Raw genomic sequence first — 224,617 nt, forward strand, 5'->3', positions numbered from 1 at the left:
CTGAGCCAGGATCAAACTCTCCAACAAAATCTGTGGAAAATCATCCCAGCAACAATCAAAAACTTGCTGCCAGAAGAACCCCCAACCCCACAAAAGGGCCGAGGCATTACTCATGGCACTGGCTTATCTAGCACCCTGTTGAGTTCTCAAAGAACAACCACACACCGAACCACGTTCCTACCGGAACCCGTTTCGGGGCAACCGCTCAAACTTACCCGGTCGGCTTCGCCAGCGCAAGACCTGAGTCTTGGAAGATCCGAAGACCTTCGTGGCACCGCCCGAATGGTTCCCGCGCTGACGCTCACCCCAGAAGGTGTGAGTGTCGTCGGGTGGCCTTGCAGACCGGCCGATGATCGCTTAGCGATCCATCCGCCCGGCTCCTGCCGGCTGTTGTACTTTACCCGGTCGGTCTCGCTGGCGCAACTCCGGTTTCCCGGTCTGGCCTGCATCGCCCGGTGCTGTCGGTAAGCATAGCGCCTTCCTTCAGCTGCCCCCAAGTTACCGCCGGATCGGTCACTTTCGTGCCGTTCCGTCCGGGTTCCCCTCGGGCAGAGAGAAAGTTACGCGACGCCCCACCCGAAACGCAAATCGACGGGAGTGCCCATCCCGCCATCAGATGCGACACCGTGCCAGAGTGGCAGTCATGGCCCATCCCCCGGTGCTCGCCGCCGACGCGTTGTTCAATCTGTTGGCGCCGCTGACACAGGTGATCATCGGCGTTCTGGTGCTGGCCGCGGTGGTCGTCTCGGTGCACCGGCTGGTCCAGCGTGGACCGACCCGGATGGGCGGAGCGATGCTGCTCATCGGCGGTGCGCTGGTCTGCGTCGCGGTCCTGAGCTACCTGGTCCAAGCCTTCTGACCGTCCTGGACGAAGGCCTCGATGAGCTCGCGTCGCGCGGACGAGGGCCGGCATGCCCGAGCCGGAGCGGCCGTCGTCCACAGCTGGTGAGAATCGGCGAAGCTGAGCCGGAACAACGCGAGCTTGGCATGGTGAGGTTCGCGCTGAACCCCAGCCGCGGTTCCGGCCGCCGATCTGGTCTGCGGCTCGACCGGTCACCCGCCAGGAGTGCCGGGGCGACGCTAATGCGGGTCTCGCCAGGCCGAGGGTGTCGGTGCTCAGGCCCTTGCAGGCGGCGGTCTCAAACCCCAGGAAGTCACGGTCCACCTGCCGCCCCGCCGGACCGACGGGGTCGAACAGCCGCCCACAAGAAGGCGCAGTCCCAGCATGCCGCCTCTCTCTAGGAGCTGGGGTCCAACGGCGACCCCATCAGGGACGACCGGTCCTGCAATCACCTGGTAGGAGCACCGGGGCAGCACTCGCCCACTCACGTCCGAGGGTCCACAGATCGGCCGCCACAACTTGCGGGTCCAGCAAATTGCTCGCGTGAGTGCTTGAGCAGGACCGGTCCGCCTGGACTGACGTTCTGAGAAACGCCCGACGGGCGCCGGCGCAGCACTCGCCTACCGACATCCGAGGGCCCAGCGAAGGCCCGGAGGGAGTTGGAGCAGCAGGTACCCCCCGGCATCTACAGGTTCGGCAATCGCCGGCCGGGGCTCGCGGTCCCGGCACACCCGACGGGAACGCTGGGACACCCCTGCCTCCCGGCATCCGAGGATCCATCAATGCGCGTCGGTCCAGCAATCTTCCGGCAAAGTGGCGCGTCCCGCGACCACCCGCCGGTACGCCTGGTCAGCAATCTTCCGTAGGCACGGGCGGGTCCAGCGGTCGCTCATAAGCAGCGGCTCCCTGACCCCGGTCGGGTGAGTTCAAGGGGCAGCGCCGCCGTATTCGAGGGGTAGGACAGCCATCGTCAAAACCACTACTTGGGATTGCGGCGGTGACCTGCCGGCTGCCGCGAACCGGCATACGAATGCGGAGTAAAGGATCCGATCCAGACACCGATGAATCCTCGGCAGCCGATTGAGCAGGCACGATGCTCATCGACCGGCAGAGCTCGGCCGCATGACTGTCAATCCCGCGAACCCGGCGACGTACCACCGATCCCGAGCTTCGAGACCCATGATCGCCGAGGAGGCCGGGCGCTCAGAGCCGGCGGTTGGCCAGGCTTGGCAGCTCGGTCCGGATCTCATTGAGGCGTTCCAGGTCGAGGTCTGCCGTCACGATGCCCACCGTGTCCGGCGCCTGGGCCACCACCGTCCCCCACGGGTCGATGATCATGCTGCGGCCGAAGCACGTACGGCCGGGGTCGTGGTCGCCGATCTGGCCGGCCGCCACCACATAGCACTGGTTCTCGATCGCCCGGGCGCGCAGCAGCACCTCCCAGTGGTCGCGTCCGGTGTGCATCATGAACGCCGCCGGCACGATGATCACCTTGGCTTCGCCCTGCACTGCCAGACGCCGGTACAGCTCCGGGAAACGCAGGTCGTAGCAGATCGACAGGCCCGTCCGGACCCCTTCGATGTCGGTCACCACGGTTTCCCCGCCGGGCGCCACCGAGCGGGATTCCTGGTAGGACACCCGGCCGGGGATCTCCACGTCGTACAGGTGGATCTTGCGGTAGGTCGCCGCGAGCTCGCCCGTCCGGTTGAAGATCAGCGAGGTGTTGTAGGTGCGGTCCGGGTCCGGGCCGGCCTCGTGGAACGAGCCCGCGTGCACCCAGATGCCCAGCTCGCGGGCCGCGCCGGCGAAGAACGCGGCGAACTCGCCGTCGATCGGCTCGGGCTTGGGCAGGCCGGCGGACCGGCCGAGGTAGTCGACGTATTCGGGCAGGACCGCCAGGTCCGCGCCGGCCGCGGCCGCGCGGCCCAGCAAATCGCGGGCGACGGCCAGATTGGCCGCCCGATCGTCGCGAGCATTGAGCTGGCAAACGGCGACACGCATGACTGCAAGGGTACGGCGCAGAGCCCCATCCCGCGGGCCACGGATATCAGTGGCCGGACGGCATCAGCAGCACCTCGGCCCCCACGGGTGCACACCCGGCGGCGAGGAAAGCCCGCAACCTCGACGCTCAGTGGCCGTGTGGCATCAGCAGCACCTCGGCGCCCACGGGTGCGTAACCGGCGGCGAGGAAGGCCCTCAGGCTCGACGCGTTGCCGGGTGCGACCTGGGCCCAGACCGGGCGGCCCTCGGGCACGACGTGGCGCGCCGCCGCGGCCAGGGCTCGGCCTACTCCCCCGTTGCGGGCGCCGGGCTCGACCTCGACCGCGGCCTCCCACCGCCCGCCCAGCCCCCGGCCGAGGACCAGCATCCCCGGCCCGCACGTCCAGACCCGCACCTCGGTGCGGTAGCGGCGGGCGCGCACCACCCGGGGGTGGTTGCTGTCCTCGATCAGGGAGAGCTCGACTGAGGGCGGTCCGGCCGCGGGCGGGGCCAGCAGCACCGCGTCGATGTTGCCGGCCGAGAGGCGCAGCCGTTCTTCGAGCGCGCCGAGGAACGTCGCGGACAGCGGCATGGACAGGTCGTCGCCGGTGCCGAGGTATGAGTCGAGCCAGAACCGGTCGATGGCGGCGGCCACGACGACGTGACCCGGAAACGACACCACCGCCGCCCGCTGGGGCGACGGTGGTGGTACCAGCTCGAGCCAGGGATCGGCCGGGAGTCGTTCGTGGTGCTCGATCCCGGCCAGGATCTCCGGCAGTCCGTGCTGAGCGGTCAGGCCGACTTCTCCTCGCGCTCGCGGCGGGCGCGCCGGCCCACGAACTCGCGCGGGACGATCGTCGGGATGACGTTCTCCACCACGACCTCGCGGGTGATGAGCACCCGGGCCGCGTCGGGGTTGCTCGGGACCTCGTACATGACCGTCTGGAGGACTTCCTCCATGATCGCGCGGAGGCCGCGGGCGCCGGTGCCACGCAGCATCGCCTGGTCGGCGATCGCCTCGAGGGCGCCCGTGTCGAACTCCAGCTCCACGCCGTCCAGCTCGAAGAGACGCTGGTACTGCTTCACGTACGCGTTGCGGGGCTCGGTGAGGATCTTGATCAGCGCTTCACGGTCGAGGTTGCGGACCGTGGTGATCACCGGGAGGCGGCCGATGAACTCGGGGATCAGCCCGAACTTCAGCATGTCCTCCGGCATCACCTTGCTGAAGATGTCGTCGGTGTTGCGCTCGGAGACCGACCGCAGGTGCGCACCGAAGCCGACACCGCCCTGACCGACCCGCGACTCGATGATCCGGTCCAGGCCGGCGAACGCGCCACCCACGATGAACAGCACGTTGGTGGTGTCGATCTGGATGAACTCCTGGTGCGGGTGCTTACGGCCGCCCTGCGGCGGGACGTTCGCGACCGTGCCCTCGAGGATCTTCAGCAGGGCCTGCTGCACACCCTCGCCGGAGACGTCCCGGGTGATCGACGGGTTCTCGCTCTTGCGGGCGATCTTGTCGACCTCGTCGATGTAGATGATGCCCTGCTCGGCCCGCTTGACGTCGTAGTCGGCGGCCTGAATGAGCTTGAGCAGGATGTTCTCCACATCCTCGCCCACGTAGCCCGCCTCGGTCAGAGCCGTGGCGTCCGCGATGGCGAACGGCACGTTGAGCATCCGGGCCAGCGTCTGCGCCAGGTGGGTCTTACCGCAGCCGGTGGGGCCGATGAGCATGATGTTGGACTTGGCCACCTCGACGTCGCTGCCACCCCCGGGCGCGCCGGCCGACTCGGCCTGAATCCGCTTGTAGTGGTTGTAGACAGCTACCGAGAGGGCCTTCTTGGCCTGCTCCTGCCCCACCACGTAGGTGTCGAGGAACTGGCAGATCTCCATCGGCTTGGGAAGCTCTTCCCACTTCACCTCGCCGGTTTCGGCCAGCTCTTCCTCAATGATCTCGTTGCAGAGGTCGATGCACTCGTCGCAGATGTAGACACCAGGGCCCGCGATGAGCTTCTTGACCTGCTTCTGGGACTTCCCACAGAAGGAGCACTTCAGTAGGTCGCCACCGTCGCCGATCCGTGCCACCTACGTTCTCCCTGCGCTCATCGGCCGGCTGCTGCCGGCCCCTGGCCTGAGGATGAATTTCCTCGTTGCCGAACCACGTCCTACAGAGTTCATCGTCTGCCGGCCCGCGTTACTGAGGTTGCTGGCTTGACGTTACCCGCTGTGGGGCCGTTCTCCGACCCCCCAAAACGGGCGTGTCAGGGGTCAGTCAGTCTAGCGTGAGCCGACCGACCCCCGACACCGCGTGTCAGCTGCCCGCGCCGACGCCCTGCAGGCTCTTCTTACGGGTGGCCAGAACCGTGTCGACCAAGCCGTACTCCTTGGCCTCGGCCGCGGTCATGATCTTGTCGCGGTCGACGTCCTTGCGGACCTGGTCGGTGGTGCGGCCGGAGTGGCGGGAGATCATCTCCTCCATCTGGCTGCGCATCCGCAGGATCTCGCGGGCCTGGATCTCGATGTCCGAGCCCTGGCCGTAGCCGCCCTCGGTGGCCGGCTGGTGGATGATGATCCGCGAGTGCGGGAGCGCCATCCGCTTGCCGGGGGTGCCACCGGCCAGCAGCACCGCGGCTGCGCTGGCCGCCTGGCCCAGGCAGACCGTGCTGATGTCCGGGCGGACGTACTGCATGGTGTCGTAGATCGCCGTCATGGCGGTGAACGAGCCACCGGGCGAGTTGATGTACATCAGGATGTCGCGGTCCGGGTCGGCGCTCTCCAGCGTCAGCAACTGGGCCATCACGTCGTTGGCCGACGCGTCGTCCACCTGCACGCCGAGGAAGATGATCCGGTCCTCGAACATCTTGTTGTACGGGTTCGACTCCTTCACGCCGTACGACGTGCGCTCGACGAACGAGGGCAGGACGTAGCGGTTGTGCACCGGAGCGAACCCGGAGGGCATGGTCAGGTCAGTCATGGTGCAGCTCCTCAGTTCAGCGTTCCGGCGCCCTCGGGAACCTGAGTGGCCCCGGTGATCACCTTGTCGATGAAGCCGTAGTTCTTCGCCTCCTCGGCCGTGAACCAGCGGTCCCGGTCGGAGTCGGCCTCGATCTGCGCCTGGTCCTGGCCGGTGTGGAAAGACACCCGCTCCTGGAACATGCGCTTGGTGTAGAGCATCTGCTCGGCCTGGATGGCGATGTCGGCGGCGGTGCCGCCCATGCCGCCCGACGGCTGGTGCATCATGATCCGCGCGTGCGGGAGCGCGTAGCGCTTGCCCTTGGTGCCGGCGCAGAGCAGCAACTGACCCATCGACGCGGCCATGCCCATGGCCACGGTGGAGACGTCGTTGTCGATGAACTGCATCGTGTCGTAGATCGCCATGCCGGAGTACACCGAACCACCCGGCGAGTTGATCCAGAGATTGATGTCGCGGTCCGGGTCCTCCGCGGAGAGCAGGAGCAACTGCGCGCAGATGCGATTGGCAACCTGGTCGGTCACTTCGCTGCCGAGGAAGATGATCCGCTCCCGCAGCAGGCGGTTGTAGACCGAGTCGTCGAGGTTGCCACTGATGGAGTCACCACCACGCAGGGTGGGGCTCGCAGGGATGTGCAGATCGGTCATGGCAGCCCTTCACAGCTGACTGTGTCGGCCGAGCTATCCGGCCGGCAGGTTGTCCGTCGTACGACCAACCTAACCGGTCGCATGCGCATCAGCTTCCCGCTCGGGCAGGTGTTCGCTGACAGCGCATCAGCTCCCGCCGTACCCGGAAAAAGAGCGGCCGCCGCGCGCCGGAAGCGACGCGCGGCGGCCGGTCCATGGCACCAGCTCAGTGGTTGTGACCGGCGTGCTCGTCCTCGGAGGCCTCGCGGAGGTCGTCGAGGGTGAGCGTGTTGCCGGCGGAGTCGTTCATCGTGACCCGCTCCATCACGCTGGCCAGAGCCTTGCCGCGGCGCACGTCGCCGAAGACGGCCGCGGCCGCCCCCGACTGGACGAGCTGGTCGTAGTACTGCTGCGGCTGCATCTGGGCGCGCTGGGCGCGGTGCACGATCTCGTGCCCGAACTCGTCGTCGGAGACCTGGATGTCCTCGGCGTCCGCGATGGTGTCGAGCAGCAGCTGGATCCGGACGCCCTCGGTGGCCGCCTCGGTCAGCTCGGTGTCGATCTGCTCCTCGGTCTTCTCCTCGGAGGTCAGGTAGTCCTCCAGGGTGGCGCCGATGCGCTCGAGCTGGTCGGTCATGGCCTGCTTGCGGCCCTCGACCTCATCCTTGACGATGCCCTCGGGAGCGGGGATCTCGGCGGCCTCGACGAGCTGCTTGAGCGCCTCGTCGCGGGCGGCGTAGATCTGCTCGACCTTCTTGACCTTGCCGAGCCGCTCACGCAGGTCGTTCTTCAGCTCGTCCAGGGTGTCGAACTCGCTGGCCAGCTGGGCGAACTCGTCGTCGATCTCGGGCAGCTGCTTGTCCTTGACCGAGTTGACCTTGACCGACACCTCGGCGTCGCGGCCGGCGAAGTCGCCGCCGACGAGCTGGGTGGTGAAGGTGGCGTCGGCGCCGGCGACCAGGCCGACCAGGACCTCGTCGAGGCCCGGGAGCAGCTGCTTGCTGCCGACCTCGTGCGAGATGTTCGTCGCGGAGCCGCCGGGCACCTCCTCGCCGTCGACCGTCGCGCGCAGGTCGAGCTGGACGTAGTCGCCCTCCTCGGCCGGGCGGTCCACGGTCTTGAGGGTGGCGAAACGCTCCCGCAGGCCGTTGATCTGCTCGTCGATCTCGTTGTCACCGATCTCCACGGCCGGCACCGTGACGGAGATGCCGGACAGGTCGGGAATCGAGATCTCCGGCCGGACGTCGACCTCGGCGGTGAACTTCAGCGGCTCGTTGTCGGCGAACTCGGTGATCTCCACCTCGGGCCGGCCCAGCGTCTTGACGTCGTGCTCGCGCACCGCGGCGAGGATCTGCTGCGGGATGGCCTCCTGGACGGCCTCGTTGAGGACCGTGCCCCGGCCGACGCGCTGGTCGATGACCGCGGCGGGGATCTTGCCCCGGCGGAAGCCGGGGATCTGGACCTGAGAACCGATTTCGCGGTACGCCTTCAGCAGGCTGGGCTTCAGCTCGTCGAACGGCACCTCGATGGCGAGCCGCACCCGAGTCGGACTCAGAGTCTCGACGGTGCTCTTCACAGGCGTACTCCTTGATGGATCTCTTCGATGTTGGTGAAGTCGGGGTGGCGGGATTTGAACCCACGGCCCCTCGCTCCCAAAGCGAGTGCGCTACCAAGCTGCGCCACACCCCGTGGCGACGGCAAGTGTATGCGGTCCGCCGCGTGTCGTGTGCCGCGGCGTCACCCGGGTGCGCCACGCGGGGGATATCGGGTTCGCATGCCGCGACGGCATTCAGTAGTGTGGGGCACGCGCGGCACCGTGGTGCGGCGCATGCGGGCGTAGCTCAATGGTAGAGCCTCAGTCTTCCAAACTGATTACGCGAGTTCGATTCTCGTCGCCCGCTCAGAGCACAAAGGCCCAGGTCAGAGGCGGTTTCCTCGACCTGGGCCTCTGCCGTTCCGCGCCCCTGGGTGATCTTGCGAGGCGCTGGCGGCCAGGAGTTCAGAGTTCGGGTCGCTCCTCCTCCGGCCGCCGGCCTTCTTGCCCTTGGCCGCCTTCTTGCCGGGCTGCTTGGCGATCCGGCGGTCCATCGCCGAGGCGATCTCACGGTCTCGCTCGCTCGTCGCGTGTTGATTGATGAGCGCGGCGCGCATGGTCGAGTGGCCCATCCGGGGCAGCAACTCCCGGGTGCGCGCGTCCGACAACACGGGAGCGCGTGTTCCCGGTGCACCGGAGGGCGGATGCCCAACCTTCATTCAGCAAGCGAGTCGAGTAGACGCTGAACCTCTTCCGCGATCAGCAAGCGAGTCGAGTAGACGCTGAACCTCTTCCGCGAATGGAAGCGCAACCGGTGCCTGCGCCGGTCCGTGGGCGTCCGGGTCGAGGAAGACAGGTACGACGAAATGCTCTGAGCGACTGGCGAGTGCTCGAACCAGCGGCAACTACAAGGTTGTCGAGCTTGTAGATGGCATCTGAAGGCGCTGGATGAAGTACCGCTGCATACCAGGGGTCACCCTCAGCATCGAACCCGTGTGGGGTCGTTGAGCAGAGTCGCCGGGGCTGCGATCATCCGGCGATGGGGATCTGGTCCTTCGGCGGCGAGCAGTACGAGATCATCTCGATGTACAGCCTCCCCGACGATGCCTGGCACTACGAGCTGACCGGGCTGACCGGACCTCCCGCCGCAAGGCCGTACCTGGCCGTCGACATCCCCGACGCGACGCCGGGCGGCGCCTTCACGCCCCAGCCGGCTCAACACGTCGTGGTCCATGCCGGTGGCGGCGTCCTGCCCCGGCTCGTCCTGACGAGGTTGATCGACCAGCTGGACTCCAGCGGTGACCTGGTCGACGAGGAGCGCGACCGGTCAGCCGAGGCAACAGCCCTCCCGTTGACACTCAACACCTGGTCACACGAGAGCACGCAGTTCGTGGTCAACCAGTTCCACTACGGCGTCCGGATCCCCGACGCCTCGCCGGAGGGCGGACCCTTCGTCCCGTTGCCGGCCGACCACGTGACGATGACCATGCACGGCCGCTGGACACTTCCCTGGCCGGTTTTCCGGCGCTTCCTCGATGCCGTCCAGGCCGCCGGAGACATCGTGGTACCGGACCGGCCCTGACGATCGGCGCTGGGTGGTCGCCCATACTTGGCGGCTATGGGGGTCGAGGCGTACGTGTACTGCCGTTGCTGGCAGGACGGGCTGGCCGTACCGCCGCCGGTCGGACCGGTCGGCTTCGACGAGGATGGCCGGCTCGGTCTGGTGGAGCCGTGGGACCTCAGCAACGCCAATGAGCACGGCGCCGTCGAGGAGTGGCTGCGGCACGGCTGCCCGCACAAGGACATGGAATTCGCGAGCGAAGCGCTCGGTGCGTGGTTCGGCGTGCGGATCTTCCAGCAGGCCCTGCTGGAGGCGGACGGTTCCGCGTTCCCCACACTGCTCAGATACCTGCCGGAGACCAACGACGGTGGCATCCCCGCCGCGGAGGTGCCCAGCGTCCTGGCCGAGCTGGACCACTTCGAGCACCACGCCCGGCTGCCGGATCAGATCGTCCTGGTCGACGAGGCGACCGGCGACGCGCTGTACAGCTACATCGAGAACTATGGCGGGCTGTTCGCCTGGGGGCACTACAACCTGGGGATCGGCCCGGACGGATTCTTCGTTGTCGACCGCCGGGTGGATCCGCCGGTCACGGTGTTCCGGGCGGGCCGCTTCGAACAGCGGGCGCTGCCCGGTGGTGAGCTGGAGCTCTCCGGCGACGGGCAGACGGTGCGATTGGCGACGACGCCGATCGCGAATTACCTGCCGGTGCCGCCGCAGCGGCTCGCCGTACAGGTCCGGGCGCGCTCGGCGGCGGACTTCGCCCGCATGGTGGGGACGCTGCGACGGTTGTGCGCCGCGTCGCTGGCCACCGGAAATCCGGTGAACTGGGTCTGACGGGCCTTTGGACCCGGCGGGACCCGACGGGTGGCCCTCCCGCCGGTGTCGTCGCCCGCGGTGTGCTGGGCTCATGTTCACCACCGTCGAGATGCTGGCCGACCAGCCGTTCCTGGCCGGGCTCACCGAGCATCAGCTCGGGCTGCTCGCCCCGTTGACCAGCCGGTCGATGTTCCACGCCGGAAACCGGATCTTCGGCCAGGGCACGCCCGCCGAGCAGTTCTGGCTGATCACCGGCGGCCGGGTGTACCTGGACGCCGAGGTGCCCGGTTACGACAACTTCGTGTTGGAGACGCTCAAGCCCGGGGCCGTGCTCGGGTGGTCGTGGCTGTTCCCGCCGTACCGGTGGCATTTCGGGGCTGTCGCGACCAGCACCGCGCACACGCTGACCTTCAACGGGCCCCTGGTCCGGGCCCTGTGCCAGCGGGACCCGGCGCTGGGTTTCGAGCTCACCAGCCGCTTCCTGCTGGTCATGGGTGAGCGTCTCCAGTCGGCCCGGAGCCGGCTGCAGGACTGCCGGCGGGCGGCCGGTCACCGGAACGACGTGTGACGGCGAGCAAATTCAAGATCAACGCGTACGCGGCCGCGCTGACCAGCAGGGCGATGGTGGCGGACCGGCCCCAGTCCCCCACCGGTACGGGCGGGCCCTCCCAGACGTCGGCGGACAGCCCGGCCAGGGCGATCGCTGTGCCCGCCGCCACGAAGGGGACCGCCCACAGCAGCCACGGCCAGGCGTCGAACTCGTCGTCCTGGACCAGCCCGGTCAGGGTGGTCGCGCACCAGAAGAGCAGGAACAGAACCAGGAGCGGCCATCGGCCTTTCCGGAGGCGCCGGCTGCTGTCGATCAGGATGCCGACGCCGACTCCGGCCGCGGCGTACAGGGGGAAGGCCGCCAGCTCGCGGAGCAGTACCCGCATCAGGATCGGGTCGTCGACCGCCGGGAAGGCGGTGGGCCGGACGCTCTCCAGCGCCGCCGCCAGCGGGAAGGCGGTGGCGACCGTCACACCGGCCAGGACGACGCCGAGCCCCACGGCCATCGCCAGAGCAACCGCGTGCCGGTGCCGGCGGCTCAGCGCGATCCCGCCGAGCAGGGCCAGCAGCTGGCCGCAGAGCACGCCGGAGGTGTACCGGAAGATGCGCCGGGTCTGCACCCACTCCAGCTGCTGACCGTCTCCCTGCGGGTCGAAATTGACCCAGTACTCGTAATAGCCGGTGTTGAACGGCATCGCCGCCCAGGCCAGAACGGCCGCGACCGGCACGCACCAGACCGCCGGGTGGCTCACCACGCGGCGCAGCGTGGTGGCATCGATCACTGTCGGCATTCCTGGAGACTGTCAACCGCAGTCAACCCGAGGAGTGGGCGTTGGGATACACGCTGGAAGCGTTCATCGGCGATCCCGGCGTTCTGCGGCCGGTGGTGGACCGATGGCCGGTCGCCGCTCTGGTGCCGTTGAGCGCCGGACTTTCGCTGATCCCCATGACCGACGAGCTGTTCGACGCGGCCGGCGGCGGTCCGACGAGCGAGGCGCTCGGTTTCTGGAAGCTGCCGGCAAACTTCGAGCCGGAGCGGGTCGGCGGGGCTGTCGCTTATGTCGAAGCCGAGTTCTTCGGCGGCGTAGGGACCCAGCGTGCGGCCCTGTGGACAGGTGGCCGGCTGGCGCTGGGGCCATTGTTCGTCGGCGAGGACGAGCACTTCGCTCTCGCGGGAAGCCCCATCTCGCAGGTGCTGGCCCGGCTGGGGGCCGGCCGAGACGGTCACCACGACGAGTTCGACGCGATCGGGCTGGGGCGGCACAGGCATACCGAGGACTGGCTCAGCTGACGATGCCGGCCCAGCGCGCGGGCCGGCATCGCCTGGTCACTAGCGGCCGCTCAGCGCCGTACCTGTCTCCAGGACCGACTTGAGGTCGCTGAGCACCCAGGCCCAGCCGCCGCCACCCGCCTCGTCGAGCGGGGAACCCGCGACCATCGTCGCGGTGGCCGGGGCACCGGCCATCTCGTGGGTGACCGTCAGGCGGCAGACGCCGGGCTGGGACTTCAGCTCTTCGATCAGGTACGTCAGCGTCGTGTACGGCTCCGCGGCCGTCGCCGGGTCCATCAGCATCCGCCAGGTCTGCACCAGCAGCCGGGGCGGGTCGCTCTCCACGACCTCGCCGTCGACGATGCGGTCCGGGATCGGGAAGCCGTTCTGCTTGCCGAACTCGCGCATCTCGTCGGTGGCGTCCGAGTGGTATTCACCGCCCGGCTCGAGGTCGAAGTGGGCCGGGGCGGCGTAGCCGTATTTCACGGTCCACTCCGGGTCGGTGATCGCGGTCCAGATCTTCTCCGGCGTGGCCTTGATCCACACGCGGTAGACCTGGGTCGGCGGGGCGTTCGTCCCGATGGTCATGTCTCGTCCTCCAGCGCGTTCTTGAGATCGACGAGCGCCGTCACGTGACGCTCGGTGTACTTGTCGATCCAGCGGTCGTGGATCAGCCGGATCGGCACCGGATTGAGGAAGTGCAACTTCTCCCGGCCTGCGCGGCGGACCACGACCAGCCCCGCCTCCTCGAGCACCTTGAGGTGCTTGGCCACGCCGAAGCGGGTCATCTCCACCTCGGACTCGAGCTCGGTGAGCGTGCGGCCCTCGCGGGTGAAGAGCAGGTCGAGCAGGAAGCGACGGGTCGGGTCGGCCAGCGCCTTGAACACCCTGTCGTCGTCCGTCATGACGCCAAGTTATGTGACCATTGAGTCACATGTCAAGGCGCGAAAAACTCCGCCCGGCATTCGGCCGGACGGAGTCAGGTGGTGCTCAGCGGCGCCGGACCAGCCGGCGCAACTGGATGATCCGGACCGAGGCCACCGCCATGGCGACGAACGCGCCGCACACCCCGGCGATCAGCATCGCCAGCGCCAGCGGGATCTGGCCGTCGAACCAGAGAAAGCTCAGCCGTACGTTGCCGGTGTTCTGCGCCACGAAGATGATCAGCAGGATCAGGCCGACGGCACCGGCCCACACCCCGAACCAGACCGCACTGGTACGGGTCCGCGGCACCCGCGGCGACTCCCGGCGGGGCGGCGCCTCACCAGCGCCTTCGAGACCCGCCAGCGTCCCGGCCAGCTCCGGCGGGAGCGGCGGCGGCGCGTCCTCGGCGGGGGTCAGCGGACGGTTCTCGGATGGGAAGACCATAACTCTCAGTCTTGCCCATCGGTGCGCTCCGTCAACCCTGTTCACCGGTCTTGCCAGATTTAAGCCGAAGCTAATAGACCTATGTCGAAAAGGGACGTTACCGTCTGCGCCGGACCGCCCTCCCCACCCCACCCCCCACAACGATTCGGATCACCATGCGCAGACCCGTCCTCATCGTCGGCGGCATGGCCGTCGTCACCGTCGTCGCCGGAATCGCCGTCGCGGCCAGTGCCAGCGCCGGCACCACGACGTACGAGGCCGAAGCCTCCGTCAACACCTTCGCCGGCGGCGCCCACACCGTCGACTGCCGGCGCTGCTCCGGCGGCAGCCGGGTCACCGGCATCGGCGGCCAGGGCGTCCTCACGATCACCGCGGTGGTGGCCGAGAAGGACGGACCGGCCCGCCTGGCCGTCACGTACACCGCGGAGCGCAGCCGGACCGCGCAGATCAGCGTGAACGGTGCCGTCCCCACCGCCATCGTCTTCCCCGGCACCCGCGGCACCTCCCGGCCGGCCACCCTGCGGCTCACCGCGACGCTGCGCGCCGGCGACAACAACCTGGCCTTCGCCAACTCGGTCGGCGCCGCGCCGGACATCGACAAGGTGGTCATCACCACCGACGGCACCCCGCCGACCTCGGCCCCGACGGCCACGGCATCCGCCGTGCCCGGGGCCACGGCCACGGTCACGCCCGGCGAGACCGCGCCGCCCACTCTGCCGACGTCGCCGCCGGCCTCCGGGACACCGGCTCCGAGCAGCCCGGCCCCCACCGGTACGGCACCCGGCGGCACCACCCCGGCCACTCCTTCCACGCCGCGGCCGACGGCGACGCCCACCACACCGACCACCCCGTCGGCACCCGTGACGACCACCGCGGCGCCCAAGCCGACCACCGAGCCGACCGGTAACGCGGCGCTGGAGGCCGAGGTCGTCCGGATCGTCAACACCGAACGGGCGAAGGCCGGCTGCGCGGCACTGACCGCCGACGACCGGCTCACCGCGGCCGCCCGCGGGCACTCGGCGGACATGGCGGCCCGCGGCTACTTCAGCCACACCACCCCGGACGGCGTCGAGTTCTCCACCCGCATCACCAGCGCCGGTTACCGCTGGTCCGGAGCCGGCGAGAACATCGCCAAGGGCCAGCGCACCCCGGCTGACGTGATGACCAGCTGGATGAACAGCGCCGGGCACAAGGCCAACATCCTGAACTGCGGTTTCAAGAACATCGGCGTCGGCGTGGCGGCCGACGCCCAGGGCTCGCTGGTGTGGACCCAGGACTTCGCCAGCCCGCTGTAGTCAGCCGGCCCGGCGCCGTTCGGTCAGCCCACGTACCGGCGGGCGGACGAACGGCGCTGGGCCGCATCGAGCGGCGCGAGCCGGGCCTCGACGGCGGCCGGACGCGGACGCCGGTGCGTGACCAGCCACGGCAGGCCACGCGCGGCGTCCCAGGCGGCCAGGGCCGAGGTACGGTCCCGGGGCACCGTCCGGGCCAGGAACATCGTCCGGCGCAGCGCCGCCGGCAACGGGCGCCGCAGCCAGGTGAACCACAGCGTGTTGCGGATCCCGACCCGGCGGCGCAGCCGGGCGTCCCGCAGCTTCGACGCCCGGTGGTGCACGACCAGATCCTCGCGGTAACAGAGCTCCCAGCCGCCGCTGAGCAGGTCGGTGGCGAGCAGCTCCTCCTCACCGCCGAGCCACAACCGGCTGCTGAAACCGCCGTGGGCCAGGAACGCGTCCCGGCGGACCACGGACGCACCGGCGAGGAAGCTGCCGATCGCGGGGCCGGGCAGCCAGTCCGGACCCGGCACCGGGGACTCCCGCAGTTCGGTGACGATCGGATCGTCGACGCCCGCGGGCTCCACCAGGATCCGGGCACAGACCACAGCGATCTTCGGGTACGCGTCGAGCAGATCCGCGGCCCGGGACAACGAGCCCGGCTCCCACCACGTGTCGTCGTCACAGAACGCCACGTACGGCGTGTCGAGTTCACGTACGCCGATGTTGCGACCCACCGCGCCGAGGTTCTCACTCAGGGCGATCACCCGTACCGAAGGGAAGCGCGAGCGGACCGCCTCGGCCGTCCCGTCGGTCGAGCCGTTGTCGACCAGCACGACCGGCGGGCGTTCCGGCAGCGCCACCAGGCGACTCAGGGCCGCCAGGGCCTCGTCGCGCCGCTGCCACGTGATGACCACGACGCCCGTTCGTTCATCGACCATGGCGGCGCGCTTACCCGCACAGAGGTCATCAAGACGTCATCCTCGCCACACCGCGGCCCGATCAGCGGAAGAGGTCGACCGTCCAGTTGAACGCCGTCATGACCCACTCCGTCTGGCGCAGGTGGGCGACGCCCACGCCGACCAGGAAGAGCCCGGCGACCATGTGCGAGCCGCGGGCGGTGCGGCGGACCCGGCCGAACTGCCGTTCCAGCACCAGCCGGCCGACCAGCCGGGACAGGGCGAACAGACCCGCGGCGACCAGCAGCGACACGATGAAGACCACGACCGGTGTGGTGAGGTCACCGTCGGACGAGATCGCCCAGATGCCCCAGCAGACGAACGCGAACAGCATGCCCGCGAAACTCCACTCGCCGCCGCGGCGCAGCTGACCCAGGTGCCAGCCGAGCGGGCGGCGCTCCTGCGGCGCCTCGGCGCCCGGCCAGCCCGTGCCGGTCGGCTCGTGCCCGGCCGCGAACTGCTGGGTGCGCGGGTGCGGATTCACCGAGGCGCGACCGCTGGAGAACGGCGAGGGCGGCGGCGCGGGCGGTCCCGGCTGGGTGGGCTGGCTCGGCGGCCCGGAGGCCGGACGCGACGGCACCGGGGCCGTCGGCGGGTTGGCCCAGGGATCCTGCGGTGGCATGTCGAGCGTCCGCTCGGACCACTGCGGTTGCTCAGGCATCGTTCCCCTCCCCGGTACGGCCGGTTGCCGCCCTGCTTCGAGAGTAACGAGCCAACAAATAGGTCGCCGTCGCGCGCGCCGTCCGTTACACAATCAGCATGGACGACTCCGGGATCACCATCAGGACGGGCGACGCCGACGACTGGCCGGCCGTCTCCGAACTGCTGAGTTTCGCCTTCCACGAGCAGGCCACCCCGGAGGCCCGTGACGTCGAAGGATCGGTCGTCGAGCCCGAGCGGACGCTGGTCGCCGAGGACGGCGGCACCATCGTCGGGCACGCGGGCGCGTACACCCGGGAGTTGACCGTGCCCGGCACGATCCTGCCGGCCGCCCACGTCACGCTGGTCGGCGTCGCGCCGACCCACAAACGCCGCGGGCTGCTCACCCGGATGATGCACCGCCAGCTGCGGGAGATCGCGGCCGCGGGCCGCGAGCCGATCGCGGTCCTCTGGGCCAGCGAGACCAGGATCTATCCACGCTTCGGGTACGGACCGGCGGCGCAGCGCCTGCAGATGCAGATCATGATGCGGGAGCTACGGCCGCCGGCCGGGCTCGCACCGGGCTCGGCCGACCGGCTGCGCCTGGTCGACCCGAAGGACGTTGTCGCCGAGCTGGCCAAGGTCTACGAACGGGTACGCCCGGAGCGCACCGGCTGGTCCAGCCGCGACGACCGCTGGTGGCGTTACGTGCTGAGCGACATCGAGTCCCAGCGCGAGGGCGCGACCAGTTTGCGCGGTGTGGTGCACGAGACCCCGCACGGCCCGACGGGATACGCGCTGTGGCGCACCAAAGGCCGCTGGGAACGGCACGGACCGAACAGTGACGTGCAGGTGAGCGAGGTGGTGGCCGACGATCCGGCCGCGTACGCCGCCCTGTGGAACTTCCTGCTCACCATCGACCTCGCCCGTTCGGTGACGGTCAGCTTCGCGGCCGTGGACGAACCGCTGCAGTACCTGGTCGACGAGCCCCGCCGGCTCGGCACCACGCTGGCCGACGGCCTCTGGATCCGCATCACCGACCTGCCGAAAGCCCTGGCCGCGCGGACGTACGCGGCCCCGGTCGACCTCGTGCTGGACGTCACGGACCCGCTGCTGGAGCAGAACACCGGGCGCTGGCGACTCACGGCGGGCCAAGACGGTCGCGCAACCTGTACGGCGACGAATGAACCGGCCGACCTGGCGTGCACGGTGCTGGAGCTGGGCTCGGCCTATCTGGGAGCTACGTCACTCGCTGCCCTGGGTGCCGCGGGGACGGTCCGGGAGCTGACGCCGGGGAGCCTACGGCGGGCCTCCATCGCGTTCGGCTGGCATCGGATGCCCAATCCCGTCGAGGTGTTCTGAATGGGGCGGGCGACGGTAGGTTCGGCGGCATGGGCGAAGAACCCGAACGTCGACGCCGTCGCTTGCGTCCCTCCTCGTCGGCCGCGACCCCGCCCGCCACGCCGGCCGAGCCGTCCTCCGGTGCGGCGCGGCCGGCCGTGACCGGTGGGCCGTCTGCTACCGCCGAGCGGGCCGCTGCCCAGTCGGGTGGCGCCCAGCCTGGCGCCGCCCGGCCTGCTTCAACGCCCGCGGCCGGGGCCGCCCGCTCGGGGGGCGCTCAGTCTTCCGGCGCCCAGTCTTCTGGTGCCCAGTCTTCCGGCGCCCAGGCTTCCGCCGTCCGGGCTGTCGCTGCGCAGGTTGGGGCCGCCGGGTCTGTCGCCGGTCGGCCGGTGACTGGCCGGTCCGTGAGCGGGCAGCCGGTGGCTGAGACTTCCGCGGTGGCCGACCCTGAAGCGGCGCCGGTGGATGTCGCCGAGGTGGGTCCTCGGCCGGGGGCTCGACCGGGCCGGACCGGGCTGCCACCCGGGCGTCCCGCGCGGCCCGTCGCCCGGCCGACGTCCGGTGCGGGCGCCGGCGGGGACGACCAGTCCGAGCGGGGGCTCCGTGGCCTGGTCGGCTCCGGGTCGTCGCAGGTCAGCGTGGGCGCGGCGCTGCGGGCCCGGGATGCCGCCCGACCTACGGCCGAGCAGCTCGCCGAGGCCGAGGCGGAGCTGGTCATCGTGCGGCGCAACTGGATGCCGCGCGAGGACCTGCCCCGCAACCGCTAGCCCGCCGCGGCCGAACGACCACCGCGCGGCGCAACGGGATGCCGCGCGAGGACCTACCGCTAGCCCGCCGCCAGCTCGCCGCGGCCGAACGACCATCGTGCGGCGCCGTCGGTGCGCGCGGGGACGGCCGTTGTGCGGAGCGGCGGGAGCCGTCCGAGGACCGGCCCCGCGGCCGTCAGCTTGCCGGCAGGGGCGGGAGTTCGCGGGTGCGCTCGTATTCGGCGAGCTGGGCGATGCGGCGGGCGTGCCGCTCGTTGCCCGAGAACGGGGTCGTCAGGAACGCCTCGGCCATGGCCGTGGCCTCGTCGAGGGTGTGCTCGCGGCCGCCGATGCTCAGCACGTTGGAGTCGTTGTGCTGGCGGGCGAGCTGGGCGATCTCGACCTTCCAGGCCAGCGCCGAGCGGACGCCGGCGATCTTGTTCGCCGCGATCTGCTCGCCGTTGCCGGAGCCGCCGATGACGATGCCCAGGCTGCCCTCGTCGGCCACCACCTTGGCCCCGGTGGCCAGGCAGAAGGCCGGGTAGTCGTCCTCGGGGTCATAGACGTGCGGTCCGACGTCGACGACGTCGTAGCCCTGCTTGCCGAGGTGATTGACCAGGTGCATCTTCAGCTCGTAGCCGGCGTGATCGGAACCCAGGTAGACGCGCATGACCGCAGTCTGTCAAACCGCGATCAGAACGTCAGCGCGGCCCGCAGGCTCACGGCGATCTGGTCCGCCGCGGCCCGCGCCGCGTCGAAGAGGGCCAGCTTGCGGACGAAGCCGTGGTTGACGCCCGCGTACCGGACGTGGACCACCGGCACCCCCGCGCTGAGCAGCGCATCCGCGTAATCGGCGCCCTCGTCGCGCAGGACGTCGTACTCCGCCGTGAGCAGCAGGGTCGGCGGCATGCCGGCCAGGTCGGCCACCGCCAGCGGCGCCACGTCCGGGCTGAATCGCTGCGCCGGCTCCGGCACGAACGCCTCCCAGGCCAGCCGCATCGACGCCCGGTCGAGGCCGTGCCCACCGACCTCGTCGTACGACTCCGAGGCGGTCATCGGGTCGATCGCGGGGTAGATCAGCACCTGGTAGTCGAGCGGCGTGGCGGCGTCGCGCTGACGCCGGGCGGCGACCGTGGCGAGCTGACCGCCCGAGCTGTCCCCGCCGATGGCCAGCCGGGACGGGTCGACACCGAGACCCGTGCCCTCCTTGCGGACCCAGCCCAGCACCGTCTCGACGTCCTCCAGAGCGGCCGGGAAGACGTGCTCCGGGGCCAGGCGGTAGTCCACCGACAGGACCGCGCAGCCCGAGCGGTCCGCGATGCGCCGGCAGAGCCGGTCCACCGTCTCGACGCTGCCGTAGCACCAGCCGCCGCCGTGCACGTAGACGAAGACGGGCGCGTTGGTGCGGGCCGCGTACAGCCGGCCGGGCACGCCGTCGGCGTCCACGTCGACCACGACGGGCAGCGGGATGGCCGGGCCGCACTCGGCCTCGTTGGACTCCTCCATCGCCCGGCGGGCGAACAGCAGCTGCTCGTACGGGTCGGCGGCGAGCACCTCGGCGCTGGGGCGCCTGCGAATCGCGAGCGACGCCTCCACTTGGGGGTGCAGCATCAGTCGAGCTGGGCCAGGACCAGGCCGCCGCGGGCCTTGGGGGTGAACCAGGTGCTCTTGCGGGGCAGCTTCTGCCGGGCCAGGTTGACCGCCACGAAGTCCTCGACGGTGACCGGGGCGACCAGCACGGCCAGCTCGGCCCGGCCGGCGTCGACCTCACCGCGCAGCCACTCGGCCGGGTAGTCACCACCGATGTACGAGACCCGCTTGTCGCCCGGGTCGAGCCCCAGCACGTCACCGAGCAGGATCCGCTCCACCAGGGCGTGGTCCAGGTTCTCCACCGGGGAGGAGTCCGGCGCCGGGGGCAGGACGACCGAGTACGAGCGGCCGGCCGCGTACAGCTCGATCGTGCCCTTGGTGGGCACCGTCGCGGGGCGCGGCAGCTCCTCGACCCGGGCACCGGCCGCGGTCAGGCGGGCCACGAAGTCGGTGTCCGGGAGCTCGGCGATCAGCCGGTTGTAGGGCTGGATCGCGACCGAGGCCGGGGTGGTGACGACCGCCAGGAAGCGGGGCAGCCCGCCGGTCTGCGCGGCCAGGCTGCGGTGGTTGCCGTCCGCGACGACCAGCTCGCCGCCGCCGGCCAGTGCGGTCAGCTCGTCCTGCAGCGGACCGGCGGGAATCACCCAGATGGCGTGCGTGCGGCCGCTCTGGTCGGTGTCGGTCGCGGCCGGCGCACCGGCCGCGTCGCTCGCCGCGGCCAGCGCGGCGTGCAGCTCCTCGCCCTTGCCGGTCTGCAGCAGCAGCACCGGGGAGAGCAGGGTCTGCAGGGCGTCGGCCAGGGCGACGCGCTCGCGCACCTTGGCGATGAACACGTCCTCGTTGCGGATGACCAGGCCGGGCTCGTCGGCGCTGGTGGAGATCTGGTCGGTGTCGACCAGCGCCCAGAGGCCGTACGCCGTGGGCTCGCCGACGGCGGTGATCCGGTAGAGGACCACCACCTGCTCGGCGGGCGTGTAACTGCCCTCGGCCTTGTCCCGCGCGAGCCGCTGGGCGGCGTCGCCGAGGCAGTCGAGGAACGACTTGCCCAGGGACTCAGGTGCCCGGTGGGGCATCTCGATGGCGAGCGCGCTGTGCGGGTTCGCGGCGATGATCCCGGTGATCTCGGCATCGTCGGCGAACTCGTCGTAGTTCTGCGCGCCGGTGCCGCCAGTGGTGATCCAGGCCCGGCTGATCGGGTGCACGACCGTCATGCCGCGAACCTACCGACCGGCTGTGACAGTCGTGCGCACACCCCGGTGTGTTCCCACGCTCACTTCGAGCGGCGGGCCCGGTCGTACGCGGGCACCGACGGCATGTTGCCGCGCATCTTGGCCTGCTTCGCCTTGCGGACCGCCGCGACGGGCGGGCCCGCCTCGGCCACCGGGAAGGCGGTGACAGTGACGGGCGGCGCCACCATCGCGGCGACATCCGCCGGCAGATTGGGGCAGAAGCTGTCCCACACGCCACGATGCACAGCGATCGTGGAAGTGGCAACGCTGTCGGACTCGGCCATCAGAGCCTCCGGTCAGATGTGGTTCTCACTACATCCAACGACCTGCCGGAGGCTCAGGTGGCGAACTGGCCCCAAGAACTATTCGAAGATGGGGTCCTGGTCGCGGCTGCGCTTGAGCTCGTAGAAGCCCGGCGTGCCCGCGACGAGCAGGACGCCGTCCCAGAGCTTGCCCGCTGCTTCGCCCTTCGGCGCCGGCGTGACCACCGGACCGAAGAAGGCGACCTTCTCCCCCTCGACCGGGCCCGGCGCGTGGATGACCGGCGTGCCGACGTCCGTGCCGACCGGCTTCATACCGGCGTTGTGGCTGGCCGTCAGCGCGTCGTCCCAGGCGTCGCTGCCGGCCGCGTCGGCCAGCGCCGGGTCGAGGCCCACCTCGGTCAGCGCCTCGGTGTAGAGCTTCTCGTCCAGCTCGTACTTCTGCAGGTGGATACGGGTGCCGAGGGCCGTGTACAGGTCGCGCAGGACCTGCGGGCCGGCGGCCTCGGCGGCGGCGATGCAGACCCGGACCGGGCCCCATCCCTTGGTCATGAGGTCCTGGTACTGCTCGGGCAGGTCGCGGCCCGCGTTGAGCACCGAGAGACTCATGACGTTGAACGTGATGTCGACCGGCCGGACCTTCTCCACCTCGAGCAGCCAGCGCGAGGTCATCCAGGCCCACGGACAGATCGGGTCGAACCACATGTCGACCGCGGAGCGTTCAGTCATACCTCTGATCCTGCCCCTTTCCGCCCGCACCCGGCGGTGACATGCGCCACCGGTCAAGCGCATAGGGTGACGTGGAAAGCTCTAGGTCGAGGCGACGAAGCCTGGACCAGCATGGAGGAGAGTGAACGTGGCCGGAGTTCGTAACCTGACCCAGGTCGAGGCCGCCGAGCGGGCCCGCCTGCTCGAGGTGACCGGGTACGACATCGCCTTGGATCTGACCGACGGCCAGGGCGGGCCCGGGACCGGTACGTTCCGGTCGACCACCGAGGTCACGTTCCGCTGCGCCGAGCCCGGCGCCGAGACGTTCATCGAGGTGGCGGCGGCGAGTGTCCGGTCCGCGGTGCTCAACGGCACCCCGGTGGACCTGTCCGGCTGGTCGGCCGAGCGGGGCCTGGCCCTGACCGGCCTGGCGGCGGACAACACCCTGGTCGTCGACGCCGACTTCGCGTACTCGGCGAGCGGGCAGGGCCTGCAGCGCAGCGAGGACCCGGTCGACCAGGAGATCTACCTGTACAGCCAGTTCGAGACGGCGGACGCCCAGCGGGTCTACGCCGCCTTCGACCAGCCCGACCTGAAGAGCAGCTTCACCTGGCACGCCACGGTTCCGGGGCACTGGAAAGTCGTGTCCAACATGCCCGTGGACTCCACGGCCGAGGCCGCCGGTGGCGCCAAGACTGTGCATTTCAGCGCGTCGCCGCGGATGAGCACGTACATCACCGCGCTCTGCGCCGGGCCGTACCACGAGGTGCGCGACAGTCACGACGGCATCGAGCTGGGCATCTTCTGCCGGGCCTCGATGGCGCAGTATCTCGACCCGGACGACCTGTTCCTGATCACCAAGCAGGGCTTCGACTTCTTCCACGAGCAGTTCGGCGTGCGGTATCCGCTGCCCAAGTACGACCAGCTCTGGGTGCCCGATTTCAACGCCGGCGCGATGGAGAACTTCGGCTGCGTCACCCACGCCGAGGCGCACTACATCTTCCGCTCGCAGGTCACCGACTACGAGTACGAGCAGCGCGCCAACACGATCCTGCACGAGCTGGCCCACATGTGGTTCGGCGACCTGGTCACCATGCGCTGGTGGAACGACCTGTGGCTGAACGAGTCGTTCGCCGAGTGGGCCAGCCACTGGTGCAACACCTCGGCGACCCGCTTCACCGACGCGTGGTCGACGTTCCTGTCCGTCCGCAAGGCCTGGGGCTACCGGCAGGACCAGCTCTCCTCGACCCACCCGGTCTACTGCGAGATGCCGGACCTGGAGGCCGTCGAGGTCAACTTCGACGGCATCACGTACGCCAAGGGCGCGAGCGTCATCAAGCAGCTCGTCGCGTACGTCGGGCTGGACTCGTTCCTGGCCGGGCTGCGGGCGTACTTCCAGCGGCACGCCTGGGGCAACGCCACCTTCGACGACCTGCTCACCGAGCTGGAGACGGCGTCCGGCCGGGAGCTGCGCAAGTTCGCCGCCCAGTGGCTGGAGACCGCCCAGGTCAACACGCTGCGCCCGGTGCTGACCATCGGCGGCGATGGCGCGTACTCCAAGGTCGTGGTCAAGCAGGAGGCGCCCGCCGCCTATCCCACGCTGCGCACCCACCGCATCGGCGTCGGCCTCTATGACGTGCAGGGCGACCGGCTGGTGCGCCGCGACCTGCTCGAGATCGACGTGAGCGGCGAGGAGACCGAGATCCCCGCGCTGGCCGGCGTGCCGGCCGCGGACGTGCTGCTGCTCAACGACGACGACCTGACGTACGCGAAGCTGCGCCTGGACGAGCGCTCGATGGCCGCGGTCGTGCAGCACATCGACGGTTTCGAGTCGTCCCTGCCGCGGGCGCTGTGCTGGGCCGCGGCCTGGGACATGCTGCGCGACGCCGAGCTGGCCGCCCGCGACTACCTGGCCCTGGTCGGCACCGGCCTGCCCAAGGAACGCGACATCAACCTGACCACCGCGACTCTGCGGCAGGCGGCCACGACGCTGACCATGTACGCGGACCCGGCGTGGGCGCCGACCGGCTGGGCGCTGCTCGCCGACACCGCCCGGGCGGCGCTGGCGGCGGCCGAGCCGGGCAGCGGCTTCCAGCTCGCCTGGGCGCGGGCCTTCATCAACGCCGGCCGCGGCGAGGACGACCTCGTGGTGCTCCGCGGCTGGCTGTCCGGTGCCGGCGTGCCCGAGGGGCTGACCATCGACACCGAGCTGCGCTGGTCGCTGCTGGAGGCGCTGGCGGCCCGGGGCGCGGCGACCGAGGAGGAGATCGCCGAGGAACTGGCCGCGGACCGGACGGCCAGCGGTGAGCGGGAGGCGGCGCTGGCCCGGGCGCTGCTGCCGACGCCGGAGAACAAGGCGCGGGTGTGGGCGCAGCTGACCGGCGACGACAAGCTGCCGAACTGGCTCAGCCGGTCACTGCTGCAGGGTTTCCAGACGTCCTGGCAGGTGGAGCTGACCGCGCCGTACGCGCCGAAGTTCTTCGAGGTGGTCGACGACGTGTGGGCGCGATCCGACAGTGAGCCCGCGCAGGAGTTCGCGATGCTGGCCTACCCGGCGTACCAGGTCAGCGAGGAGACGGTCGCGCTGACCGACGCCTGGCTGGCCGGTGACGGGCATTCCCCCTCGCTGCGCCGGCTGGTGGCCGAGGGCCGTGACGGTGTGCTGCGGGCGCTGAAGGCCCGGGCGAAGGACGCCGCCGCCGGTTGATGAGTTTGCGCGGGTCGTGCGGGACTGAATCCGCACGACCCGCGAAACTTACGGCGCCCGAAACCCGGCGGAAACAACTCAGCGTGAGTACGCTGGCACTCCACGGCGTTGGAGGTGGTCCGGTGGCGATCGGTACGAACTCACTGCCGAGATGGACCGCCCCGGACGGCCGCTGGACGGAACCGGACCTGCACCTGTTCCCGCAGGACGGCCACCGCTACGAGATCGTCGACGGCAGCCTGCACGTCACCCCACCGCTGGACGGCCCGCACGAGGCCGTCGTCCGGGCCGTGCTGACCACGTTGCGCGGCGCCGCCCCGAGTGGCTGGTGGATCTGCGCCCGGCTCGGCATCGAGGCCGGTGCCAGCAACCTGATCCCGGACGTGACCGTGCTGAAGCCGCAGTCGTCCGGGGCGATCTGGGCCGACCCGGCCGACGTCGCCTGCGTGATCGAGGTCGAGACCGACACCAGCCGCCGCTACGACCGGCTGCTCAAGCCCACCCTCTACGCCGACGCGGGCATCGCCGCCTACTGGCGGATCGAGCCGGACCCGGCGCCGGTGCTGCACACCTACGCCCTGGGACCCGACGGTTACCTGCCCCGGCAGACGATTCGGGGCGACGACCTGGTGCAGGTCGACGCCCCGTTCCCGGTCCGGGTCGCCCCGTCCGCTTGGCTCTAGTGCCGGCCGGCGTGTGACGCCAGCTGGTCCAGCCCGGCGAGCACGCCCCCGGCGAGGTCACCGCCGGCGAACGACGCCGCCATCGACAGCGCCGCCAGCTTGGCGTCGCGGTCGGAGATGCGCTTGCGGGCGTCGCTGCCAGTGACGATTTCCAGGACCCGCTGGTTCGGCGAGATGGCGACCAGGACGGCCCGGGCCGCGCCGTCGAGCTGACGGTGCAGCTGCTCGGCATACTCCCGGGTCGGCTCCTCGAGGTCGCCGATGTAGACGCTGAAGGTCAGGCCGGTCTGCTGGTCGGCGACCCGCAGCGCCTCGTCCAGGCGCAGCAGCTGCCGGGTCGTGAACGGCCCGTCCAGCGCGTCGACGCCCGCGTCGGACGTCGACAGCTCGGGCTCCTCGCTCAGGGTGGGGCCACCGGGCTTGTCCAGCGCGGTCAGCGGCTGGTCGGCGGGCCCGCTGACGATGGCCTGCTGCTCACCAACGGTCACTTGCGCCTCCTGTGGTGCCGGGCCGGACCTGCATGCCCTTGGCGTCCTCGAGGACACCGGCGGGCAGCTCCGGAGCGGACGAGGTCTTGCCGCCGAACGCCGGGCTCACCTGCGCCGGCGACGCGAGGAACCAGATCGGCTTGAAGTCGTACGGCCGGCCGGGACGGTAGCGGCGCGCGGGCCGGCTCCGGCTGGAACCGGCGGCGACGAGCGCCGCGACAACCACGATGACACCCAACGGGATGATCGCGTAGATGAGAAGCGTGCTGAATATCGACAACCTCAACGCCCCCAGGCGTCATAAGGAACCGGGCCAATTCACTGTGTTCCCAGTGATCCGAACGTCAATCACGGTAGCGGAGTGCGGGTCGTCGCGGAGCGTCGGGTGTCAACACTCATAAGCGGGATCTCCGCAGCCACGCGAAAACGGCCCGGAGGTGCGAAAATCACCCCCATGAGCCGTCCGTGAAGTTCGTGCCCCGGACGGCAGGAGGGGGAGGTCATGCGCACAAGCGTCCCGGCCGCGCTGGCGGCGCTGGCTCTGGCCCTGCCGATGGTGCTGATCGACGACATCCCCGCGCAAGCGGCCGGTGTCTTCGTGGAGACCAACCCGAGCACGGTCCGGGCCGGTGACGAGGTCGGCATCCGGGCGAGCTGTGACGACAACCTCAAAGCGGCCACGGTCACCACGGATCCGACCGGCGCGGTCATCGTCTCCCCCCGGTACGGCTTCCTGACGGCGACCGCCCGGGTGCCGGCCACGACCGACGCCGGCGACTACGCCGTCACCCTGGAGTGCCCCGACGGCAAGACCGCCAAGAGCACGATGCACGTGGTGCTCCGGGTCGAGCCGGCCCGCGGACCGGCGACGGGCGGTGGCGGCACCGCGGGTGGCGGGTCGGCGCCGTTCCTGATCGGTGGCGGACTGGCGGCGCTGGCCGCGGGTGTCGCGCTGAGCGTGGTGGCGGCGCGCCGCCGCCGGTTCGGCTGAGGGGCGGCGAATGACCCGCCGGGCGATCTCCGGGTCGGCGCCTCCTCCTGGGCCCCGGATGCCCGAGTCGGTGCTGCGCCGCCGCCCGGCCGAGATAGTGGCCCGAGCCCAGCACCAGCCCAGCCCCGCCCCGGCCGAGGCACCGGCCGGCCAGCCTTCTCTCCAGCCCGCGCCGGCAGGGGCAGTGACCCGCAGGCCTTCGCCCCGTCCCGCGGCCGGCGCGCGGCCCTTACCTCAGCCCGGGCCTGCCGCCCGACCGATATTTCCCGCCCGGCCGCGGACGGCCCCGGTCACCGCCCCGCCGCTGCCGGTCACCGCCCGGTCCACAGCCCGGCCTGTGGCCGCCACGCGGCCGATACCGCCCGCCCGGCCGACCCCGCTCAGCCGCAGACCGGCCGGCCTGACCGCACGCCGGCCGATGCCGCTCGGCTTGATGGCCGCGATCCTGGTCTTCGTCGGCCTCTTCACCGTCGGCGCCGGCCTCGGCGCGGCGACTGGCTTCGACCTCAGCGAGCTGTTCCGCGGCCCGGACAAGCCACCACCCCGGGCGTTCCCGGTCCTGGACCCGAGCCCGCCCAGGCGCCTCACCATCCCCTCGATCAAGGTCGAGGCGCCGATCCTCAACGTCGGCCGGGCCAAGGACGGATCGGTGGACGTGCCGCCACTACAACGGCACAACGAGGCGGGCTGGTTCGATCAGGGGCCGACCCCGGGGCAGTTCGGCCCCGCGTTGATCGTCGGCCACGCGGACACCCGGTCGGGGCCCTCGGTCTTCTTCAACCTGGGCAAGCTCAAGGCCGGGCAGAAGATCGAGGTGCTGCGCGAGGACGACTCGGTGGCGATCTTCCAGATCAACTCGGTCGAGCACTTCGGCAAGGAGAAACTGCCGGTCAAACGGGTCTACGGCGACTACAGCCGGCCGTCGCTGCGGCTGCTGACCTGCGGCGGCAAGTGGCTGGGCGGCAAGCAGGGCTACAGCGACAACGTGGTGGTCTTCGCCAGCCTGGTGAATGCCGAGGACCCGTAGCCCGCTACGCGGCTTCGGCCTCGAGCGGCTTGGGCAGGTCGAGCCAGTCCGCCCAGCGGGGATCGGGGGTGCGGTGGCCCAGCACGCGCCAGGCGACCCCGCGCGGGGCGGCCGGGGGCGAGTGCAGACGCCAGCCCAGCTCCGCCGGGGTCTTGTCGCCCTTGCTGTGGTTGCACTTGGCGCAGGCGGCGACCACGTTCTCCCAGGCGTGCAGCCCGCCACGGCTGCGCGGGAACACGTGGTCGATGGTCTCGGCCGAGCCGCGGCAGTAGGCGCAGCGGCCGCCGTCCCGGGCGAAGATCGCCCGCCGGGACAGTCCGACGTGGGTGCGGTACGGAACCTTCACGTACCTGGTCAGCCGGACCACCGACGGCACCGGGAGAGTGTGGTGTGCACTGTGCAGAATGCCGTCGCCGTCGGAGACGCACTCAGCCTTCGACGTCAACACCAGGATGGTCGCCCGACGCACCGATACGACGCACAGCGGCTCGTAGGTAGCGTTCAACACCAACGCGGAGGAGCCCACTGTGGGTCGTATGTCAGGCATCGCGATCACCCTTCGGTGTAGGTGCTAGCAACCGCTCCCGTGTGCTGATCGTCATGACGCGAGCGCCGGATCTACCGGTGCTCGTGGCCCAATAGTCCCTGATGAATGACGAATTGGCGAGCACAATCTGTGGCCGGGCCGTAAACGTCTGAGGTCTCCGCGGAAGATGTCCGATTCCCCGGCGAGGTGTCCGGCCCGGTAGGTTAAGGCCCCGTGATTCCGCTGGCCCCCATCCCCGCCCCCTCCGGCTCCGCCGAACCGATCTTCAACGGGACGCCGGACGTCTCGGAGAGCTGCAAGGCCGACGCGCTCTGCACCTGGGTGCTGGACAAGACCGACATCCAGTGGCTGGCCAACAGCAGTTACGTGTTCATCCTCAAGCCGCTGCGGATCCTCGCGATCATCCTCGTCGCGATGCTCATCCGGTGGCTTCTGCACCGCGGCATCCGCCGGCTGACCGCCACCACCTCGCGGGCCGCCATGCCGGCGTTGCTCAAGCCGCTGCGGGAGCGGGCCGACAAGCAGCAGGAAGCCGCGGAGAACACGTTCATCCCCGAACGCCGCCGGCAGCGGGCCGAGGCGATCGGCTCGGTGCTGCGCAGCTTCGTCACCGCCGTGGTCTTCACCATGGCCGTACTGCTGGTCATGGGCGAGCTCGGCTTCAACCTGGGCCCGCTGCTGGCCAGCGCCGGCATCGTCGGTGTGGCCCTGGGCTTCGGCGCGCAGAGCCTGGTCAAGGATCTGATCGCGGGCTTGTTCATGCTCCTGGAGGACCAGTACGGCGTCGGCGACTCGGTGGACCTGGGCGACGCGGTCGGGGTGGTGGAGACCGTCGGGCTGCGGGTGACCACCGTGCGGGACATGCGTGGGGTGCTCTGGTACATCCGCAACGGCGAGATCATCCGGGTCGGCAACAAGAGCCAGGGCTGGGCGATGGTGGTCATCGACATCCCCATCGGCTTCGTCCACTCCGAGGAGGCCATCACCGTGCTGCGCCGGGCCGCGCTGGGCCTGGCCGAGGAGCCGGAGCACGCGACCGAGTTCCTGGAGCCGCCGGACGTGATCGGGGTCGAGCAGCTGACCGTCGACGGTGCGGTGATCCGCACGATCGCCAAGACCACGGCGGACGGTCAGCCGATCGTGCAGCGCGAGTTGCGGCGCCGGCTGACCGAGGCGCTGGAGACCTCCGGCATCTCCGAACGGATCGCCGTGTCGCGGATGCTGCCCCGCTCGGCGGTTCCCCCGACGTTTTCCAGCGGGCCGGGTGACACTTCCGGTACCCCGGGTGGTGCGACCTGACCTGCGCATACGGCATGATGGGGGAGGTCCGGCCTCGGCCGAACGGCCGATGTTCGCCCCGGATGCCCTAGCCAGGACTCGGACGATCGGGCAGAATCGTGCAAAGAGCATCTGCACTTGCAGCGGCACGTTCGCGCGGGATCTGAGCACCCCGATTTTCCCCCGGACGTGTCCGACCGGTGGTGATCCCGCCGGTCGTCGCGATCGATGGAGGGTCCAGGTGTCGGACGACCGACGCGCTGCGCAGCCGGCCCACCGGGCCGGGGACGCTGCGGAGCCGGATGGTCCCGTCACCTTCCGAGACCTCTTCGCGGTCCGCGAATACCGAGCGGTCTATTTCTCGCTCGTCGTCAACTGGCTCGGTGACTATCTGGCCCGGGCCGCCATCACCGTGCTGGTCTACCAGCAGTCCGATTCGGTACTGCTGTCCGCGGCGTCCTTCGCGATCAGCTATCTGCCGTGGATCGTGGGCGGGCCGGTGCTGGCGGCGCTCGCGGAGCGCTATCCGTACCGCCGGGTCATGATCGTCGCCGACCTGACCCGGGCCGTGCCGATCGCGCTCATCGCCCTGCCCGGCATGCCGGTCTATGCGATCCTCATCCTGCTCTTCGTGGCCATGCTGGGGGCACCGCCGACGCAGGCGGCCCGCTCGGCGCTGCTGCCGCTGATCCTGGACCGCCGCCGGCTCGTCAGCGGGCTCGCCGTCAACGCCTCCACCTCGCAGGCCGCGCAGGTGTTCGGCTATCTGGTCGGCGCCTTCATCGCGACCAGCATCAACGCCCGGCTCGGCATCGCGCTGGACGCGGTGTCCTTCATCATCTCGGCCACGATCATCGCGCTCTGGGTGCATCCGCGGCCGGCCGCCGCCGGCCCGGACCACCGCCGGCACCTGATGCGGGAGACCGGCGAGGGCTTCCGGCTGGTCTTCGGTACGCCGTTGCTGCGCTCGATCGCCCTCATGGTGTTCGGGCTGACCACCCTCACGATCCTGCCCGAGGGTCTGGCCGCCGGCTGGGCCGCGGTGTTCGACAAGGATCCGGCTGCCCGGGGCTTCGACCAGGGCCTGATCATGGCGGCCGGACCGGTCGGTTTTGTGATCGGCGGGCTGGTGGTCGGCCGGCTGGTCAGTCAGCCCGACCGCATCCGCCTGGTCAAACCCCTTGCCGTGCTGACTCCGCTGGCCCTGGCGCTGACCGCGTTCGCACCCAACGCCACCACGGTGGCCGTGCTGGCGGCGATCTCCGGCGTCGCCCAGGGCGGTCTCATGCCCACCCTGAACGGCGAGTTCGTCCTGGCCCTCCCGCACGGCTACCGCGCCCGGGCGTACGCGGTCATGCAGGGCGGGGTGCAGTTCACCCAGTTCTTCGCGGTGGTGGCGACCGGTGCGCTGGCCCAGTTCTCCTCGATCCCGCTGGTCGTCGGCCTGTGGAGTCTCGGTGGCCTGGCCCTGATGGTGGTGCTCGTGGTCCGGCGGCCGACCTACGGGGTCGTCGACGTCCCGGTCCCGGCCGGACCGTCCGACGCAACGCGCGTCACACCCGGCCCGGCCAGGCACCGCGCGGCTGGCAAACTGGATCGGTGAACGCATCCACCGAGGAACCGGAAGTCAGCTTCTTCGAGGCCGTCGGCGGCGAGCCGACCTTCCGCCGGCTCGTCGACGCCTTCTACGAGGGGGTCGCGCAGGATCCCCTGCTGCGCCCGATGTATCCCGAGGAGGATCTGGGTCCGGCGGCGGAACGGCTGACGCTGTTCCTGATGCAGTACTGGGGCGGCCCGAACACGTACTCGGCGCAGCGTGGACACCCGCGGCTGCGGATGCGGCACGCGCCGTTCACGGTCGGTCCGGCCGAGCGGGACGCCTGGCTGCTGCACATGCGCGCCGCGGTCGACTCGCTGGGCCTGCCGGAGCCGCACCACAGCGCTCTCTGGGACTATCTGGAGCGCGCCGCGTACTTCATGGTCAACAAGATGGACGCGCATCCCGGAGGTCAACCCGCTCGTTGATCGGGTGAACGACGCGATCGTCACTTCACCGACGTCGCGGTCCCGATCCCTGGAGCTGACCGATGCGCCGCCGTTTGTTCGCTGCCACCGCGCTGACCTGCGCCGCTCTGCTGGGCGCGACGCCCGCTGCGGCTGACATGGCCCAACCGGCGGTGGTCTCGGCCAATCCGGTCGACTTCACGCCGCACGTCCTGGACGGCACGGTGTGGGCGCTGGCGGTGGTCGGCGACACGGTCGTCGTCGGCGGCAGCTTCACCAAGGTCCAGGACAGCGCGCGGAAAACCACCTACGCCCGGAAGAACATCTTCGCGTACGGGCTGAAGGACGGTGCGGTGCGCTCGTTCGCCCCCGCCGTCGACGCCGCGGTCTACTCCCTGGCCGCGGGGGCGAGCAACACCGTCTACCTGGGCGGCGGCTTCAAGACCGTCAACGGTGCCGCCCAGCGGGGGGTCGCCCGGGTCGCGGTCAGCACCGGCGCCCGGATCACCGCCTTCGGCGCGAAGATCAACTGGGGTGACGTCCGCGCCCTGAGCGCCCGGGGCAGCAAGCTCTACGCCGGCGGCACCTTCTCGGCGATCAACGGCGTCACCCGGGTCGGGCTGGCCCGGATGGACGCGGGCACCGGCGCGGTCGACCCCGGCTTCGACGCCAAACTGTCCGCCCCCGGCCTGAGCCGGACCCGGGTCGAGCACTTCGACATCTCCCCCGACGGCACCCGGCTGATCGCGGTCGGCGCGCTGCTCAAGTCCGGCACGGCCGCCCGCAACCAGATCGCCATGTTCGACGTCTCCGGCTCCGCAGCCGTGCTGACCAGCTGGTACACCGACGCGTACGCGCCGCCGTGCCTGCAGGGCTTCGACACGTACCTGCGGCAGGTGAAGTTCTCCCCCGACGGCAGGTACCTCGTCGTCGCGGCGACCGGCCGGGCCTCCTCGCCGACCAAGCTGTGCGACTCGGCGGCCCGCTTCGAGGCCACCGGCGGCGGCCGGCACAACCCGACCTGGGTCCAGCGCACCGGCGGCGACTCGCTCTACGCGGTCGCGGTGACCGGCAGCGCCGTGTACGTCGGCGGCCACCAGCGATACCTGGACAACCCGTACGGCAGCGACGCCAAGGGCCCCGGCCCGGGCGCCGTCCCGCGGGTCGGCATCGGCGCGCTCAACCCGTCCACCGGTAAGGCGCTGGGCTGGAACCCGAGCCGGGACCGCGGGGTCGGCGTGCGGGCGTTCCAGGTCGTGCCCGAGGGTCTGATCGTCGGCTCGGACACCGACAAGCTGGGCCGCGAGTTCCACGGCCGGATCGGTATGTTCCCGCCCGGCTGAGCCCGGACACGGAAAAGGGCCCCGTGATCCGGGGCCCTTTTTGTTTCCTCCGTCAGAGCAGTGCCCCCGTCAGAGCAGTGCGCCCTCGTCGTGCAGCCAGTCGACGAACGAGGTCGCGACGGCCGCGCCGCAGTCGAGCATCTCCACCAGCAACGGGTCGTGGGCACCCGAGGCGAGCGGCACCTGCAGCTCGGCGTAGATCGGCAGCTGTCCGCGTTCGGTGGGATCGCCGACGTAGGCCTTGCAGAAGCGGCGGGTGTGGTTCCACTCGTTGACCACGCGGTACGCGCGGTCGGCCCAGTCCGGCGGGACGGTCGCGTGCGGACGGGCTCGCATGACCAGGATCTCGTCGTCGGGGCCCTCGAGCGTGAACAGCACGGCGTGCCGTTCCCACATGGCCAGCAGGCTGCCACCGCCGTCGGCCAGGAACCGGATATCGAGCAGATCGAGGGCCTTGCCGATCCGGGCCAGATCGACCGGAGCGACCTGCTCCGGCTCGTCGATCGAGGAAAGATCAGCGGAGGACATCGAAGAGTGTCCCGGCTCACGCTGCGTCGGCACTCCGACGCGGACGCTGCTCTGCAACGCCACCTCGCCGCCGGTCTCGGGCTCATCGCCTCCGGCCGACCCGGGACGCCATGACCACCACGGCATCGTTGTGCACCTCACTCCCCAGCAGGCCCGCCGCCGGACGTAGCGGTGGACCTCGGGGCGACGGTACCCGTACAGGTCGCGGAGGTCATCCCCTCAAAGGGAGGGCGCGACCGGACGACCGATGCAGCATCACCCTTTCGGGTGACCCCCTATAGGCATGACGGTCAATACTTGGACCGGCTGTAGCCACGCGACTCCATATGGTGCAGAAAGTCCCACCCAGCGTCCCGCCACGCATACTCGCGCGGCCGAGGTCTGCTTGTCGGTGGGACCGAGAAAGCCCATCCGCGTCACCGCCTGGACGAGTCGCTGGGAGACCTCCACCGGCTCCCCGTCGGGGCGCGTGACGACGAGCGCGACATGATCGAGCAAGGCATCGCGCACGGCGCGCTGCCCGACCGCGCGACCCGCCAGACCACCCGCGGTCACCGCACGCAACGTGCCGGCCGCCGCCTCGGCCAGCCGGCTCAGCTCGGCCGCCGCCACCGCTTCGACCGCTGTCGATCGGGCCGGCGGCAACGGCCAGCGCCAGTCGGCGTCCCGCCGCGTCGGCAGCTCAGGGCTCTGCGTGGCCAGCGCCGCGAGCAGCCCGGCCGCCGGCACCGTGGCATCACCCGGGCCCGGCCCGGCCACGAGGCGGGTGACCAGCACACCCCAGGGCAGCACCGCCCACAGTGCGGTGTGCTCCCCCGCCGACCGCACCCGGACCAGCACGTTACGGTCCAGCCGGGTCAGCCGGGCCAGGAAAGCCCCCGCGTCCGCGACGCCGGCGATGCCGTGGGCGGCCATCCTCAATTCTCCAGGTACGGCGTGAGGAAATCCCGCTCGGCGTCGGTCAGCCGGCGCGGGAACTGCTCGGCCAGGTTGAACGGCACACAGACCGACTTCGCCCGGCTGGCCAGCACGTCCTCGTCGAACAACTCGTAGCTCACGGTGAAGCTGGCCGCCCGCAGCTCGGAGACCCACAGCTCGATCCGGACCGCCTCGCCGTAGTCGACCGGGCGCAGATAGTCGACCTCGTGCCGGGAGATGACGATCCCGTCCTCGAACGACGTCAGGCCCTTGGCCCGGGCGCCGACGAAGAACATGGCAACGCGCGCCTCCTCGTACAGGGTGAGGAAGCGCGCGTTGTTGACGTGGCCGTACGCGTCCATGTCGGACCAGCGCACGGCCGCGTCGTAGACAAAACGATCAGTCACGGGTGAGCTTGCGGTACGTCACCCGGTGCGGGCGGGCGGCGTCGGCGCCGAGACGGTCGATCTTGTTCTTCTCGTACGCGTCGTAGTTGCCCTCGAACCAGAACCACTTGTCCGGGTCCTCGTCGGTGCCCTCCCACGCCAGCATGTGGGTGGTGATCCGGTCCAGGAACATCCGGTCGTGGGAGATGACCACGGCGCAGCCCGGGAACTCCAGCAGCGCGTTCTCCAGGCTGGACAGCGTCTCCACGTCCAGGTCGTTGGTCGGCTCGTCGAGCAGCAGCACGTTGCCGCCGATCTTCAGGGTCATCGCCAGGTTGAGCCGGTTGCGCTCACCACCGGACAGGACCTTGACCGGCTTCTGCTGGTCCGGCCCCTTGAAACCGAACGCGGCGACGTAGGCCCGGGACGGCATCTCGACCTTGCCGACCATCATGTGGTCCAGCCCGTCGGACACGACCTCCCACACCGTCTTGGACCCGTCGAGGCCGGAACGGCTCTGGTCCACGTACGACAGCTTGACGGTCTCGCCGACCCGGACCGTGCCCTCGTCCGGCTGCTCGAGCCCGACGATGGTCTTGAACAGCGTGGTCTTGCCGACGCCGTTCGGGCCGATGATGCCGACGATGCCGTTGCGCGGCAGCGAGAACGACAGGTGATCGATGAGCACCCGGTCGTCGAAGCCCTTGACCAGGTCCTTCGTCTCGATCACCGTGTTGCCCAGGCGCGGGCCCGGCGGGATCTGGATCTCCTCGAAGTCGAGCTTGCGGGTCTTCTCGGCCTCGTTGGCCATCTCCTCGTAGCGGTCGAGGCGGGCCTTGGACTTGGTCTGGCGGGCCTTGGCGTTGGAGCGCACCCACTCGAGCTCGTTCTCGAGGCGCTTCTGCAGCTTCTGGTCCTTGCGGCCCTGCAGCTTGAGGCGGGCGGCCTTCTTGTCGAGGTACGTCGAGTAGTTGCCCTCGTACGGGAACGCGCGACCGCGGTCCAGCTCGAGGATCCAGGTCGCGACGTTGTCCAGGAAGTACCGGTCGTGCGTGATGGCGATGACGGTGCCGGCGTACTTGGCGAGGTGCTGCTCCAGCCAGTGCACGCTCTCGGCGTCCAGGTGGTTGGTGGGCTCGTCGAGCAGCAGCAGGTCGGGCGCCTCGAGCAGCAGCTTGCACAGCGCGACGCGGCGGCGCTCACCACCGGAGAGCTGGGTGACGTCGGCGTCCGGCGGTGGGCACCGCAGGGCGTCCATGGCCAGCTCGAGCTGGGAGTCGACGTCCCACGCGTTGGAGTGGTCGAGCTCCTCCTGGAGCTTGCCCATCTCCTCCATCAGCTCGTCGGTGTAGTCGGTGGCCATCTGCTCGGCGATCTTGTTGAACCGCTCGAGCTTGGCCTTGGTCTCCGCGACCGCCTCCTCGATGTTGCCGAGGACGGTCTTGGCCTCGTTGAGCGGGGGCTCCTGGGCGAGCATGCCGACGGAGTAGCCCGGCATGAGCCGCGCCTCGCCGTTGCTCACGGTGTCGACCCCGGCCATGATCTTCAACAGGCTGGACTTACCGGCGCCGTTGGGGCCGACCACACCGATCTTGACGCCGGGCAGGAAGTTGAGCGTCACATCGTCGAGCACGACTTTGTCGCCGTGCGCCTTGCGCGCCTTTTCCAGGACGTAGATGAACTGGGCCACGGTGCGGCCTACCTCCGAGATCGTGATTTCCGGTTGCCGGAACGAAAGACCAATCTTTCCAGGTCGCCACCGGCCACCTACAACAACCCCGACCACGCCGCCCGGATTCCCCGCTCAGCTCAGTCCGTCGTGACCTTGTACGTCTTCTTCTCCCCCTTGCGGACGACCTCCAGCCGCTCCGAGTTCACGTCGAAGGTGTTGCCGTCCGCCGCCCTGGCGAAATAGCCGTCGCCCCGGGGCTCCACGTTCTCCAGGAACAGAGCGGTCTCCCCCTCGATCCACTTACCCTCGGCCCCGCCGCGGTTGGCCTGGTAGAACAGCCGGTCCGTGTCGTCCCGGCAGATCCACACCGTGGTGCCGGTGTCCAGCGTGCGGACCTGCAGGACCTTGGTCAGCCGCACGTCCTCACCGAGGACCCGGCGGGCGGTGGCGTGCATCTCGGGCGGGCAGTTGCCAGGTGAAAGAGCCGGCTCAGTGGGTACATAGGGCGCCTGACCATCCGTCTGCTCGCCCGTCTGCCGCGGCGTCTCGTGGCGGGATCCGAGAACCAGGCCCGCCGACATCCCGATGATGCTCAGCAGCACGGTGGCAATGACCACAGGAAAGAACAGCGGCCGGCGCGGCGGGGGAAGATCAACGGACTGGCTCACCGGCCCAGAATGGCACCTTCCCGCCAGAGGCGGTGCCGCGCGGCCGGACCATAGCGGGGCCAGCCCCGAGCAGCTACGCACAGTAGGCTCAGGGCTGGGAACCCAGCACGACCCGGAGGTGCACTCAGCGTGGCCGAACGAAGTTCCTTTGTTGTCGTCGCCAACCGCCTGCCCGTCGACGAAGTCATGGTCGACGGCGAGCGGCAATGGCGCCCGAGCCCCGGCGGACTCGTCACCGCCCTGCATCCGGTGCTCACCCAGCAACAGGGCACCTGGATCGGCTGGGCCGGCGGGGACGGGGAGGCGCCCGAGCCGTTCGAGCTCGAAGGCATCAAGATCCATCCGGTGCCGCTGAGCGCCGAGGAGCTCGAGCGCTACTACGAGGGCCAGTCGAACGCGACCATCTGGCCGCTCTACCACGACGCCGTCGAGACACCGGTCTACAAACGGCGCTGGCGCGAGGCGTACAGGCTCGTCAACCAGCGGTTCGCGCAGGCCGCGGCGGACGTCGCCGAGCAGGGCGCGACCGTCTGGGTGCAGGACTACCAGCTCCAGCTGGTCCCCGCGATGCTCCGCGAGATGCGTCCCGACCTGCGGATCGGCTTCTTCCTGCACATCCCGTTCCCGCCCATCGAGCTGTTCATGCAGATGCCGTTCCGGGCCGAGATCCTGCGCGGGCTGCTCGGCGCCGACCTGGTCGGCTTCCAGCAGCGGCTCGCGGCGCAGAACTTCGTCCGGCTGGCCCGGCACCTGCTGGGCCTGCGCTACGAGGGGCAGTCGATCCAGGTCGACGGGCGCAAGGTCAAGGCCGGCGCGTTCCCGATCAGCATCGACACAGCGGACATGGAACAGATGGCGGCGGACCCGGCCGTGCAGGCCCGGGCCAAGCAGATCCGCGCCGAGCTCGGTGACCCCGAGACGGTGATCCTCGGCGTCGACCGGCTCGACTACACCAAGGGCATCGAGCTGCGCCTCAAGGCGTTCCGCGAGCTGCTGGCCGACGGCAAGCTCAAGGTGCCGGAGGCGGTCATGGTGCAGGTCGCCACGCCGAGCCGGGAGCGCGTCGAGCACTACCAGACGCTGCGGGTCAAGGTGGAGCGCGAGGTCGGCCGGATCAACGGCGAGTTCGGCCGGGTCGGCATGCCGGCGGTGCACTACCTGCACCAGTCGTACAGCAAGCAGGAGCTGGCGGCGCTCTATGTCGCGGCCGACGTCATGATGGTGACGCCGCTGCGCGACGGCATGAACCTGGTCGCCAAGGAGTACGTCGCCTGCCGGGCCAACGGCGGCGGCGCGCTGGTGCTCAGCGAGTTCGCCGGGGCCGCGACCGAGCTGCGCCAGGCGTTCCTGTGCAACCCGCACGACCCCGACGGGGTCAAGGACGCGCTCCTGCGCGCGGTCGGCGCGGAGCCGGCCGAGCTCAAACGCCGGATGCGGGTCATGCAGCGGCACCTGCGGACCCACGATGTCGCCGAGTGGGCCCGCACGTTCCTCAACGAGCTCGGCGTGCCGGACACCGACGCCAAGCCGGACCAGTCAGCGGACCGGACCAGCTAGAGGAACAGGCAGAAGGGATGGCCGTCCGGGTCGAGGTAGACCCGGACGTCGTCCTGCGGCTGGAAGTCCGCCCTGGTCGCCCCGGCCTTCTCGGCGTGGGCGGAGGCGGCTTCCAGGTCCTCCACCTCGATGTCGAGGTGCACGCTCATCTGCTGATCGCCGGGGCCGGCCGGCCAGACCGGGCGCACGTACGCCGACTCGGTCTGGAAGGACAGCCCCGGCCCGCCGTTGGGCGCGCCCAGCTTGACCCAGCCGGGCTCGTCCTGGACGACGCTCCAGCCGAGCAGCCGCTGATAGAACGCGGCGAGTTCCTGTGCGTCCGGGGCATCGAGCACGATCCCGGACAATGTCATGTGCGGTCGCTCACTCATGTCTGACCGTTACCCATCGCTCACGCAGCTATCCCCGTTCCAGGACCGCGACCACGTCGCCGACCACCACAACGGCGGGCGGCTTGATTCCCGCCTCGGCAGCGGCCGCGGCCACCTCGCCGAGGGTGCTGCGCAGCACGCGCTGAGCGTCCGTCGAGCCTTCCTGCACCACGGCGGCCGGCGTCTGCGGGGCCCGGCCCTCGGCGACGAGCCGGGCGGCGATCTTCGGCAGGTTCTTCAGGCCCATCAGCACCACCAGCGTGCCGCGGAGCCGGGCCAGGGCGGCCCAGTCCACCAGCGACTCGGGGCTGTCCGGCGGCACGTGCCCGGAGACCACGGTGAACTCGTGGGCCACACCGCGGTGCGTGACCGGGATGCCGGCCAGCGCCGGAGCGGCGATCGAGCTGGTCACCCCGGGGACGACCAGCACCGGTACGCCGGCCTCGGCGCACGCCACGACCTCCTCGCCACCGCGGCCGAAGACGAACGGGTCACCGCCCTTGAGCCGGACCACGAAAGCACCGGCCCGGGCCCGCTCGACGATGACCCGGTTGATCTCCTCCTGGGCCACCGAGGCCCCGTACGGGATCTTGGCCGCGTCGACCAGCTCCACGTCGGGCCGCAGCTCGTCCAGCAGCATGCCGGGCACGAGCCGGTCGGCCACCACCACGTCGGCGCGGGCCAGCAGGCGGCGCCCCTTGACGGTGATCAGCTCCGGGTCGCCGGGTCCGCTGCCGACGAGTGCCACCTGACCGCGCAACGGCTCCTGCCGCCGCTGCGGGGTCTCCTCCAGGGCGGCGGCGATCAGGTCCCGGACGGCCCGGGCGCGCTTCCGGTCGCCGCTGTCGGTGACCGCCACGGTGACCTCGTCGTGCCGGGTCACTGCCGGGGTCCAGGCGGTCGCGGCGTCACGGTCGTCCGCCCGTACGCAGAACACACCGCGTTCCTCGGCGGCCACGCTCACCTCGGCGGCGGCCGCCGGGTCGTCGATGGCCACCTGCACCAGCCAGGCGCCGTCCACGTCCGAGGCGACGAACCGCCGCTCCTGCCAGGTCAGCCGGCCCGCCGCCACGTACGCGTGCAGCGCCGGGGTCAGTGCGGGTGACACCAGGTCGACCCGGGCACCGGCGGCGAGCAGAGCCGGCATCCGCCGGGTCGCCACCGCGCCGCCCCCGACGACCAGCACCCGCCGGCCGTCGAGCTTGAGCGCCATGGGATAGAGGTTCACTTCTCCGACACTCCCGCCGAGTCGAAGGTGGCCACGTCGTGCAGGACCCGGACCGCGCCGGCGACGACGGGCAGAGCCAGTGCGGCGCCGGTGCCCTCGCCCAGCCGCATCCCCAGGTCGAGCAGCGGGGTGAGCCCCAGCCGGTCCAGCGCGACGGTGGCGCCGGGCTCGACCGAGCGGTGTCCCGCCACCATCGCGGCGACGGCGTCCGGGGCGAACGCGGCGGCGACCACGGCGGCCGAGCAGGCGATGACCCCGTCGATGATCACTGGCACCCGGCGCTCGGCCGCACCGAGGATGAAGCCGGCCAGCGCGGCGTGCTCCAGGCCGCCGAGGGCAGCCAGGGTCGTCAGCGGCTGCGCCGGGTCAGGGGCGTGCAGGGCCAGCGCACGGGTGATCACCGCGACCTTGCGGGCGTGGGTCTCGTCGTCGATGCCCGTGCCCCGGCCGGTCACCGCGGCCGCGCCGGCCCCGGTGAAAGCGGCCACCAGGGCCGCCGCTGGGGTCGTGTTGGCGATCCCCATGTCGCCGGTGAGCAGGCACTTCGCGCCGCCGTCGACCAGCGCGCCGGCCACCGAGATGCCGACCTCCAGCGCTGCCCGGGCCTCGTCGACGGTCATCGCCGGCTCCACGGCGAGGTCGCGGGTGCCCCGGCGGATGTTCGCGTCGAGCAGGGTGTCCCCGCCGTGCAGCGGGATCTTCACGCCGACGTCCACGACCATCAGCGAGGCGCCGACCTGGCGGGCGAACGCGTTGATCACCGCACCGCCGGCCACGAAGTTCGCCACCATCTGGGCGGTGACCTCCTGCGGCCACGGTGAGACGCCCTGGGCGTGCACGCCGTGGTCCCCGGCGAAGACGGCGATCGCGGCGGGCTCGGGCAGCGGCGGCGGGCAGGTGCCGGCCAGTCCGGCCAGGCGGACGGACAACTCCTCGAGGGCGCCCAGCGAGCCGGCCGGCTTGGTCAGCCGGGACTGCAGGTCACGGGCGGCGGCCATGGCCGGCTCAGCGGCGGGGCCGATCGCGGCGAGGGTCGTCTCCAGGGTCACTGTCGCTCCTTCAGCACATCTGTCAGGGTCGCAACAAACGCGTCCGTGGTGGCAGTGTCGCGCACCGCGATCCGGAGCCAATCGGCGCCCAGCCCCGGGAAGGTGTCGCCGCGGCGTACCGCGTACCCCCGTTTGCGCAGCTCAAGACGCACCTTGTCGGCGCCCGGGAGGCGGACCGCGACAAAGGCGCTGGCCGGCCGCCCGGCGACAGTGACGTCCGGCACGCCGGTCAGGCGTTCCACCAGGTGGGCACGCTCGGCGGCCAGCTCGGCGGCGATCCGCCGCTCCGCGGCCACCGCGACCGGGCTCGCGCAGGCGCTGGCCGCGGCCAGCGCCGGGGTGGAGACCGCCCAGAGCGGCTGCGCGGTGGCCAGCCGGGCCAGCAGCTCGGCCGGGCCGAGCGCGTAGCCGATCCGCAGGCCGGCCAGTCCCCAGGTCTTGGTCAGGCTGCGCAGCACCAGCAGGCCCGGCAGGTCCCGGCGGCCGGCCAGCGACTCGGGCTCACCCCCCACCCCGGACCGGTACGTGGTGTCCGCGAAAGCCTCGTCCACGACCAGCACCCGCCCGGGCCGGGCCAGCGCGGCCACGTCGGCGGCCGGGTGCAGCACCGAGGTCGGGTTGGTGGGGTTACCGACGAAGACCAGGTCCGCGTCGGCCGGCACCAGCGCCGGGTCGAGCCGGAAGCCGTCCGCCTCGCGCAGCAGCACCCGCTCGACCCGGTGCCCGGCCTGGCGCAGCGCGGCCTCCGGCTCGGTGAACTGCGGGTGCACCACGACCGGCCGGCACGCGTCGCGCAGCGCCTGGGCGATCAGCACGAAGGCCTGCGCCGCACCGGCGGTGAGCAGCACCTCGGCCGGGTCGCGGCCGTGCCGGGCGGCGACGGCCGCGGTCGCCGCGGTGTCGTCGGGGTACGCGGCCAGGTCGGTCAGCGCCGCCTGGATCGGCCCGGCGAGCCACTCCGGCATCGGCTGGCGCCGCACGTTGACCGCGAGGTCCACCAGCCCGGGAGCCACCTCGGCGTCACCGTGGTGGTGCAGATCCGCCGCTGCTGCCCCGGCGTGCGCGGGAAGGTCCACGGAAGAGGTCACGCGCCTCAGCATGCCGGACGTGATCCGGCCGATTACTTCAGCCGTTCCGTGAGGACATGAGCGGTTTTGTCATACCTTCGAAGGGTGACGAAGACCGGACTCGCCAAAGCTGGACGGATCGCGCCGCTCATCCGCGCGGGACTCATCGCCGGGATCGTGGTCGCGGGTCTGATCTTCCCGCTGGTGGCGCTGGCCGGCGTCGGCGCCAAGAACGGCGCCGACGCGCTGGAGAGCATGCCCGACGGACTCACCGAGGTGCCCTCGGCGCAAACGACCTACGTGTACGCCAACGACGGCAAGACGCTGCTGACGACCTTCTACGAGGAGCACCGCAAACCCACGAAGATCGCGGACATGTCGCCGTTCATCATCCAGGCGATCGTGGCGTCCGAGGACACCCGCTTCTACGAGCACAACGGGGTCGACGCCAAGGGCGTGGCCCGTGCCTTCGTGGCGAACCAGCAGGCCGGTGGCGTCTCCCAGGGCGCGTCCACGCTGACCATGCAGTACGTGCGGATGGCGCTGCGCGACGGCGCGAAGACCCCGAAGCAGGCCCTCGAGGCGACCGAGCAGACGACCGCCCGCAAGCTGCGCGAGATGCGGCTGGCCATCGAGCTGGAGAAGCGGCTGTCGAAGCAGGACATCCTCGAGCGGTACCTGAACTCGGCGTACTTCGGGCACCGGGCGTACGGGATCTTCGCGGCGGCCGAGGTCTTCTTCTCCAAGAAGCCCGAGGACCTGTCGCTGACCGAGGCGGCCCTGCTCGCCGGACTGGTCAAGGCGCCCTCGGCGTACGACCCGGCGACCAACGACCAGCGGGCGGCGACCAACCGGCGCAACTACGTGATCGACCAGATGCTCAAGATGAACGCGATCACCGCGGCCGAGGCGACGGCGGCGAAGAAGTCCAAGATCAAGCTGAAGCTGACCACGCCGCCGAACGACTGCGTCTCCGTGCCGAGGAAGCACAACGACTGGGGCTTCTTCTGCGACTACCTGCGCAACTGGTGGATGGAACAGCCGGCCTTCGGCAGGACGTCGCAGGAACGCATGGCCAACTTGCGCCGCGGCGGCTACAAGGTGGTCACCACCATCGACCCGAAGATCCAGAAGTCGGCGATGAAGCATGTGCTCGACAAGGAGAAGAAGAAGAGCGTCTACGCGCACGGCGAGGTCGTCATCGAGCCCGGCAGCGGCCGGATCAAGGCGATGGCGGTGAACCGCAAGTACTCGCTCGACCAGGAGAACAACGGCGAGCACAGCGACCGCCGCAAGCGCGACGACTTCAAGGGCAACTACCCGAACACGGTGAACCCGCTGCTCGGCGGCGGTGACATGGCGGGGTACCAGGCCGGCTCGACCTTCAAGATCTTCACGATGCTGGCCGCCCTGGACGACGGGATGCCGCTGGACACGGCGTTCAACTCGCCGCAGCGGTTCGTCACGAAATACATCACCGCGCCCGGGCCGGCGACCTGCGGTGTGCACTGGTGCCCGAAGAACTCCAGCGCCTCGATGACCGGCCGGCAGACCATGTGGAGCGGCTTCGGCAAGTCGGTCAACACGTACTTCGTCCAGCTGGAACAGAAGGTCGGGGCGGAGAAGGCGGTCCGGATGGCCGAGCGGCTGGGCCTGCGGTGGCGCACGGAGATCGACCGCACGCTGGCCGGACCGGACCACGCCGACGGGTGGGGCGCGTTCACGCTGGGCGTCAGCGACGCGACCCCGATCGAGATGGCCAACGTCTTCGCCACCCTGGGCGCCGAGGGCAAGTACTGCGAACCCATCCCGGTCCGCATGATCAACACCCGGGACGGGGCGTCGCTGACGTACAAGGGCAAGAAGGTCGCCGGCCCGCGCTGCCGCCAGGCCCTGCGACCGGAGGTCGCGCAGGCGGCAACCGACGCGGCCCGCTGCGTCACCGGCTACGGAGCGGCGAAGGGCAGCTGCGGCGGCTGGGAGACCTCACCCATGGTGTACGCGACCCTGAAACGGCCGGTGGCGGGCAAGAGCGGCACGACGGACAGCAACCGCAGCGCCTGGTTCTGCGGCTTCACCCCGCAGCTGGCGGCGGCGGCCTTCGTGGCGGACCCGGACAACCCGGAGAACACGGTGGGCTCGAGCCGCGGGACGATCTCGAAGTTCACGGTGGCGGAGACGCTGAAGGACGCGCTGAAGGGCCAGCCGAAGGCGAAGTTCACGCCGCCGCCGGACGAGCTGATCCACGGCTCCTCGGACCGTTCCGGCTCCTCGGACCGTTCCGACTCCTCGGAGCGCTCCGGCTGGTGACTGGCCGCGCGGCCCCTTCCGGGCGCGGCTCCGCGGGGGTCAGTGGGCGGACGTGGTCGGGCGCCAGCGGGGGTTGCGGCCGGCGAGTGAGACGGCCTGGTCGAGCAGCTCGGCCTCGCTCTCGATCTCCACGACCGGGCCGAACATTCCCGGGGTGCCCTCCGGCGGGCCCTGGGAGAGGAACTCGATCAGCGGCTCGAGCAGCCGCGGATCGGCCGCATATTCCTGACCGGTCGCGCGGGCGAGATCCCAGCCGTGCATGGTCAGCTCATTGACCGCGACCAGGCCCATCTCGGTGGCGGGCATGGTCACACCGCCGGCCCGGGCGGTGCCCTCCCACGCCGAGGGCGAACGCCAGGCGATGGCCAGATCCTCCAGGACGACCGGCAGACGGCTGCGCCACTGGGCCGACAGGTGGGCGGCGGAGGGCTCGGGCGGAGGACTGTCCGGCGCGTCGAACCTCTTCTGCGCTGCCTGGGTGAACGCCCGGGACAGGCCGGCGAGGTGATCGAGCAGGTCGCCGACCGTCCAGTCGGGGCAGGGAGTGGGCGCCCGCAGGTGGTCGTCGGTGATGCCCAGCAGCAGGGACCGCACCTGGCGGACCGGCGGGGCGAAATCCAGCGGGACACGATCGGCCACGGCGGTGCTCCCTTCTCGTGGAACCCCCTCACCGTAAGGCCGGGGTGCGACATCGACCGAAATCAGGACCGCCGGCGTCGGCGCCAGTCCCCGTCGGAGTGCAAACGCCCACGATCCGGGGCCGGCCAGTTCCCGGCCAGCTCGGGCGCGCCCGGCCCTGGGTGGGCGGCCAAGCAGGCGGCGGTCAGTTCTGGGGTGGGGTCAGACCGGACAGGGAGAGGGTCTGCTCGCCCGGGTCCACGTCCGGCGGTGGCGCCACCACCGGCGCCGGCTGCGCCGGGGTCAGCATCGCTGCGACCACCCGCCGCGCGATCTCCGGCGCCCCGGCCCAGTGCAGACCCAGCTGCGACGCGTGGACCTGACGCCAGACGAAGCCCTCCGGATTGCCACCCGCCCAGGTCCAGGCGGGCACCTGGCCCGCCCGGGGCGTGACGATCGCCCGGTGCTGCTTGTAGCCGGTGATCCGGGCCCCGGCCGGGGCCAGCGGTGACGTCGCCGGGGCGGTCGCCTCGCGGTAGCCCGCGATCGTCTGGCCGGCGGTCAGCGCCGACGCGTCCAGGATCCCGCACATCGGGCGGCCGTCGAAGTCGCGCGTCAGCCAGGGCAGGCCGACCCCTTCGGCGATGATCGGGCGGTTGTCGTGCGCGAGCTGAGACACGGCCGCGCACAGGCGGCGGTTCGCGGACAGCTCTTCCGCGTACCCCTCCGGCAGGGCCGCCCCGATCATGAGCCCGCGCGTGCCCGCCGGGAGGGTTTCGTCGCGCAGCGGGTCGATGATCGCGACCTCGGCGCCGGCCGCGGTGAGCAGCTCGACCGTTTCCACGTACGTGTAAGGGGCGCCCGGTCCGCCGGCCAGCGCGATCACCGGGCGGTTCTCCGGCGGCACCGGCGGTTCACCGGTCGCCTCGGCCAGCGCGTCCACCGGTGACCAGGCCTGCTCGGGCAGCGGCGGCGCCGCGTCGGCCAACGCCATCACCCGATCGAGGTCGATCGCACCGGCGACGGCCTCGCCGAGGCGGCGGACGGCCCGGACCGCTTCGACCGTGCGGTGCGCCACCGGGACCGGGCCCTGGGCGCGGGCCGGCAGCACGGCCGGGAGGTCGCCGCGGCGCAGGGCGCCCAGCACCGGCATGCCGATGTCGTCCAGCGCGGTGCGGAGCATCTCCTCGTGGCGGGGCGAGGCCACCCGGTTCAGGATGACGCCGCCGAGGTGCACCATCTCGTCGAACATCCGGAAGCCGTGGACCAGCGCGGCCAGCGAGTGACCCATGGCGGCCACGTCGACGACGAGCACCACCGGCGCGCGCAGCGCGGCGGCGACTGCGGCCGTACCGTCGATCTCGGGTTGTCCGGTCAGGCTGTCGAACAGGCCCATCGCGCCTTCGATGACCGCGATCTGCGAGCCGGTCGCGCCGTGCGCGAACAGCGGCGCGATGCGCTGCGCGCCGACCAGGCGCGGGTCCAGGTTGCGGCCGGGGCGCCCCGCGGCCAGGCCGAGGTAGGCGGCGTCGGTGTGGTCGGGGCCGACCTTGAAACCGGTGGCCGGCACGCCCCGCGCGGTGCACGCGGCGAGCAACCCGACCGCGATCGCGGTCTTCCCGTGCCCGGACGAGGGTGCGCTCACCACCAGGCGCGAGTGGGCGGACATCACGGCTCCCTCGGGGATACGGAAAACGGCGGCGACATGATATTGACCGCCGGACATCGCACCCTACCTGCCAGCCGAAAGCGGCCGTCGCGAGCCGGGTAGCCTCAGAACGTGTACCGGTTCCTGCTGACGCCCCGCTGGCTGGCCGCCGCGGCGCTCACCGTGGCCGCCTCGGTGATCATGGTGTTCCTCGGCAACTGGCAGCTGCACCGCTACCAGGAACGCAGCGCGATCAACGCGCGGATCGACGCCGCTGACTCCAGCCCCGCGGTGCCGCTGACGTCCGTGCTGGCCAAGCCGGTCGCGCCCGGCAAGCCGGGTGCGTCCCCCGGCGAGGACGCGGCCTGGACGAAGGTCACGGTCACCGGACGGTACGACGCGGCGCACGAGATCCAGGCCCGCGGACGCACGGTCGACGGCGCCGTGGGCTTCGAGATCGTGACCCCGCTGCTGCTGGCCGACGGCACGGCGGTGCTGATCGACCGCGGCTGGGTCCCGTCGAAGGACGGCGACGCCATCTCGGCGCCGGTGGCCACCCCGGCCCCGGCGGGCGAGGTCACGGTGGTGGGCCAGGTGCACCTGTCGGAGAGCCGGCCGGCCCCGCTGGCGCGGCGCGACGGCCGGATCGACACCCGGCGGATCGCGGTGCCCAAGCTGGCGGCCGAGCTGCCGTTCCCCGTGTACGGGGCATACGTGCTGGTCAGCGACCCCGAGCCGGGCTTCGCGCGGATCCCGATCGAGCACGAGGACTCGTGGCAGAACGGCGGCTACGCGGTCCAGTGGTGGCTGTTCGCGGTCATGGCGCTGCTCGCGTACGGGTGGCAGGCCCGTAAGGAAGCCAACGGCGACGCCCCGAAGAAGCGGGAGGACCGGGTGGCGGCGGCAGACCAGCGCATGGCGGCCGTTCCCAGCGCCCGGCAGGCCGACTAACCTCGGCGGAGTGACCTTTCCGGACTCCACGCCGAGTGACCCCTGGAGCGTGCCCGCCCCCGCACAGCCGGTCCCACCGCCGGACCCGCTGGTGCCGGGCCCGGTGATCGCCCAGATCGGCGACATGGCGGTCACGTCGACGGTGGTCCACACCCCGGCCGGGGACATCCCGTTGGCCGGCTCGACGTGGACGGTGAACGACTACTGGCACAGCGAGCAGAAGATCCCGCCGTGGGCCATCGCGGCGGCGATCGTGGGGTTCTGCGTGCTGACGATCTTCAGCTTGTTGTTCCTGCTGGTGAAGGTGACTGTCCCGCGGGGAACGGTGCAGGTGACGGTGACCAACGCGACACGGCAGTATGTCGCTCGGATCCCGGTGACCGATCAGTCGCAGGTGACCTACGTCCATCAGCAGGTCAACTACGTGCGGTCGCTCGCGGCTCTCTGATCCGGGTCTCCCCGTTCCGACGAGAGGATGACGGCATGGCGGACGACGACCGTGTCGCGCTGGCGATCGAGCGTGACGACCTGGACGGGTTGCGACGTCTCGCGGCCGGCGGCAGTGCTGAAGCGGTGTCGGCGCTGGTCGAGATCGCCGGCGAGCGCGGGGACGTGGCAGAGCTACGGCGGCTGGCCGACGGCGGCAGCGACCACGCCGCCGAAATCCTCAACGATCTGACCGACTGACTCGCCGCCTGGGGGTCCCGGCTCAGCTTTCCGGGGTGGCGGGGAAGCCGAGGGCCTTGACCATGTCGATGGTGTCGGCTTCTTCGGCGCGCTTGTCGTCGCGGTAGCGCAGGACGCGGGCGAACCGCAGCGCCACCCCGCCCGGATAGCGGGGTGAGGTCTGCACGCCGTCGAAGGCGATCTCCACGACCTGCTCGGGCCGCACGGTGACCACCCAGCCGGAGTCGTCGATCGCCAGCTCCTTGAACCGTTCGGTCTGCCAGCGCAGCAGTTCGTCGGTGAGTCCCTTGAACGTCTTGCCCAGCATGACGAATCCGCCGGTCCGCGGATCCCGGGCACCCAGGTGCAGGTTGGACAGCCACCCCTGCCGCCGCCCGTGCCCCCACTCCACCGCGAGAACAACCAGGTCAAGCGTGTGCCGCGGCTTGACCTTGACCCAGGCGGCGCCCCGGCGGCCCACGTCGTACGGGGCCTCCTGGGCCTTGACCACGACGCCTTCCTGCCCGGCGGCAAGGGCGGCCGCGAATGCCTCGGCGGCCTGCTCCTCGCTCTCGACGGTCCGCCGCCCCACGATGAGCTCGGCGGGCAACGCGTCGGCCAGCGCGGCCCAGCGCACCCGGCCCGGCTCGTCGAGCAGGTCGATGCCGTCGAGGTGAAGAAGATCGAAGAAGTACGGAACCAGCCCGGGCCCGTCGACCGGCCCCTCTTTCCCGCCGCGCCGGGCACCCCGGGTGGCGGCCCGGCTCGACGTCTCCTGGAACGGTCGCGGCCGCCCCTGGCCGTCAAGGGCCATGGCCTCACCGTCGAGCACGAACTCCCGGGCCGGAACGGCCCGCGCGGCGGCGACGACCTCGGGCAACCGCGCGGTGATGTCGTCGAGGCTGCGGGTGAAGACGGCAACCTCGTCCCCGGAACGGTGCACCTGGATGCGGATGCCGTCGAGCTTCACGTCGACGGTGGCCGGTGACCCGGTGGCCAGCAGCGCCGCGGCGACATCGGGGGCGCTGCCGGCGAGCATCGGGGTCAGCGGAGTGCCGACCCGCAGGCTGATCTCGCTGAGCGCGGGCGCCCCGCCGGTGAGCGCGGCGACAGCCACCTGCTTGAGGTCACCGGAGAGCAGCAGCGCCCGCCGGACAGCCGTGACCGGCACCTCGGCGGCGCGGGCGATGGCGTCGGCGAGCAGGCCGGCCTGGGCGCCCTGGCGCAGCTCGCCGCTGAAGAGTCCGACGAGCAGCCGCTGCTCATCGGCGGTGGCCCGGCCGAAGAGCCCGGCCAGCAACTCACGCCGGCGCGCCTGCGACCCGGTGCCGGCGACAACGGAGATGGCGGCGATCCGCTCGTCCACCTCGGCCACGGTGAGCACCGGCTCGGCGGCGGGCTCGGGGAGGTCACGCAAGCCGGCGTAACCGACGCCGGTCTGGCGTTGCCGCAGCTCACCGGCCAGGTAGGCGGAGCCGGCGGCCAGCTCGCCGGGGTCGAGACGCCGGAGGGCGTCGGCAAGCAGGTCGATCTTGGCCTTACGGCCGGAGGTGGCGGAAACGGCGGCCGACGTGGCTGCCAGGTCGAGGAACTGCACGAACCCCATCCTGGCAGCCAGGTACGACATTCGCGGGCCGGTCGCGATCCGCTCCCCCGTGAAGCGTTCGCAACCGGCCCGGTCCGGGGGCCCGCCCGCTGCTCCACGCTCTGCTGCCGCGTCCGGGAAACCGGCGGCCGGTGCTGCGGTTCGCGCAGCTGGGCCGGTCTTGGCCGGCGCCAGGCCCGGAAGGACTGAGCAACCGCCCGCGGCGCCGCCGAGCCGGGGAGGACTGGACGGCGGAAGGCTGGGTGGAGAGAGGGCTGAGCGGAGAGGGGGCTGGGCGGCAGAAGGACTAGGCCGCGGAAGGACCGGACAGCGGGAGGGGCCTGTCGCCCGGCGCACCGCGTGGCGACGGGGTGCGCCGGGCGACGGGCCCGGGGACATGGAGCAAAGTCAGGCGGCCACCGGCTCCGTGATGCGGTAGCCGCGGGCGCGGATGGCCTCGGCGACGCGGCTGAGCTGCGCGTCGAGCTGGCACAGGGCGTCGGACAGCTCAGCGAGCTGAGCGGTGAGGGCGGTGTCGTCCCACCCGGAGACGTCGACGTCTCCCAGAGCACTGCCGGCGGCGCGGAGCGCCACGATCGCCTCGTTCGAACTCATGTTCGAATCCTAACAGGAATGATCTCGCCCGCGCAGCAGACTCACCCGATCAAGCGAAGCCGATTGCCGCGGGTATGAATTTGCTGCTAAACGAGCCCCAGGCGGGTCAGGGCATGCGCGAAACCGTCCTCTTCGACCGTCTCGGTCACCGTTGTCGCCGCGGCCAGCACTTCCTCCGGGGCGTCCGCCATCGCCACCGATCTGCCCACCGCGGTGAACATGGGGATGTCGATCGGCATGTCACCGAAGGCCACCGCCCGGTCCGCCGGCACGTCGACCTCGCGCAGGGCCCGTACCACTCCGCTGGCCTTGGTGATGCCGGCCGGCGCGATCTCGACGATCTCCGGACCCGCGAGGCTCAGACTCAGCGGGATGCCGCGCCGGGTCAGCAGGGCGACAAGGTCGGCCGGGCCGAGCGTCGGGTGGCACAGCGTCATCGCGCATGCCGCCACTCCCGCGAACGCGTCGACGGAGACCACAGCCGACGGGCCATTGTGCTGGGAGGTGCGGATCGCGACGTAGGCCTCGTTCATCCGCCACGATTCGCCGTCATAGATGGCGACTCCCGCCTCCGGCAGCTCGGCGCGTACGAGCGACAGCAGCGCCTGCACAGCATCGGACTGCAGGGTGTCGCGCCACAGGACCGATGCGGGCTCGAACGCGTACCCGAGGGAGCCGCCGCAGCAGACCGCCAGCGTGAGGTGCGGAGTCAGCTCAGTGAGGGCGCGGACTCCGGCTGGGGAGCGGGCGGTGGCGGCGATGACCGGGATGCCCTGGGCCCGTAGCGCGTGGCAGGCCGCGATGGTCGCCTCGCTGATGGTCCCGTCGGCGCGGACGATCGTGCCGTCCAGGTCGGTGACGACTGCCGTGCTGGTCACCGGGGCATGGCCTGGGTGAACACCGCGGCGGCCTGCGAGGGTGGCGCCGCCGCGGCCACGAAGCCGTCCGGCCGTACGAGATAGAGCTGCCCCGGAAGCAACGGCGTCTGCGGCGCGGCGTCGAACAGGTGCACCGGCAGTCCCAGGTCAGGCACGTCGGATTGCTCGATGCCGCCGTACCCGTGGATCTGCCATCGCAGTGACCGCAGCACCTCGTAGTTGCTGCCGGCCCAAGCCAGCCGGCGGCCGACCACCGGGTCGCGACCCTCGTCCGGGGACATGCGGTAGCGGATCCGGAGCTGCGCGACGTAGCCGAAGAAGCGCGAGCCGCCACCCGTCCGCGGCAGCAGCCGAACGCCGACCGGCGCGAGCAGGGGCACGATCAACCGGCGCAGCGCCCGCAGCTGGACCCGTTGTGAGGTGATGTAGCCGAACATCCGGTCGGTCGTCGCCACCAGGGTCCGGGCGACCGGGCGCCGCTCGGCCTCGTAGCGGTCCAGCCACGCGTCGCCGGCGCGGCCGTGCACCACATCCGCGAGCTTGAAGGCCAGGTTGTGCGCGTCCTGCAGACCGGTGTTCATACCCTGGCCGCCGACCGGCGAGTGCACGTGCGCTGCGTCGCCGGCCAGGAAGAAGCGCCCGTCGCGGAACGTCGCCGCCACCCGATGATGCACCTTGTAGGTCGCGAACCAGCGGGACTGCGCGTAGGTCACCGCGAACGAGCGGCGGATCCGCGCCTGCGCGTCCTGCTCGGTGATCTCGCCGTCGCCGTCGTCGTCGCGGGCCAGACCGATCAGCCGCCAGTTGCCGCGGCCGCGCATCGGGAAGCCGAGCAGGAACTCGTCACCGGCGGGCCGGACGTTGATCGCGTCGGCCACCAGCCCACCGACCGCCGTCGCGTCGATCACGTAGAACAGGTGTGGGCTGGTGACGCCGTCGAAGGCGATGCCCCGCGACTTGCGGACCACCGAATTCGCCCCGTCCGCGCCGACGCAGAACCGGGCCGTGATGGTCTCGTCGCCGACCACGGCCTCGACGTGCTCGGTGGTGGCGGTCAGCGAGGAGACCTGCCGGCCCCAGCGGACGTCGCCGCCGAGGGCCCGCAGGTTCTCGTACAGGATTTCCTCGTTGCGGCTCTGCTCCAGGATCTCGATCCACGGGTACGGCGTCACGTCGCCACCGAGCGGCCCGATCGGGATCCGGCCGAAGACGCGATCACCGAAGCCCGGAGCCAACGCGACCGCCCGGTGTGCCGCCGCGAGCACCTTGTCCGCGATGCCGAGCTGGTCGTACACCTCGAGGCTGCGGGCCTGCACCACCAGCGCGCGTGACTCCCGGGTGGGGCCGTCCTTGCCGTCGACCACGACGACCCGGACGCCGAGCTTCACCAGCCAGTTCGCCAGCATCAGCCCGGTGGGGCCGGCGCCGGCGACCAGCACGTCGCAGCTCAGCTCGGCGGCCATGTCATCGACCCAGCGCGGCCACGTTGCGCAGCAGCAGGGCTTCGGCGAGGCAGACCCGGGCGAACTCGCCGAGGTGCAGGCTCTCGTTCGGCCCGTGGGCGCCGGCGTACGGGTCCTCGACGCCGGTCACGAGGATCGCCGCCTCCGGGAAGAGCTCCTGGAAGGTGGCGATGAACGGGATCGAGCCACCCACGCCCATGTCGACCGGCGCGACCCCGTCCCAGGCCTGCTGGAACGCGGCCCGGGCGGCGTCGTACGCGGGGCCGGTCGCGTCGATGACGCAAGGCTCGCCGCCGCTCTCCAAGGTGACCTCGACGTGGGCGCCCCACGGCACGAACTTCTCGACGTGGGCGCGGATCGCCGCGTACGCCGAATTCCAGTCGTCGCCGGGTGCGAGCCGCACGCTCAGCTTGGCCTTGGCCCGCGGCACCAGGGCGTTCGGCGCCTCGCCGGCCTTCGGCGCATCGATGCCGAGCACTGAGACGGACGGCTTGGTCCAGATCCGGTCGGTGAGCCGGCCCTCGCCGATCAGCTTGACGCCGTCGAGCACGCCGGCCTCGTGGCGGAAGCGGTCCTCGGGGTAGTCGACGGTCGCGGCCTCACGACGGGTCAGGCCGTCGATGAGAACCTCGCCGTTCTCGTCGTGCAAGGTGGCGATGAGCCGGGCCAGCACGGTGAGCGCGTCCGGCACCGCGCCACCGAACATGCCGCTGTGCACGGCGTTGTTGAGGGTGCTGACCTCGACGAAGCAGTTGACCAGGCCGCGCAGCGACGTGGTCAGGGCCGGTACGCCGATGTCCCAGTTGCCGGAGTCGGCGATGACGATGACGTCGGAGCGCAGCGTCTCCTTGTGGGTCTCGAGCAGCTCGTCGAGCGAGTCGGAGCCGAACTCCTCCTCGCCCTCCACGAACAGCACGACGCCGACCGGCAGCTCGTCGCCGAACGCCCGCAGCGCGGCGACGTGCGCCATCACGCCGGCCTTGTCGTCGGCGGCACCGCGACCGTAGAGCCGGCCGTCGCGCTCGACCGGCTCGAACGGGTCGCTGGTCCACAGCGCGGGGTCACCGGCCGGCTGCACGTCGTGGTGGGCGTAGAGCAGGACGGTCGGCGCGCCCTCGGGCGCGGCCTTGCGGCCGATGACGGCGGGCTGCCCCGCGCCGCGGACGATCTGCACCTCGAGACCGCAGCCGCGCAGCAGCTCGGCGACGGCCTCGGCGGACCGCTCGACGTGCGAGTGGTCGAAACCGTCGAACGCGATCCCGGGGATGCGGACCAGCCGCTCGAGGTCGGCGCGGACACCGGGCAGCTCACGCGCGATCGCGGCGCGCAGGTCGTCTTCGGTCAGGCTCATGCCATCGCCTCCGCCGGCGCTCCGGCGAGACGATCCGCCGGACGCGGAGTTGATGATTGGGTAGCAAGCTGGCTCATGAACCGATCCTAAGCCGGGCGGCTCGGGTCGTGCGGGCCTGCTTCACGGGCCTGTGGACAACTCAGCCGGCCGGCGGCGCCGGCGGCTCGTCGTCGGGGCGGCGACCCTTGCCGGCCCAGCCCCGGGCGCCCCGCGCGGCGGATCCGGCCAGGTCGGCGGCGCCGTCGCCGAGCTTGCGGAGCAGACCGACGAGCGGGTCCTGCGAGGTGTTGAAGGACTCACGGTACGAGTCGGCGGCGGCCTTGACGTCGTCGGTGACCGAGGCGTTGCCGTCGGAGTCGCGGCGCGGGTAGTCCCCGCCCAGGATCCGGCCGTAATCGCCGGAGTCGACCCACTTGCGCAGCTCGGCGGCGCGCGCGACGGGCACCGGGTGGGTGCTCCAGGCGGTCATGCCCAGCTTGTGGATGCTGTCGCGCAGGTCGCCGCCGCCCTCGTACTCGGCGGCCTGCTCGAGGAACGCGGCCGTGTCGATCTGGGAGAGGTCGCCGCCGCCGGCGAGCTTCATGAGCAGCCGCAGCGACGCGGCCGGGTCCTGACCGGCGAGCAGGCCCGCGCGGTCGGCGGAGAGCTCGGCCTTGCGCCACCACTCGTACATGGCGGCGATGATGGCGCGCAGGGCGATCGCGCCGACCGGCAGCCAGCTCAGACTCGCGGCCCACCGGGTGAGGATCATCATGATGGTCTTGTAGACGGCGTGGCCGCTGCGCACGTGCCCGATCTCGTGGCCCAGCAGCGCGCGCAGCTCCTCGTCGTCGAGCTTCTCGACCGCGGCGGTGGTGATGACGATGAACGGCTTGTCCATGCCGATCGCCTGGCCGTTGATCACCGGCGACTGGCTGACGTAGAGCTCAGGCAGCTCGGCCACGTCGAGCGTGGCGGCAGCCTCGGCGAAACGCTGGTAGACGCGCGGATACTGACGGTGGTCGACCCGGATCGAGCCGGCGAGGAACGACAGCCGGAAGCCGCGCTCGTTCCACATGCCGAAGAACGCCTTCACCACGTCGTCGAAGCCCCGCAGCTCGCGCAGCGCGGTGAGCGCGCCCCGGTCGGCGGGGTGCTCCCAGGCACGCGAGCTGATGCCGGTCAGCGTGATCCGGCGCCGCGCCGGCCGGTTCTCTTCCTCGGTCGTCATCGTCCGTCCACCGTTCCCGCCGCCAACGCGGCTGATCGTGGTTCAGTCCGGCGGCGCCGGCCAGAGCCGTTCGTACCGATCGTCGAAACCCTCCGCGGCCCCGTCGACCAGGAGATCCACGTGCGCCGCGGTGGCATCCGCGGTGAAGTGCCGGTCCTCGTTCACGCGCCAGCGCTCAAGGTACGCCCGGAAGGCAACATCGTCGGCACCGTCGCGTGCCAAAGCCCGCCGCCACCGCAGATCAGCCGGCGCGGTGACGAAGACGGAGAAGGAAAGCTCCGGACGGATCACCCGCCGGGCGGCGGTCACACCCTCCAGCAGTACGGCCTCAGCAGGCTCAACGATGACCGGATTCCCACCGAACGCCCTGCGGTGCCAGAGGTACCGCCGGTAACTGGCGGGACGGCCGTGGCGCAACGGGTCGAGCACCTGTTCCTCAAGCCGCGCCCAGAAGCTGAACTGGTCCTCCCAGCCGTCGAGCAGGTCGTCGGTGTGCACGACCGGGATGTCAGCGGCCTTGGCCAGCCGAGCCGCGAACCAGCTCTTGCCCGCCCCGCTGGGCCCGTCGACGGCTATCAGCCGTACCGGTCCCAGCCGGGGCGGTTGTTGAAAGATCCGCTCCGCGAGCGCGGCGAACGTCTCAGCCGCCATCGGGCGCACCCGGCGGGATGAAGGGAAGGCCACGCGGAGGCCCGGACTCGATGAGCCGCCACAGGGCATCGGTGTCGAGATGCTCCTCGACGAGATCGCCGAGGACGTCGAGCGCGCGTTCGCGGACCTCCGCGAAGCGGGTGTCCGGCGCGACCACGAAGCCGCGCCGGCCCGCCTGCCGTGCCGCCCCGGTCAGGAACCGGCGGCGGAACTCGTCCGACTCGAAGGCACCGTGCCAGTGCGTCCCGCAGACCGCACCGACCACTGCACCTTCGGGCGTGCCGTCCTCGTACGTCAGCAGTGGCGCCGGATCGCCGGCGGACACGTACCCGTGGTGGATCTCGTAGCCGCTCACCGGGACCTGCCCCCAGGCCGCACCGCGCGACCGGGCCAGGGTCTTGCGCTCACCGAAGGTGATGTCCACGGGCAGCAGGCCGAGGCCCGGCACGGTGCCCCGGCGGCTCTCGACGTCGTCGTGGATCGTGCCGGCGAGCATCTGGAAGCCGCCGCAGATCCCGACCAGCGGCTTGCCGGCCGCGGCATGCGCGTGAATCGCGTCGGCCAGGCCGGTCTCGCGCAGCCACGCCAGGTCGCTGACCGTGGCCTTGGAACCGGGCAGCACAACCAGGTCGGCGTCGGCGATCTCGGCCGGCTCGATGGTGAGGCGCACCTGCACGCCGGGCTCGGTGGCGAGGGCCTCGGCGTCGGTGGCGTTGGAGATCCGCGGCAGCCGGACCACGGCAACCCGCAACCACTCGGTGCCGCGCGGCGCGGCGGGCCGGCCGAGCATCCGCCCGTACGCCAGGGAGTCCTCGGCGTCGAGCCACACGTCAAGGTTGAACGGCAGCACGCCGTGCACCGGCCGCCCGGTGACAGCCGTGATCATGTCGAGCCCGGGCCGCAGCAAACCGAGATCGCCACGGAACTTGTTGATGACGAAGCCGCTGACCAGCGCCTGATCCTCGGGACTGAGCAGCGCGACCGTGCCGAACAACGCCGCGAAGACCCCACCGCGGTCGATGTCGCCCACCACGATCGCCGGCAGCCCGGCGTGCCGCGCCAGACCCATGTTGACGAAGTCCCCGTCCCGCAGGTTGATCTCCGCCGGACTGCCGGCACCCTCACAGATCACCGCGTCGTACTCGGCGCGCAACTCGGCCAGGGTCGCGTGTGCGGTCTCCGCGAGCCGGGGACGCAGCGACCGGTAGTTGCCCGCGGTCACGGTGTCGACGGCCTGGCCGAGCAGCACGACCTGGCTGGAGAAGTCGCTCCCGGGCTTGAGCAGCACCGGATTGAAGCGGATGTCCGGGGCGATACCGCACGCCGCGGCCTGCATGGCCTGGGCCCGGCCGATCTCGCCGCCGCGCCCGTCGGCACCGACCACGACAACCGAGTTGTTGGACATGTTCTGCGCCTTGAAAGGCGCGACCTTGACGCCCCGGCGATGCAGCCACCGGCAGATGCCGGCGGTGAGCACACTCTTGCCGGCGTCGGACGTGGTGCCGGCGACCAGCAGCCCCCCGCTCATCGCATACCCGCCCGGCGAACCACAGCGGCCCGGAGCAGCGCAACGCCGGCGGCGAGCACGACGGCGCCCGAGCCGACCGCCCCCGAAAGCCGTGCGGCGCGACGCAGATGGCGAGCGGACGGGCGCGGTCCGTCACCCAGCAGCGGCCTGGTCTCGGTACGCCCGAAGTAGACGTTCCGCCCGCCCAACCGCACCCCCAGAGCCCCGGCCATGGCCGACTCACACTGGCCGGCATTAGGACTGGGGTGATCGTTGCGGTCCCGGCGCCACACCCGCAGCGCCTCGGCCGGACGCCCCTTGACCAGCGGCGCCGCGGCGACCGTCAACAGCCCGGTGAGCCGCGAGGGCAGCAGGTTGAGGGCGTCGTCGAGCCGCGCGGACGGCGTACCGAAGCGGGCGTACCGCGGCGACCGGTGCCCGACCATGGCGTCGAGGGTGTTGGCGGCCCGGTAGCCGAGCAGGCCGGGCAGCCCGAACAACCCGCCCCAGAACAGCGGCGCGACGACGGCGTCGGAGGTGTTCTCGGCGACCGACTCGACGGTGGCGCGGGCCAGCTCGGGCTCGTCGAGGGTCGACGGGTCGCGGCCGCAAAGGTGGTTGAGGCGGCCGCGAGCTGCTGGCAGGTCGGCGTTCTCCAGGTGGGAGGCCATGACGGCTGACTCGCGGCGCAGTGTGCGACCGCCGAGCACGGTCCAGGTCGCGGCGGCGACCAGCGCGGCCCGGGCGAGGGGCTGGCGCCGGGTGAGGAGGGAGGCGGCGAGACCTGCGGCCACGGGTACGCCGACCGCCGCCGTGGTGAACGCGGCGCCGGCCCAGCGGTTGGGTGCGTAGAGACGACGCTCCAACAGGCCGGCCGCTTGTCCGAATCCTGCTACGGGGTGGAAGCGCCTCGGGTCGCCTACCACGGCGTCCAGTGCGAAACCGGCCAGCAGGCCGAGCGCATCGGCCGTGGTGGCGCCCGGTCGCGCGGTCAGTGTCCGGCCTGCTCTTTCCACTCCGACCACCCTAGTGAGCGTTCTTTGCTGGTCCCGGCGCGCCCACCCGTCGGGCGGCCGCCAGGCTGATTGGATGCCGCCCGCCCTGCTCGGGCGCAGGTCCGCTTTGCCGAGCGGTTGCGCCTTTCTCTCAGGGAGGGAGCGCCCCGGAGCAGGACGGGCGGCGGGGGTAGCGGGTGGGTGTCGACCACCGAACACCCACCCGCCCCGCCGGTCGTTCGCGACGCCTCACCCCAGGGCGCCGGAGTCGACCGGCTTCGGACGGCGGACAGGGGAATGGTCCGCCGCCGCGTTCAGGGCCCGGCCGTCGTCCGCCTGCGAGGACGGCGACCGGACCGCCGGCAGTCGCTGGGACCGCGCGGCAGGGGGTTCGGCGGATGGGTGTCGACCACCGGACACCCATCCGCCGGGCCGATGGGACCCGCTTGCACCCCCGGCGGGACCCCATCGGCCGGCCGGCCCTCGACCACCCGCACCGAAGCCCGGTGCGCACCGCCCGAACTGCCCTTGCGGTGGCGGCCGCGGAGGTCGGCGCCGGAACACAAGGCTGTCGGCCGGGTGGGCGGAAGGGAGGGGCCGGTCCGGTGCCGCCGTTGCGAAACCAACGGGGGAAGTCGCTCGCAACGACGGCAGTTCAGAAGGCGATCACGCCCGGCGATCACGCCCGGCGATCACGCCCAGCGATCACGCCAGGTGGAGCGCCCGGCGGTCACGCCCGGCGATCACGCCCAGCGATCACGCCAGGTGGAGCGCCCCGGCGGTCACGCCGAAGCGGTCACGCCGAGGGGAAGCGCTCGGCGATCATGCGGGGACAGGCTGGCGCCTGGCGGTCCGGCCCCGGCCCGTGCGACGGGCCGAGCTCTCGCCTTCGGCGTCCGGCTGGTCAGCACCCGCACCAGCCGATCCACGGTCCGCGGAACGGCTCGACCGGGGCCCGGAGCTGGACCGGGAGCCCGGCCCCGGACCCGGAACAGGTGCCGGCTCGGGATCCGGGGCGCTCTCCGTACCCGGCTCGGGAGCGGGCTCCGAGTCGTCGGGATCCGGCGCCGGGATGGCGGCCGGCACGACCATCTCCGTGTCGAACGGCTCGATGCTGCCGCCGCGCAGGGTCGCGAGCGGGTCGAAGCCGCCCGGCGTGGTGGCCGGGACGTCCTCGAACGTCGGCTCGTCGCCGTCCAGCACGCCGTCGCCGTACACGGTGGGTGCCTCGTCCTCGCCGACCGGGACCGCCGTCTCGCCGCGGACCTGGCTGTCGCTCTCCGCCGTCTCGGTCGCGCTCGTCGCCGACGTGGGCTTGTTGCGGAAGAACCGGCCCCGGCCCCGGGACAGGTCGTGACCGACCGACACGGCCTCCATCTCGTACGTCGTGCGCAGGTTGCCTTCCGAGTCGGTCCAGTCGCGGGTGTAGAGGCGTCCCGCCACCACGACCGGGTCGCCGACCGTGACGGAGGCCGCCACTCCCTCGGCGAGCCGGCGCCAGCAGTTGACGCGTACCCGGAACTGGTTGCCGTCGACCCAGCGGCCGGTCTCCCGGTCCATCCGGCGGGCGGTCGACGCCACCCGGAAGTTGGCGACCAGGGTGTTCGTGCTGGCGGTGCGGCGCCATTCCGGCGCGGTCAGGACGTTCCCGACCACCACGATGTTGGTGTCGAACACTGCGTCTCCTTATCGAGGGGGAAGTGCGGCGGGCGATCTGGGAAGCAGCGTGCGCCGAACGCCCCGGTGTCCGCTTCAGGAGCCGCGCGAGCCTGTGGACGACGGGGGAATGTGGAAAACCGCGGAAAATCCCGGTGATCTGGTATGGCGCGAAGGTCCCTACGCGTGGGTAACCTGGCGGCGTGGAGACCGACGTCCTGGGCGTGCCGTACGAGCGACTCACCATCGACCTGGGCAGCGACGACGAGGGCGCCGTCGTCGCGACCCTGGTCCGCCGGCGCGGGGAGACCCCGTCACGGCGCGCGGTGCTGTACGTGCACGGCTTCGTCGACTACTTCTTCCAGACCCATCTCGCGGACTTCTTCGTCGAACGCGGCTGGGACTTCTACGCGCTGGACCTGCGCAAGTACGGCCGCAGCCTGCTGCCGCACCAGACGCCGAACTTCGCGCGCAGCCTCACCGAGTACTACCCGGAGCTGGACGAGGCGGCCCGGATCATCCGCGAGGACGACGGCCACGACCAGCTGCTCGTCGCCGGCCACTCGACCGGCGGCCTGATCACGTCGCTGTGGTCGCACTCCCGCCACGACCAGGGCATCGTCGACGGCCTGTTCCTCAACAGCCCGTTCTTCGACTTCAACGTGCCGTGGCTGCTGCGCAGGCCACTGATGAACGTCGTCGGCCGCACAAGCAGCCGGAATCCGTACCGCGTGCTGCCCATGAGCACGCTCGGCCTGTACGGACAGAGCCTGCACAGCGATCACCGTGGCGAGTGGACGTACGACCTCGCCTGGAAACCGGTGAACGGCTTCCCCGTCCGTACCGGATGGCTCGAAGCGATCCGCCGCGGCCAGGCCCGCCTGCGCGCCGGGCTGGCCATCGACGCCCCGATCCTGGTCGCGTGCTCGACGCGGACCTTCCGCGGCAGGAGCTGGAGCGAAGACGTACGGCTGAGCGACTCGGTCCTGGACGTGGAGCACATCGTGCGCTGGGCGCCGCGGCTCGGGCCGCGGGTGACGATCGCGCGGTTCGACGGCGGCATGCACGACCTGACGCTGTCCGGCAAGGACGTACGCACAGAGCTCTTCCAGGAACTGGGCAGATGGGTCGACGCGTTCGTCCCGCCGAAGGGAACGCCGGAGATCTCCGTACCCCCGGCCCCGGAGGACAAAGCGGAGGCCACGACGGCTTGACATCCGGCTCGACCGGGCGGCGGCGAAACTCTAGTATGTGCTGGCCAGCACACTCCGTGGGCCGGCCAGGCGCTCGTAGCTCAGCGGATAGAGCAACGGACTTCTAATCCGTCGGTCGCAGGTTCGAATCCTGCCGGGCGCGCCATTTAAGCTTGCAGGTCACGCAGGATCTCCGACGCTCTGGTAGAGCAAACTTTCCCTGTGGGTGCGAACCGCAGTCCGCCTTCAGTCCGCACCAGGAAGTCGCATCCGCCTCACTGTTCCCCCTTGGCCGGATCCGTCAAGACCTGCTGCAGCCGGTCCAGGTCCTGCACGAAGCCTGATCTCTTCAACACCCGGTCGCCCCGTCTCGGCGGGGTCCAGGCCTGGCTCCGCCATCAGCCTGCGTCGCAAAACCCGACGCAGGACCTCGGCCTCGCCGGAGCCTTTGGGCAATGGCCGAAATCGCGGCCGCACCCTTGTTGTTGATCATTACTTAGGTGATGGGCTCGGTTCGCTGATTGGATCGTCACCCGCTCCGCACACCTGCTTCAGAAGTTCAACCGCGGCGCCGGACCAGGTGAGTCTCGCGGCAAGCCGGCCGCGAAGGGCCGCTACCCGGCGGAACTCTGCGTCTCGGTCTCTGAGCGCACTGTCTATCACGTTGCTCCACGCCGTTACGTCACGATCGTCGTCGCCGGTCACCGCTACCACGATCCGTCCGGCCTCTTCCGGCTCCAGACCCTCGAGCAGCTCTCCGATGCCGCTCTCGCTACTCATCAGCACCGGCGTGCCCGCCGCGATGGCCTCGGCGGCAACCAGTCCGAAGCCCTCAGCACGCGAGGACATCAGTACTAGGCTGGCGCCGCGCAGGTCAGCAGTCAGGCGGTCGGCCTTGGTCGTGTACGGCTGCGCCCGGACCGGAAGTGACGGATCCCTGGCCCACTCGCGCATCTGGTTCTCCAGGACCGTCGATTTCTCCGGTGGCGCACCACGGACGAGGAGCTCGACGGGCGGGCTTCCGGGGCGGCGCCGAAGACGTGCCTCGTTGAATGCACGCGCGGCCAGGTCAAGCCCCTTGAGGCGGTAGTCCTCCATCCGACCGGTGACGAGCACGGTTATTCGGCGTTGCGGTGGCTGCCGCAGTGTGGCGTCGTCCGAGTCGAAACCGGGGTCGAACCGAATCAGTTTCGCTACGTCGAGTCCGCGCCGTTCGAGATCCCAGTGGAACCAGTTGTAAATCCGTGGTCCCACCGCAACCGCATAGTTGGCTTCGGCGCTCAGGGCTAAGTCAATTTCCTGGCGTTCCTCAGCCAGCGCTGCCGCGTCGACGCCCTCTTTGGGCTTATATCGCTCGATGTCCTCCGGGACGACATGTAGGACGTGCAGGCGCTTAGCGTTCGGGTAGTCCGCAGTGAGACGGCGTGCGGCCGGGCCGGTCCATCGGCCATGGCCGATGATGATGTCCGGGGAGACGCCGTCTGGCAACTGCGGACGATAGGACAGCCGGTCCGTGTCCGAGGCGCCGGGCGACCGTGGCGCCTCGATGAGCGCGACGTTGGCGTCGGCGGCCTGCCGTCGTTCCTCGTCGGTGGCTTCGAGCACGACACAGGTAACCTGGGCGGTAGCGGCCAGGGATATGCATAGTTGCCGATTGAAGCTGTTAACCCCGCCACTCGTTGGGGACCATGCGGTAATCAGTGCCAGGACGTTTGGTCGGTCTGCCGCTGAGGCGGGGGAGACGGCTTGATGCTGAGGCAGCGTCGGCCCACCGTGCTGAGAACGGAGCGTGGCCACAGACAAACCGCTGAGCGCCGGGGGCAGCACCGGAAACATGAGTGACGGCGTGCCGATGCCCAGCTGACCGACAGTCATGTCCCACTCGTACAGTAACCGCATGCGGAGCCCGTCGGCCGTCGAGTGCGGCTCTTCGTCCCCCAAGTAGACACGCAGCAGTTCGGCGGAACGCGCCGTTCGGCCGAGTTCCAGTGCTACGAAGGCTGCGCACCATGCGGTGGCGGACAATTTTTGGAGTCGGTAGGTTGCTCCGCTGAGTGTCTCCTGGGCCGCCGCAGCGTTGCCTAAGGCCAAGTAGCAGAGCGCCTCGTGGAGCGCGAGGTCGACGTACGGGGTGCCCTGCCGCCGCGCATCGACCAACAGCGGCAGCGCGTCGGCCCACCGATTCCGGCGCTCGAGCAGCAAAGCCCGCGCCAATGCATGCTGGGGCTTCAGCTGCGGCGACGACGACAGCCAGTCACAGACTTCCTCGAGCAGGTCCTCGGTGGGCTGAGCTGCCGCAAAAAACGCGGCAAGCGAGGCAAGCCGGTGCTCATTTCCTCGGGAGCGACCAATCCCTTCCCGCAAAGCGGTGACGGCCTCCACAGTACGACCCATCAGGTCGAGGAAGGCGCCCAGCAGCAGGTAAACGGCATAAAGAGCTGCCGTGGGTGCCACCCGCGCCACGCCCTCACGCGCGGCTGCGACGCCAGCCTCTAGTCCGTCAACAGCCCGAACCAGCTGGATCCACACCCTCCACGGATCCGCGTGGGTTTGGTCTTCGGTCGCCTGGCGGGCGTACTGCTTCGCCTGCTCAAAATCGCCGGGACCGCCCCGCTCCCACAACAGCCTGGCAAGGTGATAATTGGTTCCGGCCGTGCCCCACAAGCCGTTGTACAACTCGAGCAACGCGATCCGTGCGTCGCGTTCCCCGCTGGTCCTGGCCGGTTTCGCGGACCACCCATATTGTTGATTGAGAAACCGCTGAACCGGCTCGATCACCGCCCGCAGTTCAGCCTCAGCGCCTGCGGCCGCGAGGTGGTACGAGGAACCATCCAGTCCGACTTGGAGAGTGTGCCCGTGCACAGCAGCCCGACCGGCAGCTCCGAGCTTGCGCGCGTACCACTCACCGGCTCGGCGGTTGGCTGCCCGCCAGGCCGCGCCGTCCCGTCGCATTTGAACCGTGCCAACCTCCCGCAAGAGCGGATGGACCTTGTACCGGCCTCCTGGACCGACCGACCCGGGATCCGTAGAGGCTCGGACCTGCAGGAGGAAGCGCTGACGCCCCTCCCGAACCAGGTTCCGCACATCGGCTTCCTGATCGGCCATCGCCTCGATCAAACTCCAGTCGGCCCATTCCCGCAGGACGGACATGTCCCGAAGGAAAGCGCGCGTCGCCTCCGGCAGACCCTCCGCCGCCTTCGCAAGAAGCTTGAGTTCGATACCGTCCACGAGTTGCGGATCGACCGGTTCAGTGAGGTCCGTCTGCACCGGCGGTAGCAACTCGCCGAGGACGTGGGAGCTTCGTAACAGGAGGCCGAGCAGCCGCAGCACCCGCGGGTTGCGTCCAACGCGGTGTACCACCTCCAGTCGCCGATGGTCGGGAAATTGGGCGGCCTCCTCCTCCGGGTTCAGCTGCTGTAGGACGATCTGCACAGCATCGGCATCAGCATTGGGTGGCGGTAGCTCGGCCACGTGGAACGATTCCGTCCACGACCAATCGACGTGTCGGTTGGACACGAGGAGCAGGCAACCGGTGTCGGCCGGACGCCGGGCAAGATCTTCCAACATGCGAGCCAGCGACGCCAGGGGACCACCGTTGGGCTCCAACGCGCGCTGGAACTCGTCGAGGATAACGAGCGCTCCGGCCCGCAATAGTGTTCGGAGCACACTGGCGAGTGAGTCGGCGTGGGCGACCAACGGGGCGTGGCCGCCGTTGCCCAGCTCCTGCACTATCGCGTTCAGAAGCAACGAATCGAAACTGACGGTGTCGGCTGGAACATCCACCCATACGGTGGGGATCTTCTGGCCATCGGCCCAATCCCGTAATGGGTGGACGATCCCTTCAGATTTGCCGACTCCGGAGATGCCGAACAGCAGAACAGACCCGTAGCCCTCGGCCCGCCACTTGTTCCAGAGCTCGACCGCCACCGAGCGCCGCTGCGCCCCGTCGAGCCGGAAGGCCGGGACTGATTCGTCGGCTACCACATGTTCTTACTACCCTATTGCCGACCGTTCCTGGTACAGCCCGAAGCCTACAGCCGCTTGCCAACGTCGCTGGACAGAGTCACTGCCCGATCCGGCTCGACAGTCTTGACAGCACCGCCCGACACCACGCTCCGTCATGGTCAACTCCACCAGCACTCCGCGGAATGTCACCCGGGTCCTGACCGAGGTGCGCATCGGGGCCTTCATGCTGCGGCGCTACCTCAGGTCAGTCGAGCGCCCCCGCGCACAGACCTCTTGGGGCCACCAATAGCGCAAGCCGCAGAGCTGGGCTGCCCCATTGATCTCTTCTGATTCAAGGCGCCGCGCAAGCGCGACACGGCCGGCCGGGATCGGACGACGCCTGGGAGTAGTTAACCTGCACGAGCCGCTGGACGCGGCGTCCGGCCGGCGTGCCATCCACACTGGGACCATGAAGTACTCCGGCCGGGTCCCCGCCCCACCGCTCGACAGCTTCATCGACGACATCTACTGCCTGGCCGGCACCCCACGTCACCCCGGCATGAACGTCCCGCCCATGCCCTCAGCCCACCTCTTCCTCAACCTCGGCGACCCCATCCGCCTTTCGGACTCCGACCCGTCCGTGCCACCGGCACTGCTGACCGACGGCTGGTTCATGGGTGTCTGGACCAGGCGCTTCGTCATCCACTACCCCGCCCGAGTACGCCTCGTCGGCGTCCATTTCAAACCCTGGGGCATCTCCCCGTTCGTCGACCTACCAGCATCCGAACTACGCAACCATTGGATCCCCGTCGACGCCCGCTGGCAGCGATCCCTGGACCGCCTCCGTAACGAGTCGTCGGCCTCCGCGGCACTGCACGTGCTGGAGAAGGAGCTGCGCGAGCGCCTCGCCGAAGCGCCGTCGCGTGGCCTCGCCCTGGTCCAGCACACCGGCGGCCGCCTGGAGCTCTCCCACGGCGTGGTGCCGGTCAGCGCCCTTGCGGATGCCGCCGGGGTAAGCGGCACCCATCTCGCCACGCAGTTCCGCTCCCATGTCGGAGTCACCCCGAAGCGGATGGCCCGGATCTACCGCTTCGCTCGGCTGATCGTGTCCGTGGACGCCCGAAACCCGGTCAACTGGACGAACTTCGCCCACACCGCCGGCTACTTCGACCAGGCCCACTTCAGCAAGGAATTCAAGGACTTCACCGGCCACACCCCCACCGAATACCTGGCCTTGCGGCGCCGGTTCCCCGCCGAGCCGGGCTTCCCGCCGGACAGCGGTCCGATGCCCGACATTGGGTTTTTACAAGCCCAGCCGCCCCAAGAGCGACACCATCAGGAGGCAAACAGCGAGGAGGATCCATGGGCACAGTGACCATGCACAACGTGGTGTCGGTCGACGGCTTCATCGCCGACCTGAACGACGATGTCGGACCGCTGCACGACTGGTACTTCAACGGGGACACGGCGATCACCCCGACCGACGACCAGGAGTTCGATCACTCCGGCACCGGCAACGGCTTCCGGGTCTCGCGGGCCTCAGCCGAATATGTCCGGTCAACCTGGGCCGGCATCGGCACGATCATCATGGGCCGCCACCTGTTCGACCTGGTGAACGGCTGGGAGGGCCGCCCACCCGCCGGCGATCACGTCGTCGTGGTGTCGCACCGCCCCAAGCCTGACGGCTGGCACCCCGAAGCGTCCTACCACTTCGTCGACGACGTGACGGCCGCCGTCGGCAAGGCCAAGGAACTCGCCGGGGACCGGAACGTCGCGGTGAGCGCCGGAGACGCCGCCGGGCACATCCTCGCGGCCGGGCTCGTCGACGAGGTGGCCATGGATGTGGTGCCGGTGGTGTTCGGTTCCGGCAAACGCTTCTTCGGCGGCATCAACGCCCAGCACCTGCTGGAGGACCCCCACGTGGTCATCCGGGGCGAGCGGGTCCTGCACCTGAGGTTCAAGGTCAGAGCGGGGTCGCGGGCCGAACCCGATCTCGCCTAAGGTCCCTCGCCATGAAGTCGAAGTTCCCGATCATGGTCCTCGCCGGTGTGACGGCCGCCCTGCTCAGTCCCGCGCCCGCGCAAGCGCAGGCTCCCGCGGACCTGCGGGTCGAGGTCTCCGACACCGTTGTGGCGCCCGGCGGCGCGACCAGGATCTGGCTTCGGACCCACTCCGCACCGGCGCAGAGCGTGCAGGCGTACAACGTCAGCTACCGCATCTCGCAGAGCCTGGTCGATGCCGGCGTCACCGTGGACATCGACTATGACACCCCGAACTGCACCGGCGGGGTCGCCACCTTGAGCTGCAGCTTCGAGGATGAGTTCTTCGACTTCACCCCGGCCGGCGAGCGCAGCCACTGGGCCGTGCTCAAGGCCACCACGACGGTGCCGGTCGGGACCGAGGGCACGATCACCGCCACCTTCCGGGGTTACCACGACGAGGTGGTCACGGGCGTCGCCGACGTCACCGTGGCCGAGGGCGTCAGCCTGGTCGCCGTGCCGAGTCCGACGCTGTCGGCGCAGCCGGGTGGGGCGTTCGAGGTGCCGGTGAGCGTGCGTAATGCCGGCGCGAACGTCGCCGACGGCATCGGGATGAGCGTCGACCGCTCCGCGTGGGCCATGCAGGCCGGGACGCGCTACCGCAACTGCCGGTACGACGCCGACCGGCTGGTGTCGTGCCGCTTCGACCAGCAGCTGCAGCCGGGGACCGCCTATCGGCTCGCCCTGCCGTACCGGCTGCGCAGCAACACGGTCGCGCCGGGAAAGCTGGCCGCTGACTTCACCTGGCGTACGGCCGCGCAGCATGACGGCTACCTGGCTGAGGAGAAGGCGTTGGGCCAGCCGGCCGGCACCGCCGGTAACGGGCCGGTGCTGCGGCTCGAGCCGGTCGTCTCCGCGGCGGCGAAGCGGCAGGCCGATGTGGATTACCGGGACAGCACCTCACGGGTACGGATCGCGGTGACCGGTCGCAACGGCGTCGACCTGGTGGCGCTGGGCGCCGAGGTCGACGGGGACGCCGGTGACGTGGTCACGGCGACGGTCGGGGTACGCAACGACGGACCGGCCGTCCTCGACCTGGACCAGTCGACCACCGTGGCGCGGATGCTCGTGTCGGTGCCCGAGGGCACCGAGGTCGTCACCGTGCCGGCCCGCTGCCGCCAGGTCGTCGACGGCGTTCCCGCCTGGAACGCGCCGGCCAAGCCCGGTGCCGCCGAGTACGGATGCCGCACGAGCAACCACCTGGAGGTCGGCGCGAGCGAGAAGTTCCGCTTCGGTCTGCGCATCAACCAGGTGATCGCGGGCGCGAGCGGACCGGTGCAGGTCACCGCCGCCTGCGGGACGTGCGAGCTGGACAAGGCGAACGACAAGGCACTCATCGTCGTCAACGGTGCCGACGGGGGCGGCGGAGGAGGTCTGCCGGTGACCGGCACGCCGGTCGCCGCGATCGTGGGCGCGGCTCTGCTGCTGCTCGCGGCGGGCACCGGCGGCGTACTGCTCACCCGCCGCCGAACCCGGTTCCAGGCCTGAGCGAGCCCGCTACTCGCCCAGCTTCAGATCGACGATGACGCCCTGATCAGCGCAGGCCGACTGGAGCCCGGTCACGTGTTCGGTGAGCGGGCCCATGAAGGCCAGCGCCCCCAGGCCCGGTTCGTCGCCCAGCTTCGACAGCTGCCAGACCAGGTCGATCAGCTTCGTACCGTGATCGCGGATGTCCTCGTAGCGCGAGTCCTCGAAGACTCCGCGCAGTTCGCGGTACTCGGCCTCGGTCATCGTCTTGTCGCCGTCGTCCCCGTCGACCGCCTTGTCGCCGTCCCGCAGGGCCTCGCAGGCCGCCACCCCGGAATCCGTCCGGATGACCCGGTCGTAGAGGAACCAGCCGCCCGTGCCGGCCACGACCAGCAGAGCGACGGCCAGCGCCAGCCACGGCAGCAGGCTGCGCCGAGGCGGCTGCGGCGGCGGCCCGTACCCGGTGAAAGCGGCCGGCGGGCCCGCCGGCACAACGGGGACCTGCGGGTCGTACGGCGGCTGAGGCGGGTACGCCATGAGAACTCCTGAGCGACGGGCTGGTGAGCGGAAAGCAACCGCCCGAACACTGTGGATGCCCGCGCTCGCTGGGAACAGCGTCCGCGCCCGGATCTCGGATGATCGGCCACCAGGTCGATCCGACCGGCTGCAATCTCACCTCGAACACGAAAGAGTCAGCCGATGAAGGTCGTCGAGCTCCGCCGGTACCCGATCAAGTCCCTCCTGGGTGAACGGCCCGCGGCCGTCGACGTCGAACAGCGTGGGCTGGCCGGTGACCGGCTCTGGGCGGTCCGCGACACCGAGGGCAAGCTGGGCAGCGGCAAGAACACCCGGCGTTTCCGGCGGATGCCCGGCCTGTTCCGGTTGCGCGGGCACTTCGCTGATCCCGTACCGGTGGTGGAGTTGCCCGACGGGCGCCGGTTCGCCGCTGACGACCCGGCCGGGCACCGGGCGGTCAGCGAGGTCCTGGGCCGGCCGGTCACGATCACCCGTGAGGCGGAGGTCGTCCACCACGACGAGGGGCCGGTCAGCGTGATCAGCACCGCTGCCCTGCGCCGGCTGCGGCAGCTGACCGGGGAAGTGGTCGACCCGCTGCGGTTCCGGGCGAACCTGCTGGTCGACGTGCCCGGCACCGGCTTCCCGGAGGAGGAGTGGCTGGGGCGGGCAGTGCGGGTCGGCGACCAGGTCGTGCTGCGACCGCGGCGGCGCCTGACCCGCTGCGTGATGATCGACCTGGCGCAGGCGGACGTGCCGGAGCACGGCCGGCTGCTGCGGACCGTCGCGGAGCACCACGACCTGACCTTCGGCGTCTGGGCGACCGTCGAGCGCACCGGCCGGGTCGAGCTGGGTGACACGGTCACCGACCCTATGTAGAGTGCCTACATGCCTCCGCGGATGACCATGCCGGTGCTCAAGGTGGTGGCGGCGCTGCTCGCCGATCCCGTCGCCGAGCGTTACGGCCTGCAGCTCATGCAGGCCACCGGGCTGCCCAGCGGCACCCTCTACCCGGTCCTGGTCCGCCTCGAGCGGGCCGGTTGGGTCGAGTCGCGCTGGGAGCAGAGTGATCCGGCCGCCGAGGGCCGGCCCGCCCGGCGCTACTACCGGCTCACCGCGGACGGCGCCGTCGAGGCCCGGCGTGAAGTCGCCGTCATGCAGCAGCAGATGGCCCAGGTGGCCGTCCCGGGCACCAAGGCGCAGCCGGCATGAGCGTGGCCGACCGCCTGGCGCGACGCCTGGTCGACTCCGCAGCCCGGCGCTGGCCCGCGGACCTGCGCGATGACCTGACCCGGGACTGGCACGCCGAGCTGGACGCGTCGCGGTCTTCCTGGCACGCCTTGACCTTCGCCGGCAGCCTGGCCGTCTCCCCCGCCGTCGAGGAGGCCGACGAGGAACCGGTGACCTGGGCGCAGCGCGGGGCCGGCTGGGCCCGCACGCTGTCGGTGCCGGCCGCACTGACCCTGCTGGCGGGGGCGCTGGTCAACGCCGCTCATCTGGCGCAGGGGCGGTTCGGCGTGCTCGCCGGGGCTGTAGCGCTGACGGCCGCCGCGGCTGTGATGGTGGCGGTCGGTGGCCGCACGACCGTGGGCCGGGTGGTGCTGCTGGGTGCGGCCGGTTACGCCTTCCTCCTGGCCGGCAACCAGGTGGCGGTCATGCCGTTCATGGGCTGGATCGACATCGGCCCGGCGGTGCTGGCGTGGACCGTCCTGACCGCTGCGACCGTACGGGTGAGCACCAGCTTGCGAGTCACCGGCCGCACCACCCTCGCCGGAGTGGCGGCAGTCGCCGGCGCCGTGCTCGCTCTCGACGTCGCCGCAGCCGCCGGTTCCCTGCATGCCGCCGCGGTCCTCGGGGTGAACGCCGCCTCGGCCCCGTCCTGGTTCCCGCTCGCCCTGCTGCCCGGCGGGATCGCCGACTTCGGGGCCTACTTCGCGGACGGCACGGCCACGTTCGGCCACCTCCAGCAGACCGGACCGGCGTTCCATGCTTCCGCCGTCCTGCTCGGCAACGCCTCGGCGATGATCGGCCCGCTCACCATGTGCTCGGTCGCGGTCGTCGCGGGCCTGGTGCGCCGCGGTTCGCCCAGGATTCCCGACGCGATGCGGTCCCCGGACGCTGCCGGCAAGGTGGCCCTCGGCGTGGTGGCCGGGCTGGGCGGGCTGGCGATCGGCGAGGTGCTGCGCCGATCGGGCGGCGCGACTGAGCTGACGCTGCACCAGCTCGTCGACAACTCGGCGGTGTTCGGCTTCGGCTTCCTCGCCCACCCGGCGGGCCGGCTGGCCGTCGCGCTGCTGATCGGTCTGCTGGTGGCGCACCTCGGCGCTCCGGTGCGCCGGGCGACATGAGCGCGCGGGCCGCGGTCCTCGCCCGCCTGGCGGCCGAGCCCGGCCGGGCCCGGCACGGTCTCGACCTGGTGCGCGAGGCGGGCGTGGCGAGTGGATCGCTCTACCCCTTACTCGTACGCCTCCAGCGCGCCGGCCTGATCGAGGCGCACTGGTCGGCCGGCCGCCACGCGTACCGTCTCACCGGCCCGCTCCCACCGGCCCCCACCGAACGACGCAGCGCGCGCCCCGCCCTGCTCTGGCTGCCCGCCGCCCTGGCGGCGCTGGTCACCGCCTGGGCCGTGCTCGCCCGCCCGGCCGACGTCCGCCTCTCGGACCTGGGCGTCTACACCGGCGCGGTGCATGGCCTGTCCCACGGCGCGAGCCTGTACGACTTCATCAGCGCCGGCAACGCCCCCTTCACCTATCCCCCGTTCGCCGGCCTGGTCTTCCTGCCCCTGGCCGGCGTCCCCACCCTGCCGTTGCAGCTGGCCTGGACCCTGGCCACGATCGTCACCGTCGCCGGCCTGGCACTGCTGCTGAGCCGGCGGGCCCCCGCCTACGCCCTGGTCCTGGTGTTGTCGGCGCCGGTCTCCTCCGATCTGAAGTACGGCCAGGTCAGCCTCTTCCTCGCCGCCCTGATCGCGGTCGACCTGCTGGCCCTGCGGCACAGCCGGTGGCAGGGCCTGCTCATCGGGCTGGCCGCCGCGATCAAGCTCACCCCGCTGATCTTCATCCCGCTGCTCTGGTTCGCCGGTCGCCGCCGCGCGGCCGTGCTGGCATCGGCGACCTTCGCGGCGTGCGGGGCGCTGGCCGCGGTCGCGCTGCCCGGCGACTCGTGGCGGTTCTGGACGACCGAGATCTCGCACGTCAGCCGCCTGGGCTACATCACCTCGGTCGGCAACCAGTCGCTGAACGGGGCACTGCTGCGCGTCGAGCTGTCGGCTCCGGTGCGCTCGGCCGTCGTGCTGGTGGCCGGTGGCGTGATCGCCGCACTGGCGTTGCACCGGGCCACCCGGCAGGCCCGTGACGGTGACTGGTTCTCCGCGCTGGTGCTGACCGGCGCGGCGAGCGTGGTGCTCTCCCCGGTTTCCTGGACCCATCACCAGATCTGGCTGGTCCTGGCCGCGCTGCTGCCCGTACGCGGCCCGGCCTGGGCCCGGCGCGCCTGGCCGGCCCTGGTGCTCGTGGTGATGCTTCTGCCGGTGCCGGCCCTGGGCCCGCCACTGTGGAGCAACTCGCGACTGTTGCTGGCGATCACGATCGCGGCGCTGCTGCCACTGTCCCGGCCGGCGTGGCCCAGTCGACGGTGTACCTGTGCAGCCAGCCGAACATCTTCTCCTGGTCGTAGAACGAGCGCATGGCCAGCGGGAAGAGCAGGTCCCGCACGATCCGGCCGACCGGACCGGGCGCCTTGTCGTTGTTCACCCGGGCCGTCCGGGCGGCCACCCGCTCCACCCGGGCCCGACGCGACCCTTCGTAGCTGGTGAAGGCCTGCTCGACGGGCAGGTCCCGCAGGGCCCGGGCCAGCTCCACGGCACTCTCGATGGACAGCGACGCGCCCTGCCCCGAGCTGGGGGTCATCGCATGCGCCGCGTCGCCGACCAGGGCCACCCGGCCGCGGTGCCACACCGGCACGGGCGGCATGTCCTGCAGCCCGCCGACGATGACCAGCTCGCCGGGGTCGACCCGGTCGAGCAGACCCAGCGCCGGCAGGGTGTCGGCGGCGAACAGCTCGTGCAGCCGCCGCAGCCACTCGGCCGCCGGGATCTCGGTGGCCTGCGCGGCGGTGAGCATCCGGGCCGAGGGCACGTTGGCGAACCAGCCGGCCTCGCCGTCGTCGCCGATCCGGTAGCCGAAGAACGCCTTGCGCCCGAAGGCCAGGTGCATCGCTCCTCCCGTGCTCGGCAGGCCGTGGCCGCGGCTCCAGCCGCCGAGCCCGACCAGGCCGGAGTAGCGCGGTTGCGGCGCTGCCGGGTCGAGCAGGCCCCGCACCGTCGAGCGGATACCGTCCGCGCCGAGCAGCACGTCGGCCTCGGCGATGCTGCCGTCGGTGAAGGTCGCGGTCACCCGGTCGCCGTGGTCCACATAGGCGGTGAGCCGCTTGCCGTACTCGACGGGGACACCGGCGGCGGCGGTCGCGTCCGTCAACGCCCGGTAGAGCCGGGCCCGGGTGAACGTGTGGCTGATGGGCAGGCCGGGCAGGTCCTCGAACTGGCCGAGGCGCTTGCCGCGACCGGTTTCCATGACCATGCGCGGGGTCGGCACCCCGGCCGCCGCCACCTCGTCGGCGATGCCCACGGCGGCCAGGGCCGCCATGCCGTTGGGCGCGAGCATCAGCTCACCGCCGATGCCGTCGGCCTGCCGGTCGTACGCCTCGTACACGGTCGCGGTGATGCCGGCCCGCCGCAGCGCGATCCCCGTGATCGGCCCCGCGATGCCGCCGCCGATCACCAGTGCGGTCTGCGCCTTCGCCATGTCCGTCCTCCCCCGTGAGAAAATCCCTCGTACCGCCGATTATCTCGTTCATCCGAGATACTAGCGAATGCGAGATACTTGTGTCCACGAGTGAATCCGGCCCGGCCCCGTCCCGGACGGCGCGGGAGGAGAGCATCGTCGAGTCGACCCGCCGGATGATCGCCGCGGCGGTGCTCTACAGCCACCAGGTGTCGGAGCAGCTCAAACTCGGACCGAGTGACGCCCAGTTCATGACGCTGCTGGAGGTGCACGGCCCGCTGACCCCGGGCCGGCTGGCCGAGCTGACCGGGCTGCGGACCGGCACGGTCACCGGAGTGCTGGACCGGCTGGAGGGCGCGGGCTTCGTCCGTCGCGACCGCGACCCGCACGACCGGCGCAAGGTGATCGTGTCGCTGGACCAGGAGCAGATCGCCGCCCGCGTGCATCCGCACTACACCGGGCAGGCCGAGCACATGGTCACGCTGCTGGGCCGCTACGACGACCGGGAACTGGCGGTGATCGCCGACTTCATGACCGCCGTGGCCGGCGAACCCAGGCCCTGACCGGCCGGCCGGTCACTGCGTGCAGTGCGGATCCGGCTCGAAGGCGTCCGTCCGGCCGCGGGCCAGGCGAGCGGCCTGCCGGTCGACCAGCCCGTGCGCGCGCCGCCGGGCGGCCGACCGGCGAGCTGCTGCCTGCTCGGCCCGCTGGCGCAGAGCCAGCTCCGATCGCTCGCGCAGCCGGGCCCGCCACCGCAGGGCTTCGTCCTCGGTCATCCGCGCCGCGCTGACAGCGGCGGCGGTCGCTGCGTTCATGTCCTGTCCCCTCGCCGGGCCTGACGGACATCGTTCCGGGACGGTGTGACATTTCCGCCGGGGCGCGGGGGCAGTTGTGCGATCGAGTACGCCGGTGCCCGTTCCCGGGCTGCGACCATCCGCCGGAAGGAGGTCGATCAGATGATCCAGAGGTACGGGGTGCGGATCGGCTGGGCGGATCTGCCCGAGCGGATCAGGGAGAAGGTCGAGGCCGTCATCGGCGGGCCGGTGGTGCACGCGGCCTCGCAGTCCGGCGGGTTCTCACCCGGGACGGCGGACCGGGTGCTCACCGCGGACGGCCGGCGGGCGTTCGTCAAGGCCGTCAGCACCGCGCTGAGCACCCGCTCGATCGAGCTGGCCCGCGCCGAGGCACACGTCACCGCCCGGATGCCCATGGAGGCGCCGGTGCCCCGGCTGCTCGCGGCTCTCGACGACGGCGAGTGGGTGGTGCTGGTCCACGAGGACGTCGAGGGCCGGCATCCGCGTACCCCGTGGGTCGAGGACGAGATCCACGCGGCCGTGCGGGCGCTGCGGGAGCTGGCCGACGCTCTCACGCCGTCGCCGGTGACCGGCGTGCCGACCGCGGCGGAGCACCTGGCCGATTGCTTCGGGGGCTGGGCCCGGATCGCCGCCGATCCGCTGCCCGATCTGGACCCCTGGGTGGCCGCGCACCTCGACGGCCTGCGGGCCGCCGCGGACCGCGGCCTGGCCGCGGTCGCGACCGGTGCCACCCTCGCGCACTGCGACGTGCGGGCCGACAATCTTCTGGTACGCCCGGACGGCTCGATCCTCGTCGTGGACTGGCCGTACGGGTGCGTCGGACCGGCCTGGCTGGACACCGTCCTGCTGGCGATGAACGTTCTCGTGCACGGCGGCCCGGGCGACCGGCTGCTGACCGGCATCGACCCGCGGACGGCGGCCGACGTCATCGCGGGCTTCACCGGCGACTTCCTGGACCGCTCCCGGCACCCCTCACCCGGCATCCCGCACGTCCGGGAGTTCCAGCGCGCCCACGCCGACGCCATGCTGCCCTGGCTGCGACAGCGCGTCTCCGGCTGACCCGCACGGTGTGCCCGCGCGGGTGACCGCCAGATGGGAGCTGCGGCACACCATCGCGGGGCGGGCAATCCGGGGCATTAGGCTGGTACGCCTGACCTGGGCTTCGGCGTGGCGGCCCGGATGGTCCCCCTTCCACGTGCACCAGAATCCGACATGGAACGGAAAGTGATGATCGACCAACCCAAGGTGCGAGTCCTGCTGCTCGAGAGCATCCACCCGGACGCGGTGTCCCGGCTCGAGGCAGAGGGTTACCAGGTCGAGTCCGTCGCCGGCGCCCTCGACGAGGTCGAGCTGGTCGAGCGCATCCAGGGTGTGCAGCTGCTCGGTATCCGGTCCAAGACGCGGGTGACCGCGAAGGTCCTGGAGGCCGCGGACAGCCTCGTCGCGATCGGCGCGTTCTGCATCGGCACCGACCAGATCGACCTGGCCGGCGCCTCCCAGGCCGGCATCGCCGTCTTCAACGCGCCGTTCTCCAACACCCGCTCGGTGGTCGAGCTGGCCCTCGCCGAGATCATCGCGATGACCCGCCGGCTCACCGAGAAGAACAACCTCATGCACCAGGGCATCTGGGACAAGGCGGCCAACGGCAGCCACGAGGTCCGGGGCCGCCGCCTCGGCATCATCGGGTACGGCAACATCGGCACCCAGCTCTCCGTGCTCGCGGAGAACCTGGGCATGCACGTGTCCTTCTACGACACCGCCGACAAGCTGGCCCTGGGCAACGCTCAGCGCTGCGCCAGCCTCGACGAGCTGCTGGAGAGCTCGGACGTGGTGACGCTGCACGTCGACGGGCGGCCGGGCAACGCGGGCTTCTTCGGCGCCGAGCAGTTCGGCCGGATGCGCCCCGGGGCGATCTTCCTCAACCTGTCGCGCGGCATCGTGGTCGACCATGTGGCCCTGCGCGACGCGCTGACCAGCGGGCACCTCGCCGGCGCGGCCGTGGACGTCTTCCCGAAGGAGCCGAAGGGCCGCGGTGACGAGTTCGTCTCGGAGCTGCGCGGCCTGCCGAACGTCATCCTCACCCCGCACATCGGCGGGTCCACCGAGGAGGCCCAGTCGGACATCGGCGACTTCGTGGCCAACAAGCTCGTGCACTTCGTGCAGGAGGGCAACACCACGCTGAGCGTGAACCTGCCCAGCGTCGCCCTGCCGGCCAGCACCGACATGAGCCGCATCATCCACGTGCACCTGAACATGCCGGGCGTGCTGGCCCAGGTCAACAGCATCCTGGCCGAGCACCACGTGAACGTCGAGGGCCAGCTGCTGAGCACCCGCGGCGAGTACGGCTACCTGATCACCGACATCAGCGGCAGCTACAGCGCCGACGTCCTGGACCGGCTGCGCGGTATGAGCCAGACGGTGCGGCTGCGGGTTCTCTGATTCGCCCAGCCCGGGCGCGCTACTTCGCCGTCTCGACGGAGAGCAGCGTGACCCGGGCTTCCGCGGTCACGTCGTAGCGGTCGTTGGTGGTCCAGCCCTTGGGCGTCAGCGTCGATCCCGGCTTGACGTCGCGCAGCGTGCGCTTGCCCGCCGCCACCGTCTTCGCCCCGCCCTGCATCTGCACCCGCACCGGGAAGCCGGCCGGGCTGTTCAGCGACAGCTCGTCGACAGCGCCGGTGACCTTCAGCGCGACCGTGCCGGCCGGCTTGGGCAGGGCGATCTCGGTGACCCGGGAGCCGGCGACCAGGTCGATGCCGTCGACCTGCCCACCGGCGAAGTCGATGCGCTGCTCGTCGGTGGCGCCGGCGAAGCGCAGGTTCCACACCACCTTCGTGGTGAGCACGACCTCGACGGCCCCGGTGGTGCCGTCGCCGTCGGGGACCATGCTGAGCTGCACGCGGTCCTGGGCCACCACCGGCTTCGGGACGAGGCCGGCGTCCTCGGCGGTGGCGATCCGGAAGAGGTCGTCGCCGAGGTCCTGGCTGCGTACGGTGATCTTGGTGACGGCGGTGGACAGCTCGAAGGACGCGGCCGTGCGGCCGTCGATCGGCGCGGTCGCGGTCCGGTCGCCGGACTTGCCGGCGCCCAGCTCCAGCACCGAGGTGAGGCTCTTGTCGGAGCCGGAGAAGTAGCTGACGCCGGCGACGGTGCCGCCGAGCAGCACCGCGAGGCCCAGCACGAAGCCGGCGACCAGCACACCACGGCCGCGGGGGGCCGGCTCGGCCAGCAGCTGCGGCTCGGCGGCCTGGTGCGGGTGGCGGGCGGCGCGGTGCGGGCGGATCTCACGGCCGGGACCGCCGATGAAGTCGCCGATGCCCTCGTCGTGCTCGACCGGCGGGGCCGAGCGCGCCGACCGGGTCTGGACCGGCGCGTGCTCCCCGGTCATGGAACGGACCGGGTACGGCGGGGGGCCCGCCGGCGGCGGCAGGAACGGCGCGCCGGAGACGGGTGCGGGACGGCCCTGGTGATTGCCGATGGTGGCGTGCCCGCCGGTGTGGTTGCCGATGGTGGCGTGGCTGCCGGTGTGGTTGCCGCTGATCGGGCCGGCGGTGAAGCCGAAGGAGGCGCGGCCGGGACCGGTCGGCGGGGCCGGGCCGTACTCGGGCTCCGGCGGGTCCGCGGCGGGTACGCCCGCGGCCGAGGAAGCGGTACGGGGTGACCCGAAGGCACTCCAGCTCGGGGAGTCGGCCATGTCTTCCTCATCAGCATCGTTACGGAACGAGTTCACAGCGGGTGGTCGCCGGTAGGGCGCCGGTTCGGATTCGGTCCGGCGGTAGAGCGATTCGTTGTCACGGTTGGCCCAGTCGGCACCCGACGTCGACGCGAGTTCCGCCAGCGCGACGGACACATCGGACGAATCGGCGATCGAACGTTCCACGCGATGTCCTCCAACTCGCGCCGGCGCCGACAATCTTCGACAGGCGCTCCGGCGAGAAGTACGGATCCCGCGGCTTAACGGATGAGTAGGAGCGAGAATTACTCTCCGTTAGAACGGTCGGGGCTGAGCAGCCCACGCCGGGTGGCCACCGCGACGGCCTCGAGCTGGCTGTGCGCGCCGAGCTTGCCCAGCACAGCTTTCACATAGCCCCGGCACGTGTGCACGCTGATGCCGAGCCGCCGGGCGATGGCCCGCGGGTCGAGCCCGGAGCCCATCAGCACCAGCACCTCGTGCTCGCGGGCGGTCAGCCCACCGGCGCGCGGACCGACCACCGGGGTGGTGCTGCGCAGCAGCCGGGCCAGGATGTCGGTCGACACCGTCATGCCGCCGCCGTGCGCGGTGTGGACGGCGTTGAGCACGTCGCCGAGGGGCCCGTTCTTCGACAGGAAACCCGAGGCACCGGCCGCCGTGGCCCGGCCCACCAGGGCGGACTCGTTGTTCGCGGTCAGCACGACAAAACGGGTGTCGGGCTGGCGATGCCGCAGCAGCTCGGCGATCGCGATGCCGTCGGCGTCCGGAAGGTCCGGATCCATCAACACCACGTTCGGCCGCAACTCCTGCACGAGCCGGATTGCCTGCTCGCCGGTCCGCGCATGCCCCACGTAGCGCAGGTCCGGTTGCCCGGCCAACGCCACACCGAGCAACTCGGCGAACGTCTGATGCCCGTCCACCACGAGCACCGTGATCGCCTCGCCCATTCATGCCTCCTGATCCGCCAGCGCTGGAAGTCTATGTGTCCCGCGCCGGAAGCCAAGGCGTACCAACAGTCGGACAGCACCTGCGAGCCACGTCGATCGCTCGGTACGCGCGCCGACGGGATGAGTCCGAGCGGCCGCCATAACTCGTATCTTCGGTGGAGCCCACCCCTCGCTTTCGGGGTGTCGAACGAGGCGGCGGACGCTTGTCGCGTGACCGTCGCCCGTACAGGGTCTTACGCCATGTACGACATCCAGCTCTTCGGCCGGCTCGAGGTCCGCACCCGGGGCGTACGCCTGACCGGTCGTGACTTCGGCGGCGTCAAGCCCCGCCACATCCTCGCACTGCTCGCCCTGCGTGGCGACCTGCACAAGGCGGAGCTGGCCGAACTGCTCTGGGGCGGCCGGCCTCCGGCCAACCATCAGGCCACGGTGGAGAGTTATGTGTCCCTTTTGCGCCATCGACTCGACCCGGACGGGCAGACGCGTGACTCCGTGATCACCACGCGCAACGGCGGCTACGCCCTGGTCGCCGATCAGGTCCGGGTCGACGTGGCGCGCTTCGACGAGTTGGTCGCCGCCGCCTCGGGCCGTACGGCCGGCCGGGCCCTGCGCCCGCTGACCGCCGCCGCCCACGTGGCCGCCCGCCCGCTGCTGGAGGACGTCGAGCAGCACGACTGGGCCGACCAGGCCCGCGAGCGGTACCGGGCCCGGCTGGTGACGACCCTGCTGGACGCCGGTGGTCACGCCCTCACAGCCGGTGACCCGCGGGAGGCGTTGGCCCTGGCCGACCGGGCGGTGGGACTGGATCCGGTCGCCGAGCGGGGCTGGGCGATCGCGATGGCCGCCCATCGGCTGGCCGGGGACCGGGTGGCGGCGCTGCGGGCGTACGACCGGTGCCGGCGTGAGCTGGCCGACGGGCTGGGCGTGGAGCCGTCGAACCAGACGCGGGCTCTGTTCCTGGAGCTGCTGCGCGAGGACGGCACGGGAACCCCGCTGGAGCTGGCCGTCACCGCGGTTCTGACCGCGGCCGGCGAGCAGCACGGGCCCGAGTCGGTGAGCGGGCTGCTGCGCCGGGCCGCCGAACTGGCCGCGTAGCCGGCGCGCTGTGACGCAACTCAAATAACGCGCGGACCGGGCGGCAACGGCGAAGAATCGCGGGCGTGGAAACGACGCTGCTGCCCGTACCGCTGGCTCCGGAGATCTCGCTGCACCTGGCCGACGGCCGGGTGGGGTTGTTCGACGGCACCGGCGGCGCGTTCAGCAGCGACGTGCCGCCACCGTTCTGGCTGTTCGTCTGGGCCGGTGGCCAGGCACTGGCCCGGCACGTCCTGGACCATCCCGAGATCGTGCGGGGCCGCTCGGTGCTCGACGTCGCGTCCGGCTCCGGCGTGGCGGCGATCGCCGCGGCGAGAGCCGGGGCGTCCCGGGTGACGGCCCTGGACGTCGATCCGCTCGCGGTGGCCGCCGCCGCCCGGAACGCCTCGGCGAACGACGTCGCCGTCGAGACCCGAGCGCTCGACATAGCCGATTCGGACGTGCCCGCGGACGTGATCCTGGCCGGCGACGTCTTCTACACCCGCACGGTCGCCGACCGGATGGCCACCCGGTTGCGCCGCGCCGGCCGCGAAGGCACCCGGGTCCTGGTTGGCGACCCCGGCCGGGGGTACTTCCCGGAACGGCTCTTCACCCGGGTGGCCGAGTACGTCGTGCCCGTCCCGGCCGCCCTGGAGGAGACGGAGTCACTGCTCACGGGCGTGTGGGAGATGCGCACCACAATCGCCGCCTGACGGGTGAACGGAAATGCTTTCACCAACCAACAAGTTGTACGCTGCACGCATCTTGATGGGAGGTGCAGTGGTGACCGAAGGTGAAGCCGAGGAGGCCGCCGGCCGGCTGGCCGAGCAACTTGTGCGATTCGCCCGGCTCGGTGCGCGCGCCAAGGGCATGCTCCACGTGGGGGACTTCGGTGCCGAGTTCTCCGCGCTCATGCTGCTGTTCCCGCTGCGGCACCTCGGCCCGATGCGCGTCACCGACCTCGCCGAGGTCAAGGGCGCGGATCCGTCCACGATCAGCCGGCAGGCGGCCCAGCTGGTCAAGGCCGGCCTCGCCCGCCGGGAGGCCGATCCGGCCGACGGCCGCGCCTCCCGCCTCGCCATCACGCAGGAGGGCCTGGCGGCCTGCCTGCAGCTGCACCAGGCACGCAACGACATGATCAGCAAGGCCCTCAGTGGCTGGCCGGTCGAGCGGGTGCGTGCGTTCGCCGAACTGTTCGAAGAATTCAACAGCTCCGTCGAGGCGCTCGTGCGCAGCGACCCAGCCGTACCAGCACGGGAGAACGCGTGAGTAACTCCAGCACCACCGCACCCGCGGGGACGGGACCCGTGGCGGGCGCTCCGGGCGCCGGGCGACCGTCGGCGGAATTCACCCACCGGCAGATCCTGACCATCCTCGCCGGCCTGATGATGGGCATGTTCCTGGCCGCCCTGGACCAGACGATCATGGCCACCGCGACCCGCACCATCGCCGACGACCTGCGCGGCTTCGATCTGCAGGCGTGGGCCACCACAGCCTTCCTGATCACCTCGACGATCTCGACGCCGCTGTACGGCAAGCTCTCCGACATCTACGGCCGCCGCGGCTTCTTCCTGTTCGCGATCGCCGTCTTCGTGATCGGCTCGGTGCTCTGCGGCATGGCGCAGAGCATGTACGAGCTGGCCGCGTTCCGGGCGATCCAGGGCATCGGCGCCGGTGGCCTGATGTCGATGGCCCTGGCGATCATCGGCGACATCGTGCCGCCCCGCGAGCGCGCCAAGTACCAGGGCTTCTTCCTCGCCGTGTTCGGCACCGCGAGTGTCATCGGCCCGCTGCTCGGCGGCTTCTTCGCCGGTCAGGACACCATCCTGGGGATCACCGGCTGGCGCTGGATCTTCTACCTCAACGTGCCGATCGGCATCGCCGCGATGGTCGTCGTGGCGCGCGTGCTGCACCTGCCGCACACGCGTACCGACCACCGGATCGACTGGCCGGGCGCGGTCGCGCTCATCGTCGGCCTGGTGCCGCTGCTGACCGTGGCCGAACAGGGCCGCAGCTGGGGCTGGGACTCGCCGCGGGCGCTGGGCTGCTACGCGGTCGGGCTCATCGGCATCGCCGGCTTCATCCTGGCCGAGCGCGCCTACAAGGACGAGGCGCTGCTGCCGTTGCGGCTGTTCCGCAACAAGACCGTGGCGGTCGGCTCCATCTCCAGCACGATCATCGGTATGGCCATGTTCGGCGGCCTGCTGACCGTGCCGCTGTACCTGCAGATCGTCAAGGGCTCCTCGGCGACCGAGGCCGGGCTGCAGATGATCCCGTTCGTGATCGGCATCATGGCCGGCTCGATCACCGCCGGCCAGCTGATCGCCCGCACCGGCCGCTACCGGATCTTCCCGATCATCGGCAGCACGCTGATGCTCGTCGCGCTCGGGCTGTTCTCCCTCATCGGCGCCGACACCCCGCTCTGGAAGACCATGCTGATCATGGTGGTCATGGGCCTCGGCCTGGGCGGCAACATGCAGCCGATGATCACCGCCGTGCAGAACGCGGTCTCCCCGCGGGAGATCGGCGTGGCCACCAGCTCGGTGACCTTCTTCCGGTCGATGGGCGGCACGCTGGGCACGGCGATCTTCCTGTCGGTGCTGTTCAACGTCGTCGGCGGCAAGATCAGTTCGGCGTACCAGTCGGCTCAGGGCACGCCGGAGTTCCAGCAGGCGGTTGCGGCCGACCCGAGCCAGCTGCAGACGCTGCAGCAGGCCCAGAGCGGCGACGCGCTGAACGACACCTCGTTCCTCGGCCGGCTCTCCGACGTGGTGTCGCACCCGTTCAAGGTCGGCTTCTCCGACGGCATCCACGTGGTGTTCCTGCTGGCGGCGGCCGTGATGATCCTCGGCCTGATCGTGGTCCTGTTCCTGCCGGAGATCCCGCTGTCCCAGCGCTCGGCGCAGCAGCAGCGCGCCGACGACGCGCTGGCCGCGCAGCACAGCAACGGCGTGCCCGGCGAGGTCGGGGCGGGACCCGAGGTGGAGACCAAGAGCTCCCGCTGACCGCGGACGACACCGGAGGGTACGGGCGCAGCCGGCGCTCGTACCCTTCTTCGTATGGCAGTTGTGAAGATCAACGCGATCGAGGTCCCCGAGGGCGCCGGCCCCGAGCTGGAGCAGCGCTTCGCCGCCCGGCAGGGCGCGGTGGAGAACGCCCCGGGCTTCCTGGGGTTCGAGTTGCTGCGCCCGGTCGGCGGGGAGACCCGCTACTTCGTCTACACCCGCTGGGAGACCGAGGAGGACTTCCAGGCGTGGTCGGCCGGTTCGGGCCGGGCGGCCCACGCCGGTGAGCGCAGCCGCCCGGTGGCCTCGGGCGCGAGCCTGCTGGAATTCGAGGTCGTCCAGCGCGTCGAGAAGTAGGCCGGCTCAGGCCTCGGCGTTGCGGGCGGCCGCCGCGATCAGCCGTTCCGCCACGGCCCGGCGGTCCAGGCCGAGACGCTGGGCGGTCTCCCGCAGCACCGTGTAGGCCTCCTGCACGCCGCAGCCCCGCTGGGCGATGATTACCCCGGCGGCCCGGTCGACCGTCGCGCCCTCGCGCAGCCCCTCGCGCCGGCCCAGCTCACCGAGCAGCAGTTCGGCCTGGTTCACGATGGCCATCGCGGTCAGCAGCAGCTCGGGGTCGAGGCCGCCCGGGGTGGCGACGAACAGGCTCAGTGCCCCCACCGAGGAGCGCTGCACGTCCAGCGGGATCGCCACGACGCTGTGCACACCTTCCGCGCGGGCGCATTCGGCCAGCCGCGGCCAGCGGGGGTCGGACTGCAGGTCGGGGGCAGTCACCAGAGCGCGGGTCCGGGCCGCTTCCAGGCCCGGGCCGTCACCGCCGGCGTACTCGAGGTCGTCCAGCGCCTTGGCCGCCGTCCCGAAGGCGGCGACAACCGGCGGGCCGCCCTCCCCGATCAGGGCCACCGAGCAGCGCACGGTGCCGGTGATGGCCCCCGCGGCGAAGGCAGCGAGGCGGTCGAGCGCCTGCGGCACGTCGTCGGCACCGAGCAGTCGGGCGGTGAGCTCGTGCAACAGCCCGGCCAGCTCCACCGGGTGCGGCCCGGACGGCAGCTCGGCGTACTCCACCGGGCGCGGCCCGGACGGCCGCCCGGTAACACCGGACGCCGGCCGGCCGGCCGGCGGGAGCAGGTCAAGCCGGACTTCCGGGACGGTAATGGCGGTCACCGGGGACTGCTCTCCCCCGGCACCCGCCATGAGGGGGCCCGCAGCAGCGGAGGTGAGCGCGGCGGGGGTGGCGTCCGGTGCCGCCAGGATGGTCTGCACGGTCGGCGGCGGCCGGCGGCGACCGGCGCCGCGGACCTGATCGGGGCTCGCGGCCATGCCGGAGCCGGGCACTCGACGCGAGACGTTGCGCCCGGAGCTTCGTTGCGGGGCTGCCATCCGGCCGATGGTGCCATGCGGATCGGTGAACACGAAAGTCATGTCCACTACCGGGTGCCGTCCCCCGGCGTGATCGTCTGTTCCGACGATCGGTGCTCCAGGAACGAGCTCGGCGCCGCCTCCAGGTCGGCCTCGCGCTCGTCCGACTCGGCGAGAATGGCCTCGGCCTGCGCCCGGGGGTCGGTGCTGCCACCCGCGCTGCGTTCCTCCGGCAGCAGGTCGGCGGCTCGCTGCTCTGTCCGGTCGTCTGTCATGGCGGCGGGATACCCCCACCGCGGGGAACCGAACCTGCATGATGATCGATGTCCGCCGGTGCCGTGGCGACGGGCGAAGGTCCCACCTCGCAAAAGCGCCGCTCCCGGCGGACCGGGAGCGGCGCGATCGCAGATGTCGGTGTGCAGGTCGCCTCTCGGCGAAAGGCTCAACGCGGCTCCAGCCGAACGGTAATCCGCGAAGGCAAAGGGTGAGGCCCGGGGACACTGATCACACCGACATCTGATCCAACCGTCGGCCGGGCCCGCCGATTCCGGTAGCTGTTGTGACTCAGGCCACACCGTTTGACGACCTGCCCCCCGGGTAGACGAAGCAGCGTGAGTGACTTGAAGGTGCTGGACGACTACCTCGACGAGGCTTTCACCGGGCAGGAACGGCTCAGCAGCGCCGACCTGCAGCGCGGGGCCATCGCCGCCGACCTGCCCGCCACCGCGTTGACCCGCATCGACGCCCTGCCCGAGGGCGAGTACGCCCAGGACGAGGCGGCCGAGGCGCTGCGGGCGCTGGACACCTGATCCCCGTCGAAGTCCCGACGACCTCGATGCCCGACCAAGGAGCGAGATGACCCAGCAGAACGAACGCCTGCCGGCCTTCGGTGACGAGGAGGCCGTACCGGACGGCGACAGCGACTTCGCCGGCGAACACTCCGACACCGCGGTGGACCGGGAGGTCATCAAGGGCGAGAAGGGCGAGGAGGAAAGCTCGCGCGGCTGGTCCGGCCTGGAGCGTGAGGGCCCGCCCTGACCGCGTCACCCCAGCACAGCGGTAAGCCCCCCGGCCGAGCGGCCGGGGGCTTTTCCGTACCGGGGTCAGGCCGCCTGGGCCAGCGCCGGCCGGTCGTCCTCGTCGCTCTGCTGGTCACCCTCCGCAGCCTCCTTGGCCAGGGAGTACGCCATCTGCAGGAAGTCGGAGGCGGCCGTGGCGGTGAAGACCGTGGCCGCCAGCCGGGTCAGCCGGGGCGCGAAGACCAGGCCACTGGTCAGCCCGGTGGCCACCCACACGGCCAGGCAGAACGGGCAGCTGACCAGCTCACCGACGGAGTGGCGCAGGGAGCTGCCCTGGTCGCGTACCTCTTCGTTGATCTCGCCGCTGCCGCCCGGCTCCGCATAGCGGGTGAACGGCGCGCGCAGCGGGCTGGTGATCGCGTCCTTGGCGATCAACCGGCTCAGCTTGTGCGTCGCGATGGAGATCAGCACGATGTCGGCGGTGGCCGGCCGGTCCGGTACGGGCTTCGCGGTCAGCTTGGCGGCGGCGGCCAGACTGCCGGCGAGCAGTCCGAACGCCCCCATCGTGGCGACGTAGCCGTCCAGCGGCCGGTGCTCGTGGGGTGCGTAGTCCCGTCGCAGCCGGTTCAGCCGGCCGCGTACCGAGGAGATCATGAAGTCCGGGGTCCTCTCAGAAGTCCTGGGTGAGCCGGTCCGGATCGACCTCACGGCCGGGGTACCGGGACAGGTACGCGTTCTCCAGCTCCTCGGTCCGCCGCAGGTGGTTGGCCAGGGCCGCGTCGGGCCCGTGCCGCAACGTCTGCAGCCGGGTGCGGTGCAGGCTGGCCAGCTCACGGAACAGATCGTCGTCGGCCAGCCCCGCGGGGTCGATGCCGTTCTCGGAGACGACGGTCTCGTCGCCGGCGGAGTCGAGCCGGGCGTCGGTCATGACGGCGCTCCCTTCCTCGGTCGCAGAAGTACTTGCTGCAACGGTTGCCCGTGCGCCCTGCCGCCAAACCCGCCGGTACGCTGAGGGACATGAAAGGGCTGTGGACCCCCGCGTGGATCGCGCGCCACATCCTGGCGCTCGTGCTCGTGGCCGGCTTCCTGGCCCTGGGCTGGTGGCAGTTCAGCCGGGCCACCGGCGGCAATTCGCTCAGCTGGGGCTACACCTTCGAGTGGCCGGTGTTCGCCCTCTTCGTGGTGTTCATCTGGTTCCGCGAGGTCCAGCAGGAGCGCCGCGCCGCCCGCGCCGCCGAGCAGGACGGCCCCGCGGAGGCTGAGCCACAACCGGAGCAGCCGCCCGTGCCACGCCAGGATGCCCCGGTGACCGTGCGCCGCCCGGTCCGCGTGCCGGTGGCGCAGGTGGCGCCGGCCGACGACGATCCCGAGCTGGCCGCTTACAACGACTACCTCAGCTGGCTGGCCGCCCACCCCGGAGCCCGGCCGAGCGACTACCCCGGCCGTCGCGCCAGCGCCGGCTGAAAGGACGTGCACTGTGCAGGGAGCCCTCACCCGCTACCGGATCATCGCCTGGATCGTCGGCGTGGTCCTGATCGCGCTCGTGCTGGTCGGCATGCCGCTGAAGTACCTGGGTGACAACGACACCGTGGTGGCCGCGATCGGCCCGATCCACGGCTTCCTGTACATGGTCTACCTGGTCGCCGCCTTCGACCTGAGCCGCCGGGCGCACTGGCCGCTGGGCCGGATGCTGCTGGTGATGCTGGCCGGCACCATCCCGTTCTTCTCCTTCTGGGCCGAACGGGTCGTCTCCCACAAGTGGGTCCCGGCCGCACGCACTTCCCCGCCGGCCATGGCAGAGTAGGAAAAGTAACGCTGCGGAACGGATTTGTTGCCCGCCGTTATCGGGATCATTCTCTTATTTGTGATCATTGGCGCAAGTCACTCTACGGGCTCTTGTGTTAATGCCGCGCGCCGATAAGTTAATGCGGTTGGTCCGGTCCGCAGCCACACCCTCGGTGGCGCCGGCCAACGCCGCCGAATCCTCGCCGGCGGAAACGGGCGACCAGATCCCCCACGGTCACCGCCTCCGCCACGACGAACCGGGGAACCAACCGAAGCAGCACCGGGGTGAATCCGCGCGAGCGGTAGGGGCCTTCTTCCCGCCCCGAACCCGTCAGCTAACCCGGTAGGCGGCCCGAGCGGAAGAAAGGCCACAAACCGTTGCCACACGCCCGCACGAGGCTCCGTGCGCTGGTGGTTGCCGCCCTGGCGATCGCGATCACCGGCACCACCGCGACCGCCGCACACGCGGAACCGTCGACGAGTGAGCTGACGAAGAAGATCGACAAGGCGTCCGATCAGCTCGAGGACGTCATCGAGTCGTACAACAAGATGAACATCAGCCTCAAGAAGACCAAGGACGAGGAAAAGAAGCTGGCCGCGTCGCTGGGCCCGGCCAAGGCCGCGCTGGAGGCCGCCGGCTCGCAGATGGACGCCATCGCGGCGTCGGCGTACAAGACCGGCAACATCGGCACCATGAACGTCGTGCTCGAGGGCGCGGACAACCTCATGGACCGGATGAGCATCCTCGAGCAGATCTCCCGCAGCCGTGGCCGCGACATCGCGGAGTACCGCGCGACGACGGAGAACTTCGCCGAGCGCCAGGCCGCCCTCAAGGCGACCCAGAAGAAGCAGGAAGCTGAGGCCAAGGCCCTCAACGCGCGCAAGAAGAAGATCGAGGGCGACCTCAAGAAGCTGTACGCGATGCGCACCGCCGCCTACGGCTCGCCCACCGAGAAGTCCAGCAAGTACACCGGCAACATCCCGTCCATCGCGGGCTCCGCCGGTAAGGCTGTCACCTTCGCCTACAACGCGATCGGCGTCATGTACGACTACGGCGCTGACGGGCCGGACGGTTACGACTGCTCGGGCCTGACCTCCGCCGCCTGGCGGGCCGCCGGCAAGTCGCTGCCGCACAACGCCGCCGCTCAGTACAGCGCCACGACACGGATCTCGCGGTCCCAGCTCAAGCCGGGCGACCTGGTCTTCTACCGCAGCAACGGACACGTCGGCATCTATGTCGGCGGTGGCCAGATCATCGACGCCTCCCGCGCGGGCCAGCCCGTCAAGAAGCGCACGATCGACATCATGACCCCGAACGGCTACGGCCGGGTCACCTGAGCCGGGTCACCCGAGTAGCAGGCACGAGAAAAGGCCGGTGTCCCCGCAGGGGTCACCGGCCTTTCGCCGTACTGGTGGTCTGCCTTACGCGGCCTGCAGGCCCTCGGCCCGGGCCAGCTCACGCAGCCGGCCGAGCGCCTGGATCTCCAGCTGGCGGATGCGCTCCCGGGAGAGCGAAAACCGCGACGCCACCTCGGTCAGCGAGTGCTCGCGACCGTCCTCGAGGCCGTACCGGGCGCGCATGATGCCCGCCGACCGGTCGTCGAGGTGGTTCAGCAGTCCCTCGATGCGCTGACGCTCCAGCGCGGTCAGGACGATCTCCTCAGGCGACGGCGCGTCGCTGTCGGCGACCAGATCGCCGAGGTTGGTGTCGCCGTCGTCGCCCACCGGGGTGTCCAGGGACACGGTGTCCTGGGCCCAGCGGGTCAGCTCGGTGACGCGCTCCACCGTCACGCCCAGCGCCGCGGCGACCTGCGCGGGCTCCGGGTCGGCGCCGAGCTCGCGGACGAGCTGGCGGGTGACGTTGCGCATCCGGTTGACGTCCTCGACCAGGTGCACGGGCAGGCGCACGGTGCGCTCCTGCTGGGCGATGGCCCGGCTGATGGCCTGGCGGACCCACCACGTCGCGTAGGTCGAGAACTTGTAGCCACGCTCGTAGTCGAACTTCTCGACGGCGCGCACGAGGCCGGTGTTGCCCTCCTGGATGAGGTCGAGCATCGGCATGCCCGAGCGCACGTAACGGCGGGCGATCGACACGACCAGTCGCAGGTTGGCGCGAATGAAGAGATCCTTCGCCCGCTTGCCCTCGGTGACCAGCCGCTCCAGCTCCTCCCGGCTCACGCCGCGACGGACCTCGCCGGTGTCGAGCAGGTGCTCGGCGTAGAGGCCGGCCTCGATTGCCTTGGAGAGGTCGACCTCCCTGGCAGCATCCAGCAGCGGCGTCCGGGAGATTTCGTGCAGGTAGACTCCGACGAGGTCGCGCTCCTCGGCGACCTGGTCGGTCCGCATCACGGTGTTCTTCTCCACGTTGCCCACGGTCCCCTCATTGCCTTCACTAACCCTGTTACGGGCAATACCTGCGTCCATCAGCCCTCCCCGTAACGTCCGCAGTTCATGCATTGCGGTGCTGACACATACCTGAACAGTTGGCGCCCTGCGCTGATTCCGGCTGGTGAGTCGAAAGTGTCACGAGTGTCTGAGCATCAGCTGAGAGCCGCGTGCATACTTACTGAAGAGGGCTCTCGCAGAGGTATTCGGAGCAGCACCCGCCGGTGGATGCGTGATGAGACGCATACCCTGTGCCCGCTTCATGACACCATCGGCCCCTCTTCGTCACAGCGACGGGCATCACGGATTCCGCTGCGATGCTCATCACTACCCAGTACGGGCTGGTAGCCGATTGGGTTCACGTCCAGCATCGACAGGTTGCCGTCCGGCTTGACCCAAACGCCACGGCAAAAGCTCCCGTTGCCGACCGCGAACGGGACCACCTGCCACGATGCGGCACGACAAGCCGCAGTTCACTCGCCCGTACGGGTGACCCTCCCGGGAATGACGGCCGTTCGGCGGGCCGCCCCGGCCGTTCCACCGAGTCCCGGCAGCAGTGACGCGAAACACACCGTTACGGTTCTCGGTATGGAGCGCAGTGTGCTGGTTACGGGTGGAGCGGGCGGGCTCGGCGGGGCCGTCCTCGAGGTGCTGCGCGATCAGGGCTGGCGCGTCGTCGCCCCGGTCCGGGTGGGCACCGAGCGGCTGCCCGAGGGTGTGTTCTCGGTCACGGCTGAGCTGACCGACCCCGGCGCCGTCGCCGACGCGGTGGCCGTCGCGGCGGCCGAGCCCGGTGCGCCCCTGCGCGCGGTGGTGAACCTGGCCGGTGGATATGCCGGCGGCGGACCGGTGCACGAGACGCCGATCGAGGACTTCGAGGCGATCCTGCGGTCCAACCTGCGCCCTACGTACCTGGTGACTGCGGCCGCGCTGCCCCACCTTGTGGCGGCCGGCGGCGGTTCGGTGGTGTGCGTCTCGTCGCGCGCGGCGGTCGCCCCGTTCGCCGGAGCGGCCGGGTACGCGACCGCCAAGGCCGCGGTGCTCGCCTTCGCGAACGCAGTCGCCGTCGAATACAAGAAGAGCGGCGTGCGCTGCAACACCGTGCTGCCCAGCGTCATCGACACGCCGGCCAACCGGGCCGCCCAGCCGGCCGCCGACTTCTCCCGCTGGGTCACCCCGGCCGAGATCGCACAGGTGATCGGCTTTCTGGCCGGGGACGGCTCGGCACCGACCAGCGGCGCCGCCATCCCCGTCTACGGCCGGGCCTAGGGCTTGTCCTGACGGTCTCATGGCGGCGCAGGCCCTCATCACCGGCAGGACAGGCCCTTAAAAACCCTCCGCCAGCTGGTAGGTCAGGACCGAGGCGGCCGCGGCCAGGGTCGCCACGGTCACCAGCAGCGCCCGGGCATGAGTCACCAGCATCGTCGCCGGTCCCCGCGAGCCGGCCGGCACGCGTGGCATCGGGACCACTGCCGGCACCGGCGCGGGCATCCACGCCCGCAGGTGCTCCAGCAGGGCCTCCTGCACCTGCTCCGGCGGGCCGTTCGCGTCGATCACCACGAAGGTGGGGTGCTCGGGCAGGGACTCGTACGCGGCCGTGGCCGCCCGCAGGTAGTCCATCTCCTCGTGGTCGTAGCCACGCCGCTCGATCCGCTCGTACGCGACGGCGGGGTCCACGGCCAGCAGGAACGTCACGTCCGGGGCGGGGAACACCCGGTAGGCCAGGCGGGCGCGGCGCTCGGCCCGGTTCAGCCGCTCGGGGCGGGGAGTCTTGGCGTGCGCGCGGATGCTCGCGTACTGGCAGACCGCGTACCTGTCCATGATCGCGACTTCGCCGGTGACCGTGCGGCGCAGCAGCGTGCGCAGGATCGCGAGCCAGCGCAGCACCGACTCGATGAACAGCATCGCCTTGCGGCCGAGCAGGTGCTCGCCGTCGCGCCGGCCCAACGCCGTGGCCAGCCGGCCGAACCAGCGACGCCCGCCGGCGTTGCGCCGGTACGTCGCCGGCAGGCCCCGGGCGGCCAGGGCGGTCGCCAGCTGGTGGGCCTGGGTGGTCTTGCCGGAACCGTCGATGCCGACCAGCGCCACCGTGCGCAGCGGGCGGACGGCGGTGACCGAGTGGTGCTGGACCGGGTGCTGATCGTCGAAAGCGGGGCGGGCGGAACCGAGGTCAGGGACCATACCCACCAACGGTACCCGGGCCAGTCACGCTCGGTTCCGGCCCGAGCCGGGCTGCTGGTGTGAAGGCAACCGGCTCCGGGTAGACCGGAAGTGCCAAACGCACATCAATCGACGCAGGGAGACCGCCATGCCGCACCGGGTGGACGAGGGCCTGGTCAACACGCTCAAACGGGTTGCCTCCGTGCTCAAACAGGCGGAAGTCCCGTTCGCGCTCGGCGGCAGCTTCGCGGTCTACGCCCACGGCGGGCATTCCAGCGATCACGACGTCGACTTCCTGATCCGCGAGCAGGACAAGACCCGGGCGCTCGAGGAGCTGTCCGCGGTCGGCTTCGAGGTGGAGCAACCGCCCGAGGACTGGCTGGTCAAGGTCTTCGACGAGGGCCGGATGGTGGACCTCATCTACCGCCCGGTCGAGTCGCCGGTGACCGACGCCACGCTGCGGGACACCGTGATGCGCCCGGTCGAGGCGATCAACATGCCCGTGCTGTCGGCGACCCAGCTGATGGTGCACAAGCTGCTGAGCTACACCCAGCACTACTGCGACTTCGCCACCGGCCTGCCGGTCGCCCGGTCCCTGCGCGAGCAGATCGACTGGGACAGGGTCCGCGAGGAGACCGCGAAATCGCCGTACGCGGAGGCGTTCCTGGTCCTGCTCGACCGCCTGGACGTGGTCGCGCAGCCGGGGGAAGCACGTCTGACAGTGGGGGGTTGAGATGACACCACAGCTCGACGAATACGTGGAGGCGGAGATCCAGCGCCTGCTCACCGAGAACGGCGCGATCGCCGAGCAGGGCATCACCCTGCAACGCCGCGAGCACCTGCTGGTGCTCGGCGGTGAGGTGGAGAGCGCCCAGCGGCGCGACGAGATCTGCCGGCAGATCACGGCGAACTTCCCGGACGTGGAGATCGCCTGCGACATCGGCATCGTGCGCGCCGCGGCGCCCAGTGAGGTGGAGGAGATCTCATGATCCGGATCGCCGCCGTGGGCGACGTCCACGTCGACAAGGACGTCCTGGGCCGCTACCGGCCCGCGCTCGAACAGCTGCCCGGGGTCGCCGACGCGCTGCTGATCGCCGGGGACCTGACCCGGCACGGCACCGTCGAGGAGGCCAAGTGCATGGCGACCGAGTTCGGCGAGCTGGGCGTACCGGTCGTCGTCGTGCTCGGCAACCACGACCACCAGAGTGACCAGCAGGAAGCCGTCGGCGACGTGCTCCGCGACGCGGGCATGACGGTGCTGGAGGGCGACGCGACCGTCCTGGAGATCAACGGTCATCGGCTCGGCATCGCCGGCGCCAAGGGCTTCGGCGGCGGGTTCGCCGGGGCGTGCGCCAGCTCGTTCGGCGAGCGCGAGATGAAGAACTTCGTCGGTACGACGGAGGCGATCGCCGAGCGTCTCGGTGCGGCGCTGCGGGGGCTCGACTGCGATGCCCTGGTGGCGCTGACCCACTACGCCCCGGTGCCCGAGACACTGGTCGGTGAGCCGCTCGAGATCTACCCGTTCCTGGGGTCGTACCTGCTGGGTCAGGCGATCGACTCGGCCCCGACGGCGCTGGCCCTGCACGGGCACGCGCATCACGGCAGCGAGCGCGGCCGTACGCCCGGCGGCGTGCCCGTCCGCAACGTGGCGCACCCGGTGATCAAGCAGGCGTACAACGTCTACCAGCTGCTGTCGGAGGACGTCGACGCCGGTCTCGCGACCGTCTGACGACCGCCCGGCCGTCCGGCCCCGTCCCGCCCGCGAGGGTGGTGGCGGGGCCGCTGTCGTTCGTGGAGTTTTTTCGCCCCGGTGCCCCGGGTCACAGGTTTTGGATTTTTGGCCGTCGGGTACCAGATCGACATGTCACTCTTGCTTTGGATCCTCGCAGTCATCCTCGTGGTCGCCGGCATCCTCGCGCTGTTCCGGCGGCAGATCCTCTGGGGCGTCGTCCTCATCATCGTGGGTCTCCTCGTGGGCCCCGGTGGCGTCAGCATCTTCAGTTAGACCCCCCTCCCTCCCCCGGCAGTTTCCTGACCGGTCACGACGACCGCACCGGGGCTGCCGTATGGCTACCTCTCGCAGGCAGCCATACGGTGGCCCCGGTTCTCTTTGTGTAGTGGGCCGCACACGACGTGCGATGTCCCACATCGGACGTATGGCGTAATCCTCAGCGAACTGTTCCCGATGTTCGTGAGGGCGTGACGACAAAGTGGCCGAGGTCCATCACTTCACCTACGGAGCCTTCAACCCGATCGCGGCGTACCTGGTCGCGTTCCTCGGTTCCTTCCTCGGCCTGCTCGCCACCGGCCGGGCGCGCAGTGCCCGCTCCCGCAGCCGCCGCAACCGCTGGCTGGTCATCGCCGCCTTCTCGATCGGCGGCGCCGGCATCTGGCTCATGCACTTCACCGCGATGCTCGGCTTCGACGTGCCGCAGAGCCCGGTGCGGTACAACCCCTGGTTGACCATGGTGAGTCTGGGCCTGGCCGTGGTCACCGTGGGCCTCGGCCTGATGGTGGTCGGACACGGCCGGCGCAGCCTGCCGAAGATCGCGGTGGCAGGCTTCTTCACCGGCATCGGCGTGCTGGCCATGCACTACACCGGGATGGCCGGGCTGCACGTGTCCGGCAAGATCCATTTCAATCCGGCCCTGGTCGCCGCGTCCGCGATCATCGCGGTGGTGGCCTGCGCCGCCGCCCTCTGGTTCGCCGTCTCGGTCAAGGGCATGAGCGCGATGACCGGCGCCGCCGCGCTGATGGGCATGGCCGTCGCCGGCATGCACTACACCGGGATGGCCAGCATGTCCGTCGAACTCAGCCCGACCGTCTCCACCGACGTCCACGGCATCAAGCCGCTGCTGATGATCGTGCCGATCACGCTGGTCAGCGCCGCCCTCATCCTCGGCGTCGCGCTGAGCGCCCTGCAGGCGATGACCGACGAGGAGTTCACCTTCGGCGAGGACGTGCCGCGCCGCGGGATGCACGCCGAGAACCCCTGGTCGCTCAAGCAGGCGTCGATGTCGGCCATGCGGCGCGCCCCCGGCAGCCGCCCGTCGCCCGGCACCCGGCCCTCGCCGCGCCCGGTCCCGCTGCGCCCCAAGCCCCTGATCGACGAACCGCTGATCGACGTCCCTTCCTGATCGCGCACCCACACGACCGCCGCGTCGGGTATACCTGATCGGCATGGCGCCAAGGATGCTGCTGTCGATGCCGTTGCACGCGATCACCGAGGTGTACGGCGAGGCGGGTCTGCGCGAGCGGTTCTCCCTCGAACTGCTCGAGTTCCCGCCCGACGACCGGCGGCAGCTGGAGGAGGCGCTGGACCTGGCGGCCCGGCTGCACGCCGACGACCGCCGGGTCCGCGAGCCCTACCTGAACCACCTGCTGCGGGTCGCGATCCGGATCATCCGCTACTACGGCATCCGGGACGTGGACGTGCTCACGGCGGCCCTGCTGCACGACGCCGTCGAGGACCACCCCGCCGAGCTGGCCGGTCTCGACCCGACGCTCGGGCACCAGACGCTGACCGACGCCGCGGTGGCCGAGCTGGCCCGGCGGTTCAACCCGCGGATGGCCGAGCTGGTCCGGTCGGTCACCAACCCGGAGTACGACCCGGAACGCGACAAGCACGAGCAGTACCGGGCCCACGTGGCCGACAATCTCGACCGCGACCCGTGGGCCCGGATCATCAAGATCTCCGACTTCACCGACAACGGCGTCGGAGTCATCCACACCACATATGACAAGGCTCGCAGCTCGGCGATCAAGTACCGGCCGCTGGTGCCCAAGCTGCGCGAGCTGGTCGGGCGCCCGGACACCCCGCTGTCCGTCGCCGCCAAGGACCACATCCTGGACCAACTCGATTTAGCAGAGGAACGCTTCGCCGCGATTCTGGACGGCTGACGGGGGTCCGCCGGGTCTTCGCCGTTAGCCTGGAAGACATGCCATCCCCCGAGACCGATTGGTGGCGCAGCGCCGTCATCTACCAGATCTATCCGCGTTCCTTCGCCGACAGCAACGGCGACGGGATGGGCGACCTGCCCGGCATCACGGACCGCCTGAGCGACCTGCGCGAGCTCGGCGTGGACGCGGTGTGGCTGTCGCCGTTCTATCCGTCGCCGCAGCACGACGCCGGCTACGACGTGGCCGACTACCGCGCGGTCGATCCGCGCTTCGGCGACCTCGGTGACGCCGACAAGATGATCAGCGAGGCGCGGGCCCTGGGGCTGAAGGTCATCGTCGACCTGGTGCCGAACCACACCTCCAGTGAGCACGCCTGGTTCCGGGCCGCCCTGGCCGCCGCGCCCGGCAGCCCGGAACGCGAGCGCTACATCTTCCGCGACGGCCGCGGCCTGGACGGCAGCGAGCCGCCGAACGGCTGGAAGAGCGTCTTCGGCGGGCCCGCCTGGGAACGCGTCAGCGACGGCCAGTGGTACCTGCACCTGTTCGACGTCTCGCAGCCGGACCTCAACTGGGGAAACCCGGACGTCCGGGCGGAGTTCGTCTCCGTGCTGCGGTTCTGGCTCGACCGCGGCGTCGACGGCTTCCGGGTCGACGTGGCGCACGGCCTGATCAAGGACGCCGAGCTCGCCGACTGGCAGTACGCCGGTGAGATCCTCGGCGGCCTCGCGCCCGAGGGGGCCCCGCCGCCGCCGATGTGGGACCAGGACGGCGTGCACGAGATCTACCAGCAGTGGCGCGCGGTCCTCGACGAGTACGAGGGCGGCCGCATCCTGGTCGCCGAGGCGTGGGTGCAGCCCGCCGACCGGCTGGCCCGCTACGTGCGCCCGGACGAGATGCACCAGGCGTTCAACTTCGAATACCTCGACACCCCGTGGTCGGCCGACCCGCTGCGCAAGGTCATCGACAGCACCACGGCCGCCAACGCCGCGGTCGGCGCCCCCACCACATGGGTGCTCTCCAACCACGACGTGGTGCGGCACGCGACCCGGCTGGGCTACCCGGTCGGCGAGCCCCGCAAGCACGGCATCGGCATCGGCGACCCGCAACCGGACGTGGCGCTCGGCCTGCGCCGGGCCCGCGCGGCGACGCTGCAGATGCTGGCGCTGCCCGGCTCGGCGTACCTCTACCAGGGCGAGGAGCTGGGGCTGCCGGAGGCCACCGAGATCCCCGACGAATACCGCCAGGACCCGGCCTGGGAACGCTCCGGACACGCCGAGCGCGGTCGCGACGGCTGCCGGGTGCCGATCCCGTGGGAGGCCGACGCCCCGTCGTACGGCTTCGGGCCGGCCGACGCGAGCTGGCTGCCCCAGCCCGGCGTGTGGGCTGAGTACGCACTGGACCGCCAGCGCGGCGTGACGGGCTCGACGTACGAGCTCTACCGGACGGCGTTGCGCCTGCGCGCCGAGCACGGCCTGGGCACCGGCACGCTGCGCTGGGTGGACACCCCGGCGGACGTGCTGGCGTTCCGCAACGGCGGCCTGCTGGTGCTCACCAACTTCGGCGACGCGCCGGCCGAGCTGCCCCTCAACGCCCGGGTGCAGCTGGCCAGCGGTCCCCTGACCGACGACGGCCGGGTGCCGCAGGACGTCACTGTGTGGGCGCGGGTCTGACCTCTTCCCGCTTGCCGTAGGTGGCCAGGGCCGCATGGGTGTCCGCCATGTCCCTGGCCACCGTCCGGCTGGCCAGCCAGTACATGACGCCGGTCGGGATGAAGAACAACTGGAACGCGGCCAGGCCGACCGCGTAGTTCAGCGGGGGCGGGAAGGCCCCGGCCAGCTGCCGGAACACCAGCGCGACCAGGGCGTTGCCGCCGGCCCGGCCCACCCCGTTGACCAGGTTGCCCAGGCTGTACACGGTGCCGCGGTGCTCCGGCGGGTTGACGTCGGCGATCAGCGCGAACCAGTTCGGCGAGTTGGCCGAGGTCAGGGCCAGCGCGAAGACGGCGGTGGCCAGGCTCAGCCCGACCGTCGGCTCGGTGCAGACCTGACCCAGGATGGCCAGCACGACGGCGCCGGCGCTGCCGCCGTCCGGCACGTCGATGCGGAACGGCACGAAGAACAGCACCACGTAGAAGGGCACGGCGGCGATGACGCCCACGGCCGCGACCAGGGCCCGGCCCCGGGGGGTACGGCGTTGCAGCCGGTCGCCGATCAGCCCGCCCAGGATCGACAGGGCCCCGCCGAGCTGGAACAACGTGGCGAAGACGCTGCCCACGATCACCGCGGTGGCCGTCGTGTAGCCCTGATCCTCGGCCCGCGAGCGGAACAGCACGGGCAACCACACCAGCGACCCGAAGGCGATCTGCGCGGTCAGACCCTGCAGGATCAGCCAGATGTTGGTCCGCCGGCGCAGGATCCGGGGCAGGTGGTCGTGGTGGATCCGCTCGTCGTACTCGACGCCGGCCAGCTCCGGCTGACTGTCCCCGCGCGGCACGTCGAAGGTGAAGACGTACGCCACCGTGGCGAGCACGCCGGCCACGGCCACCACCAGGAACGGCCGTCGCCAGTCGGCCGAGCCGAGCACGCCGGCCACCAGGGTGCCGACCAGGGTGCCGACGCCCTGCGACAGGCCCCAGAAGCTCATCACCAGGCCCCGGCGCCGCGGTGAGATCAGGTCGCTGACCACCGAGAAGCTGACGCTGGCGACCCCGCCCAGCCCGATCGCGGCCAGCACCTGGGACAGCAGGAACGACGGATAACTGCCGGCCAGGCCGGACCAGGCGGTGCCGGCCACCCAGATCAGAGTGCCGGCGATCAGCACCGGCTTGCGGTCGAGGCGGTCGCCCGCGTACGCCCAGGCGATCGCGGCCACCGCGCTGATCAGGAACATCACCGTGGTGGCGAGGGCGATGTGGCCCTCGCCCACGGCGTAGTCGTCGGCGATGCTGCCGTACAGCGGCGGGACCAGGTTGATCGCGACGTTGTCGAGGGAGGCGAGGATGACGAAGACGATCACGCTGTACGCGCGATGCGCCGGTCCTCCCCGCCATCTCACGCGACGAGGTTAGCGGGACACCCTGTCGACAACCGCGTCGCGGGCGGCGGCGTACTGCTCCCGGATGATCGGGGCGCTGCTGTCCTCGTACACCTCGGGGGTCTCGGCGGACCACGTCGGTGGCGCGTCACCACCCACCGTGACCCACGCGGCCTGGCGGGCGGCCCCGTCCGCGACGTATTCGCCGGGCGGCGGGACCAGCACCGGCAGGCCGAAGAGGGCCGGCGCGATGCGGCGGACCGCCTCGCTGCGGGCGCCGCCGCCGACCAGCACGATGCGGTTGGCCGTCGCCCCCTGGGCGACCAGCGCGTCCAGGCCGTCGGCGAGCGCGCACAGCATGCCCTCGACCGCCGCCCGGGCCAGGTGCGCCGGGTCCGACGTGCGCAGGGTCAGGCCGTGCACGGCACCGGTCGCGTTCGGCCGGTTCGGGGTGCGCTCGCCTTCCAGGTACGGGATCAGCACCAGCCCGTCCGCCCCCGCGGGCGCGGACAGCGCGAGCCGGGACAGCTCCTCGTGGTCGACGCCGAGCAGCCGGGTCGCCGCGTCGAGGACCCGGGCGGCGTTCAGCGTCACGACGATGGGCAGGAACCGGCCGGTGGTGTCGGCGAAGCCGGCGACCGTGCCGCTCGGGTCGTCGGGGGCGACGTCGGAGGAGACGAACACCGTGCCGGACGTGCCGATGGAGATCATCACGTCACCGGGCAGCGCTCCCGCGCCGAGGCCGGCCGCGGCGTTGTCGCCCGCGCCCGGGCCGAGCGGCGCGCCGTTGGGCAGGTGACCGGCGACGCCGGTCGGGCCGAGCACCTCGGGCACCAGCAGCCGCCGGCCGAAGCCCAGTTCGAGCAGGTCGTGCCGGTATTCGTTGGCCTTGGCCGACCAGTACAGCGTGCCGCTGGCGTCGCTGCGGTCGGTGCGCAGGGTGTCCAGGCCCTGCGCACCGGAGAGCTTCCAGGTCAGCCAGTCGTGCGGCAGGCAGACCGCCGCCACCCGCTCGGCCGCCGCCGGCTCGTTCCGGGCCAGCCAGCGCAGCTTGGTGAGCGTGAAGCTGGCCACGGGCACGATGCCGACCGCGTCGACCCAGGCCCGGCGGCCGGCGTCGCCGCCGCCGAGGTCCTCGATCAGGTCGGCCGCGGCCCCGGCGCTGCGGGTGTCGTTCCACAGCAGCGCCGGGCGGACGACCTCGCCGTTGGAGTCCAGAACCACCATGCCGTGCTGCTGGCCGGCGACGGACGCGGCCGCCACGTCGTCCAGGCCGCCGGCCTCGTCGATGGCCTGTTGCAGCGCGGACCACCAGGCGTCGGGATGCACCTCCGTCCCGTCGGGATGGGTCGCCCGCCCCTGCCGGACCAGCTTGCCGGTCTCGGCATCACGGATGACCACCTTGCAGGACTGTGTCGAGGAATCGATCCCGGCTACCAGCGTCATGGGGTTCATCTTCCGCTAGAGATCAGCGTGCGCGCAGCACGTGGTCGATGGCGAGCTGGTGGAGCTTGACGAAGTGGTAGCCCTGGGCACCGGCCGCGTCGACGTCGTAGTTCTCGAAGGCGCTCTTGTCGTTGAGCAGATCCTGGTAGCTCTCGCCGTCGTTCAGCGTCGGCTTCGACAGCTCCAGCACCTTGGCCTCCTCCAGCGCCGCCTGCACCTCCGGGTCGGCCCGGAAGGCCGCCGCGCGCTCCTTGAGCAGCAGGTACATGCGCATGTTGGCCTTGGCCGACTCCCACACGCCCGAGTAGTCCTCGGTGCGCGACGGCTTGTAGTCGAAGTGCCGGGGGCCGTCGTAGCCGGGGCCGCCGCCGGGGCTGCCGTTCTCCAGCAGGTCCACCGTGGCGAACGCGCTGAGCAGGTCGCCGTGGCCGAAGACGAGGTCCTGGTCGAACTTGGGACCGTGCTGGCCGTTCAGGTCGATGTGGTAGAGCTTGCCGTGCCACAGGGCCTGGGCGATGCCCTGGGTGTAGTTGAGGTTCGACATCTGCTCGTGGCCGACCTCGGGGTTGATGCCGAACAGCTCGGGACGCTCGAGGTCGTTGATGAACGCGATGGCGTGCCCGGCCGTGGGGAGCAGGATGTCGCCGCGGGGCTCGTTGGGCTTGGGCTCGATGGCGAAGCGCAGGCCGTAGCCCTTGTCCTCGGAGTACTGGGCGAGCAGGTTGAGGCCCTCGCGGTAGCGGTCGAGCGCGGCCTGGACGTCCTTGGCCACGTCGTACTCGGCGCCCTCCCGGCCGCCCCAGAACACCAGCGTCTTGGCGCCCAGCTCGGCGGCGAGGTCCATGTTGCGCAGGACCTTGCGCAGCGCGTACCGGCGGACGCTGCGGTCGTTGCTGGTGAAGCCGCCGTCCTTGAAAACGGGGTGGGTGAACAGGTTGGTCGTCACCATCGGCACGATCAGGCCGGTCTCTTCGAGGGCCTTCTTGAAGTTGGCGATGATCCCGTCGCGGGTGGACGCGTCGGAGCCGAACGGCACCAGGTCGTCGTCGTGGAAGGTGATGCCGTACGCCCCGAGCTCGGCCAGCTTGTGCACCGCCTCGATCGGGTCGAGGTCGGTGCGGGTGGCGTCGCCGAAGGGGTCACGGGCAGTCCAGCCGACGGTCCAGAGACCGAAGGAGAACTTGTCTTCGCGGGTGGGCTGGACCGACACGGTTACCTCCACGTAACAGTTTCGATTTGTTTATTGGTTGAATTATTTGACCGCGGTGTGGCATTGTCAAGGGTGTGACGGGCCGGATGATGAGTGCTACGGGATCCCCGGTCCGGCAATCGAGCGTGCGGGCCCATAATCTCGCGCTGGTGCTGCGTACCGTGGCGAACAGCCCAGATCCGATATCTCGGGCATCGGTGTCCGCGGCCACGGGGCTCACCCGGGCCACCGTCTCCGCACTCGTCGACGACCTCGTCACCGGCGCCCTGCTCACCGAACGCGAGCCGGCACCCCGCACCGGAGCCGGCCGGCCCGCCGTCGGCCTGGTGGTGGCGCCGGACGGCCCGGCCGGCCTGGGCCTGGAGATCAACGTCGACTACCGGGGCGCCTGTGTCGTCGACCTCACCGGCGCGATCCGGCACCGCCTCGTGGAGCCCGGCGATCAGCGCCTCCAGGATCCGCAGGCCGCGCTCGCCGGACTGGGCCGGCTCGCCGCCCGGGCCCGGGCGCTCGCGGAGGCGGACGGGCTGACCGTGGCCGGCGCGGTGCTCGCCGTGCCGGGCCTGGTCGCCGCCGACGGCATGGTGCGGATCGCCCCCAACCTCGGCTGGCAGGACGTCACCGTCGGAGACCTGCCCGACGGGCTGGCGATGACCGTCGACAACGAGGCCAACCTGGCCGCGCTGGGCGAGCTCGACGTCGGCGAACTCCCCCAGGACTTCGTCTACGTCAGCGGCGAGATCGGCATCGGCGCCGGCATCGTGCTGGACGGCGCGCTGTACCGGGGCTCCCGGGGCTGGAGCGGGGAGATCGGGCACATCCCGATCAACTCCGACGGGCCGAGCTGCCGGTGCGGCGCCCGGGGGTGCCTTGAGCAGTACGCCGGCCAGGAGGCTGTGCTCCGCGCCGCTGGCGTGGGCACGGTCAGCGCACTGGCCGCGGCGGCGACGGCCGGGAAGCCTGACGCGCTGACCGCGCTGACGGCTGCCGGCGCTGCGCTGGGTATGGCCATCGCTACCGTGGTCAATCTGCTCGATGTCCGGACGATCGTGCTCGGCGGCAGCTACGCGTCGCTGCTGCCCTGGTTGCGGGACGGCATCGCGGCTGAGGCGGGTCGGCGGGTGCTCACCGCCGCCTGGTCGCCGGTGGAGCTGCGGGCTGCGGCGCTGGGGCCGGACGCGGCGATGCTGGGGGCGGCCGGGTCGGTGCTGCGTGGCGTCCTTGACGATCCCGCGGCCTGGCTGGCCGGCCGCCGGCCGTGATTCCGGGTCGCTGCGGCCGTCGCGCGGCGCGGCTCACCAGGCGATGATCTGGAGATCAGGGCCGCTGCTCCGCTGGCAGCCACGGCCAGGAACTCGCCGGCTGCGTTGTCTCCGGACCCGCGACCGACGGGTAGCAGCAGCTGAGGGGTGAGCGGGCCCTCGGCGGCCCGGTGGTGGGTGGGCTCACGCGGTGAGCACGCCGCGCCGGACCGGTCTCGGCCGTAAACTCAGGCCGAGCGGGCGGCCGAGCCCGGCGCCTCGTCGGCCGCGGCGGCGAATTCGGTCAGGCCGCGCAGCAGTGCGGCCCGGCCGGTGGGCGTCATCCGCTCCAGCACGTCGGTCAGCAGCTCACGGCGGGTGGTGCGCAGGTGTTCAAGCAGCTGGCGGGACGACGGTGTCAGGAACAACGCGATCTCGCGGCGGTCCGCCCGGCCCGGCGCGCGTTCCACCATGCCCGAGGCCACCAAGCGGTCGCAGAGCCGGCTGGCCGAGGAGAGGATCATCCGCAGCTGCGTCGCCAGGCCGCGCAGGTTGATGCCCTCCTCGCGTTCGACCACGAGCAGGGCGCTCAGCTGTGGGCCGGAGAGCAGCGGGGTGGCCCGCTGGCGGGCGGCATCCCACATCGCCAGCAGCGCGGGCGCAGCGTCGTCGACTGCCGCGGCGCGCATCGGGTCCGGCCCATCCGGCCCATGGTGTTCGGCCATGGTGCGACAGAGACTACCCGTACGCCGCAGGCTGTCGAGGGGTGGAAACCGTGTCCGACCGATTGACCGCGGTCCGGCGCGCGCTGCGCGACGCGCCGGCCGATCGCCTGGTCGAGTGCCTCGCGGAGGCCGTCGCCAAGGAGTACGCGGTGACCGACCTCGATCTGCTGCTGGTCGATTACCGCCTGGCCACCCTGCTGCCGCTGCTCGACGGCCCACCGGTCACCCGGGCCGGCGATCCGGCGTGGCGCGCGTTCGACCACCAGGGTGAGGTCGTCGCCGGGCACACCGGTTTCGCGCCGGTGACCGCCCGCGGCGAACGGATCGGGGTGCTGCGCTTCACACCGGTGCCCGACTCGGACGGCACGCGAGCCGAGTTGGCCGAGGTGGCCTCGATGCTCGCGCACGAGTTGCAGGCGGCGGCCGCCGGCACAGACCGGTACGCCGTCGCCGCCCGCACCAGGCGCCTCACGCTAGCGGCGGAGATGCAGTGGGAGTTGCTGCCCGGGCGCAGCCGCACCGGCCCGTCGTTCAGCCTGGCCGGGCAGCTCGAGCCGTCGTACGCGGTGCACGGCGACAGCTTCGACTGGGCCGAGCAGGACGGGCGGCTCTACCTGAACGTTCTCAACGGCCACGGCGACGGGATGAACGCCGCCCTGTTGACGTCGCTGGCCACGTACGCGTTGCGCAATGCCCGCCGCGCCGGGCTGGCGCTGGCCGACCAGGCCGCCCTCGCCGATCAGGCGGTCTTCGCCCAGCACCGCGGCGACCAGCACGTGGAGACGCTGCTGCTGGAGCTCGACCTGCGGACCGGGGTGGTGCAGGCGGTGGACGCCGGCTCGCCGCGGATGATGGTGCTGCGCGACGGCGAGGTGCAGGACGAGCCGCTGGAGGCGCAGTTCCCGCTCGGCATGTTCGAGACCTCGGAGTACCGGCCGCAGACCTTCACCCTGCGCCCGGGCGACCGGCTCCTGATCGTCAGCGACGGCGTCTTCGATGCCGCCACGGACAACAACCGCTACGGCGAGTCCGCGTTGCACCGGTTCGTCCGGCGGACCGGTTCGCTGGCCCCGTTGCAGGCGATCCGCTCGCTGCTGGGTGATCTGCGGGCCTTCGTCGGCGGTGACCTGGACGACGACGCGGTGGCCGTCTGTCTCGACTGGACCGGCGGCACGACGAACTGAGACGGCCGCCGGCTCCCTCGCGGGAACCGGCGGCCGTGGTGCCTGTCAACGGGTCAGCTCTTGGCACCCGAACGGGACGAGATCGCCTCGAGGAAGATGTCGGCGATCTTCGCGGGGTCGGGCGCGACGAACACGCCGCCGTCGCGGGTCGCCTTGGCGATCGCTTCCAGCTCGCCGCGGTCGACCTCGTTGCCGATACCGATGATCACCAGGCGCACCGGGCGGGTCGGGTCGGCCAGCTTCTTGAGCTCGGCGACCAGGGTGGCCCGGCTGATGCCGTCGGGGTTCTTGTTGGCCCCGTCGGTGAAGAGCAGCACCGAGTTGACCCTGCCGCCCTGCCAGCTGTCCTGCACGTTCCGGTAGGCCGCCAGCGCCGTGTCGTAGAGACCGGTCTGGCCGCCCTCCTTGGGCTGGATCTTCTGGATCGAGGCGGCCAGCGCGGCCCGCCGCGAGGAGAGCGGACTGATCGGCTCGATCTGCTTCCACGGCCGCTTCCCCACCAGCTCGGTGGAGAAGATCCAGGTGCCGACCGCCCACTTGTCGTCGAACAGGGCGAGGCCCTGGGCGGCGGCCCGTCTGGTCACCTCGGCGCGGGTCAGGCCACCGGCCGTCGGCACCTTGGTGAGCATCGAGCCGGAGACGTCGAAGACGGCGAGCGCGCGGCCCGGCAGGGTGATCGCGGCCCAGCTGCCCAGCGCCCGGTTGAGCGCGCCGGCGTCCAGGCCCGCCGCGGCGGCGCCCTCGGAACCACCGGCGGGCTTGGCCACGGCGGGTGAGGCCGGCGGCGCGCCGACCGGGGCCGCGAAGCCGTTGCCGACCGTGCCGTCGGCGGCCCGCAGGCCCGAAGCGGCCAGCTCGTTCTTGAAGCTGGGCTGCTCCAGCGCCTGGCGCAGACCGGTCGCGGCCGCGGCCTTGGTCAGATCGACCTCGGGCATGACCGCGTACGGGTAGTCCAGCGCCGGCGGGGTCGGCTCGAGGTAGAGCGCGGCGAGCTTCACCTCCGGGCGTTCCGCGTTGTACGCGACCACGTCCTCCTCGGACAGCGGTGCGGCGCTGATGCTGCTGGCCAGGTCGGCCGCGTCGAGCGAACGGGGGAACTTCTGCAGCAGGTCGTCGCGCAGCGAGGAACTGCCGGCGGCGAGCGCGCGCAGGGCACCGACCTGGGTGGCCTTGGCCGCCGGGTCGGTGCCGGTGGCGCTGCCCAGAGCCAGCAGACCGGCCAGCCCGGCCGCGTCACGGGTCGGGTCCACGATGCCGGTGCGCAGCGAGTTGCCGGTGGTGATCTTGGCCAGCAGGTCGGACCAGGCGAGCTTCTTGTCGGGCCAGCCGACCTGCTGGGCGACCGGCTCCGGCATGGCGACCACGACCGGGCTGCGGGCGATCGACTTGCCGTCGGTGGGCACGAAGCCGGAGGCCTCGGAGCGCAGCCGCAGCAGCCAGGTCGACGAGTCCGGCAGCCACACGTCCGGGACCAGCGACGACTTACCCGCCGGGGGAAGACCGGTGAGCGTGACACCGTGCTTGAGCGCCAGGGCCGAGGCCGTGGTCGCGGGGTTGACACCGGTCACGTTCACGGCGACACAGGTTCCGTTGACACTGGCACCACCGGAAGCCCACTGCTGAGCAGCGCGGTCCACGGCGGGGGCGATCTCGGGAGCGGCAGCGACGGTCAGCTTGATCTGACCGGAGCACTTGTCCGCGGCGAGACTCTGATAGCCGAGCCAGGAACCAGCGAGGACGACAACGATCGCCATCGCTGATGCGACGACGCCGGCTCCTCTGAGATTGAAGTTTCTGCGATGGCGGCCTGACACGCGCTCCATACTGCGCAGTAGGAGACGCGAATGCCATATACGTTCGGCCGAAAGTTACTCGGATTGGGGTTTTCCCGTACTTAATTCACGTTACGTGATGAAGCCAATCCGGGCCGTGCAGGCTACCGGGTGACCGGATTCCAGCGCAGTACGCACGTCGGACTTCCCTCGACCACCGGATCGCCCTGGGCCTGCGGGATGCCGGTGTCCGGGTCGATCCGGAAGATCGTGACGTTATGTGAACGCTCGTTGGCTACGTACAGGTGATCCCCGAGCAGGGCGAGGTGCCGCGGCCACTGCCCGCCGGTCGCCACCTCGGCAACCACAGTGCCGCCGTCGGGTTCCCAGGCGAACACCGCGACCGTGTCGGGCCCGCGGTTGGCCACGTACACGAAGCGGCCGTCGCGGCCGGTCGCCAGCTCCGAAGGATAGTTCGACTTGTCGGAGCTGCTCGCCGCCCCGCCGGCCAGTTGCAGCCGGCCGTCCGAAGTGTCCGGTCGGTACCAGGTCAGGTCGCCGGTGAGCTCGCCCACCAGCAGCAACGCGCCGTCGAGCGCATACCGCAGGTGGCGCGGACCGGTGCCGGGCGTCGCCACGATCGCGGCGCCGACCAGCGTCAACCGGCCGGACACCGGGTCGAGCCGGGCCCGCCACACCCGGTCCGAGCCCAGATCGGAGATCAGCACGTCCGGGCCGAACGCAACCGGCGCGACCATGTGCGCGTGCGGCCCCTCCTGGCGGTCCCCCACCGGACCCTGCCCCTCGAACCGGAGCAGGTCACAACGCTCGCCCGGCACACCATCGACGTCCAGCGGGTGCACGGACACATCGCCGCTGAGGTAGTTGGCCACCAGCAGGTGGCGGGCGTCGGCCGAGACCGCGAGGTGACACGGGGCCGAGCCGCCGGTGGACTGCACAGCCAGCGGGGTCAATGACGCGTCCTCCGCGATCGCGAACGCGCTCACCGTGCCCGCGTCCAGCTCGTTCACCGCGTACAGCACCGGCAGCCGGGGGTGCTGGGCCAGGAAGGACGGCGACGGGGTACGGGCGACGACGCCCAGCCGGGTCAGCTCGCCGGTGGCCCGGTCACGCCGCAACAGCGCGATGCCCTCCCCCTCGCCACCACTCTCACCGGTGTAGCAGCCGAGGAAGACGTACTCGTGATTCGCGCCCATGCCCCAGATCCAATCACGGGTGGGCGGCGGGCGCGCGGACCCCCGTCAGACCCGCGCGACCGCCGCTGTCCCCCGTACCTCAGGCGTTGATCAGCTCGTAGGCGGCCCTGGTCGCCGGCTGCTGCTCGTCCGCCGCCGGCGGGACCGGCGTGGGGGTCTTGCCGTAATCGGCATAGGTGATCTCGTAGCTGCTGGCCTTGGTCTTGCCCGCGGCCGGGATCCGCACGACCGTCGAGGTCAGCCGTCCCTCGCCGTCCACCGTCGCCTCGAACGGCACCGCCTTGGCCTTGTCCCCCAGCGCTTTCAGCCGGGCCGGCTCGACCACCGACGAGTCGCCCAGCTGGGTCAGGTCGGTCGTGCCGGCGAAGTGCCCGGCGGTGGTCTGCTGGACGTCGACGATGGCCCGCAGCACCACACCGGCCTCGCCCGGATCTGTCTCGTTGTCGTAGGCCACCGGCACGTCGTCGGTCTTGACCTTGGCCGGGTCGAGCAGCATCCACTTCTTGGGCAGTTTGGGCAGACCGCTCAGCCCCTCCGTACCGGTGAAGCGGATCTTGATCCAGGACTGCTTCTTCACCACCAGGTAGTCCGAGTGCAGCGTGAAGCCCGCGTCCGGTTCCTTGTACCGGAAGCCGACCCGGTAGCTCTGCTTGCTCGCGTCGAACTCCCCGACGGTCGGGGTCTCGCCGTCTTCCACCTCGAACCGGAAGCTGCCGGTCGAAGCGTCCGGCAGGGACTTCAGCAGGGCGTCCCGCGGTGCGAGCGGCTTGGCCGAGGCGGGCCCGGCCGCGTCCTCGACGGCGTCCGCGACACCACAGCCACCGGCCGCGACGCTCACCGCGAGCAGGACACCCAGACCGGCCAACCGAGCCTCAGAAACATTCATCACGTCATCGCTTTCTCTCCCGCGGCGGCCGGCCCGGCCGGTCCGCCTTGTCGAGTTGACGCAGTGAAGCCTGGGTGACAGTGCTGCCGCCGGGCTGCCGCTATGCTGCTGCCGGCTGCCGTTCCGCTGCCGTTTCCCGTACGGGCTGCTCAAGGGGGGTATCGCGGTGACCGCAACACCGTCGGACCCCGCACTGCGGTTCGAGATCCTCGGTGACGTACGCGCTCTGCGCGGCACCGAGGAGGTCGATCTCGGGCCGGCGAAGCAGCGTGCGGTGCTCGCCGTGCTGCTGCTGAACGCCGGCCGGCCGGTGCCGAGCCACCAGATCGTCGACGCCGTCTGGGGTGACGAGCCCCCGGAGAACGGCTCCAACGTGGTCCAGAAATACGTGGCCGGGTTGCGCCGGGTGCTGGAGCCGGACCGCTCGCCGCGGACCCCGGGTGAGCTGATCGCGCTGGCCAACGGCGGGTACGTCCTGCGCGTCGACGCGGGCGCCCTGGACGCCGACCGGTTCCAGGCCGGCCTGGCCCAGGCCACCACCGAACGCAAGGCCGGGCAGCTCGCCGAGGCGGCCGACACCTTGCGCCGGGCGTTGCAGCTGTGGCGGGGTGAAGCGCTGGCCGGGCTGACCGGGCCCGCCTTCGACTCCGCCCGCACCCGGCTCACCGAGGCGCGGGCCACCGCGTGGGAGAAGTGGGCCGACATCGAGCTGGCCCGGGGCAACCACACCGGGCTGATGCCGGACCTCGTACGGCTGGTCGAGCAGTTCCCGCTCCGCGAGGGGCTGCGCGCGCAGCTGATGATCGCGCTGCACCAGGGCGGCCGGCAGGCCGAGGCGCTGGCCGCGTTCCGCGACGCCCGGGCCTATTTCCTGGAGGAGTTCGGCGTCGAGCCGGGCGAACGGATGCAGGAGACGCACCGGAAGATCCTGCGCGGCGAGCCGTTCTACTCCGAGCCGGTCGATCCGTGGGCCGACAGCGACGACATCCCGGCGCCGCGCGCCTCCCCGGAGAACGCCCGGCCCGCGGCCTCGGCCGTGGTCGCCCCGCCGGGTGGTTACGTGCAGCAGTACGTGCCTCCGGACGTCACCGAGGTGGTGCCGGACCGGCGGCCCGCGCCCGGCCCGGCGCGATACCCCATCGGTGCGGCGGCCTGGGGACTGGCGCCGCCGGCGCCGCCGGCGTACGCGCCGCCCCGCAAACGGTTCCCGGTCGGCGAGGTGATCATGGCCGCCGTGCTGCCGATCATCATCTGCTCGTTCGGCAGCTGGATCTACTTCGTGTACGCGGGCATCCGCCGCCAGGAGCGACGCCAGTTCCTCTTCGCCCTGGGCTACGCGGCGCTGTTCGTGGTGGCCTTCGTGATCGCCGCGTCGAATCCGAGCCCGGTCGACAGCCCCGACCTGAACCCGACCGAGTGGATCGCCTTCACGATGTTCGCTGTGATCGCCATCGCCTCGGCGGTGCACGGCGCGGTGCTGGCGTCCCACCCGGGTGACAGCCCGCGCAGCCGAACCCTGCGCGACCAGGCCCGCCAGTTCGCCACCTTCGACCCGGAACGGGCCCGCGCCCTCGGCATCGGCCGGCCGGACCTGATGCGCGCCTTCGACGACGGCGGCCTGGTCGACGTGAACCACGTGCCCGGCAACGAACTGGCCCGGCTGCCCGGGATCAGCTCCGAGCAGGCCCACGGGATCGTGATCGACCGGCTCAACCGCGGCCCGTACGCCCAGCCCGAGGACCTCGTCATCCGCGGCGTGCTGCCGATGCGCGCGGTGAACCGGCTCTCCTCGAAGCTGATCTGCCTGCCGGTCGCGCAGCACGGCACCCCGCCCGGCGGCTGGCCGGCGCCGTACCCGTCAGCGCAGCACTACGGCTGACGCCGCGCCGGCGACCTCAGCGGGCGCCGGCCGCCAGCAGCTGCCGGCGGGCCACGTACTCGACCAGCTCGATCAGCACGTTGCGGGCGGCCAGCGGCTCCCGGGCGTCGAACTCCACCACCGGCACATCGGGATCCAGATCCAGCGCCTTGGCCACGGCCTTCGCGCCGAAGCGCCGGTCGGAGTCGAAGCAGTTCACCGCCACGACGAACGGCGTGCCGCGCTGCTCGAAATAGTCGATCGACGGGAAGCAGTCCGCCAGCCGCCGGGTGTCGGCCAGTACGACGGCACCGAGCGCACCCTGCGACAACTCGTCCCAGAGGAACCAGAAACGGTCCTGCCCCGGCGTGCCGAACAGATAGAGCTGCAGATCCTCGGTGATCGTGATGCGACCGAAGTCCATGGTGACGGTCGTCGTCCGCTTGCCCTCGACGCCCGAGGTGTCGTCGGCGCCCTCGACACCGGTCAGCACCTCCTCGGTCTGCAACGGCCGGATCTCGCTGACCGAGCCGACCATGGTGGTCTTGCCCGCACCGAACCCGCCGGCGATGAGGATCTTGAGCGCGACCGGGATACGCGAGCGCGTGCCGTCTCGGTCAGAGCGCACGGAGTCCATTGACAACCGCCTTGAGTACGTCGACGTCGTGCGGCTGAGAGGCCGCGGGGGGTTCGTAGAGCGAAATCAATCCCGCCGAGCGTAGATCACCCAGCAAGACCCGGACGACCCCGATGGAGAGGTCCAGTTTGGAGGCTAGTTCCACGACGGACGTGGGCTCCCACGCCGCGCCGACCAGAGCATGATGCTCCGGTTGCAGCGACGGTGCCGGCGGCGCGTCGGGCACGGTCGCCACCACGAAGGCGACCAGGTCGAACTCGCCGCCGGAAGGGGCGACCCGGCCCTGGGTGACCGCATACGGCCGGACCACCGGACCCGCATCCTGGTCCATCCAGTCGTGCGGGGCCCGCAGCGGGTCGGCCCGGTGCCCGCCTTCCCAGGTGTGCGGCGCCCGCGGTTCCGCCGGCGCCGGACCCCACTCGTGCGAGGGCCGTCGGTCAGCGGGCATCGGACCCGGCAGGCCGTTCCGGCGCATCCATCGTCTGCCCGACCCGGGTGACGAGCATGGCCATCTCGTACGCGATCAGGCCCAGGTCCGCGTCGCTGGCCGCCAGCACCGCCAGGCAGGCGCCCAGCCCGGCGGCCGTGACGAAGAGGAACGCGTCCTCCATCTCGACCACGGTCTGGCGCACCGGGCCGGCCCGGAAGTGCCGGCTCGCGCCCTTGGCCAGGCTCTGGAAGCCCGCCGCCATCGCCGACAGGTGCTCGGCGTCCTCCCGGCTCAGCGCCGCCGAGGCGCCCATCATGAGCCCGTCCGCCGACAGCACCACCGCCTGCTGCGCGGAGGGCACTCGCTCGATCAGGTCGTCGAGCAGCCAGGTGAGGTTGGCACTCTGGTTTGTCGTGTATCCCACTTATGCGTCCTTATCCGGCCGGTTCTCGTGATTTTCGGGCGCGTTGTCTGTGCTGTTGTCGGATCCGGCCGCCACCGGGTCCTGCACTGCCGGGAAAATGACGGTAGCCGCCTCGGACCACATCGGCTCCCCAACCGTCTGCTGTTTGTCAGTTTCCGGACCATTGCTTGCCCGGTCGTCCGGTGCACTGCCGGCCGCCGCGGCGGCCAGTCCGGCTGCCTCGCGCCGGCCTCGGGTGGTGCCCTGCTGCAGCGCGCTCATCAGGGACCGGACCTGCTCCGGCGAACGTGACGGGGCCGCGGTCTGCTCGGCCACCGGTCCCCGCAGCTGCGGGGCGAGGCTGGCCTGACGGACGCGGCGCGGCAGCAGTGGCTCGTCGGCCTCGTCAGCTGACTGATCGTCGGCCGGCGCGTCCTTGGGCATCGCCGGGGCGACCGGGGGCATCCCCTTCCGGGCTCCAGGCACGGCCTTCGGGGCTCCGGGCACCGCTCCGGGCATCGCGTTCGGGGCTCCGGGCACCGCTTCCGGGGCGACCCGGGGCGACGGGATTCGCGGCGGCACCTGTGGCGGAGTGCCCAGCATCGCCGGACCTTCGCCGTGCCGGAGCGGGGCATCGAAACTCAGCCCATCCGAGCCGGGCCCGGTCGAACCGGAGCCGTCCAGGCCGGCACCGTCCAGGGCCGGGCCGTCCAGGCCAGGACCATCCGAGGCCGGACCGCCCACGCCCGGCACGTTGAGGCCGGCGCCGGTCAGTCCGTTGCCGTTGGTCGTCGTCCGGCCGTTCCCCGCAGATGGGAAGTCCGAGCTCAGCGACGCCGGCGGCGGCGGGTTGGCCGGCGCGGAAGAACCAGGCGCGGGGAATCCAGCGGCAGCAGACCCCGGGACAGAAGAACCAGGGACGGCGGAACCGGGCGCGCTCGCGAGACCGTCCGGCGAGGTGAGATTGGGTGGCAGCAGGGCCGGCGGGGCCGCCCGCTGACCGCTCCCCCGCCGCGGCTTCGTGCGGCGCCGCTGCACCAGCCCGTCCTCGGTCAGTCCGTCCACGACCGCGCTGGGCGCCGGGCCACCGAGCGTCGCGGCCAGCTCGGCCGGCGCGGCCACCGGGGTGTCGGGCAGGCCGAGGGTGTGCCTGCTCAGCGGCCGGGTCGGGTCGCCCACGTCGGCCCCCGTCGCGGTGGCCGGCTCGGGCCGGTCCGAACCGGGCCGCACGGTGTCGTCGGTCAGCTCGGGACCCGCGGTCGCCGTACCGTTGATGGTCACCGGGCGGCCGGTCATCGCGATCGAGCGGACCTGCTCGGTGCCCTGCCATTGCAGTGCCCCGAGGGAGCTGCGGGCCGGGTCCTCGGTGCCCGTGCCGACCAGCGGCCGGTCCCAGGACGTGTCCGGCGGGGTCGGGCCGGCCGGCAGCGCGGCCTGGCCCTGGCCGGTCGTGACCAGCTCACCGGGGATCAGCACGACCGCTGTCACGCCGCCGTAGCCGCTGGGTCGCAGCGAGACGCGGATGCCGTGCCGGTCGGCGAGCTGGGCCACCACGAACAGGCCCAACCGGGCACTGTCGGCGGGATCGAAGTCCGGCGGTTCGAGCAGCTTGCGGTTGGCCTCGGCGAGCGCCTCGGGGGACATGCCCAGGCCGCGGTCCTCGATCTCCAGCGCGTACCCGTTGGGCAGGACCTGGCCGACCACCTGGACCCGGGTCTGCGGCGGTGAGAACGACGCCGCGTTCTCCAGCAGCTCGGCCAGCAGATGGATGACGTCACCGACGGCCCGGCCCAGCACCGCCGACGACTCGGTCGAGACGATGTCGACCCGCTTGTAGTCCTCGACCTCGCTGATCGCGCCGCGGACGACGTCGATCACCGGCACCGGGTTGCGCCAGCCGCGGCCCGGGGCGGCGCCGGCCAGGATCACCAGGTCCTCGGCGTGCCGGCGCATGCGGGTGGCGAGGTGGTCGACGCGGTACAGGTCCTCGAGCTCGTCCGGCTCGGTCTCGCGCCGCTCCATCTTGTCCAGCAGGGCCAGCTGGCGGTGCAGCAGGGTCTGGCTGCGCCGGGCGATGTTGAGGAAGACCTCGTTGATGCCGCGGCGGACGTTCGCCTCCTCGACCGCTGACTGCACGGCCGTGCGCTGGACCTCGTTGAACGCGCGGCCCAGCTGACCGATCTCGTCCCGGCCGTACTCCAGGGGTGGCGTCTCGACCTCGACGTCGACGGCCTCGCCGCGTTGCAGGCGCTTGACCACCGTCGGCAGTCGCTCGCCGGCCATCTCCAGGGCCTCGCCGCGCAGCCGGGTCAGCCGGCCGACCATGGACCGGCCGACCCGCACCGACACGATGATCGAGATGATGAAGGCGATCAGACCGAGCAGGCCGGCCAGGCCGAGGCGGACCAGCACGTCCACGGCGACCGGCCGGGCGTCGCCGGGCAGCGCCGCGACGGCGTTGACCTCGAACGCGGTCAGCTGCTGGGTCGCCGTGTCGAACGTGGGCCGCCACTCCGCCGCGGTGATCGGCAGCGCGGTGCCGGGCCGGCTGTCGCTGAGCAGCTCGTCCTGCAGCTCGCTGAGCCGGCTGAACGACGCGCCGGTGCTGAGCTTCTGGTATGCCGTGCGGTCCTGCGCGGGCAGGTCGGTGACGCCCTCGGCGAGCAGGAAGCGGGACATGCTGATCGCCTGCACCAGGTCGTTGCGGGCGGGCGCGCTGAGCTCGCCGGCCGCCAGCGCGCCGCCGACCAGGGAGTTGGTCCGGCTGAGGTAGTCCTGGCCGCGGGCGATGGTGACCACCGCGCGGATCTTGCGGTCGATCCGCTCGTCGCCGAAGGCCGCGGTGGCGACGAACATCCGGAAACCGGACTCCACCATGCTGTTGTAGAGGTTCTGCGCGCCGAGCGCGTCGACCTCGCGGCGGTCGATGTGCTGCCTGTTCTCGTTCAGGCCGTCGAGGTCGGAGACCAGCTGCCGGATGCGGGTGCGCAGCACGTCGTCGGCGGCGTCCTGGGCATCGGCGCTGCCCGCCGAGCGGCGGAAATCCGCGGCCGCGCGGTCGGTCGAGGCGCGCTGGGCGACCAGCGCGGGCGGGACGGCCTGGTCGTCCGACAGGTACGCGACAGAGAGCCGCCGTTCCAGCTGGAGCTGACCGACCAGCCGCTCACCGGGCGAGCCGACCTTGTCGACCAGGGTCTGCGCCGAGAGCAGCTTCAACGCCGGGCCGGCGGTCACGCCCGTGGCGAAGACCCACAGCGCCAGCAGGGCGGTCAGCGGGACCGCGGCGAGCGCGATGATCTTCGAACGGATCGACCAGTTGCGGGTTCGCATCAGACTCCGCCCGAGGGGATTACAGGACCGTCGGCACGCTGAACCGGGTGACCACGGACGAGGGATTGACGGCCGTTGACATCGGTGCTGCGTGCGCCTCCGGCAGAATACGGAATGGATGCGCTCCCAGCCACCTCGCCGGTGTGCCATGGATCTCCACAAAGCACCCGCCAAGTGGTCGAAGCGGCCCGGGCCCGCGCTCAGACGCGCGCGAGGAGGATTTCACCCCGGCACCTGGAATCGGATTGATGACCCTGGTTGAGTGGGCATACCTCCGGGTGAAGAAGGAGGAACGCCATGTCCGCTTGGCTCACCATCGTCCTGATCATCGTCGTGCTGGTGATCGTCGCCGCGATTCTGCTCGCGGTGCGGGCCGGCCGCCGCAAGAAGCTGCAGCAGACCTTCGGGCCCGAGTACGACCGTGTCGTCGCCGACGCCGACAGCCGTACCGATGCCGAGCGTGAACTGCGCGAGCGCGAGAAGCGGCATGCCGAGCTCGAGCTCAAGCCGCTGTCCGCCGAGTCCAAGGCGAAGTACTCGGTGGCCTGGGAAGAGGTGCAGATCCAGTTCGTGGACGCGCCCGAGACCGCCGTGTCGACCGCCGACGAGCTGACCACCCGGCTCATCGCCGAGCGCGGCTACCCGACCGGCGACTACGACGACCAGCTCGCCACCCTCTCCGTCGAGCACGCCCGCACGCTCGAGCACTACCGCGACGCCCACGCCATCAGCGAGCGCAGCAAGAACGGCCAGGCGGACACCGAGGACCTGCGGCAGGCGCTGGTCCACTACCGTGCCCTCTTCGCCGACCTGCTCGGCGAGAACCCGGTCCGCAGCGAGGGCGCGAGCACCCCGGCGGACGAGCCCAAGGTCCCCAACCAGCAGATCAACAACCACGACAGCGACGTCGCGGGCTCCCGTCCCGACGCCACGAGCCGCTGAGGAGCCGACCATGCGTTTCTTCTCCAACGACGCGCGCGAGTCCAGCGATGACCAGGCCCAGGACGACGGGCCCGAGCGGGTACGGTCCGAGCCGGTGGCCGTACCGAACCAGCGGCCGCCGTCGCCCTGGTCGAACACCCCGCCCGCAGCCGACGACCGCACCCCAGCCGACAGCACGGCAGCCGACCCGGACCGGGACGGCGTCGTGGACCAGGAGGTCGATGACGTGACCCGCCGCGAGGACACCGACCCGCCGCCGTTCCACGAGCCGAGCCCGCAGCCGACCGCGTTCGGCGCGTCGACCGTCGGCGGCGCGGTGGCGGCGTCGGCCATGGCCAACCCGACCAACGACCGGTGGGACGCGACCGACCGCGACTCGGCCGCCGACACCGGCGTCGGCGACGACGCCAACGTCGCCCCGGGCGACGGCGTGGTCAACTCGGCCGCGGACCCCCACCCCGGCCACGGCACGGTCACCGCCCCCGACACCGTCCCGGCCACCTGGACCGCCGAGGACACCCGCGACGGACGCGACCGCACCGATCCGGACGACGTGGTGGACGTTCCGCTCGACGACACGAGCGACACCGGCCCCGGTGCGGTCTCCGCGCGGTCCGGCGACCTCCCCGACCTCGACGGCGACGGCAACCGGGACGACTCGGTCACCACCTTCGACGACCAGGCCCCGGCGACGTCCGCCGCGCTCAAGGACGAGGGCGGCTTCGACGACCCCAAGGCCGTCGACCCCGCCACCGAGACTTCCCTCGAGAGCGCCGCCTCGGACGGCAACACCGCCGACGCCACTCCACTCAAGGACGACGCCCCGCTCAAGGACGACGGTGGCTTCGACGACCCCAAGGCCGTCGACCCGGCCACGGGTACGCCGATCGACAGCACGCCGCCCGCCGAAGCGGCCGTCCCGGTTGTCGCTGCCGCGACCGCCGGCAGCTCGACTCCGGTCGCCGGCAGCTCGGCTCCGGTCGCAGGCAGCTCGGCTCCGGTCGCCGGCAGCTCGGCTTCGGTCGCAGGCAGCTCGGCGGAGAAGTCCGGCGGCCTGTTCGACCAGGACGACGCCCGGACGTTCCAGGAGCGGTGGCGTGACGTGCAGCTGCGTTTCGTCGACAGCCCCAAGGACGCCGCCGGCGACGCCGCGAAGCTGGTCGACGAGGCCGTCGAGAAGCTCTCCGCCAGCCTGCGCTCGCAGCGTGAAGGCCTGAACAACGACACCGAGGACACCGAGCAGCTGCGCGTGCAGCTGCGCGGCTACCGGGACATGCTGAACCGCATCCTCAGCCTCTGACCCCGTCCGCATCCCGGCCGCGTGCTCACCGCACGCGGCCGGTGCCATGCTGGGCGGATGCGCGCGTCCCGGCTGCTCTCCCTGCTGCTGTTGCTGCAGAACCGCGGGCGGATGACCGCCCAGGAACTCGCCACCGAGCTCGAGGTCTCGGTCCGGACGGTCTACCGCGACGTCGAGTCGCTCGGCGCGTCCGGTGTGCCGGTCTACGCCGACCGCGGCCCGGCCGGCGGCTACCAGCTGCTCGACGGCTACCGCACCCGGCTGACCGGCCTCACCGGCGACGAGGCCGGCACGCTGTTCCTGGCCGGGATGCCAGGCCCGGCTGCGGAACTGGGCCTCGGGTCGGTGCTGGCGGCCGCGCAGCTCAAGCTGCGGGCGTCGCTGCCGGGTGAGCTGGCCGACCGGGCAGACCGGGTACGCGAACGCTTCCACCTGGACGCGCCGGGCTGGTTCCGCGCCGACGAGCCGACTCCGCACCTGGCCACGGTGGCGGACGCGGTGTGGCGGGCCCGCATGATCGAGGTCCGCTACCGGCGCTGGAAGGCGCCTCGCGAGGTGAACCGGACGCTGTCTCCGCTGGGCGTCGTGCTGAAGGCGGGACGCTGGTATCTGGTGGCCGGATCCAAGGAGCGGGTCGCGGCGTACCGGGTGGTGAACATCCTCGACGCCGAACTGCTCGACGAGCCGGCCCACCGACCGGCTGACTTTGATCTGGCCCGGTTCTGGCAGGAGTGGACCGAGCAGTACGAACGCGGCGTCTACCGGGCGCAGGCGACCGTACGGATGACGACCGAGGCCCTCGACCGGATGGCGTACGTCTTCCCGCCGGAGATGGCGCGGGCGGCCCGGGCCTGCGCGGGGCCGGCCGGGGACGACGGGTGGCTGACCACGACAGTGCCGATCGAATCGGTGCGGCACGGGCATATCGAGTTGTTGAAACTGGGGGCGGAGGCGGAGGTGCTCGATCCGCCGGAGCTGCGGGAATGCTTCGCGGAGACGGCCCGCGGTCTGAGCCGCACGTATCTCTCCGCGGCTCCGCCTTCCGTTGCTTCTTCGGACGGGTTTTCCGTTGCTTCTTCTTCGGACAGCGCGAAGCCCGGGCCGCTCGGGCCCGGGCTCCGGGTGGGTCAGTCGTCAGACGATTGAGGCGTCGCTCGCGGTCTGCTCAATCTTCGGGTCGGTCGGCGGCTGTGGCGGCACGTCCGGGTCCTCGTCGGTCGGCGGCGGATCGTCCGGCGGGGTCGTCGACTCCGTCGGCGGGGTCGTCTCGTTGTCGCCGGGATCCGGCGTCTCCGAGGAGGCCGGGTCGGTCGGTGACGTCGGCGGCTTTTCCGAATCGGACGGCGACGGCGACGGCGACTTCGTCGTGGCCGGGCGGGCGTTCTTGGTCCGGGTGAGCGGTTGGGTGTTCGACTTCGGCTCGGTACGGATCGCCTCGGCCTCGGTCGGTGCGTCGCCCGCACCGGAACCGCCGCGGGGCGCGTCCACGTTGTTCTGCACGGATGTCACGGCGGGCGGACGCTCAGGCGACAACGTCACCTGACCGAACTGCACGCCGAGCCACATTGCCGGTCCGAGGCCGATCGCGACGATGGCCCCGAAGAGCGCCATTGGTCCCCGTTCCATAGCGCCCCTCCCCCCTGTCAGTGACGATCATCGCCGCTTCGAGTGGCCTTCATCTACCCAATTCGGCGAAGGGTAAGCGAACGAACATGGCACCCATGATGACCCCTGGTGACAAGTTCGTGACTCATCCCGTCGGAATGACGTCTCTATCTTCACCACGGACGCCGGCGATCAACGGTTCAGCCGGCCCGGCAACTATCTGGTACGGGACAGGAACGCTACGGCGTCGTCGAGCGCGGCCCAGCCACCCGGCAGCTCGTCGGAGTCCAGCGCCGTCCGCACGCTGAGCGTCCCGCCGTCCCGCAGGCTCAGATCCCAGCTCCGACGCCGCGTCCGAGTGGCGCCGGCCACCTCGGCGAACGGCACGAACCGGCTGCCCGGCGCGGTCTCGTCGCGCTGCGGCACATCAGCGGCCGCGAACCGGGCGAGCCGTCGCTTGGCCGAGCCGTTCTGCGAACGGGGCAGACCTGGCACGAGGAACAGTCCGGTGTCGACAATGAGCAGGTCGGTCCGGGCGCCGTCGACGATCAGATTGACCACGCCGCCGACGACCTCGGGCCGGGTCTGTGCGGTGTCCGCACCGGCCACGGCGGCGGGATCGATGCGCAGCTCAGCGAGCCGTTCCCGGGCGGTGGCGACCGTCGCGGGGTCACTGGCCAGTGCGGCGAGGCCACCGAGATCGAGGTGGGCACCGTCGGCGGCGATGAGCTCGGCGTTGCCGGTCCAGCTGTGCCGCCAGCGGGCGGCCCCGCTGCGCAACGCGGCCAGGGCGAGAAGCAGGGTGACGAGCTCGGCCACGCGGGCGGCGGTCTCGTCGGCGGGGAGGCCGGCGAAGACTGATTCGGCGGCCTTGTGCAGCCGGCCGTCGGCGGCGAGGTCAAGAACATCGGCGGCCGTCCCGACGGGCACGGCGGCGGCGCGGGAGATGGTGGCCAGGGCGGCGTCGGCCTCCCGTTGCATCTCGACCGTGCGGGCGGCACCGAAGAAGGAGTCCCAATCGACGGTGGTGCGGCCCTGCGCCGGGAAGGCGACCCCTTGCAGCGCCCGTCCGAGTCCGGGCAGGTCGGGAACCAGGTCTCCGGCCGGGGCGCCGAGATCGAACCCGGCCGGTTGCGGATCGTCCACACCGGCCGGCGCGGCCTTTACCTTGTCGGGCTCAGATGCGGCTTCCCCATCGGGCTTGGTCACGGCGGTCGAGGCTCCCGCCGAGGAATCCGGCTGACCTGCGGTGACGGGCAACGCGCTGAATGCCGGATCCGGCGATGCATCATCGTCGCCCACCGCCTTGACGGGCGACTCCATCGGCTTCCCGGCTTCGTCGGTTTCCGCACCGCCGGTGCTCGGCCGACCGTCGGTGCCCGGCTCCCCGCCGGCGCCCGGCCCGCCTGCGGTAACCGGCCCGCCCGTGCTCAGCCCGGCCGTGGTCATCGAGGCGCTGGAGGTCGAGGCCGCCGCGCCGACCAACTCCGGCTCTCGCTCGTCCGCGCCAGGCGTTCGTGGCGTGACGACCTGGGCCGCGCTCAGTGCCGCGAGCCGATCGGAGACCGGCGGATGGGTGTCCCAAGTGGACGGAACGCCCGGGTCGCGGGCACGCAGCACCGCCACGTCGTCCGCCCGGGCCGCCAGCACCCGGAGGAAGCCGCCGAACAGGTCGTCCGGCACGTGGCCCGCCTGCCAGCCCGGACCCAGATACTCGGCGTGGAAGATCCGTTGCAGAGCATCCAGCGCGGGTAGGTCGCGCAGCACCGCGGTGGCGGCAGGACGGCCGGCGTACTCGGCGGCGATCTGGTCGGCGGTCAGCTCCTGGGCCCGGCTGAACGGTGCGTCGATCCGGCGGTACCACTTCGCGTACGTCCGCAGCAGTGGACCGGCGGGATTGCGCGGCGGGATGCGCGGCACCGTTCGGCCCACCGCCACCCGGCCGCGGTAGGCGAGGGGCGCGAGGCGGCCCAGGCGCGGCGAGAAGTGGCCGAGCTCGTGGGCCGCGACCGCGCGCAGATGTGCCTCGTCCCACGCCTGGAGCAGGGGCAGGCCGAGGTACAGGTCGCGTCGGCCGCCGAGCAGGCCGAGCAGGCGGGTGCGCTCGATGATCTTCGCGGCCGCGTCGGCGACGATCGTCACCCGATCGGGCGTGCGCGTGCCGGCGGCCGCCGCGGCGCCGTCGAGCAGCTCCCACAGGCGCGGGGCGTCCGCGCGGGTCACCGGGATGCCGACCGGCTCCGGGCGGCGCGTGTGCAGGGCGCGCCAGGTCGCATACGCCATCACGCCGACCGTCGCGATGCAGACCGGGACGCCGAGGCGCAGAGCGGCCGCGCCGGGCAGCATCGAGAGCAGCAGCAGGACCGGCACCACGACCAGCGCGAGCTGCAGTGCCGCGACGAGCAGGAACCCGGCCAGCGCGGTCGCCGATGCCAGCACCCTCTTCTGCACGCGGCTAGCCTAGGGCGCGCCTACGACGACGCCATGGCCGCCGCTCCGCCGGACGGTCACGATTGAGCCCCGAACAAGGGCGGTGACGTGCGCGGATCCGGCGTGTCGGCCCGCCGTACCGGTAAGAAGATTTAAGGAAGATTTCGGGACGTTCACGCCGGCGACACAACGCCGCCGTTTCGGCGGCGGCCTCGTGGGGATCCACGACCGCATGACTGACCTTGATCAGACTCTCGTGGCCGGCATCAAGGGCTACGCCTGGCTGCCCGATCTCCGCCGCCGGCATCACGGCCGGCCCGTGCCGCTGCGGGTGCTGGGCCGGCGGGCGGTGGCGGTCTGCGGACCGGAGGCCGTGCGGTTCTTCTACGACGAGAGCCACCTCGAGCGGCACTCTGCTCTGCCGCCTCCGGTCGTGGCCACGCTGTTCGGCAAGGGCGCGGTGCACACGCTCGACGGGGAGGCGCACCGGCACCGCAAGGCGCTGTTCGTCGCGCTGCTGATGAACGACGGCGTCGACGTGTTGGCCAAACTGGTCGGCGAGTCGTTCGACGAGGCGGCGGAGAGCTGGCGCGGCCGGTCGCCGGTGACTCTCTTCGACGAGTCGGCCCTGGTCATCGCCCGCGCGGTGACCCGGTGGACCGGCATCCCCGTCACTGACGACGAGCTGCCGAAACTGGCCGCCGACCTGGTCGCGATGGTGGACGGCTTCGCGACCCCGGGCCCACGGCATTGGCGCGCCCTGGCGGCCCGCCGCCGGCGCGAGCGCTGGCTGGCCACAAAGATCGAGGGGGTACGCAGCGGCGACGTCATCGCACCGGCCGACGCGGCGATCACCACGATCGCGCACTTCCGCGAGGACGGCGAGCCGCTCGAGCCCCGTACGGCGGCCGTGGAACTGATCAACATCATCCGTCCGGCGACGGCGGTCGCGTGGTTCGTCGCGTTCAGCGCGCACGCCCTGGACAGCTGGCCGCAGCACCGCCGCCCGTTGCGGGACGGCGACGACGAGTTCACCGCGGCCTTCGTGCACGAGGTGCGCCGCTTCTACCCGTTCGCCCCGTTCCTCGGCGGCCGGGCGATCGCCGACCTGACCTTCGCCGGCGAGCACATCCCGAAGGGCGCCCTGGTGCTGCTCGATGTCTACGGCCAGAACCATGATCACCTGCTCTTCCCTCAGCCGTACGAATTCCGTCCGGAGCGTTTCGTGGACCGGCCGATCGGCGACTTCGACCTGATCCCGCAGGGTGGCGGCGATCCCCGCACGGGTCACCGCTGCCCGGGCGAACGGATCACGGTCGCCCTGCTGGGCACCCTGGTGCAACGGCTGGCCCGGCTCGACTACTACCTGCCCCCGCAGGACCTGAGCATCAACCTGAGCCGGATCCCGGCCCGGCCGGCCAGCGACGTGCAAATCGTAGTTCCGTGAACCAGGAGGGACCTCTTACGAGGTCCTTACGGTCAGGCCGCACACCTCGCGCCGACCATCGACAGCTGTGACGCTGATGGGCATCCCACCTATCGAGGGAGATGTCCATGGGGGCGATGAGGCGTGCGCCGTTGGTGGCGGTGGTCGGAGCGATCACCGTCAGCCTGGCCGGTGCGGTGCCGGCCGAGGCGGCGGTGACCTGGCGGACAGCGGCGGAACCGCCACTGAAACCGGCGAGCCGGCTGGTCGACGTGAGCGCGACCGGGCCGGCTGACGCCTGGGCGGTGGGATATCAGGACAACGCGTACGGGCGCATTCCGGTCCAGCCGGCTGCCCTGGTGCGGTGGAACGGCAGGACGTGGTCGGAGAGCCTCCTGCCCGCGCCGTTCGACTCACCGGAGGCGGTGAGCGCGGTGGATCCCTCGAACGTGTGGGCGGTCGGGCAGGACGACAGGCAGTCGCCGTACGCGGCTCGCTGGGACGGCACGGCCTGGCAGGGCATTGCGGCGGCCGATCAGGGCCGGTTCAGCGACGTGGCGGCCCGCAACGGCAAGCCGCTGATCGTCGGCGCCCGGCGTGCGGGTGGAGCTCTCGTCATGGAGTGGGACGGTCAGCGTTTGCGCGAGGTGGTCGTGCCGGGCAGTGACAGGTGGAGCGGGGGTCTGCAGGCGGTGGCGACCGCACCGGCCGGTGCCGCGTTCGCGGTCGGCTCCTGGCACGTCGACGACGCCGGTTACCCGGAACCACTGATCGTGCAGCGCACCGGCGGCACCTGGCGGGTGGCGACGCTGCCGAAGGTGCAGAGTGCCCGGCTGACCGGCGTGCACGCGCGTTCGGCCACCGACGCGTGGGCGGTCGGAACCATCGAGTACGACTCGTCTCGGCCGAAGCCGCTGATCATGCACTGGGATGGTGTCTCGTGGCAGCGCGTGGCCGCACCGACGGAGTCGGCCAATCTGTGGGCCGTCGGCGGGGACCCGGCCGGAAATCTGTGGGTGACCGGAAGCAACCCGACCGAGCCGTACGGGGTGTCGTATCCGGGGTCGCTGTTCCTGCGCTACCAGGGCAAGAAGTGGAGCGTGGTCTACGGGCCGAAGGTTCGGGCCGACAATCCGTTCTGGGCGGCGGACCCGTTCCTCTCGGCGGTGGAGAACATTCCGGGGACGTCGGCGTTCTGGGGAGTCGGGACGGTTTCGGATCCGGCGAAGGACCACGTCGCCCTGGTGGAGCGGATCGGCTGACGCCTTGGCCGGGGTTCTCCCCGGCTGGGCAAGAGCCAGCGGGCCGATCCCCCAGCTGGGGATGGGTCAGCGGGCCCGATCACAGCTGGGTGGTGATTGCTGAGCGGTGAGCCTGGCGGGTCTTCCCGCGGGAGTGGGCCGGGTCCTGTGCTGGTCAAGCCCGGACGCAGGATGGGTCGCACCGCGGAGGGCTCCCGCGAAGCGGGGGCTCCCGCGAAGCGGTGCCTCACCGCTGAGCCGGGCCTACCGCTGAGCCGGACCCACCGCTGAGCCGGACCCACCGCTGGGCCGGGCCTACCGCTGGGCCGGGCCTACCGCTGGGGCGGGCCTACCGCTGAGCCCGACCCACCGCTGAGTGGGTTTTCGTTCACCGACGACCACCGTGCGCTTCTGGCCGCCGACCTAGCGGGTCAACCGCGAAGCGGGTCAACCGCGAAGCGGGTCAACCGCGAAGCATGGCCCCCGGCGCCGAGCTGGCCCCGCCCCGAACTGGCCCCGCCCCGAGCTGGCCCCGCCCCGAACTGGTCCCGCCCCGAACTGGTCCCGCTCCTGAACTGATCCTGCCCCGAACTGGCCCCGGCCCCGAACTGGCCCCGGCCCCGAACTGGCCCCGGCCCCGAACTGGCCCCACCCTGCATTGCCCCGCCCTCGAACTGGGCTAGCCGCCAGGCAGTCCACGGCCGGGCGACGCCCAGCATCAAGCGGGACCAATCACTCACTCAAGCTCGCCCACCGCAGCCGCTCGCGGACCATGACCTCCGCATTCGCCCCGGACGTCATGGCCTGCGACGGGGGCCGCCCTAGGTCCAGGGAATCTCCGGGGACGCGTGGAAGGCGATGCCCTGGTTACGCCAGCGGGGACCGAAAGCCGCCAGCCGCTGCCGGAACGACTCCCAGTCGTGCGTAGCGCGCGGGGACCAGCCGATCTCCGCGACAGCCGGCAGGCGCGGGAACGTCATCGTCTGCACGTCCGTAAGGCTGCGCAGCGTTTCCGACCACAGCGGCGCCTCGACGCCGAGGAGGTGTTGTTCTGATACGCCCGGGAGGCGGTCTGCCGGGTCCCAGTCGTATGAGCGTTCGACGTTGATCACGCCGGCCCAGTCCAGGCCGGGCTTGCTGTCGGGGGTGTACTTCATGTCCAGGTAGCTGCGGTCCGCCGGTGACATGATCACCTTGCTGCCGTTGGCGGCGGCCCGGGCGGTGCCCTCGTCGGTTGCTTCGATTCGCCAGTACTGGGCGATCGCTGTCTCCGGGAGCTCCACGCCCGCCATCTCGTGCCAGCCGACGACGCGCTTGCCGTACTTGGCGACCAGCGGCAGCACCCGCTGGATGAACGTGCGGTAGTCCTCCGCCGTCGTGGCCTGGGCCTCGTCGCCGCCGATGTGCAGGTACGGGCCCGGGGTCAGCGCCGCGACCTCGCGGACGACGTCCTCGACGAACGCGTACGTCTCTTCCTTGTCCGCGACCAGCGAGCTGTAGCCGACCTCCATGTCGGTACGCGGTGCCACCGCGACGCCGTCGGCGGTCAGCTCGGGGTACGCGACCTGCGCCGCGTTCACGTGTCCCGGCATGTCGATCTCCGGCACGATCGTCACGAACCGGTCGGCCGCGTAGCCGACCAGCTCGGTGTAGTCCGCGCGGGTCAGGAAGCCCGGCCCGGTGCCGTCCACGCCCGTGCCCTCACCGCCGCTGACCTCGGTGAGCTTCGGCCAGCCGTCGATCTCCAGCCGCCAGCCCTGGTCGTCGGTCAGGTGCAGGTGCAGGTGATTGATCTTGAACTGGACCAGCGAGTCGATGTACGCCTTGATCTCGGCGACGGTGAAGAAGTGCCGGGCGATGTCGAGCATCGCGCCGCGGTACGGGAAGCGGGGGCGGTCGACGATCTCGCCACCGGGCAGCACCCATGCGCCCTGCTGCGGGCCGGGCGCGTCGATCGCGGCGGGCAACAACTGCCGCAGAGTCTGCACAGCGGCGAACAGGCCGGCCGCGGCAGCAGCCCGCACCGTGACACCGGACCCGCTGACCTCGAGCCGGTAACTTTCGTCCGGGGCGCCGTCGAAGTCGCCGTCCGCGTCGAGGTCGGGGGCGGGGTCGAGCAGCAGGGCGATCTCACCGGAGTCCTCGCCGACCGGCAGCGCGTACCCGGTGGCCGGGCGCAGCAGCGCGGCAAGGTACTCACCGATCCGGCGGGCCTCGGTCGAACCGGGCGCCGTGCGGATCGCCGTACCCTCGCCGATGGTGAAGTCGGCGGCCGGGTCGGGCCGCACCTCGGCCGGCACCGGGATCACGTCGTCGAGGCCTCTGCGCTGGAATGCCGGTTCGCTCACCGCTTCATCCTCCCGTTCCGGACCGTCGATCGGTCGGTCGGCACGACTCTAAACCCTCTTTCCAGTTTCGGGACGCCCCGATGGCCCGCGTCACGCCGCCGTTATCGTGACGCCATGGCGATCACCATCCGGCGCGCGGTCCCGGCGGACGCGGCTGAGCTGCACCGGCTTGCGGCCGACACCTTCGGTCTGGCTACCCCGCCGGGCACGCTTCAGACCGACATCGACGCTTTCATCGCCGAACATCTCGCTCTGGCGAGCTTCGAGAAGTACCTGGCCGACCCGGCGCGGATCGTGCTGCTGGCCGAGGACGCCGGCGTGGCGGTCGGGTACGCGATGCTGATCGGCGGCCCGATCCAGGACCCGGAACTGGCGGCCGTGGTTCGTTCCGCATCGCCGCCGCCGCGGCCAGGGACGCCCGACGACTCGACCGCGGCGCCGGCGATCGAGCTCAGCAAGTTCTATGTCGCCGCGCGCAACCACGGCTCCGGCATCGCCGCCACGCTGATGACGGCGACGCTCGAGGCCGCCGCGGCGACCGGGGCGCGGCTCTGCTGGCTGGGCGTCAACCAGCGCAACGAGCGGGCGGCCAAGTTCTACGCCAAGCACGGCTTCGAGATCATCGGCACGAAGAAGTTCCTGGTCGGCGACGTCTGGCACGACGACCACGTGCGCGCCCGCCGGCTCTGAGAGCCGCGGGTCAGGGCTGATGGACGGCCGGGGCGCTGAACCAGGCGTCCGCGCCGGGCGTCAGCGCGTATTCGATGCGCCGGCGGTTCAGGTCGTTGATCGGGGGCAGATCGCCCAGCTCGAACCAGCCCACCGCCAGCGACTCGTCGTCGTTCACCCGGGCCTCGCCCCCAACCGCCCGGCAGCGGAAGGTGATGTCGACGAATTCCGTCTCGTCGCCGTTCGGGTACGTGTTCGGCGGCTGGGTCAGCACGCTGGTGATCCGTTCCGGGACCACGTGGACGGCCGTCTCCTCGTACACCTCTCGGACGACCGTCTCCGCCGGCTGCTCGCCCGGGTCCATCGTGCCCGCGATGAGTGCCCAGCTGCCGTTGTCCGCGCGCCGGCCCAGCAGCAGCCGGCCCGCGTCGTCGAAGACCACCGCGGTGACGCCCGGCAGCAGCAGCATCCGGTGGCCGATGACTTCGCGCAGGCTACGAAGGTATGGCGAAATGGGCATGTCGGACACGATAGTGCAGGTCAGCCGACCAGGGGGCGTACCTCCGTCGCCACGGCCCGGACGAACGCTTCCGGGTCCGGGTCGTCCACCGTCGGCTGGAGGACCACAGTGGTCGCACCGGCCTCGGCGAAGCGCTCGACCGTCGCCGCTACCGCCCGGGCGTCGCCCGCCACTCCTGGGAAGTCCATGCCGTAGCGCTCCTGTTGGCGGGCCATGCGGTCAGCCGCCGTCGGGCCCATCGCCGCCGGTAGGAAGACGACGAGCTGGTGGCCGTCCGCCCGGCCGATGTGCTCCCGGGCCGCTCGGACACCCTCCGGGGAGGTGCCGCCGGTCAGGATCGTGCCGTCGGCCAGCTCCCCCGAGAGTTGCAAGGTCTTGGGACCGGTCGCACCGATGAACAGCGCCGGCGGCTGCTCCGGCGGCCAGTCCAGCTTGACCTCGGCCAGCCGCACGTAGCGGCCTTCGGCGGTCACGGTCTCGCCGCGCAGCAGCTCCCGCAGGGCGGTGGCCTGCTCCCGCAGCATGGTCATCGGCGACGCCGCCTTGACGCCGACCTGAGCCATCCACTCCTGCACGCCGTGCCCGACGCCGACGATCGCGCGGTCGCCGAACATCCGGTGCAGCGTGGCGACCTCCATCGCGGTCAGGGCCACGTTGCGCAGGGGCGCCGGCAGGATGCCGATGCCGACCCGCAGCCTCGTCGTCCAGGCCAGTGCGGCCGCGGCAGCCGCGACACCGCTGTTCAGAAAGCAGTCCTCCCACAACCAGAGCTGTTCGAGGCCGGCCTCGTCAGCGGCGCGGGCGATGCTCCGCAGCCGCTCGGGCGGATTCTGGGGCAGGAAGATGGCACCTAGTCCGGTCACCCGACCATCCTCCCTGGCCGAGCCGGCCGATTGCACCCGTACGGGTGAGCTTCGTTGACCGGCGGCGGACAGCGGCCGAGACTGCCTGATACCCCGACCGACGTGCCGACTGAGGAGCCGCGTCCATGGAGGAGAACCCTCCGTACCTGTTCCTGCCCGCGCTCGACGGGGCCCGCGCCCAGGTCTCGGTCACCGCGGACGTGGACGGGGCGGTCATCGACATCGCGGTACGCGGCGACTGGCATCCGCAGCTCGGCGCCACGGTGGCCCTGGAGATCGGTCGCTGCCTGGCCGAAAGTCCCGCCGCCATCCTCATCGACGTGGCCGGCGTGACGGACCCGGCGGCCGACAGCGTGCCGGTGTGGTTGTCCGCGACCCAGGCCGCCGCGGCCGCCGATCCGCCCGCCCGGCTCGCCCTCTGCCTGCCCGCCGGGTCGCCGCTCGCGCACCGGCTGGGCCAGATCGGCGCCCGGCGCTACCTGCCGGTCTTCGCCTCGCTCGCGGAGGCCCGGGAGTCGCTCACCGGCAGTCGTCCGCTGACCGACGTGGTCCGGATGCGCCTGCCACCCTCGCCTGTCTCCCCCGGCGTCGCGCGCAATCTCGTCGGCGGCGCCTGCCACGCCTGGAACCTCGCGCCGTTGCTGCATCCCGGCCGGGCCGTGCTCTCCGAGCTGGTCGCCAACGCGGTCGAGCACGCCCGTACGGAGATGGAAGTGTCGATCTCGCGTCGCGGCACCGCGTTGCACCTGGCGGTCCGGGACCGCGACCCCACACTGCCGCGGATCATCGACCCGTGCCCGGTGGCGCCGGGGCTGCCGCTCAACGAGCGCGGGCACGGCCTGCGCGTGGTGCACGCCGACTCGGTGGCCTGGGGTGCCATCCCGACCACGGGCGGCAAGATGGTCTGGGCCACCGTCCGGGACCGCGCGGGTCACCGCCGCCGATGGTGACCGGCCGGCCGGGTTAATCTGCCCCGCATGAACGCGAGCGTCCGAGCCGCCACCGCCGGCGACGTGGCGGCCATCTGCCGGATCTGCACCGACGCCTACCGCGACACCTACGCCGGCCTGCTGCCCGGCGACTACGTCGAACGGGTCATCGCCGAGTTCTACAACCCGGAGCGGGTGGCCGGGGAGATCGCCGCGAGGCCGCCCGGCTGGCTGGGCTACCAGGTCGTCGAGGAGGACGGCCGGGTGCTCGGCGCGGCCGGTGGTGGCACGACCGCGCCGGGTGTCGGTGAGCTCTTCGTCATCTATCTGGACCCGGCCGAACGCGGGCGCGGGCTCGGCACCCTGCTGCTGAACAGGATCACCGAGCAGGTGACCGAGCTCGGCGCCGAGGAACTGTGGGTCTCCGTGGTCGTGGACAACGACAAGGGCATCCCGTTCTACCGGGCGCGCGGCTTCGAACAGATGAGCAAGCGCAGGGCCTACGGAGCCGGACCCGACGACGACGTGTGGGCCTGGCGGATGCGCCGGCTCATCCCCTGAGCTGCTCACGGGCGGCCATCAGGGCGAAGCCGAGCAGATTGAGCCCCTGCCACCGGGCCGGGTCGGCCGTCCGCTCGTCGGTGGCGGCCAGCCCGATGCCCCAGATCCGGTCCGTGGGACTGGCCTCGACGAGGATCCGCTCCCCCGTGCCGACCAGGAAGTCACGCAGCTCGGGACGCTGGCCGAACTTCGCCACACTGGCCTGCGTGACGATGGACCAGCGATGCCGGACCCAGGTCTGCTCGTCGAAACCGCGGACCCGGCGGCCCAGCATCTTGGCCTGGCGGGGGTGGCCGGCCGCGACGATGAGCCGGGCGGTCTCCTCGTCGCCGAAGAGCAGCGCCTTGCGCCACATCATGTAGTGCTCCGCCGAGCTGAAGCGCACATCGTCCACAGTGAACGCCGACGGCCACCACTGGCTCAGGCAGCCGGTGCCGATGCTGCCGTCGCGCTGCGGCCGGTGGCCCCAGAAGAAGACATATTTCGGCGGCCGGCCGGAGCGGACCAGCTCGATGACGTCGTCGACGGTTTCCGGTACCTCGTTCACGACCGGAAGTATGCCGGTCACCACCGACATTCTCAGCCGGGTTTCCCCGGATCCGCCCGGGAGTGCCGCGCGGCGGCGACGCGAAAAAATGTCGTACCCGGTCGATAGGTTTCTCGTGCGGATCGGCGCCACGGGGGCGCCGATCCGTCCAGCTACCGGTCGGCTCCGCGCAGCAGGGTTTCGCCTGCTGCGCGGGCCTGATCGCGCAATTCCGGAGGTGACTCCACTGTGAAGTCGGCGCCCAGCATGCCCAGCACCATGACCGGCCAGCCGAGGTCGTCCACGTTCATCCGCAGCCGGCAGCTCGCCGCCGACTCCGGCTCCACCGTGCCCCACTGGCCCACGAAGCTCTGCACCTCCGGCGCGGGCCGGCCGATGACGACCGACACGTCGTAGCGGTTCGGCACCGCCGCCAGCCGGGAACGCATCCAGGCCACCGGATCGCCGCCGGGGATCTCGCGGGGACGGAAGCGGGCGCCGGTCAGTTGGGGCGCGGTCAGCCGATCGATCCGGAAGCTGCGCCAGTCACCGCGGTCCAGATCCCAGGCGACCAGATACCAGCGGCGGCCGAGCGAGACCAGGCGGTGCGGTTCGACGTAGCGGGAGGATTCTGCGCCTTCGCGGGGCGTGTAGGCGAAGCGCAGCCGCTCCTCGCCGCGACAGGCGAGGGCGATCGTGGTCAGGCTGGCGGCGTTCAGGGCCGGGCCGCCGCCGAAGACCCCGGGCGCGGTCGCCGCCTGCAACGCGTCGATCCGCTTACGCAGCCGGGGTGGGAGCAGCTGGATGACCTTCGCCAGGGCCCGCACCGAGGTCTCCTCGAAGCCGGCGACCGCCCCGGCCGCCGCGGTACGCAGCCCGACCGCGATGGCGACCGCCTCCTCGTCGTCGAGCAGCAGCGGGGGCACCGCCGCACCCGCCTGCAGCTGGTAGCCGCCGGCGACGCCGCGGGCCGCGTCGACGGGATAGCCGAGCTCGCGCAGCCGGTCGACGTCGCGGCGCAGGGTCCGCGGGCTGACCTCCAGCCGGTCCGCCAGCTCGGTGCCGGGCCAGTAGCGGTGGGTCTGCAGCAGGGAGAGCAGCCGCAGCATCCGGGCACTCGTGTTCGCCATGTCGTCAGTCTGCCGTCGATTGCGGTCAAAAAGTGGCCGCATCTGCTCCTAGCGTGGATCCCATGATTGAGACACACGACCTGACCAGGCATTTCAAGGACGTGCAGGCGGTACGCGGGATCAACCTCACCGTCGCCCCGGGTGAGCTGGTCGCGCTGCTCGGCCCGAACGGCGCCGGGAAGTCGACCACCCTGCGCATGCTCACCACGCTGATCCCGCCGACCTCCGGCACCGCCCGGGTCGCCGGCCACGACGTGGTCCGCGCGCAACGCGAGGTACGCCACCGGATCGGCTACATCGGTCAGGGCAACGGCGCCGCGCACAGCCAGCGTGGCCGCGACGAGCTGATCAGCCAGGGTCGCGCGTACGGGATGAAGGTGGCCGACGCCCGGCGGCGCGCCGCCGAGCTGATCGAGTCGCTCGACCTCGGTGAGGTCGCCGACCGGACCGTGTCGACGCTCTCCGGTGGCCAGCGCCGCCGCCTGGACATCGCGATGGGTTTGATCCACGCCCCCGAGCTGCTCTTCCTCGACGAGCCGTCGACCGGGCTGGACCCGCAGAACCGCGCCAATCTGCAGGAGCACATCGTCGAGCTGCGCGAGCGGTACGGCACCACGATCGTGCTGACCACCCACTACCTCGACGAGGCGGACGCGATGGCGGAACGGGTCATCGTGATCGACCACGGCCGGATCATCGCCGACGACACCCCGGCCCGGCTCAAGGACGAGCACGTCGGCGACCGGATCGTCCTCGGCTTCGAGCACGAGACCGACGCGGCGGCGGTCGCGGCCCGCGTCCCGCACAAGTCCCACCAGCACGGCACCGAGGTGACCATCTCCGTCCCCGGGGCTCCCCGGCTGGTCACCGGGCTGCTCGACGACCTGCGGGCCTGGGGGCTGCCCCCGGCCGAGGTCGAGGTCAGGCGGGCCACGCTCGACGACGTCTTCCTCCAGCTGACCGGCCGCAGCCTGCGCGAGGGCGGCGCCGCCCGGTCGGCCGGGGACACCGGGGAAACCGCACCCGCTCTCGTGGAGGCCTGAGTCATGACCAATCTCGTCACCGACACCGGCGTGGTCTTCAGCCGCGAACTGCGGCCGGTCCTGCGCAACCCGTTCACCGTCGTCTTTGCGATGGTCCAGCCGTTGGTCTTCCTGGGCCTGTTCGCGCCGCTGCTGCCCGACGATCTGAGCCTGCAGTGGTTCGTGCCCGGCATCGTGGTGATGTCGTGCCTGTTCGGCACCTCGATGACCGGTTCCAACCTGCTCTTCGAGATCCAGACCGGATCGCACGAGCGGATGCTGGTCACCCCGCTGCGCCGGCCCGCGCTGCTGATCGGCCGGGCGCTCAAGGAGATCGTGCCGGTGGTCGTGCAGGCCGCGGTCATCGTGGCGATCTGCCTGCCGTTCGGCTTCGACCTGCACCTCGGCGGCGCGCTGCTGGGCCTGGTCATCCTCTCGGTCTTCTGCCTGGGGCTCGGCTCGCTGTCGTACACGCTGGCGCTGGCGGCCAAAAATCAGGAGTGGTTGTTCTGGACGGTGCAGCAGACCCTGCTCTTCCCGCTGTTGCTGCTCGCGGGCATGCTGCTGCCGGTCGAGGCCGGGCCGGGCTGGCTGCAGGCGCTGTCGAAGTGGAATCCGCTGACCTACGTGGTCGACGCGGAACGGGCCCTGTTCAACGGCGACGTCTGGGCGTCGACGACCGTGACCGGCGCGATCGCGGCCGCCGCGGTGGGCGCGTTCGGCCTGCTGGTCGGCACCCGGGCGATGCGTCGCTCGGCCTGATCCGGGCGGCCGGGCCGGGCTGGGCGAGCCGGCCCGGCCCGGCGCCGGTGAAGGATCCGAACCCGGTACGGGCACACGGTGCGGCGCAAGCGGGCGGTCAACCGTTACGGTCATCCCGGACGGCCGGCGATCGATGGGGGAACCGCGGATGTTCGGGTTGCGGCGGCGCGAGACGCGCTCCCTTCCGCGTACGCTCGGCCGGCTCATCGAGGGCCTGGCCCGCCCGGTGCCCGCCGCACCGGAACAGAGGCGCAGCAACCCCGACGCCGTCGTCGACTGTGCCGTGTATCACGCCGGTGCGCGCCGGCCCGGGCAGCTGCACTACGCGCACGCCGTCCGCCAGGCGCACCGGCAGAAGGACGCGTTCGTCTGGCTCGGGCTGCACGAGCCCGACGAGCCCACGATGGCCGCGATCGCCCGGGTCTTCGGCCTGCACGAGCTCACCGCCGAGCAGGCCACCGCGGCCGGGCACCGGCCCGCCGCCGAGGTGATCGGCGAGGTCACCCGGCTCGTGCTGCGCACCGCGCGCTACGTCGAGCACGAGGAGCTGACCGAGAGCTCCGAGGTGGTGGACACCGGCGACGTCACCGTGCTGATCGGCGACCGTTTCGTCATCACCGTGCGGCACGGGGCCGCGGGTGCGCTGCGGCCGGTCCGCCAGGAACTGGAGCAGCGGCCCGCCCTGCTGGCCGAGGGTCCGTGGGCGGTCGCGTACGCGGTCAGCAGCCGCATGGTCGACCTCTACCTGGAGGTCGCCGCGCACGTGGAGCACGACCTCGAGGCGCTGGAGGAGGTCTCCTTCTCCGCCAGCAGACCGCCCGACATCGCGCACATCTACCAGCTCAAACGGGAGATGGTGGAGTTCAAGCGGGCGGTGCTGCCGCTGCAGGAGCCGTTGCAGCGGCTGCTCGACCGCGACGTCGTGCCGGCGGGGCTGTACCCGTACCTGGTGGATGTGCGGGGGCGGCTGAACCGGGCGGTGGACCGGGTCGCCGGGTTCGACGACCTGCTGAACTCGATCCTGCAGGCTCGGCTGGCGCAGGTGTCGGTGGACCAGAACAATGACATGCGCAAGATCGCGTCGTGGGCCGCGATCGCCGCCGTGCAGACCGCCATCGCCGGCATCTACGGGATGAACTTCGAGTTCATGCCCGAACTGGGCTGGCGATACGGCTACGCGGGCGTGCTGCTGCTGATGGCCGGGGCCGCGGTGGTGCTGCACCGCCGCTTGAAGAAGGTGGGTTGGCTGTGACGATCGCGGAGCCGGATCAGCGCTGGGCCGAGCTGGGCCGGCAGGCCTGTGTCGTGCTGGCTCCGCTGTTCCTGGCGGTCGAGCACGTCGGCAGCACCGCCGTGCCCGGGCTGCCGGCCAAACCGGTGATCGACCTGATGGCCAGTCTCGAGGACCTCGACGACGTCAACACCAGCGCGCTCGGGACGTTCGGTTACCGCAGGGTGCCGACCGACATGCCGGAGCGCCTCTTCTTCCGGCGTGAGGACTACGACAGCACGGCTTACCACCTGCACATCGTCACGGCGGAGAGCTGGCCGGTGCGCAACGAACGGTTGCTGCGCGACTACCTGCTCACCCATCCCGCCGACCGGGACCGGTACGCCGCCCTCAAGCGCGAGCTGATGGACAAGTTCGGGCCGGGCGACGCGTACACGCGGGGTAAGACCGGGCTGATCCAGGAGCTCACCGACGCGGCCCGGGCCGAGCGGGGTCTACCCTCCGTGCCGGTCTGGGAGGAGTAGGCCTTCCGCCGTGTGCCGGCTCACCCGCGGCATCGGACGTTACGGCTGTGACCAGGCATAACGCCTGAGGTCCCAGGGGCCTCAAAGATCCACCGAACGGTCCCGGACCCGTCCCCCGGTCCGCAGGTTCTCCACTCCGGACAGTGTGCGGAGTGTGCACCACTCTGCCGTGGCAGTCGAATACTGCGGGTAACTACCGTTTGGCTTCGATCACTGCACTGGGGGCGGTAGTAGTGGAAAGTACGGTCACCGAGGTCGTGCCGGAAAGCCTGGATCCGGGACCGGAGGGTCCGGGTCGTGGTGGCCTGGTCACCGTTCTGCGCGGGCATCTGGACCTGTTCCTGAACGCCGGTTCGCTGATGGCCACGACGGCGATCACGTCCCTGTTCGGCTTCGCGTACTGGTGGCTGGCCGCGCGTACCGCACCGGCCGAGGCCGTCGGCCAGGCGTCCGCGGCGGTCTCCGCGATGACGCTGATCGGCACGATCGGCATGTTCGGCATGGGCACCATGCTGATCTCCGACCTGCCCGCGCTGCGCGGCCGCAAGTGGGAACTGATCTCCACCTGCCTGCTGGTCGCCGGCAGCGCCGCGACCCTGGGCGGGCTGATCTACGTCGCGCTCGCCCACCTGGCCGTCCCCGGCCTGCAGAACGCGCTCGGCAGCACGGCCGCCACCGTGCTGCTGGTCTTCGGCATCGCGCTCAACGCGATGACCCTGGTCCTGGACGAGGCCCTGGTCGGGCTGTTGCAGGGACCGTTGCAGCTGATGCGCAACGCCTGGTTCTCGGTGGTGAAGCTGGTCCTGCTCGGCGTGCTCGCCGTGCTGCCGCTCACCCTGACCGGCGGCGAACTGCTGCTCACCTGGATCGCCGGCATGGTGCTCTCGGTGGTGATCCTGGGCCGCACGCTGCGGCGCAAGGGCATGGTCGATTCGGTACGCCCCCGCGTGTCGCTGCTGCGCGGCCGGGGCCGGGCGACGTTCGACCACAACCTGCTGAACCTGGCCACCTACCTGCCGCGCGCGGCCCTGCCCCTGGTCGTCACCGCGGTGCTGTCGGCCGAGGCGAACGCGTCCTTCTACACCGCGTTCATGGTGCTGTCGTTCCTGGCGATGGTGCCGGGCAACGTGGCCCTGACGCTGTTCGCGGTGGCCAGCGGCGACAAGGCCGCGCTGCGCTCCAAGGTACGGATGGGTCTGCTCATCTGTCTCGGCGGCGGCCTGCCGGTCTCGCTGATCGTGGTGTTCTTCGCCAAGCCGATCATGGGTCTGTTCGGGGCGAGCTACGCCGAGTCGGCCGGCACCGCGCTGATGATTCTGGCGCTGACCTACGTGCCGTTCGTCTTCCACCACTTCTTCCTGGCGATCTCCCGGGTGCAGGGCCGCGTCCGGGGCGCCGGCATCTTCTCGGTCTTCGCCGGCCTCGCCGAGCTCGTCGCCGCCTGGTACGGCGGCAGCCGCGGCAGCCTCACCGAACTCGTCACCTGGGTGGCAGTGGTGATGGCCGCCGAGATGGTGCTCGTCGCGCCGACCGTGCTGCGGGTCGTCCTCGCCCGCCCGCCCCTGGAGGAGAACATCATGTCGACCACCAGCCTGACTCTGCGCGAACGCGCCTGGCTGCCGCTGGAGTACATCCGTACCGTCGGCCCGCTGACCGGGGTGACCGCCGAGCGGTTGCGGACCGCCCTGATCGGCCTGCACGCCGCCGACCCGACCCACCGGGCGGTGTCGCGCCTGGACCGCGCCGGCGCCAAGTGGCTGCACATGGACGCGGCCACGTTCGCGGCCTACGTGCGGGAGGCGGTCACCGACCTCGGTGACGGGCCGGCCGACTTCGACGCGATGACCCGCGAGCTGCAGGCCGAGCCGCGCGGTCACCACCCGGTGCGGATCCTGGCCGGCGGCGGGTACGTGGCCATGAAGGTGGCCCACGCGTACGGCGACGCGGGCCCGGTGAACACGCTGCTCCGCGAGCTGATCCGGGCGGCCGGCGAGGAACGGGCCGCGCAGATCGCCCCGTCCGTCCGGCACCGGTGGGCGCTGCCGAAGGCCTGGTGGAAGCAGTTCGGCACCAAGCCGGGCCGGTGGAAGCAGGGGCTGAGCTTCGCCCGGCCGCCGCACCCGCAGGAGTCGCCGACGCGGCCGTGGACGCCGGGACTGACGGTGGAGACCGCCCGCTCGGCGGAGGTGCTCGGCAAGATGCGCACGTGGCGTGACCAGTACGCGCCCGGCGTCACCACCTCGGCGATCACGTTCGCCGCGTTCACGGCGGCGCTGCGCGAGCTGGGCCTGAACCCCGACCTGTCCGGCGGCACGTTCCTGGCCGATGCCCGGCGCTACGTGGACCAGGGCGTCAGCATCGACAGCAACTTCTGCATGGGCCCGTTCCTGAGCCCGCCGAGCCTGACCGACCCGCAGGCCATCCACACGACACTCAAGGCGGAGCTGGCCACCGGCCGGATCCTGACCATGATGCTGCTGCGCGAGGGCAAGATCGCGGTGGCCGGCGCACCGGGCCTGCCGGACGCGTACCCGTCGGAGGCGGCGATCGAGCCGCAGCCCCGGCTGACGTTCAGCAACCAGGGCCGGCACGACGTGCTCGCCGACCTGCCGTGGGCGGTCGACGCCGCGGACCGGGTCAACCAGAGCGTGCCGACGCTCAACGGTCCGGAGGGCATCACGCTCACCACGTCCGAGATGGGCGGGGTGCTGCACCTGGAGGCGACGTTCCACGCCTCGACGTACGACCCGGCGGTGGTGGCCCGGGCGCTGGAGCTGGTCTGCACCGACCCGGCCGCGCTCATCATGGCGACCCGCTGAGGGATGAGGACTTACGCGCGGCCGGCCGCCCCCGCCGGTCGCGCGTAATCAGCTCCGGAAGGAAGGAACGCGCGGGTGGCCGTCCGGCCACCCGCGCGTCACTTCAGTGAGCTGGACTCAGCGCTGTCCGCCACCGTGGTTCCAGTTGCCGCCGGTGTTGTTGCCGCCACCGTTGTTGTTGCCGCCGGTGTTGTTGCCGCCACCGTTGTTCGTGTGACCGCCGGTGTGGCCGCCACCGTTGTTGGTGCCGCCACCGTTGTTGGTGCCGCCACCGGTGTTGGTGCCGCCACCCGTGTTCGTGCCGCCACCCGTGTTCGTGCCGCCACCCGTGTTCGTGCCGCCACCCGTGTTCGTGCCGCCACCCGTGTTCGTGCCGCCACCGGTGTTGCCGCCCTGGTGACCGTTGCCGCCCTGGTGACCGTTGCCGCCCTGGTGACCGTTGCCGCCGCCGTGGTTGCCGTTACCGTGGCCGTTGCCGCCACCGATCGGGCCACCGTTGCCCGGGCGGTACGCGACCACCGGCATGGCGATCCCGAAGGACCGGCGCACGGGGCGGTCGAAGCGGCCGCAGTTGTCGTACACGAGGGTGGCGCGCAGCAGCGCCACGCCGGAGCGGTCGAAGTCCGCGTTCACGCGGAACGCGGTGAAGTCGGTGCGCCCCGGGCGCAGCGAGTCGCCCCGCGAGAAGGACGTCGAGCGGGCGTTGCGCGGGTAGTCGACGTCGACGCGCCGGCCGTTCACCCAGACCTGGGCGTCACAGATGCGACGGTCGGTCTGCCAGCGGATGCTGACCCAGGTGTCGGTGTGCGCCCGGACCCGCTGCACGAAGTTGGAGACGGGCTGCGGTCCCCGCGGTGCCGCTTCCGCAGCGGTGGGCGCCACCAGCGACGCCATGCCAACCGAAGCGACGGTGGCGGCCACGAGGGCTCCGATACGCCGAGACTTGTTCATCCCATTCCTCCGAAACTAGTTCGTCGTCAGGCCGAGGGCTGGCCTGACGAAAGAGAGGTTATGGGCGATTTGCGGCCTACTACGGGATTTGGAGGCGTTTCGTGATGAATTATAGCTTTTTAACCATTATGTGGAGGCCCACTAGTCCTTTCGACTGATGATCAAATGCTTCGGGAACGGTGCCGATGATCACGAAGCCCAGCGATTGCCAAAGGTGCACGGCAGCGGCGTTGACCTGCACAACCGCGTTGAACTGGATGCTGTGATAGCCGTTGCCGCGGGCCCACTCGACCACGTGCTCACCCAGCGCCCGGCCCACGCCCCGGCCGTGCCGGCCCGGATCGACCATGAAACTGCCGGTGGCGACGTGCGCGCCGCGGCCCGGCCGGTTGGGCCCCATCTTCGCCGAGCCGAGGATCTCGTCACCCTCCACCGCCACCACGGTGCGGCCGGGTGGCTGCTCCATCCACAACGCCCGGGCCTCGTCGGGGCCGAGCCCGAGCGGGTACGCGTACGTCTCGCCGGCCTCCACGATCTGCGACCAGAACGGATAGATCCGGGGCCAGTCCTGCTCTGTCGCCTCTCTGATCCACATGCGTCGACCCTAGGGCGACTTGAGTTCGCGTACCCAGGTGGCCGGGGCGGTCCCGCTGACAGGATTCCCGGCATGACTGAGGCACGCCGCGAGCCGGCCGTCCTGCTGGGCGCCGGGGTTCTGGCCCTCGCGATCTCCGCGATCCGCCCGTACTCCTACGGCACCTGGCTGCTCGAGGTGCTGCCGGCGCTGATCGCCGTCCCGGTCCTCGTGCTGACCTACCGGCGCTTCCCGCTGACGCCGCTCGCCTACCGGCTGATCCTGGCCCAGGCGCTGATCCTGATGATCGGCGGTCACTGGACCTACGCCCAGGTGCCGGCCGGGGAATGGGTACAGGACCTGTTCTCGCTGGAGCGCAACCCGTACGACCGGCTGGGGCATCTCTTCCAGGGCATCACCCCGGCGATCATCGCCCGCGAGATCCTGCTGCGCCGCACCCCGCTGCGTCCCGGCGGCTGGCTCTTCGCCCTGGTGGTCTGCGTGGTGCTCGGAGTGAGCGCGTGCTGGGAATTCTTCGAGTGGTGGTCGGCCCTGATCGGCGGCAGCGCGGCCGACGACTTCCTCGGCGCGCAGGGCGACGTGTGGGACACCCAGTGGGACATGTTCCTGGCGCTGTGCGGTGCGGTCGTGAGCCAGCTGCTCTTCTCCCGCGTACACGACCGCCAGCTGAGCCGGCTCAGGACGGGACGGGACTGATCCGGTCGTTGCGCAGGTGCTCGTAGACCACGGAGGTGCGCACGTCCGCCACGTGCGCGTGCTCGGTCAGCCGGTCGATGACAAAGGCATAGAGGCTCTCGTTGTCCGGCACCGCCACGTGGATCAGGAAGTCCTCCGAGCCGGTGGTGACGAAGACGCCGAGCGTGTCCGGCAGGGCGGTCACCCAGTTCCGGAAGGCCTCGATGTTCCGCCGCGACGGGGGCCGGATCCGGACCGCGATGAGTGCCTGCACCGGCCGGCCGATCGCGGCCAGGTCGACGGTGAGGCTGGCACCCCGGATGACGCCACGCTCGCGCAGCGCCCGGGTGCGGTCCAGCGCGGTGGTCGGTGAGACCCCGACCGCGGCGGCGATGTCGCGGTTGGTGCGCCGTGCATCGATCTGCAGTTCCCGCAGCAACGCCGTATCAAGTTCGTCCAGATGCGCCATAGCGTCAGCGTAGCCGGATTAAGTACGGATTCCTTGTCACAGACTCGTGCGGATGCCTACCGTTTCTCACTATGAACGGCATTAATCAGGTGGGCTTCGAGCCCGAGGAGATCCGTACCGACGAGCCCACCCGCTCCGCCCGGCTCAAGTGGGTGATCGTCGTCGACGAGGCGCTGCCGGCCGGACGCGCCACCAACGCGGCCGTCTGTGTCGCGGCGGCCACGACCGCGGCGGTGACCGGGCTGCTCGGGCCGGACGCCAAGGACGCCGACGGCTCTGTGCACCCGGGCCTGCCCTGGGCGGGCTGCTCAGTGCTGGGCGCCCCGGTCGCCCGGCTCACCGAGATCCGTACGCGGGCAGCCGACTCGCTGGGCGTCTTCGTCGCCGACATGCCGGTTCAGGGCCAGGCCACCCGGGTGTACGACGAGTACCTGCGCCAGGTCGGGGAGACGACCGGCGCCGAGCTGGCGTACCACGCGGTCAGCCTGGTCGGGCCGCGCAACCGGATCGACAAGCTGGTGCACCGCCTGGGCCTGCTCGCTTGATTTGACCGTTCAAATCACCGGTAAAGCCCCGATACGCGACGATAGGGGTGGTTACCGACAGAGGGAGACGGCATGTCGCTCAGTGCGGCCCATTCGGCGGCGTTCCGCCGGGAGGCGCCCCGGGAGGGCCGGGTCTGGTCGATCCGGGACGCCGCCGGCCATCCGGCTCCGGAGGGTGAGGCCGGCCGGCGGGCCATGCCGTTCTGGTCCAAGCCCTCCCGGGCCGAACGCGTGGTCGGCGCGGTACCGGCGTACCGGGGCTTCGCCGTGGTGGAGATCCCGATGGCCGACTGGCTGGACAGCTGGCTGCCCGGCCTGCGGCGGGACGGGCTGCTGGTCGGGGTGAACTGGGCCGGCGCCCGAGCCACCGGTTTGGACCTGGCACCCGACCGGGTCGCCGCGTGGTTCACCGAGCAGCCCTGGGACCCGCCGAAATCTTGAGTGACTCCCGGCGGGACCGATACGGATGGCGACGCCCGCGGTATTGCTCAAGGAGACCTGCTTTGCTGATCACCCTGCTGCGCGGAATCGTGTGCCGCCGGCCCGGGCAAGGCGCCGACAAGCGTGCCACCGCCGTCGAGTACGCCCTGCTCATCGGCCTGATCGTGGTGATCGTCATCGCCGCCGTCACGCTGCTCGGCGGCGACCTCGGCGCGCCGGCCACCGGAGTCGCGCAGCACGTCGGCGCACTCGCGGACGACGGTTCCTAGGCACGACCGGGCAATCGTCGAGTGCGCCGGTGGCCCCCGAACCCGGCACCCCCTATGCTTGCCGAACTGCAAACAAAGGGGTAGCGGTGCGAAGTCTCGAGATCCTCGTTGTCGACGACGACGATGCCGACGCCCTGATGATCTCGGAGGCGCTCGAAGGCTCCGAGCGGCAGACGACGGTCAACCGGGTGGCGGACGGGCGCGAGGCGCTCGACTACTTGCTGCGCACGGCGCCGTACGAGGACGCCCACCGCCCCGACCTGATCCTGCTGGACCTCAACATGCCCCGCATGGACGGCCGCGAGACGCTGGAAGCGATCAAGACCGACGAGCGGCTGAAGACCATCCCGGTGGTCATCCTGACCACCTCGGGCGCGGCGCCGGACATCGCGTCGAGCTACCAGCACCGGGCGAACGCGTACGTGACCAAGCCGTTCGGGCTGGACGAGTTCGAGGCCACGGTCCGGACGATCGACCGCTTCTACCGCGAAGTGGCGCTGCTCCCGCCGGGCGACTGACCGCCGGTTACCGCGCATCCCCGCGGGGTACGAGCACAGCCATGTCGGACAACACCGCCCCCGAGGACCTCGGGGCCCCGCAGTCATTCCTCGTCCTCGCCGACGGCACGCCGGTCTACGACCGCGCGGGCGACAAGGTCGGCACGGTCGCGCACGTCCTCTCCGACGACCGGGACGAGATCTTCCAGGGCCTGGTCGTGAAGACCGCGCAGGGCCATCGCTACGCCGCCGCGACCCAGATCGACGGCCTCTTCGAACACGGTGTCATCGTGGCGGTCCCCGCGGCCGAGCTGCACGAGCCCACCGAGGAGACGATGGCCAAGGCCGGCGAGGACGACTCCTTCACCGACGGTCTGCGCCGGGCCTGGAACTGGCTCGTCCAGCCGAAGTGACCCCGGCGGCCGCGACGAGTCCGAGGCGGCTCAGCGCGGCGTTGTCGTGGAAGCGGGTCAGCCCGGCGAGGTGCTCCCCGCGTACCGTCAGCGCCAGCAGGCCGGCCGGGCGCGCGACCGTCTCGCCGGGCTCGGCCAGATAGCAGGCGTAAGCCGGCTGGGTGTTGACCTCGGCCGGGACGAGCAGCAGCTGCCGCGACCCCCGCCACGCGTCGCTGGCCCGCAGGAAAGCGCCGATCGCGGCCGGACCCTGATATTCGTGCGGCGCCGGCGGCATGGTCAGCCAGGCGTCGTCGACCAGCAGCCCGACGACCGTGTCCACGTCACCGGCCATGAACGCGTCCGCGAAGCGTCGCGCCAGCCGGCCGTCGTGCGGCGTCGCTCGCCCGTCGCCGACCGCGGAGCGGGCCCGCTGGAGCACGCCCTTCACCACGGTGGGAGTCGTCGCGAGCATCCCGGCGACCTCGGCGACGGGATACCCGAGGACGTCACGCAGGATCAGGACGGCGGCCTGCCGGGGCGGGAGCCGTTGCAGCGCGGTGATGAACGCGAGCTCCACCGCCTCCTTCATGCCGTAACGCGCCTCCGGGCCGGGAGCAGTGTCAGGCAGCTGCTCCAGCAGGGTGTCGGGGCACGGCTGCAACCAGGTCACCGCGTCGCGCCGGGTCGGCTCGGGCGGCTCGAACGGAGGTTCCGGCGCCGCCGGGACACGCCGGGCGGCCGAGCGCCGGAGGTTGAGACAGCGGTTGGTCGCGATCGTGTAAAGCCAGGTGCGCAGCGAGGAGCGGCCCTCGAAGCCCGCCAGCCCCCGCCAGGCCGCCACCAGCGTCTCCTGCAGGGCGTCCTCGGCATCGCTGAGCGACCCGAGCAGCCGGTAGCAGTGCAGAAGCAGCTCACCACGGTACGGCTCGACGAGCTCACCGAAGTCCGTACCGTCCACGTCCGCAGCATCTCATCCCCGGACCGTTCCGATCGTCTCCGCGCCGGTGTCTCAACTAGGGACCGGACACCGAACCGAAGGGGAACCCCGATGCCGGAAGAAGAGAGTGCCGCCCTGCGCGTGGCGCTGGCGTACCACCGGGCCTGGACGAGCAAGGACGTCGAGCTGGCCCTGACCTACGTCGCCGACGATCTCGTCTGCGACGCGCCGGCCGGCCGGATCGACGGCCGCGACGCCTACCGCGACTTTCTCGCGCCGTTCGCGCGCTCGCTGATCAGCACCACCCTGATCGCCGCCTTCGGCGACGAGGACAAAGCCCTGCTGATGTACGACACCAGCTCCGCGCTCGTGGCCAGCGCTCCCGGCGCCGAATGTTTGACCGTGCGGCACGGCCGGATCACCTACAGCCGCTTCATCTTCGACCGCCTCCCCTTCGCCGCCGCGAGGCAGGCCATGGCCTAACGTCAGCGGCAGGAGGTACCGGTGGACGAGAACGAGTTGCGCACGGCGGAACGCCGCCTGCAGGCTGCCCAGCTGGCGTCGGACGGGCCGGCGCTGGACGAACTGCTCGACGACCGGCTGGTCTTCACCGGGCCCGACGGCGCGCTCTACGGCAAACAGGACGACCTGCGGGTGCACCGCACCGGCACGCAGGTGATCGACGCGCTGCACGAGGAGGAACTGACCGTGCTGGTCGCCGGGCGGACCGGGATCACCTGGTTCCTCGGCGACCTGCGCGGCAGCATCAACGGCACGCCGTTCGAGGCCCGGATGCGCTACACCCGCACGTGGGTGCACGACGACGAGCACGGCTGGCGGATCATCGCGGCCCACGCGAGCGTCGTCTGAGCGTTCCTCAGTCGCCGTCGAGCACGACCCGCAGGAAGCCGATCAGGTCGGCCCGCCGGCGCACCGGGTTCCGGTACAGCGCCGGCCCGCCGACCCGGATCCGCCGGGCTTCCCGGATCACCCGGTGCCAGCGTTCGTCGTAGGTTCGCAGGGCGAAATCAGCGGCCTCGGTCTTGGCGGTGACCCGCCCGGCGGCGAGCGTGTGCCGCAGCCGGGCGGCGCCGAGGACACCCCAGGAGGTCGCCCGGGCGCTGAAGCCCACCGGGCCACGCGCGGTGACGTCGCGCCAGCGGGTCCAGTAACCGGCGAGGTTCTGCCGGGTGCTCTCGGCCAGCGCCGGCCAGTCGGTGTGGATGCCGAGCCCGGCCACGCCGGGGCCGCGGACGGCGACCCCGCTCTGGGCGAGCAGGTGCCAGGTCACGAGATGCCGCTCGAAGCGTGACTCCGCCTCGACCTGCCACTCGTGCACCGCGGGCCCGGGCGGGCAGGTGGCGGGATCACGCCGGAGGTCCTCGGCGGTCACGTACAGACCGTCGAAGTACGGCTTGCGGTGGGCTCGCCGCAGGTCGGCGTGCACGGCTCGCAGGGTCGCCACGTCCGGCGTACCGGAGACGACCGCGACGAAGTCGATATCGCTGACGCCGGGCTGATAATCGCCGAGCGCGACCGACCCCTGCAGGTAGAGCCCGTGCACCAGGCCGGGCGCATGCCGGTCGGCCAGCTCCAGGTAGGTCGCGCAGGTGCGCTCGACATTCACCCGCGTCACGGTATCCGTAGGGTGGAAACGTGTGGCGGCAGCGGCGTTTCCGGCTGTTCTCGGCCGGGACGCGATCAGCGCCGCGGGTGGCGCCCTCTCCACCGTGGCGCTTCCGCTGCTCGGGCGCGCTGACCGCGGCCGGGGTGGTGCTGCTGGACGCGCTGTCGTTCCTGGCCGGCGCGCTGCTCACCGTCGTCAACCGGTGGCCGTCGCCGGTCGCGGCGCCGGACCGGCGGGCGTCCCGGCCGGAGCGGGCTGGGCGTGGCTGTGGCGCGACCGCTTCGTGCGGCCGATGACGCTCTACCTGGCGGTCAACAATCTGGCCGCGCAGGCCTTCCGGACCGCGTTGCTGCGGTTCGTGCTCGGCCCGCTGGGACTGCCGGCGGCCGCCGTCGGGGCGTTCGGCGGCGGGTTCCTGCTGGGGCGCTGATCAGCCCGGCCGCGGCGGAGCGGTTCGGGATCGGCCGCGTCGTGGTGACGGCCGCCGCCGGGCGCAGCTTGACCGGCAGCGCAAGCCGCCGGTGAGCCCGCCGCCGGGCTCCCCCGGTGCCAGCTCGGTCGGTCGTCTCCGGGTCCGGGTCGCCGCAGATTCAGCCGACCGTCTCGAGGCCGGAGTCGCCGCAGATCTTGACCAGTTCCGCTGCCGCCGCGCTGACCGCGGCCACCGCGTCCGGTTCGGCGTCGGTGTCATGGGCGCTCACCGCCTTCGTGTACGCCGCCGACAGGGCCTGCGCCGCGTCGGCGACCGGGGCGTCCGCCGTTCCTGAGGCGGCGGTGATGTCGGCGACCACGCCGGGGTTCATCAGTGAGGCGTCGTTGACCGCACGGACGGCCTTGCCGCAGGCGATCGCGCCGGGTGGCTCGTCGACCGGGGCGGCCGAGGGTGCCGGAGCGCTGCTCGCCTGGGCCGGCGGCGTGGGGGCCGACTGCGGCGACGGGCTCGAGCAGGCGGCGATCATGCTTCCGCTGACCAGGCCGGCGGCGATCAGGGTGCCGACGGTCAGGACGGACCGGGCGAAAGCGGGCAGTGATCGTGGCATCGGCTCAGGGTAAGGCCGCTGGGGGCGTACCCCGGGGAAACGGCACGCGGGCCGGTCGGAAACCGACCGGCCCGCGGCACGCGGTTTGTCAGGCGCGCTCAGATGGCGCTGCCCTTTTTGTAGTCTTCCCAGCTCATGTTCCAGTCCGTCCAGCCGTTGCCGTTCTTCAGCTTCTCCTCGGTGCCGCTGACCGTGATCGGGTCGCCGAGCATCGTGCGGGAGAACAGCCACTTGCCCATGGCCATCGAGACGTTGACGCAGCCGTGCGAGACGTTGCGCTTGCCCTGCACGCCCTCGGACCACGGCGCGGCGTGGATGAACTGGCCGCTCCAGGTGATCCGCTGCGCGTAGTCGATCTTGGTCTTGTAACCCTCGCCCTCGGGCAGCTCGTCGGTCGTGTCGAAGACGGTGTGTTCCTTCTTCTCGATCACGACCATCGTGCCGCTGGAGGAGGGGGTGGTCTTCTTGCCCAGGCTGACCGGGATGGTCTTGACGACCTTGCCGTCCTGCGTGACGGTCATCTTCTTGGTCTTGTTGGAGACCGTCATCACGAACGAGCGGCCGACCTTGAGGTCCACGGTCAGGTCGGAGCGGCCGTACCAGCCGTCACCCATCGGCACCCCGGCGAGCTGCACCTTGTAGAAGATCTTGGTGTAGGCCTTCCAGTACGTCTTCGGGCGGTAGTGCACCTCGGTGGGGCTGGTCCAGTGCCAGATGCCCTCCTGGGCCGGCGTCGCCGTCACCGTCATGCGGCGCTGGACGTCGTCGCGGTATTTCTCCGGGACGGCGCGGCCGAAGCGGACGATCATCGGCATGCCGACGCCGACCACGTTGCCGTCGCCGAGGAAGCTCGTCACCCGGACCAGCTTCGACGGCTTGCTCATCACCGTGAACGTGCTGGTGGTGGAGCCGCCCTTGTCACCCGACGGAGTGCCGTTGACCGTCACCGTGTAGGTCTTGCCCCAACCGAGCGCCTTGGCCGGCGTGAAGACCTTCTTGTCCTTGTCGAGGGTGCCCTTGACCTCGGCGCCGTCGGCGTCCTTGACCTCGACGGAGGTGTTCTGGGCATCCTCGGTGTCGTATTTGATCTCGGTGATCGCCTCGACGTCCTTGGCGTCCGCCGCGGGCGAGGTCACCGCCACCGTGCTGAGCGTGGGCTGCGGCGAGGGAGCGCCCGACGCCGAGGTGCCGTCGCCCGGTCCGCCGCCCTGCCAGGAGGGGGTCTCGGCCTTGTCACCGCTGCAACCGGCGGTGACCAGCACAGTCGCGGTCGCCAGAGCCGCCACGGCGACCTGCCACGGCCGTCGCCCGGCCCGGCTGGTCATCCGGAGCGCTCGCGCACCCGTCAACCGTTCTCCACGAAGTCCCATGATCCCTCTCACCGCGCTGTCGTCCCGGCGCCCATCTTCCCCCATGAATGCCGGGCCACCAATCCCGGTTTCGTGCCGCGGCGCCCGGAGGGTGGCGCCGCGCCGCGGGTTCAAGCGACCGGACCCACTTTACGCTTCAAGTTTCAGGCGCCTTCCTGGGCGGCCAGATCGGCCGGCACCGGCAGGGCGCTGCCCTTGATGAATTCCTTCCAGCTCATGTCCCACGCCGTCCAGCCGTTGCCGGCGTCGAGCTTGTCCTCAGTACCCCGAACGGTGATCGGATCACCGATCAGCGTCTTGTCGAAAAGCCAGCGGGCGTTCGACGGGGACACGTTGACACAGCCGTGCGAGACGTTGCGGCGACCCTGCGAGCCGACCGACCACGGCGCGGAGTGGATGTACTGGCCGCTCCAGGTGATGCGCTGGGCGTACTCGATCTCGGTGCGGTAGCCCTCGTTCGGGCCCAGCTCGGCGGTGGTGTCGAAGACGGTGGCCGCCTTCTTCTCCATGACGACCATCGTGCCGCTCGACGAGGGGGTGCTCTTCTTGCCGAGACTGACCGGCATCGTACGGACGGTCTTGCCGTCCTGGACCACGGTCATCTTCTTGGTCTTGTTGTCGACCTTCATGACGAAGCTGCGGCCGATCTTGGCGGTCGCGCCGCGGTCCTGGTCGCCGTACCGGCCGCCTCCGGTCGGCAGACCACCGACGGCGATACGGACCTTGAGCTCGGTGCCGGTCTTCCAGTAGTTCGGTGCGCGGTAGTAGGCCTGGGTGCCGCTCGCGGTCCACGACCAGGCGCCGGGCTGCTCCGGGGACGTCTTGACGAACATCCGCTTCTGAACGGCGGCCCGGTCCTTCTTCTTGATGCCCGGGTTGAACTCGACCACGACCGGCATGGCCACGCCGTAGGTGCGGTCGTCGAAGAGGTAGAGGCCGGTGCCGGTCTTGCGGGCCGGCTTGCCCATGGTGGTGAAGGAGGTGGCGGCGGTCTTGGTGCCACCGGCGGAGTCGACGGCGGTGACCGTGGCGTCGTACTTCTTGTTGGTCTTGAGCGGCTTGCTCGGCACCCAGGCCGAACCGTCGTCGCGCAGCGCCCCGGCCACTGTCTTGCCGGAAGCGTCCTTGAGTGCGACGGTCGTCACCTTGCCGCCGGTGACCTTGAAACCGATCTCGGCGCTGACCGGTACGTCCTTCTTGCCCGTGGCCGGAGTCACAGTCAGGGAGACCGCCGTGGCCGCACCGGACTCGGCGACACCCGACTCAGGCACCCCGCCGGAGGCGGCGGCGGAAGGAGAAGAGCCGACCCAGGCAGCGGGGGTGGTCTTGTCCTCATCACCACTGCAAGCAGCCAGCGCCAGCGGCGTCACCACCGCCAACGCCACAACCGCCACGAGCGAGCGCCGCATGCTGACCATCCTTGATCCTCGATCCCACGTTCCGCGGGCACATCCTGCCTTACCCGCGCAACGCCAGGGGTCATCCCGACGGTGGGACTCGCCAAGACGATCATGCGGGGGTGCCGATTTCAGGCTCCCGGGAAGCCCGTGTTAATGTTTCTGCGTTGTCAGCGAGCGCCGCTAGCTCAACTGGCAGAGCAGCGGACTCTTAATCCGCGGGTTGTAGGTTCAAGTCCTACGCGGCGCACAGTTGATCAAGGCTCTGGCCTGGCGTTCTACGCCTGGTCAGGGCCTTTTCCTTTGGCCCCGAGCAGGCTGGGCTCCCCCTCCGCAACGACGTTTTCCCGCCCGCCGGCGGAAATTCGTGCACGCTCGGGGCAGGGGCGAAAGCCCGGCCGACCGCCGGCAGACGGACGCGGACCGCGCCCTTCCGCTGACCTCACCGTGGCAGGTGCGCGCCCCGACCGGCATCTCCGCAGAATTTTGCCGCACCGTGCAACCGTTCCATGTCCGTCGCGCCTCTTACCGCGACGAAGGGAGTCGAACGTAGTGGATGCCGAGGACGCGGAGAGTTTCCACGAGTTCGTCCGCATCAATTTCGAGCGGTTGCGCTCGCTCGCGTACGTGACCTGCGGCGACTGGCAGGCGGCCGAGGATGCGGTGGCCAAGACGCTCGCGAAGCTCTATCTGCGCTGGAAAAAGGTCGCCGCCCCGGGCGCCTACGCCCGCACGATGGTGGTCCGCGCAGCCATCAATGAGAAGAGGCGCCCGTGGCGGCGGGAGCGGTCGTCCGGCGACACCATGCCCGACGTGGCGCTGCCCGATCACGCCGGTGATGTCGATGAACGGCTGCGGTTACGGGCCGCCCTGGGCCGGGTGCCCGTCCGGCAACGCGCCGTGCTCGTCCTGAGGTTCCTCGAGGGCCTCAGCGTCGAGGAGACCGCCGAGGTCCTGAAGTGCCGGCCGGGCACCGTCAAGAGCCAGTCCGCGCGCGGGCTGGCCACCCTGCGGACCGTGCTGGCCGCCGATGACATCACCCTGTATGACGAGGAAGGGCAGAACAGTGTCGTACCACATCGAGGACGTCTTGAAGTCGGTGGCCGAAGCGCCGCCGCCGCCGCACACGACCACTGACGACATCATCACCCGCGCCCGCCGGCGGCGAGCCGGCCGCGGCGTCGCGATGGGCGGTGCCCTCGTGGCGTGCGTCGCGGTCGCCGTGACGGTGCTGCCGCGTCTCGGGCCGGCCGGCACGGACGGGACCATGCCGGCGGCGCAGCCGACCGCACCGATGGCCTCGTTCTCGGCGCCTCCCGCCGCGCCGACCGGTGCGCCGCTACCGGTCGAGAGGATCGACTTCCGGACGAATCTCGGCGCGTACCGGGTGGGCGCCTTCCAGATCGGCCCGGCCACCACGGTGACCGAGGGATACACCGAGCTACCCGTCTACCACGACGGATCGACCTGGGAGAACGAGCTCGGCGAGAAGTTCCCGCTGACAGTGGGCACGATCACGGTCTACCGCGAGGACGTGTACGACCCGAGCACGTTCGGCGGTGTCGGCGACGCCAGCCTCACCATCGGTGACCAGTATCCGGCGACCGTCGGCGGCCGGGACGCCATCGGCCGGGACTGGACCTACGGTTCACCGGTGGAGGCCACGAAGAAGCAGACCGTGGCCGCCCTGGCGTGGCAGTGGGCCGACAATTCCTGGGCCACCTTCCTGCCCAGCTACGGCGGTCCGAGCATGTCGCGTGCCCAGGTGGCCACGATTGCGGCTCGATTGACCACGACGGCCGAGCGGGACCTGAAGGTGCCGTACCGGCTCGGCTATCTGCCGAAGGGCTGGCAGGCCGTTTCGGTGCAGCAGATCGAGGCGAAGTACGGCATGTCCGAGTCGGTGGTCTTCCTCCACCAGGGTCCCCTGACCGACCCGGCCACCCGGGTCGACGCGGTCCTGCCCGGCCACCTGGTGATCGGCGTGATGCGGAAGCCGAAGCCCGGTGAGAAGAACGAGCACAGCACCGAGCCCGGCGTGCAGTGCGTTCCCGGCCAGCAGACCTGCTCGGTGATTCACGGCGACTACCTCGTCACCTTCGGCGGCTACGGCAACGTCCTGTCAGAAAGCCAGATCCGTCAGATCGCCGGCGAGCTGGACCTGCGCAATCCCGCCGACCCGAGCAGCTGGGTGAAGGTCGACTTCTGATCTGACCAGCGCAGGCGAGTATCCGGTCACCGACTCATTCGGTGACCGGATACCGTTTCCGCGTCCCACGGCGTCCGGCCGGCGCCCGTTGTGACCGGTCGGCAGAAGCCCGGTCCTGGTGGACCGATGCGCGGCCGGCCTCAGCGACCCGGCCGCACGACCACGCCGAGGACCCGGTCACACGCGATGAAGCCGAACCGGCGGGAATCGTTGCGATAGCCGGGGTTGTCACTCACGACCGTGAAGGTGCGCGGCGGGACGCGGCCGTCCCCGGTGGCGCACCGGGCGGGCAGGTCGGCCGGCACCGGATCGCCGGCCACCGCGGTGCACCGCTTGACCATCCACACCCGACTCTCCGCCGGGTCGGCCGCCGGAGCGGCACGGTAGGAACCGTCACCGCCGTCAGGATGCTCCACGACGACGATCTGACCGGGCCGCACCGCGGTTCCGCGGACCCGCCGGACCAGCAGCCGGTCCCCGTCCTCCATCGTCGGTGCCATGCTGCGCCCCAGCACGGTCACCACGACCCACCGCCGCCGCGCGACGACGAGTACGACGCCGGCGGCCGCACAGCCCAGTGCTGCCCCGCCCACCACGCCACGGGTGGTCACCGGGCCACCGCCGTCCGGTCCGGTCGGGCGGGCGGCTCGCCGCCGTCGGCGTAGCCGCGCGCCTGCGTCGTGAACAGGCCGGCGTAGATCCCGGCCGAGCCGATCAGCGAGCCGTGATCACCGGTCTCGACGACCCGGCCACCGGCGAGCACCACGATCAGGTCCGCGTCGCGTACCGTGCTGAGCCGGTGCGAGACCAGCACGGTGGTCCGCCCCGCGCGGTGGCGGGCCAGCCGCTCGTGCAGGTCGTACTCCGCACCGGCGTCCAGGCCGGAACTGGGCTCGTCGAGGATCAACAGGTCCGGGTTCTCCCGCAGCAGGGAACGGGCCAGTGCCACCCCCTGCCACTGGCCTCCGGACAGGGTCACACCGGTGCCGGCGTCGTCAGCGGCGGCGAAGACCCGGCTCAGCGTCGTGCCGTAGCCGCGGGGTAGCCGGGTGACCGCGTCGTGCACCCCGGCGAGGTCGGCGGCGGTGGCCACCCGCCGGCCGTCCTCCGCGGAGTCCACCGGCGCCAGCGCGACGTTCTCCGCCACCGTCAGGTCGTACTGCATGAAGTCCTGGAAGACCGCGCTGATCCGGGCCCGTACCAGGTCGACGGGCAGGTCGCGCAGATCGACGCCGTCCCACAGCACCGCCCCCCGGGTCGGGTCGTAGAACCGGCACAGCAGCTTGACCAGCGTGCTCTTGCCCGAGCCGTTGCGTCCCACGAGGGCGACCGTCCGGCCGTACGGGATCACCATGTTCACGCCGCGCAGTACCCACGGGCGGTCCGGGCCGTACCGGAACCAGACGTCGCGCAGCTCGATGCCGGTACGCAGTCCCGGCACCGCCGCCACCGGCCCGCCCGCCGGTGCGGCGGCACCGAGCCGCAGCACACCGAGGTAGTGCTCGAAGAGCAGCAGCGACTGGTGCATGCGGGCAGCCGACGCGATCGCCATCGCCAGTGCCGACTGCACCCCGGCCACCGACGCGAGGAAGATGGTGACGTCCCCGGCGGTCAGGCGCCCGCTCGTCGCCGCGTCGACGGCCCACATCAGCCCCGCACCGGAGACGATCGCGGCCGCCGCCGCGAGCGCGCCCTGCACCAGCAGGGTCCGCCGGTCCAGGTGCTCCTCGATGGCGTCGACCGCCTGCCGTTCGGTTCGCATCCGGCCGCGCAGGAAGTCACCCGCGCCGAAGAGGCGGATCTCGCGGGCGGCCCGTACGTCGGTCAACATGCCGGCGTAGAACATCTCCCGCCGCTGGCGCGGGCTGATCTCCCAGTACGCCCGGCCCTGGCGCCGGGACAGCCACAGGTGGGCGGCGAGCGCGGGCACGCCGGTGCCGAGCAGGGCGGCCATCATGAACGGGCTGACCGTCGCCAGGGACACCACGAACCCCAGCGACACCACGACCGCGCCGGCCAGCCCCAGCGCGCCCTCCAGCACCTGGGTGGGGCTGCTGCCCGCCTGCTGGGCCAGGCTGACCCGGTCGAGGAAGCGCGGATCCTCGAACGGTTCCAGTCCGGGCAGCCGGTTGACCGCCGCGTAGAGCCGGTCCTGCGCGAGCAGGCCCACCCGCCGGCCCAACCGTCCCTGCAGGTACCGGACGATCAGCGGAAGGGCGACAGCCGTCCCCGCCGTCACGGCCAGCCCGACGGCCAGCCCGAGCACGGTCGCCGCGGCGACCGGCTGCCGGGTGAGGCTGTCCAGGACCAGTTTGAGAAGCCAGGCGGAGGACACCGGCACCACCGCGCCGACGACCGTCACCAACACGTACCCCAGCAGGGACCCGCGGGCCGCCCCCCACGCCAGGCCGAACGTGCCGGTCAGGCCGCGCAGGGTGGTACGGGTCGTGGGCCCGCCCGCGACGCCGCCCACCGTCATGCGGACTGCGTCACGGGCAGCTGGCCCGGCCGGTACGCGGCCCCGAGCACCGTCCCGGAGCCGTCGACCAGGAAGTAGGAGGGGTACCCGTGCACCTGGAAGGCCCGGCACATCGGGCCGTCCGGCAGCTCGATCACCACCCGGGCGACCCGGGACAGCCGGTCCAGCAGGGGTGTCGCCTCCTCGCTCGTCCCCACGACGACGGCGAGGACCTGCTCGCGGCCTCCGGCCACGTTCTCGGCGAGCTCGATGAACGCGGGCATGTGTTCCTCGCAGGGGGCACAGCCCGGCTTGACGAACGCGACGAGCTGTTCGCCGGCGGTGTCGCCCCGGGTGACCGGCGCTCCGTCGACGGCAGTGGCCCGGTACGCGCCGACCTGTTCGCCGGCCGGCATCAGGTCGAGATCCCCGGCGTGGGCCCCGGCCCCACCGGCCAGCAGGGCACTGTGTTCGCGCAGCCGTTTCACCACGCCGAGAACCAGGAGGAGATTGAGACAGGACAGCGCGCCGACGAACACCACGGCGGAAACGACGTACGGCATGGTGATCCCTTTCAGATCGATGACGGGTGCACAGCGTCCGGTGTCCGTGCTGGACCGGAGAACAGATCAGCGAGGTCGTCGAAGCGGACGGCCAGTGCCGCGAGAACGAGGCCGGCCGCGACAGCGATGGCGATGCCACCGGGCTGGGCGTCCGGCCGGCCGGACGGATTCAGCGCGGCGACGGCGGCGACCACGAGGAGCAGACCGTTGCGCAGGAGGTGGCGCCGGCGCAGCGGCCTCTCCGCACCACCGAAGCAACGGCAGGCGGCCCCGGTCCGGCGGACCAGCGCCCAGGCGACACCGGCCGTCAACACGCCGAGCAGTGCCACCGCGGCCACCGATCCGGGCCGGGCGGTGGCGCCCCGGGCCAGCAGCACGGGGACCGCCGCCTCGGCCGCCGCCAGTGCGACGGCGACCGGCCACAACGTGGTGGTGGGCAGCATCCGCAGAGCCCGCAACGACTCCACGTACCCGGCGAAGGCGGACCGGCTCCGCAGCTTCCCGGCGGCAGCCGCCAGGAACACCACGCCGAGCACGACGCGGCAGGCCACCCAGACGTACATGGGCCGTCCTCTCAGCAGACGCGGAGGTTGATCCACTGCTGGCGGTAGACGAAACAACCCTCGAACGTCTCGGCGTAGCAGGTGTACAGGCACTGCATGAAGCCGCCGCTGCAGCGGTACTGGACGCAGCAGCAGGTGCCGCAGCAGGCCGCGTGCGCCTCGGCGCGGGGGACGAACCGGCTGAGCAGCCGGTCACCCATCCCCGCCAGGGAGCGCACCCGGTGATGGGTGGCGATCCGATCGATCTTCGACATTCCTCCTCCTTCGACGTCGCGGTGTCCGGTGGCGGACTGAGGACTGCACACCGGTCCGTGATTGCCCTTGAATGCACATGCTCGGTCGCGCCGCCTTACCGATCGCTTACCGCAGCTGTCCGATCGGGACGGTGCCGGCCGCATTACTCACCTTGTGACGGGGGTTCCAGGTGAATGATCAGCGGCGTCTGCGGTTCGGCGTGCTCGGACCGTTACTGGTGGAGGACGACGGGAAGCCGGTGGCCCTGCCGCATTCGGCGGTGTTGCGAGGTCTGCTCGGGGTGCTGCTCGTCGCCGGGGACGAGCTGTTGCCCACGGACCGGCTGGCCCACCTGGTGTGGCCGGACACGCCGGACGGGGTACGGCCGGGCTCGGTCCATGTCGGGATCTCCCGGCTGCGGCGGTGGCTCGACGGGCTGCCCGCGTGTGCGGCCGGTGAGCCGGTGCGGCTGAACCGCTCGCCCGGCGGATACCGCCTGCAGGTCCGACCGGGGGCGGTGGATCTGGCGTGTTTCCGCGAGCTGGTCGCCCGGGCCGAGCGGGCCGGCGACGACAGCCGGTACGAATTGCTGCGGACCGCCCTCGAACTGTGCCGCGGGCCGGTCCTGGCCGACCTTCCGGACCTGCCGGCGAACGATCCGCTCCTGCGCCGGGTCCGCGCGGACGTCCGTGCGGCCGGCCTGGCCCTCGCCGAGGCGGCGACGGCCGGCGGGCGCGGGCGGTTGGCGGTCGACTGGCTGGAGGACCATGTCCGCCGGGAACCGCTCGACGAGCCGGCGCAAGCCCGGTTGATCACCGTACTGGCCGCGTGCCACCGTCCCGCGGAGGCGCTGACCCGGTACGAGCACCTGCGTACCCGGCTGGCCGACGAGCTGGGCGTCAGCCCCAGTGACGAGGTGCAGCGGGCGTACCTGGACTTGCTCGCCGGAGACCGCGACGTCACCGCCGCGGGCGGATCGCCGGCGCCGCCCCGCCCGGGTCAGCTGCCGCCCGACGTTGCCGACTTCACCGGGCGTGACGAGCAGCTCGCCCGGATCCTCGCGATCTGCTCGGACGCCGACAGGTCGCCGACCGCGGTCCGGATCGTGGGGATCACCGGGCGGGCCGGGGTCGGCAAGACGGCCCTGGCCATCCGCGCCGGTCACCTGCTGAGCGCCGCGTTCCCCGACGGTCAGCTCTATGTCGACCTGCACGGCAACGAGGCCGAGCCGGCCGACCCGGCCGAGGTGCTGGCCCGGTTTCTGCGGGCGCTGGGCATGGACGGATCCGCCGTACCGCAACGCCTCGACGAGCGTGCCGAGCTCTACCGCGGCGAGCTGGCGCAGCGACGGATGCTCGTCGTCCTCGACAACGCCGCCGGGACGGGACAGGTACGGCGGTTGCTCCCCGGCAGCCCGTCCTGCGCCGTCCTGGCGACCGGGCGCCGCCAGCTCACCGGGCTCAGCGCCCGGTGTGTCCGGCTCGATGTGCTGGACCATGCGGTCGGTCTCGACATGCTCCGGGTCCTCGTGGGGGCGCAGCGGGTGACCGCCGAGCCGGGCGCGGCGGACGAGATCATCCGGTTGTGCGGGGCGCTCCCGCTCGCCATCCGGATCGCGGGCGGGCGGCTGGCGCGACTCCCGCACCGGTCACTGCGCTGGCTCGCCGACCGCCTCGCCGACGACCGACGGCGGCTCAACGAACTGCGCCTTGAGGATCTGGAGGTACGGGCCAGCCTGGAGTTGTCCTACCGCAGGCTGAGCCGGTCGGCGGCCCTGCTGTTCCGTTGCCTCGGCGCGCTGCAGGCACCGGAAGTGCCGGGCTGGGCCTGCGCCGAGATGCTCGACGTGGCGCCCGAGTCCGCCGAGGACGCCGTCGACGAGCTCGTCGACACCAACCTGGTCGACGTCACCGCCGCGGATCCGCTGGGACAGCGCCGCTACCGCCTGCACGATCTGGTGCGGATCTACGCACGTGAGCAGGCCGGCGCGCCGGGAGGTGACGAGGAGCTACGCACGACGCTGCTGCGCGCACTCACCGGTTGGTACGTCCGGGCCCGCCAGGCCGATCACGCGCTCGATCACCGGCTGCCCCGGCCGGCGGCGGCCGAGCCGGCGGTCATGCGGGATCTCGACGACAGCCGCGTACCGGACTCCGGACAGCGGACCGACCCGCTCGCCTGGTTCGAAGCCGAACGCACCGCCCTGGTGGCCGCCGTTCAGCAAGCTCACCACGTGGGCGCGGACGGCCTCAGCTGGGATCTGGCCAGCCGGCTGACCGGCTTCTTCGAGAACCGCAGTCACAACGATGACTGGCACAACACGCACCGTACGGCCCTGATCGCCGCCCGCCGTGACGGTGCCGCCGCGGGAGAGGCGCTCATCCTGCACCGGCTCGGCGAACTGCACGCCAACAAGGACGAGTACGACGAGGCGCTCGCGTGTTTCACCCGGGCCCAGGGCATCCTCGCCCGCGTCGGCGACCGGCTGGCCGAGGCCCACGTCCTGCGCAGCGCCGGCGTGGCGCAGCGCATGGTCGGCCAGATCGACGAGGCCCGCCGGAGCCTCGACACCGCTCTGGCCACGTTCGTCGCGCACGACGACCGGATCGGCATCGCCGGCGCGCAGCACGGCCTGGGTGCGATCCACCGCGAGCAGGGCCGCCTGGACGCGGCCGCGGCCAGCTACCGGCACGCGCTGACGCTGTTGGAAGACCTCGGCGACCGGCTCACCGAGGCGTTGGTGGCGTGCAGCCTGGGCGTGGTCTACAGGCTGTCCGGTCGAACCGCGGAGGCGGATGCCAGCCTGCTCCGCAGCCTGGAACTGAGCCGCAGTGTCGGGCACCGGCCCACCGAGGCGTACGCCCTGTGTTACCTAGGGGAGCTGCGGAGCGAACAGGGCGACACCGACGTCGCGGGCACCTTGCTCGACGCCTCGCGTGCGCTGTGCGAGGAGATCGGCGAACGGTTCGGTCTCGCGCTCGCCTGGCGGGCCATCGGCACCCTGCACCGCAGCACCGGCGATCTGACCGCCGGTCTCGAGGACCTGAACCGCGCACTGCGGATCTGGACCGAACTCGACCTGCCCATCTGGCGCGCGCGGACGTTGGAGACGATCGGCGACATCCGGGCCGGGCAGGGCCGGTCCGAGCAGGCCAACGCGGACTGGCGGTCGGCACTGGAGATCTACCGGTCGCTCCGGGCCCCCGAGGCCGCGCCGCTCGCCCACCGGATCGGGCTCACCGGCCGCGTGCCCACGATGCGCGAATAGCGGTCGTTCGACCCCGGGCGGCGCGGTCGCGCGACCCGGTGCGGCGCGGCATGGCCGGAAACCGCCGGTCGGCCCTTCCGAATTGCCGGTCCTGAATTGGACGGTGCCGTTTGTCGGGCCGGACCCCGCGGCTCCCCGTCCGCGGGAAACCCGCCCTGGCCAGGAAGTTCGTTCCCGGCACCGAACGGCGCGGCGCAGCTGGCCGGTCGGCGGACCAACGGGGGTTTGCGGGGGTAGACGAAAGGGTGAATGCCGCGTGTTAAGTCACGTAAACCGCATTTCACCGCAGAATGGTGCGAGATGGGAAGCAACCGGTCACGACTCCTCCGTTCGATGCCCGCGATGCTCGTTGCCCAGCGCCGACCGCCATGCCGTTCCCGATGGATGAGGACTCCATGACTTCCGCTTCGCCGACGAAGCCCGCCACCCCCGAACCGTTCACCCGAAGCGCGGACCTGCGGTGTCTCCCGCTGCGGCCTCGGCTACCGGACGGCCTCGACCTCGAGATCGTCGTCCCGGCCTACAACGAGGAACGCCGCATCCGCCCCACCCTGCTGGCTCTGGGACGGCAACTGCGGGACATGCCGATAGCGGCCGGTCTGCGGGTCGTCGACAACGGCAGTTGCGACCGGACGGCCGAGATCGTCGACCAGGCGGGAGACATCGGCGTACCGGTCGCCGTCTCCGGCTGCTCGCGGCCCGGCAAGGGCGCCGCCGTCGCGCGCGGCATGGTCACCAGCTCCGCGCGCTGGGTCGGCTTCTGCGACGCGGACCTGGCGACCGATCCGGGTGCCATCGCCGACGCCGTACGGCTGCTGGAGCGGGGCTGGCAGGTGGTCGTCGGCTCGCGTCGCTGCGCTCAGGCCCGCGTCGTCGCCCGGCAGCCGCTCGTACGGCGGCTGGGCAGCTCCGCCTTCCACCGGGTGACCCGCCGGTACACGGGCGGGATCTCCGACACGCAATGCGGGTTCAAGTTCTTCGACGGTCTCGTCGCGTCCGTACTGTTCGGCGGTATCGAGCTGGACGGCTTCGCCTTCGACGTCGAGGTGCTGGCCCGGGCGCACGCCATGGGCCTGAGCATGGTCGAGCTTCCGGTCGAGTGGCGGGATCAGCCGGGCAGCACCTTCGCGCCGGTACGCGACGGCGTACGGGTCGCCGGCGACCTCTGGCGGCTGCGGCGCATCTCCCCGGCCTGGACGCAGGTGGTGGCGTGACGACGACGGAGCCGCGCCTCGACCGGCACGCGCACATCGTGATCTGCAACTGGCGCGACAGCCGGCATCCCCAGGCCGGCGGGGCCGAGCTCTACTGCGAGCGGGTGGCCCAGCAGTTGCGCCGCCGAGGTGCCCGGGTCACCCTGCTCACTTCCCGTCCCAGGGGTGCCGCCCGGTCGGAGGAGACCAGCTCCGGCCGGACCGTGCGCGGCGGCGGAACCTTCACCGTCTACCTGTACGCACTGTGGTGGCTGCTGTGGCACCGGCGCTCGGTCGACGCCGTCATCGACTCGCAGAACGGCATCCCGTTCTTCTCCCCGCTGGCCGTTCGCCGGAGCACGCCGGTGATCCTGCTGATCCACCACGTGCACCAGCACCAGTTCATGCTCTACTTCCGCTGGCCGCTGAACCGGATCGGACAGTGGCTGGAGAAGAACGCGAGCCGGCGCGTGTACCGCGAGCGGGCGATCTGCGTGGTGTCGCCGTCCTCCCGTACCGAGGTTCGCCGCCAGCTGCGCCTGCGCGGGCCGATCTTCGTGGCGGCGTGCGGGCAGGACCGCCCGGTCGGCCCGGACCGGGTGCGGTCGGAGCGCCCGCGCATCGTGGTCGTCGGTCGCGTGGTCGGGCACAAACGCTTCGACGTGCTGGTCCGGGCGATGCCCACGATCCTGGCCCGCTGCCGTGGCGCGGAGCTGCACGTCGTCGGCGATGGCGCCCAGCTCGATGAGCTGCGACAGCTCGCCGAGGCCACCGGAGTCGCCGACGCCGTCCACTTCCACGGCCGCGTCAGCGACGAAGCCCGTGACCGGCTGCTGCGCAGCGCCTGGGTCACGGTCGGCAGCTCGGTCGGCGAAGGCTGGGGCCTGTCGATGGTGGAGGCCGCCGCGGCCGGGGTGCCCGCCGTCGGACTGCGGGTGCCGGGGCTACGGGATTCCATCCTGGACGGGCACACCGGCTGGCTGGTCGATGAGGTGGACGACCTGGGCAGCGCCGTCGTCGACGCCCTGCACCGGCTCACCGAACCCGGGCCGGCGGCCGCCATGGAAGAGCGTTGCCGCGCCTGGGCCGCCCGCTTCACCTGGCAAGCCACCGCCGACCGGCTGTTCGCGGTCCTGTCCGGCGAGTACGGCCGCCTCCGGGCCGGCGCGACCGCTCCCGCCCGGGCCAGTGATGCCACCACCCTCATCGAACTGCCGGTGAGCGGGCTGTTCGGCGCGGATCTGAGCAAGCTCCCCGGCACCGACCAGATCGACTTCGGTGCCGATTCGGTCCGGTTGCTGATGTTGGGCGGTGACGAGCACGACGCCCTCGTACGGCTGCGCCTCAGCGGTGTCGGAGGACCCGTGACCGCCCGGCCCGCCCGCCCGTTCGAACTGCTGGGCTGGCCGCACAACCTGCTGGACGTCCGCCGGCCGGAGACTCTCACCCCCGCCGCACCGGCCTGACCTCGACCCTCCCGACGATCAAGAAACGCCATCGCATGACGCTGAGCACCACACCCGAGGCGGCGGCCGGACCGCGGCGCCTCCGGATCATCCATTTCGCGTACGAGGACAGACGGCAGCCGGGAGCGGGCGGTGGCTCGGTCCGGACCCACGAGATCAACAAACGGCTCGCCCGCAACCACGACATCACCGTCGTCGCCGCCGGCTGGCCGGGCGCGGCGGACCGGGTCGAGGACGGCGTCCGCTATCGGCACGCCGGCTCGGGCCGCACGCGGGCCAGGGCGCTGGCCTATTTCGCCCGGCTTCCCTGGCGCGCGATGACCGCCGACGCCGATCTGATCGTCGAGGATTTCGGCGCCCCGATCAGCACCGTCGGTCTGCCGTGGTTCACCGGCACGCCGGTGGTGGCGATGGTGCAGTGGCTGTTCGCCGATCGCATGGCCAGGAAGTACCGGTTGCCGCTGCATCTGATCGAGCACCTGGGTGTGCGGGCCCACCGCCATTTCATCGCGGTCTCCGCGGACCTGGCGAGCACCCTCGCCGCGCGGCGGCCGGACACCCGGGTCGACGTCGTCCCGAACGGGGTCGAGGAGATCGCGTTCGCTGCCGATGCCGGGCGCGTGGCGCCGCGGGACCGGCCGTCGATCGCTTTCCTGGGCCGGATCGATACCGCGCAGAAGGGCCTCGACGTCCTGATCCGGGCCCTGCCGTCGCTCCCGGGGCGCTCGCTCGCGGTGATCGGGGACGGCCCCGACGAGGCCGAGCTGCGGCGCCTCGCTCGCGCGCTCGGCGTCGACACCCGGATCAGCTGGCTCGGCCGCGTCGAGGGGCAGGCCAAATACGATCTGCTCGCCGCCGCCGGCGTCGTCGCGGTTCCCTCGCGCTTCGAGACCTTCGGGATGGTGGCCGTCGAGGCGCTCGCCGCCGGCACGCCGGTGGTGGCCTCGGACATCGACTGCCTGCGCCAGGTCGTTCCCGGCACGGCCGGGCGCCGGGTGCCGGTGGACCGGCCGGACCTGCTGGCCGAGGCGTTGTGCGCACTCCTGGAGGACGAGGCGACGGCCGCCCGGCTCGGCTCGGCCGGCCGTGAGTTCGCGCGCGGCTTCAACTGGGACCAGCTCGCCGCACAGCAGGAACGTATCTATCTGTCGGCCGCAGGCGAGCCCCGCCCGCGCCGGCCTCTCCCCCGATCCCGGTTCCGCCGGGCGGCCGCATCCGACGAGATCCGGAGTCTGGCGTGAAAGCCCCATCCGTGTACGACCGCGAGCGGACCTCGTTCGTTTCCCGGCCATGGGCACTGACCACGCGCCGGGACGCGCCCCGGCCCGTCGCCCGCAACCTTCTGTGGCCGGTCGTCGCGACGCTCGCCGCAGCGGTGTTCGCACTGCGCTTCACCGGTCTCGGCACCGCTTACGACGCCTTCATCGACGAGCCGTTCTACACCCAGATGGGCGCGTCGGTGGCAGCCGGTCATCTTCCGCCGCTGAACTTCGGCACGCCGTTTCTGCTGCACCCACCCGGATTCTTCCTGCTCGAATCGCTGTGGCGCGAGGTCGTGCCGGTCGACGGCGACCTGTACCACGACATGATCCTGATGCGGCTGATGCAGCAGCCGTTCGCGGTCGCCACCGCGCTCCTGCTGTTCGGGCTCGTCCTGCGCCTGGCCGGGTTCGTCCCGGCGGTGGTTGCCGCCGCGCTGTTCGCGCTGGACGCCTTCATCCTGCGGCAGAACGGCCGGGTCCTGATCGAGACCGCCACGGTCGCTTTCGTCATGGCCGGCTACCTGCTGCTGATCCGCCTGGCCGAAGGCCGCACCAGGCGGCGGACGCTCGTCGCGGTCGGTGTCGGCTCGCTGTTCGCGGCGGCCGTCCTGACCAAGGACATGGCCCTCCTCATCACCGGCGCCCCGATGGCCGTCATCGCCGTACGCTCATCGGTTGTCCGCCGGTCCGAGGCACTGATCGCCGCACTGATCCCGGTGGCCGCCTACCTGACGTACGCGCTGAGCCTGGTCGCCGGCGGATACGGCGGCGCCTTCTGGAGCGCCAAGACCTCCGGGTTCGCGCGGCTGCTCGGCGCGCACGTCGTCACCGGTTTCAACGCGCCGGGCACCCCGTCGCTCGCCGGCGTCCTGTGGTCCCAGGCATCCTTCTACGGCGGCAGCTATCTCCTGGTCGGCCTGGGCACTCTGGCCGGCCTCCTGCTGCTGGTCCGGCCGGCGAACCCCGCCCAACGGATCCTGGGCCTCTGCACGACGGCGGCCGCACTGATGACCGGGTACAACGGCCTGTTCGGCACGTTCGAGGAGCACTTCCTCTACTTCCTCGAACTGCCCGCCCTGGCCGCCCTGGCTGTCGTCGGCGCGCACCTCTGGCGTCATGAGATCACGCTGCCCCCGCGCCTCACCGCGGCGGCCAAGCCGGTCGTCGCCACCGCCCTGGTGGTGCTGTTCGGCCTGAACGCGGTCTCCTGGGAGCGAACGCGGGCCACCCCGGACAACGCGCATCAGCTCGCGGTGCAGTGGTTGAAGGACCACGCACCGGCCGGCACCAAGGTCGCCTGGACCGACGAGCTGACCGAGTACGGGCTGCAGGGCTCCGGCCTGGTGGCGGTGCGGCTGGACAAGCCGGACCGGATGGCCCGCGAACCCGCCACCTACCTCGTGACCTGCGAAAAGATCATCGATCAGGGCTACTCCTTCGCCTCCCGGTCGAGGGTCGACTGGTTCACCCACCGGTCCACCAAGGTCTTCTCGCACGTCGGCCGGTCCTACGGCGAAGTCGCGGTCTACCGGACCGCCGACCCGGACTCGTGGTGACCCGGCTGCTCATCGACGGGCGCGGCACGAAGCCCCGGGCGCTGCCCCCGGCCGCGTCCGGGCCGGGCCGGCGTCTCGGGGGCGGTGCGCTGCTGATGGCCGGCGCCCTGCTCACCGGTGGGCTGAACTACCTCTACTCGCTGGCGCTGATCCGCCTGCTGCCGGCGCCGGAGTTCGCCAAGGTCGCCTCGCTCAACTCGCTGCTGCTGATCGCCGGCACCGTCGCCGCCGCCACGATTCCCTGGGTCGTGGCCAGGGAGGTCTCCAACAGCACCGCGCGCTCAGCGCGACGACGCCGAGCTGTCAGCTTCGCCCTGGTGGCGTCGGTGTCCGGCGGCATGCTCGCTGCCGCCGTCATCGCCCTGCTCCAACTGCGCTACACCGACCCGGCGCTGCTGGTCCTCAGCGGCACCGCCGGCGTGGCGATCTTCGTCTCGAGCGTGGCGGCCGGGCAGCTGCAGGGTGAGCAGCGCTTCGGCCGGCTGGTCGTCTTCCGCCTGCTCGAAGTCACCGTCAAGGTGGCCACCGGCCTGGTCCTGGCGTACGTCACCCGTTCGGCGGTGGCGGGCATCGCCGGATTCGCGGTCGCCGCGGTCGGCTGCGCGCTGTACGGGCTCTGGCTCGTGCGGGCGGAGCTGAGCCGGCCGACCCTGCAGGCAGCGCTCGGCCGGGACCTGTGGCGCCACGCCGCCGGAATCGGTTCCGTCCAGGGCGCGGTCGCGCTGCTGCAGGCCACGGACGTCATCGTGCTGGGGCTGACGGTGGGCAACACGACTGCCGTGGCCGGCTACCAGGCGATGCAGGTGATCGGCCGGACACCGGTCTTCCTGGCGGGCGCCGTCGCGATCGCGGTGTTTCCCCGCCTGTCGCGAGAAGCCGACACCCGGCGCGCCTGGACGCTGTTCCGGCGATCGTTGCGGACCTATCTGATCGCCGCGGGCGCTCTCACCCTCATCATCGGCTTGTTCCCGCCCGGCATCGCGCGCCTGATCTTCCCGGCGTCCTACGGCGTCCATCACCACCTGCTGCTGCCCGTCGCGCTGGCCGGCTTCGCCGCCGGCCTGCTCACCTTGCTCGCCACGTGGTGCCAGGCCACCGACCGCTACCGACTGGTGTTGTCGCTGCTCGGCGCCGGCGTGCTGCTGACGGCGACGGTGCTGGCGCCGATGGCCGCGGACATCACCCGTACGGCCTGGGCCACCGCCGGCTGCCTCTACGCACTGTCGGCAGCCTTGTGGCTTCTCGCCCGCGGCCGGCAGGACAGACCCTAGGAAGCGAACTTTTCCTCGTTGAACCAGAAGACCGCGCTGTAGCCGTAGCCTGCCGCGGCGGCGAATGCCGCTCGCACTGTGGCGCTGTCCGCGCCGGCGGTGTTCTCCCCGGCGACCGGACGCCCGTTCGCGCGGGCGATGGCGGACAACTCCCGCGCCGGGCTCCACCCGCCCTCATCGTCGCCCGGATAGGCGGTGGGGCCGTCGATCCAGGTCGTGTACGGCGTGATGCTCACGTCACCGGCGGGGTAGGCCGCCACCTGGGCCGCCCAGTCGGTGCCCTGGCTGATGTCCTGGCCCAGCGACGCCGTGCTGGTCGCCGAGAGGTCGAAGCTGATCGCCTCGGCGGCCTGATCCGTCTTCGCTCGCGTCCGGACCCCGTACGACGGGTAGAGCACGTACAACATGCCCCGGAAACCCGCCGCGCGGTAGGTGGTGATCTGCCAGTTCTGGTAACCGGTCAGCGCGTTGCGGTACCAGTTCCAGAAGGCCCGCGCCTTGCCGTGGGTGAAATCGGCCGCGCTGGTCCCCGAGGTGATGGTGACGTCGTCGTACCAGAACGTGCCCGGCGCCGCGCCCAGCAACTGAACCGTCTGTGTCGCACTGCGCGCCACGAACGTCGATCGCACCGTCGTCCAGACCCCGGCCGCGCTGATCTTCGCGCAGGTGCCGGTGGTTCCGGCGATCCGCACACAGGGCGCGACCCGGTTCGCCGACTTCACCCGGGCGGTGAGCGTGTACTGCCGCCCGGCCACGACCCGCACGTTCTGACTGGTCACGCTGCTCGTCTTCTGCAGGGCGTGGGCCACTTTGTCGCCCGCCGCGAACGTCCATCCGGCGGTTCCGGCCTCGAAGGTCCCGTTCACCACCGGGTTCGGGATCCACCCCGGCACCGGGTTGCTCTTCAGCGCGTTCCCGCTGTAGCCCCAGAGCGAGTTGGCCCCGGAGATCGGGTAGTGCAGCTCCCCGTACCACCCGCCGCCGACCCGGATCCCGGCCAGGCTGCCCGCCCCCAGGTCTTCGACAACCTTCTTGAGGTACGTCCCCAGAGCCGCCCGCACCGCCGGGTCGAACACGACGTCGGGGACGTCCTTACCGGGCTCCTGGGACGCGTACGCGTTCCCGTACTGGTCGACGAACCGCGTGTGCTGGCCGAGCCCGAAGACCCATTTCGGGGTGTAGTGGATCCCCGGGTCCGCCACCACCGCGAACCCCTGAGCCCGGTAGGTCGCCAGCTCGGCCCGCTTCGCCGCCGCATAGGTCGCGGACCACTGCCCGTTGGCCGGCTGGTACGCGTCCCAGGCCAGCTCCAGCGTCTTCTGCGTGACCCCGGCGCCCCGCTGGGCCGGCCCTCGCGACGTGTCGACGTACGGCGCCGCCGACCCGGTGACCATGCCGACCGTCAGTTCCTGTCCGGGGGTCGCCGAAGCCGCCGGCACGGAAACGACCGCCACGACCGCGGCCACGACCGAGCCGACCACACCACGAAGAATCTTCTGGACCATGCGTCGCCCATCGGTCGCGGCGACGGCTTTCTCAAGCGTCGATCCGTTCTGCTACCGACCGGAAACGCATTGACTCCGCTGAAGCGCGTGCCGGGACGACCCTTGCTCGACGCTTGTCATCCATCAGGGATGAGGGACGCCAACGAGATATCCCTCATCGTTCGATGCACGGCCGCCACGTGGGTACCGGCCGGCGGTCGATGACAGGTTGAAGGGAGGCCACGCCATGGCGAAGAAGTCGAAGAAAGACAAGAAGGGCAAGAAGAACAAGAAGAAGTGACCGGGCGCCGATGGCGCGTCCGCGTGCGGCCGGTGCGGCACCCCCTGAGGGTGCCGCACCGGCGCGTGCCGCCAACCGGCTCAGTGCCTGGACCTCAGCTTCCGGAAACCCTTGGACAGCTTCGCCTGCGTCTTCGGGTCCTTGGCCTTGCGGATCATCTCCTTCTCGAGTTCCTTCGCCTTCGGCGACTTCGCGGCCTTCGCCATCCTGCTCATGAGCTTTCCCATGCGGCCCTGCCCTCTTCTCCGACGCAATCCGGGCGGCTACTCGATCGACGCGCTGAGGTACGCGTGTAGGTCACTGTGGGGCGCGTCCCGTCGGCGCGCCTCATCCAGCCCGGATGACCTCGGGTCAGCGCCGGCCGCCCCGGTTGCCCGCCGCGAACGGGCGCAGGGCCCGGCGATCGGGGCGGCGGGAACAGGGTGCCCGCGCAGCCGGCGGCCGTTGCCTACTTCGCCAGAGCGAGCAGACTCTCGCCCGTCTCAGCGATGGTGTCCTCGATCGGCCGGGGCTTCCAGCCGAGCAGCCGCTCAGCCTTCTCAGCGGTGGCGTTCAGATCGCGGCCCAGCGCCGCACGCAGCGAGCGGACCTGAGGGTTGATGCGGGCCAGCGCCCGGGCCACCCACAACGGCATCTCCCGGGTGGGCACCTTGGCCGCCCGCTCGCCGAGCCGGTCGCGGAGCACCGCCGCAACATCACGCAGCCACAGACTGGGCCCGGCGGTCGCGATGAACCGTTCGCCCGCGGCGGCCGGCTCGGTCATCGCGAGCAGGTGCAGGGCAGCCACGTCGCGTACGTCGACGTAGCCGGTGGCGAACGGCAGCAGGGCCGGCATCGATCCGTCGAGCATGCGGGCGACCGCGATCAGCGACGGCGAATAGTCCGCGCTCAGCACCGGGCCGAGCACCCCGGTCGGGTTGACCGTGGACAACTCGAGCCCGCTGCCCTCCCCGGCCACGAAATCCCAGGCCGCTCGTTCGGCGAGCGTCTTGGACCGCTGGTACGGGGCGATGTCGGCGTCCACGTTCGTCCAGTCCCGTTCGGTGAACGGGGTGTCGCGCGGCGGGTGACCGTAGGCGATCGCGCCGATCGCGGAGGTCAGGACCACGCGCCGGACGCCCGCGTCGCGAGCCGCGCGCAGCACCCGCAGCGTGCCGTCGATGGCCGGGCGCACCATCTCGTCGTCGGTGCGCGGCACCTGGGTCAAGGTGGGCGACGCGACGTGCAGCACCGCCTGGCAGCCGGCCGCCGCCTCGTGCCAGCCCGCGTCGTCCCGCAGATCGGCGCGCAGGACCCGGAGGTTGTCTCCGGCGTCCACGCCGCCGTTGCGCAACCGCGCGCGCCTGCGGCTCGCGCGCCAGGTCACGCACCGTCGTGCGGACCGAGAACCCGGCGCTGAGCAGGGCCAGGGCGCACCAGCTGCCGAGGTATCCGGATCCGCCGGTCACCAGAACTTCAGCCATTTCTCGGCCTTTCTCGCGTGACGATCTCGTTGATCAGGAGCGGGCTAGGTCCTGGTGCATGACCTCACGCGGCTTGGGATGACGGCGTCCGGAGCTGCGGCGCGATATCGCCGTCACGCCGTCCACCGGAATGGGCACGGCGTCCTCAGCCCCTAGGCGTTGACGTAGCCGGGGATGCGGGCCCTGAGCTTGCGCATCTCGGCCTCGTCCGAGATGCCCTGGAAGTCGTGCCGGGGCGTGTAGGGCTGCTCCAGCGCGGCGAGCTCCGCATCGGTCAGCTCGATGTCCAGCGACGCGACCGCTTCGTCGATCTGGGCGGTCGTGTTGGCGCCGACCAGCGGTGCGGTGACCACGGGCTGGTGGTGCAGCCAGGCCAGCGCCACCTGGGCCCGGCCGACCCGGCGCTCCGCGGCGATCGCCCCGACCGCGTCGATGACGGCCTTGTTCGCGGCTTCCTGCGCCGGCGTGTAGAGCAGGTCGGCGTACGAGCCGTCGGTTTCCGCGCGGGCCGTGGCCTTGGCGTCGTCCCAGGCCCGGGCCAGCCGGCCGCGGGCCAGCGGGCTCCAGACGATCGTGCCGACGCCCTCGTCGAGGCAGAGCGGGATCATCTCGCGTTCCTCCTCACGGGCCAGCAGGTTGTAGTGGTCCTGCATCGTGACGAACCGGGCCCAGCCGTGCTGCTTCTGCAGATTCAGGGCTTTGGCGAACTCCCAGGCGTGCATCGACGACGCCCCGAGGTAGCGGACCTTGCCCGCCCTGACCAGGTCGTCGAGGGCCTCGAGGGTCTCCTCCCACGGGGTCGCCCGGTCGTTGCGGTGAATCTGGTAGAGGTCGATGTAGTCGGTGCCGAGCCGCCGCAGGCTGTGCTCGACCTCGGTCATGATCGCCTTGCGCGAGAGACCGCCGCTGTTGGGTCCCGGCCGCATCGGGTGGCGCAGCTTGGTGGCGATCACCACCTGGTCCCGATCGGCGAAGTCGTGGAGCGCGCGGCCCAGGATCTCCTCGCTGGATCCGTACGAGTAGAGGTTGGCGGTGTCGAAGAAGTTGATGCCCGCGTCCAGGGCGTGCTTGATCAGCGGCCGGCTGGTCTCCTCGTCCAGCGACCACACCGGGTGGCCGCGGCCGGGGTCGCCGTAGGTCATCGCGCCGATGGCGATCGGCGAGACATCCAGGCCGGTGGTGCCGAGCTTGATGAAGCGCATGCTGCTCCTCTATCGTTGCGGAGAGGTCTCCACTACCGTACCGGAGACCTCTCCATTTAGCCAAGAGGGTGGCATGGTCCGTTCCGACGCTCGCGCGAACAGAGCCCGCATCCTGGCGGCCGCCCGCCAGGCCTTCGCCGAGGACGGTGACACCTCGATGAACCAGATCGCCCAGCTGGCCGGGGTGGGCCCGGGCACTCTCTACCGCAACTACCCGTCCCGTGAGGCGCTGGTCCTGGCCATCTACCAGGACGAGGTCGACCGCCTCACCGGCTCGGTGCCGGACCTGCTGACCACGCTGGCGCCACCGGAGGCACTGCGGCGCTGGACCACCGACCTGGTCGACGCCATGCGCCAGAAGCACGGCCTCGGCGACGCGCTCAGCCCGATCGCCCACAAGACGATCTCCGAGCAGAGCTACGGCCCGGTCATCGCGGCCATCACCCAGCTGCTCGACGCGGGCAAGACCGACGGCTCGATCCGCGCCGACGCCGAGCCCGGCGATTTCCTCCAGCTGACCGGCGCCCTCTGGCGAGCCGCACCGGACCGGACGCAACCCATGCTGGCCCTGATCCTCGACGGGCTGAGCGCCCACCGGCACCGCCGCTGAGCATCCGTCAGGGCAGGTCTGCCGGCGGTGGTGCGCAGCCACACCCTCCCCGGATCATGGGCCGCATCACCGGCCATGGTGGACGTGAGCGGCCCATTGCGTCGGCAAGGCGGGATGACGGGCGCGGTGGGCCCGAACGGCGTGATGCAGGGCCGTCGCCGCGAGGGTGGGATCCGGGTCGGAGGTGCCCGGCCCGAGGAGGCCGCGGTAGAAGTCCTCGGTGATCATCGCGGCGGCGCGGTCGTTGACCGGCCACAGGGTGCCGACCACGGCCCGATATCCGGCGAGCTGGAAGGCGGCCGTCAGGTGCGCCGTCTCATCGGCATGGAACGCCGTGGTGTGGGTGACGCTGCACGCGGACAGGTAGGCCAGTTCGCCGTGGTCGAGACGCAGGCCGCTGATGGCGGTCACTGTCAGCGGCCGTTCCCGGTGGTCGTGCAGCAGTAGGCGGTTCTCGGTGGAAGTGAGCAGGTCGGCGACTCCGTGGCAGGCGAAATGCGTGATCTCGTGCTGCGGCAGGGCCTCGATGACGGTGGCGTGGCCGGGTGAGCGCAGGATCGTCGCGGCCGGCAGCAGTCTTTCCAGCACGCGGGCTTCGGCAGCGGCCCCGGGCAGCGGCGGGGCGCCCGGGGCGTCGGGGACGGACACGACCAGGACGGACGCCGCTTGACGGGGCCGGGACCGGGCGCGATCGGAGTGAGCGAGCGCACGGATCGTGGCTGTATAGGAGGAGACCACCCGGTCCAGCACGGTGTCCGGCCCGCCGTCGGCATGGTGGCCCGCGGCGTGCAGCGGCAGCAGCGCAGAAAGGCCGACCGGGCACCACCAGATCCGCGGCCACGGCTGACCGCCGCTCGGCAGACCGGTGTGGCCGAGGCGTCGAGGACCGGTGCCGCCGCGGCGTCCCACAGCCACGCGAGGATCGCCAGGACGTCGCGCTGAGCCTGCCGCCGGCCGGCGACCGCGCCCGGCTCCGTGGCGACCTGCTGGGCCTGTTGCAGGGCCGTGACCCGCCGGTCGACCGCCTCCCGGGTGAACAGCGGCAGGTCCACGACGACGGGCTCGCCGGGACCGCCGGTGAGAATCAGCGCGCTGCCGTGGTCGCGATGGGCGACGACGCAGACGATCGGCCCCCGGGTGGCTTGTTCGCCGAGCTTCCCGATCGTCCCGGCGCGATCGTCGCGCCGGACGAGCTCCCTGCCCATGGCGACGCTCCGTACCTGCTCCATCAGTTCCAAGGCCCGGGCGGGCGTGCCGGCCAGGATCGCGGCCTCCGCCGCCGTCGAGGCCAGATCCACCACCTTGATGGAACGGTTGACGCGGTCATCGTCATGGTCGTATCGCGCCGCCAGGGCCCGGCCCAGATGAAACTGGGCCATCCCGCGCTCGGGGTGGGACCCGGGCGAGCGTGCGACGGCTTCCCGGCCCACTCGGATCGCTGCGGCGAGATCCGCCGGCCGCTGGTGCACGGTGAACGACGTCACCAGAGCGGCACAGAGCTCGTGCAGCTCCCCGCCCAGTGCGGACGCCTCGCGCAAGGCCGGGACCGCCTCGTCGGCCAGGTCCGGCCGGCCGCCGTGTTCGGCCGCCGCCCACAACATCGTGCCCCACGCGCCGAGAAGGTCCGCCCGCTTCGGATCGCCGGGTGGACATGCGGCGACAACGCCACGCGTCAGCTCGGTGGCCTCGTCGATCAGAGCGTCCTCCCGGGTCCTCAGGAACAACGCGGTGAGGGCATTGGCCAGTCGTACCTGGAGAACGCCGATCTCGGGAGAGCCGGGCCGCGCGTCAGCTACCGCGCGCCGGCTCAGTCGGATGCCTTCCTCCAGTACCGCCAGCTCGCCGTACGCGGTGTGCTGCCGCAGCAGCAGGGCGCTCGCAACGGAGGGCTTGTGCGTCAACTTCCGGGCTGCGATGGCCAGCCCACCGGGCAGGACGACGGGGGCCAGGCAGCACAGCACATCGATCATTGTCACTCAGGGCGATACACCGCGGCGGAGCATCGGTCAGGGCAGATCTTCGGGTGGTGCGCAGGCCAGGTGCTGACGGTCGCCGCCCGCGTGCACGTACCGGGCCTTGCGGGCCCCCGCCGGCGCCGGGCCGTCGGGTGAGGCGTAGAGAGATGGCTGCGGGCCGGCGGACGTCTCGAACGGCGTCGGCGGAATGTCCTTCGCCCGCGCCACGCCCACGCAGAAGACGACCTTCGTGGCCTCTTTCGGGAGCTGCAACGCGGGCTTGAAGGCGAAACCGTACGGATGAGCGACCTTGAGCGGCAGCCGCACCGTGACCGACCCGGTCAGCTCAGCCCCGGCCGGAAGCACCGTCCCGAACTGGGTGTACGGCCGGGCCAGCCCCACCTTCGGCGGCTGCGCGAAGAGCCGCTGCGACACCTCGATCGTGTCCTCGTCACGGGGCACGACCCAGGCCCCGGGCGAGTTGGACACACCGCCGTCCGTGTCGGCGGAGCTGCCGTTGAAGACGGCGATCTCGGCCGGCTCATCGTTGCGCAGCGTGTACGTCCAGGTCAGCGCCGTCGGCGTACGGGCGAAGGTCGCGGTCAGGGTGGCCGCCACCTCCGGGCCGGGGCGGTCGGGCAGCGTGGGAGCTTCCTCGGTGCAGGCGGCCGCGCCCAGCAGGACGGCAGCGGCGAGCACGGCAGAGGCGACGCGAGAGCGGAGGCGCATGTCAGTACGACGGCCGCCGGGGCGCGCCCAGTTCCTCGCGGAGGCCGTTCTCCGTGAACTGCAGCGGGTGGTCGGGGTCGATCTGCTCCGGGGTGGACGGGTCGTCGTCGTGGTCGATGGGCAGGCCCGCCGCCACCCGTTCGTAGTTGGGGACGCCCTGGTTGGCCGGGCCCTGGTACGTGTCCTCGTCCAGGGTGTCGTTGGCGTAGTCGTAGACGTGAGCCATCTCGTGGTAGAGGACGGTCACCGGCGGGCTGTTGTGCACGGTGTCGAACGACGGGTTGTATTCGATGGCCCACTTCTCGCCGAACAGCAGGTTGTCGTCCGGCCACGGCGCCTTGCCGTTCTCCTCGGTCAGCTCGGAGATCGTCAGGCCGTTGCCGTCGTAGAACCAGTTGGCGCTGTCGTCGCTGGCCTTCTGCAGGTTGGCCAGCATCTGCTGACCGGTCGGTGAGGCCCGCAGCAGGTCCAGGTCGGCCTCGACCCGGGCCACGAAGTCCGGCGAGCCGGTCACCTTGATGAAGTCGACGTCGTCGGAGACCTCGACGTTGACCACCCGCTCGGCCCCGCTGACGGTGTCGTCGTTCTGGCCGAACACCTGGTCGTTGCCCGCTCCCGCGACGACCGTGTCGCGGCCCCAACCGGAGTAGAACTTGTCGTCGCCGGTGCCCCCGCGCAGGACGTCGTCGCCGCGGCCACCGGAGATCATGTCGTTGCCCGCCCCGCCGGTCAGCTCGTCGTTGCCGACCCCGCCCTCCAGGTAGTCCTGGCCCGCGCCGCCGTCGACCGAGTCGTTGCCGCCCATGCCGTACGCGGTGTCGTCACCCAGACCGCCGCGCAGGCGATCGTCACCGTCGCCGCCGTCGAGGTAGTCGCGCCCGTCGCCGCCGTCGAGGGTGTCCGCCCCGCCTCGGCCGTACAGGTTGTCGGTGCCGGCGTTGCCGCGGACGGTGTCCGTGCCGTCCTGGCCGTCCAGGGTGTCGTCGCTGTCGCCGCCCTCCAGCAGGTCGTCGCCGGCGCCGCCGGTCACGTTGTCACGGCCGAGGCCGCCGTAGACGCGGTCGTTGCCGTCTCCGCCGTGCACGTGCTCGACGATCTCGACGCCGTTCCACTCCGGGCCGGTCTCGTGGGGCAGCCGATCGCGGCTCGCCCCGGTGGTGAGGCGGTCGTCACCGCCGCGGCCCTCGATGTGGTCGCGGCCGTCGAGGCCCAGGATGCGGTCGTTGCCGTCGCCGCCCTTGAGCACGTCGTCGCCCTCGCCGCCGAGCAGCGTGAGCTTGACCCGGGTGCCGGGAGCGACGTCCACGGTGTCGTTGCCCTCCCCGGCCCGGATGGTGAGCTGGTAGTTCGGCGGGAAGGTGGTGCTGACGCCGTTCACGGTGACGATCTGTTCACCCGTACGCGGATCGACCCGCACCTGGACGGAGTCGTTGCCGGGCCCGGTGTTGAGGACCACCGACTCGCCGTCGTAGATCCAGCTGGTGGTGCGGGCCTCGGGTGGCAGGGTCCAGCCGTCGTCCCGGCCGGCGGCGATGGTCTCCCACGCGCCGGCCAGGCTCTGCACCTCCTGGCGGGCGGTGTCGAGCTTGCCGTTCTGCACGACGAGGTCGCTGTCGAGGTCGGCGCGGATCCGCTGGGCCTCGGTGATGGCCGTGTTGATCGGCGCGATGTCCTCGGCGGTGCGCGGCCGGAACGTGACACCCACGCTGGTCACCGTGGCCGGCACGGCTGCCGTGGCGCGGGCCAGGGCATCGGCCAGGGCGCTCTGGGCTGTCCGGAGCAGGCCCGAGACGTTGCCGAGCGCCACCCCGAAGCTGTCGGCCGCCTCCACCACCTCGTCCACGGCGCGGCCGAGCTTCTCCCGGTGGTCGTGGTAGGTGTCCGCGGCGTCGCCGGACCAGGCCTCGCCCCGCAGCGGTGCGGCCGCGTGGTCGACCGAGTCGCGTGCGGTGGAGGCGGCCCGGGCGAAGCCCCGCCAGTGCTCGGCGGCGCGGTCCAGAGCGCCGGGGTCGGCCTCGAGCTCCCAGACGTTGTCGAGGGTCACCGGGTCGGGCGGCGGGATCTGCGGAGACGTCATCAGATCGGCTGCCGTCCGCCGCCGGCCCGGCGCTGCCGTTCGGCGGCCTCGGAGTCGGCCTGCTGGTAGGCGAACGCCACCCGGTAGAGCCGGTCGACGTCACCCTCGTAGACACCGGTGATGCGGCGCCACGTGGCGTCCATGGCCGCCTCGGCCCCGGCGGCCGACGCGGCGAAGGCGGGCCCGGCGAGCGCGTTGCCGAACGCGGCACCCGGCGGCGTGACCCCGCCCTGGGCCGCCGACCAGCCGTCGGTCATCGCGTCGGCGGCCGCCAGGGTGGCCTTCGCCAACCGGACGATCGCGTCGGGATCGGCACGCACCTCATCGGCCATGGGCAGCACGCTAACAACTCCGGGCCGGCCGCGGTGCCCCGCTTCCGGCTCCGCGGCCGGGTGCGGAGATGGTCGTAGCCTTGGCCTCGTGGATCTCGACGACACGTCCGAGCGGTGGCTGGCCGACCTGCGGGCCGACAGTCCCACCCGGGACGCCGCCCACGCGCGGCTGCACGAGCTGCTGCTGCGGGCCGCCCGGGCCGAGGCCGGCCGCAGGTCGGCCCAGGTGGCCATCGGCGGGGTCGAACTCGACGACCTCGCCCACCAGGCCGCCGCCGATGCGATGCTCGCCGTCCTCGGGAAGCTGGCGGATTTCCGGGGCGACAGCCGCTTCACCACCTGGGCCTACAAGTTCGTGGTCTTCGAGGTGTCCGCCAAGATCGGCCGGCACTTCTGGAAGCGGCAGCCGGCCGTGGCGCTGCAGGAGTCCGACTGGGAGAGGTTGCCCGCCCGGTTCGGCTTCTCGCCCGAGCGCGAGGCCGAGTGGCGTGAGCTGCTGGAAGCCCTGCGGCACGCGGTGGAGCAGGAGCTGACCGGCCACCAGCGGCACATCTTCACGGCGATCGTGCTGAACGGCGTCCCGTTGGACAGCCTGTGTGTCGAGCTGCACACCAATCGCAATGCCATCTACAAGGCCCTGTTCGACGCGCGGCGCAAGTTGCGGGCCGCGCTCGTGGCCAAGGGACATCTCCGGGAGGACGCATGAGCGCTCACATCGATCTGGACGCGTTCCTGCGCACCGATCCCCGGGACGTCGGTTGCGGCGGGGCCATGGCGGTTCTGCACGCGTACGCGGAGCTGCATGTCGCCGATCCGGCGGAGGCCGCGCGCCGCTATCCGGGGGTCGCCGCCCACCTGCGGGCGTGCGGGCCGTGCTCGACGGACTTCGAGGGTCTGCTCGCGCTGATCGCGGAGTGAAGGTTCTTACCGATCGCTTACGCGACGTAAGGCTCCCGGCGGTGCCGGACGCCAACAGGGCGTCCGAAAGTCACCCTTGAAGGGAGCCTCCCGATGAGGCACACCACTCGCGCCGCTGCGATCGCCGGCGTGGTCGCCGCCGTGACCGCCACCGCCGCCGGCCCGGCGGCCGCCGCGACCGGTCACCGTCCGTCCGGCGCGGTCTTCGTGCAGGCCAACGGCCTGGACGGCAACACGATCGTGGCGTACGACCGGCAGCTGCACCCGGCCGGCACGTTCGCGACCGGGGGCCGCGGCGGCATCGAGGCGGGCGCGGTCGCCGACCCGCTCGCCTCACAGGGCTCGCTCACCCTCGATGCCCGCCGGCACCTGCTGTACGCGGTCAACGCCGGCAGCGACACGATCACCGTCTTCGGCGTGCACGGCACCCGGCTCACGCGGCTCCAGGTGATCGGCAGCGGCGGCGCCTTCCCGGTCGGCGTGGCCGTCCACGGCGACCTGGTCTACGTGCTCAACGCTCGCGACGGCGGCTCGGTCCAGGGCTTCCGCCGGATCGGCTCCCGGCTGGTGCGGGTGCCGGCCTGGCATCGCGCGCTCGGGCTCGACCCGGCGGCCGCGCCGGAGTTCACCCACTCCCCCGGCCAGGTGGCCTTCAGCCCGGACGGCCGGCGCCTGCTGGTCACCACCAAGGGCAACACCGACGAGATCCTGGTGTACGGCGTGGACGCCCTCGGCGCCCCGGCCCCGCACCCGGTCCGCAACGCCCAGCCCGGTACGGCCCCGTTCGCGCTGGCCTTCGACCGGTTCGGGCACGTCGTGGTCGCCCAGGCCGGCCCGAACGCGGCAGCCACCTTCGACCAGCGCCGCGACGGACGGTTGATCCCGCGGGCCGCCACGCCCACCGGCGGCCAGGCCACCTGCTGGGTGATCGGCGTGAACGGCACGTTCTACCTGTCCAACGCGGGCAGCGCCACGATCACCGCCTTCCGCACCCGGGCCGACGGGACGCTGCAGAATCTCGGCACCACGAGCACCGCGGGCGCCGGCACGATCGACACGGCCGCGTCGTCCGACGGCAAGGTGCTGTACGCCCAGACCGGCGGCGGCACCGACGCAGTGCAGGCGTTCACGGTCGGGCGCGACGGCAAGCTCACGTCGACCGGTTCGGTGACCGTCCCGGGCGGGGCGAACTCCGAGGGCATCGCCGCCTACTGACCGGCCGGCAGCCGGTGGTTGGTCTCCGTGACCGCCGCCACGAGGTCGGCGTACGGCTCGTCCCACGGATCCTTGAGCCCGAAGCCGCGTTGCGGATTCTCCACCCAGCTGCACCAGTGCCAGCCCAGGCACCACGGCCGCGCGACCAGCGCCTCGGCGGTGACGCGATATCCGTCGCCCCGTTCGCGCTGGTCGCGGGCCCAGCCGGTACGGCCCGGGCTGAGCACCGTGGGACACCAGTTGCCGGTGTCGGCGATCAGGACCGGGCGGCCGGTGCGCGCGTGCCAGCCGTCGATGGTGGACAGCGCCGCCTCCAGCCGTTCCGGGCCCGGTCCGGGGAAGAGCTGCACCGACAGCACGTCGACGTGCGGCGCCATCGCGTCGAGCACCGCCGCCGGGACGCCGGCGCGCAGCCCGTACCGGTCTCCCAGGATCAGGTGGTGCGGGTCATGGCGCCGGATCGCCTCGGTGGCCACCCGGTAGTAGGCCTCGGCGATCGTTCCGAGGTCCTCGGCCGGATAGCCGGCGCCGGTGGGATGCGCTCCCCAGGCGGGTACGTCGACGAGAAAGTAACCGAGCAAGTGCGGGTCGTCCGGCCGGCAGAGCGTACGCGCGAGGTGGTCGCACCACTCGGCGAAGGCCGGTCCACGCGGGTCGCGGTAGGCGGGCACCCCGTTCCAGTGCTCGATCTCCGCGACCCGCATCGACAACGTGTACGGGATCCCGGCCTCGGCCAGCAGATCCGGCGGCAGGCCCTCGGAGTGGCCCAGGTCGACCGCGCGGCCCTCGGTGGCCAGGCCCGAGCCGCTGACGTACTCGGCGGTCCAGCCGATGGTGTTGAAACCCCACGCCCGCAGCTCCGGCACCAGCCCCTCGTGCAGCCAGCGCCGGCGCGACCCGCCGTAGCGGTCCCGATGGATGCCGGCATTGTGCGGGTAGCGCAGGTTGGTGTCGTCGGCGTGGACGACCCCGATCGACAGGAAAGGGCGGCCGTCCGGCGTCAGCAGCCGCCAGCGGTCGCCGTGCCGGACAGTGCGGACGGCATCAGTCATGGTCATGCCTCGTTCGCGTCAGCCGCCGCGGCTTTCTTACCGGTCAGGTGCCGTGCCAGGTGCGCCACAGGGACGCGTACGGGCCGCCGGCCTCGAGGAGCTCGTCGTGGCTGCCCAGCTCGATGATCCGGCCGCCGTCCATGACCGCCACCCGGTCCGCGTCGTGCGACGTCTCCAGGCGGTGGGCGATCGCGATGACCGTACGGTCGTGCAGCACCGCCGCCAGGGCCCGTTCCGCGCTGCGGGCCGCCGTCGGATCCAGCAGGGCGGTCGCCTCGTCCAGGATCACGGTGTGCGGGTCGGCCAGCACCACCCGGGCCAGGGCGAGCTGCTGGGCCTGGCCGCCGCTGGGCGGGTCCTCGCCGAGGTCGCGGTCGAGGTCGTCGGCCCAGTCGGCGCCAACCGTCTTCAGCGCCCGGCGGAGCACGTCGTCCGGGGCCGGCACCATCAGGTTCTGCCGCAGGGACTCGCGGAAGACGTGGTGTTCCTGCGTCACCAGCACCACCTGCCGGCGCAGCTCGTCCGGGGGCAGGTCGGCGATGGGCACGCCGCCCACGGTCACCGATCCGGCGTCCGGGCGGTCCACGCCGGCGATCAGGCGGGCCAGGGTCGACTTGCCGGCGCCGGAGAGGCCGACGATCGCGAGCCGCTCCCCCGGCCGTACGGTCAGGTCCACGTCGTGCAGGACGTCCTGGCCGGACTCGTACGCGTAGCGCACCGCCCGTACCTCGATCCGATCGCCGTCCGGCGCCCGGATCACCCGGGTCCGGTCCGCGGGCACCGCGGCGAGTCCTTCGACGCGGGCGAACGACGCCGCGCTGCTCTGCAGTTGCTCGATCCAGAGCGTGATGCTGTCGATCGGCCCGACGAGCTGACGCAGGTACAGCACCGCCGCGGCGACCGTGCCCAGGGTGACCGAGCCGGCGAAGTACAGCGGGCCGCCGATCAGGAGCACCAGAACGACCGGCACCACGTACGACATCTCCACCACCGGGAAGAACACCGTCCGCAGGCCCAGCGTGGCCAGCCGGGTGCGCCGGGTCTCGGCGATCGCCGCGTGTCCCTTGGCCAGCCGGCGCTCGCGCAGGTCGAAGGCCTCGATCGTGCGGGCGCCGGTCGTCGTGGCGGCGAGCTCGTCGGCCATCACCGAGTTGGCCGCGCCCTCGCGCAGGTACGCGTCCCGGGCCCGGCGCAGATACCACCGGGTCACGAACCAGATGCCGGAGAACCCCAGCAGCCCCGCCACCCCGAGCGGCGGGCTGACCACCACCACCGCGGTGACGATCAGCAGCAACTGCACGACGGCGATGAACACCTGCGGCAGCGAGTCCCGCAGGGTCGTGGCGACGGCGTCCACATCGGTCGTACCGCGGGCGGTCAGGTCGCCGGCCGGTACCCGTTCGACCACCGCGGGCGGCAGGTCCAGGGACCGTTGCAGGAACTCCTCGCGGACCCGGGCGGCGGTGCGTTCGCCGAAGCGGTAGCCGGCCGTGAGCGCGTACCGGGAGAGCAGCATCTGCGCGACCGCGCAGGCCAGCACGGCCAGGGCCAGCCGGTCGACCTGACCGGCGCCGGACCCGGCGGTGACCGTGTCGATGATCCGGCCGAGCAGCCACGGACCGCCCAGGCCGGCCAGCGCGGCCAGGGCGTTGAGGACGAGCATCAGCCCGACGGTGCGGCGGTCGGCGGCCAGCAGCCGCCGGGCCGCCCGCGTGACCAGCTGCTGGTCCGCGATCGGCAGTGCGACGCTCACGCTTGTTCCTCCCCGAAGACCCGGGCGACCAGCCGGACGTAGCCGGGCGCGGAGTGCAGCAGTTCCCGGTGCGACCCGCTGGCCGCCACCCGGCCGTCGACCAGGTAGTGCACGACGTCGGCCCGGTCCAGCAGCGCCGGCGAGGTGGTCGCGAGGACCGTGCCGCGACCCGCCCGGGCGGCCCGGAGCCGTTCGGCGATCGCCGCCTCGGTGTGCGCATCCACCGCGGAGGTCGGGTCGGCGGCCAGCAGCATCTCCGGCTGCTGGTAGAGCGCCCGGGCCAGCCGTACGCGCTGACGCTGGCCGCCGGAGAGGTTGCGGCCGCCCCACTCGACGGGGTGGTCCGGCTCGCCGACGTCACGGGCCGCCGCGGCCTCGATCGATGCCCGGAAGCGTTCCTGCTTCGGGGTTTCGCGGCCGGCGACCACGTCGCGCAGCGGATCGGCGAACAGGTCGGCCTCGTGCTCGGCGAGGAGGATCCGTGCGCGCACCTCGTCGCGCGCGATGCTGTCGAGCCGGACGCCGCCCCAGGTCGCGTCGGTCGGGCCGTAGCGGCCCAGCCGCTCCAGCACCGCGGCCGCGTCGGCCGGCCGGTCCGCCGCGAGCGCGGTCAGCCGGCCCGGCTCGGCCGACACCCCGGACACCGGATCGTGCAGGACGGCGGGCCGGTCCGGGGCGGGCCGGCCGGTGGTGTCGTCCGGTGGCAGGCGCAGATACGTGACCACGTGCCGGGCGGCGACCAGCCCGCGGGTGATGTCGAAGCCGCAGAAGATCATGACGTTGACCGGGATGACCAGCATGGCCGTGTAGCCGTACACCGCGATCAGCTCGCCGGCCGTGAGCTCACCCGCAGCCGCCTCCCGCGCCGCCAGCCAGACCACCACGGCCAGGAAGACCCCGGGCAGGCCTTCCCCGAACGCGCCGACCCAGCTGCTCGCCCGGCCCACCCGGTAACCGAGGTCGCGCAGGCCGGCGGAGCTGCTCCGGTACCGCGCCAGGTGGCCCTCCTTGCCGCCGAGGCCGTTGAGGATGCGCAGCCCGGTGAGCACGTCGACGAGCTGGGCGGCCAGCGCGCCCTGCCGCCGCCGGTACCGGGCCCCGGCCGCCTGCACCCGGACCAGCAGCGGCCCCACGGCCAGGGCGAGGACCGGCACGCCGGCCAGCACGACAACCGCCAGCAGCGGCGACGTGCGGAACAACAGGACCGCCACCACCGCGTACGCGAGCACGCTGGCCACTCCGACGCCGCCGACGTTCATCGCCCGCCCGATCGTCCACACGTCGGCGATCCCGATGGTGACCACCTCGCCGGAGGTGACCCGGCGGGGCAGGGCGGCGCCGAGCCGGGTCGCATGGGTCAGCACCGCATCGGCGGTCCGCAGGGCGGCGGCCAGCCGCAGCTTGGTCATGGACCGGTGCCGCATGATGCCCAGCCCGGCACTGGTCAGGCCGACCAGCAGCACCGCCGCCGTCCAGGCGAGCAGGGTGCCGGGCCGGCGCGGACCGAGACCACGGTCGATGGCCTGGGACAGCAGGAAGGGCGTGAACGCGAGGCTGGCGAACCAGAGCGAGCCGAACATGGCGCCGAGCAGAACCCGGCCTTTCAGTTGTCCAGCGAGCCACCAGAGGTAACGTGCGGGTCCCCGGATATCCACGGACCCCATGGTGCCTGGCGACAATGGAACGGTGGTCAGGATGTCGGTTGTGATCCGCGCGGCACTCGTCGTGCTGCTGCTCCTGGCCCTGCTCATCGCATCGGCGTGGCTGCTGCAGCGGCGCCTGATCTACTTCCCGGACCGGTCCGCGCCGCCGCCCGCGGCCCAGGTGCTCGCCGGCGGGCAGGACGTCTCCCTGCGTACCGGTGACGGGTTGGACCTGGCCGCCTGGCTGGTCCGGCCCCCGCCGGGGACGACGGACCGGCAGGTGGGCGTGCTGGTGGCTCCCGGCAATGCCGGGAACCGGCTCGCCCGCGTGCCGCTCGCCGCGGCGCTGGCCGACCGCGGCCTCACCGTGCTGCTCGTCGACTACCGCGGCTACGGCGGCAATCCCGGCAGCCCGACCGAGGAGGGCCTGGCCCAGGACGTCGACGCGGCCCGGGCCTACCTCGCCGCCCGGACCGAGCGGTTGCTCTACTTCGGCGAGAGCCTGGGCGCGGCGGTGGTGACGGCTCTCGCGACCCGGCATCCGCCGGCCGGCCTGATCCTGCGGTCACCGTTCATCGACCTGCCGGCGGCGGGCCGGGAGCACTACCCGTTCCTTCCGGTACGGCTGCTCGCGCGCGACCGGTTCCCGGTGCGGGACCACATCGGCGGGGTCACGGCCCCGACGCTCGTCGTCTACGGGACGGCCGACTCAGTCGTCCCACCGGCGCAGAGCAGGGCTGTCGCCGACAGCGCGGCGGGACCGGTACGGGTTGTCGTGGTCGAGGGCGCGGACCACAACGACGCGTCGTTGCTCGACGGCCGCCAGCTCATCGACGCCGTCACCGAACTGGCCGGAGGCAACCCGTGACCACGCGGGCAGTGGACTTCTGGTTCGACGACCGTCTCGAGGAGGCAACGGGCATGGGAACGTTCGGGACCGGCCCGTTCTCCAGCGATGGGGCCATGGACTTCCTGGAAGAACTCGCCGAACGGCCTCCCGAGCGCCGGGGGCTTGCGCTGACGCGCATGTTGCTCTTTGTGAAGGACAACCCTGAGCTGCTCTGGCGGGAGTTCTTTCCCGATGAGGTCGTGGCCGCGGCGGCGGTTGTCGCGGCCACTCTGCCCGGCGGACAACAGTTCGACGAGCAACTTGAAGCGCTGGTCAAACATGATCTTGTCTCGGACGTCCGGTTGGCCGCACCCGTGCCCGATCTGGCGAGCGCCGCGCTTCAAGCCCTGACGTTCGTCGCCGGACCAGGAGGCCCGTGGCATCAGGGTTGGACGAACGCCACGGATGCCGCTGAAGCGCGCGAGACGGTCGCTGTGCTGTCGCGGGTGCTCACTCTGGACGGCGGCGCCTCGGAGTGATTTTCGCGCTCATCGATTGTTCGACGCGGGAGACGGCGCCGTCTCGGACCGTGACGCCGGTCGGAACCGTCCGGCCTTCGAGGTGGAGGCCGGCGCGGATCTGTGGGGCGCCGGCCGTCGACAGGATGAGCACTCCGGTGTGCAGCGGGCTCAGCTCGGCGACGTCGCGGTCGTAGCGCTGGATCCGGACCACGGTGATGGTCACAGGTTCGCCGGTCTCGCGTACCCGGAGGAACCGGCTGCCCGGGCGGACGCGCCCTCCGACGCAGCGGACGACCACCGGGAGTCCGTCCGCCACGGCCGGGCAGACTTCCTCGATCCAGACCTCCGCCTCGCCGTTGAGCTGGCAGCGGGCCAGTCGCCACAGCTCCTCGAAGGCGTCGGCCGCCATCTCCTGCGGATTCGTCCCGACGCTGCGTTCCTCGGCGTGGTCGTCCGCCGCGAGGTACGTCCCGTCATCCGCGCGCATCTCGATGTGGCGCCGCACTTCCCCGTCGGCGCCCAGCTCGTCGTACGTCCACCGGGCCGCGTCCCGGTCGGCGCGGCGGCGCTGTCGTTGCGGCCGCCGCTCGGGCCAGTACGAGCGGACGTAGGTCACCACGCCTCCAGTCTGCCATCGAGGCCGGTCGGTTCCGCCGGACCCGCCGCCTGCCGGCAATAGGCCGAACCGCCGGCAAACTCGAAATCGCGGCTGTCCGGACGGTTGACGGCTATCGCGTGCATGTCATTCCCGAATGGCTTGACAGGCTTGCCCCGGGGTTCTGACCGGTTGAGTGTGGAAGCAGTTCTGGCGCATTTCCGCAACGGCACAGGAGTCCCCATGATCAAGATTCTTCGGCCTCGGCCGACGACGACCGGCGAGCGGACCGCACGAGGCCGGCGACTGTCCGGCCGATTCCTGCTTGCGGCCACCGCGGCCGCCCTGCTGGCCTCGGCCCTGTTCACCGGGCCTGCCCAGGCCGCCCCGCCCGAGCAGGCGCGACTCGGCTGCAGCAACCCGTTCGGGATCGGGCGATACAACACGCAACTCCCGGCCCCCGGGTTCTTCTTCGGCCCGATCGGATCAGGCCCGCGCCCGGTGGTCGCAAACGGCCGGATCTCCGTTTCCGGATTGAGCTTCTGCGCGAAAGGAAAGGTGCAGTTCCGACTCGAGAGCAAGGTGTGTGGATTCTGGGGATGCAATTGGCATTCCCGGGCCCAGACTCCGGTCATCGACCTTCCCGAGAACGGCGTGGTGGCCCGGGATCTGCAGACGCCGTGCCGCGCCGGTTCCCACACTTATCGCGTCATCGCCAGGATGACCCATGTGCAGCTCGGCTTCAGCAAGACACCGGCGGGCAACCGGGTGCCCTACCTGGAATCCAAGCTGGATATCAAGGAGGGCGCGGCCGCCCGGCTGTCCTGCTGACCGGTGGTCTCCGGCGGTCACTCGTCGAGCGGCCGCCGGGCACCCGGGCCGACGCCGGCCGGTGTCCCGCGGGTCACGGCAGGCAGCTCGCGCCGGGGATGCCGGTGGAGAGCTCGGTGCCCGCCTTGCTCACCACGTTGACCGAGTTGATGTCGCCGGTGTACGCCACCTTCCCGGCCGCCTCGCACAGTTCCTTGCCGGTCGCGGTGTCCTCGTCATCCAGCCCGGTCGCGATCACCACCGTCGTGCACTGCCCTTCCACGATCACGTCGGAGACGTCCGAGCTGCTCAGGTGCTTCCGGACCGTGGCCGCGACGTCGCCGCAGTCCTCCTCGGCCGGTGCTGTCGTCGCCCGCGCCGGAGGCGGAGCCTGGTCGGCGGCCTGCTCCGCAGCGCCGCCGCAACCGGACAGGACGGTGATGCCGCCGAGGATCAGGGCGGCGAGCGCTGACGTGCGCTGGAGTCTGGTCACGTGTTCGGATCCCGTCCCGCTAGTTGAATAGAGTAGAGCTCTACTGAATATAGCCGGAGCGTCGCCGCGGAGTCGATTGATCGTCAGGTGCCAATTTCAGGCTGAGGGTTCCGTCGATGGCGATCGTCACGCAGAATGACTCCGGGGACACTATGAGTGAAAAAGTCTTGCCGACGCAGGTGCTGACCGAGATCGACAGTTCGGTCCGTGAGACTCGCTTGAAAGGCGTGGGCGAGCTGGAGCGGCTCGCGAACGGTTCCGATCTCGCCATGGCAGCTGCCGCCCGGCGCACGCTGATGCGGCTGACCCAGGAGGACAGTCGCAGCATCGCCGCTGCCGCTGCCGCCGCCCTGGAGCGGACCGCCCTGCGGCTCAACCCGGAACGGGTCCACTTCGGCCAGGTCGCACCGGGGACACCCCGGCTGGTCGCGGAGGTCCTCGTCGAGGGACCGCCGCTGGCTGCCGCGGCCGCCGTCACCGTCTCCGGGCCGGGGTTGCGAGCCGTGCTGAACGGCCGCCGGTTGCGGATCGGCTGGCTGCCCGCGTCCGACTGGCTCGACGGCACCGTCACGGTGCGTGGTCCCGCCGGTTGGGCCGACGTCCAGGTCACCGGCCAGGTCACCGCACCCGCACCGATGTCGCGGAGCGAGGTCGAGGAGCAGTTCGAGCCGGCCGAGGTTCCCGGCGCGACGCGCGTGACCGTGCTGTCCACGCCGCCCGCCCGCCGGCAGCGGCGGGCGCCGGTCCTGCTCGCCGCGCTGGCCGCCGGAGTGCTGCTCGGCGGCGCAGGCGTCGCGGTGGCGCTGAGCCGGGGTGAGAAGCCCGTCCCCACTCCGGCGCTCGCGCTGGCGCCGACCACCGCACCGGCGACAGCGCCGGCCGCTGAGACGGCTGCCGCGCCCGGGCCGACCGGGGTGGCCCGGGTGCCGCTGGCGCTGAGCGTTTCCAGCCTGGCCAAACCGGCGATGGTGGGCACGATCCGGGTGGGCGACGAGCCGGAAGGCGTCGTGGTCTCGCCCGACAACCGTACGGTCTACATCGCCAACCAGAGCTCCCGCATCCTGTCCGTGCTGGACGTGGCCAGTGAGCGGGTGACCTCCGTACGGCTGCGCAACACCCCTCGGTTCGTCGCCACTTCCCGCGACGGGCGCCTCGTGTTCGTCTCGATGTACGAGGACGACAAGACCGGCAGCGGGGTCGCCGTGGTGGACGCCGCGAGCCGCAAGGTCCTGCGGTACATGAGTACCGGCGTGCAGCCGTACACCTTGGCGGTCGGTCCCGACGGGCGCGTCTGGGTGCCGATCCACAGTGAGCGGCGGGTGGAGATCTACGGCGCCGACGGGATGCGGGCCCGGGGCGAGGTCCTGGTGCCGCCCAACCCGCACGCCGTCGCCTTCTCCGGGCCCCTCAGGCGCGCGTTCACGCCGAACCACGAGTCGAACTCCGTCGCGATCATCGACATGCGCACCGATCGGCTGGTCAAGTCGGTGCCGGTCAGCAAGGCCCCGCACAGCATCGCCGTCTCCCCGGACGGCAGGACCGTGCTGGTGGCCGGGTACGAGGCGGACTCCGCCGACCTCATCGACGCGGCCACCCTGCGCCGGATCGGGCCGTTCAAGGTCGGCAAGCAGCCGCAGAGCGTCGCCTTCGCCACCGACGGCGAGCACGCGTACGTGGTCAACGAGGGTGGCAACTCGGTGTCGGTGCTGGACGGTCACACCGGCGCGGTGACCGCAACCGTCGCGGTCGGGCGCAGCCCGCGGACGATCGCGGTGTCACCCGACGGCCGGATGGCGTACGTGTCCAACGGCGACGACGACACCATCTCCGTGCTCCGGACCGCGTCGTGACGGGCGCCGGCTGGGTCGCCCTGGCCATCGCCGTCTTCGGTGCCATCTGTTACGCCGCCGGCTCGATCCTGCAGGCCGTCGGGGCCCGGCGCAGCACCACCACCGTGCGCGCCCTCGGCCACCCGCTGTATCTGATCGGCGTCGGCCTGGACATCCTGTCCTTCGTCGGGTCGATGGTCGCGCTGCGCGAACTGGCGGTCTATCTGGTCGAGTCGGTGCTGGCCAGCTCGCTGGCGATCACCGTGGTGGCCGCCCGGATCTTCCTCAAGGCCCGGCTGCGCACCCGCGATGTCGTGGCCGTCGTGGTCTCGGTCGGCGCGCTGACCGTGCTCGCCGCGTCGGCCGGGCCGCAGGAGGAGGTCGCCGCGTCGAACGGCCTGCGGCTGGCGCTGTGCTCGGCCGCCGTCGGCATCGCCGTGATCGGCTGGGGCACGGCCCGGATCAGTGGCTCCCCCGGCGCCGTCGCGGCCCTGGCCGGGCTGTCCCTGGGTGGGGCGGCGCTGGCCGGCCGGGCGCTGCCGATGCCCGAGCACGGGATGGAGAACCCGGGCGGGATGGCCCTGGGCATCGCGACCGAGCCGCTGATCTGGGCGCTGCTGGTGTTCGCGATCGGCGGCATGTTGCTCTACACCCACGCGTTGCAGCACGGCGCGGTCGGTCCGATCACGGCGGTGCTGTGGATCGCCGAGGTCATCGCGCCCTCCGCCGTCGCGCTGCTGCTCATGGGGGACGCCGTACGCCCGGGCTGGGAGCTGCCGGCCCTGCTGGCCGGCCTCGTCACCGTCGGAGCCGCCGTACTGCTGGCCGGCGCCTCGGGGCACGAGCAGACCGCGCAGCCGCCGGAGGCCATCGAGGCCGCCCCGGTGCCGCTCGCGATCGCCGCCGCCGCGCAGCCCGCGCCGAAGCCGCACGCCGAACGGGTCATCTGGTGGGGTGCACCACCGATCTGGAAGCCGCCGCAGCGGGCCCGGGCGGCGCCCGCCCCGCAGCCGATGGCCCAGCTGGGCTGGCACCCGCCACCGCGGGTCGCGCCGATCTGGACCCAGCCGCAGCGCCCCGACGGCGACGCTGTCCCGGCGCGCCCCGCGGAGCCCGCCGGACCCCGGCAGCGCCCCTGGTACGACATGGACCAGCCGGCCGAGACGGAGGTCCCGGTCACGAGGCGATGGTGACCACCCGCGCCCAGGCGGGCGGGCGGCGCGGCACGTACTCGGAGTCCTCGTCCCACGACTGGCGGTCCCGGCTGAACAGGCCCACCACCGTCCGGCACGCCGGCTGTGCCACCGGCCACGGGGTCTGCCCGTCGGTCAGGATCACGACTACGTCTGGCCTCGGGGTCGTGCGCAACGCCCGGGAGAAGCCGGCGCGCATGTCCGTACCGCCGCCACCCAGCAGCGGAATGCCCTCCGTCCGGCACAAGGTGTGCACGACCCGAGGTGCTGCGTCGCACGGCAGCACGGTGACCAGGTCGCGCCGGCCACCCACGGCCTGACCGATCGCCGCGACCTCGAGGACGGCGCTGCCCAGTTCGGCGTCGCTGACCGAGCCGGACGTGTCGATGACCACGGACACCCGCGGCGGGCGGCGGCGCAGGCTGGGCAGGACGACGCCGGGCAGGCCGGCGGAGCGGCGGGACGGACGCCCGTACGAGTAGTCGCCGCCCGCCCCGGAGCTCGCGGCGGCCGACCGGATGGCCGCCCCCAGCAGGTCCCGCCACGGCTGCGGGGGATGGAACGCCTCCTGGGCCCACCGCCGCCAGCCCTTCGAGACGTCACCCGGCCGGCCGTTGATGCCCTGCGCCACCCGGAAGCGCACCGCGTCCTGCTCCTGCTCGGTGAGACCGTCGGCGCCGTCGGGTCCCAGCTCCCACTCCCGGTCCAGCCCGTCGGCCCCACTGCCGCAGTCGAGCCACATCAGGTCCCGGCTGTACGACCGCAGCTGCACGCTGTGCAGGTAGTCCTCCATCAGCTCGTCCTCGGGCAGGTGCAGCAACCGGGGCAGGACGACGCCGGCGGGCTGGGCCAGCCCGTCGCCGTACACGTCGTCGTTGATCTCGAAGTCGGCCGCGATGTTCATCCGCAGCCGCTCCTCCGGCCCGCTCAGGCCGTGCTTCGCGGCGTACCGGTCGCTGCGGCCGTGATGATCGCGCAGCAGGTGGGCAACCTCGTGCACCCACACCCCGGCCAGTTCCTCGACCGGGGTCCGGGCGACGAACGTCGGCGAGACGTAGCACCGCCAGTACCGGTCGACGGCCATCGTGGGCACCCGCGGCGACTCCACCGCGTGCAGGGCGAACAACGCGGTGGCCAGGTACGGCCGGGCCCGGACGGCCTGGAGCCGGGCGGCGAACAGCTTGTCGCGGTCGAGTTTCATCGGCCGCTCCCCGCCGCGGCCACGACGCGCGCACCGGCCCGGTCCGCCCGCCGGGACAGCTTGACCGCTCCGGCCAGGCGGTCGATCGCCGCCGGCACGTCCCAGCCGGCCTGGCGCAGAGCCGCCAGCGCACTGGCGGGCACGACCACCAGGTCCGGCGGTCCGGTCTCCAGGGCGCGGACCATGACCGCCCACGCCGCGTCCCAGCGCTGCTGGTCCGGCCGCTTGCGCAGCGCCTCGACCACCCCGTCGAGGACGATCTGGCGCAGGTCACCGCGTTCGGGCAGCGGGGCCGCCGCCGGGTCGGCCAGCAGCGTCTCGGGGTCGGGCAGGTCCATCCGGTCCAGGAAAGCCAGCAGTTCCAGCCCGGGTCCGTCCCCGACCGTGCCGCGGACCAGCATGGACAGCACCTCGCGGGAGGTGCCCGCGGCGGTGGCGAAGGCGGTGAGCGACAGGGCCATCTCCCAGCTCCGCGGCGAGGGCCACGGGCCGCCGCGCCGGGGTTCGGAGGCCGGCAGCTGGTGCACGAGGGCGGGCCGGACGGCGAGGAATCCGCACACCGCCCGGCGGGCGAACGTCACGGCCTCGGCCAGCCGCCGCGGGTCGAGCCCGGGCAGGGCGGCCCGCGGCCACGTCCCCCCGAGGCCCCGGACGACGACATCGTGGTCGTGCAGCCACTGAAGATGGACGAAACGGTTGGCCAGCGGCGGACTCAGCTCCCAGCCGTCGGCCGCCGAGGACCGCGGATTGGCGGCGGCGACGATCCGTACCCCCGGCGGCAGTTTCAGGGCGCCGACCCGGCGCTCCAGCACCAGCCGGAGCAGCGCGGCCTGCACGGCCGGCGGCGCGGTCGAGAGCTCGTCCAGAAAGAGCAGGCCACGGCCCTCCCGCACCAGGCGCACGGCCCAGTCCGGCGGGGCCATCGGGACACCCTGCACGGCCGGATCGTCACCGACCACGGGCAGCCCGGAGAAGTCGGACGGCTCGTGCACGCTGGCGATCACCGTGGTCAGGGGCAGATCGAGGGAGGCGGCGAGCTGCTGCAGGGCCGCGGTCTTGCCGATCCCCGGCTCACCCCACAGCAGTACGGGCAGATCGGCGGCCACGGCCAGGGTCAGCGCCTCCAGTTGCGGGTCGCGGCGGGGCTCGGTGGTCGTGTCGCGCAGCAGCGCCAGCAGGTCGGCGGCGGTGTCCAGGGCAGAGTTCGGGGCAGCGAAAGACATGGTGATCACCTTGAGGGGGAGAGAAGGAACGGGTGAGGTCAGCGGGCGCCGGCGAGACGCGGATGGTCGCGATGCCGGCTGCGCTGCTCGCGACAGGTCGACAGCGGTCCCCGCCCGGTCAGCCCGGCCCGGAACAGTCCGTGGGTGATCCGCCGCAGCACGGCGGTCTCGAGTTCGTCGCGCAGGCCACCTCCGCGCAGGACCGCATCCGGCCCCAGCAGCGACTCGACGACGGCCAGCGCCCCGGCGGTGTCGCCGTGATCGAGGCGGGCGCGGACATCGGCGAGCTCCGCCGGGCCGCGGTGCGCCTCGTCGATCGCCTGCAGGCAGGCCACCGGGGTGCCGGTCAGGGCGGCCAGCAGCTCCTCCCGGCGGATCTCGTCCGGGCTGTGGTCCAGCGGGGCCAGCACCCCGTCCACGAGAGCGATCCGGTGCGTGGCGCCCCGGCACTCCACCAGGCGGGGACCGGCTCCGGTCCGGGGTGCTGGGGCCGTACCCCGGGGGTGGTCCGGAGCGAGCGCGGCCGCGACCAGCGGATGCAACCGGTCCGGCTCGATCAGCCCGTGCCGCAGCAACGCCCGATCGGGCAGCTCCCGGGTCGCCGCTTCCGGCAGCACCGGCAACGCGGCCGCCCAGCCCCGCCCCGGAAACGGCGACACGGCGAGCGCACCTGTCTCGGCGAGCTCCAGCGTCAGCCGCCGCCGGCCGCCGAACCGTACGGCCACCGCACCGCTGCTCCGACCCTCCGAGCGCAGCAGAATCCTCGCCTCGGCCGCCCAGCGGGTCTCCCGGTCCACGATGGACCGATCGCGGAGCTCACCGGCCCGGCTCGCGTCCCACAGGTGACGGTGCAGATCCAGCCGGAACCGCCGATCAGGACGGGGACCGCCCGGACCGGCCCGGTCCCACAGCGCGAGGCTGCACCGCTGCCCGGCGTTCGCCCAGGCCGGCGGCGTACGCACGACCAGGTGCAGGCCGTCGTAGCAGGCCAGGGAGATGGTCAGACCGGGCCGCAGCAACCCGTCCGGAGCGATCCTCGGCAGATGCCAGCGCAGCAGGTCAGGAGCGAGATTCCGCAGATCGGCCCGGATCCGGGCGGCCAGCTCGGCGCCCCGGGTACGGGCCAGCGACCGCAGATTGAACTCGACATCGATCCGAGCCGCCGCACACGCCGCCGCCCAGTCATGCTCGGCCCGGCAGGCGGTCGCAGCCTCGATCATCGAAGGCGGCACGGCGAACTCGCGCACGCGCAGCCAGAGGGAAAGACGGGATGCACCGTCCGCGTTCCGTGAGGGCATCAGCACTCACCTTTGGCGGACAGGACCCCCAATCGCACACACGAGGTATTCATCGCCGGCGACCGTACCACCGGCCGCTCGCGGTGAGAAGGCAATTTCCGGCGGCGCCGGCCGCGAAGTGGCTCGGCTCACGATCGGCAGCGGCGCTCGACGGCTTGCACGAAGAGGCCGGTCGCTTCCGGGATCACATCGGTGAAGTAGGACGGTTCGAACACTTCGACCTCGAGGATCAGCGGGTCGCGGCCCCGCTGCGAGGCGATGTCGACGCGGGCGTAGAGCGGCAGTCCGGCGTCCTCGCCGTAGCCCTTGCGGGCCGCGATGCCGGCGATGGCCGCGACCGTCCGGTGGCCCAGGTCGATCTCCTCGGCGGACGGGTCCGCGCGGGTGATGACCTCGGTGTATTCGCCGCCCAGATACCCGCCGCCCGGGGCCAGCAGGGGGCCCTTGTGGCAGGCGTAGGCGAACTCGCCGTTGAGGAAGAACAGGGCGTTCTCGCCGTGCTCGACCACCGATTCCATGGCCGGCTGGATCATCGCGGTCTTGCCCGAGGCGATGATGTGGGCCGCCAGCTCGGCCGCGCGGGGATCATCCGGCTGGAACAGACCGGTGTCGCGGGCGCCGGCCGAGACCGACGGTTTGACCACCACCCGGCTGTCGGCCAGTGCGGCGATCGCGGCCTCGGCCTCGGCGGGCGTCGTGCCGAAGGTGAACGGCACGCACGGCACGTCCAGCGCGCGGAAGTCGTCGAGGTAGCGCTTGTCGATGTTCCAGCGGATCAGCTCGGGCGCGTTGAGGATGCGGGTACGCCCCGCCGTACGGTCCAGCCAGCCGGTGAACTCCGCGTACCGCTCGGGGTAGTCCCACGGTGAGCGGATGACCAGCAGGTCGTAGGCCGTCCAGTCGACCGCCGGGTCGTGCCAGACCGGGGCGGTGGCCCGGAAGCCCGCCTCGGCCAGGCCGCGCAGCAGCACGGCGGTGTCCGGGTCGTGCTGCCGGACCAGCTCGGTGTCGGTGGTGACCAGGCCGATGGTGAGGGTCATCGCGGGCCTCAGAAGCCGGCGACGGGCCGGGGCGCGTAGCCGCGTTCGAGCAGCGCCACCTCGTCGTCGGTGAGGGTCAGTTCCAGGGCGGCGACCGCGTCGTCGAGGTGCTGCGGTTTGGTCGCGCCCACGATCGGTGCCGTCACGGCCGGGTGCCGGGCCACCCAGGCCAGGGCCACCTGCGCCCGCGGGACGCCGCGCTGCTCCGCGACCGTGGCCACCGCGTCGATGATCTGCCGGTCGTTGTCCTCGGCGCCCGCGTACAGGGTCTTGCCGAATTCGTCCGTGCCGGAGCGGGTGGTGTCCTGCTGCCAGGGCCGGGTCAGCTTGCCGCGGGCCAGCGGGCTCCACGGGATCACCGCGATGCCCTGGTCCAGGCAGAGCGGCAGCATCTCCCGTTCCTCCTCGCGGTAGAGCAGGTTGTAGTGGTTCTGCATGGAGGCGAACCTGGTCCAGCCGTGCCGGTCGGCCAGGTACAACGCCTGGGCGAACTGCCACGCCCACATCGACGAGGCGCCGAGGTAGCGGACCTTGCCCGCCTTGACCAGGTCGTGCAGCGCCTCGAGGGTCTCCTCGATCGGGGTGCCGGGGTCCAGGCGGTGGATCTGGTAGAGGTCGACGTAGTCGGTGCCGAGCCGGCGCAGGCTGTTGTCGATCTCGGTCATGATGTGCTTGCGGGACAGACCGGCGCCGTTCGGGCCCGGGCGCATCCGGCCGTGGACCTTGGTCGCGATCACCACGTCGTCCCGGTCGGCGAAGTCCTTCAGCGCGCGCCCGAGGATCTCCTCGCTGGTGCCGTCGGAGTAGACGTTGGCCGTGTCGAAGAACGTGACACCCAGGTCGAGCGCCTGCCGGATGAACGGCCGGGCCTGCTCCTCGGGCAGTGACCACAGGTGGTTGCCGCGGTCGGGGTCGCCGTAGCTCATCGCGCCGAGGCAGAGGCGGGAGACCCGCAGGCCGGTCGAGCCGAAGTTCACGTAGTCCACTGGTGCATTCTCCGGTGATCGGCCGCCGGGTCAAGCACGCATGACGGTGGCGATCGGGATGCCGGCGGCCCGCAGCGCCGGGATGAAACCGCCGAGGATGCCGGCGACCAGACCCGCGATGATGCCCGCTATGCCGGCTTCCCACGGGAACTGCAGGTCCTGCAGGAACGGCTCGGAGTCGCCGAACAGCATCGAGATGGCCCGCAGTCCGGCCGCGCTGAGCCCGATCGCCACGGCCGCGGTGAACAGGCCGGTGAGCAACGTCTCAGCCAGCACGATGCCGGCCAGCAGCATCCGCGGGGTGCCGACCGCCCGGCGCAGGGCGAACTCCTCGACCCGTTCCCCCACGGTGGCCAGGCCGACGTTGAGGATGCCGGCCACACCGATGAGCAGCACCAGGCCGGCCATCGCCAGGAAGACCAGGCGCAGCAGCTTGAGCTGGCTCTCCATCTCCTTCTTGGCGTCGACGGTCTGAATCCAGGTCTCTGAGCCGATGGCCTTGAGCTTGGTGGTGAGCACCTGCTCGACCGGGCTGCCCGGCGACACGAGCACCTGCATCTCCCCGCCGCTGTTGGGGTCGGCCACGCCGCCGCTGGGCAGCCAGGTCGCCAGCTCGTCCAGCCGCACGTAGGCGCGCGGCTGAATGTCGCCGTCGTCGACGACCCCGACGAACTGCGGGGTGATGTTGGCCGTCGCGCCGCCGATGCGCATTTCGGCGGGCACCTTGTACCGCTCGAAGCCCTTCGCGGCCTCGCGGTTGACCACCAGCCGCGGCGCCATCGCCGGCACGGTGCTGAACTCCAGCCACTGCCCGGTGCGCGGCCGCAGCGGCCGGAACGGGCGCACGTCGCCGGTCATCGCGGTCAGCCGGACCTCGACCGCCTGGCCCTTGGGCAGAGTGTCGGCGGGCTCGCACGGCCCGGTGCCGTAGCAGACCACGCCGCCGCCCCAGTCCTCGTCGAACGGCGCGGCGCCCGGGTTGACCGGCGTGACGTTCGGCTCGCCGATCATCGCCGTGAGGCCGAGCATGGCCACCGCGTCGGTGCGCCCCTCCACCGTGTCCAGCACGATGTCGGTGGCCTGGGGCTGCATCGGCATACCGATGATGGTGGTGCCGTCGACGGCCGAGGTGAGCTCGATGTCCGACAGCAGCGCCTTGTCGGCGATGCTGGCGCCGGCCTGCACGACCACCACCGCCAGGACGCCGAGGAACAGGCTCACCATGGACAGCAGGGTGCGCATCTTGCGGGCGCGGATGCCCTGCAGGCCGATGATCAGCGCCGACCGCAGCCGGCCGGACAGCCGCCTCACGCGTTCACCCGCTCGGTGAGGACGCCGTCCACCAGGTCGAGCGTGCGGCCCATCCGGGCGGCGTGGTCCCGGTCGTGGGTGACCAGCACCAGGCCGCAGCCGCGCGTGGTCGCGGCGAGCAGGGCGTCGATCACCGCGGTGCCGGTCTCGGTGTCCAGCGCGCCGGTCGGCTCGTCGGCCAGCAGCACCACCGGGTCGCGGACCAGGGCCCGGGCGATCGCCACCCGCTGCTGCTCACCGCCGGACATCCGGGCCGGGCGGTTCTTGGCCAGGTGGGCGATGCCGACCTGGTCGAGGGCCTGCAGGACGCGGGCCCGGCGTTCCCGCCGGGGCAGCCAGCCCTGGCCGTTGACCAGGGCCATGGACACGTTCTGGGCCGCGGTCAGGTGCTTGAGCAGGAAGAAGCGCTGGAACACGAAGCCGAAGTGGGAGCTGCGCAGCTTCGCGGCCTTGCGCTCGGGCAGCCGGCTGATGTCCTGGCCGGCGAGCAGGTAGCTGCCCTCGTCCGGGCGGTCGAACAGGCCCAGGACGCTGAGCAGGGTGCTCTTGCCGGAGCCGGACCGGCCGACGATGGCCACGCTCTCGCCGGCCTGCACGGTCAGGTCGACGCCGTCGAGGATGGTGCGTGGCTGCTGCTGGCCCTTGAGGACCTTGGTGATGCCGGTGAGCTCGATCAGCGCGGTCATCCCACGGCTCCGGAGGGCTGGTCACCGGGAGCCGGGTTCTCGGGGGCGGCGGGCAGGTTGGGGCCGGGGATCGCCACGGTCTCGTCGCCCTTGAGGCCCTTCTTGATCTCCACGACCTTGCCGTCGGTGAGGCCCAGCACCACGTCGACGGTCTTGCGGACGCGATCCGCCCCGACCACGTCGACCTTGCCCTTGCCCTGGGTGCCGGCGACCGCCTCGACCGGCAGCACCAGCACGTCGCTGGCCTTGCCGGTGACCATCTCCAGGGTCACCGCGGCGCCGTTGATGAGCTTGATGCCCTTGCCGGCGGTACAGACCAGCCGCAGGCCGGTCGGCTCGGAACCCTCGCCGCCGCCCGCGGGCGGCTGCTCGGGCTGTGCGGCGGGGTCGCCGGTGGCGCCCGGGGACGGCGTGACCGGCGGCGGCTCGGGGATGGTCCCGGCCGGCAGGGCGGCGATGGTGCCGAGCGGCTTGCAGGGGAACGGTCCCGGGCCGTTCTTGATCTGGCCCTGGACGGATTTGGCCGAGCCGGAGATCCGGTACGCCAGCGCACTGTCGATGTCCGCGACGACCGCATATCCGGCGCGCTTGGCGGAGATGACCGGCATCCCCGCGGTGACCGTGGTCCGGTCGTCGAGCAGCCGGCCGGCCAGGATGGAGTTCTTGGGCATGAGCACCTTGTGCGGCGTGCCGTGGTCCCAGACCGTGGCCACCCAGGTCGCCTGGGTGCTGGCCGTGGTCGAGGGCTGCCGCTGCACGTAGCGCAGCTCTCCGTCGGCCGGCGCGACGATGCCGTAGACCGGGTTGATCGCCACCTTGCCGTTGAGGCTGATCTTGTTGGTCAGGTCCTGGCGGGCCGGCTGGACCGTGGTCAGCACGGTGCCACGGGGCTCGAGTCCGGGAGTCTCGGGCTCGTCGGACGATCCGGAGCAGCCGGCCAGCGCCGCCACGACCGACATTCCCACGAGCGCGCGGGGCAGGAGCCTGCGTCCGTCCACCGGTTCCCCTTAGCTGTTCGAGCCGATCCTCGGCACATCGATGACCGTCCAGAGATGATCTCCGATCCGAACGGCGCTCGCAGACGGTACATCGGCCTGGCAAGGGAGCAAGATGCACCGGATTGTCGGGCCGGCGCGGACGCCCGGATCACGCTACGGAAACGGCTTCAGTGACCCGCACCCGCGCCGGATTGCGTGGTTGCGCGTGGGTGCGCGCTCCTGATTCCGTTTCGGTCTTGCAAAATCCCTCGGATTCCCTTGTCTTTAGGTCTTCGGCTATGTCAAGGTCCACCTCTTCGTGTGGGGGCGGTCACAAGCCCCGGGGCGGGAGGTCCGATTTCCGTGAGCACCGACCTACCGGTCCTGCGCAACTTCATCGGCGGGTCCGGCGCGGACACCGCCGACGGCGTGACGTCAGCGGTCGTCGACCCGTGCACCGGTGACGCGTACGCGTACGCCCCGGTCTCCTCCGCCGGCGATGTCGCCGCGGCGATGCAGGCCGCGGAGGACGGCTTCGAGGTGTGGCGGGACAGCACACCGGCCGAACGGCAGCGCGCCCTGTTGCGCATCGCCGACGCCGTCGAGGCCCGGGCCGACGAGATCATCGCCGCTGAATGCCGCAACACCGGCAAACCGGTCGAGGCCACCCGGCAGGAGGAGATGGCCCCGCTGCTGGACGAGCTGCGCTTCTTCGCCGGCGCCGCCCGGATGCTGGAGGGCAAGTCCGCCGGGGAGTATCTGCGCGACCACACCTCCTGGGTACGGCGGGAGCCGATCGGCGTCTGCGCCCAGGTGACGCCGTGGAACTATCCGATGGTCATGGCGGTGTGGAAGTTCGCCCCGGCGATCGCGGCCGGCAATGCGGTGGTGCTCAAGCCCTCCGACACCACGCCGGTCAGCACCTTGCTGCTCGCCGAGATCGCCGCCGAGTTCCTGCCGCCGGGCGTGCTGAATGTCGTCTGCGGTGACCGCGACACCGGCCGTGCGCTGGTGGTCCATCCCACTCCGCAGCTCGTCTCGATCACCGGCTCCACCCGGGCCGGCATGGAGGTCGCCGCCGCGGCCGCCGCGGACCTCAAGAAGGTCCACCTGGAGCTGGGCGGCAAGGCCCCGGTCATCGTCTTCGACGACGTCGACCTGGCAGCGACCGCTGCCGCCGTGGCCGGCGCGGGCTACTTCAACGCCGGGCAGGACTGCACCGCCGCCACCCGCGTGCTGGTGCACGCCCGGGTCGCGGCCGACTTCACCGACGCGCTGGCCGCCGCGGCCCAGGACACCAAGGTGGGCGGCCCGGCCGATCCGGGCGCCTACTTCGGGCCGGTCAACAACGTCGCCCAGCTGGACCGGGTGCGCGGCTTCCTGGACCGCACGCCCGACCACGCCCGGGTGGTCACCGGCGGGCGGCGCATCGGTGACCGCGGCTACTTCGTCGAACCGACCGTCGTGGCCGGCCTGCGCCAGCGCGACGAGATGATCCAGGACGAGATCTTCGGCCCGGTCATCACGGTGCAGGAGTTCGACACCGAGGACGGCGCCGTGCGCTGGGCCAACGACGTGCGCTTCGGGCTGAGCGCGAGCGTCTGGACCCGCGACCACGGCCGGGCGATGCGGGTGTCGCGCCGGCTGAACTTCGGCGCGGTGTGGATCAACACCCATCTGCCGTTCGTGTCGGAGATGCCGCACGGCGGCTACGGCCACTCGGGCTACGGCAAGGACCTGTCCATGTACGGCTTCGAGGAATACACCCGGATCAAGCACGTGATGAGCAACCTGGCCTGAAGAGGTATGAATGACCACTGGTGTTGACGAGGACCCCGGCCAACCGGCCATCGAGCTCGCCGGCGTGCACAAGGACTACCTGTCGCACGGCGAGACAGTGCAGGCCGTACGCCGGCTGGACCTGAAGATCGCGCAGAGCGAGTTCTTCTCGCTGCTGGGCCCGTCCGGCTGCGGCAAGACCACCACGATGCGGATGATCGCCGGCTTCGAGGAGCCCACCGGCGGCACGGTGTTCCTGAACGGCCGGGACGTCACCCGCGTCTCGCCCAACAAACGCGACGTCAACATGGTGTTCCAGTCGTACGCGTTGTTCCCGCACCTGAACGCGTACCAGAACGTGGCTTTCGGGTTGGAGCGCAAGAAGGTCGACAAGGCCGAGATCCGCCGCCGGTGCGGCGAGATCATGGAGATCGTCTCGCTGACCGGCATGGAGAAGCGGGCCCCGCGGGAGATGTCCGGCGGGCAGCAACAGCGGGTGGCGCTGGCCCGGGCGCTGGTCAACCGGCCCCGGGCGCTGCTGCTCGACGAGCCGCTGGGCGCGCTGGACCTCAAGCTGCGCCAGCAGATGCAGGTCGAGCTCAAGCGCATCCAGCGGGAGGTCGGCATCACCTTCGTCTACGTGACGCACGACCAGGGCGAGGCGCTGACCATGTCGGACCGCATCGCGGTCATGGACGCGGGCCGCATCGACCAGCTCGGCTCGCCGCGCGAGATCTACGAACGGCCGGCGACCCGCTTCGTGGCCGGCTTCATCGGCACCTCGAACCTGCTCGACGGCACGGTCGAGAGCATCACCGGCGACGTCGCCCGGCTGAGCTACGGCGAGGGCGAGCGGGTGCTGGTCCCGGTGAGCGGGGCCATGAAGGTCGGCGACGACCTCGAGGTGTCGGTGCGACCGGAGAAGATCGACCTGTCCCAGGAAACCCCCGCCGGGACCGGCACCAGCGTGCTCACCGGTGTGGTGACCGAGGTCGTCTACCACGGCACCTCGACCAACTACACGGTCAAGACCTCGGCCGGTCCCGACCTGGTGATCTTCGATCAGAACGCCTACTCCGCCGAGGACCTCGCCGGCCCCGGCGACCGCGTGTACCTCAGCTGGAGCCCTCAGCACTCTTACCCGATCGGAGTCTGATCGTGCAGTCGAACATCCCCGACCCCTCCCTGATCCGCGGCCTGACCCAGCGGCGGCTCGGTCGCCGCGACGCGTTGCGGGTGTCCGGCCTGTCGGCGTTCGCCATGGCGCTGGCCGCCTGCGGCGTCAAGGGCACCGGATCGACCGCGCCGAGCGCCCCCGCCCCCGACGCGGTGGCCAAGTACTGGGCCGGCAAGACCAGCAACGGCAACGTGAACTTCGCCAACTGGCCGCTCTACATGGACCCGAAGCAGCCGGAGCTGAAGAAGTTCACCAAGGCCACCGGCGTCACGGTGAAGTACCAGGAGGTCATCCAGGAGATGGGACCCTGGTTCGCCAAGGTCCAGCCGCAGCTCGCGGCCGGTCAGTCCATCGGCTACGACCTCATGGTGATCACCAACGGCATCCAGTTCAAGCAGTTCGTGGACTCCGGCTTCCTGGCCCCGCTGGACCACTCCAAGCTGCCGAACTACGTGGCCAACGCCGACCCGTCGTACGCGAACACCGCCTACGACAAGGGCAATGTCTACTCCGTGCCGTGGACCTCCGGGATCACCGGCATCGCGTACGACCCGAAGAAGATCACCCGGCCCATCACCAAGCTGGCCGACCTGTGGGACCCCGCGTTCAAGGGCAAGGTCGGGATGTACTCCGACACCCAGGAGCTGGCCAACTTCGGCCTGATGGCGCTCGGCCTCAACCCGGACGAGTCCACCCCGGAGGACTGGAAGAAGGCCGCCGAGAAGCTCAAGGAGCAGAAGAGCGCGGGCCTGGTGCGCAACTACTACGACCAGAGCTACGTGGACGCGCTCGGCAAGGGCGAGGTGTGGATCACCCAGGCCTGGTCCGGCGACATCTTCCAGAAGAACGTCTCCGACGGCACCGACTTCAAGTTCGTGATCCCGGAGGAGGGCGGCACGATCTGGACGGACAACTTCGCCATCCCGATCACCGCGCAGAACCCGCTGGACGCGATCAAGCTGATGGACTTCTTCTACGAGGTGGAGAACGCGGCCACGCTGGCCGAGTACATCAACTACGTCTGCCCGGTGCCGGCCGCGCAGGAACAGATCAAGAAGGACGCGGCCAAGCTGTCCGGCGACGACAAGGCAGCCATGGAGGCGGTCGCCTCCAGCCCGCTCGTCTTCCCGGCCCAGAGTGACTACGCGAAGCTGCACTACTACGTCGACTTCAAGTCGACCGCCGAGCAGCAGCAGTTCCAGAGCATCTTCGAACCGATCGTGCTGGCCTGAGCCGTGTCGCGTTCACGCCGGGTGCTCGCGCCCTACCTGCTGATCCTGCCGGGTGGCCTGTGGCTGCTGCTGTTCTTCGTGATCCCGATGGTGACGATGCTGTCGCTGTCACTGCAAGAGGGTGACGTCGTCTCCGGGTACGTGTTCACCGGCCACTGGCAGACCTACGTGGACGCGATCGGCAACTACCGCACCCAACTGGTCCGCTCGCTGATCTACGGAGCGATCACCACGGTCATCCTGATCGTGCTGGCGTTCCCGGTGGCGTACTGGATCGCCTTCTACGGTGGCCGGCGCAAGCCGACCTACCTGTTCCTGCTGCTGCTGCCGTTCTTCGTGTCGTTCGTGCTGCGCACCATCTCGTGGCGCTACATCCTCACCGACGAGGGCATGCTGCTCGGCCCGCTGAAGAGCGCCGGGCTGCTGCCGGACAGCTTCCACATCCTCGGCACCCCGGTGGCGGTGATCGGCGGGCTGGTCTACAACTTCCTGCCGTTCATGATCCTGCCGGTCTACGTGGCCCTGGAACGCATCGACCCGCGGGTGGTCGAGGCCGCCCGCGACCTGTACGCGGACCCGGCCACCGCCTTCCGCAAGGTGATCCTGCCGCTGGCCCTGCCCGGCGTCTTCGCCGGTGTGCTGATGACCTTCGTGCCGGCCAGCTCCGACTACGTCAACTCGGCGGTGCTGGGCAGCTCGTCGACCACGATGATCGGGCAGGTCATCCAGTCGCAGTACCTGACCAGCTCCAACTATCCGACCGCCTCGGCCCTGTCCTTCACGCTGATGGCGGTGCTGCTGATCGGGGTCTTCGCCTACGCCCGGGCCCTGGGCACGGAGGACGTGATGAAGGTGGCCGCGCGATGACCATGGTCGAGGACGCCCCCGCGGTCGCGCCGCGCCGGTCCCGGCTGACCGGCGGGCGGGCCCTGTACATCTACACCTGGGTGATCATCGCGTGGCTGACGCTGCCGGTGCTCATCATGATCCTGTTCGGCTTCAACGACACCCCGGGCCGCTACAACCAGACCTGGGAGGGCTTCACCCTCAAGTGGTACGGCCGGGTCTTCGCGCTCGACGAGCTGACCAAGGCCCTGGTGATCTCGCTGGTCGTCGCGGTGCTCACCGCGGTCGTCGCGGGTGCGCTGGGCACCGGCATCGGCTACGCGCTGGGCCGCTACCGGTTCCGCGGCTCGGGCACGGTCAACCTGATCATGTTCGCCACCATGTCCTCCCCCGAGCTGGTGATGGGCGCCTCGCTGCTGACGCTCTTCGTCTCCCTGGGGGTCGGACTCGGCGCCACGACGATCACGATCGCGCACATCATGTTCTCGATCTCGTTCGTCGCGGTGGTGGTGCGGGCCCGGGTGCTGACCCTGGACCGCTCGGTCGAGGAGGCCGCGGCGGACCTCGGGGCCAGCCCGTGGACCACGTTCTGGCGGATCACCTTCCCGATCATCATGCCCGCGGTGATGTCCGGCATGCTGCTGGCCTTCGCCCTGAGCATCGACGACTTCGTGGTCACCAACTTCACCGCGGGCACCACCACGACGTTCCCGCTGTGGATCTGGGGCGCCACCCGGGTCGGTCTGCCGCCGCAGGTCAACGTGATGGGCACGCTGATCTTCGTGGGCGGGGTGCTGATCGCGGTGGTGAGCAGCATCCGGTCGCGGCCGCGGAAGAACTCCTGAGCATGGTGGCGCGCGCGCTCGCCGACGCGGTGCCCGAGCCCTACTGGCTCGCTCAGGCGGGCGCGCCGCCGGCCGCCGACCCGCTGGACGGGATCGAAGCGGCGGACCTGGCCGTGGTCGGCGCCGGCTACAGCGGGCTGTGGACGGCGCTGCTGGCCAAGGAACGCGACCCCGGGCGCGACGTCGTGGTGATCGAGGCCGGTACGGCGGGCTGGGCGGCCTCCGGGCGCAACGGCGGGTTCTGCGCGGCCAGCCTCACCCACGGCTTCGACAACGGACTGAGCCGCTTCCCCGACGAGATGGACACCCTCGAACGGCTCGGCCGGGCCAACCTGGACGGCATCGAGCAGACCGTCCACCGGTACGGGATCGAGTGCGACTTCGCCCGTACCGGGGAGCTCAACGTGGCGACCGCGGACTGGCAGGTACGGGAGCTGGCCGCGTACCACGCCGAGGCGACCGCCCGCGGGCTGGACGTCACGCTGCTGGACCGCGACCAGGTCCGCGCCGAGGTCGACTCCCCCACCTATCTCGGCGGGGTCTGGGACCGTACCGGCTGCGCGATGGTCGACCCGGCCCGCCTGGTCTGGGGACTGCGCCGGGCCTGCCTGGAGCTGGGCGTCCGGATCCACGAGAACTCCCCGGTCGAGCGGATCAGCACCACCCGTACCGGCCTCAGCCTGCACACCTGGCGCGGCCGGCTGGACGCGGCGAAGGTCGCCCTGGCCACCGGCGCGCACGGCAACCTGCTGCGCCGCCTGCGCCACTATGTCGTCCCGATCTACGACTACGTGCTGATGACCGAGCCGCTGACCGCCACGCAGCTCGCCTCGGTGGGCTGGCAGCGGCGCCAGGGGGTGGGCGACGCGGGCAACCAGTTCCACTACTACCGGCTCACCGCGGACAACCGGATCCTGTGGGGTGGCTACGACGCGATCTACTACCGGGGCGGGCGGATCAGCCCGGAACGCGACCAGCGCGAAGCCACCTTCGCGGTGCTGGCCGAGCACTTCGCGCAGACCTTCCCGCAGCTGGAAGGCGTGCGTTTCACGCACAAGTGGGGCGGTGTCATCGACACGTGCAGCCGGTTCAGCGGGTTCTTCGGTACGGCGCACAGCGGGCGGCTCGCGTACGCGGTGGGTTACACCGGGCTGGGCGTGGGAGCCACCCGCTTCGGCGCCGACGTGATGCTGGACCTGCTCACCGGCGAACGGACCGAGCTGACCCGGCTGAAGATGGTGCGCCGCAAACCGGTGCCGTTCCCGCCGGAACCGGTGCGGTCCGGGGTGATCGAGCTGACCCGCTGGTCGATCGCCCGGGCCGACGCCCACGAGGGCCGCCGCAACGTCTGGCTGCGCACTCTGGACAAGGTCGGCCTCGGCTTCGACTCCTGACATCGGCCGCCCGGTCCGCTACCGGCTCAGCAGACCGCGCAACGCCTTGACCACCTCGGCCGGGGCCTCCTCCGCCATGTAGTGGCCGCACGAGACCGTACGGTGTTCCAGGTCCGGCGCCCAGGCCCGCCAGATGCCCGCCGCGTCGAAGCCCAACGCCGCGCCCCAGTCCTGCTGCAGCACCGTGACCGGCATCCGCAGCTGATTGCCCGCGGCCCGGTCGGCGCGGTCGTGCTCCACGTCGACGCCGGCCGAGGCGCGGTAGTCGGCCACGATCGACGGAACCGCCTCGCGGCAGGCCCGCAGATACTCGGCACGAATCTCGGGCGGGATCGCCTGCGGGTCCTGGGTCCAGATGTCGAGGAAGTGGCCGAAGAAGGCGTCCGGGGCGGCCCCGATCAGCTCCTCGGGCAGCCCGGACGGTTGCGCCATCAGGTACAGGTGGAAACCCACCGCGGCGCTGACGCCGTGCATGACGTCCCACATGTCCAGCGTCGGGAGCACGTCCAGCGAGGCGAGGTGGGTGACCGCTTCCGGATGGTCGAGCCCGGCCCGGATGGCGACCAGTGCGCCACGGTCGTGCCCGGCCAGGGCGAATCGGTCGTGGCCCAGCGCGCGGGCCAGCGCCACGATGTCGGCGGCCATGGTCCGCTTCGCGTACGCGTCGCCGGCGGGCTTGTCGCTCGCGCCGTAGCCACGCAGGTCGGGGCAGATGACGGTGTGGTCGGCCGCGAGGTCGGCGGCGACGTGCCGCCACATCAGGTGGGTCTGCGGGAAGCCGTGCAGCAGCACGATCGGGCTGCCCGAGCCGCCGACCGCGACGTTGAGCGCCACGTCCTCGGCGACGGTGACCCGCTGGTAGTCGAATCCGGTGATCGAAAGGTTCATGCCGGCCAGGCTGCCCGGGCGGGATCAGCAGTGGATGAGCAGCGGATCAACACGCTGCTTAGATGGGGTCATGGTGGCCTTCGGCGTGCTCGGACCCGTGCGGGCGAGCACCGCGCTGGGCCCCGTACCGCTGAAGGGTCCCCGGCACCGGGCCGTGCTGGCCCGCCTGCTGATCGCCCGCGGCCGGGTCGTGCCGGTCGACCTGCTGGTCGACGACCTGTGGGAGCAGCCCCCGCCGGGGGCGGTCCCGGCTCTGCGCACGTTCGTGTCGGACCTGCGCCGGGCCCTGGAGCCCGACCGCCCACCGCGGCAACCGGCCCGGCTGCTGGTCACCGCGCCGCCGGGGTACGCGCTGACGGCCGCCCCGGACGCGGTGGACGCCTGGCGGTTCGAGGCGGTGGTGCTCGCGGCGGGCGACCTGCTCGCCGCCGGGGACGCGGCCCGGGCGCTGGCCGAGCTGGACGCGGCGCTCGCGCTCTGGCAGGGACCCGCGTACGCGGAGTACGCCGACCAGCACTGGGCCCGCGCCGAGACCGACCGCCTCGACGAACTCCGCATGCTGGCGACCGAACGCCGCGCCGAGGCCCTACTCGCCCTGGACCGGGCCGCCGATGCCGCCTCCGATCTGCAAGCCCACGCCACCGCCCAGCCGTTGCGCGAGGACGCCTGGCACCTGCTGGCCACCGCCCTCTACCGGTCCGGACGTCAGGGCGAGGCGCTGGCCGCCCTCCGCCGGATCCGCACGACGCTGGCGACCGAGCTCGGCGTGGATCCTGGCCCGCGCCTGCGCAAGCTGGAGGCCGACATCCTGGCCCAGGCGCCGCACCTGAGCCCGTTCTCACCCGTCGCGCCGCCCGGGCTCGGCACGTCGCCGGGACCCGCCGCGCCGCCCGGAGCGGCCACGCCGCCGGGCCCTGCCGCGTCACCTGGGTCCGTCGCGTCGCCTGGGCCGGCCACGCCGCCGGGTCCTGCCGCGTCGCCCGGGCCCGGCGCGTCGCCCGGGCCCGCCGCGTCGCCCGGGCCCGCCGCGTCGCCGGGGCCCGTCGGTTTGCCCGGGTTCGTCGCGTCGCTTGGACCGGGGCTAGTGGGCCGTGAGGACGAGCTGGCCCAGCTGGTGCGGGCGGCCGAGGGCGTCGCCGCGCGCGGCCGGTCCGGGCTCGCGCTGATCTCCGGGGAGGCCGGTGCCGGCAAGACCGCCCTGGCCGAGGCGCTGACCCACCGACTGGCCGAGCTCGGCTGGACGGCCACCTGGGGACGCAGCCCAGACTACGAGGGCGCGCCGGTGACCTGGCCGCACCAGCAGGACGCGCCGGGGCCGGCCGGGGATCCCGCTGTGGCCCGGCTCCGGCGGCGGCAGGCTGCGGTGGCCCAGCTGACCGCGCCCGCGGCGCACGGGCCGGTGCTGCTGGTCGCCGACGACCTGCACCTGGCCGATGAGGCGACACTGGATCTGGTCGCCGCGCTGGCGGTGGAGCCGGTGCCGGTGCTCGTGGTGGGGACGTTCCGGGCCACCGAGATCACGGCGGAGCTGACGGCGGCGTTGGCCCGGTTCGCTCGGAGCGAGCCGGTGCGGGTTTACCTGAGCGGGCTTGATGAGGTGGGGACGGCGGCGTTGGCCCGTACCGTCGCCGGGGCCGGCCTGGACGCGCCGGCTGCGCGGCTGATCCATCGCCGGAGCGGCGGTAACCCGTTCTTCGTGCGCGAGCTGGCGCGGCTGGTCGTCGCCGAGGGCGAAGCGGCCCTGGAGCAGGTGCCGGCCGGGGTTCGCGACGTCATCCGGCACCGCCTCGCCCGGCTCCCTGAGCCCGCGCAGACCGTACTGCGGCAGGCCTCGGTGCTCGGCCGTGACGTGGACGCGGATGTGTTGGCCGCACTCCCGGGGCTGGCCGACGACGCCTTGGACGGCCTCGACGCCGGTCTGCGGGCCGGTCTGCTCGCCGAGGACGGGCCTGGTGGGCAGCTCAGGTTCACCCACGTGCTGATTCGGGACACGGTTTACGGGGACCTGTCCGCGTTGCGCCGCGCTCATTGGCATGCCGCCGCGGGGGCGGTGCTGGAACGGCTGCGTCCGGAGGACGTCACTGCGCTTGCCCATCACTTCGCCCGCGCGGGGACGCCGGGCACCGCGGCGCGGGCTGCCCATTACAGCGGGGCGGCGGCTGAGCTGGCGGAACGTGGTTCACGGCCGCATGAGGCGGTTCGGTTGTGGCGGCAGGCCCTGGACGCGTACGACCGCGGTGCACAGGCGGACGGCGGCCCCGGCCGGCTCGCTGACGGCGGCCCGGGTTCGTCGGCCGACCGCGGCCCCGGCCGGCTCGCTGACGGCGGCCCGGGGCGGTTGGCGGTCGACCGGGGGCGGTTGGCAGCTGTCATGGGGCTCGGGCGGGCCTTGGCTGTGACCGGGCATCTGGATGAGGCGCGCCGGCACCGGGCCGAGGCCGTCGCCGCCGTCCGGCAGATCGACGACCCGGACCTGGCCGCGAGCGTCCTCGCCGCCTTCGACGTGCCGGCGGCCTGGACCCGCAACGACGACGACCGGCTCTCCGAGCAGATCGTCGAGCTGGCCGAACGCACCCTGGCCGCCCTCGGCCCGGACCGGCCGGAGCAGCGCGGCCGGCTGCTCAGCACGATCGCGCTGGAGCTGCGCGGCACCACCACCGACCGCGGGGAACGGGCAGCGCGGGAGGCCGAGGCCATCGCCCGGCGGACCGGGGATCCGGGGCTGCTGGCGTTCGCGCTCAACGCGCGGTTCATGCACACGTTCAGCCGGACCGGGCTGGCTCGGGAGCGGGCCGGGATCGGCGCTGAACTGGTCGCGGTGGCCGCCCGGCAGGAACTGGTCACTTTCGAGGTGCTCGGTCACCTGATCCTGGTCCAGGCGCACAGCGCGCTCGGTGAGCCCGCCGTCGCCGACGCCCACGCGCAGGCGGCCGACCAGCTCGCCGAACGCTACGACCTGCCACTGGTCGGGGTGCTGACCCAGTGGTACCGCGCGCTGCGGCTCGCCCTGCACGGCCGGACCGGCGAGGCGGCGGTCGCGTACCGGGCGGCTCAGGTCAGGTTGAACGGCAGCGGCATGCCGGGGATGGCGGACGGGCTGCTTGCGCTGGCGCTGCTCAGCCTGGACCTGGACGGTGCGCCGGATGGCGACTTCGGCCCGTACGAGCCTTGGGCCCGGCCCTTGGTGCTGCTGGCCCGCGGCAGCCGGCAGCGGGCGGCCGCCGCCCTGCGCGCGGTCCCCGAGTCGCCGCACGATCTGTTGTGGGAGGCGCGACTGTGTCTGGTCGCCCGCGCCGCCCGGGCACTCGACGATCAGGACATGCTCGCCCGGGTCCGCGCGGAACTCCGCCCAGCCGCCGGTGAGCTCGCCGGAGCCGGCAGCGGCGTGATCACCCTCGGTCCAGTCACCGATTACCTGGGGCAACAAGCGCCTCGTCCGTCCTGACCGATCGTTCCGGTCGACGGTCACCCCGGGGCTCCGATCAGTCAGGAATGCCCCCTACCAACGTCGATTTCCGGCCCGGGCGCCCTTCATCGCGATGCCGAACGCGAATAAGCCAGGAAGGATGCATCGGTAGGTCGATCAAGGGAGTGACCAGGCATGGCGCAGATCCACCACTTCGAGCACGGCTGGCTGACGCCGACGTTCAGCTACACGCTGTCCGTGCTGGGCTCACTGCTCGGGCTGGTGTGCGCCGTCCGGCTGCGCACGGCGCCGAGCGCCGGCTGGCGCGCCTGGTGGCTCACCCTCGCGGCGGTCGCGATCGGCGGCACCGGCATCTGGACCATGCACTTCGTGGCGATGCTGGGCTTCAGCGTGGTGGGCATGCCGATCCGGTACGACGTCCCGGTGACCGCCCTGAGCGCCCTGATCGCCATCGGCGCCGTCGCCATCGGCCTGTCGATCGCCGCCCGCGGCACCAAGGTCCAGGGCGCCCGCCTGATCATCGGCGGCCTCTTCGCCGGCCTGGGCGTGGCCGCGATGCACTTCACGGGCATGTACGCGATGCACCTCGACGGCACCATCGACTACATGACCAGCCGCGTGGTGGCGGCGGTGGTGATCGCGGTGGTGGCGGCGACCGTGGCGCTGTGGCTGGCCATGACGGTCCAGCGCCCCCTGGCGATCGTGGCGTCGGCGCTGGTCATGGGCATCGCGGTCAACGGCATGCACTTCACGGGCATGTCGGCCATGTCGGTCCAGCCGGACCCCGCGGCGACCGGCGCGTCGGTGACGGGAGCGAGCGCGAGCACGTTGCTCATCCCGATCGGCCTGACGGTGATCTTCGGCGTCCTGGGCCTGGTGTACGCCCTGATGGCGGCGCCGAACGAGGAGGACCGGGCGGCGGCCGCGTACCTGGCCGCGCGGCTGGAGCGAGAGAACGACGACGACCTGTACGAGCCGGCGCCGCAGCAGGGACCTAACGGGCGGCGGATGCCGACGGGTGGGGCTGCGTGGACTTTCCGGGATCGCGCGGGCCAGTAGCCGCGGCCTTTTCCCACGGGCGTCGATCATTTGCTGATCGGCGCCCATCGCGCACTTCAGCCTGCCGACCGGCCTCATCAGCGACCCCGGCGCGCCCAGACGGCGGAAGGGCCAGCCGCATTACGCGACTGACCCTTCCGACCCGACTGCTCTGGGGTGACCGACGGGACTTGAACCCGCGACCCCCGGGACCACAACCCGGTGCTCTACCAGCTGAGCTACGACCACCATGCCGCCTTGCCGCGGAACCCCGCGACGCGTGCCGGACAAGCATAGCGGCAGCACCCACCGAGTCGTCGACCGGGTTACCGCTCGGCGTGGCTCAGAGCTCCGCCGCGATCGCCCGGGCCTGGTCGACGTCCGGGCCCGGCAGCGGCACGAACACCGTGCGGCGGTAGTACTCGAGCTCGCGGATACTCTCGCGGATGTCGGCGAGGGCCCGGTGCGCCAGGCCCTTCTGCGGCTGGCCGAAGTACACCCGCGGATACCAGCGGCGGGCCAGCTCCTTGATCGAGGAGACGTCGATCATGCGGTAGTGCAGGAAGTCGTCCAGCGCCGGCATGTCGCGGGCCAGGAAACCCCGGTCGGTGGCGATGGAATTGCCACACAGCGGCGCCGAGCGGGGATTGGGCACAAACTGCTTGATGTACGCGAGGACGGCCTCTTCGGCCTCCGCCATGGTGACGGTGGAACGGCGTACCTCGTCGGTGAGGCCGGACTTGGCGTGCATGTCGCGCACGACCTCCGGCATCGCGTCCAGCGCCGCGTCGTCGGCATGGATGACGAGGTCGATGCCGTCGCCGAGAACGTCGAGATCGGGACCGGTCACCAATGCGGCCACCTCGATCAGGGCATCTTTGCCCAGGTCGAGACCCGTCATCTCACAGTCGATCCACACCAGAAGATCCGCCACCCGCTCAGCCTACGCGCCGGGCGGAAACCGTGTCGCCGCGTCCGCCGTACCCGCCCGCCGGGGACACCACACCAGCGCCGGGCACGTTCACCCTGGATTGTCCGTATTAGCCCCAGGACTACCCAGTTCGCCCGTCCAAGGGTTAAAGTGTGCTTAACGGACGAAGGCCCCCTTCGGTTACTCCGTTCCCCCGGTAAAAGGGCCCTCCGCGTCGGCAGCGCGGAGGGCCCTTTTTCGAATATCTGAAGTTCTAAGGGCGGCCGCGGCCCTCCCGGGTCACGGCCGCCCCAGCTTTGCGCCCGGTCAGTCCTTCGAACGCGAGCCACCCTTACGCGGCGGCCGGGTGACCTTGATCGGCGGCTCCTGGGTAGCCGGATCAGGCGCGGGAAGTCCGGAAGCAGTGACATTCTTCCGCCGCCGCCGAGCGGCCGAGTCACCCCCGAGCAGCTCCGCAACCTCAGCCTTGTACGCCGCCAGCCGCGAAAGCGAACCGTCCGGCTTGCGCTTGCCCTTGTCCGCCTCGGCCTGGCCAACCTCAGCCTTGCCTGCCTCAGCCTGGCCCGCCTCGACCTGGCCAACCTCAGCCTTGCCTGCCTCAGCCTTGCCCGCCTCGACCTGGCCAGCCTGAGCCTTGCCCGCCTCGACCTTGTCCCGCTCGGCCTTGTCCGCTTCGACCTGGTGCGCCTTGGCCTTGTCAGCGTCAGCCCCGGTCGACTTGGCTTTATCGGTCGCTTCCGCACCAACGGCCGGGCGGGTGTCAGCCAGCCCGGCATCCGCCGGGCGGGTGTCCGCCGCGCGGGCGTCGGCCGGGCGGGCGTCGGCCGGGCGGGTGTCGGCCGGGCGGGCGTCGGCCGGGCGGGCGTCGGCCGGGCGGGTGTCGGCCGGGCGGGCGTCGGCCGGGCGGGCGTCGGCCGGGCGGGTGACAGTGTTCGGCTGCGCCTGCGCGCTGGTCGGACGGGCACGCTGCTCGGCGATGTGCGGATCGGAATTCCCCGCCTTGACCGGCTCCGCCGCGGCCGTCTCCGCCTGGTTCGCCTCGGCCCGGATCCGCTCCGCCTGCATCGGCTCCGACCGCGTCGTCGCTGGTTTCGTCGGCTCGGCCTGTGTCGTCTGAGCCACAGTCGGCTCCGTGCGCGGGGCCGGGCTGCTCGGCGTGTTCTGCCTCGCTGCGGGCCACGCCGGCGGCGTGCGGCCGGCGGTCGCCTGCTGGTCCGTGGTCGCGGCGGCGGCCGGAGGCCGAACCGTCGTGGTGGCGTTACCCGAGCTGGACGGCACCGGCTCGCGGTCCGGGTCGGCCGGGCGGGACGGGCCGGGTACCGACGGGCGCGGATTCGCGGGAGTAGTCGGCGGGACCGGGGTCGGCCCCGTCGGTGCCGGTCTGGTCGGGGTCGGCGCGGTGCCTCCCGGTCCCGGCTGCGCCTGGGCCTGCGCTGCGACCGGCTGAGATCCGGAGCTCACCGGTCCGGAAGCTCCGCCGGACGCAGTGGGAGCGACGTGGTGCGGCTGCGGCGTAGCGGCCGACGACGTCCGGGCCGAGCCGGTCGGCTGGGTCGGGGTCGTCGTTCCGCCGGGCGCGACCGGGTTCGCACTCGATGCCGCGGGCTGGGCCGGAGCTGCTTGAGTGCCGGGCCGGGCGGCCGGGGCTTCCGGCCGGATCGCCGTCGTTGCCGGCTCGGGCTGGGCAGCCTTCGCCGCGCCCCGGGGCTGAACTTGCTCGGTCGCCGGTCGACCGGGCTCGGCCGGCGCGGAAACGGGTCCTGCCGGCTTCGCCGTCGATGCCGGGACAGCGGGGCGCGGTGTCGTCGGCGCGGTCCGGGCGTTTCCCGCCGGGGTGCCCTTGTCCGGAGCTGATGCCTTGGCCGCCGGGCTGGTGGTGCCCGGGGCCGTTGCCGCGGCCGAGCCGTCACCCGAGGCGGCCGGTCGGCCGGCAGCAGGCTTGTCCTCGGGGCGGCGCGACGCGGTCGCTGCCTGGTCGGCGTTCTTGAGCTGGTTCCTGGTCAGGCCGACCCGCCCGGAGTCCGCGCGGGTCAGGCCGGTGGCCGCCCATCCCGGCGAGGAAGACCCGCCGAACAGGGCGTTCCGCGGCGTGGCATCCGCCGGCCGCGCGGCCTTGGCCGGTGCAACCGCATCGGAGCCGACATCCGCCGTCGCGGCGTCGGGCTCGCGGGAAGCACCATCTCCCCCGGAAGCAGCACGCGGACCCGTAACACCCTTGGGCGCAGCCGCTGCGGTGGAGTCAGCAGCCTTGGCCGCCGGAGCCTCAGACGAAGAGCCAGCCACTCGAGCGGCGGTGGCCGAAGGCAAACCAGCCGCCGCCTGGGACGCCGCGGCAGCGGGCAAGTCACCAGCCGCATCGGAAGCAGCAGCTTGGGGCGAAGCACCGGCGACCTGAGACCCGGCAGCTTCGGATGAGCCACCAGCGGTCCGGGAAGCGGCAGCCGGAGCGGACCCACCAGCTGCGTGAGATCCGGCAGCCTCGGGGGAAGCACCGGCCACCTCAGACCCGGCCGCTTCGGGCGAGCCACCAGCAGCCCGGGAAGCGACAGCCGGAGCGGACCCACCAGCTGCGCGAGACCCGGCAGAATCGGGCGAGCCACCAGCAGCCCGGGAAGCGGCAGCCGGAGCGGACCCACCAGCTGCGCGAGACCCGGCAGAATCGGGCGAAGCACCGGCCACCTGAGACCCGGCCGCTTCCGGCGAGCCACCAGCGGCCCGGGAAGCGGCAGCCGCAGTGGACCCACCAGCTGCGTGAGATCCGGCAGCCTCGGGGGAAGCACCGGCCACCTGAGACCCGGCCGCTTCGGGCGAGCCACCAGCAGCCCGGGAAGCGGCAGCCGGAGCGGACCCACCAGCTACGCGAGACCCGGCAGCCGAGGAGGGTCCGCCAGCAGCCGGCGAAGCGGCAGCTTCGGACGAGCCCACCGCCGCCTTCGCCGGGGATTCCTCCGGCTTCGCCGCAGCAGCAGCCCGGACAGCCGCAGCACCCGCAGCAGTGGCCCGTAGCGCAGCACCGCTGGCCACAGCTGCCTGGGACGCCGCAGACCCCTGCCCGACCTCAGCCGACGACGGCGACTCCGGCGATTCCGGCGAGGCAGCAGCCGCCTGCTCAGCCGAAGGCGAGACCGGCGACTGCGTCTCGGCCGGTTTCCCGACCCCCTGCGGGGTGTTCAAGCTCTCGGACGTAGCCGTCGGCTTACGAGCCGCGTTGATCGCCGCCGCCGCCCGTACCTCGGTCTCGCGGGCCCGGGCCGCCGCCGTCTCGGCCACCCACGCCCCCACCGCTGATGCTTCGAAGATCGGGAGGTTGGTCGGCTGCGGAGTCGCTGGGCGGCGCCGGCCCTGGCGGTCGGTTCCACGGCCGAACAGCGGGTCGTTCAGCGGCGACGGGTCGGCCGCCGAGCCCGGGGCCGGACGGTTCGCGATGAGGTCGAGCGGCTCACCGGGAGCCGGCGTCGGCTCGACGGACGCGGCGGTCTCGACCATTTCGGCGGCGGGGCGGGCTGCCGGGGCCGCGGAACCGCCGGAGGCCGACGCGCCGACCTGGGCGGGGGCCGGCGACGTCATCGTCGCGGCGGCCGGCATCGGGATCGCCGCGCCGCGGCCGGAAGACGGCCGCGAGGACGAGGACGGCGGCCAGGTCATCGGCGGGCGGGATCGCGGCTGCGAGTCCGCCAGGGTGCGGGGGCGGTGGGTGCCCGCATGCCGGCCACCACCCGTACGGCTCAGGGGCAGGGGCGCGCCGATCGCCTGCATCAGGTCCGGGACCTGGCTCGGTTCGACCACGTAGACGACCTCGCGGCGGCGGGACGGCCAGCCCAGGACGATCATGCCGATCATCACCAGGAGACTGCCCAGGATCAGCAGGGCCCATGTGGCCTGGTTCAGCCAGCCGGGCAGGATGCTGGCCGAGCTTTCCAGGCGTACGCCGGGCTGGGCCGCCGGGTTCATCACCACCAGGCTGTAGCGGGTGTCGCGCAGCTCGCTCGGGTTCCAGTCGAGGGTGCCCGTGCCCGCCGTCAGCCAGAAGGTCTGCCGGCCCGGCAGCTGTTCCGGGGCGATGGTGCCCGGGCGCAGTTTGCCGGTCACCGGCAGCGCGCCGGTGCCCAGGTCGATCGAGGAGACCGCGATGTGCGGGACGTCGGCCAGGTAGCGGTCGACCGCCGCGGCCGGGGCGATGCCCAGGAACGCCGGTGCGCCGCTGGACTCGGCGGTCAGGCGCAGGCGGGTGTCGCCGAGCCGGACGAACGGGGCGTCCTTGCGGAGCAGCCCGTCGAAGTCGTCGACGACCAGGGCGTACCCGGATGTGGCCACGCGCTGCAGGTCGCCGGTGAAGGCGCCGCCCGGGTCGCGGTGCTGCATGGCGGCCCAGAATGCGGACCCCACCAGCAGCGTCGGTAGTCCGGCTGTCAGCAACAGCATGCCGAGGATCGTGCGGAACACCCGCATCTCGATCTCCCCCTTCTCGGTGGTACTGCGCAGACCATACAGACCGAAATAACACCAAATTGGATAAACAGTTACTTAGGCCCCGAGAGGTATGACAATGGCCCGGTCCGCGGGTGCGGACCGGGCCATCGGGAAGAGCGGGTGTCAGGAGATCTTGGCGGTCATCGTCAAGGTGGACTGGTCGATGTCGCTCGTGCGTACGGTGAACTTCAACGTCCAGTCCCCCGCGGCCGGCAGCGCGATGTCCCCGATCGCGTGGAAGTCGGTGATCCGCAGCAACGGCACCTCGATCGGCTCGATCCCCTTGGCCGGCAGCGCCGCCGTGGCGGTCCACTCGACCACCGGCAGCGGCTTGTTGTCCGGCGTGTACGCGTACAGGTGCAGGGAATTGTTGCCCACCGTCGCCGGGAACACGTCCACCTGCAACGACACCGATTTGTCGGTGATCGTCTGCGAGATGGTCGTCGACGTGGCGGCACTCTCCGCCGCGCCGGCCGTCCGCGGCGGCGGGATCTGCACCAGCGCCGCTGTGACTCCCAGCACCACCGCGGTGACCGCCAGCTCGGCCATCACGATCTTGCGCAGCAGCCCCGGCCCGGTCTCGGCGGTCCGGCCGCGGACCAGCCGCCGCGAGACCGCCGCCATGCCGATCACCACCGCGGCCAGCCCGATCTTGACCAGGATCAGCCGCCCGTACGTGCTGCCGAAGAGCCCCTTGAACGAGGCGACCTCGATCAGCGCCTGCACCGCGCCCGCGATGATCAGCGCGGCCACCGCGGTCGCCGCCCAGCGGGACCAGATCGGCAGGATCGCGCCCAGCTCACGCTCGTTGGCCCGGCGCAGCAGGAAACCGACCAGCATGACCAGCCCGCCCAGCCAGACCGACATCGCGGCCAGGTGGATCGCGTCGACGACCACGGACACCCCGGCCACCGGCGATGCCGTCGGATGCCCGGTCAGCGGCCAGGTGGCCAGCGCCGCCACGCCCAGGACGCCGAGCAGGGCCAGGTCTGCCTTCGACTCGCCGCCCTCGCCGCGCAGCAGCGGGCGCAGCAGGAAGCCGGCCGCCACGATCACCCCGAGCCGGACCAGCATGACCGCGCCGAACGTGCTGCCCAGCACGTCCTGCAGGTCGTCACCGGAGACGCCGAACAGCCCGCTGCCCGTCGTGTACGGCGCTTGCAGCCACAGGGCCAGCACCGTGCTGCCCAGGACCAGGCCCACACCGGTCCAGACCAGCCGCGACGCGCCCTGCCGGGAAAGCCGGTGCGGCCACAGCAGGGCCAGCACCAGCACCGGGCCGACGAGCAGCACCAGGCCGGCGTACCCCAGGTATTTGCCGACCGGGATCAGGGCCCGCACCACCGGATCGACCGACTCGGCGGCCGCGGACTCCGTCGGCGGGGTGGAGGCGGCGCCGACCGAGAAGGTCAGGCTGCCCGCGACGGGGTGGCTGTCCGCCGAGACGACCCGGTAGCTCACCAGGTAGGTGCCCCGGCCGCCGCCCGAGCGCAGCGGGACGGTGACCGTGCCCCCCGCGGCCTGCGGCTCGCCCTGGTCGGCGCGGCTGCCGTCCGGGGCCAGCACCTGGATCTTGCCGGAGACCAGCTGGACGGACTCGCTGAAGCTGAGCGTGATCTTGTTGGGCGCGTCGGGCACGATCGTGCCGTTGGCCGGGTCGCTGCCCACCAGCGCGGCGTGCGCGCTGGCCGGCGCGGTGGGCCCGAGGAGCACACAGAACAACCCGATCAGCAGCCCGGCCGCCGCGGCGAGCATTCGCCGGAAACGCGCCAACGCGAGCCCTGCCGGGGGTCGCCGGAGTCGTTCGATTGCGCCGGGTCGATCAACGGTCATGCGGGCAATGCTCCCCGATGGCTCGGCGGCCCCCGCACCAAGGTCGCGGCACAGGCCCGCGGCGGGCGGAAACGTGAGGACAGGAGGTTGTCGTCGGCACGGGGTCGATAGTTCCCGGAACCTCTGACATTTTCCTCCGGCGTACCATCTCCGGTTGTGACAGCGGCCGACCCCCTCACCGCCCTCGCCCTCGCCGCCCGCGGCGGCGACGCGGACGCGCAGGCCGCCCTCGTGCGCGGCACCCAGGCGGAGGTGTGGCGGTTCACCGCCGCGCTGGTGGATCCCGGCGCCGCCGACGATCTCACCCAGGAGACCTACCTGCGCGCCTTCAAGGCGCTCCCCGGCTTCGAGGGCCGGGCCATGGTCCGCACCTGGCTGCTCGGCATCGCCCGGCGCACCTGCGCCGACCACCTGCGGGCCGTGGTGCGCCGGCGCCGGCTCGACGCCCGGCTGGCCGCGCAGGCCTGGGCCGACGTACCGCGGCAGCCGGATCCCGCGCACCGGCTCGGCGCCGCCGACCTGCTGAGCCGGCTCGGTGAGGAACGTCGCACCGCGTTCGTGCTCACCCAGGTGCTCGGCATGTCCTACGCCGAGGCCGCGGAGGTCGAGGAGGTCCCGGTGGGCACCATCCGCTCCCGGGTCGCCCGGGCCCGCGAGGAACTGGTCGCCGCGGTCACCGCCGCCCAGGCCAGCTGATCATTCAGGGACTTTCGGCCCATCACACAGCAAACCCCCAGGCGGTAGGACGGAACCAGGCGGCCGCGAGCGCCGACTAAGGGGGCGTGAGCATGGAGATCGGGCAGTCCGCCCGCACGACGTCCGGCTGGCTGTGGATCTCCACGGCTGCCCGGCTGGGTCTGGCCGCGGTGTGGCTGGTCGCCGGCGGGCTCAAGGTCGGTGACCTGGCCGCTTCGGGCCGGGCGGTGAACGCCTACGACCTCTTCCCGTACGAGGTGGCGAAGGTCATCGGGGCGGCCCAGCCGTTCCTGGAGATCGCCCTCGGCCTGCTGCTGCTGGCCGGGCTCGCGGTGCGGCTCAGCGCCGGCATCTCCGCCGGCCTGCTGGTGATCTTCATCGCCGGCATCATCTCCGCCTGGGCGCGCGGCCTGCAGATCGACTGCGGCTGCTTCAGCACCGGCGGGGAGCTGGGCGCGGGGCAGACCCCGCAGTACACGTGGGATCTCGTCCGGGACGCCGGTTTCCTGCTGCTCGCCGGGATCCTGCTGTGGCGACCGCGGACCCGCTACTCGATCGATGGTGTCCTGATGGGGGAACAGTGAGCGGCAACCGAGACAAGGCGAAGGCCAAGCGGGTCGTCCAGGAGCAGCTGGCCAGGGAACGCCGGCGCCGGGTCACCCTCTGGACCAGCCTCGGCGTCGTGGTCCTGCTGGTCGTCGTCGGCCTGATCGGCTGGGGCGTGGCGGCCAGCCAGGAGAGCGACAAGACGGCCGGCCTGACCACGCCGAGCGTGGCGGTCGACGAGGGTACGGCCTTCGCGGTCGGCACCGGCCCGGTGAAGATCGACATCTACGAGGACTTCATCTGTCCCGCCTGCGGCCAGTTCGAGGCCGGCGCGGCGAGCACGATCGACCAGCTCGTCGCCACCGACAAGGTGACCGTGCAGTACCACCCGATCGCGATCCTGGACCGCGCCTCCAGCACCGAGTATTCGACCCGGGCCGCCGCCGCCTCGGCCGCCGCGGCGCAGGGCGGCAAGTTCGCCGAGTACCACAAGGTGCTGTTCGCCAACCAGCCCGCCGAGGGCAGCGCCGGCCTCGACGACGCCAAGCTGATCGAGCTGGGCAAGTCCGTCGGCCTCACCGACGCCGCGTTCGCCGACGCCATCGACAAGGGCACGTACAAGGCGTGGGCCACCAAGGTGACCGACACCGCGGGCGCCCGCGGGGTCAACAGCACACCGACCGTCATGGTCGGCGGCAAGGCCCTCGAGTCGCCCACGGCGCAGGCCCTGATCGCCGCGGTGGGGGCGGCCGGCGCGTGAGGCGTACCACCCTGTTCGTCGCCGTGCTGGCCGGTGCGTTGCTCGTACCGGCCGGCCCGGCCTCCGCCCACGGCGGTGAGGGCCCGGACGCGACCGCGTACCGCACGGAGGTGACCGGCCTCAGTCCGGCCGAGCCCGGGCTGAGCGTCCGGGTCGTGGAGGCCGGCGCGCGGCTGGAGCTGGTCAACGACACCGGGCGTACGGTCGAGGTGCTCGGTTACCAGGAGGAGCCCTACCTGGAGGTGCGGGCCGACGGCACGTACGAGAACGTGAACTCGCCGGCCACGTACACGAACCGGACCCTCGACGGCGACACCCCGGTGCCCGCCGGCGCCTCCCCCACCGCGGCCCCGCAGTGGCGCCGCGTCTCCACCGGCACCACCGTGCGCTGGCACGACCAGCGCACCCGCTGGCTCGACGACGAACTGCCGCCGCAGGCGCAGGCCGACCCGTCCCGCAGTCACGAGATCAACGACTGGGTCGTGCCGCTGCGCGACGGCGTGCGCACCATCGAGGTCCGCGGCACCCTGACCTGGGAGCCACCACCGCCGGCCTGGCTGTGGTGGGCCGGCGCGCTCGCCCTGGCCGCCGGCCTGACGGCCCTGGGCCGGCGCCGCGCCCGGCTGCTGGGACCGGTCGCGCTGATCGCGGGCACGATCACCCTGGGGTACGCGGTGACGCGGATGAGCCTCGGCGCGGGCGGCCAGACCCCGGCGATAGTGGCAGCGCTGGTCGCAGTGGCCGCGGGCGTGCTGACCCTGCGCGGCCGTACGCCGTTCCTGCTGGCCCTCGGGGGCGCACTGCTGACCGTCTTCGGCGGCTTCGCCGACGCGGGAGTCTTCCGCCAGGCGGTCGTCGCGTTCCCCGGCCCGTCCTGGACCGCCCGGGCCGCCGTGCTGGTCGCGATCGGGGCCGGCGTGGCGATGGCGGCGACGGGCGTGCTGCGGCTGCGGGCAGCCCCGCTATCTTCGGACCATGACTGAGCGCCTCACCCCGGGAGACCCGGCCCCCGAGTTCACCCTGCCCACCGACAACGGCGACACCCTGACGCTGAAGGACCTCCGCGGCCGCAAGGTCATCCTGTACGTGTACCCGGCGGCGATGACCCCCGGCTGCACCACCCAGGCCTGCGACTTCCGCGACTCGCTGGGCTCGCTGCAGGCGGCCGGCTACGAGGTCGTCGGCATCTCCCCGGACGTCCCGGCCAAACTGGCCAAGTTCCGCGAGCGCGACGCCATCACCTTCCCGCTGGTCAGCGACCAGGACAAAAGCGTGCTGACCGCGTACGGCGCGTTCGGCGAGAAGCAGATGTACGGCAAGACGGTGACCGGCGTCATCCGCTCCACCTTCGTCATCGACGAGGACGGCGCCATCGAGCACGCCTTCTACAACGTCAAGGCCACCGGGCACGTCGCCAAGCTGCGCCGGGATCTCGGTATCGACTGACTTTTGCGGCAAACTTCGCGGATGCTGAGGGCCGGTGCCGATTAGAGCGGCACCTGTTGTCCATCCCCTCCGGAGACCGCCGATGCCGCTCGCCAAGCCCCGCCGTCCCCGCACCCGGCCCTCCTCCGGCGAGAAGGGCCAGGGCGGCGGCCCGCTGCGGAACCTGCGGGTGTCGCAGAAGCTGTTCGCCTCCTTCGGCGTGCTCAGCCTGCTGGTCATCGCGGTCGGGCTGACCGGCCTGGCCCAGCTGCGCGGCTCCAACAACCGGCTCGAGACCATGTACCAGGAGAACGTGCAGGCCATCGCCCGCCTCGGCGAGGTCCGGGCCGACGTCCAGCAGGCCACCTCACTGTCCGCCAAGCTGATCCTGCGCTCCCCGCTGGCCGACGTCAGCAACGTGCGGATGGCGATCGAACGGCTCGACAGCGACATCGACACCACCTGGGCGGCGTACGCGGCCAACCCGGCCGCCGGCACCGCGACCGACCGCGGCGCGTTCACGGCCGGCCTGGCCGAATACCGCAAGATCCGCGACCAGCAGCTCGTCCCGGCGGCCACGGCCAACAGCCTCGGCACCTACCTGGGCGTGCAGAACAACTACATCGACCCGCTCACCAGCAAGATCACCGTGGCGCTGAACAACCTGGCCGGCATCGAGGACAAAGCCGCCCAGCAGCAGATGGCGGACGCCCGCAGCAACGCCACCATGGCCCGCATCCTGATCCTGGCGCTGATCACCGGCGCCATGGCCTTCGCCGCCGTCATCGCCGTCGTGGTCAGCCGGGCCATCGCCCGCCCGCTCGGCCAGACCGTCAAGGTCCTCGAAGCACTCGCCGAAGGCCGCCTGGACCAGCGCCTCGAGGTCAAGGGCCGCGACGAGGTCGGCCGGATGGGCGAGGCGCTCAACACCGCCCTCGACCGGCTCACCGCGGCCCTGCGCGACATCGGCACCAACGTCACCACGCTGGCCTCGTCCTCGGAGGACCTCACCGGCGTGGCCGGCCGGATGAACGCGTCCGCGGCCCGCTCGGCCGGCCGCGCCCACGCGGTGTCCACGGCATCCGAGGAAATCAGCGTCAACATCGCGACGGTCTCCGCCGGCGCCGACGAGATCGGCAGCTCGATCACCGAGATCGCCCGCAGCACCTCCAGCGCGGCCGACGTGGCCGGCCAGGCGGTCCGGATCTCCGGCGAGGCCGGGGCGATCCTCAACAAGCTGGGCGAGTCCTCGGCCGAGATCGTCTCGGTCATCAAAATCATCACCGGGATCGCGGCCCAGACCAACCTGCTGGCCCTGAACGCGACCATCGAAGCGGCCCGCGCCGGCGAGATGGGCAAGGGCTTCGCGGTCGTGGCCGGCGAGGTCAAGGAACTGGCCCAGGAGACCGCCCGGGCCACCGAGGACATCCGTACCCGGGTCGACGCGATCCAGACCGACTCGGCCGCGGCCGTCGCCGCCATCGCCGAGATCGGCGCGGTCATCGACCAGATCAACGCGACCCAGACGGCGATCGCGGCCGCGGTCGAGGAACAGACCGCGACCACCAACGAGATGGGCCGCAACGTGGGCGAGGTGGCCGCGGGCTCCACCGAGATCTCCTCGAACGTGGCCGAGGTGGCCGAAGCGGCGGCGGAAACGACGAGCGCGGCGGCCAACACGGCCGCGGCGGCGGACGAACTCGCCCGGGTGGCCCACGACCTCCAGCAGAGCCTGGCGATGTTCCGCTACTGATCCCCTGCGGGGACCGCCATCCCACGGCGGCCGTCATGCGGCTCGATCCGCGAGGCGGCCGCCGTGCCGTGCGGTGGACATCCAGGCGAGCTCTGGACTAGGCTTTACGCGTGACTAGTGGTCGGGCGTCACCCCGAGAACCATGCCGCCCTCCACAACGGTCAGTGAAAGACATCGACCACCTACCTCTGTCGGTTACAGGTAGGGACAAACGCACATGGCTTACGTCAAGTACACCCGAGAAATGCTGAGTGAGGCGGTCACCGCCTCGACATCCATGGCCGGGGTCCTACGCCAACTCGGCCTGCCGCAGAACGGCGGCGCACACGCACACCTACGCCGAAGGATCGACAAGTTCGGCGTCGACACATCGCATTTCCTGGGCCAAGGGCACTACCGTGGCGTCTCCAATCCGAAGCGGCAGGGACCCGACGAGGTGCTGATTCTCCGCGCACCGGGCCAGAATCGAGAAAAGCCGGCGCGGTTGCGACGAGCATTGATAGAGATGGGACGGCCCTACCTCTGCGCGGCATGCGGCGTCAGCGACCACTACAACGGCAGCCCCTTGGTGCTGCACGTTGATCACGTCGACGGCCAGCTGTGGGATTGCCGACCGCACAACGTGCGATTCCTGTGCCCTAATTGCCACAGCCAGACGCCCACCTTCGCGGGCCGCAAGAGCGGGCAGAATCCGCGCGCTCTCGTGTCAGTGGATGACCAGGGCAACATCACCGAGGACCAGCCGCCCCGCGACCCGCTGAGCGAGGATGAAGTCCTTGAATTACTTTCTCTGGTCGCCCGGAACGAAATCTCCGGCGGCCAGGCAGCACGGCTGATCGGATGCACCAGGGGAACGGTGTACCGAATGCAACGCCGCCTGGCCGAACGCGGGTCCATCACCTCACAGCGCCGACCGCCGATCCCTTCAACCGATCGGCAGGCGATCATCCGCACGGCGCTTGCCCAACCCTCCTGGGGACCGCGACAGATCGCCGCGGAGCTGAGCAACAGGAGACCCGATCCCATCTCCGTCACAGTGGGGGTGATCGGCAACGTCCTCACTCGAGCCGGACTGAGCAACAGAGAGGCGAGGGCAGCCGCAGCCCGGGATGGCGAACAGCACCCCACCGTCTAGACTCACCACGACAATGCGCTAGGGCGCAAATCGGGCGGAAGTGGCGTAACCGGGCAGCCGCGCTGGGTTTAGGTCCCAGTGCTCGAGAGAGCGTGCGGGTTCGAATCCCGCCTTCCGCACCGTGTGGTGCCGCGCACCATCCTGGTCGCCCGTCGGTCCTCTCGGACCGGCGGGCGCAAGGATGGCCTCATGCCGCTGTCGTTCGTGCTCGACCCGCCGTTGACCGATGCCCTGCGGGCCGACATCGTCGCGCTCTGGACCGATGTCACCAACGCCGGCGGCGCGGTCG

At 71.5% G+C, this 224,617-nt stretch carries 219 protein-coding genes, 6 tRNA genes, 1 pseudogene and 1 riboswitch (1 of these 227 cut by a window edge); of the genes and pseudogenes, 115 read left to right on the forward strand and 111 right to left on the reverse strand.

The features are described 5' to 3' along the window. The first annotated feature begins 643 nt into the window (after positions 1-643). Positions 644-859: a hypothetical protein gene (locus tag AB0C12_RS36310; protein ID WP_360554844.1), complete on the forward strand. Its 216-nt coding sequence runs from the start codon at positions 644-646 to the stop codon at positions 857-859. Positions 860-2,044: 1,185 nt separating this feature from the next. On the opposite strand, the gene AB0C12_RS36315 is transcribed toward AB0C12_RS36310, so the two are convergent. From AB0C12_RS36315 to AB0C12_RS36345, 7 genes are all read right to left on the reverse strand, one after another. Further along, positions 2,045-2,842 (reverse strand): carbon-nitrogen hydrolase family protein, encoded by a 798-nt coding sequence (locus tag AB0C12_RS36315; protein ID WP_360554845.1) that lies wholly within the window; start codon positions 2,840-2,842, stop codon positions 2,045-2,047. Between the two features lie 127 nt (positions 2,843-2,969). Then, positions 2,970-3,503: a GNAT family N-acetyltransferase gene (locus tag AB0C12_RS36320; protein WP_360554847.1), complete on the reverse strand. Its 534-nt coding sequence runs from the start codon at positions 3,501-3,503 to the stop codon at positions 2,970-2,972. Between the two features lie 110 nt (positions 3,504-3,613). Continuing rightward, positions 3,614-4,906 carry an ATP-dependent Clp protease ATP-binding subunit ClpX gene (gene clpX, locus AB0C12_RS36325; protein ID WP_125811422.1) on the reverse strand — a complete coding sequence of 431 codons (1,293 nt, stop codon included), beginning with the start codon at positions 4,904-4,906 and terminating at the stop codon, positions 3,614-3,616. Between the two features lie 226 nt (positions 4,907-5,132). Continuing rightward, positions 5,133-5,795 (reverse strand): ATP-dependent Clp protease proteolytic subunit, encoded by a 663-nt coding sequence (locus tag AB0C12_RS36330; RefSeq protein WP_360554848.1) that lies wholly within the window; start codon positions 5,793-5,795, stop codon positions 5,133-5,135. 11 nt (positions 5,796-5,806) lie between these two features. Next, positions 5,807-6,439 (reverse strand): ATP-dependent Clp protease proteolytic subunit, encoded by a 633-nt coding sequence (locus AB0C12_RS36335; RefSeq protein WP_212989817.1) that lies wholly within the window; start codon positions 6,437-6,439, stop codon positions 5,807-5,809. 205 nt (positions 6,440-6,644) lie between these two features. After that, complete coding sequence (gene tig / locus AB0C12_RS36340) at positions 6,645-7,994, reverse strand: trigger factor (protein ID WP_360554850.1); 1,350 nt, start codon at positions 7,992-7,994, stop codon at positions 6,645-6,647. Positions 7,995-8,033: 39 nt separating this feature from the next. Next, positions 8,034-8,107 (reverse strand) — tRNA-Pro (locus AB0C12_RS36345). 141 nt (positions 8,108-8,248) lie between these two features. Here AB0C12_RS36345 and AB0C12_RS36350 point away from each other — a divergent pair. From AB0C12_RS36350 to AB0C12_RS36365, 4 genes are all read left to right on the forward strand, one after another. Continuing rightward, positions 8,249-8,319 (forward strand) — tRNA-Gly (locus tag AB0C12_RS36350). Between the two features lie 672 nt (positions 8,320-8,991). Beyond that, positions 8,992-9,534: a hypothetical protein gene (locus AB0C12_RS36355; RefSeq protein WP_360554852.1), complete on the forward strand. Its 543-nt coding sequence runs from the start codon at positions 8,992-8,994 to the stop codon at positions 9,532-9,534. Between the two features lie 36 nt (positions 9,535-9,570). Beyond that, the gene (locus AB0C12_RS36360) at positions 9,571-10,350 is read left to right on the forward strand and encodes a hypothetical protein (protein ID WP_360554853.1); all 780 of its coding nucleotides are present in this window, start codon (positions 9,571-9,573) and stop codon (positions 10,348-10,350) included. 73 nt (positions 10,351-10,423) lie between these two features. After that, complete coding sequence (locus tag AB0C12_RS36365; protein ID WP_360554855.1) at positions 10,424-10,900, forward strand: cyclic nucleotide-binding domain-containing protein; 477 nt, start codon at positions 10,424-10,426, stop codon at positions 10,898-10,900. Here the strand turns inward: AB0C12_RS36365 and AB0C12_RS36370 are convergent. Next, positions 10,821-11,672, reverse strand: coding sequence for a hypothetical protein (locus AB0C12_RS36370; protein ID WP_360554857.1), 852 nt, complete (start codon positions 11,670-11,672; stop codon positions 10,821-10,823). The genes AB0C12_RS36365 and AB0C12_RS36370 overlap by 80 nt on opposite strands. 41 nt (positions 11,673-11,713) lie before the next feature. Here AB0C12_RS36370 and AB0C12_RS36375 point away from each other — a divergent pair, with 41 nt between their 5' ends. Further along, positions 11,714-12,172, forward strand: coding sequence for a hypothetical protein (locus AB0C12_RS36375; RefSeq protein WP_360554858.1), 459 nt, complete (start codon positions 11,714-11,716; stop codon positions 12,170-12,172). 39 nt (positions 12,173-12,211) lie between these two features. On the opposite strand, the gene AB0C12_RS36380 is transcribed toward AB0C12_RS36375, so the two are convergent. The 3 genes from AB0C12_RS36380 to AB0C12_RS36390 form a co-directional block, all read right to left on the reverse strand. After that, positions 12,212-12,739 (reverse strand): SRPBCC domain-containing protein, encoded by a 528-nt coding sequence (locus AB0C12_RS36380; protein WP_360554859.1) that lies wholly within the window; start codon positions 12,737-12,739, stop codon positions 12,212-12,214. Then, a complete protein-coding gene (locus AB0C12_RS36385; RefSeq protein ID WP_360554861.1) occupies positions 12,736-13,056 on the reverse strand; it encodes a metalloregulator ArsR/SmtB family transcription factor in 321 nt (106 codons plus the stop codon). The genes AB0C12_RS36380 and AB0C12_RS36385 overlap by 4 nt, the downstream gene beginning before the upstream one ends. 85 nt (positions 13,057-13,141) lie before the next feature. Further along, positions 13,142-13,519, reverse strand: a complete 378-nt coding sequence (locus AB0C12_RS36390; RefSeq protein WP_360554863.1) for a lipopolysaccharide assembly protein LapA domain-containing protein — start codon at positions 13,517-13,519, stop codon at positions 13,142-13,144. Between the two features lie 155 nt (positions 13,520-13,674). Here AB0C12_RS36390 and AB0C12_RS36395 point away from each other — a divergent pair, with 155 nt between their 5' ends. Then, positions 13,675-14,814, forward strand: a complete 1,140-nt coding sequence (locus AB0C12_RS36395) for a CAP domain-containing protein (protein WP_360554865.1) — start codon at positions 13,675-13,677, stop codon at positions 14,812-14,814. Between the two features lie 23 nt (positions 14,815-14,837). On the opposite strand, the gene AB0C12_RS36400 is transcribed toward AB0C12_RS36395, so the two are convergent. Both AB0C12_RS36400 and AB0C12_RS36405 read right to left on the reverse strand, forming a co-directional pair. Further along, positions 14,838-15,734, reverse strand: coding sequence for a glycosyltransferase (locus AB0C12_RS36400; RefSeq protein ID WP_360554866.1), 897 nt, complete (start codon positions 15,732-15,734; stop codon positions 14,838-14,840). A gap of 61 nt (positions 15,735-15,795) precedes the next feature. Then, a complete protein-coding gene (locus tag AB0C12_RS36405; protein WP_360554868.1) occupies positions 15,796-16,413 on the reverse strand; it encodes a DNA-directed RNA polymerase II in 618 nt (205 codons plus the stop codon). A gap of 98 nt (positions 16,414-16,511) precedes the next feature. Here AB0C12_RS36405 and AB0C12_RS36410 point away from each other — a divergent pair, with 98 nt between their 5' ends. Together AB0C12_RS36410 and AB0C12_RS36415 are read left to right on the forward strand one after the other, a co-directional pair. Next, on the forward strand, positions 16,512-17,753 hold the full coding sequence (locus AB0C12_RS36410; RefSeq protein ID WP_360554870.1) for a GNAT family N-acetyltransferase: 1,242 nt from the start codon (positions 16,512-16,514) through the stop codon (positions 17,751-17,753). Positions 17,754-18,169: 416 nt separating this feature from the next. Continuing rightward, on the forward strand, positions 18,170-18,499 hold the full coding sequence (locus tag AB0C12_RS36415) for a hypothetical protein (RefSeq protein ID WP_360554872.1): 330 nt from the start codon (positions 18,170-18,172) through the stop codon (positions 18,497-18,499). A 175-nt stretch (positions 18,500-18,674) separates the two neighbouring features. Here the strand turns inward: AB0C12_RS36415 and AB0C12_RS36420 are convergent, their stop codons facing one another. The 5 genes from AB0C12_RS36420 to AB0C12_RS36440 all read right to left on the reverse strand — a co-directional run bounded on the left by AB0C12_RS36420 (position 18,675) and on the right by AB0C12_RS36440 (position 22,286). Beyond that, entirely contained in the window at positions 18,675-19,148 is a 474-nt protein-coding gene (locus AB0C12_RS36420) for a ribose-5-phosphate isomerase (RefSeq protein WP_212989805.1), read from the reverse strand. A 23-nt stretch (positions 19,149-19,171) separates the two neighbouring features. Beyond that, positions 19,172-20,089 (reverse strand): alpha/beta hydrolase, encoded by a 918-nt coding sequence (locus AB0C12_RS36425; protein WP_360554874.1) that lies wholly within the window; start codon positions 20,087-20,089, stop codon positions 19,172-19,174. Then, positions 20,089-21,279, reverse strand: a complete 1,191-nt coding sequence (locus AB0C12_RS36430; RefSeq protein ID WP_360554876.1) for a DUF1015 family protein — start codon at positions 21,277-21,279, stop codon at positions 20,089-20,091. The genes AB0C12_RS36425 and AB0C12_RS36430 overlap by 1 nt, the downstream gene beginning before the upstream one ends. Before the next feature lie 59 nt (positions 21,280-21,338). Beyond that, positions 21,339-21,581: a hypothetical protein gene (locus tag AB0C12_RS36435; protein WP_360554878.1), complete on the reverse strand. Its 243-nt coding sequence runs from the start codon at positions 21,579-21,581 to the stop codon at positions 21,339-21,341. Between the two features lie 78 nt (positions 21,582-21,659). Beyond that, positions 21,660-22,286: a DsbA family protein gene (locus AB0C12_RS36440; protein WP_360554880.1), complete on the reverse strand. Its 627-nt coding sequence runs from the start codon at positions 22,284-22,286 to the stop codon at positions 21,660-21,662. 127 nt (positions 22,287-22,413) lie between these two features. On the opposite strand from AB0C12_RS36440, the gene pepN reads away from it, so the two are divergent. Then, positions 22,414-24,972 (forward strand): aminopeptidase N, encoded by a 2,559-nt coding sequence (pepN, locus tag AB0C12_RS36445; protein ID WP_360554882.1) that lies wholly within the window; start codon positions 22,414-22,416, stop codon positions 24,970-24,972. A gap of 122 nt (positions 24,973-25,094) precedes the next feature. Continuing rightward, positions 25,095-25,655, forward strand: a complete 561-nt coding sequence (locus AB0C12_RS36450) for a Uma2 family endonuclease (RefSeq protein ID WP_360554883.1) — start codon at positions 25,095-25,097, stop codon at positions 25,653-25,655. On the opposite strand, the gene AB0C12_RS36455 is transcribed toward AB0C12_RS36450, so the two are convergent. Next, positions 25,652-26,143, reverse strand: a complete 492-nt coding sequence (locus AB0C12_RS36455) for a DUF5130 family protein (RefSeq protein ID WP_360554885.1) — start codon at positions 26,141-26,143, stop codon at positions 25,652-25,654. The genes AB0C12_RS36450 and AB0C12_RS36455 overlap by 4 nt on opposite strands. Beyond that, complete coding sequence (locus tag AB0C12_RS36460; protein ID WP_360554887.1) at positions 26,130-26,429, reverse strand: hypothetical protein; 300 nt, start codon at positions 26,427-26,429, stop codon at positions 26,130-26,132. The genes AB0C12_RS36455 and AB0C12_RS36460 overlap by 14 nt, the downstream gene beginning before the upstream one ends. Before the next feature lie 216 nt (positions 26,430-26,645). Between AB0C12_RS36460 and AB0C12_RS36465 the strand changes: the two genes are divergently transcribed. Both AB0C12_RS36465 and AB0C12_RS36470 read left to right on the forward strand, forming a co-directional pair. Further along, entirely contained in the window at positions 26,646-27,134 is a 489-nt protein-coding gene (locus tag AB0C12_RS36465; protein ID WP_360554889.1) for a hypothetical protein, read from the forward strand. Between the two features lie 433 nt (positions 27,135-27,567). Further along, the gene (locus AB0C12_RS36470; protein ID WP_360554890.1) at positions 27,568-28,161 is read left to right on the forward strand and encodes a class F sortase; all 594 of its coding nucleotides are present in this window, start codon (positions 27,568-27,570) and stop codon (positions 28,159-28,161) included. Between the two features lie 4 nt (positions 28,162-28,165). Here the strand turns inward: AB0C12_RS36470 and AB0C12_RS36475 are convergent, their stop codons facing one another. Beyond that, positions 28,166-28,708, reverse strand: a complete 543-nt coding sequence (locus AB0C12_RS36475) for an HNH endonuclease (protein WP_212989795.1) — start codon at positions 28,706-28,708, stop codon at positions 28,166-28,168. Between the two features lie 213 nt (positions 28,709-28,921). On the opposite strand from AB0C12_RS36475, the gene AB0C12_RS36480 reads away from it, so the two are divergent. The 4 genes from AB0C12_RS36480 to AB0C12_RS36495 all read left to right on the forward strand — a co-directional run bounded on the left by AB0C12_RS36480 (position 28,922) and on the right by AB0C12_RS36495 (position 33,333). Then, complete coding sequence (locus AB0C12_RS36480; RefSeq protein ID WP_360554892.1) at positions 28,922-30,007, forward strand: mechanosensitive ion channel family protein; 1,086 nt, start codon at positions 28,922-28,924, stop codon at positions 30,005-30,007. A 220-nt stretch (positions 30,008-30,227) separates the two neighbouring features. Further along, positions 30,228-31,589: an MFS transporter gene (locus AB0C12_RS36485; RefSeq protein WP_360554894.1), complete on the forward strand. Its 1,362-nt coding sequence runs from the start codon at positions 30,228-30,230 to the stop codon at positions 31,587-31,589. Continuing rightward, positions 31,586-32,011, forward strand: a complete 426-nt coding sequence (locus tag AB0C12_RS36490; RefSeq protein WP_360554895.1) for a globin — start codon at positions 31,586-31,588, stop codon at positions 32,009-32,011. The genes AB0C12_RS36485 and AB0C12_RS36490 overlap by 4 nt, the downstream gene beginning before the upstream one ends. 62 nt (positions 32,012-32,073) lie before the next feature. Beyond that, complete coding sequence (locus AB0C12_RS36495) at positions 32,074-33,333, forward strand: delta-60 repeat domain-containing protein (protein ID WP_360554897.1); 1,260 nt, start codon at positions 32,074-32,076, stop codon at positions 33,331-33,333. Between the two features lie 69 nt (positions 33,334-33,402). Here the strand turns inward: AB0C12_RS36495 and AB0C12_RS36500 are convergent, their stop codons facing one another. From AB0C12_RS36500 to AB0C12_RS36520, 5 genes are all read right to left on the reverse strand, one after another. Beyond that, positions 33,403-33,987 carry a YbjN domain-containing protein gene (locus AB0C12_RS36500; protein WP_360554898.1) on the reverse strand — a complete coding sequence of 195 codons (585 nt, stop codon included), beginning with the start codon at positions 33,985-33,987 and terminating at the stop codon, positions 33,403-33,405. 129 nt (positions 33,988-34,116) lie between these two features. Continuing rightward, positions 34,117-34,776, reverse strand: a complete 660-nt coding sequence (locus AB0C12_RS36505; protein ID WP_360554900.1) for a hypothetical protein — start codon at positions 34,774-34,776, stop codon at positions 34,117-34,119. A 2-nt stretch (positions 34,777-34,778) separates the two neighbouring features. Then, positions 34,779-35,186, reverse strand: a complete 408-nt coding sequence (locus AB0C12_RS36510) for a thioesterase family protein (RefSeq protein ID WP_360554901.1) — start codon at positions 35,184-35,186, stop codon at positions 34,779-34,781. Then, positions 35,179-36,855: an energy-dependent translational throttle protein EttA gene (gene ettA, locus AB0C12_RS36515; protein WP_360554902.1), complete on the reverse strand. Its 1,677-nt coding sequence runs from the start codon at positions 36,853-36,855 to the stop codon at positions 35,179-35,181. Before ettA ends, AB0C12_RS36510 begins: the two co-directional genes overlap by 8 nt. A gap of 119 nt (positions 36,856-36,974) precedes the next feature. Beyond that, positions 36,975-37,505 carry a hypothetical protein gene (locus AB0C12_RS36520; protein ID WP_360554903.1) on the reverse strand — a complete coding sequence of 177 codons (531 nt, stop codon included), beginning with the start codon at positions 37,503-37,505 and terminating at the stop codon, positions 36,975-36,977. Positions 37,506-37,634: 129 nt separating this feature from the next. Between AB0C12_RS36520 and AB0C12_RS36525 the strand changes: the two genes are divergently transcribed. Beyond that, on the forward strand, positions 37,635-39,062 hold the full coding sequence (locus AB0C12_RS36525) for a trehalose-6-phosphate synthase (RefSeq protein WP_360554905.1): 1,428 nt from the start codon (positions 37,635-37,637) through the stop codon (positions 39,060-39,062). On the opposite strand, the gene AB0C12_RS36530 is transcribed toward AB0C12_RS36525, so the two are convergent. Genes AB0C12_RS36530 through cobC form a run of 4 tightly spaced genes read right to left on the reverse strand, consistent with a single transcriptional unit; the run spans position 39,059 to position 42,798 of the window. Further along, complete coding sequence (locus tag AB0C12_RS36530) at positions 39,059-39,433, reverse strand: VOC family protein (protein ID WP_360554906.1); 375 nt, start codon at positions 39,431-39,433, stop codon at positions 39,059-39,061. The two genes, AB0C12_RS36525 and AB0C12_RS36530, sit on opposite strands and share 4 nt — an antisense overlap. Before the next feature lie 28 nt (positions 39,434-39,461). Next, entirely contained in the window at positions 39,462-40,646 is a 1,185-nt protein-coding gene (gene cobA / locus AB0C12_RS36535) for a uroporphyrinogen-III C-methyltransferase (RefSeq protein ID WP_360555395.1), read from the reverse strand. An 11-nt stretch (positions 40,647-40,657) separates the two neighbouring features. Further along, entirely contained in the window at positions 40,658-41,710 is a 1,053-nt protein-coding gene (gene cobT / locus AB0C12_RS36540) for a nicotinate-nucleotide--dimethylbenzimidazole phosphoribosyltransferase (RefSeq protein ID WP_360554908.1), read from the reverse strand. Continuing rightward, on the reverse strand, positions 41,707-42,798 hold the full coding sequence (gene cobC, locus AB0C12_RS36545) for an Rv2231c family pyridoxal phosphate-dependent protein CobC (protein WP_360554909.1): 1,092 nt from the start codon (positions 42,796-42,798) through the stop codon (positions 41,707-41,709). The genes cobT and cobC overlap by 4 nt, the downstream gene beginning before the upstream one ends. Positions 42,799-42,882: 84 nt before the next feature. Here cobC and AB0C12_RS36550 point away from each other — a divergent pair, with 84 nt between their 5' ends. Continuing rightward, positions 42,883-45,087: a transglycosylase domain-containing protein gene (locus AB0C12_RS36550; RefSeq protein WP_360554911.1), complete on the forward strand. Its 2,205-nt coding sequence runs from the start codon at positions 42,883-42,885 to the stop codon at positions 45,085-45,087. 39 nt (positions 45,088-45,126) lie between these two features. Here the strand turns inward: AB0C12_RS36550 and AB0C12_RS36555 are convergent, their stop codons facing one another. Both AB0C12_RS36555 and AB0C12_RS36560 read right to left on the reverse strand, forming a co-directional pair. Beyond that, complete coding sequence (locus tag AB0C12_RS36555) at positions 45,127-45,726, reverse strand: TIGR03086 family metal-binding protein (protein WP_360554913.1); 600 nt, start codon at positions 45,724-45,726, stop codon at positions 45,127-45,129. Positions 45,727-45,910: 184 nt separating this feature from the next. Continuing rightward, positions 45,911-47,374 carry a cobyrinate a,c-diamide synthase gene (locus AB0C12_RS36560; protein ID WP_360554914.1) on the reverse strand — a complete coding sequence of 488 codons (1,464 nt, stop codon included), beginning with the start codon at positions 47,372-47,374 and terminating at the stop codon, positions 45,911-45,913. A gap of 111 nt (positions 47,375-47,485) precedes the next feature. Here AB0C12_RS36560 and AB0C12_RS36565 point away from each other — a divergent pair, with 111 nt between their 5' ends. From AB0C12_RS36565 to AB0C12_RS36575, 3 genes are read left to right on the forward strand one after another with little or no spacing between them, the layout of a single operon-like run. Further along, positions 47,486-48,304: an SURF1 family protein gene (locus AB0C12_RS36565; protein WP_360554915.1), complete on the forward strand. Its 819-nt coding sequence runs from the start codon at positions 47,486-47,488 to the stop codon at positions 48,302-48,304. Between the two features lie 10 nt (positions 48,305-48,314). Further along, positions 48,315-48,752: a hypothetical protein gene (locus AB0C12_RS36570; RefSeq protein WP_360554916.1), complete on the forward strand. Its 438-nt coding sequence runs from the start codon at positions 48,315-48,317 to the stop codon at positions 48,750-48,752. Between the two features lie 35 nt (positions 48,753-48,787). Beyond that, positions 48,788-48,991 (forward strand): hypothetical protein, encoded by a 204-nt coding sequence (locus AB0C12_RS36575; protein ID WP_360554918.1) that lies wholly within the window; start codon positions 48,788-48,790, stop codon positions 48,989-48,991. Between the two features lie 22 nt (positions 48,992-49,013). On the opposite strand, the gene AB0C12_RS36580 is transcribed toward AB0C12_RS36575, so the two are convergent. The 10 genes from AB0C12_RS36580 to ssb all read right to left on the reverse strand — a co-directional run bounded on the left by AB0C12_RS36580 (position 49,014) and on the right by ssb (position 60,902). Continuing rightward, complete coding sequence (locus tag AB0C12_RS36580) at positions 49,014-50,576, reverse strand: ATP-dependent DNA ligase (protein ID WP_360554919.1); 1,563 nt, start codon at positions 50,574-50,576, stop codon at positions 49,014-49,016. Positions 50,577-50,963: 387 nt separating this feature from the next. Next, positions 50,964-51,170: a hypothetical protein gene (locus tag AB0C12_RS36585; RefSeq protein ID WP_360554920.1), complete on the reverse strand. Its 207-nt coding sequence runs from the start codon at positions 51,168-51,170 to the stop codon at positions 50,964-50,966. A gap of 86 nt (positions 51,171-51,256) precedes the next feature. After that, positions 51,257-52,048, reverse strand: a complete 792-nt coding sequence (locus AB0C12_RS36590) for an HAD family hydrolase (protein WP_360554922.1) — start codon at positions 52,046-52,048, stop codon at positions 51,257-51,259. After that, positions 52,045-53,511, reverse strand: a complete 1,467-nt coding sequence (locus AB0C12_RS36595) for an FAD-dependent monooxygenase (RefSeq protein WP_360554924.1) — start codon at positions 53,509-53,511, stop codon at positions 52,045-52,047. The genes AB0C12_RS36590 and AB0C12_RS36595 overlap by 4 nt, the downstream gene beginning before the upstream one ends. Position 53,512: 1 nt before the next feature. After that, the gene (locus AB0C12_RS36600) at positions 53,513-54,862 is read right to left on the reverse strand and encodes a dipeptidase (RefSeq protein WP_360554926.1); all 1,350 of its coding nucleotides are present in this window, start codon (positions 54,860-54,862) and stop codon (positions 53,513-53,515) included. Positions 54,863-55,001: 139 nt separating this feature from the next. Continuing rightward, positions 55,002-56,072 carry a M48 family metallopeptidase gene (locus tag AB0C12_RS36605; protein ID WP_360554927.1) on the reverse strand — a complete coding sequence of 357 codons (1,071 nt, stop codon included), beginning with the start codon at positions 56,070-56,072 and terminating at the stop codon, positions 55,002-55,004. 42 nt (positions 56,073-56,114) lie between these two features. Continuing rightward, positions 56,115-56,723: a hypothetical protein gene (locus AB0C12_RS36610; protein ID WP_360554929.1), complete on the reverse strand. Its 609-nt coding sequence runs from the start codon at positions 56,721-56,723 to the stop codon at positions 56,115-56,117. Then, a complete protein-coding gene (locus AB0C12_RS36615) occupies positions 56,713-58,251 on the reverse strand; it encodes a cobyric acid synthase (RefSeq protein ID WP_360554931.1) in 1,539 nt (512 codons plus the stop codon). Before AB0C12_RS36615 ends, AB0C12_RS36610 begins: the two co-directional genes overlap by 11 nt. Then, complete coding sequence (locus AB0C12_RS36620) at positions 58,248-59,246, reverse strand: cobalamin biosynthesis protein (RefSeq protein WP_360554932.1); 999 nt, start codon at positions 59,244-59,246, stop codon at positions 58,248-58,250. The genes AB0C12_RS36615 and AB0C12_RS36620 overlap by 4 nt, the downstream gene beginning before the upstream one ends. 801 nt (positions 59,247-60,047) lie before the next feature. Beyond that, positions 60,048-60,902: a single-stranded DNA-binding protein gene (gene ssb / locus AB0C12_RS36625; RefSeq protein WP_360554934.1), complete on the reverse strand. Its 855-nt coding sequence runs from the start codon at positions 60,900-60,902 to the stop codon at positions 60,048-60,050. A gap of 182 nt (positions 60,903-61,084) precedes the next feature. Between ssb and AB0C12_RS36630 the strand changes: the two genes are divergently transcribed. Both AB0C12_RS36630 and AB0C12_RS36635 read left to right on the forward strand, forming a co-directional pair. After that, positions 61,085-62,095 carry an alpha/beta hydrolase gene (locus AB0C12_RS36630; protein ID WP_360554935.1) on the forward strand — a complete coding sequence of 337 codons (1,011 nt, stop codon included), beginning with the start codon at positions 61,085-61,087 and terminating at the stop codon, positions 62,093-62,095. Between the two features lie 69 nt (positions 62,096-62,164). Then, a tRNA-Arg gene (locus AB0C12_RS36635) sits at positions 62,165-62,240 on the forward strand. A 326-nt stretch (positions 62,241-62,566) separates the two neighbouring features. Here AB0C12_RS36635 and AB0C12_RS36640 read toward each other — a convergent pair. Beyond that, on the reverse strand, positions 62,567-66,058 hold the full coding sequence (locus AB0C12_RS36640; protein ID WP_360554936.1) for a glycosyltransferase: 3,492 nt from the start codon (positions 66,056-66,058) through the stop codon (positions 62,567-62,569). Between the two features lie 430 nt (positions 66,059-66,488). On the opposite strand from AB0C12_RS36640, the gene AB0C12_RS36645 reads away from it, so the two are divergent. The 3 genes from AB0C12_RS36645 to AB0C12_RS36655 are packed head-to-tail and all read left to right on the forward strand — an operon-like array spanning position 66,489 to position 69,546. After that, positions 66,489-67,394, forward strand: a complete 906-nt coding sequence (locus tag AB0C12_RS36645) for a helix-turn-helix domain-containing protein (protein WP_360554937.1) — start codon at positions 66,489-66,491, stop codon at positions 67,392-67,394. Next, the gene (locus tag AB0C12_RS36650; RefSeq protein ID WP_360554938.1) at positions 67,382-68,020 is read left to right on the forward strand and encodes a dihydrofolate reductase family protein; all 639 of its coding nucleotides are present in this window, start codon (positions 67,382-67,384) and stop codon (positions 68,018-68,020) included. Before AB0C12_RS36645 ends, AB0C12_RS36650 begins: the two co-directional genes overlap by 13 nt. Positions 68,021-68,031: 11 nt before the next feature. After that, positions 68,032-69,546 carry a hypothetical protein gene (locus tag AB0C12_RS36655; protein ID WP_360554940.1) on the forward strand — a complete coding sequence of 505 codons (1,515 nt, stop codon included), beginning with the start codon at positions 68,032-68,034 and terminating at the stop codon, positions 69,544-69,546. A gap of 9 nt (positions 69,547-69,555) precedes the next feature. On the opposite strand, the gene AB0C12_RS36660 is transcribed toward AB0C12_RS36655, so the two are convergent. Then, positions 69,556-70,062 carry a hypothetical protein gene (locus tag AB0C12_RS36660; protein WP_360554941.1) on the reverse strand — a complete coding sequence of 169 codons (507 nt, stop codon included), beginning with the start codon at positions 70,060-70,062 and terminating at the stop codon, positions 69,556-69,558. Positions 70,063-70,224: 162 nt separating this feature from the next. Between AB0C12_RS36660 and AB0C12_RS36665 the strand changes: the two genes are divergently transcribed. The 4 genes and pseudogenes from AB0C12_RS36665 to AB0C12_RS36680 form a co-directional block, all read left to right on the forward strand. After that, on the forward strand, positions 70,225-70,917 hold the full coding sequence (locus AB0C12_RS36665) for an MOSC domain-containing protein (protein WP_360554943.1): 693 nt from the start codon (positions 70,225-70,227) through the stop codon (positions 70,915-70,917). 9 nt (positions 70,918-70,926) lie between these two features. Beyond that, positions 70,927-71,250: a PadR family transcriptional regulator gene (locus AB0C12_RS36670; RefSeq protein WP_360554945.1), complete on the forward strand. Its 324-nt coding sequence runs from the start codon at positions 70,927-70,929 to the stop codon at positions 71,248-71,250. After that, positions 71,247-72,386, forward strand: a complete 1,140-nt coding sequence (locus AB0C12_RS36675) for a hypothetical protein (protein WP_360554946.1) — start codon at positions 71,247-71,249, stop codon at positions 72,384-72,386. The genes AB0C12_RS36670 and AB0C12_RS36675 overlap by 4 nt, the downstream gene beginning before the upstream one ends. Beyond that, positions 72,383-73,438, forward strand: a pseudogene (locus AB0C12_RS36680) (glycosyltransferase 87 family protein); the annotation flags it as partial. The gene AB0C12_RS36675 and the pseudogene AB0C12_RS36680, both read left to right, overlap by 4 nt. Positions 73,439-73,619: 181 nt before the next feature. Here AB0C12_RS36680 and AB0C12_RS36685 read toward each other — a convergent pair. Further along, positions 73,620-74,840 carry an FAD-dependent monooxygenase gene (locus tag AB0C12_RS36685; RefSeq protein WP_360554948.1) on the reverse strand — a complete coding sequence of 407 codons (1,221 nt, stop codon included), beginning with the start codon at positions 74,838-74,840 and terminating at the stop codon, positions 73,620-73,622. A gap of 80 nt (positions 74,841-74,920) precedes the next feature. On the opposite strand from AB0C12_RS36685, the gene AB0C12_RS36690 reads away from it, so the two are divergent. Further along, positions 74,921-75,382, forward strand: a complete 462-nt coding sequence (locus tag AB0C12_RS36690; RefSeq protein WP_360554950.1) for a MarR family winged helix-turn-helix transcriptional regulator — start codon at positions 74,921-74,923, stop codon at positions 75,380-75,382. 12 nt (positions 75,383-75,394) lie between these two features. Here AB0C12_RS36690 and AB0C12_RS36695 read toward each other — a convergent pair whose 3' ends face one another. Next, a complete protein-coding gene (locus tag AB0C12_RS36695; protein WP_360554952.1) occupies positions 75,395-75,634 on the reverse strand; it encodes a hypothetical protein in 240 nt (79 codons plus the stop codon). 141 nt (positions 75,635-75,775) lie between these two features. Between AB0C12_RS36695 and AB0C12_RS36700 the strand changes: the two genes are divergently transcribed. After that, positions 75,776-76,693: an aminoglycoside phosphotransferase family protein gene (locus tag AB0C12_RS36700; protein WP_360554954.1), complete on the forward strand. Its 918-nt coding sequence runs from the start codon at positions 75,776-75,778 to the stop codon at positions 76,691-76,693. Between the two features lie 153 nt (positions 76,694-76,846). After that, positions 76,847-78,073: a phosphoglycerate dehydrogenase gene (gene serA / locus AB0C12_RS36705; RefSeq protein WP_360554956.1), complete on the forward strand. Its 1,227-nt coding sequence runs from the start codon at positions 76,847-76,849 to the stop codon at positions 78,071-78,073. A gap of 19 nt (positions 78,074-78,092) precedes the next feature. Here the strand turns inward: serA and AB0C12_RS36710 are convergent, their stop codons facing one another. Beyond that, complete coding sequence (locus AB0C12_RS36710) at positions 78,093-79,325, reverse strand: hypothetical protein (RefSeq protein ID WP_360554957.1); 1,233 nt, start codon at positions 79,323-79,325, stop codon at positions 78,093-78,095. 284 nt (positions 79,326-79,609) lie between these two features. After that, positions 79,610-80,269, reverse strand: a complete 660-nt coding sequence (locus AB0C12_RS36715) for a response regulator transcription factor (RefSeq protein WP_360554959.1) — start codon at positions 80,267-80,269, stop codon at positions 79,610-79,612. Between the two features lie 210 nt (positions 80,270-80,479). Between AB0C12_RS36715 and AB0C12_RS36720 the strand changes: the two genes are divergently transcribed. The 5 genes from AB0C12_RS36720 (at position 80,480) to AB0C12_RS36740 (ending at position 84,705) form a co-directional block, all read left to right on the forward strand. Continuing rightward, positions 80,480-81,364 (forward strand): BTAD domain-containing putative transcriptional regulator, encoded by an 885-nt coding sequence (locus AB0C12_RS36720; RefSeq protein ID WP_360554960.1) that lies wholly within the window; start codon positions 80,480-80,482, stop codon positions 81,362-81,364. 65 nt (positions 81,365-81,429) lie between these two features. Next, positions 81,430-82,056 (forward strand): 50S ribosomal protein L11 methyltransferase, encoded by a 627-nt coding sequence (locus AB0C12_RS36725; RefSeq protein ID WP_360554961.1) that lies wholly within the window; start codon positions 81,430-81,432, stop codon positions 82,054-82,056. A 70-nt stretch (positions 82,057-82,126) separates the two neighbouring features. Then, positions 82,127-82,612: a MarR family transcriptional regulator gene (locus AB0C12_RS36730; protein WP_360554962.1), complete on the forward strand. Its 486-nt coding sequence runs from the start codon at positions 82,127-82,129 to the stop codon at positions 82,610-82,612. After that, complete coding sequence (locus AB0C12_RS36735) at positions 82,609-84,348, forward strand: MDR family MFS transporter (protein ID WP_360554963.1); 1,740 nt, start codon at positions 82,609-82,611, stop codon at positions 84,346-84,348. Before AB0C12_RS36730 ends, AB0C12_RS36735 begins: the two co-directional genes overlap by 4 nt. 54 nt (positions 84,349-84,402) lie before the next feature. Beyond that, the gene (locus tag AB0C12_RS36740; protein WP_360554965.1) at positions 84,403-84,705 is read left to right on the forward strand and encodes an antibiotic biosynthesis monooxygenase; all 303 of its coding nucleotides are present in this window, start codon (positions 84,403-84,405) and stop codon (positions 84,703-84,705) included. Between the two features lie 6 nt (positions 84,706-84,711). Here AB0C12_RS36740 and AB0C12_RS36745 read toward each other — a convergent pair whose 3' ends face one another. Both AB0C12_RS36745 and AB0C12_RS36750 read right to left on the reverse strand, forming a co-directional pair. Beyond that, the gene (locus AB0C12_RS36745; protein WP_360554966.1) at positions 84,712-85,770 is read right to left on the reverse strand and encodes a GAF and ANTAR domain-containing protein; all 1,059 of its coding nucleotides are present in this window, start codon (positions 85,768-85,770) and stop codon (positions 84,712-84,714) included. A 5-nt stretch (positions 85,771-85,775) separates the two neighbouring features. Continuing rightward, positions 85,776-85,982: a hypothetical protein gene (locus tag AB0C12_RS36750; RefSeq protein ID WP_360554968.1), complete on the reverse strand. Its 207-nt coding sequence runs from the start codon at positions 85,980-85,982 to the stop codon at positions 85,776-85,778. A gap of 336 nt (positions 85,983-86,318) precedes the next feature. On the opposite strand from AB0C12_RS36750, the gene AB0C12_RS36755 reads away from it, so the two are divergent. Together AB0C12_RS36755 and AB0C12_RS36760 are read left to right on the forward strand one after the other, a co-directional pair. Continuing rightward, positions 86,319-86,516, forward strand: a complete 198-nt coding sequence (locus AB0C12_RS36755) for a hypothetical protein (RefSeq protein ID WP_360554969.1) — start codon at positions 86,319-86,321, stop codon at positions 86,514-86,516. A gap of 46 nt (positions 86,517-86,562) precedes the next feature. Next, positions 86,563-86,745, forward strand: coding sequence for a hypothetical protein (locus AB0C12_RS36760; protein WP_360554971.1), 183 nt, complete (start codon positions 86,563-86,565; stop codon positions 86,743-86,745). Positions 86,746-86,810: 65 nt separating this feature from the next. On the opposite strand, the gene AB0C12_RS36765 is transcribed toward AB0C12_RS36760, so the two are convergent. Next, a complete protein-coding gene (locus tag AB0C12_RS36765; RefSeq protein WP_360555397.1) occupies positions 86,811-87,377 on the reverse strand; it encodes a DUF1360 domain-containing protein in 567 nt (188 codons plus the stop codon). 19 nt (positions 87,378-87,396) lie between these two features. Further along, the gene (locus AB0C12_RS36770) at positions 87,397-87,654 is read right to left on the reverse strand and encodes a DUF6158 family protein (protein ID WP_360554973.1); all 258 of its coding nucleotides are present in this window, start codon (positions 87,652-87,654) and stop codon (positions 87,397-87,399) included. 89 nt (positions 87,655-87,743) lie between these two features. Between AB0C12_RS36770 and AB0C12_RS36775 the strand changes: the two genes are divergently transcribed. From AB0C12_RS36775 to AB0C12_RS36785, 3 genes are all read left to right on the forward strand, one after another. Then, the gene (locus AB0C12_RS36775; RefSeq protein ID WP_360554975.1) at positions 87,744-88,190 is read left to right on the forward strand and encodes a hypothetical protein; all 447 of its coding nucleotides are present in this window, start codon (positions 87,744-87,746) and stop codon (positions 88,188-88,190) included. Between the two features lie 13 nt (positions 88,191-88,203). Further along, positions 88,204-88,530: a DUF3817 domain-containing protein gene (locus AB0C12_RS36780; protein WP_360554977.1), complete on the forward strand. Its 327-nt coding sequence runs from the start codon at positions 88,204-88,206 to the stop codon at positions 88,528-88,530. Positions 88,531-88,740: 210 nt separating this feature from the next. Beyond that, positions 88,741-88,875, forward strand: a riboswitch (cyclic di-AMP (ydaO/yuaA leader). 47 nt (positions 88,876-88,922) lie between these two features. Continuing rightward, positions 88,923-89,849: an NlpC/P60 family protein gene (locus AB0C12_RS36785; RefSeq protein ID WP_360554979.1), complete on the forward strand. Its 927-nt coding sequence runs from the start codon at positions 88,923-88,925 to the stop codon at positions 89,847-89,849. A gap of 84 nt (positions 89,850-89,933) precedes the next feature. Here the strand turns inward: AB0C12_RS36785 and AB0C12_RS36790 are convergent, their stop codons facing one another. Then, on the reverse strand, positions 89,934-90,935 hold the full coding sequence (locus AB0C12_RS36790) for a sigma-70 family RNA polymerase sigma factor (RefSeq protein ID WP_041840672.1): 1,002 nt from the start codon (positions 90,933-90,935) through the stop codon (positions 89,934-89,936). Between the two features lie 549 nt (positions 90,936-91,484). On the opposite strand from AB0C12_RS36790, the gene AB0C12_RS36795 reads away from it, so the two are divergent. Next, on the forward strand, positions 91,485-92,165 hold the full coding sequence (locus AB0C12_RS36795) for an SDR family NAD(P)-dependent oxidoreductase (protein WP_360554981.1): 681 nt from the start codon (positions 91,485-91,487) through the stop codon (positions 92,163-92,165). Between the two features lie 57 nt (positions 92,166-92,222). Here AB0C12_RS36795 and AB0C12_RS36800 read toward each other — a convergent pair whose 3' ends face one another. Then, the gene (locus AB0C12_RS36800) at positions 92,223-92,993 is read right to left on the reverse strand and encodes a thymidylate kinase (protein WP_360555399.1); all 771 of its coding nucleotides are present in this window, start codon (positions 92,991-92,993) and stop codon (positions 92,223-92,225) included. Between the two features lie 211 nt (positions 92,994-93,204). On the opposite strand from AB0C12_RS36800, the gene AB0C12_RS36805 reads away from it, so the two are divergent. The 7 genes from AB0C12_RS36805 to AB0C12_RS36835 all read left to right on the forward strand — a co-directional run bounded on the left by AB0C12_RS36805 (position 93,205) and on the right by AB0C12_RS36835 (position 98,626). Then, positions 93,205-93,789, forward strand: coding sequence for a nucleotidyltransferase (locus tag AB0C12_RS36805; RefSeq protein ID WP_360554982.1), 585 nt, complete (start codon positions 93,205-93,207; stop codon positions 93,787-93,789). A 1-nt stretch (position 93,790) separates the two neighbouring features. Beyond that, a complete protein-coding gene (locus AB0C12_RS36810; protein WP_360554983.1) occupies positions 93,791-94,045 on the forward strand; it encodes a hypothetical protein in 255 nt (84 codons plus the stop codon). Continuing rightward, positions 94,042-94,785, forward strand: coding sequence for a metallophosphoesterase (locus AB0C12_RS36815; protein ID WP_360554985.1), 744 nt, complete (start codon positions 94,042-94,044; stop codon positions 94,783-94,785). Before AB0C12_RS36810 ends, AB0C12_RS36815 begins: the two co-directional genes overlap by 4 nt. A gap of 132 nt (positions 94,786-94,917) precedes the next feature. After that, positions 94,918-95,061 carry a GPGG-motif small membrane protein gene (locus AB0C12_RS36820; protein ID WP_360554986.1) on the forward strand — a complete coding sequence of 48 codons (144 nt, stop codon included), beginning with the start codon at positions 94,918-94,920 and terminating at the stop codon, positions 95,059-95,061. A gap of 205 nt (positions 95,062-95,266) precedes the next feature. Continuing rightward, a complete protein-coding gene (locus tag AB0C12_RS36825) occupies positions 95,267-96,193 on the forward strand; it encodes an MHYT domain-containing protein (RefSeq protein ID WP_360554987.1) in 927 nt (308 codons plus the stop codon). Between the two features lie 43 nt (positions 96,194-96,236). Continuing rightward, entirely contained in the window at positions 96,237-96,956 is a 720-nt protein-coding gene (locus AB0C12_RS36830) for an HD domain-containing protein (RefSeq protein ID WP_360554988.1), read from the forward strand. Between the two features lie 38 nt (positions 96,957-96,994). Then, positions 96,995-98,626 carry an alpha-amylase family glycosyl hydrolase gene (locus tag AB0C12_RS36835; RefSeq protein ID WP_360554990.1) on the forward strand — a complete coding sequence of 544 codons (1,632 nt, stop codon included), beginning with the start codon at positions 96,995-96,997 and terminating at the stop codon, positions 98,624-98,626. On the opposite strand, the gene AB0C12_RS36840 is transcribed toward AB0C12_RS36835, so the two are convergent. The 3 genes from AB0C12_RS36840 to xylA are packed head-to-tail and all read right to left on the reverse strand — an operon-like array spanning position 98,604 to position 102,645. Beyond that, a complete protein-coding gene (locus AB0C12_RS36840) occupies positions 98,604-100,010 on the reverse strand; it encodes an MFS transporter (RefSeq protein ID WP_360554992.1) in 1,407 nt (468 codons plus the stop codon). The genes AB0C12_RS36835 and AB0C12_RS36840 overlap by 23 nt on opposite strands. A gap of 9 nt (positions 100,011-100,019) precedes the next feature. After that, the gene (gene xylB / locus AB0C12_RS36845) at positions 100,020-101,435 is read right to left on the reverse strand and encodes a xylulokinase (protein WP_360554994.1); all 1,416 of its coding nucleotides are present in this window, start codon (positions 101,433-101,435) and stop codon (positions 100,020-100,022) included. A 22-nt stretch (positions 101,436-101,457) separates the two neighbouring features. Then, positions 101,458-102,645, reverse strand: a complete 1,188-nt coding sequence (gene xylA, locus AB0C12_RS36850; protein WP_360554996.1) for a xylose isomerase — start codon at positions 102,643-102,645, stop codon at positions 101,458-101,460. A gap of 89 nt (positions 102,646-102,734) precedes the next feature. Here xylA and AB0C12_RS36855 point away from each other — a divergent pair, with 89 nt between their 5' ends. Beyond that, on the forward strand, positions 102,735-103,907 hold the full coding sequence (locus AB0C12_RS36855; RefSeq protein ID WP_360555401.1) for an ROK family protein: 1,173 nt from the start codon (positions 102,735-102,737) through the stop codon (positions 103,905-103,907). Between the two features lie 227 nt (positions 103,908-104,134). Here the strand turns inward: AB0C12_RS36855 and AB0C12_RS36860 are convergent, their stop codons facing one another. Then, the gene (locus AB0C12_RS36860) at positions 104,135-104,611 is read right to left on the reverse strand and encodes a MarR family transcriptional regulator (RefSeq protein ID WP_360554998.1); all 477 of its coding nucleotides are present in this window, start codon (positions 104,609-104,611) and stop codon (positions 104,135-104,137) included. 50 nt (positions 104,612-104,661) lie between these two features. Here AB0C12_RS36860 and AB0C12_RS36865 point away from each other — a divergent pair, with 50 nt between their 5' ends. Further along, a complete protein-coding gene (locus AB0C12_RS36865) occupies positions 104,662-105,795 on the forward strand; it encodes a PP2C family protein-serine/threonine phosphatase (RefSeq protein ID WP_360555000.1) in 1,134 nt (377 codons plus the stop codon). 53 nt (positions 105,796-105,848) lie between these two features. Here AB0C12_RS36865 and AB0C12_RS36870 read toward each other — a convergent pair whose 3' ends face one another. From AB0C12_RS36870 to AB0C12_RS36880, 3 genes are all read right to left on the reverse strand, one after another. Then, positions 105,849-107,549 (reverse strand): VWA domain-containing protein, encoded by a 1,701-nt coding sequence (locus AB0C12_RS36870; protein ID WP_360555002.1) that lies wholly within the window; start codon positions 107,547-107,549, stop codon positions 105,849-105,851. Positions 107,550-107,731: 182 nt separating this feature from the next. After that, on the reverse strand, positions 107,732-108,784 hold the full coding sequence (locus AB0C12_RS36875) for a lactonase family protein (RefSeq protein WP_360555004.1): 1,053 nt from the start codon (positions 108,782-108,784) through the stop codon (positions 107,732-107,734). A gap of 79 nt (positions 108,785-108,863) precedes the next feature. Then, a complete protein-coding gene (locus AB0C12_RS36880; protein WP_360555005.1) occupies positions 108,864-109,670 on the reverse strand; it encodes a hypothetical protein in 807 nt (268 codons plus the stop codon). A gap of 166 nt (positions 109,671-109,836) precedes the next feature. Here AB0C12_RS36880 and AB0C12_RS36885 point away from each other — a divergent pair, with 166 nt between their 5' ends. Next, on the forward strand, positions 109,837-111,549 hold the full coding sequence (locus AB0C12_RS36885; protein ID WP_360555007.1) for a BTAD domain-containing putative transcriptional regulator: 1,713 nt from the start codon (positions 109,837-109,839) through the stop codon (positions 111,547-111,549). Between the two features lie 16 nt (positions 111,550-111,565). Here AB0C12_RS36885 and AB0C12_RS36890 read toward each other — a convergent pair whose 3' ends face one another. From AB0C12_RS36890 to AB0C12_RS36905, 4 genes are all read right to left on the reverse strand, one after another. Beyond that, a complete protein-coding gene (locus AB0C12_RS36890; protein ID WP_360555009.1) occupies positions 111,566-112,165 on the reverse strand; it encodes an ATP/GTP-binding protein in 600 nt (199 codons plus the stop codon). Further along, positions 112,146-112,496, reverse strand: coding sequence for a DUF742 domain-containing protein (locus AB0C12_RS36895; RefSeq protein WP_360555403.1), 351 nt, complete (start codon positions 112,494-112,496; stop codon positions 112,146-112,148). Before AB0C12_RS36895 ends, AB0C12_RS36890 begins: the two co-directional genes overlap by 20 nt. 106 nt (positions 112,497-112,602) lie before the next feature. Next, complete coding sequence (locus AB0C12_RS36900) at positions 112,603-113,019, reverse strand: roadblock/LC7 domain-containing protein (protein ID WP_212989688.1); 417 nt, start codon at positions 113,017-113,019, stop codon at positions 112,603-112,605. Beyond that, positions 113,020-116,328, reverse strand: coding sequence for a nitrate- and nitrite sensing domain-containing protein (locus AB0C12_RS36905; RefSeq protein WP_360555011.1), 3,309 nt, complete (start codon positions 116,326-116,328; stop codon positions 113,020-113,022). Between the two features lie 297 nt (positions 116,329-116,625). Between AB0C12_RS36905 and AB0C12_RS36910 the strand changes: the two genes are divergently transcribed. Genes AB0C12_RS36910 through AB0C12_RS36920 form a run of 3 tightly spaced genes read left to right on the forward strand, consistent with a single transcriptional unit; the run spans position 116,626 to position 119,716 of the window. Then, positions 116,626-117,270, forward strand: coding sequence for a hypothetical protein (locus AB0C12_RS36910; protein ID WP_360555013.1), 645 nt, complete (start codon positions 116,626-116,628; stop codon positions 117,268-117,270). A 10-nt stretch (positions 117,271-117,280) separates the two neighbouring features. Continuing rightward, a complete protein-coding gene (locus AB0C12_RS36915) occupies positions 117,281-118,570 on the forward strand; it encodes a hypothetical protein (RefSeq protein ID WP_360555015.1) in 1,290 nt (429 codons plus the stop codon). 57 nt (positions 118,571-118,627) lie between these two features. Next, positions 118,628-119,716 carry a YafY family protein gene (locus AB0C12_RS36920; protein WP_360555016.1) on the forward strand — a complete coding sequence of 363 codons (1,089 nt, stop codon included), beginning with the start codon at positions 118,628-118,630 and terminating at the stop codon, positions 119,714-119,716. Here the strand turns inward: AB0C12_RS36920 and AB0C12_RS36925 are convergent. Beyond that, positions 119,705-120,196: a hypothetical protein gene (locus AB0C12_RS36925; protein ID WP_360555017.1), complete on the reverse strand. Its 492-nt coding sequence runs from the start codon at positions 120,194-120,196 to the stop codon at positions 119,705-119,707. The two genes, AB0C12_RS36920 and AB0C12_RS36925, sit on opposite strands and share 12 nt — an antisense overlap. A 195-nt stretch (positions 120,197-120,391) precedes the next feature. Next, on the reverse strand, positions 120,392-122,626 hold the full coding sequence (locus tag AB0C12_RS36930) for a M48 family metalloprotease (protein ID WP_360555019.1): 2,235 nt from the start codon (positions 122,624-122,626) through the stop codon (positions 120,392-120,394). 211 nt (positions 122,627-122,837) lie between these two features. Here AB0C12_RS36930 and AB0C12_RS36935 point away from each other — a divergent pair, with 211 nt between their 5' ends. Both AB0C12_RS36935 and AB0C12_RS36940 read left to right on the forward strand, forming a co-directional pair. Next, positions 122,838-124,052, forward strand: coding sequence for a cytochrome P450 (locus tag AB0C12_RS36935; protein ID WP_360555020.1), 1,215 nt, complete (start codon positions 122,838-122,840; stop codon positions 124,050-124,052). Between the two features lie 107 nt (positions 124,053-124,159). Beyond that, positions 124,160-125,293, forward strand: a complete 1,134-nt coding sequence (locus AB0C12_RS36940; protein ID WP_360555022.1) for a hypothetical protein — start codon at positions 124,160-124,162, stop codon at positions 125,291-125,293. A gap of 800 nt (positions 125,294-126,093) precedes the next feature. Here AB0C12_RS36940 and AB0C12_RS36945 read toward each other — a convergent pair. After that, complete coding sequence (locus AB0C12_RS36945; RefSeq protein ID WP_360555023.1) at positions 126,094-127,620, reverse strand: family 20 glycosylhydrolase; 1,527 nt, start codon at positions 127,618-127,620, stop codon at positions 126,094-126,096. A 114-nt stretch (positions 127,621-127,734) separates the two neighbouring features. Here AB0C12_RS36945 and AB0C12_RS36950 point away from each other — a divergent pair, with 114 nt between their 5' ends. Continuing rightward, positions 127,735-128,310 (forward strand): GNAT family N-acetyltransferase, encoded by a 576-nt coding sequence (locus AB0C12_RS36950; protein WP_360555025.1) that lies wholly within the window; start codon positions 127,735-127,737, stop codon positions 128,308-128,310. A 10-nt stretch (positions 128,311-128,320) separates the two neighbouring features. On the opposite strand, the gene AB0C12_RS36955 is transcribed toward AB0C12_RS36950, so the two are convergent. Continuing rightward, on the reverse strand, positions 128,321-128,809 hold the full coding sequence (locus AB0C12_RS36955; protein ID WP_360555026.1) for an NUDIX domain-containing protein: 489 nt from the start codon (positions 128,807-128,809) through the stop codon (positions 128,321-128,323). A 20-nt stretch (positions 128,810-128,829) separates the two neighbouring features. Continuing rightward, positions 128,830-129,672, reverse strand: a complete 843-nt coding sequence (locus AB0C12_RS36960) for an LLM class flavin-dependent oxidoreductase (protein WP_360555028.1) — start codon at positions 129,670-129,672, stop codon at positions 128,830-128,832. Between the two features lie 125 nt (positions 129,673-129,797). Between AB0C12_RS36960 and AB0C12_RS36965 the strand changes: the two genes are divergently transcribed. Further along, entirely contained in the window at positions 129,798-130,622 is an 825-nt protein-coding gene (locus tag AB0C12_RS36965) for an ATP-binding protein (RefSeq protein WP_360555029.1), read from the forward strand. A gap of 27 nt (positions 130,623-130,649) precedes the next feature. Further along, positions 130,650-131,162 (forward strand): GNAT family N-acetyltransferase, encoded by a 513-nt coding sequence (locus AB0C12_RS36970; RefSeq protein WP_360555030.1) that lies wholly within the window; start codon positions 130,650-130,652, stop codon positions 131,160-131,162. On the opposite strand, the gene AB0C12_RS36975 is transcribed toward AB0C12_RS36970, so the two are convergent. Next, positions 131,152-131,709 carry an NADAR family protein gene (locus AB0C12_RS36975; protein ID WP_360555032.1) on the reverse strand — a complete coding sequence of 186 codons (558 nt, stop codon included), beginning with the start codon at positions 131,707-131,709 and terminating at the stop codon, positions 131,152-131,154. The two genes, AB0C12_RS36970 and AB0C12_RS36975, sit on opposite strands and share 11 nt — an antisense overlap. A 152-nt stretch (positions 131,710-131,861) precedes the next feature. Continuing rightward, on the reverse strand, positions 131,862-132,818 hold the full coding sequence (locus AB0C12_RS36980) for a YafY family protein (protein ID WP_360555033.1): 957 nt from the start codon (positions 132,816-132,818) through the stop codon (positions 131,862-131,864). 62 nt (positions 132,819-132,880) lie between these two features. Here AB0C12_RS36980 and AB0C12_RS36985 point away from each other — a divergent pair, with 62 nt between their 5' ends. The 5 genes from AB0C12_RS36985 (at position 132,881) to AB0C12_RS37005 (ending at position 139,176) form a co-directional block, all read left to right on the forward strand. Beyond that, positions 132,881-133,861: an ATP-binding cassette domain-containing protein gene (locus AB0C12_RS36985; protein ID WP_360555034.1), complete on the forward strand. Its 981-nt coding sequence runs from the start codon at positions 132,881-132,883 to the stop codon at positions 133,859-133,861. Positions 133,862-133,864: 3 nt separating this feature from the next. Then, a complete protein-coding gene (locus AB0C12_RS36990) occupies positions 133,865-134,602 on the forward strand; it encodes an ABC transporter permease (protein ID WP_360555036.1) in 738 nt (245 codons plus the stop codon). A 148-nt stretch (positions 134,603-134,750) separates the two neighbouring features. Next, positions 134,751-135,854 carry a magnesium and cobalt transport protein CorA gene (locus AB0C12_RS36995; RefSeq protein WP_360555037.1) on the forward strand — a complete coding sequence of 368 codons (1,104 nt, stop codon included), beginning with the start codon at positions 134,751-134,753 and terminating at the stop codon, positions 135,852-135,854. Then, positions 135,851-136,357 (forward strand): GrpB family protein, encoded by a 507-nt coding sequence (locus AB0C12_RS37000; RefSeq protein WP_360555038.1) that lies wholly within the window; start codon positions 135,851-135,853, stop codon positions 136,355-136,357. The genes AB0C12_RS36995 and AB0C12_RS37000 overlap by 4 nt, the downstream gene beginning before the upstream one ends. 233 nt (positions 136,358-136,590) lie before the next feature. Then, positions 136,591-139,176, forward strand: coding sequence for a lipopolysaccharide biosynthesis protein (locus AB0C12_RS37005; protein ID WP_360555039.1), 2,586 nt, complete (start codon positions 136,591-136,593; stop codon positions 139,174-139,176). Positions 139,177-139,293: 117 nt separating this feature from the next. Here the strand turns inward: AB0C12_RS37005 and AB0C12_RS37010 are convergent, their stop codons facing one another. Beyond that, positions 139,294-140,070 carry a hypothetical protein gene (locus tag AB0C12_RS37010; protein ID WP_360555041.1) on the reverse strand — a complete coding sequence of 259 codons (777 nt, stop codon included), beginning with the start codon at positions 140,068-140,070 and terminating at the stop codon, positions 139,294-139,296. A gap of 166 nt (positions 140,071-140,236) precedes the next feature. Then, on the reverse strand, positions 140,237-140,722 hold the full coding sequence (locus AB0C12_RS37015) for a GNAT family N-acetyltransferase (RefSeq protein ID WP_360555043.1): 486 nt from the start codon (positions 140,720-140,722) through the stop codon (positions 140,237-140,239). Positions 140,723-140,794: 72 nt separating this feature from the next. Here AB0C12_RS37015 and AB0C12_RS37020 point away from each other — a divergent pair, with 72 nt between their 5' ends. Further along, a complete protein-coding gene (locus AB0C12_RS37020; protein WP_360555044.1) occupies positions 140,795-141,418 on the forward strand; it encodes a DUF2238 domain-containing protein in 624 nt (207 codons plus the stop codon). On the opposite strand, the gene AB0C12_RS37025 is transcribed toward AB0C12_RS37020, so the two are convergent. Then, positions 141,399-141,866 (reverse strand): Lrp/AsnC family transcriptional regulator, encoded by a 468-nt coding sequence (locus AB0C12_RS37025; protein ID WP_360555045.1) that lies wholly within the window; start codon positions 141,864-141,866, stop codon positions 141,399-141,401. The genes AB0C12_RS37020 and AB0C12_RS37025 overlap by 20 nt on opposite strands. 71 nt (positions 141,867-141,937) lie before the next feature. Between AB0C12_RS37025 and AB0C12_RS37030 the strand changes: the two genes are divergently transcribed. The 5 genes from AB0C12_RS37030 (at position 141,938) to AB0C12_RS37050 (ending at position 144,031) form a co-directional block, all read left to right on the forward strand. Further along, on the forward strand, positions 141,938-142,411 hold the full coding sequence (locus AB0C12_RS37030; protein WP_360555047.1) for a DUF2000 domain-containing protein: 474 nt from the start codon (positions 141,938-141,940) through the stop codon (positions 142,409-142,411). A 72-nt stretch (positions 142,412-142,483) separates the two neighbouring features. Beyond that, positions 142,484-142,852 carry a DUF2750 domain-containing protein gene (locus tag AB0C12_RS37035; protein WP_360555049.1) on the forward strand — a complete coding sequence of 123 codons (369 nt, stop codon included), beginning with the start codon at positions 142,484-142,486 and terminating at the stop codon, positions 142,850-142,852. Positions 142,853-142,914: 62 nt separating this feature from the next. Further along, positions 142,915-143,121, forward strand: coding sequence for a Flp family type IVb pilin (locus AB0C12_RS37040; RefSeq protein ID WP_360555050.1), 207 nt, complete (start codon positions 142,915-142,917; stop codon positions 143,119-143,121). Between the two features lie 86 nt (positions 143,122-143,207). After that, positions 143,208-143,639, forward strand: coding sequence for a response regulator (locus AB0C12_RS37045; RefSeq protein WP_360555052.1), 432 nt, complete (start codon positions 143,208-143,210; stop codon positions 143,637-143,639). A 41-nt stretch (positions 143,640-143,680) separates the two neighbouring features. Further along, entirely contained in the window at positions 143,681-144,031 is a 351-nt protein-coding gene (locus AB0C12_RS37050; protein ID WP_360555053.1) for a PRC-barrel domain-containing protein, read from the forward strand. On the opposite strand, the gene AB0C12_RS37055 is transcribed toward AB0C12_RS37050, so the two are convergent. After that, positions 143,982-144,971: an RNA polymerase subunit sigma-70 gene (locus AB0C12_RS37055; protein WP_360555055.1), complete on the reverse strand. Its 990-nt coding sequence runs from the start codon at positions 144,969-144,971 to the stop codon at positions 143,982-143,984. The two genes, AB0C12_RS37050 and AB0C12_RS37055, sit on opposite strands and share 50 nt — an antisense overlap. 90 nt (positions 144,972-145,061) lie before the next feature. Here AB0C12_RS37055 and AB0C12_RS37060 point away from each other — a divergent pair, with 90 nt between their 5' ends. Next, positions 145,062-145,433 (forward strand): nuclear transport factor 2 family protein, encoded by a 372-nt coding sequence (locus AB0C12_RS37060; RefSeq protein ID WP_360555057.1) that lies wholly within the window; start codon positions 145,062-145,064, stop codon positions 145,431-145,433. A gap of 21 nt (positions 145,434-145,454) precedes the next feature. Next, positions 145,455-145,820 (forward strand): nuclear transport factor 2 family protein, encoded by a 366-nt coding sequence (locus tag AB0C12_RS37065; RefSeq protein ID WP_360555058.1) that lies wholly within the window; start codon positions 145,455-145,457, stop codon positions 145,818-145,820. A gap of 7 nt (positions 145,821-145,827) precedes the next feature. Here the strand turns inward: AB0C12_RS37065 and AB0C12_RS37070 are convergent, their stop codons facing one another. Continuing rightward, positions 145,828-146,577, reverse strand: a complete 750-nt coding sequence (locus AB0C12_RS37070; RefSeq protein ID WP_360555060.1) for an aminoglycoside adenylyltransferase domain-containing protein — start codon at positions 146,575-146,577, stop codon at positions 145,828-145,830. Between the two features lie 29 nt (positions 146,578-146,606). Between AB0C12_RS37070 and AB0C12_RS37075 the strand changes: the two genes are divergently transcribed. Continuing rightward, a complete protein-coding gene (locus tag AB0C12_RS37075) occupies positions 146,607-146,873 on the forward strand; it encodes a hypothetical protein (RefSeq protein WP_360555062.1) in 267 nt (88 codons plus the stop codon). Further along, positions 146,870-147,007 carry a hypothetical protein gene (locus AB0C12_RS37080; protein ID WP_360555063.1) on the forward strand — a complete coding sequence of 46 codons (138 nt, stop codon included), beginning with the start codon at positions 146,870-146,872 and terminating at the stop codon, positions 147,005-147,007. Before AB0C12_RS37075 ends, AB0C12_RS37080 begins: the two co-directional genes overlap by 4 nt. Before the next feature lie 160 nt (positions 147,008-147,167). On the opposite strand, the gene AB0C12_RS37085 is transcribed toward AB0C12_RS37080, so the two are convergent. The 3 genes from AB0C12_RS37085 to AB0C12_RS37095 form a co-directional block, all read right to left on the reverse strand. Beyond that, positions 147,168-147,617, reverse strand: a complete 450-nt coding sequence (locus AB0C12_RS37085) for a hypothetical protein (protein ID WP_360555065.1) — start codon at positions 147,615-147,617, stop codon at positions 147,168-147,170. 98 nt (positions 147,618-147,715) lie between these two features. Beyond that, complete coding sequence (locus AB0C12_RS37090; RefSeq protein WP_360555405.1) at positions 147,716-148,942, reverse strand: Ig-like domain-containing protein; 1,227 nt, start codon at positions 148,940-148,942, stop codon at positions 147,716-147,718. A 188-nt stretch (positions 148,943-149,130) separates the two neighbouring features. Next, on the reverse strand, positions 149,131-150,405 hold the full coding sequence (locus AB0C12_RS37095; protein ID WP_360555066.1) for an Ig-like domain-containing protein: 1,275 nt from the start codon (positions 150,403-150,405) through the stop codon (positions 149,131-149,133). Between the two features lie 156 nt (positions 150,406-150,561). On the opposite strand from AB0C12_RS37095, the gene AB0C12_RS37100 reads away from it, so the two are divergent. The 3 genes from AB0C12_RS37100 to AB0C12_RS37110 all read left to right on the forward strand — a co-directional run bounded on the left by AB0C12_RS37100 (position 150,562) and on the right by AB0C12_RS37110 (position 152,593). Beyond that, a tRNA-Lys gene (locus tag AB0C12_RS37100) sits at positions 150,562-150,634 on the forward strand. A gap of 302 nt (positions 150,635-150,936) precedes the next feature. Continuing rightward, positions 150,937-151,521, forward strand: a complete 585-nt coding sequence (locus AB0C12_RS37105) for a SigE family RNA polymerase sigma factor (RefSeq protein WP_360555068.1) — start codon at positions 150,937-150,939, stop codon at positions 151,519-151,521. Further along, complete coding sequence (locus tag AB0C12_RS37110; RefSeq protein WP_360555070.1) at positions 151,451-152,593, forward strand: hypothetical protein; 1,143 nt, start codon at positions 151,451-151,453, stop codon at positions 152,591-152,593. The genes AB0C12_RS37105 and AB0C12_RS37110 overlap by 71 nt, the downstream gene beginning before the upstream one ends. Positions 152,594-152,733: 140 nt before the next feature. Here the strand turns inward: AB0C12_RS37110 and AB0C12_RS37115 are convergent, their stop codons facing one another. The 5 genes from AB0C12_RS37115 to AB0C12_RS37135 are packed head-to-tail and all read right to left on the reverse strand — an operon-like array spanning position 152,734 to position 156,431. Beyond that, the gene (locus AB0C12_RS37115) at positions 152,734-153,204 is read right to left on the reverse strand and encodes a S26 family signal peptidase (protein WP_360555072.1); all 471 of its coding nucleotides are present in this window, start codon (positions 153,202-153,204) and stop codon (positions 152,734-152,736) included. Beyond that, complete coding sequence (locus AB0C12_RS37120; protein ID WP_360555074.1) at positions 153,201-155,072, reverse strand: ABC transporter ATP-binding protein; 1,872 nt, start codon at positions 155,070-155,072, stop codon at positions 153,201-153,203. Before AB0C12_RS37120 ends, AB0C12_RS37115 begins: the two co-directional genes overlap by 4 nt. After that, complete coding sequence (locus tag AB0C12_RS37125) at positions 155,069-155,614, reverse strand: redoxin domain-containing protein (protein ID WP_360555075.1); 546 nt, start codon at positions 155,612-155,614, stop codon at positions 155,069-155,071. Before AB0C12_RS37125 ends, AB0C12_RS37120 begins: the two co-directional genes overlap by 4 nt. Before the next feature lie 11 nt (positions 155,615-155,625). Next, the gene (locus AB0C12_RS37130; protein ID WP_360555077.1) at positions 155,626-156,177 is read right to left on the reverse strand and encodes a MauE/DoxX family redox-associated membrane protein; all 552 of its coding nucleotides are present in this window, start codon (positions 156,175-156,177) and stop codon (positions 155,626-155,628) included. A gap of 11 nt (positions 156,178-156,188) precedes the next feature. Further along, entirely contained in the window at positions 156,189-156,431 is a 243-nt protein-coding gene (locus AB0C12_RS37135; RefSeq protein WP_360555079.1) for a hypothetical protein, read from the reverse strand. Positions 156,432-156,601: 170 nt separating this feature from the next. On the opposite strand from AB0C12_RS37135, the gene AB0C12_RS37140 reads away from it, so the two are divergent. The 6 genes from AB0C12_RS37140 to AB0C12_RS37165 all read left to right on the forward strand — a co-directional run bounded on the left by AB0C12_RS37140 (position 156,602) and on the right by AB0C12_RS37165 (position 166,427). Then, positions 156,602-159,679 carry a tetratricopeptide repeat protein gene (locus tag AB0C12_RS37140; protein ID WP_360555080.1) on the forward strand — a complete coding sequence of 1,026 codons (3,078 nt, stop codon included), beginning with the start codon at positions 156,602-156,604 and terminating at the stop codon, positions 159,677-159,679. Positions 159,680-160,074: 395 nt separating this feature from the next. Then, positions 160,075-160,893: a glycosyltransferase gene (locus tag AB0C12_RS37145; RefSeq protein WP_360555082.1), complete on the forward strand. Its 819-nt coding sequence runs from the start codon at positions 160,075-160,077 to the stop codon at positions 160,891-160,893. Continuing rightward, on the forward strand, positions 160,890-162,338 hold the full coding sequence (locus AB0C12_RS37150; RefSeq protein ID WP_360555083.1) for a glycosyltransferase family 4 protein: 1,449 nt from the start codon (positions 160,890-160,892) through the stop codon (positions 162,336-162,338). Before AB0C12_RS37145 ends, AB0C12_RS37150 begins: the two co-directional genes overlap by 4 nt. 35 nt (positions 162,339-162,373) lie before the next feature. Continuing rightward, positions 162,374-163,579 (forward strand): glycosyltransferase family 4 protein, encoded by a 1,206-nt coding sequence (locus AB0C12_RS37155; RefSeq protein WP_360555085.1) that lies wholly within the window; start codon positions 162,374-162,376, stop codon positions 163,577-163,579. Next, positions 163,576-165,156: a hypothetical protein gene (locus AB0C12_RS37160; RefSeq protein WP_360555086.1), complete on the forward strand. Its 1,581-nt coding sequence runs from the start codon at positions 163,576-163,578 to the stop codon at positions 165,154-165,156. Before AB0C12_RS37155 ends, AB0C12_RS37160 begins: the two co-directional genes overlap by 4 nt. After that, positions 165,153-166,427: a lipopolysaccharide biosynthesis protein gene (locus AB0C12_RS37165; RefSeq protein WP_360555088.1), complete on the forward strand. Its 1,275-nt coding sequence runs from the start codon at positions 165,153-165,155 to the stop codon at positions 166,425-166,427. Before AB0C12_RS37160 ends, AB0C12_RS37165 begins: the two co-directional genes overlap by 4 nt. Here AB0C12_RS37165 and AB0C12_RS37170 read toward each other — a convergent pair. From AB0C12_RS37170 to AB0C12_RS37185, 4 genes are all read right to left on the reverse strand, one after another. After that, the gene (locus tag AB0C12_RS37170; protein ID WP_360555089.1) at positions 166,424-167,932 is read right to left on the reverse strand and encodes a hypothetical protein; all 1,509 of its coding nucleotides are present in this window, start codon (positions 167,930-167,932) and stop codon (positions 166,424-166,426) included. The two genes, AB0C12_RS37165 and AB0C12_RS37170, sit on opposite strands and share 4 nt — an antisense overlap. Positions 167,933-168,292: 360 nt before the next feature. Further along, a complete protein-coding gene (locus AB0C12_RS37175) occupies positions 168,293-168,427 on the reverse strand; it encodes a hypothetical protein (protein ID WP_360555091.1) in 135 nt (44 codons plus the stop codon). Positions 168,428-168,660: 233 nt separating this feature from the next. After that, positions 168,661-169,578, reverse strand: coding sequence for an NAD-dependent epimerase/dehydratase family protein (locus AB0C12_RS37180; RefSeq protein ID WP_360555093.1), 918 nt, complete (start codon positions 169,576-169,578; stop codon positions 168,661-168,663). 249 nt (positions 169,579-169,827) lie between these two features. Beyond that, positions 169,828-170,877 carry an aldo/keto reductase gene (locus AB0C12_RS37185; protein WP_360555094.1) on the reverse strand — a complete coding sequence of 350 codons (1,050 nt, stop codon included), beginning with the start codon at positions 170,875-170,877 and terminating at the stop codon, positions 169,828-169,830. A gap of 73 nt (positions 170,878-170,950) precedes the next feature. Between AB0C12_RS37185 and AB0C12_RS37190 the strand changes: the two genes are divergently transcribed. Beyond that, positions 170,951-171,487, forward strand: coding sequence for a TetR/AcrR family transcriptional regulator (locus AB0C12_RS37190; RefSeq protein ID WP_360555095.1), 537 nt, complete (start codon positions 170,951-170,953; stop codon positions 171,485-171,487). A gap of 66 nt (positions 171,488-171,553) precedes the next feature. Here AB0C12_RS37190 and AB0C12_RS37195 read toward each other — a convergent pair whose 3' ends face one another. The 4 genes from AB0C12_RS37195 to AB0C12_RS37210 form a co-directional block, all read right to left on the reverse strand. Beyond that, positions 171,554-172,402 carry a CHAT domain-containing protein gene (locus AB0C12_RS37195; protein WP_360555096.1) on the reverse strand — a complete coding sequence of 283 codons (849 nt, stop codon included), beginning with the start codon at positions 172,400-172,402 and terminating at the stop codon, positions 171,554-171,556. Between the two features lie 1,091 nt (positions 172,403-173,493). Beyond that, on the reverse strand, positions 173,494-174,171 hold the full coding sequence (locus AB0C12_RS37200) for a hypothetical protein (RefSeq protein ID WP_360555097.1): 678 nt from the start codon (positions 174,169-174,171) through the stop codon (positions 173,494-173,496). 1 nt (position 174,172) lies between these two features. Continuing rightward, entirely contained in the window at positions 174,173-176,248 is a 2,076-nt protein-coding gene (locus tag AB0C12_RS37205) for a M91 family zinc metallopeptidase (RefSeq protein ID WP_360555099.1), read from the reverse strand. Next, positions 176,248-176,580, reverse strand: coding sequence for a type VII secretion target (locus tag AB0C12_RS37210; RefSeq protein WP_360555101.1), 333 nt, complete (start codon positions 176,578-176,580; stop codon positions 176,248-176,250). Before AB0C12_RS37210 ends, AB0C12_RS37205 begins: the two co-directional genes overlap by 1 nt. A gap of 88 nt (positions 176,581-176,668) precedes the next feature. On the opposite strand from AB0C12_RS37210, the gene AB0C12_RS37215 reads away from it, so the two are divergent. The 3 genes from AB0C12_RS37215 to AB0C12_RS37225 all read left to right on the forward strand — a co-directional run bounded on the left by AB0C12_RS37215 (position 176,669) and on the right by AB0C12_RS37225 (position 178,713). Next, positions 176,669-177,286 (forward strand): sigma-70 family RNA polymerase sigma factor, encoded by a 618-nt coding sequence (locus AB0C12_RS37215; RefSeq protein WP_360555103.1) that lies wholly within the window; start codon positions 176,669-176,671, stop codon positions 177,284-177,286. Beyond that, positions 177,283-177,498 carry a hypothetical protein gene (locus tag AB0C12_RS37220; RefSeq protein WP_360555104.1) on the forward strand — a complete coding sequence of 72 codons (216 nt, stop codon included), beginning with the start codon at positions 177,283-177,285 and terminating at the stop codon, positions 177,496-177,498. The genes AB0C12_RS37215 and AB0C12_RS37220 overlap by 4 nt, the downstream gene beginning before the upstream one ends. Positions 177,499-177,591: 93 nt before the next feature. Next, entirely contained in the window at positions 177,592-178,713 is a 1,122-nt protein-coding gene (locus tag AB0C12_RS37225) for a beta-propeller fold lactonase family protein (RefSeq protein ID WP_360555106.1), read from the forward strand. Here AB0C12_RS37225 and AB0C12_RS37230 read toward each other — a convergent pair. The 3 genes from AB0C12_RS37230 to AB0C12_RS37240 are packed head-to-tail and all read right to left on the reverse strand — an operon-like array spanning position 178,707 to position 183,098. Continuing rightward, positions 178,707-179,765 (reverse strand): hypothetical protein, encoded by a 1,059-nt coding sequence (locus AB0C12_RS37230; RefSeq protein WP_360555108.1) that lies wholly within the window; start codon positions 179,763-179,765, stop codon positions 178,707-178,709. The genes AB0C12_RS37225 and AB0C12_RS37230 overlap by 7 nt on opposite strands. Before the next feature lie 43 nt (positions 179,766-179,808). Next, complete coding sequence (locus AB0C12_RS37235; protein WP_360555109.1) at positions 179,809-181,518, reverse strand: ABC transporter ATP-binding protein; 1,710 nt, start codon at positions 181,516-181,518, stop codon at positions 179,809-179,811. Continuing rightward, entirely contained in the window at positions 181,515-183,098 is a 1,584-nt protein-coding gene (locus AB0C12_RS37240) for an ABC transporter ATP-binding protein (RefSeq protein WP_360555110.1), read from the reverse strand. The genes AB0C12_RS37235 and AB0C12_RS37240 overlap by 4 nt, the downstream gene beginning before the upstream one ends. Positions 183,099-183,213: 115 nt before the next feature. Between AB0C12_RS37240 and AB0C12_RS37245 the strand changes: the two genes are divergently transcribed. Further along, positions 183,214-184,029 (forward strand): alpha/beta fold hydrolase, encoded by an 816-nt coding sequence (locus AB0C12_RS37245; RefSeq protein WP_360555111.1) that lies wholly within the window; start codon positions 183,214-183,216, stop codon positions 184,027-184,029. An 11-nt stretch (positions 184,030-184,040) separates the two neighbouring features. Next, complete coding sequence (locus AB0C12_RS37250) at positions 184,041-184,529, forward strand: DUF4259 domain-containing protein (RefSeq protein ID WP_360555113.1); 489 nt, start codon at positions 184,041-184,043, stop codon at positions 184,527-184,529. On the opposite strand, the gene AB0C12_RS37255 is transcribed toward AB0C12_RS37250, so the two are convergent. After that, positions 184,501-185,130, reverse strand: a complete 630-nt coding sequence (locus AB0C12_RS37255) for a hypothetical protein (RefSeq protein WP_360555114.1) — start codon at positions 185,128-185,130, stop codon at positions 184,501-184,503. The genes AB0C12_RS37250 and AB0C12_RS37255 overlap by 29 nt on opposite strands. A gap of 219 nt (positions 185,131-185,349) precedes the next feature. Here AB0C12_RS37255 and AB0C12_RS37260 point away from each other — a divergent pair, with 219 nt between their 5' ends. Then, positions 185,350-185,937: a hypothetical protein gene (locus AB0C12_RS37260; protein ID WP_360555116.1), complete on the forward strand. Its 588-nt coding sequence runs from the start codon at positions 185,350-185,352 to the stop codon at positions 185,935-185,937. Between the two features lie 73 nt (positions 185,938-186,010). Here the strand turns inward: AB0C12_RS37260 and AB0C12_RS37265 are convergent, their stop codons facing one another. Further along, positions 186,011-186,409 carry a hypothetical protein gene (locus tag AB0C12_RS37265; protein ID WP_360555118.1) on the reverse strand — a complete coding sequence of 133 codons (399 nt, stop codon included), beginning with the start codon at positions 186,407-186,409 and terminating at the stop codon, positions 186,011-186,013. A 152-nt stretch (positions 186,410-186,561) separates the two neighbouring features. Between AB0C12_RS37265 and AB0C12_RS37270 the strand changes: the two genes are divergently transcribed. Then, positions 186,562-188,259, forward strand: a complete 1,698-nt coding sequence (locus AB0C12_RS37270; RefSeq protein WP_360555120.1) for a beta-propeller fold lactonase family protein — start codon at positions 186,562-186,564, stop codon at positions 188,257-188,259. Further along, positions 188,256-189,431: a hypothetical protein gene (locus AB0C12_RS37275; protein ID WP_360555122.1), complete on the forward strand. Its 1,176-nt coding sequence runs from the start codon at positions 188,256-188,258 to the stop codon at positions 189,429-189,431. The genes AB0C12_RS37270 and AB0C12_RS37275 overlap by 4 nt, the downstream gene beginning before the upstream one ends. Here the strand turns inward: AB0C12_RS37275 and AB0C12_RS37280 are convergent. The 8 genes from AB0C12_RS37280 to AB0C12_RS37315 all read right to left on the reverse strand — a co-directional run bounded on the left by AB0C12_RS37280 (position 189,415) and on the right by AB0C12_RS37315 (position 198,174). Then, positions 189,415-190,632, reverse strand: a complete 1,218-nt coding sequence (locus AB0C12_RS37280) for a VWA-like domain-containing protein (RefSeq protein WP_360555124.1) — start codon at positions 190,630-190,632, stop codon at positions 189,415-189,417. The genes AB0C12_RS37275 and AB0C12_RS37280 overlap by 17 nt on opposite strands. Further along, entirely contained in the window at positions 190,629-191,855 is a 1,227-nt protein-coding gene (locus tag AB0C12_RS37285) for a MoxR family ATPase (protein ID WP_360555126.1), read from the reverse strand. The genes AB0C12_RS37280 and AB0C12_RS37285 overlap by 4 nt, the downstream gene beginning before the upstream one ends. Before the next feature lie 38 nt (positions 191,856-191,893). Further along, positions 191,894-193,153, reverse strand: coding sequence for a hypothetical protein (locus tag AB0C12_RS37290; protein WP_360555127.1), 1,260 nt, complete (start codon positions 193,151-193,153; stop codon positions 191,894-191,896). 128 nt (positions 193,154-193,281) lie between these two features. Continuing rightward, positions 193,282-194,193 (reverse strand): hypothetical protein, encoded by a 912-nt coding sequence (locus AB0C12_RS37295; protein WP_360555128.1) that lies wholly within the window; start codon positions 194,191-194,193, stop codon positions 193,282-193,284. Between the two features lie 8 nt (positions 194,194-194,201). Continuing rightward, complete coding sequence (locus AB0C12_RS37300) at positions 194,202-195,179, reverse strand: aldo/keto reductase (RefSeq protein ID WP_360555130.1); 978 nt, start codon at positions 195,177-195,179, stop codon at positions 194,202-194,204. Between the two features lie 30 nt (positions 195,180-195,209). After that, positions 195,210-196,490 carry an ABC transporter permease gene (locus tag AB0C12_RS37305; protein ID WP_360555131.1) on the reverse strand — a complete coding sequence of 427 codons (1,281 nt, stop codon included), beginning with the start codon at positions 196,488-196,490 and terminating at the stop codon, positions 195,210-195,212. Then, entirely contained in the window at positions 196,487-197,176 is a 690-nt protein-coding gene (locus AB0C12_RS37310; RefSeq protein WP_360555133.1) for an ABC transporter ATP-binding protein, read from the reverse strand. Before AB0C12_RS37310 ends, AB0C12_RS37305 begins: the two co-directional genes overlap by 4 nt. Continuing rightward, positions 197,173-198,174, reverse strand: coding sequence for an efflux RND transporter periplasmic adaptor subunit (locus AB0C12_RS37315; RefSeq protein ID WP_360555134.1), 1,002 nt, complete (start codon positions 198,172-198,174; stop codon positions 197,173-197,175). Before AB0C12_RS37315 ends, AB0C12_RS37310 begins: the two co-directional genes overlap by 4 nt. Before the next feature lie 342 nt (positions 198,175-198,516). Between AB0C12_RS37315 and AB0C12_RS37320 the strand changes: the two genes are divergently transcribed. Genes AB0C12_RS37320 through AB0C12_RS37345 form a run of 6 tightly spaced genes read left to right on the forward strand, consistent with a single transcriptional unit; the run spans position 198,517 to position 205,426 of the window. Beyond that, entirely contained in the window at positions 198,517-199,953 is a 1,437-nt protein-coding gene (locus AB0C12_RS37320; RefSeq protein WP_360555135.1) for a gamma-aminobutyraldehyde dehydrogenase, read from the forward strand. 10 nt (positions 199,954-199,963) lie between these two features. Next, positions 199,964-201,088, forward strand: a complete 1,125-nt coding sequence (locus AB0C12_RS37325) for an ABC transporter ATP-binding protein (protein ID WP_360555136.1) — start codon at positions 199,964-199,966, stop codon at positions 201,086-201,088. Further along, entirely contained in the window at positions 201,088-202,341 is a 1,254-nt protein-coding gene (locus AB0C12_RS37330) for a spermidine/putrescine ABC transporter substrate-binding protein (protein WP_360555407.1), read from the forward strand. The genes AB0C12_RS37325 and AB0C12_RS37330 overlap by 1 nt, the downstream gene beginning before the upstream one ends. 3 nt (positions 202,342-202,344) lie before the next feature. Then, entirely contained in the window at positions 202,345-203,208 is an 864-nt protein-coding gene (locus AB0C12_RS37335; protein ID WP_360555137.1) for an ABC transporter permease, read from the forward strand. Beyond that, complete coding sequence (locus tag AB0C12_RS37340) at positions 203,205-204,032, forward strand: ABC transporter permease (protein ID WP_360555138.1); 828 nt, start codon at positions 203,205-203,207, stop codon at positions 204,030-204,032. Before AB0C12_RS37335 ends, AB0C12_RS37340 begins: the two co-directional genes overlap by 4 nt. Positions 204,033-204,034: 2 nt before the next feature. Beyond that, positions 204,035-205,426, forward strand: a complete 1,392-nt coding sequence (locus AB0C12_RS37345) for an FAD-dependent oxidoreductase (protein WP_360555139.1) — start codon at positions 204,035-204,037, stop codon at positions 205,424-205,426. Positions 205,427-205,444: 18 nt separating this feature from the next. Here the strand turns inward: AB0C12_RS37345 and AB0C12_RS37350 are convergent, their stop codons facing one another. Beyond that, positions 205,445-206,314, reverse strand: coding sequence for an alpha/beta hydrolase (locus AB0C12_RS37350; protein WP_360555141.1), 870 nt, complete (start codon positions 206,312-206,314; stop codon positions 205,445-205,447). A 70-nt stretch (positions 206,315-206,384) separates the two neighbouring features. On the opposite strand from AB0C12_RS37350, the gene AB0C12_RS37355 reads away from it, so the two are divergent. Both AB0C12_RS37355 and AB0C12_RS37360 read left to right on the forward strand, forming a co-directional pair. Beyond that, complete coding sequence (locus tag AB0C12_RS37355; protein WP_360555142.1) at positions 206,385-209,759, forward strand: BTAD domain-containing putative transcriptional regulator; 3,375 nt, start codon at positions 206,385-206,387, stop codon at positions 209,757-209,759. Between the two features lie 156 nt (positions 209,760-209,915). Beyond that, positions 209,916-210,800 (forward strand): MHYT domain-containing protein, encoded by an 885-nt coding sequence (locus AB0C12_RS37360; RefSeq protein ID WP_360555144.1) that lies wholly within the window; start codon positions 209,916-209,918, stop codon positions 210,798-210,800. 152 nt (positions 210,801-210,952) lie between these two features. Here AB0C12_RS37360 and AB0C12_RS37365 read toward each other — a convergent pair. The 3 genes from AB0C12_RS37365 to AB0C12_RS37375 all read right to left on the reverse strand — a co-directional run bounded on the left by AB0C12_RS37365 (position 210,953) and on the right by AB0C12_RS37375 (position 212,832). Next, a tRNA-His gene (locus tag AB0C12_RS37365) sits at positions 210,953-211,028 on the reverse strand. Between the two features lie 94 nt (positions 211,029-211,122). Continuing rightward, complete coding sequence (gene orn / locus AB0C12_RS37370; RefSeq protein WP_360555146.1) at positions 211,123-211,713, reverse strand: oligoribonuclease; 591 nt, start codon at positions 211,711-211,713, stop codon at positions 211,123-211,125. Positions 211,714-212,016: 303 nt separating this feature from the next. Continuing rightward, positions 212,017-212,832 (reverse strand): hypothetical protein, encoded by an 816-nt coding sequence (locus tag AB0C12_RS37375; protein ID WP_360555148.1) that lies wholly within the window; start codon positions 212,830-212,832, stop codon positions 212,017-212,019. A 10-nt stretch (positions 212,833-212,842) separates the two neighbouring features. On the opposite strand from AB0C12_RS37375, the gene AB0C12_RS37380 reads away from it, so the two are divergent. Continuing rightward, positions 212,843-213,157: a hypothetical protein gene (locus tag AB0C12_RS37380; RefSeq protein ID WP_360555150.1), complete on the forward strand. Its 315-nt coding sequence runs from the start codon at positions 212,843-212,845 to the stop codon at positions 213,155-213,157. 2,255 nt (positions 213,158-215,412) lie between these two features. Further along, positions 215,413-216,111 carry a hypothetical protein gene (locus AB0C12_RS37385; RefSeq protein ID WP_360555152.1) on the forward strand — a complete coding sequence of 233 codons (699 nt, stop codon included), beginning with the start codon at positions 215,413-215,415 and terminating at the stop codon, positions 216,109-216,111. A 192-nt stretch (positions 216,112-216,303) separates the two neighbouring features. On the opposite strand, the gene AB0C12_RS37390 is transcribed toward AB0C12_RS37385, so the two are convergent. Further along, entirely contained in the window at positions 216,304-217,935 is a 1,632-nt protein-coding gene (locus AB0C12_RS37390) for a copper resistance protein CopC (protein ID WP_360555409.1), read from the reverse strand. 234 nt (positions 217,936-218,169) lie between these two features. Here AB0C12_RS37390 and AB0C12_RS37395 point away from each other — a divergent pair, with 234 nt between their 5' ends. The 9 genes from AB0C12_RS37395 to AB0C12_RS37435 all read left to right on the forward strand — a co-directional run. After that, on the forward strand, positions 218,170-218,709 hold the full coding sequence (locus AB0C12_RS37395; protein ID WP_360555153.1) for a sigma-70 family RNA polymerase sigma factor: 540 nt from the start codon (positions 218,170-218,172) through the stop codon (positions 218,707-218,709). Between the two features lie 92 nt (positions 218,710-218,801). Continuing rightward, the gene (locus tag AB0C12_RS37400) at positions 218,802-219,293 is read left to right on the forward strand and encodes a MauE/DoxX family redox-associated membrane protein (RefSeq protein WP_360555410.1); all 492 of its coding nucleotides are present in this window, start codon (positions 218,802-218,804) and stop codon (positions 219,291-219,293) included. Next, positions 219,290-220,015 carry a thioredoxin domain-containing protein gene (locus tag AB0C12_RS37405; RefSeq protein ID WP_360555155.1) on the forward strand — a complete coding sequence of 242 codons (726 nt, stop codon included), beginning with the start codon at positions 219,290-219,292 and terminating at the stop codon, positions 220,013-220,015. The genes AB0C12_RS37400 and AB0C12_RS37405 overlap by 4 nt, the downstream gene beginning before the upstream one ends. Next, positions 220,012-220,998, forward strand: coding sequence for a hypothetical protein (locus AB0C12_RS37410; RefSeq protein ID WP_360555156.1), 987 nt, complete (start codon positions 220,012-220,014; stop codon positions 220,996-220,998). Before AB0C12_RS37405 ends, AB0C12_RS37410 begins: the two co-directional genes overlap by 4 nt. Further along, on the forward strand, positions 220,991-221,461 hold the full coding sequence (gene bcp, locus AB0C12_RS37415) for a thioredoxin-dependent thiol peroxidase (RefSeq protein ID WP_360555158.1): 471 nt from the start codon (positions 220,991-220,993) through the stop codon (positions 221,459-221,461). Before AB0C12_RS37410 ends, bcp begins: the two co-directional genes overlap by 8 nt. Before the next feature lie 82 nt (positions 221,462-221,543). Then, entirely contained in the window at positions 221,544-223,193 is a 1,650-nt protein-coding gene (locus AB0C12_RS37420; protein ID WP_360555160.1) for a methyl-accepting chemotaxis protein, read from the forward strand. 217 nt (positions 223,194-223,410) lie between these two features. Next, positions 223,411-224,328: a hypothetical protein gene (locus AB0C12_RS37425; protein ID WP_360555162.1), complete on the forward strand. Its 918-nt coding sequence runs from the start codon at positions 223,411-223,413 to the stop codon at positions 224,326-224,328. A gap of 34 nt (positions 224,329-224,362) precedes the next feature. Next, a tRNA-Leu gene (locus AB0C12_RS37430) sits at positions 224,363-224,447 on the forward strand. 70 nt (positions 224,448-224,517) lie between these two features. Beyond that, positions 224,518-224,617: the 5' end (the start) of a GNAT family N-acetyltransferase gene (locus tag AB0C12_RS37435; protein WP_360555164.1), read on the forward strand. 479 nt of this gene lie beyond the right edge of the window; 100 of the gene's 579 nt are visible here — the first part of the coding sequence; its start codon is at positions 224,518-224,520; the stop codon falls past the right edge of the window.

This window comes from Actinoplanes sp. NPDC048967, assembly GCF_040649415.1.
Classification (GTDB): Bacteria; Actinomycetota; Actinomycetes; order Mycobacteriales; family Micromonosporaceae; genus Actinoplanes.

Excerpts from the sequence above, each read along its gene's own strand:
- AB0C12_RS36530 (WP_360554906.1), bottom strand. The coding sequence starts at position 39,433 with ATGAGTGAGCGACCGCACATGACATTGTCCGGGATCGTGCTCGATGCC.
- AB0C12_RS36790 (WP_041840672.1), bottom strand. The coding sequence starts at position 90,935 with ATGGACGCAGGTATTGCCCGTAACAGGGTTAGTGAAGGCAATGAGGGG.
- AB0C12_RS36965 (WP_360555029.1), top strand. The coding sequence starts at position 129,798 with ATGGAGGAGAACCCTCCGTACCTGTTCCTGCCCGCGCTCGACGGGGCC.
- AB0C12_RS36410 (WP_360554870.1), top strand. The coding sequence starts at position 16,512 with ATGGACGACTCCGGGATCACCATCAGGACGGGCGACGCCGACGACTGG.
- AB0C12_RS36355 (WP_360554852.1), top strand. The coding sequence starts at position 8,992 with ATGGGGATCTGGTCCTTCGGCGGCGAGCAGTACGAGATCATCTCGATG.
- AB0C12_RS36775 (WP_360554975.1), top strand. The coding sequence starts at position 87,744 with ATGAAAGGGCTGTGGACCCCCGCGTGGATCGCGCGCCACATCCTGGCG.
- AB0C12_RS37240 (WP_360555110.1), bottom strand. The coding sequence starts at position 183,098 with ATGTTCGGCTCGCTCTGGTTCGCCAGCCTCGCGTTCACGCCCTTCCTG.
- AB0C12_RS37145 (WP_360555082.1), top strand. The coding sequence starts at position 160,075 with ATGACTTCCGCTTCGCCGACGAAGCCCGCCACCCCCGAACCGTTCACC.
- AB0C12_RS36995 (WP_360555037.1), top strand. The coding sequence starts at position 134,751 with ATGTTCGGGTTGCGGCGGCGCGAGACGCGCTCCCTTCCGCGTACGCTC.
- xylB (WP_360554994.1), bottom strand. The coding sequence starts at position 101,435 with ATGACGCTGGTAGCCGGGATCGATTCCTCGACACAGTCCTGCAAGGTG.
- AB0C12_RS36970 (WP_360555030.1), top strand. The coding sequence starts at position 130,650 with ATGAACGCGAGCGTCCGAGCCGCCACCGCCGGCGACGTGGCGGCCATC.
- AB0C12_RS36710 (WP_360554957.1), bottom strand. The coding sequence starts at position 79,325 with ATGGCCGACTCCCCGAGCTGGAGTGCCTTCGGGTCACCCCGTACCGCT.
- bcp (WP_360555158.1), top strand. The coding sequence starts at position 220,991 with ATGACTGAGCGCCTCACCCCGGGAGACCCGGCCCCCGAGTTCACCCTG.
- AB0C12_RS37350 (WP_360555141.1), bottom strand. The coding sequence starts at position 206,314 with ATGAACCTTTCGATCACCGGATTCGACTACCAGCGGGTCACCGTCGCC.
- AB0C12_RS37015 (WP_360555043.1), bottom strand. The coding sequence starts at position 140,722 with ATGTGGATCAGAGAGGCGACAGAGCAGGACTGGCCCCGGATCTATCCG.
- AB0C12_RS37260 (WP_360555116.1), top strand. The coding sequence starts at position 185,350 with ATGATCAAGATTCTTCGGCCTCGGCCGACGACGACCGGCGAGCGGACC.
- AB0C12_RS36660 (WP_360554941.1), bottom strand. The coding sequence starts at position 70,062 with ATGGCGTACCCGCCTCAGCCGCCGTACGACCCGCAGGTCCCCGTTGTG.
- AB0C12_RS36770 (WP_360554973.1), bottom strand. The coding sequence starts at position 87,654 with ATGACCGACGCCCGGCTCGACTCCGCCGGCGACGAGACCGTCGTCTCC.
- AB0C12_RS36575 (WP_360554918.1), top strand. The coding sequence starts at position 48,788 with ATGGCGGACGACGACCGTGTCGCGCTGGCGATCGAGCGTGACGACCTG.
- AB0C12_RS37220 (WP_360555104.1), top strand. The coding sequence starts at position 177,283 with ATGAGCGCTCACATCGATCTGGACGCGTTCCTGCGCACCGATCCCCGG.
- AB0C12_RS36700 (WP_360554954.1), top strand. The coding sequence starts at position 75,776 with ATGATCCAGAGGTACGGGGTGCGGATCGGCTGGGCGGATCTGCCCGAG.
- AB0C12_RS36420 (WP_212989805.1), bottom strand. The coding sequence starts at position 19,148 with ATGCGCGTCTACCTGGGTTCCGATCACGCCGGCTACGAGCTGAAGATG.
- AB0C12_RS36815 (WP_360554985.1), top strand. The coding sequence starts at position 94,042 with ATGATCCGGATCGCCGCCGTGGGCGACGTCCACGTCGACAAGGACGTC.
- AB0C12_RS37020 (WP_360555044.1), top strand. The coding sequence starts at position 140,795 with ATGACTGAGGCACGCCGCGAGCCGGCCGTCCTGCTGGGCGCCGGGGTT.
- AB0C12_RS37175 (WP_360555091.1), bottom strand. The coding sequence starts at position 168,427 with ATGAGCAGGATGGCGAAGGCCGCGAAGTCGCCGAAGGCGAAGGAACTC.
- AB0C12_RS36645 (WP_360554937.1), top strand. The coding sequence starts at position 66,489 with ATGAAGTACTCCGGCCGGGTCCCCGCCCCACCGCTCGACAGCTTCATC.
- AB0C12_RS36465 (WP_360554889.1), top strand. The coding sequence starts at position 26,646 with ATGCGCACAAGCGTCCCGGCCGCGCTGGCGGCGCTGGCTCTGGCCCTG.
- AB0C12_RS37270 (WP_360555120.1), top strand. The coding sequence starts at position 186,562 with ATGAGTGAAAAAGTCTTGCCGACGCAGGTGCTGACCGAGATCGACAGT.
- AB0C12_RS36935 (WP_360555020.1), top strand. The coding sequence starts at position 122,838 with ATGACTGACCTTGATCAGACTCTCGTGGCCGGCATCAAGGGCTACGCC.
- AB0C12_RS37340 (WP_360555138.1), top strand. The coding sequence starts at position 203,205 with ATGACCATGGTCGAGGACGCCCCCGCGGTCGCGCCGCGCCGGTCCCGG.
- AB0C12_RS36830 (WP_360554988.1), top strand. The coding sequence starts at position 96,237 with ATGGCGCCAAGGATGCTGCTGTCGATGCCGTTGCACGCGATCACCGAG.
- AB0C12_RS36495 (WP_360554897.1), top strand. The coding sequence starts at position 32,074 with ATGCGCCGCCGTTTGTTCGCTGCCACCGCGCTGACCTGCGCCGCTCTG.
- AB0C12_RS36430 (WP_360554876.1), bottom strand. The coding sequence starts at position 21,279 with ATGACGGTCGTGCACCCGATCAGCCGGGCCTGGATCACCACTGGCGGC.
- AB0C12_RS37190 (WP_360555095.1), top strand. The coding sequence starts at position 170,951 with ATGGTCCGTTCCGACGCTCGCGCGAACAGAGCCCGCATCCTGGCGGCC.
- AB0C12_RS36910 (WP_360555013.1), top strand. The coding sequence starts at position 116,626 with ATGTCCGCTTGGCTCACCATCGTCCTGATCATCGTCGTGCTGGTGATC.
- AB0C12_RS36875 (WP_360555004.1), bottom strand. The coding sequence starts at position 108,784 with ATGGGCGCGAATCACGAGTACGTCTTCCTCGGCTGCTACACCGGTGAG.
- AB0C12_RS37360 (WP_360555144.1), top strand. The coding sequence starts at position 209,916 with ATGGCGCAGATCCACCACTTCGAGCACGGCTGGCTGACGCCGACGTTC.
- AB0C12_RS37325 (WP_360555136.1), top strand. The coding sequence starts at position 199,964 with ATGACCACTGGTGTTGACGAGGACCCCGGCCAACCGGCCATCGAGCTC.
- AB0C12_RS36860 (WP_360554998.1), bottom strand. The coding sequence starts at position 104,611 with ATGGCCGAACACCATGGGCCGGATGGGCCGGACCCGATGCGCGCCGCG.
- AB0C12_RS36750 (WP_360554968.1), bottom strand. The coding sequence starts at position 85,982 with ATGACAGACGACCGGACAGAGCAGCGAGCCGCCGACCTGCTGCCGGAG.
- AB0C12_RS36695 (WP_360554952.1), bottom strand. The coding sequence starts at position 75,634 with ATGAACGCAGCGACCGCCGCCGCTGTCAGCGCGGCGCGGATGACCGAG.
- AB0C12_RS37225 (WP_360555106.1), top strand. The coding sequence starts at position 177,592 with ATGAGGCACACCACTCGCGCCGCTGCGATCGCCGGCGTGGTCGCCGCC.
- AB0C12_RS36585 (WP_360554920.1), bottom strand. The coding sequence starts at position 51,170 with ATGAGTTCGAACGAGGCGATCGTGGCGCTCCGCGCCGCCGGCAGTGCT.
- AB0C12_RS36380 (WP_360554859.1), bottom strand. The coding sequence starts at position 12,739 with ATGACCATCGGGACGAACGCCCCGCCGACCCAGGTCTACCGCGTGTGG.
- AB0C12_RS36400 (WP_360554866.1), bottom strand. The coding sequence starts at position 15,734 with ATGGTCGATGAACGAACGGGCGTCGTGGTCATCACGTGGCAGCGGCGC.
- AB0C12_RS36390 (WP_360554863.1), bottom strand. The coding sequence starts at position 13,519 with ATGGTCTTCCCATCCGAGAACCGTCCGCTGACCCCCGCCGAGGACGCG.
- AB0C12_RS37290 (WP_360555127.1), bottom strand. The coding sequence starts at position 193,153 with ATGCCCTCACGGAACGCGGACGGTGCATCCCGTCTTTCCCTCTGGCTG.
- AB0C12_RS36920 (WP_360555016.1), top strand. The coding sequence starts at position 118,628 with ATGCGCGCGTCCCGGCTGCTCTCCCTGCTGCTGTTGCTGCAGAACCGC.
- AB0C12_RS36925 (WP_360555017.1), bottom strand. The coding sequence starts at position 120,196 with ATGGAACGGGGACCAATGGCGCTCTTCGGGGCCATCGTCGCGATCGGC.
- AB0C12_RS37310 (WP_360555133.1), bottom strand. The coding sequence starts at position 197,176 with ATGACCGCGCTGATCGAGCTCACCGGCATCACCAAGGTCCTCAAGGGC.
- AB0C12_RS36820 (WP_360554986.1), top strand. The coding sequence starts at position 94,918 with ATGTCACTCTTGCTTTGGATCCTCGCAGTCATCCTCGTGGTCGCCGGC.
- AB0C12_RS37170 (WP_360555089.1), bottom strand. The coding sequence starts at position 167,932 with ATGGTCCAGAAGATTCTTCGTGGTGTGGTCGGCTCGGTCGTGGCCGCG.
- AB0C12_RS36370 (WP_360554857.1), bottom strand. The coding sequence starts at position 11,672 with ATGCCGACAGTGATCGATGCCACCACGCTGCGCCGCGTGGTGAGCCAC.
- AB0C12_RS36740 (WP_360554965.1), top strand. The coding sequence starts at position 84,403 with ATGGCAGTTGTGAAGATCAACGCGATCGAGGTCCCCGAGGGCGCCGGC.
- AB0C12_RS36405 (WP_360554868.1), bottom strand. The coding sequence starts at position 16,413 with ATGCCTGAGCAACCGCAGTGGTCCGAGCGGACGCTCGACATGCCACCG.
- AB0C12_RS37200 (WP_360555097.1), bottom strand. The coding sequence starts at position 174,171 with ATGCGCCTCCGCTCTCGCGTCGCCTCTGCCGTGCTCGCCGCTGCCGTC.
- AB0C12_RS37185 (WP_360555094.1), bottom strand. The coding sequence starts at position 170,877 with ATGCGCTTCATCAAGCTCGGCACCACCGGCCTGGATGTCTCGCCGATC.
- AB0C12_RS37090 (WP_360555405.1), bottom strand. The coding sequence starts at position 148,942 with ATGACCAGCCGGGCCGGGCGACGGCCGTGGCAGGTCGCCGTGGCGGCT.
- AB0C12_RS37385 (WP_360555152.1), top strand. The coding sequence starts at position 215,413 with ATGCCGGCCACCACCCGTACGGCTCAGGGGCAGGGGCGCGCCGATCGC.
- AB0C12_RS37390 (WP_360555409.1), bottom strand. The coding sequence starts at position 217,935 with ATGCTCGCCGCGGCGGCCGGGCTGCTGATCGGGTTGTTCTGTGTGCTC.
- AB0C12_RS36440 (WP_360554880.1), bottom strand. The coding sequence starts at position 22,286 with ATGACTGAACGCTCCGCGGTCGACATGTGGTTCGACCCGATCTGTCCG.
- AB0C12_RS36855 (WP_360555401.1), top strand. The coding sequence starts at position 102,735 with ATGAGTGCTACGGGATCCCCGGTCCGGCAATCGAGCGTGCGGGCCCAT.
- AB0C12_RS37135 (WP_360555079.1), bottom strand. The coding sequence starts at position 156,431 with ATGTCGAAGATCGATCGGATCGCCACCCATCACCGGGTGCGCTCCCTG.
- AB0C12_RS37030 (WP_360555047.1), top strand. The coding sequence starts at position 141,938 with ATGAACGGCATTAATCAGGTGGGCTTCGAGCCCGAGGAGATCCGTACC.
- AB0C12_RS36905 (WP_360555011.1), bottom strand. The coding sequence starts at position 116,328 with ATGCGAACCCGCAACTGGTCGATCCGTTCGAAGATCATCGCGCTCGCC.
- AB0C12_RS37155 (WP_360555085.1), top strand. The coding sequence starts at position 162,374 with ATGACGCTGAGCACCACACCCGAGGCGGCGGCCGGACCGCGGCGCCTC.
- AB0C12_RS37400 (WP_360555410.1), top strand. The coding sequence starts at position 218,802 with ATGGAGATCGGGCAGTCCGCCCGCACGACGTCCGGCTGGCTGTGGATC.
- AB0C12_RS37025 (WP_360555045.1), bottom strand. The coding sequence starts at position 141,866 with ATGGCGCATCTGGACGAACTTGATACGGCGTTGCTGCGGGAACTGCAG.
- AB0C12_RS36760 (WP_360554971.1), top strand. The coding sequence starts at position 86,563 with ATGACCCAGCAGAACGAACGCCTGCCGGCCTTCGGTGACGAGGAGGCC.
- AB0C12_RS36745 (WP_360554966.1), bottom strand. The coding sequence starts at position 85,770 with ATGACTTTCGTGTTCACCGATCCGCATGGCACCATCGGCCGGATGGCA.
- AB0C12_RS37210 (WP_360555101.1), bottom strand. The coding sequence starts at position 176,580 with ATGGCCGATGAGGTGCGTGCCGATCCCGACGCGATCGTCCGGTTGGCG.
- AB0C12_RS36685 (WP_360554948.1), bottom strand. The coding sequence starts at position 74,840 with ATGGCGAAGGCGCAGACCGCACTGGTGATCGGCGGCGGCATCGCGGGG.
- AB0C12_RS36895 (WP_360555403.1), bottom strand. The coding sequence starts at position 112,496 with ATGGACCAGGATGCGGGTCCGGTGGTCCGGCCGTATGCGGTCACCCAG.
- AB0C12_RS36615 (WP_360554931.1), bottom strand. The coding sequence starts at position 58,251 with ATGAGCGGGGGGCTGCTGGTCGCCGGCACCACGTCCGACGCCGGCAAG.
- AB0C12_RS37420 (WP_360555160.1), top strand. The coding sequence starts at position 221,544 with ATGCCGCTCGCCAAGCCCCGCCGTCCCCGCACCCGGCCCTCCTCCGGC.
- AB0C12_RS36610 (WP_360554929.1), bottom strand. The coding sequence starts at position 56,723 with ATGGCGGCTGAGACGTTCGCCGCGCTCGCGGAGCGGATCTTTCAACAA.
- AB0C12_RS37205 (WP_360555099.1), bottom strand. The coding sequence starts at position 176,248 with ATGACGTCTCCGCAGATCCCGCCGCCCGACCCGGTGACCCTCGACAAC.
- AB0C12_RS36915 (WP_360555015.1), top strand. The coding sequence starts at position 117,281 with ATGCGTTTCTTCTCCAACGACGCGCGCGAGTCCAGCGATGACCAGGCC.
- AB0C12_RS36330 (WP_360554848.1), bottom strand. The coding sequence starts at position 5,795 with ATGACTGACCTGACCATGCCCTCCGGGTTCGCTCCGGTGCACAACCGC.
- AB0C12_RS36505 (WP_360554900.1), bottom strand. The coding sequence starts at position 34,776 with ATGGCCGCCCACGGCATCGCCGGCGTCGCGGACGCGGGGGCTTTCCTG.
- AB0C12_RS36880 (WP_360555005.1), bottom strand. The coding sequence starts at position 109,670 with ATGAATGTTTCTGAGGCTCGGTTGGCCGGTCTGGGTGTCCTGCTCGCG.
- AB0C12_RS36310 (WP_360554844.1), top strand. The coding sequence starts at position 644 with ATGGCCCATCCCCCGGTGCTCGCCGCCGACGCGTTGTTCAATCTGTTG.
- AB0C12_RS36655 (WP_360554940.1), top strand. The coding sequence starts at position 68,032 with ATGAAGTCGAAGTTCCCGATCATGGTCCTCGCCGGTGTGACGGCCGCC.
- AB0C12_RS37035 (WP_360555049.1), top strand. The coding sequence starts at position 142,484 with ATGTCGCTCAGTGCGGCCCATTCGGCGGCGTTCCGCCGGGAGGCGCCC.
- AB0C12_RS36395 (WP_360554865.1), top strand. The coding sequence starts at position 13,675 with ATGCGCAGACCCGTCCTCATCGTCGGCGGCATGGCCGTCGTCACCGTC.
- AB0C12_RS36435 (WP_360554878.1), bottom strand. The coding sequence starts at position 21,581 with ATGGCCGAGTCCGACAGCGTTGCCACTTCCACGATCGCTGTGCATCGT.
- AB0C12_RS36795 (WP_360554981.1), top strand. The coding sequence starts at position 91,485 with ATGGAGCGCAGTGTGCTGGTTACGGGTGGAGCGGGCGGGCTCGGCGGG.
- AB0C12_RS36470 (WP_360554890.1), top strand. The coding sequence starts at position 27,568 with ATGGCCGCGATCCTGGTCTTCGTCGGCCTCTTCACCGTCGGCGCCGGC.
- AB0C12_RS36990 (WP_360555036.1), top strand. The coding sequence starts at position 133,865 with ATGACCAATCTCGTCACCGACACCGGCGTGGTCTTCAGCCGCGAACTG.
- AB0C12_RS36805 (WP_360554982.1), top strand. The coding sequence starts at position 93,205 with ATGCCGCACCGGGTGGACGAGGGCCTGGTCAACACGCTCAAACGGGTT.
- AB0C12_RS36810 (WP_360554983.1), top strand. The coding sequence starts at position 93,791 with ATGACACCACAGCTCGACGAATACGTGGAGGCGGAGATCCAGCGCCTG.
- AB0C12_RS37295 (WP_360555128.1), bottom strand. The coding sequence starts at position 194,193 with ATGACCCTCACCATCGGCCTGGTCACCACCGACACCGAGCTGGTCCGG.
- AB0C12_RS37355 (WP_360555142.1), top strand. The coding sequence starts at position 206,385 with ATGGTGGCCTTCGGCGTGCTCGGACCCGTGCGGGCGAGCACCGCGCTG.
- AB0C12_RS36425 (WP_360554874.1), bottom strand. The coding sequence starts at position 20,089 with ATGCTGCACCCCCAAGTGGAGGCGTCGCTCGCGATTCGCAGGCGCCCC.
- AB0C12_RS37125 (WP_360555075.1), bottom strand. The coding sequence starts at position 155,614 with ATGCCGTACGTCGTTTCCGCCGTGGTGTTCGTCGGCGCGCTGTCCTGT.
- AB0C12_RS36890 (WP_360555009.1), bottom strand. The coding sequence starts at position 112,165 with ATGGACTCCGTGCGCTCTGACCGAGACGGCACGCGCTCGCGTATCCCG.
- AB0C12_RS37080 (WP_360555063.1), top strand. The coding sequence starts at position 146,870 with ATGACGCTCTACCTGGCGGTCAACAATCTGGCCGCGCAGGCCTTCCGG.
- AB0C12_RS37130 (WP_360555077.1), bottom strand. The coding sequence starts at position 156,177 with ATGTACGTCTGGGTGGCCTGCCGCGTCGTGCTCGGCGTGGTGTTCCTG.
- AB0C12_RS37085 (WP_360555065.1), bottom strand. The coding sequence starts at position 147,617 with ATGCCACGATCACTGCCCGCTTTCGCCCGGTCCGTCCTGACCGTCGGC.
- AB0C12_RS36315 (WP_360554845.1), bottom strand. The coding sequence starts at position 2,842 with ATGCGTGTCGCCGTTTGCCAGCTCAATGCTCGCGACGATCGGGCGGCC.
- AB0C12_RS37050 (WP_360555053.1), top strand. The coding sequence starts at position 143,681 with ATGTCGGACAACACCGCCCCCGAGGACCTCGGGGCCCCGCAGTCATTC.
- AB0C12_RS36385 (WP_360554861.1), bottom strand. The coding sequence starts at position 13,056 with ATGACGGACGACGACAGGGTGTTCAAGGCGCTGGCCGACCCGACCCGT.
- AB0C12_RS36335 (WP_212989817.1), bottom strand. The coding sequence starts at position 6,439 with ATGACCGATCTGCACATCCCTGCGAGCCCCACCCTGCGTGGTGGTGAC.
- AB0C12_RS36665 (WP_360554943.1), top strand. The coding sequence starts at position 70,225 with ATGAAGGTCGTCGAGCTCCGCCGGTACCCGATCAAGTCCCTCCTGGGT.
- AB0C12_RS36950 (WP_360555025.1), top strand. The coding sequence starts at position 127,735 with ATGGCGATCACCATCCGGCGCGCGGTCCCGGCGGACGCGGCTGAGCTG.
- AB0C12_RS37245 (WP_360555111.1), top strand. The coding sequence starts at position 183,214 with ATGTCGGTTGTGATCCGCGCGGCACTCGTCGTGCTGCTGCTCCTGGCC.
- AB0C12_RS36595 (WP_360554924.1), bottom strand. The coding sequence starts at position 53,511 with ATGGCCGCCGAGCTGAGCTGCGACGTGCTGGTCGCCGGCGCCGGCCCC.
- AB0C12_RS36605 (WP_360554927.1), bottom strand. The coding sequence starts at position 56,072 with ATGACGACCGAGGAAGAGAACCGGCCGGCGCGGCGCCGGATCACGCTG.
- AB0C12_RS36675 (WP_360554946.1), top strand. The coding sequence starts at position 71,247 with ATGAGCGTGGCCGACCGCCTGGCGCGACGCCTGGTCGACTCCGCAGCC.
- AB0C12_RS37280 (WP_360555124.1), bottom strand. The coding sequence starts at position 190,632 with ATGAAACTCGACCGCGACAAGCTGTTCGCCGCCCGGCTCCAGGCCGTC.
- AB0C12_RS36560 (WP_360554914.1), bottom strand. The coding sequence starts at position 47,374 with ATGTCCGCCCACTCGCGCCTGGTGGTGAGCGCACCCTCGTCCGGGCAC.
- AB0C12_RS36715 (WP_360554959.1), bottom strand. The coding sequence starts at position 80,269 with ATGGGCGAGGCGATCACGGTGCTCGTGGTGGACGGGCATCAGACGTTC.
- AB0C12_RS37010 (WP_360555041.1), bottom strand. The coding sequence starts at position 140,070 with ATGGCGTCGCTGGTGGCGCCCACCGCTGCGGAAGCGGCACCGCGGGGA.
- AB0C12_RS36980 (WP_360555033.1), bottom strand. The coding sequence starts at position 132,818 with ATGGCGAACACGAGTGCCCGGATGCTGCGGCTGCTCTCCCTGCTGCAG.
- AB0C12_RS36360 (WP_360554853.1), top strand. The coding sequence starts at position 9,571 with ATGGGGGTCGAGGCGTACGTGTACTGCCGTTGCTGGCAGGACGGGCTG.
- AB0C12_RS37120 (WP_360555074.1), bottom strand. The coding sequence starts at position 155,072 with ATGACGGTGGGCGGCGTCGCGGGCGGGCCCACGACCCGTACCACCCTG.
- serA (WP_360554956.1), top strand. The coding sequence starts at position 76,847 with ATGGAACGGAAAGTGATGATCGACCAACCCAAGGTGCGAGTCCTGCTG.
- AB0C12_RS36650 (WP_360554938.1), top strand. The coding sequence starts at position 67,382 with ATGGGCACAGTGACCATGCACAACGTGGTGTCGGTCGACGGCTTCATC.
- AB0C12_RS37095 (WP_360555066.1), bottom strand. The coding sequence starts at position 150,405 with ATGGTCAGCATGCGGCGCTCGCTCGTGGCGGTTGTGGCGTTGGCGGTG.
- AB0C12_RS36955 (WP_360555026.1), bottom strand. The coding sequence starts at position 128,809 with ATGCCCATTTCGCCATACCTTCGTAGCCTGCGCGAAGTCATCGGCCAC.
- AB0C12_RS36670 (WP_360554945.1), top strand. The coding sequence starts at position 70,927 with ATGCCTCCGCGGATGACCATGCCGGTGCTCAAGGTGGTGGCGGCGCTG.
- AB0C12_RS36835 (WP_360554990.1), top strand. The coding sequence starts at position 96,995 with ATGCCATCCCCCGAGACCGATTGGTGGCGCAGCGCCGTCATCTACCAG.
- AB0C12_RS36940 (WP_360555022.1), top strand. The coding sequence starts at position 124,160 with ATGGGGGCGATGAGGCGTGCGCCGTTGGTGGCGGTGGTCGGAGCGATC.
- AB0C12_RS37425 (WP_360555162.1), top strand. The coding sequence starts at position 223,411 with ATGGCTTACGTCAAGTACACCCGAGAAATGCTGAGTGAGGCGGTCACC.
- AB0C12_RS37230 (WP_360555108.1), bottom strand. The coding sequence starts at position 179,765 with ATGACTGATGCCGTCCGCACTGTCCGGCACGGCGACCGCTGGCGGCTG.
- AB0C12_RS36475 (WP_212989795.1), bottom strand. The coding sequence starts at position 28,708 with ATGCCTGACATACGACCCACAGTGGGCTCCTCCGCGTTGGTGTTGAAC.
- AB0C12_RS36870 (WP_360555002.1), bottom strand. The coding sequence starts at position 107,549 with ATGGCGATCGTTGTCGTCCTCGCTGGTTCCTGGCTCGGCTATCAGAGT.
- AB0C12_RS36500 (WP_360554898.1), bottom strand. The coding sequence starts at position 33,987 with ATGCCGTGGTGGTCATGGCGTCCCGGGTCGGCCGGAGGCGATGAGCCC.
- AB0C12_RS37285 (WP_360555126.1), bottom strand. The coding sequence starts at position 191,855 with ATGTCTTTCGCTGCCCCGAACTCTGCCCTGGACACCGCCGCCGACCTG.
- cobA (WP_360555395.1), bottom strand. The coding sequence starts at position 40,646 with ATGGCGCTCAAGCTCGACGGCCGGCGGGTGCTGGTCGTCGGGGGCGGC.
- AB0C12_RS37345 (WP_360555139.1), top strand. The coding sequence starts at position 204,035 with ATGGTGGCGCGCGCGCTCGCCGACGCGGTGCCCGAGCCCTACTGGCTC.
- AB0C12_RS37060 (WP_360555057.1), top strand. The coding sequence starts at position 145,062 with ATGCCGGAAGAAGAGAGTGCCGCCCTGCGCGTGGCGCTGGCGTACCAC.
- AB0C12_RS36580 (WP_360554919.1), bottom strand. The coding sequence starts at position 50,576 with ATGGGGTTCGTGCAGTTCCTCGACCTGGCAGCCACGTCGGCCGCCGTT.
- AB0C12_RS36365 (WP_360554855.1), top strand. The coding sequence starts at position 10,424 with ATGTTCACCACCGTCGAGATGCTGGCCGACCAGCCGTTCCTGGCCGGG.
- AB0C12_RS36985 (WP_360555034.1), top strand. The coding sequence starts at position 132,881 with ATGATTGAGACACACGACCTGACCAGGCATTTCAAGGACGTGCAGGCG.
- AB0C12_RS36600 (WP_360554926.1), bottom strand. The coding sequence starts at position 54,862 with ATGAGCCTGACCGAAGACGACCTGCGCGCCGCGATCGCGCGTGAGCTG.